The sequence below is a fragment of the Nocardia sp. NPDC051832 genome, assembly GCF_040681285.1.
GTDB lineage: Bacteria > Actinomycetota > Actinomycetes > Mycobacteriales > Mycobacteriaceae > Nocardia.
In genome coordinates, this window is record NZ_JBFAYL010000008.1 from 57,672 (window position 1) to 232,253 (window position 174,582).

At 68.9% G+C, this 174,582-nt stretch carries 115 protein-coding genes and 2 pseudogenes (1 of these 117 cut by a window edge); 69 read left to right on the top strand and 48 right to left on the bottom strand.

Annotated elements, in window-relative coordinates:
* From AB0M14_RS35905 to AB0M14_RS35920, 4 genes are all read right to left on the bottom strand, one after another.
* Positions 1 to 8,322: the 5' portion of an SDR family NAD(P)-dependent oxidoreductase gene (locus AB0M14_RS35905; RefSeq protein WP_365004020.1), read on the bottom strand. Its footprint begins 3,372 nt before the window's first position; only the first 8,322 of its 11,694 coding nucleotides appear in the window; it begins with the start codon at positions 8,320 to 8,322; its stop codon lies beyond the left edge, outside the window.
* Positions 8,323 to 8,335: 13 nt separating this feature from the next.
* On the bottom strand, positions 8,336 to 27,256 hold the full coding sequence (locus AB0M14_RS35910; RefSeq protein WP_365004023.1) for a type I polyketide synthase: 18,921 nt from the start codon (positions 27,254 to 27,256) through the stop codon (positions 8,336 to 8,338).
* Positions 27,253 to 43,779 carry a type I polyketide synthase gene (locus AB0M14_RS35915; RefSeq protein ID WP_365004026.1) on the bottom strand — a complete coding sequence of 5,509 codons (16,527 nt, stop codon included), beginning with the start codon at positions 43,777 to 43,779 and terminating at the stop codon, positions 27,253 to 27,255. The genes AB0M14_RS35910 and AB0M14_RS35915 overlap by 4 nt, the downstream gene beginning before the upstream one ends.
* 97 nt (positions 43,780 to 43,876) lie before the next feature.
* A complete protein-coding gene (locus AB0M14_RS35920; protein WP_365004029.1) occupies positions 43,877 to 44,017 on the bottom strand; it encodes a hypothetical protein in 141 nt (46 codons plus the stop codon).
* Positions 44,018 to 44,831: 814 nt separating this feature from the next.
* Between AB0M14_RS35920 and AB0M14_RS35925 the strand changes: the two genes are divergently transcribed.
* Positions 44,832 to 46,067, top strand: a complete 1,236-nt coding sequence (locus AB0M14_RS35925) for an alpha/beta hydrolase (RefSeq protein WP_365004031.1) — start codon at positions 44,832 to 44,834, stop codon at positions 46,065 to 46,067.
* Between the two features lie 71 nt (positions 46,068 to 46,138).
* On the top strand, positions 46,139 to 46,486 hold the full coding sequence (locus AB0M14_RS35930; protein ID WP_365004034.1) for a VOC family protein: 348 nt from the start codon (positions 46,139 to 46,141) through the stop codon (positions 46,484 to 46,486).
* Here the strand turns inward: AB0M14_RS35930 and AB0M14_RS35935 are convergent.
* Positions 46,458 to 47,075 carry a nucleotidyltransferase family protein gene (locus AB0M14_RS35935; protein WP_365004037.1) on the bottom strand — a complete coding sequence of 206 codons (618 nt, stop codon included), beginning with the start codon at positions 47,073 to 47,075 and terminating at the stop codon, positions 46,458 to 46,460. The two genes, AB0M14_RS35930 and AB0M14_RS35935, sit on opposite strands and share 29 nt — an antisense overlap.
* Positions 47,076 to 47,079: 4 nt before the next feature.
* Positions 47,080 to 49,425 (bottom strand): xanthine dehydrogenase subunit D, encoded by a 2,346-nt coding sequence (pucD, locus tag AB0M14_RS35940; protein WP_365004040.1) that lies wholly within the window; start codon positions 49,423 to 49,425, stop codon positions 47,080 to 47,082.
* A 182-nt stretch (positions 49,426 to 49,607) separates the two neighbouring features.
* Here pucD and AB0M14_RS35945 point away from each other — a divergent pair, with 182 nt between their 5' ends.
* Both AB0M14_RS35945 and AB0M14_RS35950 read left to right on the top strand, forming a co-directional pair.
* Positions 49,608 to 50,618, top strand: coding sequence for a LacI family DNA-binding transcriptional regulator (locus AB0M14_RS35945; protein ID WP_365004043.1), 1,011 nt, complete (start codon positions 49,608 to 49,610; stop codon positions 50,616 to 50,618).
* 35 nt (positions 50,619 to 50,653) lie between these two features.
* Positions 50,654 to 51,439, top strand: a complete 786-nt coding sequence (locus AB0M14_RS35950) for a GntR family transcriptional regulator (protein WP_365004046.1) — start codon at positions 50,654 to 50,656, stop codon at positions 51,437 to 51,439.
* A 3-nt stretch (positions 51,440 to 51,442) separates the two neighbouring features.
* Here the strand turns inward: AB0M14_RS35950 and AB0M14_RS35955 are convergent, their stop codons facing one another.
* Complete coding sequence (locus AB0M14_RS35955) at positions 51,443 to 52,438, bottom strand: amidohydrolase family protein (protein ID WP_365004049.1); 996 nt, start codon at positions 52,436 to 52,438, stop codon at positions 51,443 to 51,445.
* 438 nt (positions 52,439 to 52,876) lie between these two features.
* Between AB0M14_RS35955 and AB0M14_RS35960 the strand changes: the two genes are divergently transcribed.
* From AB0M14_RS35960 to AB0M14_RS36010, 11 genes are all read left to right on the top strand, one after another.
* On the top strand, positions 52,877 to 54,283 hold the full coding sequence (locus AB0M14_RS35960) for an amidohydrolase (protein ID WP_365004052.1): 1,407 nt from the start codon (positions 52,877 to 52,879) through the stop codon (positions 54,281 to 54,283).
* Between the two features lie 76 nt (positions 54,284 to 54,359).
* Positions 54,360 to 55,751 (top strand): nucleobase:cation symporter-2 family protein, encoded by a 1,392-nt coding sequence (locus tag AB0M14_RS35965; RefSeq protein ID WP_365004054.1) that lies wholly within the window; start codon positions 54,360 to 54,362, stop codon positions 55,749 to 55,751.
* Between the two features lie 6 nt (positions 55,752 to 55,757).
* Positions 55,758 to 57,104, top strand: coding sequence for a nucleobase:cation symporter-2 family protein (locus tag AB0M14_RS35970; protein WP_365004057.1), 1,347 nt, complete (start codon positions 55,758 to 55,760; stop codon positions 57,102 to 57,104).
* 14 nt (positions 57,105 to 57,118) lie between these two features.
* Positions 57,119 to 57,754 carry a UbiX family flavin prenyltransferase gene (locus tag AB0M14_RS35975; RefSeq protein WP_365004060.1) on the top strand — a complete coding sequence of 212 codons (636 nt, stop codon included), beginning with the start codon at positions 57,119 to 57,121 and terminating at the stop codon, positions 57,752 to 57,754.
* Positions 57,751 to 59,154, top strand: a complete 1,404-nt coding sequence (locus AB0M14_RS35980; protein WP_365004063.1) for a UbiD family decarboxylase — start codon at positions 57,751 to 57,753, stop codon at positions 59,152 to 59,154. Before AB0M14_RS35975 ends, AB0M14_RS35980 begins: the two co-directional genes overlap by 4 nt.
* A complete protein-coding gene (locus AB0M14_RS35985; protein ID WP_365004066.1) occupies positions 59,147 to 60,130 on the top strand; it encodes a GTP-binding protein in 984 nt (327 codons plus the stop codon). The genes AB0M14_RS35980 and AB0M14_RS35985 overlap by 8 nt, the downstream gene beginning before the upstream one ends.
* A gap of 36 nt (positions 60,131 to 60,166) precedes the next feature.
* On the top strand, positions 60,167 to 61,045 hold the full coding sequence (locus tag AB0M14_RS35990) for an FAD binding domain-containing protein (protein ID WP_365004069.1): 879 nt from the start codon (positions 60,167 to 60,169) through the stop codon (positions 61,043 to 61,045).
* Positions 61,045 to 61,515 carry a (2Fe-2S)-binding protein gene (locus tag AB0M14_RS35995; protein ID WP_365004072.1) on the top strand — a complete coding sequence of 157 codons (471 nt, stop codon included), beginning with the start codon at positions 61,045 to 61,047 and terminating at the stop codon, positions 61,513 to 61,515. The genes AB0M14_RS35990 and AB0M14_RS35995 overlap by 1 nt, the downstream gene beginning before the upstream one ends.
* Before the next feature lie 12 nt (positions 61,516 to 61,527).
* Positions 61,528 to 62,499, top strand: a complete 972-nt coding sequence (locus tag AB0M14_RS36000; RefSeq protein WP_365004073.1) for an XdhC family protein — start codon at positions 61,528 to 61,530, stop codon at positions 62,497 to 62,499.
* Between the two features lie 61 nt (positions 62,500 to 62,560).
* Positions 62,561 to 63,754: an MFS transporter gene (locus AB0M14_RS36005; RefSeq protein ID WP_365004076.1), complete on the top strand. Its 1,194-nt coding sequence runs from the start codon at positions 62,561 to 62,563 to the stop codon at positions 63,752 to 63,754.
* 83 nt (positions 63,755 to 63,837) lie between these two features.
* Positions 63,838 to 64,602: a siderophore-interacting protein gene (locus tag AB0M14_RS36010; RefSeq protein WP_365004078.1), complete on the top strand. Its 765-nt coding sequence runs from the start codon at positions 63,838 to 63,840 to the stop codon at positions 64,600 to 64,602.
* Positions 64,603 to 64,660: 58 nt separating this feature from the next.
* Here the strand turns inward: AB0M14_RS36010 and AB0M14_RS36015 are convergent, their stop codons facing one another.
* The gene (locus AB0M14_RS36015) at positions 64,661 to 65,074 is read right to left on the bottom strand and encodes a hypothetical protein (protein WP_365004080.1); all 414 of its coding nucleotides are present in this window, start codon (positions 65,072 to 65,074) and stop codon (positions 64,661 to 64,663) included.
* A 166-nt stretch (positions 65,075 to 65,240) separates the two neighbouring features.
* Between AB0M14_RS36015 and AB0M14_RS36020 the strand changes: the two genes are divergently transcribed.
* Together AB0M14_RS36020 and AB0M14_RS36025 are read left to right on the top strand one after the other, a co-directional pair.
* Positions 65,241 to 66,653: an amino acid permease gene (locus tag AB0M14_RS36020; protein ID WP_365004082.1), complete on the top strand. Its 1,413-nt coding sequence runs from the start codon at positions 65,241 to 65,243 to the stop codon at positions 66,651 to 66,653.
* Between the two features lie 12 nt (positions 66,654 to 66,665).
* Positions 66,666 to 67,082, top strand: coding sequence for an SgcJ/EcaC family oxidoreductase (locus AB0M14_RS36025; RefSeq protein WP_365004085.1), 417 nt, complete (start codon positions 66,666 to 66,668; stop codon positions 67,080 to 67,082).
* Between the two features lie 5 nt (positions 67,083 to 67,087).
* Here the strand turns inward: AB0M14_RS36025 and AB0M14_RS36030 are convergent, their stop codons facing one another.
* Positions 67,088 to 68,473, bottom strand: a complete 1,386-nt coding sequence (locus tag AB0M14_RS36030) for a hypothetical protein (protein WP_365004087.1) — start codon at positions 68,471 to 68,473, stop codon at positions 67,088 to 67,090.
* Between the two features lie 203 nt (positions 68,474 to 68,676).
* Here AB0M14_RS36030 and AB0M14_RS36035 point away from each other — a divergent pair, with 203 nt between their 5' ends.
* Both AB0M14_RS36035 and AB0M14_RS36040 read left to right on the top strand, forming a co-directional pair.
* Positions 68,677 to 70,233: an alpha/beta hydrolase gene (locus AB0M14_RS36035; protein ID WP_365004090.1), complete on the top strand. Its 1,557-nt coding sequence runs from the start codon at positions 68,677 to 68,679 to the stop codon at positions 70,231 to 70,233.
* Positions 70,234 to 70,280: 47 nt separating this feature from the next.
* Positions 70,281 to 70,886 carry an HAD family hydrolase gene (locus tag AB0M14_RS36040; RefSeq protein ID WP_365004093.1) on the top strand — a complete coding sequence of 202 codons (606 nt, stop codon included), beginning with the start codon at positions 70,281 to 70,283 and terminating at the stop codon, positions 70,884 to 70,886.
* Here AB0M14_RS36040 and AB0M14_RS36045 read toward each other — a convergent pair.
* Complete coding sequence (locus AB0M14_RS36045; RefSeq protein ID WP_365004096.1) at positions 70,874 to 71,299, bottom strand: helix-turn-helix domain-containing protein; 426 nt, start codon at positions 71,297 to 71,299, stop codon at positions 70,874 to 70,876. The two genes, AB0M14_RS36040 and AB0M14_RS36045, sit on opposite strands and share 13 nt — an antisense overlap.
* A 40-nt stretch (positions 71,300 to 71,339) precedes the next feature.
* Between AB0M14_RS36045 and AB0M14_RS36050 the strand changes: the two genes are divergently transcribed.
* Positions 71,340 to 72,173 (top strand): class I SAM-dependent methyltransferase, encoded by an 834-nt coding sequence (locus tag AB0M14_RS36050; protein WP_365004099.1) that lies wholly within the window; start codon positions 71,340 to 71,342, stop codon positions 72,171 to 72,173.
* Between the two features lie 50 nt (positions 72,174 to 72,223).
* Entirely contained in the window at positions 72,224 to 72,796 is a 573-nt protein-coding gene (locus AB0M14_RS36055) for a putative glycolipid-binding domain-containing protein (protein WP_365004102.1), read from the top strand.
* On the opposite strand, the gene AB0M14_RS36060 is transcribed toward AB0M14_RS36055, so the two are convergent.
* Entirely contained in the window at positions 72,793 to 75,078 is a 2,286-nt protein-coding gene (locus tag AB0M14_RS36060; RefSeq protein WP_365004104.1) for an excinuclease ABC subunit UvrA, read from the bottom strand. The two genes, AB0M14_RS36055 and AB0M14_RS36060, sit on opposite strands and share 4 nt — an antisense overlap.
* A gap of 70 nt (positions 75,079 to 75,148) precedes the next feature.
* Positions 75,149 to 76,012, bottom strand: a complete 864-nt coding sequence (locus tag AB0M14_RS36065) for an alpha/beta hydrolase (protein WP_365004107.1) — start codon at positions 76,010 to 76,012, stop codon at positions 75,149 to 75,151.
* A 133-nt stretch (positions 76,013 to 76,145) separates the two neighbouring features.
* Between AB0M14_RS36065 and AB0M14_RS36070 the strand changes: the two genes are divergently transcribed.
* From AB0M14_RS36070 to AB0M14_RS36080, 3 genes are all read left to right on the top strand, one after another.
* Positions 76,146 to 76,730, top strand: coding sequence for a methyltransferase domain-containing protein (locus tag AB0M14_RS36070; RefSeq protein ID WP_365004110.1), 585 nt, complete (start codon positions 76,146 to 76,148; stop codon positions 76,728 to 76,730).
* 122 nt (positions 76,731 to 76,852) lie between these two features.
* Entirely contained in the window at positions 76,853 to 77,167 is a 315-nt protein-coding gene (locus tag AB0M14_RS36075) for a nuclear transport factor 2 family protein (RefSeq protein WP_365004112.1), read from the top strand.
* A 45-nt stretch (positions 77,168 to 77,212) separates the two neighbouring features.
* Positions 77,213 to 77,533, top strand: coding sequence for a hypothetical protein (locus AB0M14_RS36080; protein ID WP_365004115.1), 321 nt, complete (start codon positions 77,213 to 77,215; stop codon positions 77,531 to 77,533).
* A gap of 57 nt (positions 77,534 to 77,590) precedes the next feature.
* On the opposite strand, the gene AB0M14_RS36085 is transcribed toward AB0M14_RS36080, so the two are convergent.
* A complete protein-coding gene (locus tag AB0M14_RS36085; protein WP_365004118.1) occupies positions 77,591 to 78,199 on the bottom strand; it encodes an MspA family porin in 609 nt (202 codons plus the stop codon).
* A 313-nt stretch (positions 78,200 to 78,512) separates the two neighbouring features.
* Between AB0M14_RS36085 and AB0M14_RS36090 the strand changes: the two genes are divergently transcribed.
* The 3 genes from AB0M14_RS36090 to AB0M14_RS36100 all read left to right on the top strand — a co-directional run bounded on the left by AB0M14_RS36090 (position 78,513) and on the right by AB0M14_RS36100 (position 81,965).
* A complete protein-coding gene (locus AB0M14_RS36090; RefSeq protein WP_365004121.1) occupies positions 78,513 to 79,748 on the top strand; it encodes a transcriptional regulator in 1,236 nt (411 codons plus the stop codon).
* Positions 79,749 to 80,022: 274 nt separating this feature from the next.
* Positions 80,023 to 81,540 (top strand): aldehyde dehydrogenase family protein, encoded by a 1,518-nt coding sequence (locus AB0M14_RS36095; protein WP_365004124.1) that lies wholly within the window; start codon positions 80,023 to 80,025, stop codon positions 81,538 to 81,540.
* 20 nt (positions 81,541 to 81,560) lie between these two features.
* Positions 81,561 to 81,965 (top strand): DUF779 domain-containing protein, encoded by a 405-nt coding sequence (locus AB0M14_RS36100; protein ID WP_365004126.1) that lies wholly within the window; start codon positions 81,561 to 81,563, stop codon positions 81,963 to 81,965.
* Between the two features lie 109 nt (positions 81,966 to 82,074).
* Here AB0M14_RS36100 and AB0M14_RS36105 read toward each other — a convergent pair.
* Positions 82,075 to 83,631 (bottom strand): annotated as a pseudogene (locus AB0M14_RS36105) (succinic semialdehyde dehydrogenase); the annotation flags it as partial.
* 254 nt (positions 83,632 to 83,885) lie between these two features.
* Here AB0M14_RS36105 and AB0M14_RS36110 point away from each other — a divergent pair.
* The 4 genes from AB0M14_RS36110 to AB0M14_RS36125 are packed head-to-tail and all read left to right on the top strand — an operon-like array spanning position 83,886 to position 87,711.
* The gene (locus AB0M14_RS36110; RefSeq protein ID WP_365004129.1) at positions 83,886 to 86,369 is read left to right on the top strand and encodes a nitrate- and nitrite sensing domain-containing protein; all 2,484 of its coding nucleotides are present in this window, start codon (positions 83,886 to 83,888) and stop codon (positions 86,367 to 86,369) included.
* Positions 86,347 to 86,742 carry a roadblock/LC7 domain-containing protein gene (locus tag AB0M14_RS36115; RefSeq protein WP_194813600.1) on the top strand — a complete coding sequence of 132 codons (396 nt, stop codon included), beginning with the start codon at positions 86,347 to 86,349 and terminating at the stop codon, positions 86,740 to 86,742. The genes AB0M14_RS36110 and AB0M14_RS36115 overlap by 23 nt, the downstream gene beginning before the upstream one ends.
* The gene (locus AB0M14_RS36120; RefSeq protein ID WP_365004133.1) at positions 86,739 to 87,113 is read left to right on the top strand and encodes a DUF742 domain-containing protein; all 375 of its coding nucleotides are present in this window, start codon (positions 86,739 to 86,741) and stop codon (positions 87,111 to 87,113) included. The genes AB0M14_RS36115 and AB0M14_RS36120 overlap by 4 nt, the downstream gene beginning before the upstream one ends.
* Positions 87,094 to 87,711 carry an ATP/GTP-binding protein gene (locus AB0M14_RS36125; protein WP_365004136.1) on the top strand — a complete coding sequence of 206 codons (618 nt, stop codon included), beginning with the start codon at positions 87,094 to 87,096 and terminating at the stop codon, positions 87,709 to 87,711. The genes AB0M14_RS36120 and AB0M14_RS36125 overlap by 20 nt, the downstream gene beginning before the upstream one ends.
* Before the next feature lie 79 nt (positions 87,712 to 87,790).
* On the opposite strand, the gene AB0M14_RS36130 is transcribed toward AB0M14_RS36125, so the two are convergent.
* From AB0M14_RS36130 to AB0M14_RS36140, 3 genes are read right to left on the bottom strand one after another with little or no spacing between them, the layout of a single operon-like run.
* Entirely contained in the window at positions 87,791 to 88,285 is a 495-nt protein-coding gene (locus tag AB0M14_RS36130; protein ID WP_365004138.1) for a hypothetical protein, read from the bottom strand.
* Between the two features lie 16 nt (positions 88,286 to 88,301).
* Positions 88,302 to 88,697, bottom strand: a complete 396-nt coding sequence (locus AB0M14_RS36135) for an NUDIX domain-containing protein (protein WP_365004141.1) — start codon at positions 88,695 to 88,697, stop codon at positions 88,302 to 88,304.
* Between the two features lie 41 nt (positions 88,698 to 88,738).
* Entirely contained in the window at positions 88,739 to 89,209 is a 471-nt protein-coding gene (locus tag AB0M14_RS36140; protein WP_365004144.1) for a helix-turn-helix domain-containing protein, read from the bottom strand.
* A gap of 88 nt (positions 89,210 to 89,297) precedes the next feature.
* On the opposite strand from AB0M14_RS36140, the gene AB0M14_RS36145 reads away from it, so the two are divergent.
* Positions 89,298 to 90,734 (top strand): MFS transporter, encoded by a 1,437-nt coding sequence (locus tag AB0M14_RS36145; RefSeq protein WP_365004147.1) that lies wholly within the window; start codon positions 89,298 to 89,300, stop codon positions 90,732 to 90,734.
* 107 nt (positions 90,735 to 90,841) lie between these two features.
* The gene (locus tag AB0M14_RS36150) at positions 90,842 to 91,327 is read left to right on the top strand and encodes a TspO/MBR family protein (RefSeq protein WP_365004150.1); all 486 of its coding nucleotides are present in this window, start codon (positions 90,842 to 90,844) and stop codon (positions 91,325 to 91,327) included.
* Between the two features lie 43 nt (positions 91,328 to 91,370).
* Here AB0M14_RS36150 and AB0M14_RS36155 read toward each other — a convergent pair whose 3' ends face one another.
* The 4 genes from AB0M14_RS36155 to AB0M14_RS36170 form a co-directional block, all read right to left on the bottom strand.
* Complete coding sequence (locus tag AB0M14_RS36155; protein WP_365004152.1) at positions 91,371 to 91,850, bottom strand: hypothetical protein; 480 nt, start codon at positions 91,848 to 91,850, stop codon at positions 91,371 to 91,373.
* A 157-nt stretch (positions 91,851 to 92,007) separates the two neighbouring features.
* On the bottom strand, positions 92,008 to 92,730 hold the full coding sequence (locus AB0M14_RS36160) for a GTP pyrophosphokinase family protein (protein ID WP_365004155.1): 723 nt from the start codon (positions 92,728 to 92,730) through the stop codon (positions 92,008 to 92,010).
* Between the two features lie 117 nt (positions 92,731 to 92,847).
* Positions 92,848 to 93,666 (bottom strand): ABC transporter permease, encoded by an 819-nt coding sequence (locus AB0M14_RS36165; protein WP_365004158.1) that lies wholly within the window; start codon positions 93,664 to 93,666, stop codon positions 92,848 to 92,850.
* A complete protein-coding gene (locus AB0M14_RS36170; RefSeq protein WP_365004160.1) occupies positions 93,666 to 94,634 on the bottom strand; it encodes an ATP-binding cassette domain-containing protein in 969 nt (322 codons plus the stop codon). The genes AB0M14_RS36165 and AB0M14_RS36170 overlap by 1 nt, the downstream gene beginning before the upstream one ends.
* Before the next feature lie 88 nt (positions 94,635 to 94,722).
* On the opposite strand from AB0M14_RS36170, the gene AB0M14_RS36175 reads away from it, so the two are divergent.
* Entirely contained in the window at positions 94,723 to 95,466 is a 744-nt protein-coding gene (locus AB0M14_RS36175) for a TetR/AcrR family transcriptional regulator (protein ID WP_365004162.1), read from the top strand.
* Between the two features lie 5 nt (positions 95,467 to 95,471).
* On the opposite strand, the gene AB0M14_RS36180 is transcribed toward AB0M14_RS36175, so the two are convergent.
* The 3 genes from AB0M14_RS36180 to AB0M14_RS36190 all read right to left on the bottom strand — a co-directional run bounded on the left by AB0M14_RS36180 (position 95,472) and on the right by AB0M14_RS36190 (position 97,874).
* Complete coding sequence (locus AB0M14_RS36180) at positions 95,472 to 96,281, bottom strand: NAD(P)H-binding protein (protein ID WP_365004165.1); 810 nt, start codon at positions 96,279 to 96,281, stop codon at positions 95,472 to 95,474.
* A gap of 62 nt (positions 96,282 to 96,343) precedes the next feature.
* Positions 96,344 to 97,477: a winged helix DNA-binding domain-containing protein gene (locus AB0M14_RS36185; protein WP_365004167.1), complete on the bottom strand. Its 1,134-nt coding sequence runs from the start codon at positions 97,475 to 97,477 to the stop codon at positions 96,344 to 96,346.
* Between the two features lie 22 nt (positions 97,478 to 97,499).
* Positions 97,500 to 97,874, bottom strand: coding sequence for a BlaI/MecI/CopY family transcriptional regulator (locus tag AB0M14_RS36190; RefSeq protein ID WP_365004169.1), 375 nt, complete (start codon positions 97,872 to 97,874; stop codon positions 97,500 to 97,502).
* A gap of 165 nt (positions 97,875 to 98,039) precedes the next feature.
* Between AB0M14_RS36190 and dinB the strand changes: the two genes are divergently transcribed.
* On the top strand, positions 98,040 to 99,266 hold the full coding sequence (gene dinB / locus AB0M14_RS36195) for a DNA polymerase IV (RefSeq protein ID WP_365004172.1): 1,227 nt from the start codon (positions 98,040 to 98,042) through the stop codon (positions 99,264 to 99,266).
* Between the two features lie 39 nt (positions 99,267 to 99,305).
* Here dinB and AB0M14_RS36200 read toward each other — a convergent pair whose 3' ends face one another.
* The 3 genes from AB0M14_RS36200 to AB0M14_RS36210 all read right to left on the bottom strand — a co-directional run bounded on the left by AB0M14_RS36200 (position 99,306) and on the right by AB0M14_RS36210 (position 101,563).
* Positions 99,306 to 100,472, bottom strand: coding sequence for a thiolase family protein (locus AB0M14_RS36200; protein ID WP_365004175.1), 1,167 nt, complete (start codon positions 100,470 to 100,472; stop codon positions 99,306 to 99,308).
* A 49-nt stretch (positions 100,473 to 100,521) separates the two neighbouring features.
* Positions 100,522 to 100,923 carry a nuclear transport factor 2 family protein gene (locus AB0M14_RS36205; RefSeq protein ID WP_365004177.1) on the bottom strand — a complete coding sequence of 134 codons (402 nt, stop codon included), beginning with the start codon at positions 100,921 to 100,923 and terminating at the stop codon, positions 100,522 to 100,524.
* A 79-nt stretch (positions 100,924 to 101,002) separates the two neighbouring features.
* Positions 101,003 to 101,563, bottom strand: coding sequence for an ABATE domain-containing protein (locus AB0M14_RS36210; RefSeq protein ID WP_365004179.1), 561 nt, complete (start codon positions 101,561 to 101,563; stop codon positions 101,003 to 101,005).
* 87 nt (positions 101,564 to 101,650) lie between these two features.
* Between AB0M14_RS36210 and AB0M14_RS36215 the strand changes: the two genes are divergently transcribed.
* A complete protein-coding gene (locus AB0M14_RS36215; RefSeq protein WP_365004182.1) occupies positions 101,651 to 102,550 on the top strand; it encodes an alpha/beta hydrolase in 900 nt (299 codons plus the stop codon).
* Positions 102,551 to 102,714: 164 nt separating this feature from the next.
* Here the strand turns inward: AB0M14_RS36215 and AB0M14_RS36220 are convergent, their stop codons facing one another.
* Positions 102,715 to 103,656 (bottom strand): AEC family transporter, encoded by a 942-nt coding sequence (locus tag AB0M14_RS36220; protein ID WP_365004185.1) that lies wholly within the window; start codon positions 103,654 to 103,656, stop codon positions 102,715 to 102,717.
* A 628-nt stretch (positions 103,657 to 104,284) separates the two neighbouring features.
* Here AB0M14_RS36220 and AB0M14_RS36225 point away from each other — a divergent pair.
* Positions 104,285 to 104,761, top strand: a complete 477-nt coding sequence (locus AB0M14_RS36225) for a hypothetical protein (protein ID WP_365004188.1) — start codon at positions 104,285 to 104,287, stop codon at positions 104,759 to 104,761.
* A 37-nt stretch (positions 104,762 to 104,798) separates the two neighbouring features.
* Complete coding sequence (locus tag AB0M14_RS36230; protein WP_365004191.1) at positions 104,799 to 105,308, top strand: hypothetical protein; 510 nt, start codon at positions 104,799 to 104,801, stop codon at positions 105,306 to 105,308.
* 54 nt (positions 105,309 to 105,362) lie between these two features.
* Here the strand turns inward: AB0M14_RS36230 and AB0M14_RS36235 are convergent, their stop codons facing one another.
* Both AB0M14_RS36235 and AB0M14_RS36240 read right to left on the bottom strand, forming a co-directional pair.
* Positions 105,363 to 105,953, bottom strand: a complete 591-nt coding sequence (locus AB0M14_RS36235; RefSeq protein WP_365004193.1) for a hypothetical protein — start codon at positions 105,951 to 105,953, stop codon at positions 105,363 to 105,365.
* Positions 105,954 to 105,975: 22 nt separating this feature from the next.
* On the bottom strand, positions 105,976 to 106,845 hold the full coding sequence (locus tag AB0M14_RS36240) for a LysR substrate-binding domain-containing protein (protein ID WP_365004196.1): 870 nt from the start codon (positions 106,843 to 106,845) through the stop codon (positions 105,976 to 105,978).
* A gap of 112 nt (positions 106,846 to 106,957) precedes the next feature.
* Between AB0M14_RS36240 and AB0M14_RS36245 the strand changes: the two genes are divergently transcribed.
* The 5 genes from AB0M14_RS36245 to AB0M14_RS36265 are packed head-to-tail and all read left to right on the top strand — an operon-like array spanning position 106,958 to position 111,819.
* Complete coding sequence (locus AB0M14_RS36245) at positions 106,958 to 108,400, top strand: form I ribulose bisphosphate carboxylase large subunit (protein WP_365004199.1); 1,443 nt, start codon at positions 106,958 to 106,960, stop codon at positions 108,398 to 108,400.
* Between the two features lie 12 nt (positions 108,401 to 108,412).
* Positions 108,413 to 108,835 (top strand): ribulose bisphosphate carboxylase small subunit, encoded by a 423-nt coding sequence (locus tag AB0M14_RS36250; protein WP_365004202.1) that lies wholly within the window; start codon positions 108,413 to 108,415, stop codon positions 108,833 to 108,835.
* Positions 108,825 to 109,811 (top strand): AAA family ATPase, encoded by a 987-nt coding sequence (locus tag AB0M14_RS36255; RefSeq protein ID WP_365004204.1) that lies wholly within the window; start codon positions 108,825 to 108,827, stop codon positions 109,809 to 109,811. Before AB0M14_RS36250 ends, AB0M14_RS36255 begins: the two co-directional genes overlap by 11 nt.
* Positions 109,812 to 109,832: 21 nt before the next feature.
* Positions 109,833 to 110,924, top strand: coding sequence for a class 1 fructose-bisphosphatase (locus tag AB0M14_RS36260; protein ID WP_365004207.1), 1,092 nt, complete (start codon positions 109,833 to 109,835; stop codon positions 110,922 to 110,924).
* Between the two features lie 16 nt (positions 110,925 to 110,940).
* Positions 110,941 to 111,819 (top strand): phosphoribulokinase, encoded by an 879-nt coding sequence (locus tag AB0M14_RS36265; RefSeq protein WP_365004210.1) that lies wholly within the window; start codon positions 110,941 to 110,943, stop codon positions 111,817 to 111,819.
* Here AB0M14_RS36265 and AB0M14_RS36270 read toward each other — a convergent pair.
* Positions 111,816 to 113,021, bottom strand: coding sequence for an FHA domain-containing protein (locus AB0M14_RS36270; RefSeq protein WP_365004212.1), 1,206 nt, complete (start codon positions 113,019 to 113,021; stop codon positions 111,816 to 111,818). The genes AB0M14_RS36265 and AB0M14_RS36270 overlap by 4 nt on opposite strands.
* A 100-nt stretch (positions 113,022 to 113,121) precedes the next feature.
* Here AB0M14_RS36270 and AB0M14_RS36275 point away from each other — a divergent pair, with 100 nt between their 5' ends.
* The 18 genes from AB0M14_RS36275 (at position 113,122) to AB0M14_RS36360 (ending at position 132,988) form a co-directional block, all read left to right on the top strand.
* Positions 113,122 to 113,532, top strand: coding sequence for a hypothetical protein (locus AB0M14_RS36275; RefSeq protein WP_365004215.1), 411 nt, complete (start codon positions 113,122 to 113,124; stop codon positions 113,530 to 113,532).
* A gap of 412 nt (positions 113,533 to 113,944) precedes the next feature.
* Positions 113,945 to 114,325 (top strand): NADH-quinone oxidoreductase subunit A, encoded by a 381-nt coding sequence (locus AB0M14_RS36280; RefSeq protein WP_365004218.1) that lies wholly within the window; start codon positions 113,945 to 113,947, stop codon positions 114,323 to 114,325.
* Positions 114,326 to 114,331: 6 nt separating this feature from the next.
* Positions 114,332 to 114,886: an NADH-quinone oxidoreductase subunit B family protein gene (locus AB0M14_RS36285; protein WP_365004221.1), complete on the top strand. Its 555-nt coding sequence runs from the start codon at positions 114,332 to 114,334 to the stop codon at positions 114,884 to 114,886.
* Positions 114,883 to 115,644 (top strand): NADH-quinone oxidoreductase subunit C, encoded by a 762-nt coding sequence (locus AB0M14_RS36290; RefSeq protein ID WP_365004224.1) that lies wholly within the window; start codon positions 114,883 to 114,885, stop codon positions 115,642 to 115,644. The genes AB0M14_RS36285 and AB0M14_RS36290 overlap by 4 nt, the downstream gene beginning before the upstream one ends.
* A gap of 8 nt (positions 115,645 to 115,652) precedes the next feature.
* Positions 115,653 to 116,945, top strand: coding sequence for an NADH-quinone oxidoreductase subunit D (locus AB0M14_RS36295; RefSeq protein WP_365004336.1), 1,293 nt, complete (start codon positions 115,653 to 115,655; stop codon positions 116,943 to 116,945).
* On the top strand, positions 116,942 to 117,619 hold the full coding sequence (gene nuoE, locus AB0M14_RS36300; protein WP_365004227.1) for an NADH-quinone oxidoreductase subunit NuoE: 678 nt from the start codon (positions 116,942 to 116,944) through the stop codon (positions 117,617 to 117,619). The genes AB0M14_RS36295 and nuoE overlap by 4 nt, the downstream gene beginning before the upstream one ends.
* Entirely contained in the window at positions 117,616 to 118,938 is a 1,323-nt protein-coding gene (nuoF, locus tag AB0M14_RS36305; RefSeq protein ID WP_365004230.1) for an NADH-quinone oxidoreductase subunit NuoF, read from the top strand. The genes nuoE and nuoF overlap by 4 nt, the downstream gene beginning before the upstream one ends.
* A complete protein-coding gene (locus AB0M14_RS36310) occupies positions 118,935 to 121,397 on the top strand; it encodes an NADH-quinone oxidoreductase subunit G (RefSeq protein ID WP_365004233.1) in 2,463 nt (820 codons plus the stop codon). The genes nuoF and AB0M14_RS36310 overlap by 4 nt, the downstream gene beginning before the upstream one ends.
* A complete protein-coding gene (nuoH, locus tag AB0M14_RS36315) occupies positions 121,390 to 123,222 on the top strand; it encodes an NADH-quinone oxidoreductase subunit NuoH (protein ID WP_365004236.1) in 1,833 nt (610 codons plus the stop codon). The genes AB0M14_RS36310 and nuoH overlap by 8 nt, the downstream gene beginning before the upstream one ends.
* Positions 123,219 to 124,037: an NADH-quinone oxidoreductase subunit J gene (locus AB0M14_RS36320; protein WP_365004239.1), complete on the top strand. Its 819-nt coding sequence runs from the start codon at positions 123,219 to 123,221 to the stop codon at positions 124,035 to 124,037. The genes nuoH and AB0M14_RS36320 overlap by 4 nt, the downstream gene beginning before the upstream one ends.
* Positions 124,034 to 124,333: an NADH-quinone oxidoreductase subunit NuoK gene (nuoK, locus tag AB0M14_RS36325; RefSeq protein ID WP_194813637.1), complete on the top strand. Its 300-nt coding sequence runs from the start codon at positions 124,034 to 124,036 to the stop codon at positions 124,331 to 124,333. The genes AB0M14_RS36320 and nuoK overlap by 4 nt, the downstream gene beginning before the upstream one ends.
* Position 124,334: 1 nt before the next feature.
* The gene (nuoL, locus tag AB0M14_RS36330) at positions 124,335 to 126,221 is read left to right on the top strand and encodes an NADH-quinone oxidoreductase subunit L (protein WP_365004243.1); all 1,887 of its coding nucleotides are present in this window, start codon (positions 124,335 to 124,337) and stop codon (positions 126,219 to 126,221) included.
* A gap of 97 nt (positions 126,222 to 126,318) precedes the next feature.
* On the top strand, positions 126,319 to 127,944 hold the full coding sequence (locus AB0M14_RS36335; RefSeq protein ID WP_365004246.1) for an NADH-quinone oxidoreductase subunit M: 1,626 nt from the start codon (positions 126,319 to 126,321) through the stop codon (positions 127,942 to 127,944).
* Positions 127,941 to 129,551 carry an NADH-quinone oxidoreductase subunit NuoN gene (gene nuoN, locus AB0M14_RS36340; RefSeq protein ID WP_365004249.1) on the top strand — a complete coding sequence of 537 codons (1,611 nt, stop codon included), beginning with the start codon at positions 127,941 to 127,943 and terminating at the stop codon, positions 129,549 to 129,551. The genes AB0M14_RS36335 and nuoN overlap by 4 nt, the downstream gene beginning before the upstream one ends.
* Before the next feature lie 167 nt (positions 129,552 to 129,718).
* On the top strand, positions 129,719 to 130,423 hold the full coding sequence (locus AB0M14_RS36345) for a hypothetical protein (RefSeq protein ID WP_365004252.1): 705 nt from the start codon (positions 129,719 to 129,721) through the stop codon (positions 130,421 to 130,423).
* A 51-nt stretch (positions 130,424 to 130,474) separates the two neighbouring features.
* Entirely contained in the window at positions 130,475 to 131,077 is a 603-nt protein-coding gene (locus AB0M14_RS36350) for a hypothetical protein (protein ID WP_365004255.1), read from the top strand.
* 164 nt (positions 131,078 to 131,241) lie between these two features.
* Complete coding sequence (locus AB0M14_RS36355) at positions 131,242 to 131,784, top strand: copper chaperone PCu(A)C (RefSeq protein ID WP_365004258.1); 543 nt, start codon at positions 131,242 to 131,244, stop codon at positions 131,782 to 131,784.
* Complete coding sequence (locus AB0M14_RS36360; protein ID WP_365004261.1) at positions 131,777 to 132,988, top strand: Dyp-type peroxidase; 1,212 nt, start codon at positions 131,777 to 131,779, stop codon at positions 132,986 to 132,988. Before AB0M14_RS36355 ends, AB0M14_RS36360 begins: the two co-directional genes overlap by 8 nt.
* A 61-nt stretch (positions 132,989 to 133,049) precedes the next feature.
* Here the strand turns inward: AB0M14_RS36360 and AB0M14_RS36365 are convergent, their stop codons facing one another.
* Positions 133,050 to 133,400 carry a hypothetical protein gene (locus AB0M14_RS36365; RefSeq protein WP_365004264.1) on the bottom strand — a complete coding sequence of 117 codons (351 nt, stop codon included), beginning with the start codon at positions 133,398 to 133,400 and terminating at the stop codon, positions 133,050 to 133,052.
* Between the two features lie 150 nt (positions 133,401 to 133,550).
* Between AB0M14_RS36365 and AB0M14_RS36370 the strand changes: the two genes are divergently transcribed.
* Positions 133,551 to 134,261: a DUF899 family protein gene (locus tag AB0M14_RS36370; protein ID WP_365004267.1), complete on the top strand. Its 711-nt coding sequence runs from the start codon at positions 133,551 to 133,553 to the stop codon at positions 134,259 to 134,261.
* Entirely contained in the window at positions 134,261 to 134,479 is a 219-nt protein-coding gene (locus tag AB0M14_RS36375) for a hypothetical protein (protein ID WP_365004270.1), read from the top strand. Before AB0M14_RS36370 ends, AB0M14_RS36375 begins: the two co-directional genes overlap by 1 nt.
* Before the next feature lie 66 nt (positions 134,480 to 134,545).
* On the opposite strand, the gene AB0M14_RS36380 is transcribed toward AB0M14_RS36375, so the two are convergent.
* The 12 genes from AB0M14_RS36380 to AB0M14_RS36435 all read right to left on the bottom strand — a co-directional run bounded on the left by AB0M14_RS36380 (position 134,546) and on the right by AB0M14_RS36435 (position 166,161).
* Complete coding sequence (locus AB0M14_RS36380) at positions 134,546 to 155,323, bottom strand: non-ribosomal peptide synthase/polyketide synthase (RefSeq protein WP_365004339.1); 20,778 nt, start codon at positions 155,321 to 155,323, stop codon at positions 134,546 to 134,548.
* Complete coding sequence (locus AB0M14_RS36385) at positions 155,323 to 155,610, bottom strand: hypothetical protein (RefSeq protein WP_365004273.1); 288 nt, start codon at positions 155,608 to 155,610, stop codon at positions 155,323 to 155,325. The genes AB0M14_RS36380 and AB0M14_RS36385 overlap by 1 nt, the downstream gene beginning before the upstream one ends.
* Before the next feature lie 335 nt (positions 155,611 to 155,945).
* Positions 155,946 to 157,010: a fused (3R)-hydroxyacyl-ACP dehydratase subunits HadA/HadB gene (locus AB0M14_RS36390; RefSeq protein ID WP_365004277.1), complete on the bottom strand. Its 1,065-nt coding sequence runs from the start codon at positions 157,008 to 157,010 to the stop codon at positions 155,946 to 155,948.
* A gap of 208 nt (positions 157,011 to 157,218) precedes the next feature.
* Positions 157,219 to 159,045 carry a glutamine--fructose-6-phosphate transaminase (isomerizing) gene (gene glmS, locus AB0M14_RS36395; RefSeq protein WP_365004280.1) on the bottom strand — a complete coding sequence of 609 codons (1,827 nt, stop codon included), beginning with the start codon at positions 159,043 to 159,045 and terminating at the stop codon, positions 157,219 to 157,221.
* A 33-nt stretch (positions 159,046 to 159,078) separates the two neighbouring features.
* The gene (locus AB0M14_RS36400; protein ID WP_365004283.1) at positions 159,079 to 159,354 is read right to left on the bottom strand and encodes a hypothetical protein; all 276 of its coding nucleotides are present in this window, start codon (positions 159,352 to 159,354) and stop codon (positions 159,079 to 159,081) included.
* 96 nt (positions 159,355 to 159,450) lie between these two features.
* Positions 159,451 to 159,945 (bottom strand): hypothetical protein, encoded by a 495-nt coding sequence (locus AB0M14_RS36405; protein WP_365004286.1) that lies wholly within the window; start codon positions 159,943 to 159,945, stop codon positions 159,451 to 159,453.
* Between the two features lie 99 nt (positions 159,946 to 160,044).
* A complete protein-coding gene (locus AB0M14_RS36410) occupies positions 160,045 to 161,325 on the bottom strand; it encodes a hypothetical protein (protein ID WP_365004289.1) in 1,281 nt (426 codons plus the stop codon).
* A gap of 36 nt (positions 161,326 to 161,361) precedes the next feature.
* The gene (locus AB0M14_RS36415; RefSeq protein WP_365004292.1) at positions 161,362 to 161,832 is read right to left on the bottom strand and encodes a hypothetical protein; all 471 of its coding nucleotides are present in this window, start codon (positions 161,830 to 161,832) and stop codon (positions 161,362 to 161,364) included.
* 41 nt (positions 161,833 to 161,873) lie between these two features.
* Positions 161,874 to 161,996: a hypothetical protein gene (locus AB0M14_RS36420; protein WP_365004295.1), complete on the bottom strand. Its 123-nt coding sequence runs from the start codon at positions 161,994 to 161,996 to the stop codon at positions 161,874 to 161,876.
* 12 nt (positions 161,997 to 162,008) lie between these two features.
* Positions 162,009 to 164,516: an arylsulfatase gene (locus AB0M14_RS36425; protein WP_365004297.1), complete on the bottom strand. Its 2,508-nt coding sequence runs from the start codon at positions 164,514 to 164,516 to the stop codon at positions 162,009 to 162,011.
* A gap of 93 nt (positions 164,517 to 164,609) precedes the next feature.
* The gene (locus AB0M14_RS36430) at positions 164,610 to 165,500 is read right to left on the bottom strand and encodes a formylglycine-generating enzyme family protein (protein WP_365004342.1); all 891 of its coding nucleotides are present in this window, start codon (positions 165,498 to 165,500) and stop codon (positions 164,610 to 164,612) included.
* Positions 165,501 to 165,576: 76 nt separating this feature from the next.
* Entirely contained in the window at positions 165,577 to 166,161 is a 585-nt protein-coding gene (locus tag AB0M14_RS36435) for a pyruvoyl-dependent arginine decarboxylase (RefSeq protein ID WP_365004300.1), read from the bottom strand.
* A 245-nt stretch (positions 166,162 to 166,406) separates the two neighbouring features.
* Between AB0M14_RS36435 and AB0M14_RS36440 the strand changes: the two genes are divergently transcribed.
* Positions 166,407 to 166,910: a hypothetical protein gene (locus AB0M14_RS36440; protein WP_365004303.1), complete on the top strand. Its 504-nt coding sequence runs from the start codon at positions 166,407 to 166,409 to the stop codon at positions 166,908 to 166,910.
* Positions 166,911 to 166,962: 52 nt separating this feature from the next.
* Here AB0M14_RS36440 and AB0M14_RS36445 read toward each other — a convergent pair whose 3' ends face one another.
* From AB0M14_RS36445 to AB0M14_RS36455, 3 genes are read right to left on the bottom strand one after another with little or no spacing between them, the layout of a single operon-like run.
* On the bottom strand, positions 166,963 to 168,252 hold the full coding sequence (locus AB0M14_RS36445; RefSeq protein WP_365004306.1) for a lipase family protein: 1,290 nt from the start codon (positions 168,250 to 168,252) through the stop codon (positions 166,963 to 166,965).
* 28 nt (positions 168,253 to 168,280) lie between these two features.
* Positions 168,281 to 169,108, bottom strand: coding sequence for an SDR family oxidoreductase (locus tag AB0M14_RS36450; RefSeq protein WP_365004309.1), 828 nt, complete (start codon positions 169,106 to 169,108; stop codon positions 168,281 to 168,283).
* A complete protein-coding gene (locus tag AB0M14_RS36455; RefSeq protein WP_365004312.1) occupies positions 169,105 to 169,779 on the bottom strand; it encodes a hypothetical protein in 675 nt (224 codons plus the stop codon). The genes AB0M14_RS36450 and AB0M14_RS36455 overlap by 4 nt, the downstream gene beginning before the upstream one ends.
* 80 nt (positions 169,780 to 169,859) lie before the next feature.
* On the opposite strand from AB0M14_RS36455, the gene AB0M14_RS36460 reads away from it, so the two are divergent.
* The 5 genes and pseudogenes from AB0M14_RS36460 to AB0M14_RS36480 all read left to right on the top strand — a co-directional run.
* Positions 169,860 to 170,498, top strand: a complete 639-nt coding sequence (locus tag AB0M14_RS36460) for a TetR/AcrR family transcriptional regulator (protein WP_365004315.1) — start codon at positions 169,860 to 169,862, stop codon at positions 170,496 to 170,498.
* Between the two features lie 132 nt (positions 170,499 to 170,630).
* Complete coding sequence (locus AB0M14_RS36465; protein ID WP_365004318.1) at positions 170,631 to 171,065, top strand: pentapeptide repeat-containing protein; 435 nt, start codon at positions 170,631 to 170,633, stop codon at positions 171,063 to 171,065.
* A gap of 386 nt (positions 171,066 to 171,451) precedes the next feature.
* Positions 171,452 to 171,574: a hypothetical protein gene (locus AB0M14_RS36470; protein WP_365004321.1), complete on the top strand. Its 123-nt coding sequence runs from the start codon at positions 171,452 to 171,454 to the stop codon at positions 171,572 to 171,574.
* A 480-nt stretch (positions 171,575 to 172,054) separates the two neighbouring features.
* The gene (locus AB0M14_RS36475; protein WP_365004324.1) at positions 172,055 to 172,600 is read left to right on the top strand and encodes a hypothetical protein; all 546 of its coding nucleotides are present in this window, start codon (positions 172,055 to 172,057) and stop codon (positions 172,598 to 172,600) included.
* Between the two features lie 89 nt (positions 172,601 to 172,689).
* Positions 172,690 to 172,842: pseudogene (locus AB0M14_RS36480) on the top strand (IS3 family transposase); the annotation flags it as partial.
* 56 nt (positions 172,843 to 172,898) lie between these two features.
* Here the strand turns inward: AB0M14_RS36480 and AB0M14_RS36485 are convergent.
* The gene (locus AB0M14_RS36485; RefSeq protein WP_365004327.1) at positions 172,899 to 174,053 is read right to left on the bottom strand and encodes an IS3 family transposase; all 1,155 of its coding nucleotides are present in this window, start codon (positions 174,051 to 174,053) and stop codon (positions 172,899 to 172,901) included.
* Between the last annotated feature and the right edge of the window lie 529 nt (positions 174,054 to 174,582).

A 174,582-nucleotide genomic window follows, 5' to 3' on the forward strand; every position in this document is an offset into this window, starting at 1 on the left:
GGTGTCGTCCGGGGCCGCGACCGCGACCTGGAGCTGGATCGCGCCGTGCTCGGGCAGGACCAGCGGCGTCGCGAGGGTGAGGTCTTCGACGGCCGGGCAGCCGATTTGGTCGCCCGCGCGGATCGCCAGCTCCACCAACGCCGTTCCGGGTAGCAGGACCGAGCCGAGCACCGTGTGATCGGCCAGCCATGGGTGGGTTTCCAGGGACAGCCTGCCGGTCAGTAGTGCGCCTTCCGATTCGGGCAGCAGCACCGCGGCGCCCAGTAGTGGATGATCCGCCGCGCTCAGGCCCGCTGAGGTGACGTCCCCGGTGACAGCGGCGGCTTTGGGCCAGAAATGGCGGTGCTGGAAGGCGTAGGTCGGCAGATCGACTGTGCGGGCGCTCGGGAAGATCGCCGCCCAGTCCGGGCTGATTCCCCAGGTATGCAGTTGTGCCACAGCGGATATCACCGCCTCCGGCTCCGGCCTTTGCTTGCGCAGCAGCGGTGTGCACCCTGTATCGGGTGCACAGTCCCGTCCCATCGCGGTCAGGGTGCCGTCGGGGCCCAGCTCCAGGAGCGTGCGGACGCCGAGGTCGGACAGGCATCGCATACCGTCGGCGAAGCGCACGGATTCCCGCACGTGCGTCACCCAGTACTCGGCGTCGTAATCCGCTATCAGCGCACCGGTCGCGTTGGACACCAACGGGATTCGCGGCTTCTCGTAGGACAGCCCGGCCGCCACGCGCCGGAACTCCGCCAGCATCGGCTCCATCCGGGCTGAGTGGAAAGCATGAGAAACACTCAGCCGCTTGGCTTTCCGGTCGCCAGCCACTGACAGCACCGCATCCTCGTCACCGGACAACACCACCGAATTCGGACCGTTGATCGCGGCGATACTCACCCCGTCGACCAGCAGCGGGCGAATCTCGTCTTCGGAGGCTTGCACCGCGACCATCACGCCGCCGGCCGGCAGCGCTTGCATCAACCGGCCCCGCGCAGTGACCAGCGCCGCGGCATCTTCCAGTGACAGCACCCCACCGACATGAGCCGCGGCCAGTTCACCGATCGAGTGTCCGAGCAGGTAGTCAGGTCGCAGACCCCAACTCTCAGCGAGCCGGAACAGCCCAACCTCCAGCGCGAACAGCCCCGCCTGCGCGAAATCGGTGCGGTTCAACAGCTCAACGTCAGCGCCCCAGATCACTTCCCGCAGCGGCAGATCCACCGCCGCGCAGACCTCGTCGAAAGCCGCCGCGAAGACCGGGAACGCATCGTACAGTTCACGGCCCATACCGAGCCGCTGCGAACCCTGACCCGAAAACAGGAACGCCAGTTTGCCTTTCGTCACCGTCCCCTGGATCGCGGGAGCGGAAAGTCCCGATAGCAACTCCGAGTGATCGCGCCCGATGACCGCCGTGCGATACGGGTGCGCGGTCCGGGTAGTAGCCAGCGACCACCCGACGTCGGCCACCGCGAACTCCGGATGCCGCTCCAGGTGCTCGCGTAGCCGAGCCACCTGATCGTTCAGCGCGGGCTCACTCTTCGCCGAAATCACCCACGGCACGGGCGCATTCACCACGACAGGCCGATCCGGTACCTCTTCGGGCCCGTCCCGGTGCGCTTCCAGAATCACGTGCGCGTTCGTGCCGCTCACACCGAACGACGAGATTCCGGCGCGACGCGGACGACCCGGCTCGGGCCAGTCCCGCGATTCGGTCAGCAGCGACACCGCGCCCGCCGACCAATCCACATACGTGGATGGCTCCTCGGCATGCAATGTCTTCGGCAGGACACCGTGCCGCATGGCCATGATCATCTTGATCAGGCCCGCCGCGCCCGCGGCCGCCTGCGTGTGCCCGATATTGGACTTGACGGAACCCAGCCACAGCGGCCGGTCCCGGTCCTGGCCGTAGGTGGCGAGCAGGGCCTGCGCTTCGATCGGATCGCCCAGAGTCGTTCCGGTGCCGTGGCCTTCGACGACATCCACCTCCGTGGCCGCCAGCCCGGCCGCCGCCAGCGCCTGCCGGATCACCCGCTGCTGCGCGGGCCCGTTGGGGGCGGTCAGCCCGTTCGACGCGCCGTCCTGGTTGATCGCCGAACCACGCACCACCGCCAGCACCCGGTGCCCATTGCGGCGGGCGTCGGAGAGTCGCTCCACCACGAGCATCCCGACACCCTCACCCCAGCCGGTGCCCGCGGCGGCCTCGGAGAACGCCCGGCACCGGCCATCCGGGGACAGGCCGCGCTGCCGAGAGAAGCCCACGAACACACCCGGCGTCGACATCACGGTCACGCCGCCGGCCAGCGCGAGCGAGCATTCACCGGCACGCAGCGACTGCGCCGCCCAGTGCAGGGCGACCAGCGAGGACGAGCACGCGGTGTCCACCGTGACCGCGGGACCCTCGAGCCCGAAGGTGTAGGCGACCCGGCCCGAGGCGATCGCGCCGCCGAATCCCATCGAGCCTTCGAAGTTGTCCGCGGCCCGCTCGACCACGTTCGCGTAGTCCGCGTACATCACGCCCGCGAACACGCCGGTCTTGCTGCCCCGCAACGACTCCGGGTCGATCCCGGATCGCTCGATCGCCTCCAGTGAGGCTTCCAGCAGCAGCCGGTGCTGAGCATCGGTCGCCATCGCCTCGCGGGGCGACATGCCGAAGAACTCGGGGTCGAATTCGGCGGCGTCGTGCAGGAATCCGCCCTCGCGGGTGTAGGAGGTGCCCAGCCGGTCCGGGTCGGGATCGTAGAGCGCGTCGACGTCCCAGCCGCGGTCGCGGGGGAACTCCGAGATCGCGTCCGTCCCGGCGGCGATCAGATCCCATAGTTGCTCGGGTGTCGTCACGCCGCCGGGATAGCGGCAGGCCATCCCGATGATCGCGATCGGCTCGTCCGCCGAGATCGCGGTCGCGGCGGGCGCCGCGTCGACATCGGCGGCGGCACTGAACATTTCCGAGCGCAGATAGTCGGCGAGGGCGACCGGCGTCGGGTAGTCGAACACCAGGGTCGCGGGCAGCCGCAGCCCGGTCACCGCGCCCAGCCGGTTGCGCAGATCGACCGCGGTGAGCGAGTCGAAACCGATCTCGCCGAACGCGCGCTCGGTGTCGACCGCGTCCGCGCCCGCGTGACCGAGTACCGCGGCGACCTGTGTGGTCACCAGCTCCAGTAGTGCGCGGTCTCGCTCCGCTCCGGTCAGCCCCGCCAAAGGCGAAGCGGTCGCGACGGCAGTCTTCCGGCGGACGGGCGTGCCTACGAGTCCGCGCAGCAGTGGTGCGATCTCACTGTCGTCGGCGCGGGCCCGCAGGCCCGGCAGGTCCAGGCGCATCGCCACCACGAGCGGATGGTCCGCCGCCACGCCACTGTCGAAGAGCGCCAGCCCGTCCCGGGCCGACAGCGGCAGCACGCCACCGCGCGCCACCCGGGCCAGGTCCGCCTCCGCGAGGTGGCCGGTCACGCCGCTGCGGACCGCCCACAGACCCCAGGCCAGCGCGGTCGCGGGCAGGCCGCGGGCGCGGCGATGCTGAGCCAGTACGTCCAAGAAGGCGTTCGCGGCCGCGTAATTGGCCTGACCGCCGGTGCCGAACACGCCCGCGCCGGAGGAGAACAGCACGAACGCGGAAAGGTCCATGTCGCGGGTGAGCTCGTGCAGATGCCACGCACCGTCCACCTTCGGACGCAGCACCGCGTCGACCCGATCGTGGGTGAGCGATTCGAGCACGCCGTCGTCGACGACGCCCGCGGTGTGCACCACCGCGGTCAGCGGACGATCCGCCGGAATCCCCGCCAGCAGGTCGGCTACGGCGGCCCGATCGCCCACATCGCAGGCGACACCGGTGACGGACACATCGAGGTCGCCGAGATCGGGAATCCGCCCACTTCGACTGGCCAGCAACAGATGCCGGACACCGTGCGCTTCGACAAGGTGCCGCGCGACCAGCCCGGCCAGGCTCCCGCCCGCACCGGTGATCAGGACGGTCCCATCCGGCCGCCAGCTGGCGGCCGGAGGTGCCTTCACCTTGGCCAGCCGCGGCACCAGCACCACATCGCCCCGCACCACGACCTGCGGCGCACCCGACGCGATCGCGGCCGCCACACCGTCCGGGGAATCCACATCGGCGAGCACGAACCGACCCGGGTGCTCGGACTGCGCCGAGCGCACCAGCCCCCACACCGCACCGCCCGCCAGATCGGTCACCTCGTCACCGGGGACCGCGGCAACCGCACCCGTAGTCACCACCATCAACCGCGCCGAGCCCGGCCGATCACCGGCCAGCCACGCGCGCAGCACATCCAGCACCCTGCGCACCATCGCATGGGTGGATTGCGCCGCATCGCCAGGCGCGGGCGCACAGGTGAACACCTCGACAACCTCGTCGCTCGGCGCACCAGCACGCGTCCACTCGACGACATCCAAACCAGCCTCGAACGAATCGTTCGCACCGACCAGCGCGCGCCCGATGACCTCCGGACCGGCCTCGAGCACACCACTCGCACCGACCGGCGACCCTCCGACGACATCCGCGGCCGCCCCCAGCACACCCTTCGCACCGACGGCCGCCGATTCAACGACGTCCTGATCGGGCTCGAGCGAACGGCTTACACCTGCCGTCGTCCCCGTGCTGAGATCCCGATCGGCACCTGACGCACCGGCGAGTGTCCCCTCGGCGACCTCCAGACCGGCATCGCGGGCATCACTTGCCTCCGAAGCAACCGCAGGCGCACCACTCGCGCTACCCGGCGTCCACTCCAAGCCATTGGAATCGGCTACGAGTACAACGCTTGCACCGCTCGGCGTCCATTCAATGACGGCCTCGGGCGCGGTGACGGGCGTCCATTCGATGTGGTACAGCGAATCCGGCTGGGCGAGTGGTTGTTCCGTGGTTATTTCGCGTAGCAGGAGGGATTCGACCGAGACGACGGGGGCGCCGGTTTCGTCGGCCATGTGTACCGCGACGCCGCCGTTGTCGAGGGGGGTTACCTGGACTCGGAGTGTGGTGGCGGCGGTGGCGTGCAGTGTCACGCCGGACCAGGAGAAGGGGAGTTGGGCGCGGCCGTCTTGTTCGGCGGAGGCGTTGAGGCCCAGGACGTGCAGGCCGGCGTCGAAGAGGGCTGGGTGCAGGGCGAAGCTCGGGTTGCCCGGTTCGGGCAGGATTGCCTCGCCGAATACTTCGGTGCCGCGCCGCCATGCGGCGCGCAGGCCACGGAAGGCTGGGCCGTAGCCCATGCCCACGCTGGCGAGGGCGGTGTAGAGGTAGTCGACGTCCAGTTCGGTGGCGTCGGCGGGTGGCCAATCGGTCAGCTCGAACGAGGGTGTTTTCCTTGCCGCCGTGAGGATTCCGGTGGCGTTGCGGGTCCACTCGCCCTCGCGACCGGAATACACCGACAGTGGGCGGCGGCCGGATTCGTCCTCGGCGCCGAGGACCACTTGGAGGTCGACGCCGCCGTGCTCGGGGAGCAGCAGCGGTGCGGCCAGCACCAGTTCCTCCACGGCCGCCGCGCCGACCTGGGCGGCGGCGCGCAGTGCGAGCTCGATGAAGGCGGTGCCGGGTAGCAGTGGCGTTCCCCCGGTGGTGTGGTCGGCGAGCCAGGGGTGGGTTTGCAGGGATAGTCGGCCGGTCAGCAGCAGACCGCCGGATTCGGGCAGGGACACCGTGGCACTCAGCAGCGGATGGTCGGCCGCGGCGAGACCGGCCGCGGCCACATCCGCGATCGCGGCGGGCTCGAGCCAGTAGCGCTCCCGCTGGAACGGGTAGGTCGGCAGGTCGACACGGCGTGCGCCGGTGCCGGCGAACAGCGCTGTCCAGTCCGGGCTGAAGCCGCGCGTATGCAGTTGCGCCACAGCGGTTATCGCCGCTTCCGGCTCGGAGCGCCCCTTACGCAGCGCAGGGGTGAATCCGGCTTCGGGCGCACTGTTCTGGCCCATCGCGGTCAGGGTGCCGTCGGGGCCCAGCTCCAGGAACGTGCGCACACCCAGATCCGCCAGGCATCGCACACCGTCGGCGAACCGGACCGCGTCGCGGACATGCCGCACCCAGTATTCGGCGTCGTAGTCCGCTACCAGCGCACCGGTCACGTTGGACACCACTGGAATTCGCGGCTTGTTGTACGAGAGCCCGGCGGCCACCCGCCGGAACTCCGCCAGCATCGGCTCCATCCGAGCGGAATGGAAGGCGTGGGACACTTTCAGCCGCTTGGCTTTCCGGTCACCAACCACCGCCGGCACCGCATCCTCGTCACCGGACAACACCACCGAATTCGGACCGTTGATCGCGGCGATACTCACCCCGTCGACCAACAGCGGACGCATCTCGTCTTCGGAGGCTTGCACCGCGACCATCACGCCACCGGCCGGCAGCGCCTGCATCAACCGGCCCCGCGCCGTCACCAACACCGCGGCATCTTCCAGCGACAACACCCCGGCGACGTGTGCCGCCGCGAGTTCGCCGATCGAGTGCCCGAGCACGAAATCGGGCCGTAGACCCCAACTCTCGGCGAGCCGGAACAGCCCAACCTCCAGCGCGAACAAGCCCGCCTGCGCGAAATCGGTGCGGTTCGACAACTCAGCGTCCGCACCCCAGATCACCTCCCGCAACGGCAGATCCACCGCCGCGCAGACTTCGCCGAAGGCCGCCGCGAACACCGGGAACGCCGCATGCAGTTCCCGGCCCATACCCAGCCGCTGCGAACCCTGGCCCGAGAACAGAAACGCCAGCTTGCCTTTCACCGGGCTACCGATCGCGACCTCGCCCGCGGACAGCGCGGCCAGCCCCCGCGCCAGCTCATCCCGATCAGCGACGACCAGCATCGCGCGCCGGGTCAGCGCCGCACGAGAGGTGGCCAGCGAGAAAGCGATATCGAGGGGGTCGCGTTCCGCGCCGAGGTCCGCGAGCAGCCGGTCCGCCTGTTCGCGCAATGCGGCATCGGTCTTACCGGACAGCACGAAGGGCAGCGGCGCAAACCTCCTGTCCCCTTGCGCCGCAGCAGTTTCCGCCGCCGGAGCCTGTTCGAGAATGGTGTGCGCGTTCGTGCCGCTGACGCCGAAAGACGACACCGCGGCCCGGCGGGGACGCCCGGTCTCCGGCCAGGCCACCTGCTCGGTCACCAGGTCGATCGCTCCGGCGGTCCAGTCGACCTGCGTGGTCGGCGCGTCCACGTGCAACGTCCGGGGCACCAGACCGTGCCGGATCGCCATGACCATCTTGATGATTCCGCCGACCCCGGCGGCGGCCTGGGTGTGGCCGATATTGGACTTCAGCGAACCCAGCAGCAACGGCCGGTCCATCCGGTCCTGCCCGTAGGTCGCGAGCAGGGCCTGCGCCTCGATCGGATCGCCGAGCACGGTGCCGGTGCCGTGCGCTTCGACGACGTCGATCTCACCGGCGGCCAGCCGCGCGGAGGCCAGCGCCTGCCGGATCACCCGTTCCTGGGACGGGCCGTTGGGCGCGGTGAGCCCGTTCGAAGCCCCGTCCTGGTTCACCGCGGTGCCGCGCACCACGGCCAGCACCGGATGCCCGAGCCGCCGGGCGTCGGACAGGCGCTCGACCAGCAGCATGCCCGCGCCCTCGGACCAGCCGGTGCCGTCCGCGGCCGAGGCGAACGCCTTGCAGCGGCCGTCCGGCGCCAGCCCGCCCTGCCGGGAGAACTCGACGAACAGGCCGGGCGCGGGCATCACGGTCACCCCGCCGGCCAGCGCCATCGCGCACTCCTCCTGCCACAGCGCCTGACAGGCCCAGTGCAGCGCCACCAGCGACGACGAGCACGCGGTGTCCACGGTGACCGCCGGGCCCTCCAGCCCGAAGTTGTAGGCGACTCGACCGGAGATGACGCTGGCCGCGGTCCCGGTCAGCAGATAGCCCTCGACGCCAGCCGGGACGGCGCCGGCGCCATAGCCGGAACCGTTGGCCCCGACGAACACTCCGCACGTGGAGCCGTGCAGCGACTCCGGGTCGATACCGGCCCGTTCGAAGGTCTCCCAGGCGGTTTCCAGCACCAGCCGCTGCTGCGGATCCATCGCGAGCGCTTCGCGCGGGCTGATTCCGAAGAACGCGGCGTCGAATTCGGCTGCGTCGTAGAGGAACCCGCCCTCCCGGGCGTGCGAGGTGTGCTCGAGCGCCGCGAGGTCCCAGCCGCGGTCGCGCGGGAACGCGCCGACCGCGTCCACCCCGGAGCTCACCAGCCGCCACAGGTCCTCCGGCGAGGCGATGCCGCCGGGGTAGCGGCAGCTCATGCCCACGATCGCGATGGGCTCCCGATTCGTCTCCGCCAGTTCACGATTGAGCCGGCGCAGTCGCTCGGTCTCCTTCAGCGACGCCCGGAGCGCGTCTCTGAGCTTTTCGGTGTTCGCGGTCATCTTCTTCTCCACCTCAGGAATCCGAGTCGAGCGCCAGCCGGATCAGGCTTTCGTCGTCCAGCTCGTCGATCAGGTCGGCCGGTTCGGCCGGCGGCGCCGCCACGGGCGCGGCGCCGGCGAGCCGCAACAGCACATCCATCAGGCCCGCGTCACGCAGCCGGGAGATCGGAATCTCCGCGAGCGCTTCCCGGATCCGTTCCTCGCCCGGATCGGTCCCGTTCGGGGTCGCGAACAATTCGGCGAGCAGGCGTCCGGTCAACGCGGTCAGCGTCGGGAAGTCGAACACCAGCGTGGCCGGCAGGCGCAAGCCGGTCGCCCGGCTCAGCCGGCCGCGCAGTTCCACCGCGGTGAGCGAGTCGAAACCGAACTCCCGGAACGGGCGGTCCGCCGGTATCTCCTCCGCGTCGGCGTGACCGAGGACGGAAGCGGCGCGCGCACGGACGAATTCGAGCAGCGCGTCGTGCCGTTCCGGCTCCGGCAAACCGGCCAGCCGGGCGCGCAGCACCGCGGATTCGTCCCCGCCGAGCTCCTCGGCCGACGGCCGTGCCTGGTGCAGTTCCGTGAGCAGCGGGCTCGGCCGGGCGACGGTGAACGTCGATCCGAACTGCTCCCAGTCGATCTCGGCCACGGTGAGCCCGGTTTCGTCCTGCCCCGCGATCTGCCGCAGCGCGGCCAGCCCCAGATCGGTCGCCATCGGGGCGACGCCGCGCCGGCGCAACTGCTCCTCGGTGACACCGGGAGCCATGGTGCCTTCGGCCCACGGTCCCCACGCGATCGTCGTGGCCCTGCGGCCCCGTCGACGGCGGCGGTCCGACACTCCGTCGAGGAACGCGTTCGCCGCCGCGCCCGCGGCCTGTCCCGCACCGCCCCAGACCGCGGCGACCGAGGAGAACAGCACGAAGGCGTCCAGGTCCCGGTCGGCGAAGATCTCGTCCAGGTTGCGCGCGCCGGAGACCTTGGGCGCGAACACCTTCGCCAGCATCGCGGGTGTGAGCTCGGCCAGCCCGGCCGATTCGGCGACCCCCGCCGCGTGGACGACGGCCGTGATCGCGCTGCCGTCGGACTCGACCGTGCGGACCAGGTCGGCCAGCGCGGACCGATCCGCCACATCACAGGCCGCGACGGTCACCCGGACCCCGAGTTCCGCGGCGAGCTCCGTCGCTCCCGGAGCACCGCGGCCACGACGCGAGACCAGCACCAGATGCTCTGCCCCCGCGCCGGCGAGCCACCGCGCGATCCGCGCACCGACCGCACCGGTCCCGCCCGTGACCAGTACCGTGCCGCGCGGCCGCCACTCGCCCGCGGCCGAGAGCGCCGCGGCCGGCACCCGCGACAACCTGCGGGCCGATACCCCGGCCGAACGCACCGCGAGCTGGTCCTCACCGGTGTTTCCGGCCAGCACGCCGGCCAGCCGGGCCGCCGCCCGATCGTCGAGCACCTCGGGGACGTCCACCAGACCGCCCCAGCCGCGCGGATACTCCAGCGCCGCAACCCGTCCCAGCGCCCACAGCTGCGCCTGCCCCGGATCGACGACCGGTTCGGACCGACCGGGCGCGACTGCCCCGCGGGTGAGGCACCACAGCGGCACCGCCACCTGCGCCTCATGCAGTGCCCGGAGCAGTTCCATGGTCCCGGTCAGGGCGCGCGGCACCACCGGATGCTCCGGATGCGGCCGCCCGTCCAGTGCCGTGAGGGCCAGCACCCCGGCCAGCTCGGCCCCGTCGGCGAGGACCGCACGGACACGGTCCGGTGCGACCGTCATCGTTTTCGCGCCGTGGCGTTCGATCGCCTCGGTGCACTCAGCGGCGTCGTGGCCGTCCGGCGCCACCACCAACCAAGTCCCCGACATCGCGGGCACGGGGTCCGCGACCGGGTGCCAGCCGATCCGGTAGCGCAGTGCGTCCACCGAGGACCGGGTGCGCCGGCGTTGCCGCCACGCGGACAACATCGGCAGCACCGCGGTCAGCGAGGAGAGCTGTTCGGCCCCGTCGCCGCCGACGGAGGCCGCGAGCGCACCGGCATCCCCGGCCTCGACGGCGGCCCAGAATTCGCCGTCCACCGCGTCCGCGGTGTGGGCGGCCGGCTGCGGCGGCAGCCAATACCGCTGGCGCTGGAAGGCATACGTGGGCAGGTCGACCCGGCGGGCGCCCGCCACGAGCCCGGTCCAGTCCACCGCACCGCCCTGCACCCAGACCTGGGCCAGCGACGCCACCATGCGAGGCAAGCCGCCCTCGTCGCGGCGCAGCGAACCGGTGACGACCACCTCGGCGGCGCGGTCCTCGGCGGTTTCCTGCACCGGGACCGTCAGGACGGGGTGCGGGCTCGCTTCCAGGAAGGTCCGGTGCCCGTCGGCCAGCAGAGCGCCGACGGCGTCCGCGAAACGCACTGTCCCGCGCACATTTCGGTACCAGTAGTCCGCGTCCAGCCGCTCGGTGTCCACGATCGCGCCGGTCACCGTCGAGTAGAACGGCACCCCGGCCGGGCGCGGGGAAATCGGCGCCAGCGCCGAAAGCAATTGCTCGCGAAGGTGTTCCACGTGCGCCGAGTGCGAGGCGACACCGGCCGGGATCCGTCGCGTGTCGACCTCCGGCAGGCTTGCCCGCAGTTCGTCCAGCGCCGCGTCCGTACCGGAGACGATGACCCGCCGCGGCCCGTTCACCGCGCCGATCGCCAGCTCGTCACCCCAGAGCGCGATCAGCTCCCGGACCTCCGCCGGCGGGAGCGGTACCGACAGCAGCCCGCCGTGCCCGGTCATGCGCACCATCGCCCGGCTGCGCAACGCGACCACCCGGGCGCCGTCGGCGAGGGACAGCGCACCGGCGACACAGGCCGCGGCGATCTCACCCTGCGAATGACCCACTACCGCAGCGGGTTCGACGCCCATCGAGCGCCACCACTCGGCCAGCGAGACCAGGACCGCCCACAACACCGGATGCAGGACATCCAGGCGCTGCAACGCCGCTTCGTCGCCGATCATGTCCCGCAGTGACCAGTCGACGAACGGCGCGAGCGCCTGCTCGCACTCGGCCAGCCGGGCGGCGAACACCGGCGACGAATCCGCCAGTTCCAGCGCCATTCCGGGCCACTGGGAGCCCTGACCCGGGAAGACGAAAACTACCTTGCCCGGCTCGCCGACGGTTCCGGTGACTACTGCGGCGTCCTCGGCGCCCCGGGCCAGCGCGGTCAGTCCGGCCAGCAGTTCCGCCCGGTCCCGGCCGACGACCACGGCCCGCTGCGCGTACGCGGGGCGTTGGGCCAGCGACAGTGCGATATCGGCCAGTCGCACTTCGGGATCGGCGAGCACGCGGGCCCGCAGTCGTTCCGCCTGTGCCCGCAATGCCGCCGTGCTCTTGGCCGACAGCGGCCACGCGGCGGTGTCCGGGCCGGGCGGCACCGCCTCGGGCGCTACCGGTTCCGGCTCGGGCGGCGCCTGCTCGAGGATGAGATGGGCGTTGGTGCCGCTCAAGCCGAACGAGGAGATCCCGGCCCGCCGGGGTACCCCCGAATCCGGCCACGGCACCGGCGCTTTCAGCAATTCCACCGCGCCCGCCGACCAATCCACCTCCGGCGTCGGCTGGTCGATGTGCAGTGAGGCCGGCAGCGTCTGATGCCGCAGCGCGAGCACCATTTTGATCACTCCGGCCACGCCCGCGGCGGCCTGGGTGTGCCCGAGGTTGGACTTCACCGAGCCCAGCCACAAGGGCCGCTCCCGGTCCTTGCCATAGGTGGCCAGCAGCGCCTGCGCCTCGATCGGATCGCCGAGCCTGGTGCCGGTGCCGTGCGCCTCGACCGCGTCGACCTCCGACGCGGCCAGCCCGGCGTTGGCCAGGGCCTGCCGGATCACCCGCTGCTGCGACGGACCGTTCGGAGCCGTCAGCCCATTGGACGCACCGTCCTGATTGACCGCAGAACCCCGCACCACGGCCAAGATCTCGTGCCCGTTGCGCTGCGCGTCGGACAACCGCTCCACCAGCACCATGCCGACGCCTTCGGAGAAGCCGGTGCCGTCGGCGGCCGCCGCGAAGGCCTTGCACCGGCCGTCCGGCGCGAGCCCGTCCTGCTGGGTGAAGTCCTCGAAGATCAGCGGGGTGGCCATCACGGTCACGCCGCCGGCCAGCGCGAGCGAGCACTCACCGGCCCGCAGCGACTGGGCCGCCAGGTGCAGTGCCACCAGCGACGAGGAACACGCGGTGTCCACGGTGACCGCGGGCCCCTCCAGGCCGAAGGTGTAGGCGATGCGCCCGGACACCACACTGGTCGCCACGCCGGTCAGGGCGTAGCCGTCGGCGGCGCCGCCGTAGCCCTGCGCCCAGGTGCCGACGAACACGCCGACTTGGCTGCCCCGGATGGTCTCGGGGTCGAGCCCGGCGCGATCGAACGTCTCCTGCGACGCCTCGAGCAGCAGGCGCTGCTGCGGGTCCATCGAGACCGCCTCCCGAGGCGAGATCCCGAAGAATCCGGCATCGAAATCACCCGCGTCATACAGGAATCCGCCTTCCGCGGTGGCCGATCTGCCGGCCGTGTCCCAGCCGCGGTCGCGCGGGAACTCCGACATCACGTCGGCGTCGGCGCTGAGCAGGCGCCACAGTTCCTCCGGTGAGCCGATGCCGCCGGGGAACCGGCAGCTCATCGCCACGATCGCGATCGGCTCGTCGGCGGCAAGCGGCGCCGGCGCCGCGGCGTCCGTGCCCGGCGCGGTCCCGACCAGTTCGGACCGGATGAAACCGGCGACCGAGGCGGCGCTGGGATAGTCGAAGATCAGCGTGGTGGGCAGGCGCAGACCGGTGGCCACGCCGAGCCGGTTGCGCAGTTCGACCGCGGTGAGCGAGTCGAACCCGATCTCGTTGAAGGCCCGCACCGAGTCGATCGCCTCCGGACCGGTGTGGCCGAGCACCACGGCGGCGTGCGTGCGCACCAGCTCGACCAGGAATTCGTCCCGCGCCATCGGGGTCATCGCGGAAAGGCGTTGTGTCAGTGTCGAATCCACGGCGACTACATCGGCGGCGCTGCGCCGTCCGCGAGCGCGAGTCAGGCCGGTGAGCAACGGGGCGACCGGCCCGTTGATCTTCGCGAGGTCGAGATGGAACGGCAGCAGCAGCGCTTGATCGGCGCGCAGGGCCGCGTCGAACAACGCCAGCCCCTCGGCGACCGACAAGGCTTTCGAGCCGCCGCGGGCCATCCGGGCCAGGTCGGCGTCGCCGAGGTGGCCCGAGATGGCGCTGCGCTCGGCCCATAGGCCCCAAGCCAGCGCGGTGCCGGGCAGGCCGCGGGCCCGGCGGTGCTGCGCGAGCGCGTCCAGCACCGAGTTCGCCGCCGCGTAATTGCCTTGTCCCGCACCGCCGAAGGTGGCCGCGATGGAGGAGAAAAGAATGAACTCCGCCAGGTCCAGGTGTGCGGTCAGCTCGTGCAGGTGCCGGGCGGCGTCGGCTTTGGGTCCCATGACCGCGTCGACTCGGTCGGGGGTGAGCGAGCCGATGACGCCGTCGGCGACGGTTCCGGCGGCGTGCACGACGGCCGTCAGCGGATGCGCGGCGGGTACCCGGTCGAGCAGCTGCCCGACCGCGCCGCGGTCGGCGAGATCGCAGGCGACCATGGTCACCTCGGCTCCGGAAGCCGTGAGCTCCGCGGACAATTCGGCGTCGAAGCCGCGACGGCTCGCCAGCAGCAGGTGCCGGACACCGTGTTCGGTGACCAGGTGCCGGGCGATGTGCCCGCCGAGCACACCCGTCGCGCCGGTGATGAGCACGGTTCCCGCGGGGTCGAGCGCCCGCGGCACGGTGAGCACGACCTTGCCGATGTGGCGCGCCTGACTCATGTACCGGAAGGCGTCCCTGGCACGGCGGATGTCCCACGCGGCAAGCGGCAACGGCCGCAACTGTCCGCCCTCGAGCAGCGCCCGGATCTCGGCCAGCATCTGCTGGATTCGTTCCGGCCCGGCCTGGAAGAGCTCGAAGGCTCGATAGGCCACACCGGGGTGGGCGGCGCGGACGGCGTCCGGGTCGCGGACATCGGTCTTGCCCATTTCCAGGAATCTGCCGCCGCGCGGCAGCAACCGCAGCGAGGCATCGACGAATTCGCCTGCGAGCGAGTCGAGTACGACGTCGACGCCGCGACCGCCGGTATTCGCCAGGAAGCGCTGCTCGAACTCGAAGGTCCGCGAGGAGGCGATGTTGGCCTGCGGGATCCCGTTCGCCCGCAACACCTCCCATTTGGCCGCGCTCGCGGTGCCGAAGACCTCGGCGCCGAGGTGGCGCGCCAGCTGGACCGCGGCCATGCCGACACCGCCCGCGGCGGCGTGCACCAGTACCCGCTCCCCCGCCCGCAGGTCGGCGAGATCGACCAAGGCGTAGTAGGCGGTGAGGAACACCGCCGGAACGGTGGCGGCTTCGGCGAAGGTCCAGCCCGCCGGAATGGCGGTGACCAGCCGGTGATCGGTGATCGACACCGGACCGAAAGCCCAAGTCAGCAAACCCATCACGGGATCGCCCGGCGCCAGGCCGGTGACGCCGGGGCCGACTTCGAGCACGACTCCGGCACCCTCCAGCCCGAGCTGCGCGCCGGTTCCGGGGTACATGCCGAGCGCGTTGAGCACGTCCCGGAAGTTCACCCCGGCCGCCCGCACCGCGATCCGGACCTGCCCGGGGGCAAGGGGTTCGGTGGCTTCCGGATGCGGCACCAGCGTGAGGTTCTCCAGGGTGCCCGCGCCGGTGGTGTCCAGTCGCCACGCGGCGTCCGCGGGTGCGGCCAGGGCGGGCTTCGCCCGAGCGAGCCGGGGTGCGAGCACTGTTCCGGCGCGGAGCGCCAGCTGCGGTTCCCCCGCTGCGAGCGCCGCGGTGAGCGCATCGAACGCACCGTCGGCCGCGTCGATGTCCATGTCGGCGAGCAGAATTCGATCCGGATTCTCCGATTGCGCCGACCGGACCAGACCCCAGATCGCGGCGTGCGCCGGATCGGGCACGCTGTCGCCGGGGGCCGCCGCGACCGCGCCGCGGGTGAGGACCAGCAGCGAGGACGTGCCTTCGCGCTGCCAGGACTGCAAGGCATCGAGCGCGCCGTACAGCGAGGTCAGTTCCCGGTGCGCTGTCACCTGGTGCCCGCCGGCGATCAGGGCGTCCGCGATCTCGTCGGCTCCGGCCGCGAGCACCGTCCAGGTGTCCGCGCCGGTCTCCGCGCTCGCGGACACCGGCACCCAATCCATGGTGAACAGCGAATTGCGCAGGCTGTCAGTGCGGTTCAGCTGATCGGCGGCGACCGGCCGCAGCACCAGGGACCCGACTTCGACCACCGGCTGACCGGTCATGTCGGCCACCACGAGGGCGTACCCGTCGCTGCCCGCGGGACTGAGCCGCACCCGGAGCGCGCCGGCGCCGGTGGCGTGCAAGGCAATCGAGCTCCACGCGAACGGCAGCCGACCCTTCTCTGTGGGTGCGGCGAAGCCCAGCACATGCTGTGCCGCGTCGAGCAGCGCCGGATGTATCCCGAATCGTTCGCCGTCCATGCCGTCCGGCAGCGCGACCTCGGCGAAGAACTCCTCCCCCAGCCGCCAGGCGGCGCGCAGCCCACGGAAGGCGGGGCCGTAGGCGAAACCGTCCGCGGCGACGCGCTCGTAGTAGCCGTCGAGCTCGATCGGCTCCGCGCCCGCCGGCGGCCATTGCGCCGGTGCGGCAACGCCTTCCGGAGCGTCGGGGGCCAGCACGGCACTGGCGTGCCGGGTCCACGGCTCGTCGGGCGGCGCGGTCTCGGCGCGAGAGTGCACCGAGACGCTGCGCCGGTCGCTGTCGTCGGGTGCGCCGACCGTCACCCGGAGCGCGACGCCGCCGCGTTCGGGCAGCAGCAGCGGCGTTTCCAGGATCAGCTCCTCGATCAGGTCGCAGCCGACCTGATCGCCGGCCCGCAGCGCCAGCTCGACGAACGCCGTGCCGGGCAGCAAGGTCGTGCCCATGACCACGTGGTCCGCCAGCCAGGGCTGGGCTTCCAGCGAGAGTCGCCCGCTCAGCACCACGCCACCGGATTCCGGCAGCGCCACGGCCGCGCCGAGCAGCGGATGACCGGTCGCGGCCAGGCCGGCCGAGGTCACGTCCCCGACGGTGGGCACGGCGTCGGGCCAGAACCGCTGACGCTGGAAGGCATAGGTCGGCAGTTCCACCGTGCCCGCGCCGGGAAACAGTGTGGCCCAGTCGATCTCGACTCCATGCACGTGCAGCCGGGCCAACGCGGTCAGCGCGGCGGGCGCTTCGGGCCGGTCCTGGCGCAACACCTGGACGAAGGTCGCGCCGGGCAGGCAGTCCTGTCCCATCGCGGACAGCACACCGTCGGGTCCGAGTTCGAGGAACGTGGTGGCGCCGAGTTCGGCGAGGCATCGCACGCCGTCGGCGAATCGCACAGTGTCACGGACATGCCGGACCCAGTACTCGGCGTCGTAGGCCCGCACCGGCTCGCCGGTCAGGTTCGACACGACCGGAATTCGCGGGGCGTGATAGGTCAGCGCCGCCGCGATCTCCCGGAACTCGGCGAGCATCGGCTCCATCCGAACCGAGTGGAAGGCGTGGGAGACGGTGAGTCGCTTGGTCTTCCGGTCGGCGAATGCTCGCCCGACCGCCTCGACCGCATGCTCGTCGCCCGAAATCACCACCGAGTCCAGGCCGTTGATTGCCGCGATGTCCACCGCGCCGGACAGCAGCGGGCGGATCTCCGCCTCGGTCGCGGCGATCGCCAGCATCGCGCCGCCCGCGGGCAACTGCTGCATCAACCGGCCTCGAGCGGCGACCAGTACACATGCGTCCTCCAGCGAAAGCACCCCGGCGACGTGCGCCGCGGCCAGTTCACCGATCGAGTGACCGAGCAGGAACTCCGGTGTGATGCCGCAGTGTTCGGCCCAGCGGAACAGCGCCACCTCGAGCGCGAACAGCCCGGCCTGGGTGTACATCGTCTGATCGAGCAGCGCGCAGTCTTCGTTGAACAGGACATCGCGCAGCGGCCTGCCGAGGCGGCTGTCCAATTTGGCGCAGACCTCGTCCAAGGCCGCGGCGAACACCGGGAACCGCTGGTACAGCTCACGTCCCATGCCCGCGCGCTGTGCGCCCTGGCCCGAGAACAGGAATGCGACCCGGGTTTCTCCGGCGACGAACCCTTCGATCACGCCGGGCGCCGCGGCTCCGTCGGCCAGCGCACGCAGACCGTGACCAAGCTCGTCGCGGTCCGCGCCGATCACCACAGCACGGTGCTCCAGGTCGGCACGAGTCGTGCTGAGCGACAACCCGATTGCCGCCGCGTCGAGCTCCGGCGCGCGGTCCGTGTAAGTCAGCAGGCGTTGCGCCTGCGCCCGCAGCGCGGCCTCGCTGCGCGCCGACAGCAGCCACGGCAGGCTCACTCCGGTGGCCGGGGCGTCGGCCGACGGCACGGCGGCCGGCAGCACGGCGGCCGACGGCGTAGCGGCCGACGGGAATTCCTCCAGGATCACATGTGCGTTGGTGCCGCTCACTCCGAAGGACGACACACCCGCCCGGCGCGGGCGGCCGTGGTCCGGCCAGTCGCGGGATTCGGCGAGCAATTCGACCGCGCCCGCGGACCAGTCGATGAACCGGGACGGCTGATCGGCGTGCAGGGTCTTGGGCAGCACGCCGTTGCGCATCGACAGGACCATCTTGATGATCCCGGCGACGCCGGCCGCGGCCTGCGAGTGACCGATGTTCGACTTGATCGAGCCGAGCAGCAGCGGACGGTCCCGATCCTGGCCGTAGGTGGCCAGCAGGGCCTGCGCCTCGATCGGATCACCCAGGACCGTGCCGGTGCCGTGCGCCTCCACCGCGTCGACATCCGCGGTGGACAACCCGGCATTGGCCAGTGCCTGCCGGATCACGCGCTGCTGCGACGGGCCGTTCGGCGCGGTCAAGCCGTTCGACGCGCCGTCCTGGTTCACCGCGCTGCCCCGCACCACCGCCAGCACCTGGTGGCCGTTGCGGCGCGCATCCGAAAGCCGCTCCAACACAAGCAGACCCGCGCCTTCGGACCAGCCGGTGCCGTCGGCGTCCGCGGCGAACGCCTTGCACCGGCCATCCCCGGCCAGTCCGCGCTGGCGGGCGAATTCGGCGAAGATCTCCGGCGTCGAGATCACGGTCGCGCCACCGGCCAGCGCGAGCGAGCTCTCGCCGCGTCGCAGCGATTCGCAAGCCAGGTGCAAGGCCACCAGCGACGACGAGCAGGCGGTGTCCACGGTCAGCGCCGGGCCCTCGAGGCCGAGGGTGTAGGCGATCCGCCCGGACATGACGCTCGCCGCGCCGCCGGTGAGGGCATATCCCTCCGCTCCGGCCGCCGGCTGCCGGGCGCCGTACCCGGAGGCCACGGACCCGATGAACACTCCGGCCTGGCTGCCCCGGACCGAGGCCGGATCGATGCCGGCGCGTTCGAAGGCCTCCCACGCGGCTTCCAGCAGCAAACGCTGCTGCGGATCCATCGCCAGCGCTTCACGTGGCGAGATTCCGAAGAATCCGGCGTCGAATTCCGGTACGTCGTAAACGAATCCACCTTCGAGGGTGGTGGAGCTGCCGTCCGCGGCGGTGTCGTAGAGGTGTTCGAGGTCCCAGCCGCGGTCGACCGGGAAGGCTCCGATCGCGTCCACCTCGGCGCGCAGCAGCTCCCACAGCTGTTCGGGTGTGGCGACACCGCCCGGGAACCGGCAGGTCATGCCGATGATCGCGATCGGCTCTGCGGAGGCGGCGACCGCCACCACCGGCGCGGCGGTGGCCTGGAGTCCGAGCAGTTCGGAAACCAGGTGGCCGGCCAGTACGGCCGGGGTCGGGTGGTCGAAGACCAGGGTGGCCGGCAGGGCGAGACCGGTGGCGGCGCTCAGCCGGTTGCGCAGTTCCACGGCGGTGACCGAGTCGAATCCGACGTCGTTGAACGCCCGGCCGGCCGAGATCGCCTCGGGCGAGTCGTGGCCGAGGACGGCGGCGACGGTGGAGCGGACCAGGTCCAGCGCGGTCCGTTCCCGGTCGGCCGCGGGCATTCCCGCGAGCCGGCCCGCCAGGCCGCCGGCCTCGGTAGCCGCCGGGGCAAGCTCGGCGGCTACCTGAACGCCGCCCGATTCGGGTGCGTCCAGCCAGTACCGCTGCCGCTGGAAGGCGTAGGTGGGCAGGTCGATCCGGCGTGCGCCGGATCCGGCGAAGAACGCTTTCCAGTCGACGGGAGCGCCATGAGTGTAGGCCTGGGCGACCGCTGCCAGGAACTGGTCCGCGCCGCCCTGGTCGCGGCGCAACGTGCCGATCACCGCGGCCGGATCGGGGTGACCGTCCACGATCTCCTGCACCGCGGGCACCAGGACCGGATGCGGGCTGCACTCGACGAAGAGCCGATGCCCGTCCGCGAGCAGATTCCCGATCGCGGTGTCGAACCGGACCTGCTGACGGAGGTTCTCGTACCAATACCTCGCGTCCAAGGTCGCGGTGTCGACCCGCTGTCCGGTGACGGTCGAAAAGAACGGCACCGCAGACGAACTCGGCGAGATATCGGCCAGAGCCGCCAGCAGTTCCGCCCGGATCTGTTCGACCTGCACGGAATGGGACGCGTAATCGACCGGGATCGTGCGATTCCAGATCCCGCGGTCGGCGCAGTGCTCGATCAGCTCGGCCATCGCGAGCGGTTCACCGGACACCACAACGGAATTCGGCCCGTTGATCGCGGCCAGCGCGAGCCTGCCGTCCCAACGGTTCAGCAAGGATTCGGCTTCGTCGGCGGGCAACGCGAGCGAAGCCATCGCCCCGCTGCCCGCCAGCGCCGACAGCGCCTTGCTGCGCAGCGCGACGATCTTCGCCGCATCCGGCAGACTCAACGCACCCGCCACACACGCCGCCGCGATCTCACCCTGCGAATGCCCGGCCACCGCACCCGGCTCCACGCCATGCGAACGCCACAGCTCCGCCAGCGACACCATCACCGCGAACAACACCGGCTGCACGACATCGACACGTTCCAGGGCAGCGCCGTCGCGCACAGCGTCCAGCAGCCGCCAGTCGACGTAAGGCTCGAGTGCGGCAGCGCATTCGGCCATCCGCGCCGCGAACACCGGAGCGTCCGTCAGCAGCCGCACCGCCATCCCTGCCCACTGCCCGCCTTGACCGGGGAACAGGAACGCGACCTCGCCGCCGACGGTCGCGCCCTCGACGACGCGCGTGGCCGGTTCGCCGCCCGACAGCGCTTCCAGACCCTGCCGCAGTTCCGTACCGTCGCGGCCGAGGACGACCGCGCGGTGGGACAGCGCGGAGCGGAAGGCCGCCAGCGAGAAACCGATGTCGGCCGGTAGCTCCGTGTCCGCCACGGACAGCAACCGAGCGGCCTGGCCGCGAACGGCATCGGCGCTCTTGGCCGACAGCACCCAGGGGACCTGCGGCAGCTCGGCCGGATCCGGTTGCGCGGCAGGCTCTTCGGCCGGTGTGTGTTCGAGGATCACGTGCGCGTTGGTGCCGCTGATCCCGAACGAGGAGACGGCCGCCCGGCGCGGGCGATCGAGTTCGGGCCAGCCGATCGGCTCGGTGAGCAGCCGCACCGCGCCCGCCGACCAGTCCACCTGCGGGGTGGGTTCGCTCACGTGCAGGGTGCGCGGCAGGGTGCCGTGCCGCATCGCCATGACCATCTTGATGACGCCGCCGACGCCCGCGGCGGCCTGCGCGTGCCCGATATTGGACTTCAGCGAGCCGAGCCAGAGCGGGTGCTCCGCCGGCCGGTCCTGGCCGTAGGTGGCCAGCAACGCCTGCGCCTCGATCGGATCGCCGAGCGTGGTACCGGTGCCGTGCGCCTCGACCGCGTCGACGTCCGCGGTGGCCAATCCGGCGCCGGCGAGCGCCTGCCGGATCACCCGCTGCTGGGCCGGGCCGTTGGGGGCGGTGAGGCCGTTGGACGCGCCGTCCTGGTTGATCGCCGAACCGCGCACGACGGCCAGCACCCGGTGACCGTTGCGCCGGGCGTCGGAAAGCCGTTCGACGAGCAGCATTCCGACGCCTTCGGCCCAGCCGGTGCCGTCCGCGGCGGCCGAGAAGGACTTGCTACGGCCGTCCGGTGCGAGCGCCTGCTGCTTGCTGAATTCGACGAACACCGCCGGTGTCGGCATCACCGTCACGCCGCCGGCCAATGCCATCGAGCATTCGCCGTTGCGCAGCGCCTGGCAGGCCAGATGCAACGCCACCAGCGAGGAGGAGCACGCGGTGTCGACGGTGACCGCCGGCCCCTCCAGGCCGAAGACGTAGGACACCCGGCCGGAGGCGATGCTCGCGGCCCCGCCGGTGCCGACGTAACCGGCCAGCGCCTCGGGAACGGCGTGCAGCCGCGAGAGGTAGTCGTGATACATCACTCCGGCGAAGACGCCGGTCCGGCTGCCGCGCACCGACTCCGGGTCGATTCCGGCGTGTTCGAAAGCCTCCCAGGTGCTTTGCAGCAGCAGCCGCTGCTGCGGGTCCATCGCGGTCGCTTCGCGGGGGCTGATCCCGAAGAAGTTCGCGTCGAATTCCGCCGCGTCGTAGAGGAATCCGCCCTCGCGGACGTAGCTGGTGCCGGTGCGGCCGGGATCGTCGCTGTATTCGACGCGCCAGCCGCGGTCGGCCGGGAAGGCCGCGACCGCGTCGGCGCCGGCTTCGACCAGACGCCAGAGTTCGTCGGGGCCGGTGACCCCGCCCGGGTAGCGACAGCTCATCCCGACGATGGCGATCGGCTCGTCGTCGACCGGGGCCATGGTCGGCATCGGGGGCGGTGCGCTGTCCTCGCCGAGCAGTTCCGAACGCAGCCACCGGGCCAGCCCGATCGGGGTCGGATGGTCGAATACCAGCGTCGCGGGCAACCGGAGGCCGGTGCGCTCGCCGAGCCGGTTGCGCAGTTCGACCGCGGTCAGGGAATCGAACCCGAAGTCCCGGAAGGCCCGGGTGGGGTCGATCTCGCCGGATCCCGTGTGCCCGAGCACAATCGCGATCTCGGCGCGGACCAGGTCGAAGACGACGCGTTCCTGGTCGGCCTCGGACAGTCCGGAAAGCTTTGCCGTGAGCGAGGATTCGGCGGCCGCCCGTTTCGCGGGCACCCGGACCAGGCTGCGCAGCATCGACGGCAGCGAGCCCGCCTTCGCTTGGGCGCGCAGCACGGAGAGATCGAGCCGAACCGGTGCGAGCACGGCGTCGGGCGCCGACCAGGCGGCGTCCAGCAGCGCCAAACCGGCACTCGCCGACAGTGTGCCGGAACCGATTCGGGCGATACGGGCCATGGTCGCGTCGTCCAGGTCCGCGGCCATGCCGTCGGACTGCTCCCAGGTTCCCCAGGCCAGCGAGGTCGCGGGCAGGCCGAGGTCGCGGCGGTGCTGGGCGAGCGCGTCGAGGAAGGTGTTCGCCGCCGCGTAGTTGCCCTGGCCCGACGCGCCGAGTACACCGGCGGCCGAAGAGAACAGCACGAAAGCGGAAAGGTCGTGGTGCGCGGACAATTCGTGCAGGTGCAGGGCCGCGTCGACCTTCGGGCGCAGCACGGTGTCGAGGCGTTCGGGGGTGAGCGCGGAGATCACGCCGTCGTCGAGCACACCGGCGGTATGCACGATCGCCCCGAGGTCGACCCCGGCGAGCAGACGCTCGACGGCGGCGCGGTCAGCCAGATCGCAGGCGGCTCCGGTCACGGTCGCACCGAGTTCGCGGAGTTCGGCGATCTGGTCGTCGGCGGGTCCACTTCGGCTGACCAGCAACAGGTTCCGAACGCCCCGCGTGGTGACCAGATGCCGGGCGACGAGCCGGCCCAGCGAGCCACCAGCTCCGGTGATCAGGACGGTGCCCGCGATGCCCTCGGGGAATTCGGGTTCGTCGGCGGCAAGCGCCACCGGAGCGAACCTGGGCACATGTACGTTTCCGGACCGCAGCACCAACTGCGGTTCGCCGGTGGCGAGAGCGCCCCGCAGCAGCTCGAGGCCGGTGCCGTCGTGGTCGGCGAGCACGAACCGTCCGGGATTCTCGGTCTGCGCGGATCGCACCAAACCCCACACCGCGGCGTTGACCAGATCGGTGATGTCGGGACCGGCCGCACCGCGCGTCAGGAACACCAAGGTGGACTCAGCAAATCGCTCGTCCTCGAGCCAAGTTCGGATCGCGGCGAGCGCCCGGTGGGTCGCGGCGTGTACGGCTGTGGCCGTGTTCTCCGATGCGGGAGTGTCGTCGGATGCGCCGTGCGCGGCGGGGTCGAAGGCCAGGACCACGTATTCGGCGCTGTGCTGGCCGATTTCGTTCAGATCGTGGTGGATCTCGAGGGGGTCGGTGAGCTGTTGCGGCGGCAGGGTGGGCCAGTCGATCCGGAACAGTGATTGTTGCCGGGTCTGGCGGGGGCGGTCGAGTCCGGCCGCGGTGACCGGACGCAGGACGAGGGCGCCGATCGAGGCGACCGGGGCGCCGGTGCCGTCGGCCAGGTCCAGTGCGACTGCGTCGTCGCCGGTCGGGGTTACCCGTACCCGCAGGGTTGCTGCGCCGGTCGCGCGCAGCGCGATGTTCCGCCAGGAGAACGGGACTCGGCCCTGCTCGTCGTCACGGCTCAGGCCGAGGGTGTGCAGGGCGGCGTCCAGCAGCGCCGGGTGCAGTCCGAAGTGTTCCGCTTGTTCCGGGTCGGGCAGGGTGATTTCGGCGAACAGTTCGTGGTCGCGGTGCCAGGCGGCGCGCAGTCCCTGAAACGCTGGTCCGTAGTCGAATCCGACTGCGGCGGTGGCCCATTCGTAGTAGCCGTCCACCTCGATGGGTTCGGTGCCGGCAGGTGGCCATTCGGTCAGCGCGCGCGGCTCGGCGGTTCCGGTCCCGCGGACGGCCAGAGCGCCGCTGGCGTGCAGGGTCCAGGGGTCGTCGGCGGCTGCGTCGTCGGGGCGGGAGTGGATGGTGATCGGGCGGCGTCCGGCGGGGTCGGGCGGGCCAACGAGCAGTTGCACGGCCATGCCGCCGGGCTCGGGCAGGATGAGCGGCGCTTGCAGGGTCAGTTCCTCGACGAGCTCGCAACCGATCTGTTCACCGGCCTGGAGCGCGAGTTCTACGAAGGCGGTGCCGGGCAGCAGCACCCGGCCCAGCACGACATGGTCGGCGAGCCACGGGTGGGTGCGGGTGGACAGGCGGCCGGTGAGCAGCAGCGCGTCCGCGTCCGCCATGGTGATGGTGGCGCCGAGCAGCGGATGGTCGGCCGCGCCCAGCCCGGCCGCGGTGACATCGCCGAAACCGGCGGGCACCTCGATCCAGAACCGCTGGTGCTGGAAGGCGTAGGTGGGCAGGTCGATCCGGCGGGCGCCGGTGCCGTCGAAGACGGCCTTCCAGTCGACGTGAGCGCCGTGCACATGGGCCTGCGCGATCGAGGTGAGGAACTGGTCGTAGCCGCCCTGATCCCGGCGCAAGGTGCCGAGCACGGCCGCCGAATCCGGGTAGTCGTCCAGTGTTTCCTGTACGGCGGGCACCAGCACCGGATGCGGACTGCACTCGACGAAGAGCCGGTGCCCGTCCTCGAACAGGCCCTTGATCGCGGTGTCGAACCGGACCTGCTCGCGCAGGTTGTCGTACCAATACCGGGCGTCCAGGGTCGCGGTGTCCACCCATCCGCCGCGGACTGTCGAGAAGAACGGCACCGCGGACGAAACCGGGGATATCCCGGCCAGCGCGGCCAGCATCTGCTCGCGGATCTGCTCGACCTGCGCCGAATGTGAGGCGTAGTCGACCGGAATCCGCCGGTTCCAGATCCCTTGCGTGTCGCAGTATTCGATCAACTCGGCCATCGCGACCGGCTCACCGGACACCACCACCGAGGTGGGCCCGTTCCGCGCGGCCAGCGTGAGCCGGCCGTGCCATCGAGTCAACAGTGCTTCGACTTCGTCGGCGGCCAAGGTGAACGACACCATCGCACCGCTGCCCGCCAGCGCCGACAGCGCCTTACTGCGCAAAGCGACGATCTTCGCCGCATCCGGCAGACTCAACGCACCCGCCACACACGCCGCCGCGATCTCACCCTGCGAATGCCCGGCCACCGCACCCGGCTCCACACCATGGGAACGCCACAGCTCGGCGAGGGACACCATCACCGCGAACAACACCGGCTGCACGACATCGACACGTTCCAGCGCGGCACTGTCCCGCACCGCCTCGAGCAACTGCCAATCGACATACGGGTCCAGTGCGACAGCGCATTCGGCCATCCGCGCCGCGAACACCGGGGAGTCCGCCAGCAGTCGCACCGCCATCCCGGCCCACTGCCCGCCCTGTCCCGGGAACAGGAAGGCTAGGCCGCCCTCATCGGCTACGCCGGTGGTCAACCCGGGCGCGGCGTCGGCCTCGGCCAGTGCCGTCAGCCCGCGCGCAAGTTCGTCGCGATCCTTGGCCACCAAGACCGCGCGGTGTTCGAGGGCCGAACGAGTGGTGGCCGACGAATAGGCCAGGTCCAGCAGCGTCAGGTCCGGGTGCAGATCCAGATGGGAACGCAGCCGCTCGGCTTGGGCCCGCAGCGCCGCGGCGGTGCGACCGGAGATGACCAGCGGAAGCACTTGCGGCACAGCACGTTCCGGAGCCGGTGCCGCAACGGCCGCGGCGTTCGCTTGTTCCAGGATGACGTGCGCGTTGGTGCCGCTGACGCCGAAGGAGGAAACCCCCGCGCGACGCGGCGCGCCGGTCTCCGGCCACGGCTGGTGCTCGGTCAGTAGCGACACCGCCCCGGCCGACCAGTCCACATGCGAGCTCGGCTCGTCGACGTGCAGCGTGCGCGGCAGCTCACCGTGCCGCAGGGCCATGACCATCTTGATCAGGCCGGCCGCGCCCGCGGCGGCCTGGGTGTGCCCGATATTGGACTTCACCGAGCCCAGCCACAGCGGGCGATCCCGGTCCCCGCCGTAGGTGGCCAGCAGCGCCTGTGCCTCGATGGGATCGCCGAGCGTGGTTCCGGTGCCGTGCGCCTCCACCACGTCGACCTCCGACGGCGCGACCCGGGCATCGGCCAGCGCGGCCCGGATCACCCGCTGCTGCGACGGGCCGTTCGGGGCGGTCAGCCCGTTGGACGCGCCGTCCTGGTTCACCGCCGAACCACGCACCACCGCCAGCACCTGGTGCCCGTTGCGCCGCGCGTCCGAAAGCCGTTCCAGCAAGAGCACTCCGGCGCCTTCGCCCCAGCCCACGCCGTCGGCGGCGTTCGCGAAGGCCTTGCTCCGGCCGTCGGCGGACATGCCGCCCTGGCGGGAGAACTCGACGAAGATGGTCGGGGTCGACATCACCGTGGCCGCACCGGCCAGTGCCATCGAACACTCGCCCCGGCGCAGCGATTCCACCGCCAGGTGCAGCGCGACCAGCGCGGAGGAGCAGGCGGTGTCCACGGTCAGCGCGGGCCCGGTGAACCCGAACGAGTAGGAGATCCGCCCGGACAGCACCGCGGCCGTGCTCGCGGTGGCCAGGTATCCCTCGGTGAGCTCCGGCACGGCCGCCAGCCGGGCCGCGTAGTCCTGGCCGTTGGTGCCCGCGAAGACGCCGATTTGATTGCCGCGCAGGGCTTCCGGATCGAGCCCGGCCCGCTCGAAAAGCTCCCAGCACACTTCGAGCAGCATGCGTTGCTGCGGATCCATCACCAGCGCTTCGCGCGGCGAGATCTTGAACAGGCCGGGGTCGAAGGCCCAGGCGTCGTCGACGAACGCGCCCTGGCGGGCGTCGGATCGGCCGGGGCGCGCCGGGTCGGCGCCGAACAGCGCGTCGAGATCCCAGCCACGATCGGCGGGGAAGTCGGTGACCGCGTCGCGGCCCGCGGCGACCAGGTCCCACAGGTCTTCGGGTGAGCGCACGCCGCCGGGGAAACGGCAGCTCATCGCGACGACAGCGATCGGCTCCTGCTCGCGGTCCTCGAGCTCACGCAGCCGCCGGTGCGCCTGCCGCAGTTCGGTGGTCGCCCATTTCAGGTTCTCGAGAAGTTTGTTCTCATCGCTCATTTAACGTCACCCACTGACTTCCCGAATTCCTTGTGGAGAATGTCGAACAGTTCTTCCGCTGTGGCGGATGCGATTTCGTCGACCGCGCCGTTGTCCGGCGGGCGGTCGTCGTTCTTCCATTTCGCGAGCAGGTCCTCGAGGCGGGCCGTGATCATCGCGTGCTCCGCGCCGGATGGGCTTATTCCCGCCAGAACGGTTGCCAGCCGGTCGAATTCGGCGATTCCCGCAGCGGCCTGGTGGGCCGGTTCCGGAAACAGTTCCGCCCGCAGGCCGGTAGCCAGCGATTGCGGTGTGGGGAAGTCGAAGACGAGGGTCGCGGGCAACCGGACTCCGGTTTCGGCGGCCAGGCGGTTGCGGAATTCCACGGCGGTCACCGAATCGAAGCCCAGATCGCTGAAGGGGCGGGCGGATTCGATCGCGGTGGGGTCGGCGTGGCCGAGCACGGTGGCCACCTGGGCGCGGACCAGGTGCACCAGGGCCCGATTCTGTTCCGCCGCATTGGCTCCGGCGAGGCGCTCGGCCAGACTCGCGGCGCCGGACTCGGCTATGGTGTCCGGCTGCTGTGCCTCCGGCAGGTCGGCCAGCAGCCGCCGCGGCCTGGTCGCGGTCAGCGCCACGGCGAAGCGGCTCCAGTCGATATCGGCGACGGCCACGGCCGTTTCGTCGTTGGCCAAGGCCTGGCGCAGCGCGGCGATCGCCAGTTCCGGCGCCATCGCGGGCACCCCGTGCCGCCGGGCGGTTTCGCCCGCGCCGTGCTCGGCCAGACCGCCCCCGGCCCAGGGGCCCCAGGTGATCGCCGTCGCGGGCAGGCCGCGGGAACGCCGATAGTCGGCCAGCGCGTCCAGGTAGGCGTTGCCCGGTGCGTAATTGCCTTGGCCGGGGGTTCCGACGACACCGGCCAGGGAGGAGAACAGCACGAACGCGGACAGGTTCAGTTCCGCGGTCAGCTCGTGCAGATGCCATGCGCCCTGTGCCTTTACCCGCAGGACCCGGTCGACCTGCTCGACGGTCAGGGCAGCGATCACACCGTCCTCGAGAACGGCGGCCGTATGCACCACGGCGTCGAGGGCGGGCAGCGTCGAGAGCAATCTCGCCAGCGCCGCGCGATCGGCGATATCGCACGCGACTACTGTCACGACGGCGCCTAGTTCACGCAGCTCGGCCGCCAGCTTCGCGGCGCCGGGGGCGTCGGGTCCGCGGCGGCTCACCAGCACCACATGCTCGGCGCCGGCGCCCGCCAGCCACCTGGCGGTGTGGACGCCGAGGGCGCCGGTGCCTCCGGTCACCAGGACGGTGCCCGACGGCGTCCATCCCGCGGAGTTGGTGCGCCCCAACGGTGCTCGGGCGAGTCTGCGGCCGAACACGCCGTCCGGACGGATCGCGACCTGATCCTCGACGCCGGCCAGTGCGCCCGCCAGCCGGTCCTGAACTTGCTCGTCCCAGTGCTCCGGGAGGTCCACCAGTCCGCCCCAGCGCTCGGGATGCTCCGAGCCGAGTACCGGGCCGAGACCCCACACCAGGGATTGCCCTGGCGCCGCCGACTCACCGGCGACCGAGACCGCACCGCGCGTGAGGCACCACAGCGGGGCCTCGGACGCACTCAGCGCCTGCACCAACGCCAGCGTCATCGCGTAACCGCGAGGGACGGACGGATGCTCCGGATCCGGGCGCTCATCCAGCGCCAGCAGCGAGACCACACCGCTGAGCGGCGTGCCGGGCAGCCGGTGGGCGAGTGCGTCCCGGTCGGCGTCGGCCATCTCGATCTCGACAACGGTGGCGCCGTGCGATTCGAGGGCCTCGACGACCGGGCGGCGGGCGGTTCCGGCCGGGTAGACCACCGCCCAGGTGCCCGGCAGTGGCGTGAACTCGTTGTCCGCCAGCGCCTTCCAGTTCACTCGGTAGCGCCAGGAGTCCACTGCGGACTGCTCCCGGCGGTTGCGCCGCCAGAGCGACAACGCGGGCAGCGCCGCTGCCAGCGGTCGATCCGGCGCGAGGCGCAGTGCCGATTCGAAGAAGTCCAAATCAGCGTGTTCCACGGCCTCCCAGAAGCGGGCGTCCGCGGGGTCGGCGGCGCGCTGGGGTTCCAGCCAGAATCGCTGCCGTTGAAACGCGTACGTAGGCAACTCGACCCGGCGGGCAGCCGGGAAGATCTTCGTCCAGTCCGGCACCGTGCCGCGCGTAAATAGTTGCGCCACTGCGGATATCACCGAATCCGGCTCCGGGCGCTGCTTGCGCAATACCGGCACGAAACCGGCTTCGGGCACGCTCTCCTGACCCATCGCCGTCAACGTGGCATCCGGGCCGAGTTCGGCGAAGGTGTCCACGCCCAGCTCCGCCAGGCTGCGCATCCCGTCGGCGAACCGGACGGCTTCGCGCACGTGCCGCACCCAGTACTCCGCGTCGAACGTCTCGACCAGAGCACCGGTCAGGTTCGATACCAACGGAATTCGCGGGGCCGAGTATGTCAGCTGCTCGGCGACCCGGCGGAACTCCGCCAGCATCGGATCCATGCGCGGCGAATGGAACGCATGACTGACTCGCAGCCGCTTGCTCCGTCGATCGACGAACAACCCCGCGACCTGGTCGACGGCGTCCTCGTCGCCGGAAACCACCACCGATCGCGGTCCGTTGATCGCCGCGATGCTCGCCCGCTCGGACAGTAACGGCAGCACCTCAGCTTCGGTCGCGTCGATCGCGACCATCGCGCCCCCGACCGGCAGCGCCTGCATCAGCCGCCCGCGCGCCGCGACCAGCGTGCACGCGTCATCCAGCGACAGCACCCCGGCCACGTGCGCGGCGGCCAGCTCCCCGATGGAATGCCCGAGCACGAAATCCGGTGCGACACCCCAGTGTTCGAGCAACCGGAACAACGCCACCTCGAGCGCGAACAACCCGGCCTGGGTGTACATCGTCTGATCGAGCAGCTCGCCGTCGCCGACCAGCACGTCCCGCACCGACCGATCGAACCGCGCACACACCGCATCGAACGCGGCGGCGAACACCGGATAGTTCGCATACAGATCAGCGCCCATCCCGGCCCGCTGACTGCCCTGCCCCGCGAACAGGAAAGCCACCTTCCCAGCCGTCACCGCCTCCGTACCCGCCGGCATACCCAGCCCCGCAAGCAATTCCGCCCGGTCCCGCCCGACCACCGCCATCCGATACGGATGCGCAGCCCGACTCACGGCCAGCGACCAGCCCACATCAGCCGGCTCCAATTCAGGGTGCCGCTCGACAAACGCACGCAACCGATTCGCCTGCTCCCCCAACGCCACCGAGCTCCGAGCCGAAAGCACCCACGGCACTGGCGCTGTCGCCCCCTCAGGCCCGGCGCCAGCGATGTCTGGCCCTGCAACGGGCACGTCCGGCACTGCGGCAAGCGCGTTCGACGCTACGGAGGGCGCGTCTGGGGACGCCTCTACGATCACGTGGGCGTTGGTGCCGCTCATGCCGAAGGCGGAGACTGCGGCGCGGCGAGGGTGGGTGGTTTCGGGCCACGGGATTTGGTCGGTCAGTAGGGAAATCGCGCCCGAGGACCAGTCGACGTGGGGGGTGGGTTCGGTGAGGTGGAGGGTGCGGGGCAGGATGCCGTGGCGGAGGGCCTGCACCATTTTGATGATTCCGCTCATTCCGGCGGCGGCTTGGGCGTGGCCGATGTTGGACTTCACCGAGCCCAGCCACAGTGGGTGGTCGCGGTCCTGGCCGTAGGTGGCGAGGAGGGCTTGGGCTTCGATGGGGTCGCCGAGTTTGGTGCCGGTGCCGTGCGCTTCTACCGCGTCGACGTCGGCGGTGTGCAGGCCCGCGTTGGCCAGCGCGGCCCGGATCACGCGTTGTTGTGCGGGGCCGTTCGGGGCGGTCAGTCCGTTGGAGGCGCCGTCGGAGTTGATCGCGGAGCCGCGGACCACCGCGAGTACCTGGTGGCCGTGGTGGCGGGCGTCGGAAAGGCGTTCCACCAGAAGCATTCCGACGCCTTCGGCCCAGCCGGTGCCGTCGGCGGTCGCGGCGAAGGCCTTGCAGCGGCCGTCCGCGGCCAGACCGCCCTGGCGGCCGAAGTCGATGAACGCGCCCGGCTCGGCCATTACCGCGACGCCGCCGACCAGTGCCATCGAACTCTCGCCTTGGCGCAGGGACTGGCAAGCCAGGTGCAGGGCGACCAGCGAGGACGAGCAGGCGGTGTCGAGGGTGACGGCGGGTCCTTCGAGGCCGAAGGTGTAGGCGATGCGGCCGGAGGCGACCGCGGTGACGCTGCCGGTCAGCGCATACCCTTCCGCGCTGTCCGCGGCGCCGCGGAGGCCAGGGCCGTACTCGGAGGCCGCCGCGCCGATGAAAACGCCCGTCCGGGTGCCGCGCAGCGTGTCCGGGTCGATGCCGGCTCGCTCGAACAACTCCCACGAGGACTCCAGCAGCAGCCGCTGCTGGGGATCCATGGTGAGTGCCTCGCGCGGCGAGATGCCGAAGAAGGCGGCGTCGAATTCGGTTGCGGTGTACAGGAATCCGCCCGCGCGCGGTTCGGCGGGCAGGGCGTGCAAGTCCCAGCCGCGATCCGCGGGGAACTCCGAGAGCGCGTCCACGCCGTCCCTGACCACCTGCCAGAGGTCTTCCGGGGAATCGATGCCGCCGGGGAAACGGCAGCTCATCCCGACGATGACGATCGGGTCGTCGGTGTCGGCGGCGGTGGCCGGTAGGGCCGCGGCGGGGGCCTGCCCGCCGCGCAGTTCCGCGGCCAGGTACTCGGTCACCGCGAGTGGGGTCGGGTAGTCGAAAACGAGGGTCGCAGGCAAGGTCAGCCCACTGTCGGCGGTGAGCCGGTCGCGCAGTTCGACCGCGGTCAGCGAATCGAACCCCAGGTCGTGGAAGGACCGTCCGGGTTCGATCGCCGCGCTGCCGGTGTGCCCGGCCACCTCTGCGACCCGGCGACGAACTAGTTCCAGCAACTCCTCGTCGCTGACCGCGGCCACGCGCTCCGCCCGTCCGGAGGCGGGTTCCGGTTCCGTAGCGCGGCGCGCCTCGGGGATTCCCGCCAGCATCGGGCTCGGGCGTTCGAGGGTGAACAACGGCGCGAACCGCGCCCAGTCCACCTCCGCCACGGCCACGACCGTGTCGTCGTGATCGAGCGCCTGCTGCAGCGCGGCGATCGCGCGCTCCGGGGCGATGACCGGAACACCGCGCCGCAGCAGCGGATCCTGTTCGCCTTGCGCTTCGACCATGCCGCCGTCGGCCCACGGTCCCCAGGCGATCGAGGTCGCGGTCCGGCCGCGGGCGCGGCGCTGCTGCGCCACCGCGTCGAGGTAGGCGTTGCCCGCGGCGTAAGCGCCCAGTCCCCCGACGCCCCAGACCGCGGAGATCGAGGAGAACAGCACGAATGCGTCCAGTTCCCGATCGCCGAGCAGTTCGTCCAGATGCGCGGCGCCGAGCACCTTGCCCGCGGTGGTTTCGGCGAGGTCGGCCGGTGTGGTCTCCGACAGCGGTGCGATGTGACTGATTCCGGCGGCGTGGACCACGGCGTCGACCGGATGATCCGCCAGCACCTGAGCCAGCGCCGCGCGATCGGCCACGTCACAGGCGACGACGGTGGCCCGCGCGCCCAGCTCGGTGAGTTCGGCGACCAGGTCGGCCGCACCGGGCGCGGAGGGGCCGCGCCGCGCGGTCAGCACCAGGTGCCCGGCGCCGTTGCGAGCCAGCCAGCGGGCTACGTGTGCGCCCAGCGCACCGGTCCCGCCGGTGATCAGGATGGTCCCGCGCGGTCGCCAGGTCTTGTGCGCCAGGGTTTTCCGAGTCGCCCGGGTCAGGCGGCGTCCGAACAACCCCCACGGGCGCACTGCCACCTGGTCATCACCGGCCGCTCCGGAGAGCACCTGGATCAGGCGTGCCTGGGCCTGCACGTCGAGCGTCTCGGGCAGGTCGATCAGGCCGCCCCACCGTTGCGGATGTTCCAGCGCGGCCACCCGGCCGAGGCCCCAGATCTGGGCCTGCATCGGGCTTTCCAGCACGTCGGAGTCGCGGGTCGATACCGCGCCCCGCGTCACACACCACAGCGGGGCCTCGATACCCGCGGCGAGAATCGCCAAGGTCGCTGCGACGGCGGTGGTTTCGTCCAGCGCCGCGAGCGACAGCACTCCGTCGGCGTCGACGCCGCGCGCGTCCTCGATGGTCGTCACGACGCGCACGGTCGCGCCGTGGGCCGCCAGCGTCGCCGCGCACGACGCCACGAGCTCGTGCTCCGCCGGGCCCACGACCACCCAATTGCCCGTGGCCACCGGCTGATCCGGCTCGGCGAGCTGCCACCAGTCGATCCCGTAACGCAGGGCGTCCGGGGTGGCCGCCGCACGGACCGGCCAGTAGCGCTGTCGCTGGAAGGCGTAGGTCGGCAGTTCCACCGAGCGGGCACCGGGTAGCAAGGCCGCCCAGTCCGGGCTGATCCCCCGGGTATGCAGTTGTGCCACAGCGGATATCGCCGCTTCGGGCTCCGGGCGTTGCTTGCGCAGGAGCGGGGTGAAGCCCGCCTCGGGTACACAGTCCCGGCCCATCGTGGTCAGGGTGCCGTCCGGTCCCAGCTCCACGAAGGTCCGCACACCCGATCCCGCCAGGCACGCCATGCCGTCGGCGAATCGCACCGACTCCCGCACATGCCGCACCCAGTACTCGGCGTCGAAGACCTCGACCACTTCGCCGGTCAGGTTCGACACGATCGGAATCCGCGGCGACCGGTAGGACAGTCCTGCCGCGATCGCCCGGAATTCGTCGAGCATCGGCTCCATCCGGGCGGAATGGAAGGCATGGGAGACCTTCAGCTGCTTTGCTTTTCGAGCTCCGACGACCTGCGGCACCGCGTCCGCGTCACCGGACAGGACCACCGCGTTCGGTCCGTTGATCGCGGCGATGCTCACGCCCTCGATCAGCCGCAGTTCTGCTGCCGCGGCCTGCACCGCCACCATCACGCCACCGGCGGGCAGCGCCTGCATCAACCGGCCCCGCGCAGTGACCAGTGCCGCGGCATCGTGCAGCGACAGCACCCCGCTGACGTGGGCGGCCGCCAACTCGCCGATCGAATGGCCCAGGAGGTAGTCCGGGTGGATGCCCCAGTGCTCCATCAGCCGGAACAGCGCGACCTCCAGCGCGAACAACCCGGCCTGGGCGTATTCGGTCTGGTTCAGCCGATCCCGGTCCGCACCCCAGATCACCTCTCGCAGTGGCAGATCCATGGCTGCGCAGACTTCGTCGAAGGCCGCCGCGAAGCTCGGATACGCCTCGTACAGTCCGCGGCCCATCCCCAGCCGCTGCGAACCCTGGCCGGAGAACAGGAACGCCAGTCCCCCTTCGGCCACCGACCCGCGGAGCACGTTCGCGGACACGTCACCGGCTGCCAGCGCACGCAGTCCGGCGCGGAGTTCCTCCTGGTCCGCACCCAGGACAACGGCCCGATCGGCCAAGGCTGCGCGTGTCTTCGCCAGCGCGAACGCCACGTCCGCCGGTGGCGCGTCCGGTGCACTCGCCAGCAACCGCGCCGCCTGCGCGCGCACCGCGCTCTCGCCCTTGCCCGAAAGCACCCAGGGCACGAATGCGCTCGGGGCGCTCGGGCGCACCTCCGACGCGGCCTCGCCCTCCGCTTCGAGGACGACGTGCGCGTTGGTGCCGCTGATGCCGAACGACGAAACCCCGGCGCGGCGTGGCCGATCCAGCTCCGGCCAGTCGCGCGTCTCGGCCAGCAGCGCCACCGCACCCGCGGACCAATCGACATGCGGGGTCGGTTCGCCGGCGTGCAGTGTGGGTGGCAGGACACCGTGCCGCATCGCCTGCACCATCTTGATCACACCGGCGACACCGGCGGCCGCCTGCGTGTGGCCGATGTTCGACTTGATCGACCCCAGCCACAGCGGCCGCTCCCGATCCTGACCGTAGGTGGCCAGCAGCGCCTCGGCCTCGATCGGATCACCGAGTGTGGTTCCCGTGCCGTGGCCTTCGACGACGTCCACCTCGGCGGCGGTCACACCGGCATCGGCGAGGGCTTGGCGGATGACCCGCTGCTGCGCCGGACCGTTCGGGGCGGCCAGCCCGTTCGAAGCGCCATCCTGGTTCACCGCCGATCCGCGCACCACCGCCAGTACCGGATGCCCGTTGCGGCGCGCGTCGGAAAGACGCTCGACCAGCAACATCCCCGCGCCTTCGCCCCAGGCGGTACCGTTCGCGCCGCCCGCGAACGCCCGGCAGCGCCCGTCCGGGGACAGGCCGCCCTGCCGGGAGAATTCGACGAACAGGTCCGGAGTCGACATCACCGTCACCCCGCCCGCCAGCGCCAGCGCGCATTCGCCCTTGCGCAGAGATTCGGCCGCCAGGTGCAGCGCCACCAGCGCGGACGAGCAGGCGGTGTCCACGGTGACCGCGGGGCCTTCGAAACCGAACGCGTAGGAGACCCGGCCGGACAGCACGGCCGCCGAGGTTCCGGTGGCGAGATAGCCTTCGAACTCGCCGCCGCCGTCCGCGCGCAGCACCGCGGAATAGTCCTGGCCGTTGGTGCCCGCGAAGACGCCGATCTGGTTGCCCCGCAGCGCTTCCGGGTCGAGGCCCGCGTGTTCGAAAGCCTCCCAGGAGGTTTCCAGCAGCAGCCGCTGCTGCGGATCCATCGCGAGCGCCTCACGCGGGGTGATGCCGAAGAAGCCGGCGTCGAATGCTGGTGCGTCGTCGAGGAATGAGCCCGCGCGCGTCGACAGGCGGTCCGAATCGAACAGTCCGGCAGTGTCCCACCCGCGGTCGGCGGGGAATCCGGAGACTGTCTCCCGCTCGGCGAGGACCAGCTCCCACAGGTCCTCCGGTGAGTTCACTCCGCCCGGGAAACGGCAGGCCATACCGATGATCGCAATGGGCTCGTCCGGCGCGGCCGCGGCGGCCGGGCGGTCGGTGGATTCACCGGCGCCGCCCAGGAATTCGGCGAGCGCCTGCGGCGACGGGTAGTCGTAGACCACGGCGGCCGGAAGGCGCCGGCCGGTCGCACCGATGAGCCGGTTGCGCAGGTCGACCGAGGTGACCGAGTCGAATCCGAGATCCTTGAATGCCTTCGCGGGAGAGACCGCTTCGGCATCGGGATAACCCAACACCGTCGCGACCTGTTGCCGCACCACATGCAGCATCGACCGCGCGCCGGGTTCGGCGGCGGCCGCCACCGGGGCCGCGGGGAGCAAGCTGGCCAGCAGCGGGCTCGGCCTGGTCGCGGTGAAGGCCACGGCGAACCGGGACCACTCGATATCGGCCACCAGCAGACCGGACTCGCCGGCTTCCAGCGCCTCCTCCAGAGTGCGCACCGCCGCCGCGGGGCGCATCATCGGCACCCCGTGCCGCCGGGCGACCGTACCGAACTCGCCCTGCCCCATGCCGTCTCCGGCCCAGGGACCCCACGCGATCGCGGTAGCGGGCAGTCCAAGGGTGCGCCGGAATTCGGCCAGCGCGTCCAGATACGCGTTGCCCGGCGCGTAGTTTCCCTGACCGGGCGTGCCGACCACACCGGCCAGCGACGAGAACAGCACGAACGCGGACAGATTTCGATCGAGGGTCAGCTCGTGCAGATTCCAGGCGGCGCGCGCCTTGACCCGCAGCACTCGATCGACCTGATCGATGGTCATCGCCTCGACCACGCTGTCGTCGAGCACCGCGGCGGTGTGCACGACGGCATCCAGTGCGGGCAATCCGGAAATCAATTCGGCGAGTGCAGCGCGGTCGGCCACATCACAAGCGGCGACGGTGATCTCGGCGCCGAGCGCGCGCAGTTCGGCTTCGAGCTCGGCGGCTCCGGCTGCCGCGGGACCACGACGGCTCACCAGGACCAGGTGCTCGGCACCGCTCGCGGCGAGCCACCTGGCGGTATGCGCGCCCAGCGCGCCGGTGCCTCCGGTGACCAGCACAGTTCCCGACGGCGCCCAACCGTCAGAACCCTTGCGGCCCGGCGCCACCCGGGCAAGTCTGCGGCCGAACGCCCCGTCCGCACGCACCGCGACCTGGTCCTCGGTTCCGGAAAGCACGCCGATCAACCGATCCACCACGGCCGGATCGCCGTGTCGCGGCAAGTCCACGAGACCACCCCAGCGATCCGGAAGTTCCAGTGCCGCAACTCGGCCCAAGCCCCACACCAGGGCCTGATCCGGCTGCGGGGCCTCGCCCGAAACCGAGACCGCGCCGCGCGTGGCGGACCACAGCGGAGCCTCGATGCCCGCCGCGCCCAGCGCCTGCACCAGTGCCAGCGTCTGCGCAAACCCTTGCGGTACCGCCGGATAGAGCGGGTGCGGCTGCTCGTCCAGCGCCAGCAGCGACAGCACACCGTCTACTGGGCCGATTCCAGCGAGCTGCCTGGCGACATCCGCACCGTCGACCGAACCGATTCCAGCAAGCTCCCCGGCAACGCCCGCACCACCGACCGAACCGATTCCAGCAAGCTCCCCGGTAACGCCCGCACCACCGACCGAACCGATTCCAGCAAGCTCCCCGGCGACACCAGCGCCGGGTGCGATTCGGAGCACCTGGGCTCCGCGGCGTGCCAGTGCACTGGTGAATTCGGTCTCGTCCGGTGGGGCGACCACCAGCCAGGTTCCCGGCCAGCGGGACTCGGCCTCGGGCAGCGGCTGCCAATCGATCCGGTATCGCCACGCGTCGGCGACGGGCTCGGCAACGGAGGCTTGTCGCAGCCAGTACCGCTGCCTTTCAAAGGGATACGTCGGCAGGTCGATCTGGCGTGCGCCCGGGAACAGCGCGGCCCAGTCGACCGGTACGCCACCGCAGAAGGCTTCGCCCAGCGAGGTCAGGAACCGTCGCAGATCTCCTTCTTCGCGGCGCAGCGAGCCGACCACCACCGCCTCTTCGGCGGTTTCCTGGATCGCGGCGGTCAGCACCGGGTGCGCGCTCGTCTCGACGAACACCCGATGGCCATCCGCGATAAGCGCTCGGGTGGCCTGTTCGAACCGCACCGTTTCGCGCAGATTGCGATACCAGTACTCGGCGCTCAATTCGACGGTGTCGAGCAGTTTGCCGGTCACGGCCGAATAGAACGGAATCGCACCGGATTTCGGGCGAACGGGCGCCATGAGCTCGGACAGCTCGGCCTGGATCGCCTCGACGTGCGCCGAATGCGACGCGTAGTCCACCGGAATACGGCGGGCGCGAACACCTTCCGCTTCGCACCGCGTCAGCAACTCGGCCAGGGCACCTGGATCACCCGAAATCACCACCGAGCCGGGGCCGTTCACCGCGGCCAGCGAGAGGCCCGCGCCGAGTGGACCGAGGGCTTCCGCGGACCGGGCGACCGACACCATTCCGCCCCGCCCGGACACAGCCAGCAGAGCCCGGCTGCGCAAGGCGACCACTCGCGCGCCGTCTTCGAGCGACAATCCGCCCGCCACAACGGCAGCGGCGATCTCGCCCTGCGAATGCCCCACCACCGCAGCCGGTTCCACGCCGTGCGACCGCCACAACTCGGCCAATGACACCATCACTGCCCACAGCGCGGGCTGCACCACATCCACCCGCGCCAACGCCGCCGCGTCGCCGAGCACGTCCGGCAGCGACCAGTCGACGAACGGCGCCAGCGCATCGCCGCACTCCGCCAGCCGCTGCGCGAAAATCGGCGCGGACTCCGCCAACTCCAGCGCCATCCCGGGCCACTGTGAACCCTGACCGGGAAAGACGAAGGCGACCTTGCCACCGCCGCCGAGGACGCCAGGGGCGGTCGCCCCCTCCGCCAGCGCGGTCAGACCGGAAAGCAGCTCTTCGCGATTCGCACCGAGCACCACCGCACGACTGTCCAGCACGGATCGGGCCGCCAGCGACCGGCCCACAGCCGCGAGGTCGGCAACCGGCAGATCGACAGCCGGCCCGGGGACAGCCGCGAGGTCAACAGCCGACCCCACAACACCCGCCGAGCCAACAGCCGACCCCACACCACCCGCCGAGCCAACAGCCGACCCCACAACACCCGCCGAGCCAACAGCCGACCCCACACCACCCGCCGAGCCAACAGCCGGCCCCACGCCAACTGGCGCGTCGACAGCCGGCGAGTCAAGAATCGGCCCAGCAGCAGCCGTCAAGTCGACAGACGGCTGGGCTTCAGCCGCCCCGTCGACTGCTGGCAGGTCGGGTTGCGGCGCGGTGTCGGCTGTTGGCAGGTCGGGTTGCCGCGCGGTGTCGGCTGTTGGCAGGTCGGGTTGCCGCGCGGTGTCGGCGAACGTTCGCAATCGTTGTGCCTGCGCGCGGAGCGCTGCCGGGGTCTTCGCCGACAGCACCCAGGGCACTACCGGCGGCACCGGAGCGGCCGGAGGGTCGGCGATCGGAGGGGCTTGCTCGAGGATGACGTGCGCGTTGGTCCCGCTGATGCCGAACGAGGAGATGCCCGCGCGGCGGGGGCGGGTGGTTTCCGGCCATGGCGCCGGTTCGGTCAACAGCTCGACCGCGCCCGTCGACCAGTCGACATGCGGCGAGGGCTGGTCCGCGTGCAAGGTCTTGGGCAATTTCTGATGCTGTAGTGCCAGCACCATTTTGATGACGCCCGCGACGCCCGCCGCCGCCTGCGTGTGACCGATATTGGACTTCAGCGAGCCCAGCCACAGCGGACGATCCCGGTCCTGACCATAGGTCGCCAGCAACGCCTGCGCCTCGATCGGATCACCCAGCACCGTCCCGGTACCGTGGGCCTCCACCGCGTCGACATCCGCCGCGACCAGACCGGCGTTGGCCAGCGCCTGCCGGATCACCCGCTGCTGGGACGGACCATTCGGGGCGGTCAGGCCGTTCGACGCACCGTCCTGGTTCACCGCGCTGCCCCGCAGCACCGCCAGTACCCGGTGATTGTTGCGGCGGGCGTCCGAAAGCCGCTCCAGCACAAGCAGACCCGCGCCCTCGCTCCAGCCCGTTCCGTCGGCTTCGGCGGCGAACGCCTTGCAGCGGCCGTCCGGGGACAGCCCGCCTTGCCTGGCGAATTCCACGAACATGCCCGGGTTGGCCATCACAGTGACGCCGCCCGCGAGCGCCAGCGAGCACTCGCCTTGGCGGAGCGCCTGGCTCGCCAGGTGCAGAGCCAGCAGGGAGGAGGAGCACGCCGTGTCCACGGTCAGCGCGGGGCCTTCGAGACCGTAGGTGTAGGCCAACCGGCCCGACGCGACCGCGGCCAGATTGCCGGTCAACAGGAATCCGTCCGCGGCGGCCTCGTGCAGGCGCGGACCGTAGTCCTGCGCCATCGCGCCGATGAACACCCCGGTCCGCGTGCCGCGCAGCGCGGCCGGATCGATGCCGGCCCGCTCGAACGCCTCCCACGAGGTCTCCAGCAGCAGCCGCTGCTGCGGATCCATCGCCAGCGCCTCTCGCGGCGAGATACCGAAGAAACTCGGATCGAAATCGCCTGCGTCGTAGAGGAATCCGCCGATACGCGGAAAGGCGGTGTCCGGATGCGGATCCCAGCCGCGGTCGGCCGGGAAGTCGCCGATCGCGTCACCGCCCGCCGCGAGCAGCCGCCACAGGTCTTCGGGTGAATCGATGCCGCCGGGCAACCGGCAGCTCATCGCGACGATCGCGATGGGGTCGTGCGCGGTCGCCGACTGCGCTTCGGCCGGTACGAATTCCGCACGCGCGCCGGATAATTCAGCTGTCAAGAAGTCGGCCACCGCGGTGCAGGTCGGATAGTCGAACAGCAGTGTCGCGGGCAGCGGCAGCCCGGTCTGGGTGCTCAACCGGTTGCGCAGCTCCACCGCCAGGTGCGAATCGATGCCCAGGTCCCGGAACGGCAGGCCGGTATCGATCGCGTCCGGGGACGCCTGGCCGAGCACTGCCGCGGCATGCGCGCGCACGAGGTCCAGTTCGCCACCGGGCTCCCGGCGGACCGCCCGAGCCGGTTGCGCGGCAAGGCTTTCCTCGACATCGTCGAACCAGTACCGGCGGCGCTGGAACGCATAAGTGGGCAGGTCGACCCGGCGCGCACCGGTCCCGGCGAACACTGCCTCGGGACGGACAGCGACCCCGTGCGCCCAAGCCTGCCCGACTGAAGTCAGGAACCGGCGCTGCCCGCCGTCACCGCGCCGCAGCGACTCGACTACGACAGCGTCCCCGGCCGTCTCCTGGATTCCGGTGGATAGCACCGGATGGGGACTGGCTTCGACGAACACGCGAGGACCGGCTGCGGCCAGGATCCGGACAGCGGATTCGAGCTGGACCGGTTCGCGGAGATTCCGGTACCAGTACTCCGGGTCCAGCCCGGCGTCGTCGATCCACTCCCCCGTGACAGTCGACAGCATCGGAATGCCGGGCCGGAGTGGACGGATGTCCGCCAGCTCGGCCAGCAGACGGGCGCGGAGCGGTTCGACCTCGGCGGAATGCGCGGCATAGTCGACAGCGATCCGGCGAGCTCGAACTCCCGCGGCTTGATAGCTGGACACCAGCTCGTCCAGCGCGCCGGACGCTCCGGACACGACAACGGCATTGGGCCCATTGATCGCGGCGATCGACAGCCCGTCCACCAGCTCGATCCGGTCTACCGGCAGTGCGACCGAGGCCATCCCGCCCCCGCCGGATACCGCGGCCAGCAGCCTGCCGCGCACCGCGACAACTCGAGCCGCGTCCTCGAGCGACAGCGCACCCGCCACACACGCGGCCGCGATCTCCCCCTGCGAATGCCCGACCACGGCGGACGGCCGCACCCCATAGGACTGCCACAACTCCGCCAGCGACACCATCACCGCCCACAACGCGGGCTGCACCACATCGACCCGCTCCAGCGCCGCCGCATCACCCAGCACCTCGGTCAGCGACCAATCAGCATGCGGCGCAAGCGCTTCACCGCATTCCCGGATCCGCGCGGCGAAAACCGCGGAGGACTCCAGCAACTCCAGCGCCATCCCCGCCCACTGCGACCCCTGACCGGGAAAGACGAACACCGCCGAGCCGTCGCCGACTACTGTGCCGCGCAGCAGGTCCGGCGCGGGCATGCCCTCCGCGAGCGAATCCAGCAGGGCTTGCGGATCGTCCCCGAGAAGCACGGCGCGATGTTCGAGCGCCGTCCGCGTGGTCGCCAGCGAGTAACCGATGTCCGCGGACTCGAAGCCGGGATCGGCCCGCAGGTACGCGCGCAAGGACCGCGCCTGAGCCCGGAGCGACTCCTCGTCGCGCCCGGACAACACCCAGGGCAGCGCGCCCGCCGCAACCGTCCGCGACTCCGCCGCCACGACGCCCTTCTCCCCCGCGGCAACCTCCCCGGCCGCCGAGCCGTCCCCTCGCGGCGCGTATCGCCCGGTCGCCGTGCCCTCCCCGGCTGCCACATATTCAGCGAGGACTACGTGGCAGTTCGTGCCGCCGACGCCGAATGAGCTCACGCCCGCCACGCGCGGCCGCCCGGATGTCCACTCCGCCGCGGCTTGTTGGACATGGAGGTTCAAGGCGTCCAACGGGATGTCCGGATTCGGTGTTTCGAAGTTGAGGCTGGGGGCCAGGACGCCGTGGTGGATGCTGAGGACCGTCTTGAGGAGCCCGGCGATTCCGGCCGCGCCCTCGAGGTGACCGATGTTGGTCTTCACCGAGCCGACCGCGAGCGGGCTTCCGGTGGGCCTGGCCGCACCGATCACCGCGCCCAGGGCCGCCGCCTCGACCGGGTCACCGATCCTGGTGCCGGTTCCGTGTAATTCGACGTAGTCGACCACGGCTGGATCCAGGCCCGCCTGCTGGTAGGCCTGGCGTAGAAGTTCTTGCTGTGCGACTACGTTCGGGGCGGTCAGGTTGGGACCGCCGCCGTCGTTGTTGATCGCGCTGCCACGGATGACGCAGTAGACGCGGTCACCGTCGGCGTGTGCGTCGGCCAGCCGTTTCAGGACGACCAGGCCACCGCCTTCGCCGCGGACGAAGCCGTTGGCGCGCGCGTCGAAGACGAAACAGCGGCCGTCCGGGGACAGACCCCCGAATCGGTCGGCTCGGACCGCGCTGTCCGGGGCGAGGTTGAGTTGGACGCCGCCGGCGAGGGCGAGGGTGGATTCGCCGCGGTGCAAGCTCTGCACCGCGAGGTGTACCGATACCAGCGCGGACGCCTGGGCCGCATCGATGCTCATGCTCGGACCGCGCAGGCCGAGCACGTAGGAGAGCCGGTTGGCGATCAGGCCGCGGTTGGTCCCGGTCATGGTGTGCTGGGTGACGGCATCGATGCCGTGCCGGTGCATCAGGGTCGCGTAGTCGTCCGCGATCGCGCCGATGAAGACCCCGGTCCTGGTCTGCGCGAGCCGGCCGGGGATCAGGCGCGCGTCTTCCAGTGCCTCCCAGCCGAGTTCGAGCATCAGGCGCTGCTGCGGGTCCATCGCGGCCGCTTCGCGGGCGGAAATGCCGAAGAAGGCGGGATCGAACTCGTCGACTCGATCGAGGACGCCGCCGCGCATACCCGCGCGACCCCCACGGTGCTCCGGAATGCCGGTGAGGGCATCGACCCCTGCTCGGAGCAGGCGCCAGAATTCCGCGGGCCCGGAAGCCCCGGGAAAACGGCAGGAGACGCCAACGACCGCGATCGGTTCAGACAACATTGTTCAACCTTGACGTGAGCGCATCGATCACCGGGATCGCCAAATCGATCCCGGTATCAGGAATACGTAGGCCGGTGTGGATCAGTTAGCGACGGGGTTACCGGCTCGTCGTACTCGCGAATCGGCGTGTGCCCCAGCGCTTTCCGCTGCCGTCACGGAAGCTCGACGTGCCGACGGCGTAGCCGAGTTTCCGCACCGGGCCGGAAACACCGGCCACGATGATCAGCGCATGGGTCATGCACGCTCCTCACAGGAAATGCTGTCGAACGATATGACGCGGCTGATCGAGGCGCCGAACGCGCACCGCGGCAAGACAATTCACGTGTCGCACCCGACACCCATCGACTTGCGGCCCGCCGGGGAACCAGCGGTGACTGACCGCGCATCCCGAGGCCGAGCTCCACATCCATTGCAACACAGCTTCGTTCGCCAAATCGGCCCATCATGGGACGAGGATGATCGAACGTTTGAGCGCTACAAACAGGTCACGAGCGTAACCAGGCCCGGACGAGGGTGTCAACCAAATCCCTTGTTACGCAACAATATGCTGACTCGGGCCAAAACCGGAAAAGCCCATCGGCACGCCTCCGGCGGGCACCGGAAGCCGCCGCGGTTCGAGCCTCGCCCGGAGTAAACGGCCTGCTCGAGACCCGATCTGTGAGCCACGCCATTCCGAGCACGCTCGACTGCCGACCACGCGCACCACGATCCGGGGGGTGCTCAATCGATGCACACCGAATTGAGCAGATTGCTCAATTCCGGTCACGCCATGCGCGGAGTGCGCAGCCGGGCGCGTCAGCGGCAGAAACCGTGATCGATTCCGGAGACCCGATCGGCCAACCGCGACGCACGCCAATCTGGGCATACGTCCAGATTCAGTGCCGGTTGCGCCACACTGCCCGCGCCGACCCACCCGGTGTTTCGCGGAGAGGATGCGGGCGACCCGCAACCGCGTGTCCACGGGCGAACCGCGGGCAGGATCCTTATAGGGTCGCCTCGGTGCGGCGTGTATCCAGATTCCAGGTCTGGCCGATCCGACATGGAGGTTTGTAGTGAGCGCAGGGTCCAAGGGGATGTGGGGAGCGCTGGTCGGTGTCGTCGCCGGGTTGGTCCTGGTTGCCGGGATCGTTCCGGCTGTCGCCGAGGCTCCGGTCGACGTGCCCGGTGGGCTCGAATTCTATTCGCCGCCGGCTGATCTGGTTTCCGGACCGCACGGCTCGGTGATCTGGATGCGCGCGTTGGACGGTGATCCAGGGCTGCCCGGCGCGCGCAATGTCCTGGTGCTCTATCGGTCGGTGGATCTGCAAGGGAACCCGGTCGCGGTATCCGGTACGGTCGCCGTGCCCGACGGTCCGGTCCCCGAGGGCGGTTGGCCTTTGATCTCCTGGGCGCACGGCACCACCGGCACGGCCGATGTGTGTGCGCCATCGCGCGACACGTCGGCGGCGTTCCTCGCGCACGACTACACCGCGCGGGTACGGGAGACGCAGGCCGCGTGGATCGCGGCCGGATACGCGGTGGCGCAGACGGATTACCAGGGGCTGGGCACCCCGGGCCCGCACGGCTATCTCATCGGTGAGACCGAACAGCGCGCCGTCGCCGATATGGCGCTGGCCGCGCGCGAGATCGCGCCCGAGATCGGCCCGCGCTGGGTGGCGATGGGGCATTCGCAGGGCGGGCAGGCGGCGGTGTTCGCCGGGGCCCGCTCGCAGGACTGGGCGCCGTCGCTGCGACTGATCGGGTCGGTGTCGATGGCGCCGGCGTCGCATCTCGCCCCGTCTGTCGGAGCGCTCGCCTTCGCCGAGCGGACCGGGATCTCCGATGTCGTCGGCGCCGCGTCGCCCGGCGCCGCGGCGTTCCTGCCGTTGTTCATCCGTGGCGCGCAAACCGCGGCCGAGATAGATCCGGCGAAATTCCTTACACCCGAGGCACAGTCGATGGTCGGGGACGCCGACGACCGCTGCGTCGGCCAGCTGCGGGCTCCGGATTCCTGGGGTGGGCTGCGCGCCGATCAGGTCTTCACGCAGGACGGGAACCTCGGCGCACTGCTCGGCGTGCTCAACGACAACGATCCCAGCACCCTGACCTTCAGCACTCCCCTGCTGGTGCAGCAAGGGCTCGCCGACACCGTCGTCACCCCGCCCGGCACCGACGCCATGGTGGCCCGGCAGCGGCTCGCCGGTCAGCCCGTCGAATACCGGACCTACCCCGGCGTGGATCACCGCGGCCTGATCGCCGCGGGCTTCGCCGACGCACTCGGCTGGGTGAACGCTCGATTCGATCGCTGAGCCGACTGTCGAATATCGGCTCCGCCGTTCGTCGCATAGATGACAGCTATTCCGCACAGAAAGGCAGTGTCATGAAAGCGACAAGTGCGACAGTGGGCATACCGGTCACGGATCTGGCGGCCGCCCGCCGCTGGTACGAACGCGCCTTCGAGCTCGGCGCACCCGATCTCGAACCGGTCGAGGGCGTCGCCGAATACAAGATGGACGGCTGGTGGCTCCAGCTCATGGCGGTGGAGCAAGGCGGCGGGCCATGGATCCTGCGATTCGAGGTGCCCGACACCGCGACCGAACGCGCCCGGCTGGTCGGCCTGGGTCTCGAGATCGGCGAAGTCATCCGGGTAGAGGGCTTGATCGACTATTGCGAATTCACCGACCCCGACGGCAATCAGCTCAGCCTCTACACCGAACAGACCGGCTGACAGAGCCGTCGCGGGGCCGGTAGTCGTGGTCGATTCCGGTGGCCAGGTCGTCGCAGCGGACAAGGGTCAGGCCCGGGTGGGCGGTGAGATAGGCGCGGGCTCCTGAATCACCTTCTGCTGCCGCGTATATCGGGGCCCAGTGGTTGCGGGAGAGGGCGACCGGGTGGCCAGGGGTGTGATGGAAGACGGCTCGGGCCAGGCCGCCGGGGGTATCGCGGGCTGCGGTGAGGACGCGGGCGACTGTGTCGGGGCCGACGTCGGGGGTGTCTACGGGCATGATGACTGCGTATTCGGCTCCGGCCTTCGCGGCGGTGGCCAGGCCGGTGCGGAGCGAGGCGCTGAGGCCGCGTGCCCAGTCCGGTACCCACAGTGGTTGGGCGCCTTCGGGTATGGCGACGGTCTGCGGTGCGGGGCCGGTTGCGCCGAGTAGCACGAGCACCGCGTCGCAGCCGCCCGCGCGCAGGGCCGTCGCTGCCCGGTGCAGCCAGGCGCCGTTGTCGGCGAGGGCTTTCGGGTAGCCGTAGCGCTTGCCCGCGCCCGCGGCGAGCACGATGCCGAGGGCGGCCGGTGGGACGGAGCCGAATCGCATGGCGTCAGTGCGCCGCGGTCGCGGCGAGCGCGATGTCGTTGGGGCGTACCGGGATTCGAGGTAGGTCGAGACCGGTGGCGGCGCGGAGGGCGTTCAGGATCGCGGGGGTCGAGGAGAGGGTGGGAGGTTCGCCGACGCCGTTGAGACCGTAGGGCGAATCCGGGTGCGGGAATTCGAACATGCTGATCGGCATGGGCGGGACGTCGAGGATGGTGGGGATCAGGTAGTCGGTGAAGGAGGGATTGCGGAGTTTGCCGGTGGGATCGACGATGATTTCTTCCATCAGCGCCAATCCGAGGCCCTGGGCACTGCCGCCTTCGATCTGGCCTTCGACGGCGAGCGGGTTCATGGCTTTGCCGACGTCCTGAGCCACGGCCAGTTCGACGACACGGACGAGCCCGAGGTCTACGTCGACATCGACCACGGCGCGGTGGGCGCAGAACGCGAAGGCGATGTGGGCGTTGCCTTGTCCGCGTTCCGGGTCGATGGTCTCGGTCCGGCGGTGGTGGTATTCGTGGATCTCGGTCAAGGTGTCCGAGCCGACCACGTCGGCGATCGAGGTCACCACCTCGCCGGTGCCCGCATCGATGATCGCGTCGCCGCCGAGCGCGAGCGCGGCGGCGTCGCGGCCGGTGGACCGCGCTGCGCGGGCTAGCAATTCGCGGGCGAGCTGACGGCAGGCGCCTTGAACGGCGCCGCTGGACATCCAGGTCATGCGGGAGGCCGAGGCGGAGCCCGCGTCACCGATCTGGGTGTCGGCGGGCAGCACCACGACCCGGGTGACGCCGAGTTCTGTTGTGGCGATCTGCGATTGGACTGTCGTGATGCCCTGTCCGCATTCCGCGGCGGCGGTGTGGATCGAGACGACGGGCGACCCGGCCGCGATCGACAGGGTTACCCGAGCTGTGGAGATGTCGTCGACGCCGCCGGAGTAGCCGATCGCCTTGACGCCCACCGCATACCCGACACCGCGGCGGATGCCTTCGCCGTGGGTGGTGTTGCCGACGCCGCCGGGGAGCGTGCGCAGATCGCCGGTCGACTCGGTCGCGGGCAGCGGGCGGCGGCGCAGCGCGTCGAGCAGTTCGCGGACCGGGGCGGGGCCGTCGACGGCCTGGCCGGTCGGGAGGATCGTGCCGGTGGTCATGGCGTTCTTCAGCCGCAGTTCGAGGGGATCCATGCCGAGTTCGCGGGCGAGCTTGTCCATATTGGATTCGCAGCCGTAGGCCGACTGCACCGCGCCGAAGCCGCGCATCGCGCCGCACGGCGGGTTGTTGCTGAAGACGGCCAGGCCGTCGATCTCGGCGTGCGGGACCTCGTAGGCGCCCGCCACGAAGTACGACGCGTTCGCGATCACGACCGGCGAGGTAGAGGTGTAGGCGCCGCCGTCGAAGACCATGCGCGCCTTGACGTAGACGAGTTTGCCGTCGCGAGTCGCGCCGTGCTCGAAGCGCATCTTCGCGGGATGGCGGTGCACATGCCCGAAGAAGGACTCGTACCGGTTGTACATCATCTTCACCGGCTTGCCGAGACGCAGCGCCAGCATGCAGGCGTGCACGTGGACCGAAAGGTCTTCGCGGCCACCGAAAGCGCCGCCGACGCCGGCCATCGTCAACTGGACCTTGTCCAGCGGCAGCGCCAAGCACGGCGCGATCTGCTCGAGGTCCTTGTGCAACCACTGGGAGGAGACATACAGCTCGACGCCGCCGTCCGGCGTGGGAACGGCCAGACCGGATTCGGGGCCGAGGAAGGCCGGATCCTGCATACCGACCTCGTAGTCGCCGCTGACCACGACGTCCGCTTCGGCACGGGCGCGCGCCATGTCGCCGTGCCGAATCTTGACGTGCCGCACCAGGTTCGAACCGTCGTGGAGCACGCGCGTGCCCGGGTCGAGGGCCAGCTCCGAGTCGGTGACCGGCTCCAGCGTTTCGTAGTCGACCACGACCAGTTCGGCTGCGCGCCGCGCGATCTCGGGGTCGTCGGCCGCCACCAGCGCGACCGCTTCACCCTGGTATCGGACCTGGTCGATGGCGAGCACGGGCTGGTCCGCGATCTTCATCCCGTAGGTCTTCGCCCCGGGCACGTCCTCGTGCGTCAGCACCGCGTGCACGCCCGGCAGCGCCAGCGCCTTGCTGGTGTCGATCGACCGGATGTGCGCGGCCGCATGCGGACTGCGCACCGTGGTCGCCCAGATCATGCCGTCGATCCACAGATCCGAGGAGTAGGCGAACTCGCCGGTGACCTTGAGCGTGCCGTCCGGCCGCAGCGCGCTGCTGCCGACGCCTTTCCCCTGCTGCGTCTGCGCGCCTTGCACCAGGGTGGTGGATCGATGCGTTCCGGGCGCTCTGCTCATGAGCTGACTCCTTGGGACTGCGGCGTTTTCGAGACGCCGGTGACTGTCGAGGCCGCCAGTCCATTCCCACCCGCACGCCGCCCGTACCTGGCGGCAGTCGGCACATCCCCGACCAGAGCCGGGCCTGAGTCTACACGTGTAGATACGCACCGGCCAGGGATTGACGGCCGTAGTCTGACGTCGTGCAGCGGACCACTCGCAACGATGTCGCCCGGCTGGCGGGCACCTCACCGGCCGTGGTGAGTTATGTGATCAACAACGGCCCCCGGCCGGTCGCGAGCGCGACGCGCGCGAAAGTGCTGGCGGCGATCGCGGCGTTGAACTACCAGCCGAACCTGATGGCTCGCGCCCTGCGCTCGACGCGCAGCAACACGATCGGACTGGTCGTCCCGGACAGCAGCGAGGGCTTCTTCACCGAGCTGGTGCGCGGCGTCGAACGCGCGGCGTTCGCCGAGGGTTCCCTGGTGCTGCTGGGCAATTCGGGCTACTCGCAGGATCAGGAGCTCCGGTACGCGCGCACCCTGGCGGGCTTTCAAGTCAGCGGACTCCTGCTGGTGCGCTCGGAAGTCGACGGACACCACGCCATGGGCACCGAGTTCGGTGTCCCCGTGGTGTATCTGAACTATCGCGCGCCGCGCGGCGCGGACGCGACATCGGTGACGCTCGCGAATCGGCAGGGCGGGCGGCTGGCCGCGGAACATCTGCTCGCGCATTCCTATCGCCGGATCGGTTGCCTCACCGGCACCTCTCGCTCCGGCCCGGTAGCCGAGCGGGCGCGGGGCTGGGCGGACGGGATCAAGGCCGGCGGGGGCGATCCCACAGCGGTCCGGCGGACGGGGCTGGACCGGCGGGCCGCCCGCGCACAGGTCCGGGAGTGGCTGCGGCAACCGGATCGACCGGACGCGATCTTCGCCGCCGCCGACGGCCTCGCGCTCGATGTGCTTGCCGCGGCCCAGGAATCGGGCCTGCGCGTCCCCGACGACCTGGCCGTCGTGGGCTTCGGCGCCACGCAGCCCGCCGCGCACAGCTGGCCGCCGCTGACGACGGTGGGCCGATCGTTCGACGATTTCGGCCTGGCGGCAGTCTCGACGCTGGAAGCGGTGCGCGCCGCCGGCGTGCGGCAACCCGATCACACACTCGCGGTCGATCTGGTCCGCCGACGCAGCTGCGGCTGCGCGGCAGATTGCATGTAATATTGCGGCGTTGACCTACAAGGAGGCGCCCCGCCATGTCAGAGTCGCCACTTCCGCACCACATCTCCTCCGGCGAACTGCTCACCGACCGCACCTACGAGGCCCTCAAAACCGCGATCTTCCGCAACCAGCTGCCCCCGGGCACCGCGCTGAGCGTGCCGGAGCTGGCCCGGCAGCTCAATGTCAGCCGCACGCCGGTGCGCGAGGCGGTCCAGCGCCTGATCTACGAGGGCCTGGCCAACCATGTTTCGCGGCGCGGCGCCGAAGTGAGCAAGGTCGACATCGCCGACCTGCGCGAACTGTATGTGGTGCGGGAAATGCTGGAGGGGCTGGCCGCGCGTTTGGCGACCACGCGACTCGACGCGGCGAGTTTGACCGCGCTGCGGGACATTCTCGCCGAGCACGAGCAGGTACTCGGCAGCGGCACCGACCATGCCGCGCATGTCGAACTGGATATCCGGTTCCATCGCACGGTGCGCGAAATCGCCGCGAATCCCCATCTCACGGCGACTTTGGAGCCCATCGCGGGCCGGTCCCATCTGGCGCTGCATTCGCTGTGGCGCAGCGTGGACGCGCCACGGTTCGCACTGGACGAACATATTCAGATTGTCGAAGCCATGGCCACCGGCGACCCGGAGTACGCCGAAACCGTGGCCCAGCGCCATATCTCACGGCTGCGAGTGCGGCTGTCGCAGGCAACAACCCGGGAGGATATGGCGGGCGATGCCCCGCGGCGCCGGGAATTCTCCCTGCTGTCCGGCGAAGCAGCGGGACCCCAGCGGCGCGACGAATACCGCACACCGCTGGAGTCCCCGGGCTAGCGATTACCGGGCGGCGTCCAGCGCCGCTTCCTCCGCCCACGCCGACGGGGTGTAACCGCTGTAGTGGTCGGCGTGCGAATTCGTCGCCGAGGCCTGCGTGATGTCACCGCGCAGGTACGCCTCTGCCTCGGCCTGATCCTTCGGCGGCGGCGTCGGGGCCAGCCCCAGCAGTTTCGCCATGTTGTTGCCCAGGTAGCCCTCGAGATCGTCCTCGGACAGCGACAAACCCTGCGGCGGCTTGTGGCACAGCACTTCCAGCTCTCGCGCCCACATGCCGGGCTCGTTCGGCGGCGAATCGGTGCCGAAGACCATCTTGCTCTTCTTCATCTCCTTGGCGAACTCCACGATCCGGGATTGCAGCAGCCAGCCGGATTCCCCGATGACGTTGTTCGAGTCCTGGATCATCCAGAAAGCCTCGAAACAGTAGACGCCGCCGGTCTGGATCCCGAAGTGCCCGAGGATGAAATTCACCCCGGGGAATTCCCGGATGATCGGATAGAACTGCGTGGGAATGGAGTACGGGCCGTCGCCGGTGTGGATCAGCACGGTGACGCCGAGCTCGTCGCAGACCCGCAGCGCGGGACGCAACCAGTCCAGCGCCCGGTCCGGGCGGTAGGAGTGCATATTGGCGTGCAGCTTCATCATTTTGTAGCCGTGCTCCCGCACATGGAAGGCCAACTCCGCGGCGCCGTTCTCGGGGCCGAACCGGGGGTTGTAGATGAAGTTCCCGACGAAGCGGTCCGGATACTTCTGCACCATGGACGTCACGTAGGCCTGGTAGTCGCGAATTCCCTCGCGGCCGCTGCGATTTCCCTCCCGCCAGGCGGTATTGCCCGGCGGCGGCATGATGCAGCTGACGTCGACCCGGCGCGGTTTCCCGTTGATCCAGAACGGGCCGTCCATCATTTCCAGCGTGCGCTCGCCGGTGAACGGTTCGCCGGTATGCCGCCACGCCTCGTCGACGAGATTGGTCGGGTGGACATGGGTATCGATGATCATTTGCGATTCTCCTCGATGAGTGGTCGGAAAGAGCTCCCCGGCCGCGAATCACGCACCTACGGGCCGCGGTCAGCACCGCGGCGGGCCGGCCCGACTGCCGGCTCGATGGGACCGAGTTCAGCACAGCCGAACCCGGCTGTCAACGGATTGCATGTAATCTTCGAACCGCTGGCCTCCCCATCTAGCCAGGTCAGAACGCATTAGCTCCCCGTCAAGGATTTCGAGGCGATCGAATTGAGGGTTGACAACGGTCGCGGCTTGCCGTTTACATGTATCCGTGACCACGGCATGTGTGCCAGGTCACACTGCCGGTGACCTCCCGCTCCTGGGTTAAACCGTTCGGCACGCGCCAGGGCCTTGCCCTGGCCCGGGGAGAGCCATCTCCCCCTACGCCAACGGATTGAGGCGGCCGAGCCGCCCGGGAAGGCAGCGGCGGCCATGACACCTTCACTCCCCCAGCACTGCGATCTCTTACTCACCGGCGGCACCGTCCTCACGGTCGACGACGCGCGCACCGTGCACGAACCGGGCGCGGTAGCCATCACCGGCTCCCGGATCGTCGCGGTCGGATCCTGCGCCGAGCTGGCCGGATGGCAGGCGGAGACGGTCATCGACTGCACCGGAAAAGCCGTCCTGCCCGGTTTCGTCGACGGACACAATCACCTGTACCAGGCCTTGGCCCGCGGCCTGGGCGAGGGCATGTCGATCGTGCCCTGGCTGTGCGAGTTCATGTGGCCGTACTCGATCGCCATGACCATCGAGGGCGCGATGGCCGCCGCCCGCCTCGGGGCCGCCGAGGCGTTACGAGCGGGCATCACTACCGTCATCGACAATCATTACGCCCCAAGCGATTTGATCACGACGCTGGCGGTCGCCGACGTCATCGAGGCGGCGGGCCTGCGCGGTGTGGTCGCCCGCGGCATGATCGGCGACCGCACCGAGATCGCCGCCCGGCGCGGGCAGCCCGAGGGCCTGTTCCGATACAGCGCCGCCGACGAACTCGCCATGACCCGCGAGGCTCTGCAACACCGTCCCCGCGGCTCGAAGGTCGAAATCTGGCCCGGCCCACTCAATCTCACCTATGTCGATCAGGATCTGGTGCGCAGTTGCGTCGAACTCGCGGCGGAGTTCGACACCAAATGGCACACCCACTGCTGCGAGAGCCGCAAGGACCCGGAGAGCTATGTCGAGGCCTACGGCGTCCGGCCGGTCGAATGGCTGGCCAAGGAGGGCCTGCTCGATCACCGCGCGACCCTGGCACACGCCCTCTGGCTCGACGACGACGAGATCGCACAGGTCGGCGCGGCCGGGGCGGGCGTCGCCCACAATCCTTCTTCGAACGCGTATCTCGCGTCCGGCACGATTCGGTTGCGCGAGCTCCGAAACAGCGGCGCGGCAGTGTCTTTGGGTAGCGACGGCCCGAGTTGCGGGCACCGCCAGGATCTCTTCGAAGCCATGAAGCTGTCGATCTACGCCCAGCGGCTGGCCACCCTGGACCCGACCGCGTGCCGGGCCGAGGACGCGCTCGAGCTGGCCACCCGCGAGGGCGCACGCTACGCCGGTATCGACGCCGGGGTTCTCGAACCCGGCCGGCTGGCCGATGTCATCGTCGTCGACCTGGACCGCCCGCACCTGCGCCCGCTGCACCGCGCGGTGAGTTCCCTGGTCTATTCGGCGCGCGGCTCCGACGTCGAGATCACCATCGTCGGCGGCCGGATCGTCTACCGCGACGGGCGCTGCCTGTTCATCGACGAGGAAGTGGCCGTCGAACAGGCCGAATACCAAGCCACCCAGCTGATCTCGCGTGCGGGCATGTCCGCGCTGCGCCTGCCCTGGTCGCACTGACCCGCCCCGATCCCGCACGGCCGCGGCCCGGCCCCGCTCCACGACTCATCCACCGCACCGCGGCCCAGGAGTAGTAATGAAATTCTTCCCCCGACCCAGAAACCGGTCGACAACACCCAGAGACCCCGTCGATTCGGTGCCGCCGCTGCGCCACCTGATTCCGCTCGGCCTGCAACATGTCATCGTCGCCTACTCCGGCATGGTGACCTTGCCGCTGGTCATCGGATTGGGCATCGGATTGTCCCCGGCGCAGATCACGACCTTGGTCACCGCGAACGTCTTCGTCAGCGGCTTGGCGACGCTGCTCCAGACCCTCGGCATCCTCAATGTCGGTGTCCGCCTGCCGATCGTCATGGGTTCCACCTTCACCGGCATCACCCCCGCCATCATCGTGGGCACCGAATCCGGTTTGCCCGCGGTCTTCGGCGCGACCATCGTGGTCGGGCTCATCACCTGGCTGATCGCCCCCTGGTTCGCCCAGTTGACCCGGTATTTCCCGCCGATCGTGACCGGCACGACCATCGCGATCATCGGCTTCTCGCTGCTGCCCAAGACCGCGACCATGATCGCCGGTTCCGCGTCGGCGGCCGATCACGGCGCGCCCGAACGGCTGCTGCTCGCCGGCGCGACCATCGTGCTGGTGGTGCTGCTCGAACGGGTGATGCGGCCCGCCATCGGCCGCTTCGCGATCCTCATCGCGCTGGCCGCCGGGACCTTGGCCGCCTGGCCGCTCGGGTTGACCAACTTCTCCGCCACCAAGGACGCGCCGATATTCGGTCTCGTGGAACCGTTTTCGTTCGGCACCCCGACCTTCGTGCTCTCCGCCATCCTGCCGATGCTGATCGTGCAGGTGGTCAACATGGTGGAATCCACCGGTGACACGCTGGCCGTCGGCCAGGTGGTGCACCGGAAGGTCGAATCGGGCGATATCGCCCGCGCGCTGCGCGCGGACGGCGTCGGCACCGCGCTCGCCGGGGTGTTCAGCAGCTTCCCGTTCGTCACCTTCGGCGGCAATGTCGGGCTGGTCAGCATCACCCGGGTGATGAGCCGCTACGTCGTGGCCACCGCCGGCGTGATCCTGGTGCTCATCGGCTTGATGCCCAAGCTCGGCGCGGTGATCGCCTCGCTGCCCGGACCGGTGCTCGGCGGCATCAGCGTGGTCATGTTCGGCACGCTGGGCGCGATCGGCGTCAAGTTGATGCTGGGCGCGGACTTCAGCAATCCGCGCAACCACCTCGTCGTGGCCATCGCGTTCGGCTTCGGGCTCATCCCGGTGGGCGCACCCGACTTCTACGACCAACTGCCCGGGCCGCTCCAGACCGTGCTGTCGAGCGGTATCGCGGCCGGCGGTATCGCGGCGTTCCTGCTCAATCTGTTGCTGAACGGCGTCGAGCGGGAACCGGAAGAGCGTCCCGACGAGGCGGACGAGCGCCTGGCCGATCAGCCCGATCCGCAGGTAGCGAGCTGAAATGCCATGACAGACAAGGAATTGACCCCTGGCGTCCAGACGGAGCGCACAGCTCCCGTCGACGAGCGACCCCGCTTCCTGCACATGGTGCTGCTCGGCCTGCAACACACGCTGGTGATGTACGCGGGCGTGGTCGTGGTGCCGATCGTGGTCGGCACGTCGATCGGCCTCTCCGACGCCGAGCTGGCGAGCCTGGTCAGCATTGACCTGATCCTCGCCGGCATCGGCACCCTGCTCCAGGCGATCGGCGTCTGGAAGTTCGGCATCCGGATGCCGCTGGTCGTCGGCGCGGCCTCCAGCGGCATCGTGCCCATGGTGCTGGTCGGCCAGAGCCAGGGCATGGCCACCGTCTACGGTTCGCTGCTGGTCGCGGGCGTGCTCTGGATTCTGGTCGCCCCGTACTTCAGCATGCTGCTGAAGCTGTTTCCCGAAGTGGTGACGGGCACCGTCATCGCGCTGATCGGCCTGACGCTGATCCCGGTCGGCATCCGGCTGATCGCCGGATCCGACCCGGGCGCTTCGGATTACGGCCGGCTCGGCCACATCGCGCTGGCCGCCGCGACCATGGCGCTGATGGTGATCTTCCGGCGGCTCTTCGGCGGCCTGCTCGGTCAGCTGTCGATTCTGTCCGCGCTGGTGATCGGGGCGATCGTCGGATGGGCAACGGGCATCGGCAGTCTCACCGGCATCGGCTCGGGGCCGATCGTGGGAATGATGAGCCCGTTCCATTTCGGGGCCCTGCAATTCCACGTGCCCTCCATCCTGCTGTTCCTCGTCATCGTCTTCGTGCTGATGGTCGAGGGCGCGGGACAGGGCCTGGCGGTCGGCCAGGTGGTGGGCAAGCCGGTCGGTCCGGACGAGATCGCGCGGCTGCTGCGGGTGGACGGGCTGATGACGGCGTTCAGCGGCGTGTTCAACGGTTTCGTCTACACCACCTTCGGGCAGAACATCGGCCTGATCGCGCTGACCGGGGTGCGCAGCCGTTTCCCGGTGGCCGTCGGCGGGGTGATCCTGTTCGCCCTCGGCCTCGTCCAGCCCGTCGGGCGGGTGGCGGCCGCCATCCCGGAGCCGGTGATCGGGGCGGCGGCACTGGTCACCTTCGGCGCCCTGACCGTCGCCGGGATCCAGATTCTGGCGCGGGTCGACTTCGACCGATCCAGCAATCTGATGATCGTCATGCTCTCGCTCGGCGTCGGGCTGATACCCGCCTACGCGCCGCGCTTCTATCACCAGCTGCCCGCCTTCGCCGAGATGTTCTTCAAGAGCGGCGTCGCCACCGGCACCCTGCTCGCCATCGTGCTGAACCTCGTGTTCCACGCCCGGCGCAGACCAGTCGACCATCCCTCGCCCTAGCCAGAAAGTCCGTCATGCCATACGAATTCGCCGAGGCGAGCGCCGCCGAACGACCACGCTTGGTCATCGGTATCACCGGCGCCAGCGCACCCCACCTCGCCGTCCATCTGCTCACCGCCCTGCACCGCCTGAAAACCGTTGAGACACATCTGGTTGTCTCCCGGGCGGCGCATCGCACCCTCGAACTCGAGGCCGGGCTGCGGCCCGACGACCTCATCGGGCTCGCCGATGTCTACCACCAGCGCGGTGACATCGCCGCGAGCATCGCCTCCGGGTCGTTCCGCACCATGGGGATGGTCGTGGTGCCGTGCTCGATGAAGACCCTCGCGGCGATCACGCACGGCTATTCCGACGACCTGCTCGCGCGGGCCGCCGACGTCTGCCTCAAGGAGCGGCGACCGCTGGTGCTGGTCACCCGCGAAACCCCGTTGAGTCTGGTGCATCTGCGCAATATGACCGCGGTGACCGAGGCGGGCGCGATCGTGCTGCCGCCGGTGCCCGCGTTCTACGGGCAGCCGGCCTCGATCGAGGATCTGCTCGCGCATCTGAGCGGAAAGATCCTCGACCAGTTCGGGATCGAGCACGAGCTGGCGCCGCGCTGGCAGGGGCCCGTCGCCGCGCGGCAGCTGATCGGAGCTCTGGCCCGATGACGTACTCCGAGCTCTCGCGCCGCCAGGACCCGCACGACTTCCTGGAGCGCTATCTCGCCACGCATCCCGAGGACGTGCTGGCGGTCGGCGACGTCGTGCCCGCCGATCAGGGCGTGACCGGTTTGATCTACGAGCTGGCCGCGCACGGCCGGGACGAACTGGTGTACTGCCGCAAGGTCGACGGTGTCGCGGTCCCGGTGGTGAGCAATGTGTTCGCGTCCCGGCGGCGGATCGCCCGCATGCTGGACACCGAGCCGAGCGGTCTGCACGAGGCCTTCGCCGCGCGCGCGGCCCGGCCGCTGCCGCCTCGGCTGGTCGATTCCGGCCCGATCCTCGAAATCGTCCAGACCGGTGCCGAAGTCGACCTGGCGACGGTGCCGATGCTGCGCCATTTCGCCTCGGATCGTGCGCCCTACATCACCAGCGGCATCATCGTCGCCCAGGACCCCGAGACCGGCGTGGGCAACCTCAGCTATCACCGCTCGATGGTGCACTCGCCGACCGAACTGGCGACCAGCCTGCATTCGCGGGGCGACCTGTGGCGGATGCTCGCGAAATACGCCGAGCTGGGCAGATCGATGCCCATCGCCATGGTGATCGGCGGGCATCCGCTCTTCATGCTGGCCGCCTCCGCGCGGGTGGGCTACGAGGTCGACGAGCGCGCGATCGCGGGCGGCCTGCTCGGCGAACCGCTCGACATCGTCGCCACGCCACAGCACGGCATCGGGGTGCCGGCCTGGTCGGATTTCGTGCTGGAAGGCGAGATCGATCCCGGCGCGCACGTCGAGGAGGGACCGTTCGGCGAGTTCTCCGGCTACTCCTCGAATCGGTCCACCAACAATCTGGTGCGGGTCACGGCGATCATGCGGCGGCGGCAGCCGATGCTGTTCGACGTCGAAGGCGGCAATACCGCCGAGCATCTCAATCTGGCTCGTATTCCGCGGGAGTCGGAGATGGCGGAGAAGCTCAAATCCCGCTTCCCCGATGTGACCGCGGTGCACTATCCGACGTCCGGAACGCATTTCCACTGCTATGTGGCGGTGCGGCAGAGCCGGCCCGGCCAGGCGCGTCAGATCATGCTGGGCTTGCTCGGCTGGGATCCCTACGTCAAGACCGTGATCGCCGTCGACAGCGATATCGACGTCAGCGACGACTCCGCGGTGCTGTGGGCGCTGGCCACCCACTTCCAGCCGCACCGCGACATCCTCACCGTCGACGGGCTGCCCGGCTCGCCGCTGGACCCCTCCTCCACCAGTGACGGCACCACCTCCCGGCTCGGCCTGGACGCCACCCGGGGCCCGGGTTTCGAGGGGCGGCGCATCGAGATCTCGCCGGACGCAATGGATCACGCCCGAACGATCCTCCATTCCCTTACCACGCAAGGAGATACCCATGCCTGACAGCAAGATCCCGGTAACCGTGCTGACCGGATTCCTCGGTTCCGGCAAAACCACCTTGGTCAACCACATCCTGACCGCCAATCACGGGCATCGGATCGCGGTGATCGAGAACGAATTCGGCGAGATATCGATCGACAACGATCTCGTGCTCAACGCCGACGAGAAGATCATCGAAATGAGCAACGGGTGCTGCCTGTGCTGCACCGCGCGCACCGATCTGATCGAGATCCTGCGTTCGCTGCTCGAGCGCAGCGATCGATTCGATCGCATTCTCATCGAAACGAGCGGGCTGGCCGATCCCAATCCGGTCGCCCAGACCTTCTTCGTGGACGAGGAGATCGCGGCGAACTTCACCCTCGACGCCATCGTCACCTTGGTCGACGCCAAGCACGTTCGCGGTCACCTCGCCGAGGTCGGCGCCGACGGCGTCGGCCATCAGGTGGTCGACCAGATCGCCTTCGCCGACCGGATCATCGTCAACAAGGTCGATCTGGTCGACGCCGGCACGGTCCGGGAGGTCGAAGCCGCGGTGCGGGCCATCAACGCCACCGCCGACATCATCACCTCGCAGTACGCGGCGATCGATCTCGCCGACGTGCTGGGTATCAGCGCCTTCGACATGGCCCGCACCATGGCGGGCGATCCGCACTGGCTCGACGAGGACAACCATCAGCACGACCCGAGCCTGACCTCGGTCGGCATCGAACTCGACGGCGGATTCGATCAGCGCGCGCTGGAGTCCTGGCTCACCGCGCACCTGGCCGAACGCGGCAGCGACGTGTTCCGGATCAAGGGCCTGTTCGCCGTCGCCGACGACACCCGCCGCTTCGTGCTGCAGGGCATCCACAGCATGTTCGAGATCCGTCCGTCCGCGCCGTGGCAGGGCGAAAGGCCTTCCGGGAAGGTCGTTTTCATCGGCCGCGAGCTCGATCGCGCCGAACTGACCCGCGGCCTCCAGTCCTGCCTCGCCGGCTGACGGCGACCTCCCTTCCACGCACAGGAGCGCTCCGACATGGAATTCTTGCGACCCGGCTCATGGGCCGACGCGCTGGCGGCGAAGGCCGCCTACCCCGACGCGATCCCGATCGCCGGGGGCACCGACGTGATGGTCGAACTCAACTTCGACGTCAAACGTCCCGCCGTCCTGCTGGACCTGACCCGCATCGGCGAACTGACCGAGTGGGCCCCGGTGGGCAGCTCCCTGCGCATCGGCGCGGGGGTCAGCTACAGCCGGCTCATCGCCGAACTCGGCGGCCCGCTACCGGGCCTGGCGATGGCCGCGCGCACCGTCGGCTCACCACAGATCCGCAACCGCGGCACCGTCGGCGGCAATCTGGGCGCGGCCTCGCCCGCCGGTGACGCGCACCCGCCACTGCTCGCCAATGACGCTGTGGTCGAGGCACATTCGGTGCGCGGCGTGCGCCATATCCGGATCGCCGACTTCTACCTCGGGGTCAAACGCAGCGCCCTGGCCGCCGACGAACTCATCGCCGCGTACTGGCTGCGGCCGGCGTCCGGCCCACAGCAGTTCGCCAAGATCGGGACCCGCAACGCGATGGTCATATCGGTCACCGCGTTCGCGCTGTCGCTGCACCCCGAACGTCAGGAGGTCGGCACCGGATTCGGGTCGGCGGCGCCCACGCCGCGCCGTGCCGTGGGGGCCGAGCAGTTCCTCAACGCGGAACTGACCGCCAGCGGGCGCTGGGAGTCCCGAGCGGACCTCACCCCCGCCGTGATCACTCGCTTCGGGCAGTTGGTCGCCGCGGCGGCGGCCCCGATCGACGACGTGCGCGGCACCGCCGAATATCGCCGCCACGCACTGGCGGTACTGGCCCGGCGAACCCTCACCTGGACCTGGAAAGACTATGCGACAGAAAGGAAGGCGGCCTGATGCGTGTCACCTTCACCGTCAATGGCGCCCCCGTGACCGTCGAGGATGTGTGGCCGGGCGAGAGCCTGCTGTACACGCTGCGCGAGCGGATGGGGCTGCCCGGCTCCAAGAACGCCTGTGAGCAAGGCGAATGTGGTTCCTGCACAGTCTTTCTGGACGGGGTCACGGCGTGCTCGTGCCTGGTCGCGGCCGGGCAGGTCGAAGGCCGCTCGGTGCGGACCGTCGAGGGCCTCGCCGAGGGGGCGCAGCTCGATCCGATGCAGCAGGCTTTCGTGGAGGCCGGGGCGGTTCAATGCGGCTTCTGCACACCGGGTCTCCTCGTCCAGGCCAGCGACCTGATCGATCGGAATCCCGACCCCTCCGATCCCGAGATCCGGGAGGCGCTGGCCGGAAATCTGTGCCGCTGCACCGGATACGAGAAGATCCTCGACGCGGTCCGGCTCGCGGCCCAGCGCAAGGCGGCGCGGTGAGGGGGCGCCGCCGTGCGTGACATCGCGCACCAGCTGCTGCGATGGCAGTGCGGCGGAGTCGATTACGCGCTGGCGACGGTGATCGGCACCAGCGGCAGCGCGCCCCGGCCGCCGGGCGCGGCGATGGCGGTGTCGGCGGACGGGCAGGTGGCGGGGAGCGTGTCGGGCGGCTGCGTGGAAGCGGCCGTGCACCAGTTGTGCCTGGAGACACTGGAAACCGGGCGCGCGGTCCGCCAGCGGTTCGGTTACAGCGACGACGACGCCTTCGCGGTCGGGCTGACCTGCGGCGGGGAAGTCGAGATCCTCGTGCACCCGTCCCCCGGCGCGGCGCTCGCGCCCGCGCTCGAGGCGCTGGCGCGGGCGGAACCGGTGACGGTGGTGCGGTCGCTCGGCGCGACTGTCCGCACCATCGTCCGGCTCGGCGAGCCGGCGCACGAAACCGGTTTGCGCGGTGCGGAATTCGTGGAAACCTATAGTTCGCCGCCCCGGATGCTGATCTTCGGGGCGATCGACTACGCCGCCGCCCTGGCCACGATGGGCCGGTTCCTGGGCTATCGGGTGACAGTGTGCGATGCGCGCGCCGTGTTCACCACGGCGGAGCGTTTCCCCGAAGCCCACGAGGTCGTGGTGGACTGGCCGGACCGCTATCTGCGGTCGCTCACCGTCGACGCCCGGACCGTGGTGTGCGTCCTGACCCACGACGCCAAGTTCGACATCCCGTTGCTGGAGCTCGCACTCCGGCTTCCGGTCGGCTACGTGGGTGCGATGGGCTCCCGGCGCACCCACGTCGAACGACTGCGACGCCTGCGTGACAGTGGTTTGACCGACGGCGAATTGGCACGATTGCGCTCACCGATCGGGCTCGACCTGGGCGGGCGGACACCTGCCGAAACCGCCCTGTCGATCGCCGCCGAGATCGTCGCCGAGGTGCGGGGCGGCACCGCGGCGCCGCTGGCGCTCACCGGGGGCGCGATTCATCGATAGGCCTACGGTCAGGGCGATATCCCGCCAGCGCTGGGTTCGGGCGATTTCTACGGTCGGTCGTATGAAATCTGCTCCTACTGTCGAGGTTCGCACCGGCACGCGATTGCGTGGATCGGTTGTGCTGTTCATGTCGCTCGCGGCGGCGCTCGGAACATCCGCTACCTACCCTTTGCAGCCCGCGATCGCGGATGTGGCGGACTCGCTGGGTGCACCGATGACGGCGATCGGATTGGCGCTCGCCTGCGGGCCGATCGGGTATATGGCGGGGCTCGCGTTGCTGGTTCCACTGGTGGATCGGTTCCCGCCCGGACGGGTGATAGCGGCCCAATTCGGGGTGCTGGCAATCGCTTTGGCTGTGAGCGCCGGGATCGGGGGCGCGTGGCAGCTCGGGCTGACGGCGGCGGTGATCGGGGCCTGCTCGGCGGTCGGGGCAGGGCTCAGTTCCGTCGCGGGACGGCTCGCCGCGCCGGAGCGGCGCGCGACGACGCTCGGGATCGTGACGGCAGGGATCTCGGCGGGCATCCTGGCCGGGCGCATCGTCGGCGGTTGGCTGGCGGACGAGATCGGCTGGCGGGCCATGCTTCTGACGTTCGCCGCGGCCAGCGCGCTGATCGCGGGGTGGTGCCTGTTGGCGCTGCCGGACGCTCCGGGCGGTGGCGGGCGCGGTTACCTCGCGACCCTGCGGTCCCTGCCCGGACTGCTCGTGCGGAACGCCACGCTGCGGGTCGCGGCCGGTGCGGGGGCGCTGTGGTTTTTCGCGTTCTGTGCGGTCTGGGCCGGGCTCGCGGTCGCGCTGTCCGCGCCCCCGTTCTCGTATTCGGCCGAACGCATCGGCCTGTACGCCCTGGCCGGGCTCGCGGGCATTCTGGCGACGCGAATCGCCGGGAACTGGACCGACCGCGTCGGCGCTCGGCGGGTCATCCGCTTCGGTCTGGCGCTGGCCGGAATCGCCGCACTCGTCGCCGGGTTCACGCTCACCAGCACCCGCACGACGCTGATCTGCCTGGCGCTGTTCGACGCCGGGCTCTTCGCCGCGCAGGTGGCGAATCAGAGCACGGTGCTCGCCATCGATCCGGCCGCTCCGGCCCGCTTCAACAGCGCGTACATGCTGGTGTACTTCGTGGGCGGCAGCCTCGGCACCGCGTTCGGCGCGGCAGCCGTCGAATGGTTCGGCTGGGCGGGCACCATGGTGATCACCGCGGTCGCCATCGGCGCCGCCGCGGTGATCGTCACCCGCACCCGGATCGCGGCGTGACTCCCGCCATATCAGAACTGTGTCGACGAGCTATCGAGAAGTGCGTACGCTCTGTTAGGTAACCCTAATATGGAGGTGTTCTATTGGCTCGCCCTCGCACCACCCTCGTCGTCCAGAAGACGATTCGCCTCACCGATCACATGATCCGGGTGTATCTGGGCGGTCCCGGCTTCGCCGCGTTCCAGCCCAACGAGTTCACCGACGCCTACGTCAAGCTGGTCTTCCCCGGCTCGGACGGTGAGACCGTCCGCACCTACACGGTGCGCTCGATCGACCACGCGGCGCAGGAGATCGCGATCGATTTCGTCTACCACGGCGACGAGGGCGTCGCGGGCCCGTGGGCGGCGGCCGCCGCGCCCGGCGACACCATCGAACTGATGGGACCCGGCGGCGCCTACGCCCCGCGCCCCGACGCCGACTGGCACCTGCTCGCGGGCGACGACTCCGCCCTGCCCGCGATCGCCGCCGCCTGCGCCGCCCTGCCGGCCGGGGCCGTCGGCCACGTGTTCCTCGAAATCGGCGGCCCGGCAGACGAATTGGCCATCGAGACACCCGCGGGCGTCCAGCTCACCTGGCTGCACCGCGGCGACGCCGCCCCGGGCGAGAAACTCGCCGCCGCCGTGCGCGCCGAACCCTGGCGCGAAGGACAGGTGCACGTCTTCATTCACGGCGAAGCCCAGGCGGTCATGCACGAACTGCGGCCCTATATCCGCAAGGAACGCGGCGTACCCGCCGAGTGGGCGTCCTCGATTTCCGGCTACTGGCGGCGCGGACGCACCGAGGAGGGTTTCCGGCGCTGGAAATCCGAACTCGCCGAAAAGGAGCAAGCCGCCCGCTCCGCGGTCTGAACCGGCATCGCCCGCCCGGCCTCGCGAACAGGCCGGACGGGCGATGGGGTGGAACAGGTCAGTCCGTTGTCGTCTTCCAGGTACTCACGGCCCAGATGACCACGACGTCCAGCGCGATGATCAGAATCGACCAAGCCGGGTAGTACGGCAGCGCCAGGAAGTTCGTCACGATGGACACCGCCGCGAGGGTGATCGCGGCGACGCGGCCCCAGGTGGTGCCCGTGGCCAGCCCGAGCGCGCAGATGATCAGCAGGATCCCGGTGACGATATGGATCCAGCCCCAAGTGGTGAGATCGAACTTGTAGGTGTACTCCGGGCCGACGACGAAGACGCTGTCGTCGCCCACGGCGGAAATCCCCTCGAGCAGGTTGAGCAGGCCGACGACGAACAGCAGGATCGCCGCGCCGATCGCGGTTCCCATGGCGAGGCCCTGACGCACCTGGCGGTCGGGCTCGGGTGACGAGTGGGACATGAGCGGATCCTTTCTCGGAAAAGATCGAAAATCAGGTTTGCTGCGTATTGCCCACATTAAGGTCAATAGCGCATCAATCGCGGGATTTGCGGCCCCAATCCGAATTGCAGCAAATATCTAGTTATTAGAATGGCCTCTCGGTTCAGTCCCCGCCCGAGAGGAATCGATGACCACCGCACACGATCGCCGCTGGCGTCGTCGCACACCCGATGAAGCCGTCCTGACCGGGGGAACGACGCTCAAGCGCAGCCTCGGCCGGATCGATCTGACCGCCATGGGGGTCGGCACGATCGTCGGTGCGGGCATCTTCGTGATCACCGGTGTGGCCGCCGCCGAGAAGGCCGGGCCGGCGATCGTGCTGTCGTTTCTGCTCGCCGGGCTGGTCTGCGTGCTGGTTGCGCTGTGCTACAGCGAACTCGCGGCAATGGTTCCGGTATCGGGCAGCGCCTACACCTATACCTACGCGACGCTCGGCGAAGGACCCGCGTTCCTGGTCGGCTGGAATCTGTTGCTGGAGTTCGTGATCGCCGGATCGGCGGTGGCGATCGGCTGGTCCGGGACCACGGTGTCGGCGCTGGATTCCCTGTTCGGGATCACGCTGCCGCAGGCGATCACCGCGGCCCCGGCCGAAGGCGGCGTCGTGAACCTGCCCGCCGTGCTGATCATCGCGGCGCTGGTCGCGGTGCTGGTGGGCGAGGTGACGTTGACCGCGAAGATCACCAAGGCGCTGGTCGGGGTGACGATCGGCGTGCTGGTGCTGGTCGTCGCCGTGGGCGCGCCGCATATCGATCCCGGCAACTGGGTTCCGTTCGCGCCGTTCGGCTGGAGCGGGGTCGTCGGCGGCGCGGCCATCGCGTTCTTCGCGTTCCTCGGTTTCGACGTGGTGGCCGCTTCGGCGGAGGAAGCGCGCGATCCGAAGAAGGACATCCCGTTCGCCATCATCGGCACGGTGCTCATCGCGACGCTGCTCTACGCGCTGGTCAGTGCGGTGCTCACCGGTGTCGCGCCGTTCGCCGCGCTGAACAACAGCGCGCCCATCGCGACCGCGTTCGGCGCGCTGCACATCGGCTGGATCGGCAATGTCATCGTGGTCGCCTCGATCATCGCCCTGACCAAGGGTGTGCTGCTGATCATCTACGCGCAGGTGCGGCTGGCGTTCGCGATGTGCCGGGACGGCCTGCTGCCGAAGCGGCTCGCCGCCACCGGCGAACACGCGACGCCGGTCCGGCTGACCTTGGTGCTCGGCGTGTGCTGCGCCGCGATCGCCGGGCTGGTGCCCATCGACATCGTCGTCGAACTGGTGAATATCGGCGCGCTGTCGGCCTTCGCGGTGGTGTGCGCCGGGGTGCTGATGCTGCGCAGGCTGGAACCCGAGCGCGACCGCCCGTTCCGCACACCGCTGGTGCCCCTGGTGCCGATCCTCGCGCTGATCGGCTGCGCGCTCATGGCGCTCACCTTGGACGGGCTGACCTGGGTGCGATTCGCGGTGTGGGTGGCGATCGGCGTGGCCGTGTATCTCGGCTACAGCCGCCGGAATTCGGTGCTCGCGACGACGATGCGCGGCCCCGCCAAGATATGACACACTGCCGGGATGTCCGATGACGAGAAGCAGATCCGGGTCCTGATCGAGCGGTGGGCGGCCGCGGTGCACGCCGGCGACCTGGAGACGGTGCTCGCCGGTCACGCTCCCGACATCGTCATGTTCGACGTGCCGCCACCGCACGAGGGTGTGCGTGGCCTGGACTCCTACCGCGACGTGTGGCCCGGGTTCTTCGCCTGGCAGGCCGCCGGCGGCAGCTTCGACATCGTGTCGCTGGACATCGTCGCCGGTGACGAGGTCGCATTCGCGTACGCGCTGCTGTTGTGCGGCACCGCGGCGGAATTCGCGCAGAACCCGGGCAAGCGGTTGCGTCTCACGCTCGGGCTGCGCAAGCAGGACGGCCGCTGGACCGTGCTGCACGAACATCATTCCTTCGCCGACGAGAGCCTGGAACCCGAAGCGGGCTGAACGCGTCAGCGGGTGTACCGGTGTTTGACCCCGGCCGGGAAATAGTCGGGGTCGCCCGCGGGCCGCAGCTCCACATGCGGCAGGTGTCGTTCCGCCGGAACATAGTTGGCGTATTCGCTGTTGTGGCGCAGTAATTCGTCGCGGATGGCCTCGGCGACGAGCCGGGTGCGCTCCCCCGTGTTCGCCGCTTCGGGCGCGAGTTCGACGGTGATGCGCAGCAGCCGGTTCCGGTCGGCGTCCTCCCAGGCCTCCAGGACGAACTTGCCGGTCACCCAGTCGCAGAGACCGGGTTGTTCCAGGCCGAGCGCGACGGTCTCGGGAAAGACGTTGGCGCCGAACACCGATACCGCGTGCAGCGACCGGCCGAAGACGTAGACGAACGGCAGTTCCGGCCCCGCGCCCGGATCGAAGCCCGCCGCGCGGCAGATCTCCATCAGTTCCGGATACGGCAGCACTCCCCCGTCGTCGGCGAGGTGGTAGCGGATCAGCGGCACCCCGGAGTCGGCGGTGAACACCAGTGTCCCGTCGACGGTTTCGAAGTATCGGTCCGCCGGGTCGTATTGCAGCAGCGTCGGCAGGCGCTGTCCGCCGAACACCTGCGCCGCCACGGTCGGCCGCCCCGCCAGGAAGCGCCGGATCGCCACGCTCAGCGGCGTCTCGTTGCCGAGCACGCCGCCGTCGGCGGTGCCGTACAGCGCGGCCACGTCCCGGCCCGGATCCAATCCCGCGCGGGCGCCCATCAGGTCACGCCACTGTTCGCTGAAAACCTCACCGGCGCAGACCATTTTCACCGCGTACCGGGACCAGCGCAGCCCGGCGCGCGCCCCGGTATCGATGACGTCCTTGAGGAACGGCGGATAGCCGAACAGCACCACCTGATCGAAGTGCTCCCCCAATTCCGGTATCACGCGCAGGATTTCGGCCTTGTTGTTGCCGGGCGCGACGATCGTCAACGGCAGCCGGCCGGACAGCTCCCGCAGGCAGGCGAGCGTGTACACCCCGCCGACCCAGGTGCCCAGCGGAAAACACACCACCGCGAGGGTGCGCCGGAGCCCGGCGCCGAAGCCGTCGACCAGGACCTGTTCGAAGCGGCGGGTGGCGGCGGCCTCGTCGGCGATCGAGCGCGGCCAGAAGGTCGGCGTCCCGGTCGAACCGGAGGACACCGCGATCACGTCGCAGCCGGTCAGGTCGCCGTCGCGGCAGCGTTCCGGCAACGGGAAGCGCTGGTGATAGTTGGCTTTGGTGATCAGCGGCAGGCGCGCGAACGCGGCGGCGTCGGTGATGCGCGCGGCTTCGATGCCGTGCTCACCCAGAAATTTCTGATAGGCGGGCACGGTGACCGCGGTGCGCTGCACCAATTCCAGGACACCGGGGAAAGGATCGGAGGGCATGGGGCGAACGGCCTTTCTGCGCGACGAACCTGCGTCGCCCTCAAAACTACCGGCGCCCCACGGCGCTCGCGTCCGAACTGCAACCGTGCGAGCCGGGGCCGTGCCGCAAAATAGATCGTGCGGCAAGTGTTTCGAACAGATCGGGGGGCAGGGTGCGAGGCGGCACTTTTCATCGGCGTGGCACTTTTCATCGACGCGGCACGGTGGCGGCGGCAGTGCTGGTGGCGGCGCTGACCGCGGGTTGCGCCGGGTGGAATACGGTGCCCGGTCATCCCGTGGCCGCGCCGCAGCCGCTGCCGACCGTGGCCGACTACTACGCCCAGCGCGTCGAGTGGCGGCCGTGCCCGGAGAATCCCGAAGCCGACTGCGGCGATATTCGTATTCCGGTCGACTACGCCGACCCCGGCGCACAGGCCATCACGATGCCGCTGGTCCGGCTGCGCGCCACCAACCCGGAGCGGCGGCTCGGGGCGCTGACCATGAATCCGGGCGGTCCCGGCGAATCCGGGTACCAGCAGGTGCTGGACGCGCTCGACCCGGACGACACCGGGCTGCGCAAGTTCCGGGTGCGCTACGACCTGATCGGGTTCGATCCGCGCGGAGTCGGCCGCACCGCGCCGGTCCGCTGCCTCGACGATCCGGCCACCGACGCCTATTACGCCACTGATTTCACGCCGACCAGCGCCGATCAGCTCACGAAAGTGGCCGCGGCGCATCGGGATTACGCCGCCTCCTGCCTGCGCAACACCGGCCGCCTGCTGGGTTTCGTCGGGACCGAGTTCGTGGCCAAGGACATGGATCTGCTGCGCTCGGCGCTGGGCGAACCGAAACTGAACTACCTCGGCTTCTCTTACGGCTCACGGCTGGGCCTGTACTACGCCGAGGAGTTTCCGGACCGGGTCGGGCGAATGCTGCTGGACTCGGTCGACGACCCGAGTTCCGCGCCGGACCGCTGGGAGTTCGACGAGACGAGCACCTTCCCGGTCTCCACCCGGCTCGCGCCGCGCGACCAGGTGGTCTACGACATGCTCAGCACCTGCGCGGCCCGATCGGACTGCCCGCTCGGCCCGGACCCGGACGCGGCGATGACCGCGCTGCGCGCCCTCATCGACAAGGTCGACGCCACCCCGATTCCGGTGGACGACGGCCGCAAGCTCGGTTCCAATCTCGCGCTGCTCGGGCTGTTCGAAACGACCTACGACACCAGTTATCAGAAACGGTTCGAGCAGGCGATCGTGGCCGCGCAGCGTGGTGACGGCACGCCGCTGGCGAAATTGGCCGACCGGTATGTGGGCCGCGGCGAGAACGGGCGGTTCTCCAGTTCCGATCCCGCGTTCTGGGCGATCCAGTGCGCCAACGACGACCCGGCCCGCTATCGCACCAAAACCGAGGAGCAGATCATGGACGCGCTGAGCCGGGTGGCCGAGCGCTACGCGGTGTCCGGTCCGCTGTTCGGCGCGAACCGGGTGTTCAGTACGCCGCTGTGCCTGTTCTGGCAGGTGCCGCCGAGCCGGGCCTCGACCGGGGTGGAAGCGAAGGGCGCGCCGACCATCGTGCTGCTCAACAACACCGGTGATCCGGCGACGCCGCTGGCGGATGCCGAGCATGTGGCGGACACCCTGGCCGACGCGGTGCTGGTGGTCAACGAGCACGACGGGCATATCGCGTTCGACAACGGGTCGGAGTGCGTGGACGGGATCGTGCTCGGGTTCTTCTTCGACGGAGAGGTGCCCGCGCGCGGCACCCGGTGCCGGAACTGAGTTCCGCTCAGCAGTTCCCGCCGCACCGCAGCGCTAGGGTTGAGCCCGTGACCTGGACCGTCGGCTTCGACCTCGATATGACCCTGATCAACTCGCAGCCCGGCGTGGCCAAGGCGATCGACACCGTCGCCGCCGAGTTCGGGCTGGCGCTGCCGGGCGAGCAGATCGCCGCCCGGCTCGGTCCCCCGCTGCCGATGCTGCTGGCCGACGCGGGCGCACCCGAGGCGCTCATCCCGGCCATGGTCGCGCGCTACCGGGAGCTCTACCCGACCGTGGTGCCGCTCATCCCGGCGCTGCCCGGCGCGGACGCGGCCCTGGCCGCGGTGCGTGACCGCGGCGGCCGGATTCTCGTCGTCACCGGCAAACACCAACCGCTCGCGCGGCTGCACATCGACGAACTCGGCTGGCAGGTGGACGATCTCGTCGGCGACCTGTGGTCGGCGGGCAAGGCCGACGCGCTGCGGGCGCACGGAGCAGCGATCTACGTCGGCGATCACGTCGGGGATATGCACGGTGCCCGGGCCGCCGAGGTGGTCGCCGTCGGCGTCGGCACCGGGCCCTGCGACGCCGACGAGCTCCGCGCGGCCGGCGCCGACGTGGTGCTGCGCGACCTGACCGAGTTCCCGGCCTGGCTCAGCGACTACCTGTCCTGAATCGATCGACGGCGCGGCAGCTCCGCGCTCGGCGCCTGGGCCAGGATCCCGAGGAACTTCGGGCACTCCATGTGGCTGGGCGCCGGGCAGGCCGCGGCATGCCGCAGCCCGTCGCGCATCGCGGTCAGCTCGCCGATCCTGCGGTCCAGTTCGTCCGCCTTGGCCGTGAACATCTCCCGTTCGAGGTGCGGCTGACCGTCCGCGCCGAACATCCGGGCGATCTCGTCCAGCGAGAAGCCCGCGCTGCTCGCCACCGTGATCAGCGAAAGTCGTTGCAGCACCAGCGGATCGAACAGACGGCGCAGGCCGCGGCGGCCGGTGGAGGCGATCAGCCCCTTCTCCTCGTAGTAGCGCAGCGTCGAGGCGGGCAGGCCGGATCGCCGGGCGACTTCGGCGATGTCGAGAACATCCATGGGTTGACCTCAAGTCGACTTGAATTGACACAGTTTAGGCATGGAAGCCACACAGCGGAATGAAGACCAGCGGACACGCTGGAACGGACGGTCGGGCAACGCCTGGGTCGAGGCCCAGCAGGTGGTCGATGAGGTGTTACGGCCGCTCGAGGACATCCTGGTCGACGCGGCCCGCAAACTGTCGGCGCGACGAGTGCTCGACGTCGGCTGCGGCACCGGCGGCACCACGGTCGCCCTTGCCGCGGCACTCGGGTCGAGTCAGGTTGTCGGCCTGGATATTTCGGAACCGATGATCGCCGCCGCGCACGCCCGCGCCGCCCAGCAGGCGGCGGACGTGACCTTCCTGCGGGCCGACGCCCAGACCCAGTCCTTCGAACCGGACTTCGACCTGATCGTGTCGCGCTTCGGCGTCATGTTCTTCGAGGACCCGGTGCGGGCCTTCGGCAACCTGCGCCGGGCCGCCGCCGGGGCCGGCGAACTGCGCTGTATCGTCTGGCGCGGTCCCGAGGAGAACCCCTTCATGACCGTCGCCGAACGCGCCGCCGCCACCCTGCTGCCGGACCTGCCCGCCCGGATCCCGGACGCCCCCGGGCAATTCGGCCTCGCGGACCCAGCCCGTACCGCGCGCATCCTGCGCGAGAGCGGCTGGAGCGAGGTCGCCGTCGACCCGATCGACGTCGAATGCAGCATGCCGGAAGATGTTCTGACCTGGTACTTCTCCACCCTCGGGCCGGTCGGCATGCTGCTGCCCAGTGTGGACGAGCAGACCCGCGCCCGCGTCGTCGCGGCCGTGCGGCCCGCCTTCGAACCCTTCGTGCACGGCGACCGAGTCCGCTACACCGCGGCCTGCTGGATGCTCAGCGCACACGCCTGACTCGGGCGAATCCCGCGCTGACGCACCGCATCCGAGCTAGCGTCGATGAGGTGACTGCCATCGTATGGGTGAAACCGGAAGGCGCCGAACTGGCCGAGGTCGAGCTCGGCCAGGGCCGGCTCAGGGCGACAGGGACGGCGATCGGCGGCGATCCGCTGCCCTACCAACTCGAGTACGAGCTCACCACGGGTGATCGCTGGGTCACCGAGCGGTTGTTCGTCAGAACCTACGGCGCCGGCTGGTCGCGCTCGCTGGAGCTGATCAACAACCCCGCCGGCCGGTGGACGATCAACGCCGAAGCCAAGGGTCAGGTCGATCTCCCCCCACCCGGCGGCGACGCGGCCGCGGTCACCGGAGCCCTCGACTGCGACCTCGGCCTGTCGCCGCTCACCAACACCATGCCGGTGCTGCGCGGCGGGTTCCTGCGGCACGGCGCGGGCGAGCACCTCATGGCCTGGGTCTCGGTCCCGGCGCTCGTGGTGATCCCGTCCCGGCAGACCTATCGCCATGTCCGGCCGGAGGTGGTCAGCTACTCCAGCGAACGTTTCACCGAGGAGATAGTTTTCGGCGCGGACGGCCTCGTCGAAAACTATCCCTCGATCGGGCGGCGGATCGGTTCCTAGGCGGCCTTGTACTTACGGAGGTACTCGCCGGTCAGGGAGACCGGGTGGGCCAGCAGGTCGGCGGGCGTTCCGGTGCAGACGATCTCACCGCCGGCCTTGCCGCCGTCCGGGCCCAGATCGATGACCCAGTCGGAGTGGGCGACGACGTCGAGGTTGTGTTCGATGACGACGACGGTGTTGCCGCGTTCGACGAGGTTGTCCATCAGGGCGAGCAGCGTGTCGACGTCGGACATGTGCAAGCCGGTGGTGGGTTCGTCCAGAACGTAGATCGAGCCGGTGTTGCCCAGCTGGGTCGCGAGCTTGATGCGCTGGCGTTCGCCGCCGGACAGCGTGCTCATGGCCTGGCCCAGGCTGAGGTAGTCCAGGCCGACCTCGTTCATGGTGCGCAGCTTGGCATTCAGTGCCTTCTCGGTGAAGAACTCGAGGGCTTCCTCGGCCGAGAGTTCGAGCACGTCGGCGATGGACTTGCCGCGCAGCTGGTGCACCAGCACCTCGTCGGAGAAGCGGCGGCCGTCGCAGGCGTCGCAGTGCGTGGTGACCGGGTCCATGTAGGCGATCTCGGTGATGATCACGCCGCGGCCCTCGCACTGCTTGCAGGCCCCGTCGGAGTTGAAGCTGAACAGGCCGGGGGTCTGGCCGCTGGCTTTGGCGAACAGTTTCCGGATCGGGTCCATCAGGCCGAGGTAGGTGGCGGGCGTGGAGCGGGAGGACGCGCCGATCGCGGACTGGTCGACGAAGATCGCCTCGGGGTGCTCGCGGACGAACACGTCCCGGATCAGCGAGCTCTTGCCCGAGCCGGCGACGCCGGTGATCGAGGTGAGGATTCCGGTCGGGATCGCGACCGTCACGTCCTTCAGGTTGTGCACCGACGCGTGCTCGATCAGCAACTCACCGGCGGCCTTCCGGAAGGACTCCTTGACCCGGAACGGGCGGCGCAGTCCGGCGCCGGTCGGGGTGTCGGCCTGGCGCAGCTCGTCGAAACTGCCCTGGAACACCACCTCGCCGCCGTGCACGCCCGCGCGCGGGCCGACATCGACGATATGGTCGGCGATCTGGATGACATCGGGGTCGTGCTCGACCACGAGCACGGTATTGCCCTTGTCCCGCAACGCGCGCAGCAGATCGTTGAGCCGGCCCACGTCGCGCGGGTGCAGGCCGACGCTCGGCTCGTCGAAGATGTAGGTGAGGCCGATCAGCGTCGAGGACAGGTGCTTGATCATCTTCAGGCGCTGGCCCTCGCCGCCGGACAGTGTGGACGTCGCGCGGTCCAGGCTCAGGTAGCCCAGCCCGATATCGATGACGCGTTGCAGGGCGGTGCGGATCGCGTCGGCCAGGCCGAGGGCGCCCGGATCGGTGATCTCGTCCAGAACGGCCAGCAGATCGGTGATCTGCATTCCGGACCACGCGGCGATATTGCGGCCGTTGATCTTCGTCGCCAGCGCCGCCTGGCTGAGCCGGGCTCCGTCGCAGGTGGTGCAGATGCCCTCGGTGAGGAACTTCGCGATCTGCTCGCGGGTCTTCTCGCTCAGCGTCGAGGTGTCGCGCTGCAATCGGGTGCGGGTGAACTTCGCCGCCAGCCCTTCGTAATTCGCCTTCCACGAGCCCTTGGCGAAGGTCAGCTCGACCTGCCCGCCGCTGCCGTAGAGGAAGTCCTGCCACTCGGCGTCGGTGTAGTCGGCCAGCTTCTTGTCCAGATCGAACCGTCCGGAATTGCCGTAGAGCTGCCAATCACCGCTGCCCGGTGCGTATCCCGGCAACAGGATCGCGCCCTCGTTCAACGACTTGCCGCGATCCACCAGCCGATCCGGATCCGCCTGCGCCCGGAATCCGAGCCCGTCACAGTCCGGGCACATGCCCTGCGGCACATTGAACGAATAGTCGTAGACCAACCCCGACGACGGCGCGCCGAACCGCGCGAACATCGCCCGCACCATCGAATAGATATCGGTCATCGTGCCCACCGTCGACCGCGGCCCACCACCCACCGGCTGCTGATCGATGATCACCGGCGCGTTCAACCCCTCGATCGCCTCCGCGTGCGGCCGCTCATACCGCGGCAGGAAGTTCAGGATGAACGCCGGAAACGTCGCATACAGCTGCCGCTGCGACTCCACGGCAATGGTGTCGAAAACGATCGACGATTTCCCGGACCCGGAGACGCCGGTAAACACAGTGATCTTGTTCTTGGGGATCTCCAGCGACACATTGCGCAGATTGTGTTCGCGAGCGCCGAGGATCCGGATGACGGCAGCATCGGGTACGGCGGAATCGGTAGAAGGCATGCCGACAACCATGCCACGGAGTACCGACAAAATGCTGCGGGCACTGTGACCTAAATCACAATAATAGCCATCAGGAATGGTTGTCCGAGAGGAACTTTCGCAGCAGCGCCACGACCTCGGTGAGGTGGGTTTCCAGGAGCCAGTGGCCGCCGTCGAGGAGGTGGAGTTCGGCGGCGGGGTGGTCGCGGTGGTAGGCGCGGGCGGCGCCTTCGGGCATGTAGGCGTCGTGGCGGCCCCAGACGATGAGGGTGGGCGGGTGGTGGTCGCGGAGGTATTGCTGTTGGCGGGGGAACCAGGGGACGGTGTGGCGCTGGTCGGCCAGCAGGTCGACGAGATGGGAGCGGCGGTCGCCGGTGCCGGCGACGGCCCAGGACAGGGTCCACAGGTCGGGGCTGACCTGGGCGGCGAGGTGTTCGGGGAGTTCGCCGAGGAATTCGTCGCGGAAGCCGGATTCGCTGACCGCGGCGGCCAGGGCGGCCTTGCCCTCGTCGGTCGGGTTGTTCCAGAACTGTTTCAGCGGGGCGTATTTGGGGCCGTGCTGGTCTTCGTAGATGTCGCCGTTCTGGATGACGAGGCCGCGGACGCGCTCGGGCGCCGCCATGGCCAGGCGCAGGCCGAACTGGGAGCCGTAGTCGTGCAGATAGATCACGTATTCGCGAAGGTCGAGGACCTCGGTGAAGCGGCGCAGGAATTCGGAGTAACCGTCGAAGGTGTAGGAGAAGCCGGCCGGGGCGGCGCTGTAGCCGAAACCCGGGAGATCGGGAGCGACGGTTCGCCAGCGATCGGCCAGGGCGGGCAGCAGCGCACGGAATTCGAAGGACGAGGACGGGTATCCGTGCGGCAGCAGCACGATCGGGGCGTCCGGCGGCCCGGCCTCCCGATAGAAGGTATCGATTCCGTCCACGCTCACCCGGCAATGGCGGACAGCACTCATGGAAATTCCTCCCTCGCGTCGTGTGATCACTTTCTCCGCGCGGTACCCACTCCCCCGGTGCTCATTCCCGGCCCGCGAACGCACGGCGTTCACGCATGATCAGACCTGGGCATCGCCCCCGTAAGGTCGTGGCGTGAGACGCGATCCATACTGGAACCACAACACGCACTATCACCCCTGGATACTCGGGCGAGTGCCCGCGGGCGCGAAGACCGCGCTGGATGTCGGCTGTGGCGACGGACTGCTCGCGCGGAAATTGAGCGACCGCTGCGATTCGGTGCTCGGCGTCGATCTGGACGCGGCCATTCTCGAGACGGCGGAACAGCGGCCGAATATTCGCTACGAACGCGCCGATTTCCGGGCCGTGCGAGGCACTTTCGATTTCGTGGCAGCGGTTGCGAGTTTGCATCACGTGCCGTTGATCGAGGGTCTGTGCGCGCTGCGGCGGCTGGTGGCGCCGGGCGGCACGCTCGCCGTCGTGGGGCTGTCGCGGCTGACGCCGCGCGACGATTGGAGCCGGCTGCTGCTGTTGCCCGCGGTGAAAGCCGTCGACCTGTGGCCGCCGCGGCTCAGCGCACCACCCGCGATGATCGTTCACGACCCGGCCGACACCCTCACCGAAATTCGCCGTGCCGCGGCCTCGGCCGTACCGGGTGCGCGTATTCGCCGCCGGCTCCTGTGGCGCTACTCGCTGCACTGGACTCGCCCCGCGAATTAGCGGCTGGTTGATCTGAAAAACGCTCCGCCGCGTCGCGAAGGGTTAACGGTGTTCTGCCCCTAGAGTGAGTGCTGATTATTAGCTGTTCATACCCGCGCACGCCGATTCGAAGGGGTGATCAGATGACCGCACCGCAACTGGATCCCGTGGTCGGAGAGTTCGTCGACGCACTCAACGCGCACGACCACGATCGACTGTTCGCCCTGCTGGCCGAGGACGCGACGATGTCCGACGACGGAGTGACGCGCAATATCGGCCAATGGACCTCCCGGGAAATCTTCGACAGCAACGGCCGGATGAAAGTCGAATCCGTCGCCGACAACGGTCGTGAATTGGTCGCCGATTACACCAATTCGCGCTGGGGCTCGATGCGGACCAACTGGCGATTCGTCGTGCGCGACGGAAAGATCAGCCGCTTCGAGACCGGACAGGCGTGATCTAGGCTCCTAAGGCTGTCCGGCCCCAGGTCACCAGGAGGAAAGATGAACGTAGGCGCTAGATTCGGCCTAGTGCACTGCGCGGTTGCGGCGGGCGCGGTGCTGCTCAGCGGCTGCACCGATGTCGAGAAGGCACTCAACCGCGGCGGCGACACCCCCTGCAACGAGTATGTGACCCAGGACCAGGACACCAAGCGCGTGACGATCACCAAGTTCGTCAAGCAGCAGACCGGGGAGAAGAACGAGCCGTCCGGCACCGTGGTGGACGCGACGCTGATCTCGGTGGACCTGCTGTGCGGCGCTCAGCGCAATTCCGAGACCCCGATCAAGAACGCGGACGTGGCAGGCATTTTCATGAATAAGTAGCACTCGGGGAAACCCGCCGCGGCGCCCGTCCACGTCCTGGACGGGCGCCGCCGGCTGTCAGCCGATATTGAACGGCTCGCCCCACATCGTGACTCGCGATTCGGCGTGCGCGGTGCTGATGTCGACCCGCACGAAGGACCGCGCCCGCGCGGTGCCGCCGTTGCATCCGTCGATGCTGAACGGTTCGTCGGTCCAGGTGACGCTGCCCTGCCGGCCCAGGACCTGGTGGTAGACCCGCCCCGGCACCGAACTCGCCTCGCGCGGGCGGATATCCAGCAGATACCGCGCGATGGTGCGCCCGGAGGCCAGGGTGATCATCCGGGAGCGCTCCGGCGCGTCGTTCGGCGCCATTCCGGCCAGCGCCGTCGCGCTGTTGCCGACCGTGGACAGCGCGTCGATATCGGCTTGGCAGGCAACGACATAGCCGGGATAGATCTTGGTCGCCGCGGTCGCCGCGTCCGCGCCGGTCACTTCGACCCCGCCGCGCCCGCTCACCCACAGATTGCGCCGCCCCGCCACCAATCCCGGGTTGAGTTTGACGGATTCGCCGGTGAGGCTGACCGTGACGCCGGTGCCGTCGCCGAGATCGCGGGTGATCTTCCCTTCCGGTAGCGCCAGATAGGTCTCAGCGGCCGCGCTGGGCGCCACGCACCAGCCCGCGAGCACCAGTGCGACTATCCCGAAAGCTTCAAGCGCGTGACGGTTCCTACCCTGCCTGCTGATCATGTGCTCCCTTTTGCGTTCGACTGTGCGCGAGAGGTGAATCGAGCTGACGTAGAACTGTGCTGACACTGACCCGGTGCGAGCGACCCGCGAACTGTCGCAAGCGGCGGGCAAAGAATAGCCGGACGTTTACTACTGATTCACGCGGGTAGGGGATCGCGCCCGCGCCCGTCGGCCGGGCCCGGAAAGCTAGGCGCGGCAGCCATGCATACGCCATGATGTGAGCACGAATAAGCGGCGCTCGATCCTTACGACGATGAGGTTTGACGAGGTGGCCCTGTTCCGCACACTCACCCAACAGCGGGCAGAACTGGAAAAGGAATGGTCCAGGTGGGCCACGTCCGCTCCGAGCGCTGCCCGGCTCACCCCGCGGACGCCGTTGCTGCGCAACGAGGTAGCGCAGTCCTGGAAGCGTTCGCTGCATACCGTGGACCCCGCGCGCACCGTCGCGCCGGGCCTCGACGACGTCGCCGACCGCTGGGCCGAATCCCCGCTGCGCACCCCCATCACGGCGCTCGCCGATCAGTTGCAGACCATCAGCAAAGAGGCCGGATACGTTGCGGCAGTTACCGACAACACCGGCACCATCGTATGGACGTGCGGCGACCGCACGATCCGCCGGCAGGGTGAATCGGTGAACTTCGCGCCCGGCGGTTGCTGGGACGAAAGCCATATGGGCACCAACGGTTTGTCGCTGGCCCTGCACGGCGACAGCCCGGTCACGGTGTTCTCCGCGGAGCACCTGGTGGCCGCGCTGCACGGCTGGGTCTGCTATTCCGCGCCGATCCACGCCCCGGACGGCCGCCAGCTCGGCGTGCTCGATCTGTCCAGCCGCTGGGAGCGCTCGCATCCGGCGGTGCTGTCCTCGGTGCGGGCGCTGGTCACCGCGGCCGAAACCATCTTGCGCGCCACCGATCTCGGTCCGCGGGCCGGCGTGCGCCTGGAATGCCTGGGCACCGCGCGCCTGCTCCGGGACGGCCGCCCGGTGCCGCTGCCGCCGCGTCAGCTGGAGATCCTGGCCCTGCTCGCCCTGGAACCCGACGGCTACACCCCGGATCAGCTGCACGCCGCCGTCTACGGCGACCGCCCGGTGTCGACCAGCACCCTGAAAGCCGATGTCTCCCATCTGCGCCGGGCCACCGGCGGCGAAATCGCCAACCGCCGCTACACCCTGACCGGCCCGCTGTCCTGCGACGCGGTGGACCTGCTGGCCGCGATCCAGTCCGGCGACACCAGCGCGGCGGTCTGGCTCTACCGCGGGCCGCTGCTGCCCGGTTCCGACACCCCAGGCGTGCTGGAGTGGCGCGATTACCTCGATGTCGGAGTTCGCACCGCGGTCCTGTCCAGCGACCGCCCAGAGCACGCTGTGGGCTTCGGCGAGCGCGCGCCCGACGACATCGAAATCCACGAGCACGCCCTGCGTCTGCTCCCGCCCGACGATGTGCGCCGCGCCGTCGTCAGCGCCCGCCTGCACACCGCGATGCGGCACTGACGCCCCCGCCGCCCGCACAACGCCGCACACCTCCCGAGGCCTGAATCAGCCACCGCGGAGGGAGTCTTACGACCGACCCGGTTCGCGGCCGTCTCGCGGCCGAGTAGCCGAAGCGCATGCGCGCACGCGCGAGTCTCGGCTGCTCGGCCGCGAGGCTCCCGGGCCGCGAACCCGCGGCGCCCGCGCCGCCATGTCACAGCACCAACCTCGCTCCAACCTTTGCGCGTAATAGTGAGGCGCGCCATGTTGAGCGCGTGAGGAGCGAGCGAGCGCCATGATCTACGCCAAGCCAGGGTCCGACAACGCCATCGTCGGATATGCCACCCGCTACGACAATTTCATCGCAGGCGATTGGGCGCCTCCGATCGAGGGCCGCTATTTCGACAACCCTTCCCCGGTGGACGGCGAGATCTTCTGCGCGGTGGCACGTTCCACCGCCGCCGATATCGATCTGGCGCTCGAGGCCGCGCACCAGGCGGCCGACGGCTGGGCCGCGACCTCGCCCACCGAGCGCGCCAACATCCTCAACAAGATCGCCGACCGGATCGAGAACAGCCTGGAACCGCTGGCGGTCGCGGAAAGCTGGGACAACGGCAAGCCGGTGCGCGAAACGCTGGCCGCGGACCTACCTTTGGCGGTGGATCACTTCCGGTATTTCGCCGGAGCGCTGCGCGCCCAGGAGGGCAGCGTCGCGGAGATCGACGCCGACACCATCGCCTACCACTTCCACGAACCGCTGGGCGTGGTCGGGCAGATCATCCCGTGGAACTTCCCGATCCTGATGGCGGCCTGGAAACTGGCTCCCGCCCTGGCCGCCGGGAACTGCGTGGTGCTCAAGCCCGCCGAACAGACCCCGGCGTCGATTCTGCTCGTGGTGGAATTGATCGCCGATCTGTTGCCGCCCGGTGTGCTCAATGTCGTCAACGGCTTCGGCGTGGAAGCAGGCAAACCCCTGGCATCGAGCCCGCGGGTAGCGAAGGTGGCGTTCACCGGCGAGACCACCACCGGCCGGCTGATCCTGCAATACGCCAGCGAGAACATCATCCCGGTGAGCTTGGAGCTCGGCGGCAAGAGCCCCAATATCTTCCTGCCCGATGTGCTGGCCGCCGACGACGACTTTCTGGACAAAGCGGTCGAGGGTTTCGTGATGTTCGCGCTGAACCAGGGCGAGGTGTGCACCTGTCCGTCGCGCGCGCTGGTCCACTCGTCCATCTACGACGAATTCCTGGAACGGTGCGTGGCCCGCACCCAGGCCATCACGGGCGGCAATCCGCTCGACGAGAGCACCATGCTCGGGGCCCAGGCCAGCAACGACCAGTACGAGAAGATCCTGTCCTACATCGACATTGGCCGCCAGGAAGGCGCCCGCGTGCTCACCGGAGGGGAAGCACGCAAAGTCGAGGGCCTGCCCGGTGGCTACTACATCCAGCCGACCATCTTCGAGGGCAAGAACTCGATGCGCATCTTCCAGGAGGAGATCTTCGGACCGGTGGTGGCGGTGACCCGCTTCGACACCACGGCGGAAGCGGTCCGGATCGCCAACGACACCCTCTACGGGCTGGGCGCTGGCGTGTGGACGCGGGACGGGAACACCGCATACCGGATGGGCCGTGCGATCAAGGCGGGCCGAGTGTGGACCAACTGCTACCACGCCTATCCGGCACACGCGGCTTTCGGCGGATACAAGAAGTCCGGCATAGGACGGGAGAACCACAAGATGATGCTCGAGCACTATCAGCAGACCAAGAACCTGCTCGTCAGCTACTCCCCCTCCAAACTCGGGTTCTTCTGATGCAGAACCGGATGCGACAGATGCACAGCAGAGTTCACAGGGTCGGTATGTCCGACGCGGCGCGAGTGGTGTTGCGCCGCTTGATCGAACAGCACGGGCCGGTGCTGTTCCACCAATCCGGGGGCTGCTGCGACGGCAGCTCGCCGATGTGCTTTCCCGCGCGCGAGTTCCATGTCGGCGCCGCGGACGTGCTACTCGGCCATCTGGCCTGGCACACCGAATTCTGGATGAGCGGCGACCAGTACCAGCTGTGGAAGCACACCCATCTGACGGTCGACGTGGTGGAGGGGCGCGGGGGCGGCTTCTCGCTGGAGGCGCCCGAGGGCGTGCGGTTCATCATCCGGTCCCGGTTGCTGACCGATGTCGAACTGTCCACGCTGGCGGCCCTGCCGCCCCCGCGTACCGGAGCCGACGGGCTCGCTTGACCCGGTGATGACCGGGCGGTGGGGTCCTTGGCAACCCCACCGCCGGGTGCATTACCTGCCGCGCCGGCCGACTCGCCGCAGACCGAGTCGGCCGGCCCGCGGGGGTCTCCTACCGGCCGGGCAGGAAGCGGATGACCCGCGCCACCGCCATCAGGAACGGCTGCCACTTGTCCTGCGAAACCAGCGGCGGCGCATCCAGATTCAGGAATCGGGTGACCACGACCGTCTGCGGTTCGGTGAACTTCAGCAGGCCGTCGGGACCGTGCCGGCGTCCGACGCCGGAGATGCCCATGCCGCCCATCGGCGCGGCGGTGGTGCCCCAGGCCGGGGCGTAGCCCTCGTCGACGCACACCGTGCCCGCGTGCAGCCGCCGCGCGATCTTCTCGCCGTCGGACTTGCTGGCCGCCCACACGCTGGCGTTGAGGCCGTACTCGGTGTCATTGGCCAGCCGGATCGCCTCCTCGACGTCGGCCACCGGGTAGATCGACACCAGCGGGCCGAAGGTTTCCTCACGGCCGCAGGTCATCTCGTCGGTCACCTTGGACAAGACCGTGGGTTCGAAGAACAGCGGGCCCAGATCCGGACGGGCCTTGCCGCCGGCCAGGATCTCCGCGCCCTTGGCGGTGGCGTCGGCGACGTGCTTGGTCACCGTCTCCAGCTGCGATTCGGAGATGAGACTGCCGATATCGGCCGAATAGTCATAGGCGGCACCGAGTTTCGCGGCCTGCACGGCGGCGACGAACTTCTCGGTGAACTCCGCGGCCACCGACTCCTCGACGTAGAGCCGCTCGATGGAGATGCACAGCTGGCCGGCGTTGGAGAAGCACGCGCGCACCGCCGCCTTGGCGGCCTTGGCCAGGTTCGCGCCCTTGGTGACGATCATCGGGTTCTTGCCGCCGAGTTCGGCGGAGAACCCGATCAGGCGGGCGCCGCACTGCTGAGCCAGGGCGCGGCCGGTGCCCGAGGAGCCGGTGAACATCAGGTAGTCGCAGTTGTCGACGATGGCGGTGCCGACCACGGTGCCCGGGCCGGTGACCACGGCGAGCAGATCCCGGGGCAGGCCGGCCTGGTAGAGCAGCTCGGCGTTGGCCAGCGCCGAGTACGGGGTCTGGCTGTCCGGCTTGACCACCACGGCGTTGCCCGCGAGCAGCGCCGGGATGGAGTCGCCGATCGAGAGCAGCATCGGGTAGTTCCAGGGCGCGATGACGCCGACGACGCCCTTGGGCTGCGGAGTCACCGCGGCCCGGTTCAGCACCGGGAACGCGCCCGGCACCGACTCCGGGGCGAGCAGCTTGGGCGCGGTCTTGGCGAAGTAGCGGGCCGCGAACATCAGGCCCATCACTTCTTCCTGGGCCGCCCAGCGCGCCTTGCCGGTCTCGGCCTGCACGATGTCCATCAGGTATTCGCGCTGGGCCACGACCAGGTCGCGGTAGCGGGTGAGCACGGCGGCGCGTTCGGCGGGCGCGACGGCGGCCCAGCGGACCTGCGCCTTGCGGGCCTTCTCGAACGCGGCGGTGACATCGTCGGCGGTGCCGACGGGCACGCTGCCCAGGACGGTGCCGGTGAAGGTCTCCGCGATCGTTTTGCGGGACCGGGCCGCGGGATCGTCGATCGCCGCGAGCGTGCTCAGTCGCTCGAAGACTCCGGCATCAGGCGCGGGCATCGTCGCCTCCTCGTTTTGTAGTTACTGGCGGGTACACACAATCTACGCTGCCGGACGCCCCGCCGGTACACCCTGACCCCCGCGCGTTGCGCAGCGGTTTTGTGCGTTGTGACGAATCATGATGCGGCAGAACAAAGCTCGGTGCAGACTGACAAAGCGAGGGTTTCAGGAACACGCGATTATTCATTTGTCAAATCGAGTCCCGCTCACCGGAATCCGAATCCCTTATGCCGGTTTCACTGGTTTAGGTTGTCCCAATGTTCAGAGCGAGGCTCGGCGTCCGCGCCCGGATCCTGGCGATCGCGCTCATCCCGAGTTTGACTCTGCTCGTGATCGGCGTCACCGCAGCCGGATATCTGGTTCGACAGGGCAATTACGCCAAAAATTGGGCGACCGAGATGTCGCTGGTGATCGAACCGTGTGCCGAGATGATGGCGGGCATTCAGCTCGAACGTCACCTCACGCTGCAGCGGACGGCCGGCGACACGACCCTGGGCCCCGCGATCACCGCGGCCCGGGTCCGGCTCGACAACGCCATGAAGAACGTCGTCGAGGTGTCCAAGGGCTTGATCAAGATCGACCCGGCCAAGCTCGAAGGCAAGTTCGAGGACTCCGACAAGCTCGCCACCGCGGTCGGCCAGGCCCGTGGCGCCATCGATGTGGGCATGCTGCCCCCGCTGGAAACCTACGGCTTCTACAACAAACTGATCGACGTGATCAGCATCGGCGCGCAGATCGCCCAGGAGACCGCGCCGGACTCCGAGACCTCGCGGGAGCTCACCGAGTCGGTGCGCCTGCTCTTCGCCGGTGAGGCCATGTCGCGCAGCTACGCGGTCGCCGCCGCCAATATGAAGGCCGAGAACGGGCCGCTGATCCCGCTCGACGAGTTCAGCCGGCAGGTCGGCTTCTACCGCACCGAGATCTCCTTCCTCGCCACCGACTTGGAGGCCGCGCAGGTCGCCGCGGCCAACGCGATCATCAACAGCACCGCCTGGCAGCGGCTGTCCGCGATGGAAACCGCGGTCTCGCAGTACTTCCTCGAAGAGCAGCTGCGCAGCAGTACGCCCAACGCCCGGCAGATCACTGTCCCGCTGCCCCTCGGCACCCAGGAATGGGCGGACGTCGCCACCCAGGTGAACCAGGCGCTGACCCAGCTCTGGATCACCCAGAACCAGCACGCGCACGGCCAGGCCCGCGAACTCGGCAAGGAGAACGAGGCCCGCTCCGCCTACGGTGGCGCGGCCGTGGTCCTGGTCTCCATCGTCGTCTTCCTCATCGCCCTGGTGCTGGCCAACCGGATCATCCGCCGCCTCAAGCTGCTGCGCGGTGAGACCCTGGCGCTGGCCAACGACCGGCTCCCGGAACTGATGTCGCGACTGCGCTCCGGTGAAAAGGTCGATCCCGCCGACGAATCGGCGAACCTGGACTTCGGCCACGACGAGATCGGCCAGGTGGCCAAGGCCTTCGAGCAGGCCCACGCGGCCGCCGTCACCGGCGCCATCGCCGAGGCCCGCACCCGTGAGGGCGTGCAGGCGGTGTTCCTCAATATCGCGCATCGCAGCCAGATCGTGGTGCACCGGCAGCTGGAGATTCTGGACGAGGCCGAGAACCGCCAGGAAGATCCGGCGCTGCTGGAAACCCTGTTCCGCCTGGACCATCTGGCCACCCGCGAACGCCGCAACGCCGAGAACCTGATCATCCTCGGCGGCGGCCAGCCCGGCCGCCAGTGGCGCAGCCCGGTCGCGCTGATCGACCTGGTGCGCTCCGCGGTCGGCGAGACCGTCGACTACGCGCGCGTCCGGGTCTCCCGGCTGCCCGAGGCGCACATCATGGGCTCGGTCGTGGCCGACCTCATCCACCTGCTGGCCGAACTGGTGGACAACGCCACTTCGTTCTCGCCGCCGCAGTCCAAGGTCGAGGTGTTCGGCAACGTGGTCGGCAAGGGCCTCGTCGTCGAGATCACCGACCAGGGCATGGGCATGCCCGAGGGTGAACTCGCCCGCGTCAACGAAATGCTGCGCAACCCACCGGATTTCGGTGTCGCCGCGCTGTCGGTGGACTCCCGGCTCGGCCTGTTCGTGGTCGCCCAGCTCTCGGCCCGGCACGGCGTCTCGGTGCGGCTCTCGGATTCCGATTACGGCGGCATCCGCGCCATCGTGCTCATCCCCTCGGCCATCCTGGCCGCCGATTCCCATATCCCCCTGGCGGATTCGGGCCACCCGGAGCCGGCGCGCCGATACCGTCAGTCGGTGCAGTTCACCGGTGAACCGCTGCCCGAACGCCCGCCGGTGCGCGCGCTGGAATCCGAGTCCACGGCCGTGCTCACCGCACCGCCGGCGGCCCCGGCCTACCGCCCGCCCGCGGTGGAACCGCCCCGGATGACCTCCTCGCTCGGCTTGCCGCCGCATTCCGATGCCCTGCACGGCTCGGGGCCGCGCACCGACACCGCGCTCGGCTTACCGCCGCGCGCGGAGGGCGGGCTCGGACCCGACGGCCGGCCGCTGCTGCCGCGCCGCAGCCGGCAGGCCAACCTGGCACCACAACTGGCCCAGGAGCCGCCGCCGGCCACCGCGCCCACGCCGCTGGTGGAACGCGCGCGCTCGGCCGAGCAAGCTCGGGACCTGATGTCCGCGATCGAGAACGGAACCCGGCAGGGACGCCGCGCGCATCCCGCCGGACAACAGGCAGTGTCCAATTCTAAAGATGAGGAAGGCTACGGTGACCGCTCCCCAAACCGGTGATCTGAACTGGCTATTGGATGATCTGGTGGACCGGCTGGCAGGGGTTCGGCACGCGGTGGTCTTGTCCACCGACGGGCTGCTGCTGGGCCGATCCACCGCGATGAGCCGGGAAGACGCCGAACATTTCGCCGCCATGTCGTCCACGCTGTACGGGCTCGCCCGCAGTGCGGGCGCCCGCTTCGACGGCGGCGGTGTCCGGCAGGCGGTGATCGAGCTCGACCGCGCGGTCCTGTTCGTCACCTCCGCGGGCACCAATGCCTGTCTGGCACTACAGGCTTCGGAAACAGCGAACCTCGGCATGGTGGCCTACGAAATGAATGTCACCGTGCAGCGCGTCGGCAACTATCTATCCACCCCAGCGCGCCTGCCATGACTCGCAGGGGGGAACCCTGGTTCGACGAGGCGGCCGGACCGTTGGTCCGGCCGTACGCGCTCACGCGTGGCCGGACCATGGGGGCGGGACATGATCTGGACATACTCACGGTGGTCGTGACCACCGATCCGGCGCCGACCCTGCGCCGCATCGAACCGGAGTACGCCCGAATCATCTACCTGTGCAAGGCCCCCCAGGCGGTGGCAGAAGTGTCTGCCAACTTGAAACTTCCCTTGGCAGTGACGAAGATCCTTGTCGGAGATTTGATCGGCGAGGGACATCTGATCTTCCGGTCCCCGGTACAACCGGAGACCGGTCCCGGCGATCTCAATGTATTGCGAGCGGTTCTGGATGGCATCCGAAAACTTTGACCAGGCCAACGGCCTGCACAACCCGAACGCGCCCCGGCTGGCGGCGTCGGTCAAGATCCTCATCGCCGGCGGCTTCGGCGTCGGCAAGACGACCATGGTGTCGGCGATCAGCGAGATCACCCCGCTGCGCACCGAAGAACTGATCACCGAGGTGTCCAGCGGCGTCGACGATCTGTCCGGCGTCGAGCAGAAGCACACCACCACCGTGGCTTTGGACTTCGGGCGCATCACCATCGATCAGGACCTGGTGCTGTACCTGTTCGGTACACCGGGCCAGGACCGGTTCTGGTTCCTCTGGGACGAGCTGTCGCGCGGCGCGCTCGGCGCGGTCGTGCTGGCCGACACCCGGCGGTTGAGCAATTCCTTTGCCGCCGTGGACTATTTCGAACGCCGCGGCGTGCCGTTCATGGTGGGCGTGAACTGTTTCGACGACGCACCGCGCTACACGGTGGAGGAGGTGCGCGACGCCCTCGACCTGGACCCGCACACCCCCGTGCTGCTGTGCGACGCCCGCAACCGGGACTCGGCCAAGAACGCGCTGCTGGTGCTGATGGAGCACCTCATCGAATTGGCCGGTCGCGCACCGGTTCCCAGCTAATTCGCCGGACGCGTTCGCGCGTCAGGCCGATACGGCCCCGCTTCGATCCGTTCGAGGCGGGGCCGAGTCGGTTGTTGCGTCAGATCTGGTGCAGCCAGGAGATGAACAGGAGCACGCCCGCGCAGGCGAGGAGTACCGCGAGCGGCAGCGGCCAGAAAGCGCCTGTGCGGCCCAGTAATCGGCGGGCGAGACGGATTTGCAGTTGCCCGAGGCCCGCGAGCGCGAGCGCGAAGACCGGCAGCAAGGCGAGCCCTAGTGCCGCGTGCACCGCCCAGGCCCCGGCCAAGGTCGGGCCGCCCCAGGAATGTTCGTAGTCGCCTTCGGTCAGCAGCGGGTACGCGATACCGCGTACGGCGGCGACGGTAGCCAGGAACGCCAGAAACCAGGCCAGCAGGCCCGTGCCCGCGCTGAGCACGGTGTGTGCGGCGGTGCGGAACAGCGATGGTCGCGGATCGATACGCGCGCCGAGCAGCCTGCGGGGCCACCGCAACCGCACCGCCAAGGGTGCGAACGCGAGCGGGAGTGTGGCCAGGGCGTAGGCGGCCAAGCGCAGTACCGAGACAACCGTCTTCATCCCACGACCGTAGCGCTCAGGTCAATTGCCCGGCGGCGACCAAGTCGTCGAACAGCAGCTGATCGACCGGCGGCACCGACTCCCGATCCGCGTAGGCGAACCAGGCGACCTCATCGATCTCACTGCTCGCGGCCAGCGTGCCGCGATAATCGGCGGTGTAGCAACTCATCCGGACCAGTAGCCCGTTGTCGGCCGCCTCATAGGTACCCACGTGCGCGACGGTTTCCGGCAGCAGCGCGACCGTCAGCTCTTCCTCGATCTCCCGCAGCAAGGTCTGCAGATCGGTCTCCGCACCTTCCCGCTTGCCGCCGGGGATATAGAACACATCCTTCCCCCGCGGCCGTGCGCACAGGATCTTCCCACCCTCGATCCGCACCCACGCCACCGTATCGATCAGCCGCTGCTCCGCCACCGCGGCAGCCTATCGCCCCGCCGCTGCCACCGAAGGACGGGTCAGTTGGGCAGCAGGGTGTGGTCGCGGGCGCCGGGGCCGTAGACGGGGTGCAGGTCGCGGGGGTGGACTCGCGCACCGCAGGAGGAGCAGGTCGGCTCGATCGTCGCTGTGTGCCCGCAGATTTCGTGGACCGCTTGGATCGGGGGGCCGTCGGGGGCGGCCCATTCGTCGCCCCATTGGCGCATGGCGTTGACGACCGTCCAGAGGGCGCGGCCTTTGTCGGTGAGGCGGTAGTCGTAGCGGATCGGGTTCTGCTGGTAGGGCTCGCGGGTCAGGACGCCGTGGGCGACAAGGTGTTCCAGGCGCTGGGTGAGGACGTTGCGGGCGATGCCGAGGCGGGCGCGGAAGTCGTCGAAGCGGGTCACGCCGAACAGGGCGTCGCGCACGATGAGCAGCGTCCACCACTCTCCGACCACTTCCAGGCATTGCGCCACGGAGCAGTTCATGTCTTCGAAGCTCATCCTTCGCATGCGCCCACCCTAGTCGGTTGCTTCAAACAACTCACTCGTTTAGTGTGCGTTTCATGATGCAACTCACTTGGCGGAACGGAGCGATCTCGTGAATACCTCTGTCGCACCGAAGGATCCGCCCGCGCTCGACCATCGGCTCGTCCTCGCGATCGTCTCGATCGGCGTGCTGCTGTCGAGCCTGGACCTGTTCATCGTCAACGTGGCGCTCCCGGATATGGCGGTGGATTTCGGCGGCGCGGACATCGCCGGACTCTCCTGGATCCTCAACGCCTATGCGATCGTGTTCGCCGCACTGCTGGTGCCCGCGGGCCGGCTCGGCGACCGCAGCGGCACCCGCAACGCCTTCCTGCTCGGCCTCGCGATTTTCGTGCTCGGTTCCGCGTTGTGCGCCACGGCCTGGGATGTCGGCTCGCTGGTGGCGTTCCGGGTGCTCCAGGCGATCGGCGGCGCGATCCTGACCCCGACCTCGCTGGGCCTGGTGCTGGCGGCGACGCCGCCCGAGCGCAGAGCGACGGCGGTGCGGCTGTGGGTGGCCTTCGGCGGACTCGGGGCGGCGCTGGGACCGGTGCTCGGCGGCGTCCTCGTCGAATTCGGATGGCGCTGGGTCTTTCTGGTGAACGTCCCGATCGGGGCGCTCGCGCTCGTCGCGGGTCTGCGCAAGCTGCCGAAGCCCGCCGGTGGCGGGGGGCGCTTCCCCGACCTGATCGGTGCGCTGCTGCTGGCCGCGAGCATCGGCGCGTTCGTGCTGGCATTGGTGAAAGGTGACGACTGGGGCTGGTCCTCGGCGAGCATCCTCGCCGCGTTCGCGGTATCCATCGCCGCGGGTGCGGGTTTCGTGATCTCCTCCGCCCGGCACCACAGCCCGGTGGTCGACCCGGGTCTGCTCCGCCTCCCGAATTTCGCCCTGATGGTGACCAACGGCGTGCTGTTCAACCTGGCCTTCGGCGCCATGCTGCTCTCCTTCGTGCTCTGGTCTCAGCAGGTCTGGGACTGGTCGGCGCTGCGTTCCGGCCTGGCCGTCGCCCCCGGCCCGCTCGTCGTCCCGATCGTCGCGATCCTCGCCGGCAAACTCATCGCCCGCGTCGGCCCCGGCCCCGTGATCGCCACCGGCGGAACAGCTTTCGCCGCCGGCCTGCTCTGGTGGGCCAGCGCGATCACCCTCGAACCGAACTACCCGACCGGCGGCCTCGGCGGCATGCTCCTCACCGGCCTCGGCGTCGGCCTCACCCTGCCCACCTCCTTCGCCGCGGGCACCGGCGGCCTCCCGCCCCACCGATTCGCCACCGGCTCCGCGGTGCTGAGCATGTCCCGCCAGATCGGACTCGCGATCGGCGTCGCGGTCTTCGTCCTGGTCCTGGGCTCCCCCACCGACCCGCAAGCCACCCTCGACGCCTTCCAGCGGGGCTGGTTCGTCGTCGCGGTCGCCGCGTTCCTCGCCGGACTGATCGGGTTGGGCGCGCGGCTACCGCGGCCCGTCACCCCGGATCAGACCCCCGCCGCCTCCCCTCAGCCATCCAAAACCTGACTGATTCTCTGCACCGGGCCGGGAAGGCCCCGACCTCGGGCGGTGAAGTGCCATCGATCGGGTATCGCCCGAGTGATCACTATCCCTCTCGAGAGCGGAGCCGCCGGATGACCACCGCACTATCCCGATCCAGCAACCTTCGGACCACCGCCGCCTGGGCCGGCACGGCCGCCGTCGCCGGCTCGCTGGCGGCCGGGCCCGGCAGCCGGTGGTATCAACAGCTGGACAAGCCGTCGTTCCAGCCGCCCCGCGCGGCCTTCCCCCTCGCCTGGACGCTGCTGTACGCCGACATCGCCACCACCACGGCGCTCGCCCTCGACCACACCACCGACCCCGCCCGGCAGCGCGCGACCCGGCAAGCCTTGGCCGCGAACCTGGTGCTCAACGCCGCCTGGACCTGGGTGTTCTTCCGAGCCCACCGGCTCGGCGCGGCCACCATCGTCGCGGCGGCCCTAACCGCCAGCGGAGTCGCCCTGACCCGCCGAGTCGCCGCCGCCCACCCCAGCGGCCGCGCACTGGCCCTGTACCCAGCCTGGTGCGCGTTCGCCACAGTCCTCTCCGCAAGCATCTGGCGGCGCAATCGCAGCCGCTGATCCCCGTGCGTCCCCCGGCCTTCCGACCTGTACTTGGAGCAGATCAGCCGCGAGCGGCGCCGACCGGCCAAACGATAACGACTGGCACATCGTTTTGACGGGCCAGGTCGACGACCGTGCCCGTACCGCCCTTCTCTCCTGCTCGGGAATCCCACACCGCAATCAGCTTGTCGGCGGTTCCGACTACGGCCTCGTTCGCGGCTTCGTAAGCCTCTCGGCCCGCGTCGTCGAAGTCCATCACTCGGATCCGGTTCGCGCGTTCGAGCAGATCGTCGAATTGCGCCGCATCGTCGGGCTTCACCTTGCGCTCGCGGTAGTTTCGTGACGGCAACACGACTTCGAGCTTGCCGCCCGCATCGAGTACGGCCTGCGCGAACACCGTGTCGGCACCACGAGCAATGCAGCTGATACCGGTCAGATCGGCCGAATCTTCTTCGCGGAGTAGTGCGCTGATTGCGTCGTACACCAGCGGCGCGGTCTCGACGGTGATGTTCATGTGTCCGGTTACACCGATCCGCACCACGTCAACTCCTCCTACGCCGCTGCCACCAGCAACAGCCTCATCTGACCGCGCAATTCGGGCTTCCACCACAGTCTTCCCGATTCGGCATGCTTCCAGTTCGCCCTGGATGAGTCTGGCCTCCACCATGCCCTGGCTGCACATGGTCGACCCCCGGCGCTCAGGTGGTGAAGCGGTGGTGCTGGGCGAGGGCTTCGAAGAGCTCCTGGGCGGCGCTGTGGGCTGAGAGGCCGTTGCCGTTGCCGCCCGTGACGCGGGTGCGGGCTACCTGCTCGTGCAGGTGCTCCATGCGCATGTCGAGGCGGTTGGCGGCGTCGGCGGCCTCGGTGAGTTCGGTGAGGAGTTCCTGGGGGACGTCGCCGCCGTAGCGGTAGAAGATCTTGTGTTCGAGGCTGGCCCAGAAGTCCATGGCGATGGTGCGGATCTGGAGCTCCACCGGGACGTGTTCGACGCGGTCGCTCATGAAGACCGGCAATTCGAGCAGCAGGTGCAAACTCTTGTAGCCATTGGGTTTCGGGTCGGCGATGTAGTCGCGCACCTCGGTCACGGTGACGTCGGATTGGCTGGTGAGCATCTCGGCGATCCGGTAGGTGTCCTGGATGAAGCTGCAGGTGATGCGCACGCCGGCGATGTCGACGATGTTCTTGCGGATGTCGGGCAGGGTGGCCGGGATGTCCTTGCGCTGGAGTTTGCGCAGGATGCTTTCCGGGGACTTGAGCCGGGACCGGACGTGCTCGATCGGGCTGTAGTCGTGGATGTAGGTGAACTCGTCGGCCAGGATGTTGATCTTGGTCATCAACTCGGAGGTAACGAACCGGTAGGACATCATGAACCGGGTGAACTCGCTCTGGAACGGCGCGAGGTCGGTGTCAGGACTGCTCATCGGTGATGTCGTCGCCTTCGTGTCGCAGGGATCGGCCTTCGACACAGTCTGTCACCGGGGTCTGAGATCAGGCTGAGCCGCCCGGCCCCGGGACGGGACCGGGCGACTCGGCCGTGCTCAGCGGCTCAAACGCTGGAACCGGCGCACCGCGAGCGGCAGGAAGATCGCGGTGATCACCAGGGGCCAGATCACCGCCATCAGGATCGCGTGCTGTTCGATCCAGGTATCACCGCTGCCTTCCGGACTTCCGAACAACTCGCGGGTCGCGGCGACCGTCGAGGAGATCGGATTCCAGGCGGCGATGGTGCCCAGCCAAGTCGGCATGAGCTGCGGAGCGGCGAAGATGCTGGAGATCATGGTCAGCGGGAAGGCGACCGCGAACAGGCCGCCGGCCGCCTCCGGGTTCGGCACCAGCAGGCCCAGCCAGACCCCGACCCAGATCAGGGCGAACCGCAACCACAGCAGCAGCGCGAAAGACACGAGCGCGCTGAGGATTCCGCCCTCGGGCCGCCAGCCGATGGCCAGCGCGGTGAGCATGAGGATGGTCAGTTCCGCGCAGGCCACCAGCAGGTCGGTGACGCCGCGCCCGGACACCACCGCGCACGGGGCCATCGGCATGGAGCGGAACCGGTCGATGACGCCGTTGGTGGCGTCGTAGACGACCAGCGTCGCGGTGTTGATGAACCCGAACGCCATGGTCATCGCGAACATGCCGGGCATCAGGAAGTCCTGGTAATCGCCGCCGCCCGGGACCACCATGGCGCTGCCGAAGACATAGCCGTAGAGCAGGACCGACAGGATCGGGAAGCCGAGCTGCCAGGCGATGTTCACCGGCTGACGCTGGTAGTGGGTCAGCCCGCGCCGCACCACATTCCAGCAGTCGGCGACGACCCAGAAGGCCCGCGAGTGCTGTGGCGGAGTGTCGATGATGGTCATTACGCGGCCTCCTCGGCGATGTCGGTGCGGTGCCCGGTGAGTTGCAGGAAGACGTCGTCGAGACTGGGCCTGCGCAGCCCGATGTCCTCGACGACGATGCCCTCGTCCTGCAAAGTCCGGGCCACCTCGGTGAGCGCGGCGACCCGATCGGCGACCGGTGCGTGCACCCGCCGCTCGATCTCGTCGATCTCGGGTTCGCCCTCGCACACCCGCGCAACGACTTTCGCGACCGCGGGCAGATCGGCGACCTCGGCCGCCACGACGACGATCTGGTCGCCGCCGACGATGTTCTTGAGCCCGTCGGGGGTGTCGTCGGCGATGGCCCGGCCCTGATCGATCACGGTGATGTGCGAGGCGAGCTTGTCCGCCTCCTCCAGATACTGCGTGGTGAGCAGGACCGTGGTGCCGTCGGCGACCAAGGCGCGCACCGATTCCCAGACCTCGCCGCGGCTGCGCGGATCCAGACCGGTCGTCGGCTCGTCCAGGAACAGCACCTGCGGCGCCAGGATCATCGACGCGGCCAGGTCGAGCCGGCGGCGCATGCCGCCGCTGTATTTGCCGACGCCCTTGTCGGCGGCGTCGGTCAGCTCGAAGCGTTCGAGCAGTTCGACGGCGCGGGTCTTGGCCCGGCGACCGCCCAGATGGAACAGCCGGCCGAACATCTCCAGGTTCTGCCGGCCGGTGAGCACCTCGTCGACGGCGGCGTACTGACCGGTGAGGCCGATACTGGCGCGCACCTCCCGAGGCTGCCGCACCACGTCGAGCCCGGCCACGGTGGCCCGGCCCTCATCCAGGCGCACCAGTGTCGAAAGGATCCGCACCGCGGTCGTTTTCCCGGCGCCGTTGGGACCGAGCAACCCGTGCACGGTGCCGCGCCGCACCGTCAGATCGAACCCGTCCAAGGCGTTCTTGTCCCCGTACTTCTTGCGGAGCCCTTCGGCTTGCACCGCGTATTCCTTCACCCTCATCCTCCCGAATCGGAACTAACTGGGTACATCGTACCCTATTATGGGTACAACGTACCCAGTTAATTTCCCTACGATTAGGCTGACCCTCATGACCAGCACGGAGACCAGCGGCAGCGGAGATATCGCGCGCACCCTAGACCTGCTGTGGGACAACGGTCCCCGCCCCAGTCGCGGGCCGAAACCCGGGCTCACGCTGGATCAGATCGTCGAGGGCGCGGTGCGGGTGGCCGACGCCGAGGGCCTGGCCGCGGTCACCATGCGCCGGGTCGCCACCGAGCTCGGCATCGGCACCATGACGCTCTACCGCTATCTGCCCGGCAAGGGTGAGCTGCTCGACCTGATGCTGGACCGGGTCCAGCAGCCCACCCCGCTCGACGAGCAGCTCGACTGGCGCGCCGCCCTCGAACGCGTCGCCTACGAAACGCTGGCCCTCTACCGCAGGCACCCGTGGCTGATCCAGGTGAACCAGACCCGGCCGGTGATGGGGCCCGCCGCGCTGCTCGGTATGGAACTGGTGCTGGCACAGATCACACCGATGGGGCTGACCGATCAGGAACTGATCAGTGTCGTAGTCACCGTCGACGGCTACGTCACCGGCGCCGCCCGCACCCAGCTCCATCACGCGGAGGCCGAGCGCACCTCCGGCCTCACCGACGCCGAGTTCTGGGCAGCCCAGCAGCCGGTGCTGGAGCGGGCGCTGGCCTCGGGCAGGTTCCCGCTGATGGCGGCGCTGTCCGAGGATGCCTTCGATCACAGCTTCGACCACTTCGACTTCGGGTTGCAGCGCATCCTCGACGGGTTCGAGGTGCTGGTGAATCAGCGGCGCGGCTAGCTCAGCTATTGGAAGCGGTGCGCGTTCTCCGTCACCCAGTGCGCGAAAGTGCGGGCGGGGCGGCCGGTTACGCGTTCGACGGTGTCGTCGATCGTGGTCGAAACGGCGGGCGGTGCGGCGTACCAGCCGATGACGTAATCGGCGTCCGCCCGGGATACTCCGGTGGCCATCAGGCGGTCGACGGCCTGTTCATGGGTGATGGTGACGAAGCCGATCTCGCGCCCGATCGCCCGGGACAGGTGCGCGACTCGTTCGCGCGGGGTCAGCGCCTCGGGACCGGTGAGGTTGTAGACCTGGCCCGAGTGGCCGTCCTCGAGCAAGGCGACAGCGGCCACCGCGCCGATGTCGGCCTCGTGCACCAGCGCGCTCGGGAGGTCGTAGGGCTCGCGGACCACACCCTCGGCGCGGATCGAATCGGCCCAGGTCGCGGTGTTGGACATGAATTCCTGGGGCTCCAGGCGGGTCCATTCCACCCCGGAGGCGGCGATCGCCTCCTCGGCCGCGCCGACCGCGCCGCCCCACACCACGGTGATGCGGCGGACGCCCGCGTCCACGGCCCGGCGGACCAGTTCGGGGCCCACCTCGGCCAAGCCCGCCGTCACGGTGACGTGCAATCGATCGATCCCGTCGAGTGCGGCGGCGAGTGCGTCCGGCGCGGTATGCGTGCCCTCCGCCAGCTCCACACCCGACGGCAGAATCCGCAGGGCCGCAGCGGGATTCCGGGTCAGCGCCCGGACCTTCTCCCCGCGTTCGAGCAGTTCTCGTACCACATGGCGGCCGGTGTTTCCGGTGGCGCCGGTGACCAGTGTCGTCATTGCCGAAATCCTTTCGTCGCACGCGACGTTAGGACCTCAACATTGCTCGAGGTCAAGAAGCGTTAGGCGGAAACAACTTTCAGCCCGTCGAGACCGAGCGCCGCGGCGACCCGGGCAGCGGCGGTGGCGAGCTGCTTCGCGGGTGGCTTCGCGCCGTCGAACATCGAGACGGCCAGGTGAGCGCCGTCCAGCTCCCAAGTCCCCGCGATGCGACCGTCGATTACCACGAGCGGCGCGATCCAGCCCGCGGTGCGGCTGACGTCGGATCGGTGTGCGGCGGGCAGCAATTCGGTGTCCTTGGTGCCGGGGCCGAGGATGTACTGGTCGAACGCGCCCAGCAGGTGCACCGACTGCCGCGGTCGCACCGCGGCCAGCTCATCGACGTGCTCGGCGCGGAGGAAGGCCTTGACGCCGTCGATCTCGATCTCGGCGAGGTCGTCACCCAGGTCCGAGAACCAGCCTCGGACAACGGGTTTGCGGTTGTTGCCGCGACTGAGCCAGGCGTCGAAGGTTTCCGGGGTCGCCGGGCCGTACGCACCGAGGTAGGCGGTGACAGCCGCCGGGGCGGCCTCGTCCGGTTCGGGCAGGCCCTTCCATCCCGGGATCAGCTCGGCCGGAGTGGTGAAGGTGACCCGATTGCCCTGTGCCGCACCGTGACACAGCGCACCCTGCCAGGCCAGCGGCTTGAGCAACGCACCCCAGCCCGACTTCAGCTCCGCCCCCATCTTGTGGAACGCCTTGTCCGCGAGCAGGGCTTCGACCAACTCCTCGCGAGTCAGGGCCTTGTTCGCCAAGACCTGAGAGACGGCCTCGGTGAGCGCCTCGACCTCGGCCGGGGTCGCGCCGAAAGCCTTCTGCCACGATGGCTTTTCCCAGACCTTGGTGGCCGCCATCAGAGGCAGAAAAGCGGCGGCCCCTTCCGGGGTGAGCGCGTGCAGCGTGCCGCGCATGGCCCAGGTCTTCACCACCGCACCTGTGCCGAGCGCCTCGGTGAGCGCTCCCGGCTTCGGCGTCTTACGGCGCAACGCCACCGCGGTCTCCGCGGCGGAACCTACTTGCGCCTGCACTCCGCACAGCCGTTCCACGATCGCGGGCACCCGCGCCGCGGCCGGCTCGGACACGAACTGCCGCGCCAACCGCCAGGTGAAGACCTGTTCCCAGGTGACTTGCACCGCCGCCTCCTCATTCCGAGCCACCTTGCGAGCGTATCCCGTTCGCTCAGCCCGGCGTCTGGCGCGCGGTGTGCCGGCGCAGCGCCGCGCGCAGCCCTGCCGATTCCTCGGCGCTGATCTGATCGACGAAGTGACTCAGTACCAGATCCGGGCGGCCGCCGGATTCCAGCGCCTCCAGCATCACCCGCGCGCTGTGCTCCTCGCGGGTGAGCGAGGGCCAATAGCGGTAGGCCTTGCCCGCGCGCTCGCGCACCAGCCAGCCCTTGCGATGCAGGTTGTCCATGGTCGACATCACGGTGGTGTAGGCGATCTCGCGTTCGGCGCAGAGTTCCTCGTAGAGGTCGCGCACCGTGGTGTGCTCGGAGTCGCGGTCCCAGATCCGGTCCATGATCACGGCTTCCAGCTCTCCGAATCCACGCACCGTGCCGAACTCCCTCACCACTGATCATGTTGCCGTCGCCAGAGTACCGACCGTACGGCATTCCTACGGACTCGAACCGTAGATTCCGCCCGGACGATTCCCTCCGCAGGCCTGGTGTGCGAACATATGTTCGATTAACTGCCGACGCGACGAGGAGGGCTTCCCATGTCAGACGAATCCCGACGCCATCCCCGTATCCAGGCGCGAGCCGAGGCCTCGATCCTGCATGCCGACCTCGATTCCTTCTACGCCTCGGTCGAACAGCGCGACGATCCGCGGTTGCGGGGCAAGCCGGTGATCGTCGGCGGCGGCGTGGTGCTGGCGGCCAGCTACGAGGCGAAGGCGTTCGGGATCCGGACGCCGATGAACGGCGGGCAGGCGATCCGGCTGTGCCCGCGCGCCATCGTGGTGCCGCCGCGGATGAGCGCGTACGCCGAGGCGAGCAAGGCGGTGTTCGAGGTCTTCCGCGACACCACGCCGATCGTCGAGGGCATCTCCATCGACGAGGCGTTCCTCGATGTCGGTGGGCTGCGCCGGATCGCGGGCGAGCCGGTGCAGATCGCGCAGCGGCTACGCGCCGACATCCGGGACAAGGTGGGCCTGCCCATCTCCGTCGGCATCGCGCGAACCAAGTTTCTCGCCAAGGTCGCCAGCGCGGTGGCCAAACCCGACGGACTGCGGTTGGTTCCGCCCGACGGCGAGCTGGACTTCCTGCATCCGCTGCCGGTCGAAAGACTGTGGGGCGTAGGCGATGTCACCGCGGCGAAGCTGCACGAGCACAGCATCACCCGGATCGCGCAGCTGGCCGAACTCGGCGAGAGTCCGCTGCGCGCGATCGTGGGGCCCGCCGCGGCACGACACCTGTTCGCCCTGTCCATGGCACGCGATCCACGGCGGGTGGAGACCGGACGGCGGCGGCGCTCGATCGGCGCGCAGCGCGCCCTCGGACGCACTCAGCGACCGCCCGAGGAGATCGAGGCCTACCTGCACGGGCTCACCGATCGGCTCGGCCGCCGCCTGCGCGCGGCGGACCGGGTCTGCCGGACGGTGGTGCTGCGCATGCGTTTCGACGATTTCAGCCGCGCGACGCGGTCGCACACACTGCCCGAGGCCACCGATTCGACGGCTACCATCCTGGCGTCCGCCCGCACCTTGCTGACGACCGCGATGCCGATGATCGCCGAGCGCGGGCTCACCCTGATCGGTCTCGCGCTGACCAATCTCGAGGACGCGGACAGCGCGCAGCTGACATTGCCGCTGGACGGGCGAGCCGAGAACACCCTCGACGCGACCCTGGATGATCTGCGCCGCCGCTTCGGGTCGGCCGCGGTGACCCGGGCGGCCCTGCTGCACCGCGGTGAGGGGATCTCGGTTCCGCTGCTGCCGGACTGAAAGCGCCTGGGCCCCGGCCACAAGCATGCCGGGGCGACTTCAGAGGCGTTCGATGATCACCGCGTTGGCGAGACCGCCTGCCTCGCACATGGTTTGCAGACCGTAGCGGCCGCCGGTCTGCTCCAGGTGGTTGAGCATGGTGGCGAGGATGCGGGTGCCCGAGGCGCCGAGTGGATGACCGAGGGCGATGGCTCCGCCGCGCGGGTTCAGCTTGGCCGGGTCGGCGTTCAGGTCGTGCTGCCAGACCAGCGGCACGGGGGCGAAGGCCTCGTTCACTTCGTAGGCGTCGATGTCGTCGATGGTCAGGCCGCCCTTGGCCAGGGCCTTGCGGGTGGCCGGGATGACGGCGGTGAGCATGAGCAGCGGGTCGTCGCCGGTCACGGCGAAGGAGTGGAAGCGGGCGCGCGGGCGCAGGCCGAGCTGGTTCGCCTTCTCCTCGCTCATGATCAGCGCGGCCGAGGCACCGTCGGAGAGCGGCGAGGAATTGCCCGGGGTGATCGACCATTCGATCTCGGGGAAGCGCTGCTTCATCGCCTCGTCCACGAAGGCGGGGCGCAGACCGGCCAAGCCTTCCGGGGTGGTGTTCGCGCGGATGGTTTCGTCGGCGGTGAGGGTGCCCGCGGCCACGAGTTCGCTGTCGAAGCCGCCCGCCGCGGCGGTCTCGGCGGCCAGCCGGTGCGAACGGGCGGCGAAGGCGTCCAAGGTTTCCCGATCCAGCTTCCAGCGCCGGCTGATGATCTCGGCCGCGGTGCCCTGCTGGATCAGGCCTTCCGGGAAGCGATGCGCGAGCGGGCCGCGGTTGGCGTCCTGGCCCTGGGCGTTGGAGAACATCGGGACCCGGCTCATCGACTCCACGCCGCAGGCGATGGCGATGTCGTAGGCGCCGGCCAGCACGCCCTGCGCCGCGAAATGCGCCGCCTGCTGCGAGGATCCGCACTGGCGGTCCACGGTGGTGGCCGGTACCGATTCCGGGAAACCGGCCGCCAGCGCCGCGGTGCGCGAGATATTGAACGCCTGTTCACCGCTTTGGGTGACACATCCGCCGATCACATCGTCGACCAGGGCGGGGTCCAGATCGTTCCGCTCGACGAGCGCCGCCAGGACGCCCGACAGCAGGGTCGCCGGATGCACATCCGACAGTCCACCACCGGGTTTGCCCTTTCCGGAGGGTGTACGGACAACGTCGACGATGACAGCGGAAGTCATGGCGGCTCCTAGCTCGGCACGGCCGCCCGGCAGGCGAACGGCGATTAACTTAGCCCACCATACCGCGTGCGGCCTCCGCCTCGATACGCGGGAATTGCGCGGCCATGGCGTCGGCGAGCGCACGCGCCGCCGAGAGCGGGCGAACCATGACGGTGAGCTCGTCGATCAGCCCGTTCTCGTCCAGGTGCAGGAAGTCGCAGCCGTTCGCGGTCTTGCCGTCGACGGTCGTCTCGAAGACCAGGGCCTGGTCTCGGCCGTCGGCGCTGACGATCTCGCGGACATAGCGGAAGTCCTCGAACACGCGCAGCACGCCGCGCAGGATCGCCGCCGTGATCGGCTTCCCCGGATAGGGCTTGAACGCCACCGGGCTGGTGAACACCACGTTCTCCGCCAGTGTCGCCGCCAGCGCGTCACCGTCGCGCGCCTCGACCGCCTTCTTGAAGGCCTCCATCGCATCCACCTCGCATATGCAACTCGTTGAATAGGTAGGCCTCACCCTAACCCTGGAGCTCGGAGACGGGAACCCCGGATTACTCCGTCGCGGCCTTGTGGCGGTGGTAGTAGCGGGCGACGCGGGCGCGGTTGCCGCACCGTTCGGGTGAACACCATTGGCGGCGCGGATGCGCGGGAAGGAAAAGCAGCACGCAGTCTTCGGCGGCGCAGCGCTTCAGGCGGGCGATGGACGGGTCGGTGAGCAGGTCGACGGCCGCGTCGGCGAGCGTGGCGGCCAGGCGAGCGCTCGAATCACCTTCTCGCGCAACGGTTGCCACGAGAGATCCGGCGGTCCAGGTGAGGCGGCGGACGGCCGGTGCGGCGGAGACGGCGGCTTCGAGGCCGCGCAGGGCGGCGGCAGGTGGGCGGCAGTCGTCGAGCAGCGCGTCGAGCGCGGCCGAAATGTGTTCGCGCACAGCGTGTACCGCGGCGAGGTCGGCGCGGGATGGACGCCCGGGCGCGCCGGGCAGGCGGTCGGCCTGTAGGCGCAGCCAGTGCCCCAGCTGTTCGGGTGTCTGGAGCAGATCGGCGCCGGCCGGGCGGGTGTTCACCAGATCCAGGGGCAGCGGTTCGCCGATCAGCGGTTCGGACTCGGTCACATACTAATGGTACATCATCGACTTGACACATTAGCTAGACGCGGACTAGAACTAATGCATACCGAGCTAGAGAAAGCATGTGAAGCCATGAACGTCCTGCCCCTGGTCCAGCACCGCAGCATCGAAGTCGACGGCGTCGAGGTGTTCTATCGCGAGTCCGTGCCCACCCGCGCCGACGCGCCGGTCCTGTTGCTGCTGCACGGCTTTCCATCCTCGTCGCACCAGTTCCGCCGGCTCATCGACGCCCTCGGCGACAGCTACCGGCTCATCGCCCCGGACTACCCCGGCTTCGGAAATACCGTCGCCCCAGCGGATTTCGAGTACAGCTTCGACCGGTTGGCAGACATCACCGAAGGCTTCGTCCAGCAGCTCGGCCTGACCCGCTTCGCGGTCTACGTCTTCGACTTCGGCGCGCCCGTCGGCTTCCGGCTCGCCACCCGGCACCCGGAGTGGATCAGCGGCCTGGTGGTGCAGAACGGCAACGCCTACGAAGCCGGATTATCCGATGGTGCAAGGGATTTCGTCGCCTTGCGCCCGGAGATCGACGGCGCGGAGGACACCATCCGCGGGCTGCTGACCCTGGAAGGCACCCGCGGCCAGTACGAGCACGGCGTCGCCGACACCACCGCGCTGGACCCGCAGAGCTGGATCCTGGATCAGCACTACCTCGACCTACCCGGCCGCAAGGAAGCCCAGGTAGCCCTGGCCTTCGACTACCACTCCAACGTCGCCCACTACCCCGAATGGCAGTCCTGGCTGCGCGAATACACTCCCCCAGCCCTGATCGTCTGGGGCACGAACGACCCCTTCTTCCCCGCCCCCGGCGCCCACGCCTACCTCGCCGACCTCCCCGACGCCGAACTACACCTCTTCGACACCGGCCACTTCGCCCTGGAAACCCACCTCCCCGAAATCGCCGCCCACATCGCCGCCTTCCTCGATCGCCTCCCGAGTGAGCGGCACGTGGTGGCGGCCGCCACCGAGTGATCGCGTCAGAGCGGACCTCACTCAGCGCGGCAGTCACTCAGGGCGGCAGTCGCCCAGGGCGGCAGTCGCCCAGGGCGGCAGTCACTCACGGCGGCAGTCGCCCAGCGCGGCAGTCCCTCAGCGCGGCAGGCATTCAGGGCAGTAGTCGCCAGGGCGGCAGGCAGTCAGGGTGCTAAGACGAGCATCCAGAGTGGGAGGAGGGCGGCGGTGAGGACGGTGGATTTCACGACCGCGGCGGCCACGAGGTCAATTTCACCGTCGTAGCGCTGGGCGTAGATGAAGGCGTTCTGTGGGGCGGGCATGGCGGCGATCACCACGAACATCGCCAATGTCGTGCCCGTCAAGCCGAATACGTAGTGCAGTGACGCCCACATCAGCAAAGGAAAGGCCAGGCACTTCACGGCGATCAGCAGGTATTCGTCGCGCGTCACCGGCCGCCAGCGCATGCCGTAGGCGCCGACGTGCAGGCCGAGTGCGAACAGCGCGACCGGAGAGGCGGCCGCTCCGGCGAACTCCAGACCTTCCAGGAGCGGATCGGGCACACGGAAATTCACGAGGTTGGCCAGTACGCCCGCGGCGCAAGCCAGGACCACGGGCGTGCTGAGCGCCGATCCCACCGCCCGCAGCACTCCCCCGGCCTGCCGATCAGTCCGGCCGTGCTCGAGCACAGTCAGCACGATGACGGTGAGCACGCATACCTGGAACAGCACGATCGGGAAAATCGCCGACGCGTCACCGAACAGGAAGTCCAGCACCGGCAGCGCGAAATAGGCCGCGTTCACCTGTACCGCGCACATGCACCGTAACGCGATCCCGGACGCGTCCGCCCGCACCACCCACTTGCCGAACGCCGCCATCAGAACCAGCGTGCCGATCGCGGTCGCCGCGTACCCACCCACCGCCGCCGGCGCGAACAAGGCGCCGAGGTTCGCGTGATACAGCTTCGGAAACAGATAGGCGGGGATCGCGAACAGAAACGCGAAGTCACTGAACGCCTTCGCCGCCTCCCCTGCCAGCACCTTCCGCGCTCCGAACAGCGCCCCCACACCGAACACGATCAGCACCGGCGCCAGTTTCGCCAGAGTCGCCGCGACGGCACCAATCATCACATCACCCAATCAATTCACGCCAGAACGCCGCCCATTCTGCTCCCGCCCGCAAACCACGGCTCAATCGGCCGTGCCGGGATTGATTCCGTGTGTCATCGCGACGACCCGGCGCCGCGCCTCGAGTCCGCCGGATCGCCGCCCGTGAGCACGCGCAGCCGACAATCGTCGATGGCCGACGCCCTCCGGGCGCGATCGGCGTTCAGGGGATGGGTCAAGCGGCGGGAAAGGTCCACTGGGCGTGTTCGGCCGAGATCAGATCGACTCGACCGGTTCACCAGTAAGCCGGTCCGCTCAGCTGACCGAAGTGGCTCCTTCCGCGGTCGGCCGCGGGATTATGGAGATCGGCAGAGCTCAATCGACCAGGCGAGATCCTTGGAGGTTGCGGTGGATGCGATCGGTATGGCAGGAAGCCTCGGGGATCCGGTGGCCGAGGCGCGGCTCGAGGTAACGCGGCACCGAGACCAGGTCTTGCGCGACCTTGGGAATCTCACCTATCGGAGCTCGCTCGGGTGGGCCCATTTTCGCTACGTCGCCGGCAACATCCGCACGGGCTACTACGGGCCCGGCTAATAGTGGAAGGGATCGAGAGACGATGAATGTTCGAGCATTTCGCCGAGCTTCGGGAATGACCGCCACAGTTCTGGCCCTCCTTGCACTTTCGGTGTTCCCGGCGTCCGCACAGTCCCAGAACTTCGAAATCCACAACCCGGCAAACTTCCGCTGCCTCAGTGTCCGGGAGGACTCGCTCGTGGTGTCGCCGTGCTTTCCGAACGGCGAGGCCACGTTCCGCTGGTACTGGCAGGCCCATCGGGGTAATCAGTATCTGGTCAATCTCAAGCACAGCGCGTACTGCGTCAATCTCGTCAGGATTCGCCCTGGCCACCGATTCCTGCAGTTACGTATTTGCGATTACAGCGAGAACGCGCCAGGCATTGGCGATCAATGGGAGCAGGCGGGCAACCGAATCAAGTTCCGCCATCCCACCCAGCCCACCGATCTGTGCTTCACCCGGTACCCGGGCGACGGCGTCAGCGCCGTGGTCAACGTGGACACCTGCAGTGCCGGCAACGTCGATCAGGAGTGGCAATTCGTTCCCCGCTGACGCCGCGCGGTGTCAGCCGATCCGAAACGAGACAACAATGAACGCATCGAGTCTTCGCACGGCCGCGCTGCTGGCCGTCGCCGTCCTGATTTCCCTGATGCACCCGGGATTTCCGGCGTCCGCCCGAACCGGGAACGTCTTCGAAATCCGCAATCCCGCCAACTTCCGCTGTCTCGGCTACAGCACCAGCGGCCTACTCCAGGTCGCCCCGTGTTTTCCGGTGGGCGCGGCCGGGTTCCGCTGGCAGTGGCAGATCCACCAGGGCAGGCAATATCTGGTCAACATGGAAAACACGCACTGCGTCAAGCTCGCCCCGGACGGTACGTACTATCTCGCGTTGCTCCCGTGCGACTATCGCCCGGACGCGCCGGGCCTGGATGATCAATGGGTGCAAGTCGGCAAGCGGATCATGTTCCGGGGATCTGCCGGTCCCGACGGCATCTGCCTGACCAGGCAGGCGAACCACGGGGTGAATACGGACGTCGTCACCGACGGCTGCCGTGACGAGTTGACCAGAGAACAGGAGTGGGATTTCGTCGCGCGCTGAATGGCCGATGTCGGCCGCGGAGAAGCGCGGTGGCGGTGGCCGCGGCGGGCAGTGTCAGAGTTTGACGACCTGGCGCACGATCGGGTGGCCCAGGCGGGCGGAGAGTTCTTGCTGGAAGGCTTCGGTCAGGGGTGGCCAGTTCCAGAATTCGAAGGCGAGGGTGCTGAGGGTGAAGTCGGAGGACCACTGCCAAGCGGTGATCGTGGACGTGGCCGCGCAGGCGGGGCAGGGGGCGGTGGCGGTGCCGGTGTGGTGCCAGGCGGAGATGGCGGTGGCGAAGGGTTGCCAGCGGGTGCGGTCGGGTTCCCATTGGCCGGCGGGGTAGTCGATGATGACGGTGTTGGTGGAGCAGGCGGGGCATTTGGCGTATTCGGGGGTGTCGGAGCCTTGGCCTTCGGCGTAGGCGTTCCGGCCGAGAGCGATCGCGACGGGGCCCGGGGTGTTCCACTGTTCGACGGTGATGTGGTGCCAATGCGGGCCGGGGACATAGCCTTCGGTGGCGTGGTCGCTGTACATCCGGTCGCCGGATAGTTCGCGGGTCAGGACTCTCTCGGTGACGAGCCAGTCGATGACGCGGTCGGCGAGAGGGCGCGCGTCCGCGTCTGTGGCTTCGAGATCGATGATCCGTTCGCAGTAAACACCCATGACTGCATCCTGCCGGAAGCGCTCACGGCGGGTAGAAGGCGTCGCCGCCGACCTGGCCGGGGTCGAGGATGTGGGCGAGGAACAGGCGGGTGGTGGGAGTGGGGGTGCCGGTGGTGATGGCGTGCCAGGGGCGGTCGAGAGGGGTGCCGTCGACCGGAAGGATGGCGAGGACGCCGGATTCCAGGTCCTGTTCGACGGCGTCGCTGTGAATCAGGGTGACGCCCAAGCCTTCCCGGGCGGCGGCGAGGACCGCGCCGTGTGAGCCGAGGGTGAGGGTGGGCGGGTTGATATCGAGGCTGCTCAGCAGTTCCTGGGTGGCGTCGCGGGTGCCGGAGCCGCGGCCGCGCAGCAGCCAGGTGCTGCGGAGCGGGTGCCGGCCGGGCGGGCCGACGACCACCAGCCGGCTGGGGCGGCGGGCGCGGGTGACCAGGCCGGCGTCCCGGGGCGGGCGGCCCGCGATCACCAAATCTGTCTCGTGGTGCTGCAATTCGACGAAGAGGACGTCGCGCGGATGCACCGACAGGCTGAGTTCCACTTCGGGGAAGCGCCGCCGGAACGAGGCCAGCGGGCGCAGCAGCACGTACTCGCCGGCGGTCGCGACGACACCGATCCGTAGTCGTCCGGTCTCGGCCTGCTGGACCGCGGCGTGCGCCTCTTTCATCAGGCCGAGGATGCTGCGGCAGTACCCGGCGTACACCCGCCCGGCTTCGGTGAGCGCGATGCCGCGCCCCGTCTTGGCGACCAGCTTGGCGCCCATCTGTTTCTCGATGTGGGCGACCGCCGCGGAGACCGCCGCCTCGGTGACATGCAGCTGGCTGGCGGCCTTGCGAATACTGCCTTGGCGCGCCACGACCAGAAAAGTCTCCATCCGCGTCGCGCTCACCATGCCCATGCCTTCGAAGGTAGCAAACTTAAAGAAACGGTTGAGTATTCGCAGGAACAATCAAATTGTTTGTGATCTCTTCCGGCCTCATCCTGGAATTCCCACGGACTCAGGAGGATTCATGGCCGACGGAACCGAACGGGATCGCTGGGATCCAGGTGTGCAGTCGTACGCGTCGATGGGATATTACGCACCCGACTACGAGCCCTCGGACACCGATGTGCTGGCGGTATTCCGGGTGACGCCGCAGCCCGGCGTGGATCCGATCGAGGCCTCGGCCGCGGTGGCGGGCGAATCCTCCACGGCCACTTGGACTGTCGTGTGGACCGACCGGCTCACCGCGCACTCGAAGTATCAGGCCAAATGCTATCGGGTCGACGAGGTCCCGGGCCGGCCGGGCGAGTATTTCGCCTACGTCGCCTACGATCTCGATCTCTTCGAGGAAGGTTCGATCACCAACCTGACCTCCTCGGTGATCGGCAATGTCTTCGGTTTCAAGCCGCTGCTGGCGCTGCGCCTGGAGGACATGCGCATTCCCGTCGCCTACGCGAAGACCTTCCAGGGCCCGCCGCACGGCACCGTGATGGAGCGGGAATACCTGAACAAATACGGCCGCCCGCTGCTCGGCGCGACGGTGAAGCCGAAACTCGGTCTCTCGGCCCGCAATTACGGGCGGGTCGTCTACGAAGCCTGCATGGGCGGCCTGGATTTCACCAAGGACGACGAGAACATCAACTCCCAGCCGTTCATGCGCTGGCGCGACCGGTACCTGTACGCGATGGAGGGCGTGAACCGGGCGATGGCCGACACCGGCGAGATCAAGGGCCACTACCTCAACGTGACCGCGGCCACCATGGAGCAGATGTACGAGCGAGCCGAATTCGCCAAGGAACTCGGCAGTGTCGTCATCATGATGGACTTGACCGTCGGCTACACCGCCATGCAGTCCATGTCGCACTGGGCTCGCCGCAACGGCGTGCTGCTGCACCTGCACCGGGCCGGGCACTCCACCTTCACCCGGCAGAAGACGCACGGCGTGAGCTTCCGGGTGCTGGGCAAATGGTGCCGCCTGATCGGCGTGGACCATGTGCACGCGGGCACCGTCGTCGGCAAGCTCGAGGGCGACCCGGCGACCACGAAGGGCTTCTATGACACGTTGCGGGACAACCACATTCCCGCCAACCCCGGCAACGGCATCTTCTTCGACCAGGACTGGGCCAGCCTGCCCGGCGTGATGCCGGTCGCCTCCGGCGGCATCCACGCCGGCCAGATGCACCAACTGCTCGATCTCTTCGGCGACGACGTGATCTTGCAGTTCGGCGGCGGCACCATCGGGCACCCACTCGGCATCGCCGCCGGCGCGGAAGCCAACCGGGTCGCCCTGGAAGCGGTGGTCAAGGCGCGCAACGAAGGCCGCGATCTGCTCAAGGAAGGCCCGGAGGTGCTGCGCAAGGCCGCCGAATGGTGCCGCCCGCTCGATGTCGCGCTCTCCACCTGGGGTGATGTGACCTTCGACTACACCTCCACCGACGCACCCGACGCGGTGCCGACGGCCACCCTCTGAAAGGACCCGGTCATGTATCTGCGGCACGGAACCTTCTCCTATCTCCCGGAATTCACCGACGCCGACATCGCCGCGCAGGTGCGCTACGCCCTGCTCAACAACTGGCCGGTGTCGGTGGAGTACACCGACGACCCGCACCCGCGCAACGCCTACTGGCAGATGTGGGGCCTGCCGCTGTTCGATCTCGACGAACCCGACGGCGTGCTGGCCAAGATCAACGCCTGCCGCGCCACGTTCCCGCGGCACTACGTCCGGGTATTGGCCTACGACGCCCGCTTCGGCAGGCAGACCACGGCGCTGAGTTTCCTGGTGCAGCGGCCCACGAACGAGCCCGGTTTCGAGCTGACCCGCACCGAGGGCCCGGACCGCCGCCAAACCTACGGTCTGCGTTCCTATGCCACCGAGAAACCACAGGGCGCGCGGTATGGCGGGTGAGGGCAACGGTTTCCGGCTGCACCGGCCGAGCGCCGACGGGCCCCGGCCGGCGCAGCCCGCCGCGCCGGAGCCGCCGCCGATCCTGGACGACGATGCGGTGCTGGACCTTTCGACCGATATCGCGGGCGACGACGTCGAACTGACGCTGCACCGGCTGGACGCGGAACTGGTGGGCCTGGCGAACGTGAAGCGGCGGGTCCGGGAGATCGCGGCGCTGCTGATGATCGACCGGGCCCGGCAGCGCTTCGGGCTCGAATCGGCCCGGCCCACCATGCATATGAGCTTCACGGGCGGCCCGGGCACCGGCAAGACGACGGTCGCCCTGCGCATGGCCGAGCTGCTGCACACCCTCGGCTACATCCGGAAACCCAAGGTGCACACCGTCACCCGCGACGACCTGGTGGGCCAGTTCATCGGGCACACCGCGCCGAAAACCAAGGAGGCCATCGCCAAAGCCGCCGGCGGCGTACTGTTCATCGACGAGGCCTACTACCTGTTCCGTCCGGAGAACGAACGCGACTACGGGCAGGAAGTGATCGAGATCCTGTTGCAGGAGATGGAGAACGAGCGCGCCACCCTGGTGGTGATCTTCGCGGGTTACCCGGACCGGATGGAGCGGTTCTTCTCCGCCAATCCCGGCCTGTCCTCCCGCGTCGCGCACCATCTGGAGTTCCTCGACTACACGCACGAGGAACTGCTGGCGATCGCCGGCCTCATGGTGGCGGAGCAGAACTTTCGCTTCGACGAGGCCGCCGGGGCCGCATTCTCCGAGTATCTGGCGCGCCGGATGGAACAGCCGCGCTTCTCCAACGCCCGCAGCGTCCGCAACGCCCTGGACCGCTGCCGGCTGCGTCAGGCCAAGCGGCTGGTGGAACTGCACCGCCCGCTCACCAGAACCGACCTGATCACGCTGACCGACCGGGATGTCTACGGCAGCAGCGTTTTCGACAAAGGCGCTGTCGCCGACGGACCATGACACCTACCTGGATTGACACCGATGCCAGAAGGACTGAAGACCCTCACCCGCTACACGATCGAGGAGGAGCACCGGCATCCTGGATCGTCCGGTGAATTCTCGGCGCTGGTGAATGTCGTCGCCACCGCGACGAAGATCATCGCCAATCAGGTGACCAGGGGCGCGATCGTGGGGTCGTTGGGCGCGTCCGAGCCGGACAACCTGCCGCCCACCGTGCACCGCAAACTCGATGCCATCGCCAACGACATCATGGTGTCGGAAACCCAATGGACGGGCCATCTTTCGGCGCTGCTGTCGGAGCAGATGAGCGGGGCCCACCCGGTGCCGGACGCACACCGGCGGGGCAAGTATCTGCTGGCCTTCGATCCGCTGGACGGTTCGTCCAATATCGACGTGAATCTGCCGGTCGGAACGATCTTCAGCATCCTGCGGGCCCCCGTGGGCAGCAGCGCGAACCCGTCCGACGCGGACTTCCTGCAGCAGGGCACCCAGCAGGTGTGCGCCGGATTCACCCTGTACGGCCCGGCGACGATGCTGGTGATCACCACCGGCCGGGGCGTCGACGGATTCACCCTCGATCGCGAGATCGGCGCGTTCGTGCTGACCCACCCGCGCATGCGAATCCCGGAGGAGACAACGGGTTTCGCGATCAACGCCGCCAACGAGCGGTTCTGGGAGCGACCGGTGCGCCGCTATGTCCACGAGTGCCTGGACGGGGTGGACGGCCCGCGGGCCCGGGATTTCAACATGCGCTGGGTGGCGTCCCTGGTCGCGGACACCTTCCACATCCTGACCCGCGGCGGCGTCTACCTGTATCCCTACGACACCCGGCCCCCGCAGCGCCCGGGACAGGTGGCGCTGCTCTACGGCGCGAACCCGATCGCGTTCATCGTCGAGCAGGCGGGCGGCTGGGCCACCACCGGCGGCGAGCGGGTGCGTGAGGTGGTTCCGGCCCAGGTGCACCAACGAGTTCCGCTGATCTTCGGCTCCCGCAACGAGGTGCAGCGCATCGAGCACTACCACAGCGAACCCGAGGAGGGTCCGCGCTTCGACAGCTCCCTGTTCGGCACCCGCTCGCTGTTCCGCCCCGCGGGCCGCGCCAATCCCGTCTGAACCCCCAGGAGGTGCCATGTCGGTCAAACATCCCGTCGTCGCGATCACCGGATCCTCCGGTGCGGGCACGACCAGCGTCACCCGCACCTTTCAGGAGATCTTCCGGCGCGAAGGCATCTACGCGGCGATCGTGGAGGGGGATTCGTTCCACCGCTACGACCGCAACGAGATGAAGCTGGCGATGACCGAGGCGGAACAGAACAGCAACTTCACCTTCTCGCACTTCGGCGAGGAGGCGAATCTACTGAAGGAACTGGAGACCCTGTTCCGCGATTACGGCGAGACCGGCGTCGGCTCGGTGCGCAGATACCTGCACGACGAGGGCGAAGCCAAGCCGTACGGCCAGCCCGCGGGCACCTTCACGCCGTGGGAGGACTTGGCCCCCGGCAGCGATCTGCTGTTCTACGAGGGCCTGCACGGCGCGGCGATCACGGATTCGGTCAATGTCGCCCGCTACGCCGACCTGCTCGTGGGCGTGGTCCCGATCGTCAACCTGGAATGGATTCAGAAGGTCATCCGCGACAAGACCGAACGCGGCTACTCCAGCGAAGCCGTGATCGACACCATCCTGCGGCGGATGCCCGACTACGTGAAATACATCTGCCCGCAGTTCTCCCACACCTACGTCAACTTCCAGCGTGTCCCCACCGTCGACACCTCGAATCCGTTCATCGCCCGCACCATCCCCACCGCCGACGAGAGCTTCGTGGTGATCCGCTTCGCCGACCCGAAGGTCATCGATTTTCCCTACCTGCTGTCGATGCTGCACGACTCCTTCATGTCCCGCCCGAACTGCATCGTCGTCCCCGGCGGCAAGATGGAACTGGCCATGCAGCTCATCTTCACCCCGCTCATTCTGCGGCTGATGGACAAGCGCCCCAAGCGATCTCGCTAGAGTTGCCCGTGCTGGGAGTCGAAGGTGGCGGTGCGGCCGCCGAGCAGGATCTGCGCGCCGGGACGCAACGGCTGCGGGTGGCCGGGGACGACGCGGATCCAGTCCGGGTGGCCGGCGGCGCGCAGGTGGGTGCCGTTGGCGGAGCCCAGGTCCAGCACCGTGACATCCCAGTCGACGAGGCGGATTTCGGCATGGGTCCGGGACATGCCGCCGGAGGCGTCGTCCAGGCGGACCGGCCGGGCGCCGCGGCGGGCGGCGGCGGAGCGTTCGGGTTCGCGCCCCAGCACGCAGTCGGCGTCCAGGATGATGATGGTGCCGTCGTCGAAGAGGAGCAGGCCCAGGGGCGGGCGGACGCCGTCGGTGAGGATGCCGCTGGACAGGTCCATGCGGACGCCGCACACCGCGCAGGTCGAGACGCGCGGGTCGTTGTGGTGCTGCCGGGTGCACCGGAAGCCCTTGACGATCGGCGGTCCGACTGTCGGCACGGGAGCCAGGATGTCGCGGAACGGGTCCCGGGACACGGCCGGTAGCGCGTCCGGGGTGGGAATGGCGTCCGGGAGCGGCTCGGGGCGCGGCTTGGACAGTGAACGTGCTTGCGCCACAGCACGATCGGCGGCCGGCTGGGCGGGATCCCGGGTCGTCGGGCGTTCGGCGGGCGGCCGGTACACCGGCTCCCCGTACCAGAGCACACCGCCGGAGCCGGGGACGGTGCCCGCGGCCAACGTGCCGACGCCGCGCACCCCGGGCAGATCGAACTGCTGGTCCCCCTCGTCGACGAACACGCCCGCGCCGACCTCCGGCGCGGGAATCACCAACCGGTCCACCGTGAATCCGGCCTCGCCGCCGCGCAGCACTTCCGCGCGTTCGGCGCCCGCGAGCACCGCCGTCACCCCGCCGTGCAAGAAGACCGCCACACCGGTGGCGGTCGGCGTGAGCACCGCGAACTCGACGGCCTCCTCCGCCTCCAGCCCCATCAGCCAATTGGTGGCCAAGCGCGCGAATGCCTTTCCGCTGCGCTGCTTTTCGGATTTCGCCGCCGCCCGCACCAGCCCCTGCACTTCGAGCAGCGCCGCACCGGCCGCCGAGCTGCGCGTCGCGGGCGCGTCCGCACGGTTGGCGACCACGATCAGGACGCCGTCGAGCCCGGCGACGAGATGGGTGCCGGCGAGCACCTCGATATCCGGCATCGCCCCTCCCCTCACCAGACAACCGTATTGCACACGAAGACGAGCAGGGAAGACGCGCCCGCGGATTCTCCCGAACCTGCCACGCCGCAGTCGCTCCCGGACGTACCATCCCTGCGTGGCCGACGCGAACCGTTCCACCCCCTTGCGGGTGCTGGTCTACAGCAACGATGCCGACACCCGGCGCCAGGTAACCATGGCACTGGGCAAACACCCGCACCCCGAGCTACCAGAACTTGAGTACCTGGAGGTCGCCACCGGCACGGTGGTGATCGCCCAGATGGACGCCGGCGGCATCGATCTGGCCATCCTCGACGGCGAATCCACCCCGACCGGCGGGCTCGGCATCGCCAAGCAGCTCAAGGACGAAATCGAGGACTGCCCACCGGTTCTCGTCCTCACCGGCCGCCCCGACGACGCCTGGCTGGCGAACTGGTCCCGGGCCGAGGCCGCGGTCTCGCATCCGATCGACCCGATCACACTGACCGAGGCGGTCGTGAGCCTGTTGCGCAACCGCGCCGCCGCTTGATCTTTCACTGATCTATAGCTTTCGCACATCTCTCGATCACCGCTGCGCACGCAGCGCCGCCTGGCGACCCATGAGCAAACACGGTCAATCAGGGTGGCAGTGCGCCGCGGTGATCGAATGCGTCGTGCGCTACTCATCGGTAACACCGATACCGAGCAGTAGCAACGACATTCCCGACACCCCGGACCCACCTCGTGGTTCGTCACGTGACATCGCCCGCGGATTACCACCGTTTCTGTCATGAATCGCAGTTCTGAATTCGATCAAAGACCGGAACCAATCGGGTAGCCTGCCCCGCGTTCAGTTGTAGTCTGTGCCGTAGCTCACACGAGCGCGGGCACGGCATGAGACCCGCTCCGACCGACCGGTCGACATTCACCCGTCCCAGCTCACAAGGAGGGGAACCGATCCCGTGAATATGGAGATGCCCACACTCGTACTGGGCGCCGTCGCAGCGGCGTTCGCCATCTTCTCGATCATCATGGCCTCGCTCATCGGACCGAAGCGCTACAACCGGTCCAAGATGGAGGCCTACGAGTGCGGTATCGAACCGACGCCGCACGCGGTCTCGGGCGGCCCCGGCAACGCTGCGGGCCAACGCTTTCCGGTGAAGTACTACCTCACCGCCATGCTCTTCATCATCTTCGACATCGAGATCGTGTTCCTCTACCCGTGGGCCGTGCACTTCGACTCGCTCGGCGTCTTCGGTTTCGTCGCCATGGCCCTGTTCATCGTCAATGTCTCCGTCGCCTATGCCTACGAGTGGAGCCGTGGCGGGCTCAGTTGGGACTGAAAAGAAATGGGTCTCGAAGAAAAACTGCCCAGCGGCTTCCTGCTGAGCACCGTGGAAGATTTCGCCGGCTACCTGCGTAAGGGTTCGCTGTGGCCGGCCACCTTCGGCCTCGCCTGCTGCGCCATCGAGATGATGGCAACGGGCGCGGGCCGTTTCGACATTGCCCGGTTCGGCATGGAAGCCTTCCGCGCCTCGCCCCGCCAGGCCGATCTGATGATCGTCGCCGGGCGGGTCAGCCAGAAGATGGCGCCGGTGCTGCGCCAGGTCTACGACCAGATGACCGAGCCGAAATGGGTGCTGGCCATGGGGGTTTGCGCCTCCTCCGGCGGCATGTTCAACAACTACGCGATCGTGCAGGGCGTCGACCACGTCGTGCCGGTCGACATCTACCTGCCCGGCTGCCCGCCGCGGCCGGAAATGCTGTTGAACGCGATCATCGCGCTGCACGAGAAGATCCAGGAAATGCCGCTCGGCGTGAACCGCGAGGAAGCGATCCGCGCCGCCGAGCAGGCCGCGCTCGCCTCGACCCCGACCATTCGGATGGAGGGACTGTTGCGATGACCTTCGACACTCCACAGCACCCCACCCGGGAAACCGACGCCGCCGCCACCGCGGGCCCGGAAGGCACACTGCCACAGGAACATCCGGGCACGCCGGGCGAAGAGGTGATCGGCGTCCGGCACGGCATGTTCGGCAGCGGCGGCACCGGCGACACCTCCGGCTACGGCCGCCTGGTCCGCCCGGTCGCCCTGCCCGGCGGCAGCCACCCGCCCTACGGCGGCTACTTCGACGAGGTCGTCGCCGCGCTGCGCGCCGCGCTCGCCGCTACCGACACCGCCCTGGAAACGGCGCTGGAGAAGGTCGTGGTCTTCCGCGGCCAGCTCACCCTGCACGTCCGGCGCGAGTACCTGGTGGCCGTCGCGCAGGTGCTGCGGGACTACGCCGCACTGCGTTTCGAGCTCTGCCTCGGCGTCAGCGGCGTGCACTACCTCGAGGACACGGGCCGCGAACTGCACGCGGTCTACCCGCTGATGTCGATCACGCACAATCGCCGGCTGCGCCTCGAGGTCTCCGCACCCGACGACGACCCGCACATCCCGTCCCTGTTCGACGTGTACCCCACCGTCGACTGGCACGAGCGGGAAACCTACGACTTCTTCGGCATCATCTTCGACGGTCATCCGTCGCTGACCCGCATCACCATGCCGGACGACTGGCGCGGTCACCCCCAGCGCAAGGACTACCCGCTCGGCGGGATCCCGGTCGAATACAAGGGCGCGCGTATCCCGCCGCCCGACGAGCGGAGGGCATACAGCTAGTGAACGACATCGACACTCTCCCCACGGTCACCGTCGCCGGACAGGACTGGGACCAGGTCGCCGAAACCATCGAGGGCGCAGCCGAAGAGCGCATCGTCGTCAATATGGGCCCGCAGCACCCGTCCACGCACGGCGTGCTGCGGCTCATTCTGGAAATCGAAGGCGAAACCGTCAAAGAAGCCCGGTGCGGTATCGGCTACCTGCACACCGGAATCGAGAAGAACCTCGAATTCCGGAACTGGACGCAGGGCGTCACCTTCGTCACCCGGATGGACTACCTGTCCCCGTTCTTCAACGAGACCGCCTACTGCCTCGGTGTGGAATCGCTGCTCGACATCACCGAGCAGATCCCGGAGCGCGCCACCATCGTCCGCGTCCTGCTGATGGAGCTCAATCGCATCTCCTCGCATCTGGTGGCGCTGGCCACCGGCGGCATGGAGCTGGGCGCGCTCACCCCGATGCTGTTCGGTTTCCGGGAACGCGAACTGATCCTGGACGTCTTCGAGACCATCACCGGCCTGCGGATGAACCACGCCTACATCCGGCCGGGCGGCCTGGCCCAGGACCTGCCCGACGACGGCGTGCAGAAGGTCCGCGAACTGCTCGACCTGATGCCGAAACGCTTGCGGGACATGGAGCATCTGCTCACCCAGAACCCCATCTGGAAGGCCCGCACCCAGGACATCGGCTATCTGGATCTGACCGGCTGCATGGCCCTGGGCATCACCGGCCCCTGTCTGCGCGCCACCGGTCTCCCCCACGACCTGCGCAAGTCGCAGCCGTACTGCGGTTACGAGACCTATGAATTCGACATCCCCACCACCACCGGCTGCGACTGCTACGGCCGCTATGTGATCCGGGTCGAGGAGATGAAGGAGTCGCTCAAGATCGTCGAGCAGTGCCTGGACCGGCTGCGGCCCGGCCCGGTCATGATCGAGGACAAGAAGATCGCCTGGCCGGCCGACCTGCAACTCGGCCCGGACGGACTCGGCAACTCGCCCAAGCACATCGGCAAGATCATGGGCACGTCCATGGAGGGCCTCATCCACCACTTCAAACTGGTCACCGAGGGCATCCGGGTGCCCGCGGGCCAGGTGTACACGGCCGTGGAGTCCCCGCGCGGCGAACTCGGCGTGCACATGGTCAGCGACGGCGGCACCCGCCCGTACCGCGTGCACTACCGGGACCCTTCGTTCACGAATCTGCAAGCGGTGGCGGCGATGTGCGAGGGCGGCATGGTCGCCGACGTGATCGCCGCCGTCGCGAGCATCGACCCGGTGATGGGTGGTGTCGATCGATGACCGAGATCCTGCTGAAACTGTCCACGCGCCCCGAGCCGTACCCGCCGTTCGTGCGGGAGCGGCTGGCCGCCGACGCCAAGGAGATCATCGGCCGCTACCCCGTGGCCCGCTCGGCGCTGCTGCCGATGCTGCACCTGGTGCAGGCCGAGGAGGGCTTCGTCTCCGGCACCGGCATCGAATTCTGCGCCGAAATGCTGGGATTGACGGGCGCGGAAGTCACCGCTGTCGCCACCTTCTACTCCATGTTCCGGCGCACCCCGACCGGCGAGTATCACGTCGGCGTCTGCACCAACACGCTGTGCGCGGTGTTGGGCGGCGACGCGATCCTGGCCCTGCTCGAGAAGCACCTGGGCATCAAGCACGGCCAGACCACCGAGGACGGCGCGATCACCCTCGAGCACATCGAGTGCAACGCCGCCTGCGATTTCGCGCCCGTGGTCATGGTGAACTGGGAGTTCTTCGACAACCAGACCCCGGAATCGGCCCAGGCTCTGGTGGAGGCGTTGCGCGCCGGCCAGCCGGTGACCCCGACCCGGGGCGCGACGCTGTGCACGTTCAAGCAGACCGCCCGCATCCTCGCCGGATTCCCGGACGAGCGCCCCGGCGTGCTCGACGGCCCGGCGGGCGAGGCCACGCTGGCCGGGCTGAAGATCGCGCGGGAGGACAACGTATGACGACCGCTCTGACGCCGGTGCTCTCCCGCTACTGGGACGATCCGGAGTCCTGGACCCTCGACACCTATACCCGCCACGACGGCTATCAAGCGCTGCGCAAAGCACTGCGGATGGACCCGGACACGGTCATCCAGACCGTGAAGGACGCCGGGCTGCGCGGTCGCGGCGGCGCGGGCTTCCCGACCGGCCTGAAGTGGGGCTTCATCCCGCAGGGCCCCGGCCCCGACGGCGTGACCAAACCGCACTACCTGGTGGTCAACGCCGACGAGTCCGAACCCGGTACCTGCAAAGACATTCCGCTCATGCTGTCGAGCCCGCACGCGCTGATCGAAGGCGTGATCATCGGCTCGTACGCGATCCGCGCCAACACCGCGTTCATCTATGTGCGCGGCGAAGTGGTGCCGGTGCTGCGCCGCTTGCAGGCCGCCGTCGAACAGGCCTATGCCGCGGGCTATCTCGGCCGCAACATCCTGGGTTCGGGCTACGACCTGGACCTGGTGGTGCACGCGGGCGCGGGCGCCTACATCTGCGGCGAGGAGACCGCGCTGCTGGATTCGCTCGAAGGCCGCCGCGGTCAGCCGCGCCTGCGGCCGCCGTTCCCGGCCGTCGCGGGTCTCTACGCCTGCCCGACGGTGGTCAACAACGTGGAATCCATCGCCTCGGTGCCGCCGATCATCCTCAACGGCATCGAATGGTTCCGGTCCATGGGCAGCGAGAAGTCGCCCGGCTTCACGCTGTACTCGCTGTCCGGCCATGTGGCTCGGCCCGGGCAATACGAAGCGCCCCTGGGCATTACGCTGCGCGAACTGCTGAAATACGCGGGCGGCGTCCGGGCCGGGCACACGGTGAAGTTCTGGACGCCGGGCGGTTCCTCGACGCCGCTGTTCACCGACGAGCACCTCGACGTCCCCCTGGACTACGAGGGGGTCGCCGCCGCCGGATCCATGCTCGGCACCAAGGCCTTGCAGATCTTCGACGACACCACCTGCGTGGTGCGCGCCGTGCTGCGCTGGACCGAGTTCTACGCCCACGAGTCCTGCGGCAAATGCACCCCCTGCCGCGAGGGCACCTATTGGCTCGTGCAGCTGCTGAAGCGGGTGGAAGAGGGCCGGGGCACCGAATCGGATCTGCAGAAGCTGCTCGATATCAGCGACACCATCAACGGCAAGTCGTTCTGCGCGCTCGGTGACGGCGCGGCCAGTCCCATCGTGTCCTCGATGCAGTACTTCCGGCAGGAGTACGAGATCCATCTCGAGGGGGCGGGCTGTCCGTTCGATCCGGCGCGCAGCACCGTCTGGGCGGAAGGAGAGGTCCGATGACATCCACCGTGAGCTCCAATGAAAGTGGTTTGTTGCCAGCCGATCTCGTCACGCTGACCATCGACGGCACCTCGGTCAGCGTGCCGCCCGGCACCCTGGTGATCCGGGCCGCCGAACTGCTCGGCATCCAGGTCCCCCGGTTCTGCGACCACCCGCTGCTCGACCCGGTCGGCGCCTGCCGCCAGTGCATCGTCGAGGTGGAGGGCCAGCGCAAGCCGGTCGCCTCCTGTACCCAGACCGTCGCCGAGGGCATGGTGGTGCGCACCCAGCTCACCTCCCAGGTCGCCGACAAGGCCCAGGAGGGGGTGATGGAGCTGTTGCTCATCAACCACCCGCTGGACTGCCCGGTCTGCGACAAGGGCGGCGAATGCCCGCTGCAGAACCAGGCGATGTCCTCCGGGCGGCCGGAGACCCGGTTCGACGGCGTGAAACGCACGTACCCCAAGCCGATTCCGCTGTCCACGGCGGTGCTGCTGGACCGGGAACGCTGCGTGCTCTGCGCGCGCTGCACCCGGTTCTCCCAGCAGGTGGCGGGCGATCCGTTCATCGAACTGATGGATCGCGGTGCGCTGCAACAGGTCGGCACCGCCCAGGCCGAACCGCTGGACTCCTACTTCTCCGGCAACACCGTGCAGATCTGCCCGGTCGGCGCGCTCACCGGCACCAGCTACCGGTTCCGGGCCCGCCCGTTCGACCTGGTCTCCAGCCCCAGCGTGTGCGAGCACTGCGCCTCCGGCTGCGCCCAGCGCACCGACCACCGGCGCGGAAAAGTATTGCGCCGCTTGGCCGGTGACGATCCGCAGGTGAACGAGGAGTGGAACTGCGACAAGGGCCGCTGGGCCTTCGCCTACGCCACCGAACGGGACCGCGTCACCACCCCGCTGGTGCGCGCCTGGGACGGCACTTTGCAGCCTGCCTCCTGGTCGGAGGCCCTGGCCGCCGCGGCGGGCGGCTTGGCCGCGGCCTTCGGGAACGCGGGCGTGCTGGTCGGCGGCCGGGTCACCGAGGAAGACGCCTACGCCTACAGCAAGTTCACCCGCCTCGCGCTGGGCAGCAACGACATCGACTTCCGGACCCGGGTGCACTCGGCCGAGGAAGCGGACTTCCTGGCCGCGCGCGTCGCCGGGCAGGGCGTGGTCGTCGACTACGACGCCCTGGAGCGCGCGCCGATCGTGCTGCTCGCCGGTTTCGAACCGGAAGAGGAGTCGCCGATCATCTACCTGCGCCTGCGCAAGGCGGCCCGCAAGCGCGGGCTGCCGGTCTACTCGCTGGCGCCGTACGCCTCGCGCGGCCTGGAGCGTATGTCCGGCACCCTGCTCCAGACCGCACCCGGCGCCGAACCCCATGTGCTGGAAGCGCTTCGGACCGACGCCGCCGAGATCGCCGACAATGCCGCCCGGCTGCTGCGCCAGCCCGGCGCGGTCATCCTGGTGGGCGAGCGGCTCGCCGGTATCCCCGGCGCGTTCTCGGCCGCGGTGCACCTCGCCGACGAAACCGGAGCGGCCCTGGCCTGGGTGCCGCGCCGGGCCGGCGAACGCGGCGCGGTCGAGGCCGGCGCGCTGCCCGGGCTGCTGCCCGGCGGCCGGCCCGTCGCCGATCCGGCTGCGCGCCAACAGGTCCGGGGCGCCTGGAATGTCGGCGAGCTGCCCGCCACGCCGGGCCGCGACACCGCGGGCATCCTCGACGCGGCCGCGAGTCTGGGCGCACTGGTGATCGGCGGTGTCGATATTCGCGACCTGCCCGACCCCAGCGCCGCGCTCGCCGCCATCGACGCCGCCCGCTTCGTGGTCAGCTTGGAACTGCGGCACAGCCCGGTCACCGATCGGGCCGATGTGGTCTTCCCGGTCGCGAACGCGATGGAGAAGAACGGCACCTTCCGCACCTGGGAGGGCCGCCCGCGCCGGTTCGAGGCCGCGCTCGGCGAGTCCATGGTGACCCGCACGCCCGCACCACTGTCCGACGGACGGGTGCTGCACGCCATCGCCGACGAGATGCGCGTCCGGCTCAACCTGCCCGATGCCGCGGCCGCCCGCGCCGAACTCGCCGAACTGGGCGGATGGGACGGCCAGCCCGTACCCGCCCCCGCGCACCGGCCGCATCCGGTCACCCAGCCCAGCGCCGGCACCGCCGTCCTGGCTTCCTGGCACATGCTCCTCGATCAGGGCCGCATGCAGGACGGCGAACCCAATCTGGCCGGCATCGCCCGGCCCGCGGTGGTCCGGCTCTCGGCCGCCACCGCCGCGGAAATCGGCGCCGCCGAGGACGATCCGGTCACCGTCGGCACGCAGCGCGGCCTGATCACGCTGCCGCTGATGATCACCGAGATGCCCGACCGGGTGGTGTGGCTGCCGCAGAACTCGCCGGGTTGCTCGATCGCCGAACAGCTCGCCACCGTGCCCGGCGGCGTCGTCGAGATCCGGCGCGCTGACGAGAGGATGAAGGAACACCGCCATGAGTGACCTTAGTCTCTTCGGCCATGATCCGATGTGGCTGATCATCGCGAAATCCCTGGCGATCTTCGTGTTCCTGCTGCTCACCCCGATGATCGCGGTGGTCGCGGAACGAAAGATCGTGGCGCGCATGCAGATGCGCATCGGCCCGAACCGGGTCGGCCCCGGCGGTTCGCTGCAAGCCGTCGCCGACGGCGTCAAGATGGCCCTCAAAGAGGACATCATCCCGGCCATCGTGGACAAGCCGATCTACATTCTGGCGCCGATCATCTCGGTGATCCCGGCGTTCATGGCGTTCGCGGTGATCCCGCTCGGCGGCGAGGTCTCCATCGCCGGCGAGCGCACCGCGTTGCAGCTCACCGATCTGCCGGTGGCGGTGCTCTACATCCTGGCCATCACTTCGATCGGCGTGTACGGCATCGTGCTGGCGGGCTGGGCCTCGGGCTCGACCTACCCGCTGCTCGGCGGCCTGCGCTCGACCGCGCAGGTGATCTCCTACGAGATCGCGATGGCGCTGTGCTTCGCGGCGGTCTTCCTGCACGCGGGCACCATGTCCACCTCGGGCATCGTCTCCGCGCAGCATCCGACCTGGTTCGTGTTCCTGCTGCTGCCCTCGTTCCTGATCTACTGCGTGTCCATGGTCGGCGAGACCAACCGCGCGCCCTTCGACCTCCCCGAGGCCGAGGGCGAGCTGGTCGGCGGCTTCCACACCGAGTACTCCTCGCTCAAGTTCGCCATGTTCATGCTCGCCGAATACGTCAACATGGCAACGGTTTCCGCGCTCGCCACCACGCTGTTCCTGGGCGGCTGGCACGCGCCGTGGCCGTTCAACATGATCCCGGGCGCGGACGCGGGCTGGTGGGGTCTGCTGTGGTTCGTCGCCAAGGTGTGGACGTTCCTGTTCGTGTTCATCTGGCTGCGCGGCACGCTCCCCCGCATGCGCTACGACCAGTTCATGAATCTGGGCTGGAAACTGCTGATCCCGGTGTCGCTGCTGTGGGTCATGCTGGTCGCCGGGGTGCGGGTCGCCGAAGCCGAGGGGCTGCACATTCAAACCCCGGCGCTGGTGATCGGCGGTCTCCTCCTCACCGCGCTGATGATCGGGATGTTCCTGCGGGCGGGCCGCAAACCGGGCCTGCCGCCGCTGGCCGAGGAACCGATGACGGCGGCGGAATCCGGTGTTTTCCTGGGCTTCCCGACGCCGCCGCTGCCCGCCGACGCGGCACAGCGCGATGTGTCCAAGGCGAGCTTCCTGGAGCCGCTCAGCGGTTTCGCGGTCACCGCGGCGACGATGTTCAAGAAGCCGAACACCGAGTACTACCCGGAACAGAAGGTGCCGACGGCGCCGCGCTACCACGGGCGGCATCAGCTCAACCGGCATCCGGACGGACTGGAGAAGTGCATCGGCTGCGAGCTGTGCGCCTGGGCCTGTCCCGCCGACGCGATCTTCGTCGAAGGCGCGGACAACACCGAGGCCGAACGATTCTCGCCGGGTGAGCGTTACGGCCGGGTCTATCAGATCAACTACCTGCGCTGCATCGGCTGCGGCCTGTGCATCGAGGCCTGCCCGACCCGGGCGCTGACCATGACCAACGATTACGAGCTCACCGACGACAACCGGGCCGATCTGATCTACGAGAAGCAGAATCTGCTCGCGCCGATGCAGCCCGGTATGCAAGCGCCGCCGCACGCCATGTATCCCGGTGCGACCGAAGGCGATTACTACCGCGGCACGGTTCCCGGCGGTGTTCCGGACGTCGATCCGATCTCGGCGGAGCCGGTGGGCCGGGACAAGGAGCCCACCGCGGTAGGAACCGAAGGAGTCGCACGGTGAACGAATTCCTGATAGCGGCAGAGCCTTTGACCCGGGCCGGTACCGGTGAGGCCGTGCAGTTCTGGATCCTCGCCCCGCTCGCCGTGATCGGCGCGCTCGGCATGGTGTTCTCCTCGAAGGCGGTGCACTCGGCGATCTGCCTGGCCGCCACCATGATCGCGCTCGCCGTCATGTACATCGCCCAGGACGCGCTGTTCCTGGGCGTCGTACAGATCGTGGTCTACACCGGCGCGGTCATGATGCTGTTCCTGTTCGTGCTCATGCTGGTCGGCGTCGACTCGGCGGAATCGCTGAAGGAGACGATCAAGGGGCAGCGCGCCGCCGCCTGCGCGGTCGGGCTCGGGTTCGGCATCCTGTTCATGAGCGGCATCGCCAACGGCATCCGGGACTCCGGAATCACGTTCCCCGCCAAGGGTTTCGCCGGACGCGACGTCATCGGCGAACTCGCCGAGCTGATCTTCGTCAAGTACGTCTGGGCGTTCGAGCTCACCGGCGCGCTGCTCATCGCCGCCACCATCGGCGCCATGGTGCTCGCGCACCGCGACCAGCTCGAACCCAAGCTCGGCCAGCGCGAGATGTCGCGGCTGCGGTTCCGGGACGGCAAGAGCCGCGCCACCCCGCTGCCGACCCCGGGCGTGTACGCGCGGCACAACGCGGTCGACATTCCGGCGCGACTGCCGGATGGCTCCTTCGAAGAACATTCGGTGAGCACCATCCTGCGGCACCGCCGCAACAAGGCACTGACGGAAGCGGCCGTGATCTCGGTCGGCTCCGAGACGGTCGAGTCCCAGGCAGACGAGGAAGGCAAGCGGTGAACCCTGAGAACTACCTGTTCCTGTCCGCCCTGCTGTTCACCATCGGCGCGGCGGGAGTGCTGTTGCGGCGCAACGCCATCGTGGTGTTCATGTGCATCGAGCTGATGCTGAACGCGGTGAACCTGGCGTTCGTCACCTTCGCGCGGCTGCACTCCAACCTGGACGGTCAGGTCTTCGCGTTCTTCACGATGGTCGTGGCCGCGGCGGAAGTCGTCGTCGGACTGGCGATCATCATGACCATCTTCCGCGCCCGCCGCTCGACCTCGGTCGACGACGCCAACCTGTTGAAGTTCTGACATGGATACGGCAACTTTGTGGCTCATGCCCGCCCTGCCCTTGGCAGGCGCCGTAATCCTGCTCCTGGCCGGACGCTCCACCAATAAATGGGGCCACCTGCTCGGCTGTCTCACCGCGGTGGCCTCCTTCGGCATCGCGGTGGTCGCGTTCATCGGCATGCTCGGCCGCGACTCCGCGGCGCGGGCCGTCCAGCTGGACCTGTTCGAGTGGGTTCCCGTCACCGGCCTCCAGGTCGACTTCGGGCTCCAACTGGACCAGCTGTCCATGTGTTTCGCGCTGCTGATCACCGGTGTGGGCTCGCTGATCCACATCTACTCGGTCGGCTACATGGCGCACGACCCGAACCGGCGGCGGTTCTTCGCCTACCTCAACCTGTTCCTCGCGGCCATGCTGCTGCTGGTGCTGGCGAACAACTACCTGGTGCTCTACCTCGGCTGGGAAGGCGTCGGCCTGGCGTCCTACCTGCTGATCGGGTTCTGGCACGAAAAGCCCACGGCGGCAACGGCGGCCAAGAAGGCGTTCGTGGTCAACCGAGTTGGCGACATGGGCCTGGCGATCGCCATGTTCACCATGTTCGCCACCTTCGGGAGCATCGGCTTCGGCGACGTGTTCGCCGCCGCGCCGCAGGCCGGCGAAGGCACGCTCACCGCGATCGGTTTGTTGCTGCTGCTCGGCGCGTGCGGTAAGTCCGCGCAGGTACCGCTGCAATCCTGGCTCGGGGACGCGATGGAGGGCCCGACTCCGGTGTCGGCGCTCATCCACGCGGCCACCATGGTCACCGCCGGCGTCTACCTGATCGCGCGGTCGGGGCCGATCTTCGACCTCGCACCGAACGCGCAACTCGGCGTGGTGATCGTCGGCGCGGTGACGCTGCTGTTCGGCGCGATCATCGGCTGCGCCAAGGACGACATCAAGAAGGCGCTCGCGGCCTCCACGATGAGCCAGATCGGGTACATGTTCCTGGCCGCCGGACTCGGCCCGGCCGGGTACGCGTTCGCGATCATGCACCTGCTGACGCACGGCTTCTTCAAGGCCGGGCTGTTCCTCGGGGCCGGTTCGGTGATGCACGCGATGGACGACGAGACCGATATGCGGCGGTACGGCGGACTGCGAAAACTGTTGCCGGTCACCTACGTCACTTTCGGTCTCGGATATCTCGCGATCATCGGGGTGCCGCCATTCGCCGGGTTCTTCTCCAAGGACAAGATCATCGAAACGGCGTTCAACGCCGGCGGCGCGAAGGGCTGGACCCTGGGCACCGCGGCCTTGATCGGCGCCGGACTGACCGCGTTCTACATGACGCGCGTGATGCTGATGACCTTCTTCGGCAAGAGCAGGTGGCAGGAAGGCACACACCCGCACGAGTCGCCGCGCTCCATGACCGGGCCGATGATCGTGCTGGCCCTGGGCTCGGTGTTCGCCGGTGGACTGCTGGTGCTGGGCTCGTCGTTGCAGAACTGGCTGGCGCCGGTCGTCGGCGAGCACCACGGCGCGCATGTCCTGCCCGCCTGGGCGGTCTCGGGCTTGGTGCTGATCGTCGTCGCCCTCGGTGTAGGCGTCGCCTACCGCGAGTACGCGCAGAAGGAGATCCCCGAGGTCGCACCGGTTCCCGCGAGCGTGCTCACCGTGGCGGCCCGCAAGGACCTCTACGGCGACGCCTTCAACGAGGGCGTGTTCATGCGGCCGGGCCGCCATGCCACCCGGGCGCTGGTGTTCCTGGACAACCGCGGCGTCGACGGAATCGTGAACGGCACAGCCGCTTTCATCGGCGGCCTGTCCGCTCGGGTGCGCCGCGTCCAGACCGGATTCGTGCGCTCCTACGCCCTGTCCATGTTCACCGGGGCGGCCCTGGTCGCCGCGGCGCTGCTGGCGGTGAGGATCTGGTGAGCATCCGATCACGCGAACCCGGCCTCCCGGCACAGATCCCCGTCCGCCCGGCGCACGCCGGGACCCAGACAGCTCCCCGGAGTGAAGGAAGGCTGCGGTGAACAACTTTCCCTGGTTGACCACCCTGTGGGTGCTGCCGGTCGCCGGCGCGGCGCTCGTCTTGGTGCTCCCCGCGTCCCAGCGCACCCTTGCCCGCTGTCTGACGTTGACCGTCGCGCTGGCCACCCTGGTCCTCGCCGTGCTGCTGGCGGTGCGCTTCGAACCCGGCGGCGACCAGTACCAGTTCGTCGAATCCCATGAGTGGATACCGGCTTTCGGCGCGGGCTACACCCTCGGGCTCGACGGCATCGCCCTGGTGCTGGTGCTGCTCACCACCGCGCTGGTGCCGATCCTGGTCCTGGCGGGCTGGCACGACGACCGCGACGTCGGCGGCGGGAAGCGGGTGATGCACACCTATCTGGCGCTCACCCTGCTGGTCGAGGCCATGGTGCTGGTGTCCTTCGTGGCACTCGACATCCTGCTGTTCTACATCTTCTTCGAAGCCATGCTCATCCCGATGTACTTCCTCATCGGCGGCTTCGGACCGCGGGGCGTCGACGTGGCACAGCGGCAGCAGCGGTCCCGGGCGGCGGTGAAGTTCCTGCTGTACAACCTGTTCGGCGGACTCATCATGCTCGCCGCGGTGATCGGCCTCTACGTCCTCACCGTTCGCGAATCCCTCGGGCCCGACGGCGCCGGCACCTTCGACCTGCGGGTCGTGGTCGCCGCCGCCAACTCCGGACAGCTCGGCGCCGGGCCGGCGGTGCTCAACGCGCTGTTCCTGGGCTTCATGTTCGCCTTCGCGGTGAAAGCGCCGCTGTGGCCGCTGCACACCTGGCTGCCCGACGCCGCCGTGGCCGCGACACCGTCGAGCGCGGTGCTGATGATGGCGGTCGTCGACAAGGTCGGCACCTTCGGCATGCTGCGCTACTGCGTGACGCTGTTCCCCGACGCCACGGGAACCTATGCGCCGCTGGTGATCACGCTCGCGGTGATCGGCATCATCTACGGCGCGGTGCTCGCCATCGGCCAGACCGACGTGATGCGCCTGATCGCCTACACCTCGATCTCGCACTTCGGGTTCATCATTCTCGGCATCTTCGCCATGACCAGCCAGGGCCAGACCGGCGCGACGCTGTACATGGTCAACCACGGCATCTCCACCGCCGCGCTGTTCCTGATCGCCGGATTCCTGGTGTCGCGGCGCGGAACTCGCGTCATCGCCGACTACGGCGGGGTGCAGAAGGTGGCGCCGGTGCTGGCGGGCACCTTCTTCATCGCCGGTCTCGCCACGCTGTCCCTGCCCGGTCTGGCGCCGTTCGTCAGCGAATTCCTGGTCCTGGTCGGCACGTACACCCGCTACCCGGCCGCCGCGGTGATCGCGTCCGCCGCGCTGGTGCTGGCCGCGCTGTACGTGCTGTGGATGTACCAGCGGATGATGACCGGTCCCGTGACCAAGGGCAGCGAGCGGATCCACGACCTGGTTCCCCGCGAGTACGCCGTGGTAGTGCCGCTGATCGCCGCGCTGATCTTCCTCGGTGTGTACCCGAAACCGGTGCTGGACTTCATCGATCCCGCGGTCACCCAAACGCTGACCACCATCGGCGTACAGGATCCGGAGCCGTCCATCCCCGCTGTCACCGAGGCCGGACCGGCCGCGAATCCCGGAGGTACGCACAAGTGAGTCCGTCTGTTCTCGCGGCCACCGTGCCCGCGCCGAGTATCGAATACAGCCTGATCCTGCCGATGCTGCTGGTCTTCGGCGCGGCCGTGACCGGGGTGCTCGTCGAAGCGTTCGTGCCGCGCCGGGCCCGGTATGTCACCCAGGTGCTGCTCGCCGTGTTCGGCTTGGGCGCCGCGCTGGTCGCGGTGATCGGGCTGGCGGGCACCTCCGCGACCGCACTCGTCGGCGCGGTGGCGATCGACGGGGTCAGTTTGTTCTTGCAGGGCACCATTCTGGTGGTGTCCCTGCTCGGGATCGTGTTCATGGCCGAACGCCAGGCCCAGCCGCAGGCCGAGCGGCGTTCCGGCCCGGGCACGTGGGCCTTGAACGCCGCGCGGCCGCGCCTCGTCGACGCCTTCACGCCGCAGGCTTCGGCGGTGCCCGGCAGCGCCGCCGAGCGGACCGCGGCGAACGCGGGCATCGCCACCACCGAGGTGTTTCCGCTGACCATGCTGGCCGTCGGCGGCCTGCTGCTCTTCCCCGCCGCCAACGACCTGCTCACCATGTTCATCGCGCTGGAAGTGCTTTCGCTGCCGCTGTACCTGCTGTGCGGGCTGGCCCGGCGGCAGCGGTTGCTCTCCCAGGAGGCGGCGCTGAAGTACTTCCTGCTGGGGGCGTTCTCGTCGGCGTTTTTCCTCTACGGTGTGGCGCTGCTGTACGGCCAGGCCGGGACGGTGCAGCTGGCCGGGATCTCCGACGCCCTGGTCGCCCATCCCTCCAACGCGTTGCTGGCTTTGCTCGGTGTGGCGATGCTCGCGGTGGGTCTGCTGTTCAAGATCGGCGCGGTCCCGTTCCAGTCCTGGGTGCCCGACGTCTATCAGGGTGCGCCGACGCCGGTCACCGCGTTCATGGCCGCCGCCACCAAGATCGCGGCCGTCGGTGCGCTGGTGCGGGTCATCCAGATCGGCGTGCCCAGCCTGCGCGAGGACTGGCGCCCGGTGCTGGCCGCCATCGCCATCGCCACCATGGCGGTCGGCGCGGTGCTGGCCATCACCCAGACCGACGTCAAGCGCATGCTCGCGTATTCCTCGGTGGCGCATGCCGGTTTCCTGATGATCGGCCTGGTCGCCGCCACCGACGCGGGCACCGCCGCGCTGCTGTTCTACCTGGTCGCCTACGGGCTCGGCACCGTCGGCGCCTTCGCCGTCGTCAGCCTGGTCCGCACGCCCGCCGGCGATGAGGCGACGGCGCTGTCCCAGTGGGCCGGCCTCGGCCGCCGCTCCCCCTGGCTCGCCACGATCTTCGCCCTGTTCCTGCTTTCCTTCGCCGGTCTGCCCCTGACCTCCGGCTTCGTCAGCAAGTTCGCCGTGTTCCAGGCGGCGGCGGCCGACCACGGCACCTTCCTGGTCATCGTCGGCGTCATCTCCAGCGCCATCGCGGCCTTCTTCTACATCCGGGTGATCGTGCTGATGTTCTTCACCGAACCCGCCACGGACGCACCGCTTGTCGTCACACCGGTCCTCACCTGGTCCGTGGTCGTCCTCACGGCGGCCGCCACCCTCGTCCTCGGCGTCTTCCCGCAGCCCCTGCTGGACCTCGCCGAACAGGCCGCCATATTCGTCCGCTGACTCCCGAAAACCCGACGGCCCCATGGATCTTCATCCATGGGGCCGTCGCCGTTTTCGTCTGACACGGCGACGAAGTCGCCACCGCGGCAGAAACCCCAGCTGAACCGTGTCCTACCTGCAACGGAAGGGTAGCCCAGCGGATCGGCGGCACGGGCACAGTTGAACCTATGTCTGCCGTCGCGCGGGTCCGGCTTCCCCTGTTGCTGGCTGTTCTGGCCGTGATTCCGGTGACCGCGCTCTGCGCCGGGACCGGGACGGCGCAGCAGACCGCCGTCCTAGGCGGCGGATCGGGTATCACCCTCGGCGACCAGGTCGCCTGCACGCTGACCACCATCGGTTACGACCGCGAGCAGCGACTGGTCGGGCTCACCGCGGGGCATTGCGCGGATCTCGGGACGCCGGTGCTGGCCGAGCGGACGGTCGAGGCCGGGCCGGTCGGCACGGTCGCACTGGTCGACCCCGACGACGACTACGCGGTCATCGAATTCGACCCGGCCAAAGTCGTGCCGGTCCGGCAGGTTTCGGGCACCCGGATCGACGGGATCGGCGAACCGCCGCGGCCCGGCGACGTGGTGTGCAAGAACGGCCGCACGACCGGGTTCGACTGCGGGCTGGTGTGGGACGCGCACCCATGGTGGTTCCAGAACGAGGCCGGATCGCGGTCCGGAGATTCCGGCGCTCCGGTCACCCTCGGTGACCAGCTGGTCGGAATGAATGTCGGTCACCTCCGGGCGGAGGACGCGGTGGTGGCGATAGCAGGTCACCCCGTGCCCACGCCGGCGCACGATCCCGCGGTGGCCACCCAAATCGGCATGATCCTCGCCGACATCGACAAGACCGGCGGCGTGGGGGCTGGATTTCGTCCCGTCTGAAGGCCACATCCCCCGTCGACGGAGAACTACGACCGGCAGTAGTATGTACCGGTGCGAAAACCGGCGGAGGTAGCGGCGCGACTGCGCCGTCCCACCCCGTCGGCTGCCGCCGCCCGCCGGCCCGGCGCACCCGTCAGCTCCGGACGCGGCGCGTTCGTCGGATCCGCCGCTGGTGCGGTGGGCATCGCGGCGCACGCCCTTGGTGGCGGTGCCGTTTCCCTCGGTGATTCGTCGGTGGCGCTGTTGCTCGGCGCCTGTGCGCTGATCGGCGTCGTGGTCAACGGGTTCCATCGCGCCCGGCCTGGTCGATCGGGTGCCGGCGAGCTCGCGTTGCTGCTCATAGCGGGTCAGGCGGTCGGGCATACGGCGCTGACGCTCGCGCCTGGGCATCAGCACACGTCGCACTCGAACAACCTCATGCTGCTGGCGCACGCGCTCGCGGTGCCCGTGGGCGCGTTGCTCATTCGGGCCGCGGAGATCGGGCTGGCTCGCGCCGCGTCCAGCGTGCGTCATGCCGTGCGCACGCTGCGCACCCGGCCCGTCGCGTCGCACGCGCCGTCCGCCATCGTCACAGCGGTCCGCCCTACGCGCACGGCGCGGCGGCTGCTGCTCTGCTCCGGAATCGGGACTCGGGGACCACCCGCGTACGCCTGACGCGTCTTCTCCCTTCCGCACAGTCCCGATCGGGCCGTCGGTTTTGCAGTCCGTGCCAGTTCGCACCGGCTGCGTTTACGCAGGTTCTGCCGAACCTGTCGTTCCGCACGGCTGGTGAAAGCCGCTGCACGCGACCCGGTCTCCCATAGATTCGGAGTATCTCCATGTCCCTGACCACCTCTCGCCTGGCGCGCACCGCCGCTGCCCTGGCCGCGGTCCCGTTCCTGCTCGTCGCCTGCTCCTCGAACGACTCCGCGACCGCCGCACCCGCGTCCGATCAGGTGTCGATCGCCGACCAGTGGGTCAAGGCCGCGCCCGGCGGCATGTCCGCCGCGTTCGGCACGATCACCAACAACAGCGACCAGACCGTCACCGTCGTCGCGGGTTCCAGCCCGGCCTCCAGCTCCATCGAATTGCACGAGATCATCACCAAGGCCGACGGCACCAAGATGATGCAGCCCAAGCCCGGCGGCTACACCATCGCCCCGCACGCCAGCCTGACCTTGAAGCCCGGCGCCGACCACATCATGTTCATCGGCCTGCACCAGGAGCTGCGCACCGGCTCGGACACCCCGATCACCCTGGTCTTCGGTGACGGCACGTCCAAGACGTTCACCGCGCGGGTGCGCGACTTCCCGGGTAACCAGGAGGACTACGGCACCGGCGGCGAGCACGGCGCCCAGCCGACCCCCGCCCCCGGTGCCTGAGGCGGATTCGCGGTCCGGCGGCGTCACCCGGCGGCGCTTGCTCGGCGGCAGTGCCGCCGCGGCGGGCGTCGCCGGGCTCGGCCTGGGCGCGGTCGCGCTGAGCCGCTCCGAGCCGGGCGTCCAGCACCGGCCGGCGCCGACCGCGACCGAACCGTTCTACGGCCGCCATCAGGCCGGGATCGCGACCGCGCCCCAGGACCATGTGGCGTTCGTGGCGTTCGATCTGCGTCCGGGCACCACCCGCGCGGACATCGAAGGCATCCTGCGGATCTGGTCCGGTGACGCGGCCCGCCTGACCGCGGGCGCCCCCGCGCTCGCCGACACCGAACCACAGCTGACCCAGCGTCCGGCCCGGCTCACCGTCACCTTCGGGTTCGGGCCCGCGGTGTTCGCCGTCGCGGGTCTCGAGCACCGCAAGCCGGCGTGGTTGCGGCCACTGCCGCCGTTCCGGATCGACAAGCTCGAACCGCGGTGGAACGACGGGGATCTGGTGCTCCAGGTCTGCGCCGACGAGGTCACCACGGTGGCGCACGCGGTGCGGGTGCTGTGCCGCAGCGTCACCACGCTGACCACGGTGCGCTGGGTGCAACGCGGATTCCGCAACGCCGCGCCAGGACAGACACCGCGCAATTTGATGGGCCAGATCGACGGCACCGAGAATCTCGCCGCCGGCGCCGATCTCGATCGGCTGGTCTGGGATGACGGCGCGGCCCAGCCGTGGCTGGCCGGCGGCACCTCGCTGGTGCTGCGCCGGATCGCGATGAACCTGGAAACCTGGGACGAGATCGACCCGGACGGACGGGAACTCAGCGTCGGCCGCAAGATCGACAGCGGGGCCCCGCTGACCGGAACCGACGAATTCGATCAACCGGATTTCGCGGCCGTCGACCAGCACGGCATCCCGGTCATCCCGCAGTCCTCGCACATCGCGCGGGCACGCCACACCCACGACGGGGAGCGCTTCCTGCGGCGTGGCTACAACTACGACGACGCGCCCGAACCAGGCCAGGTCTCCAATTCGGGCCTGCTCTTCGCGGCGTTCCAACGCGACGTGGACGCCCAGTATCTGCCGGTGCAACAGCGCCTGGCGGATTTCGACGCCCTCAACGTGTGGACCACACCCGTGGGTTCGTCGGTGTTCGTGATCCCGCCGGGGATCGAATCCCCCGACGGGTATATCGGACAGTCGTTGTTCGAATCCTGAGGTCATTCGCTGCGCTCAGGATGACATGGGCTGTGCTGTCATCCTGAGCGTCAGCGAAGGACTAGGTCCAGAGGGTGGCGACCAGCACGTTGACGACCGCCAGCCCACCCGCGGCGTGGGTCATCCACGGAATATCCTTGCCGCGCTTGGCATCCGCGCGCCCCATCTCCGCGAACGCGGCAACCAGCACCGAAATGACCAGCTTGATGCCGATCTTCACCATGTTCGGATCCTTGCCGAGCGAGTCGATCGACTCGGCCAGCCCCACCAGGATCACCCCGGTGATGATCTGAGCCCGAGCACCCCACACCATCACCTCATTGACCTTGGGTTGCCCGGCCGCATACCCACCGACCACCGCGGCCATGCCGAGCAGGTGGGTGACGACCACCAGGTTATAAACGAATTCCATGATCACACGCTAGATCTCGAAAGGCGGCCGGGCCAGCTGAAATGCCGATACTCGCACGCGCGACGCCGGTGCACACCGCCGCGCGATGATTTTCGCCGTTGTGTCCCGTCTACACAGTCAGCAGATCCATCCGAGTCCTGGGAGGAAACCGTGACCGAACAGACCGTTGCTGCCCTACCCCCCATCGTCGACCAGCAGACCTGGCAGGCCGCGCTCGACGAGCTGCGCGTGCGCGAGAAGGCCGCTACTCGCGAACTCGACGCCATCGCCGCGCAGCGCCGCAGGCTGCCGATGGTCGAGCTGCCCGACTACACGCTGATCGGTCCGGACGGTCCCGTCCGCCTGGTGGACGTCTTCGACGGGCGTTCCCAGCTCATCGTCTACCACCACATGTGGTCCGACGGTGCGGAATGGCAGTGCGGCGGCTGTACCGGACTCACCTCGCAGTACGTCCGGCTGGGCGTCCTCGACAACTACGATGCCCGCTTCGTCATCGTCACCAACGGACCTCTCCGAGAAGCACTGGCCTACAAGGCCAAAGTCGGCAACACGATGGACTGGTACTCGTCCTCGGACAGCTCGTTCGGCGCCGACGTCGGCGCGCCGCCCGGTGGCGGCTTCGCGGTGAACGTGTTCCTCCGCGACGGCGACAAGGTCTACCGCACCTGGCACACCACCGGCCGCGGCACCGAACAACTCAGCTACACCTTCGCGCTGATCGACATCCTGCCGTGGGGCCGCCAAGAGGAATGGCAGGATTCCCCCGAGGGATGGCCGAAGTCGCCCACCTACTCCAAGTGGCTCGACTCCCCCGACGTAGCCCGGCTCTACGGGACGAGGCCCGGCAGCAAGGAGAGTTGATGAGTACACCCGACGTACGCCCGGTGGGCGATCTGCCGAACGAGTTGGGCAAGACCGCGCCCCGGGAGTTGCAGTCCGCCGGAATCGACTCGCTGTCGAAGGTCAGCGAGCACACGGAACGGGAGCTCCTGGCGATTCACGGGGTCGGCCCGAAAGCGATCCGCATCCTGGCCGAGGCGCTCTCCGAACGAGGACTTTCCTTCAGACCGAGTGTGTGACGTTGTCTGCCCGGCAAGCGGTTCGGGTGCGACCAGAACCGTGGGTTCTGGTCGCACCCGGACCGATCACATCAGGTCGTTGAGCATTCGGCCGACCAGACCCATGGTTTCCGGGCGGTCGAAATCGCCGTGGGCGCAGTCGACTTCGATGACCTCGATGCGGCCGCCGATGTAGGAGCGCCAGGCTTGCCCGAGCTCTTGCTGGACGTCGGCGCGGCGGTTTCCCGTCACGTCGAGTGTGGCGCCGAAGACCGTCAGGTCACCGTCGTAGAAGGGTGAGGTATAGCCCTCCCACAGTTTGCAGTTGTTGACGAGCACCTTGGTCAGGCGCTGCACCAATTCCTGGATGACCGGGGCTTCGAGTTGGTCCCCGAAACGGTCGTCGGCCCACGCCTGGATACCGGCCATGGCTTGCTCGTCGGTGATGTCGGCGTCCGCGACCGCGCCCTGCGGCGGCTCGCTGTCCAGGACGCCGACGAAGCCCACCGGCAGGCCGCGCCTGGACAATTCGGCCGCCATCGCCTGCGCGACCACGCCGCCGTAGGACCAGCCGAGCAGGTGGTAGGGCCCGTCACCCTGGATGGCCTGCATCCGATCGATGTAGTCCGCCACCATTTCCGCCATGGAGCCCGCCGTCGGCCCGCCGTCCAAGCCACGAGATTGGATGGCGTAGACCGGCCGATCCGGCAGCTGCCGGCCGAGATGCTGGTAGAACCAGCCGAGACCGCCACCCGGATGCAGGCACCACAGCGGCTCGCGCGAGCCCGACGTCTTCAGCATCAGGACCGGATCGAAGTCCGTACCGCCGGTGCCGCCCTGGTCGAGCCGGTCCGCGAGTTCGACGACGGTGGGCGCGTCGAAGATCAACCGGACCGGAACGTCGACGCCGATCACCGCCCGGATCCGGCTGGTGAGGCGCGTCGCCAGCAGCGAGTGCCCGCCGAGCGCGAAGAAATCGTCGTCGATGCCGACGCGGTCGAGGCCGAGGATCTCGGCGAACAACTCCGTCAGCGTCCGCTCCCGCTCGGTGCGCGGGCCGCGATACTCGGTGCCGGACAACAACTCCGGGTCGGGCAGCGCACTGCGATCGATCTTCCCGTTGGCCGTCAGCGGCATGCTGTCCAGCGCGAGCACCGTGGCGGGCACCATGAACTCCGGCAGGCGCTCACCGGCCCACCGGCGGACCTCGGCGGCCAGCAGGCCGGCCTGCGGACTGTTGGCGTACCGCGCCGGATCGGCCAGGGCCGCCTCGGTCCGGTACACGCCGGTCAGCGGCCGGTCGTGTGCGGTGGCGGCGTCGAGGAAGACCGCCTCCATCTGGCCCGTGGTGCTGGACCAGGTGACCGCCGTGGTGTAGCCGCACCGCTCGCCGAGGACATGCAGGTCCTCGGGCAGCAGACCGGCGTCGAGCCGCGCGGCGTGGTCGCCGACGATGCCCTCGAAACCGACCGCGTGCGGAACATCCGGTCCGTCGACCGGCTGCCCGGCCCGGATCTGGTGCACGGCTTCGATCTGCCCGGTCAGCCCGGCATGCGGGATCCCGGTGACCCGAAGGCCGTCGGGATGACCGGCACGCAGCAGCGCGTGCAGCCAGACATGGTCGCGGAACTCGACTTCGGGCGTTTCGGCGACCGACAGCGGCCGCGCCGGAGCCTTGCGCAGCACCACGTCGTACCGGTACCGCGTGAGCTCGTTCACCGCGTATCCGCGCTTGAGCTCGACATCGACGGCGTCGAAATCGAGGACGCGGGCCAGCGCCGGGAAGTACTCGGGCGCGAGCAGCAACTCCTGCTCGGCGGCGATGTCCCGCTTGACCCGATCCAGGACCGCCGCGGGATCGGCGCCGCCGTTGCGCGCGATCTGGACCGCCGTGGAGAACTCCGTCAGCAGCGCCAGATTCCGGATATCGCCGAGGAACACCGCACCGCCGGGGGCCAGCAGCCGCAGCACCCCGTCGAGTACCCGGCGCAGGTACTGCTCGCCCGGGAAGTACTGGATGACCGAGTTCACCACCACGGTGTCGAAATAGTTCTCCGGCAGCCCGTCGGTGTGGTCGGCGCCGCGCACGCTCAGCTCGACCCGGCCGACCCAGTCCTGGTTCAGCTCGCCGAGACGGCGCCGCAGCGTATCGATGGTCGCGGCGGAAAAGTCCGTCGCCCAGTACTCGTCGCAGTCCGGGGCCACCTGCGACAGCAGCAGGCCGGACCCGACGCCGATCTCCAGCACGCGCCGTGGGCGGAGCCCGCGAATCCGCTCGACCGTGGCCGACTGCCAGATTCGCATCTGGTCCAACCCGATCGGCCCGCCGGTGTAGCTGCTGTTCCAACCACCGAAGTCCGCGTCGAACGGCACCCCGTCGTCCGCCGCCGCACCGTCCGATTCGCCGGTGGCGGAATACAGTTCGTCGTAGACGCGCAGCCACTGGCCGACCAGTTCGTCTTCACCGACGGCCGGTCCGGAGCGTTCGGGCACCACATAACCGATCAACTGCTTGCCGCCGGTATCAGTGTCCCGGGCGACCACTACCGCCTGGGACACCGCGGGGTGCTGGGCCAGGATGTTCTCCACCTCGCCCGGCTCCACCCGGAAGCCGCGAATCTTGACCTGGTCATCGACCCGGCCGACGAACTCGATCGTGCCGATCGGGGTCCACCGCACCACGTCGCCGGTGCGGTAGAGCCGGCCGCCCGCCGGATCGAAGGGGTCGGCCACGAATCGGGTCGCGGTCAGTCCGGGCCGGCCCCGATAGCCGCGCGCCAATTGGTCTCCGGCGACATACAACTCGCCGGCGACCCCGGCCGGGACCGGCCGCAGGCCCGAATCCAGGACGAACGCGCGCATGTTCCCGAGCGGACGCCCGATGGGCACCGCGCCCTCCGCCTCCACGCCGGCGACGAAGGTCGTGGCGAACACCGTGGTCTCGGTCGGCCCGTAGCCGTTGACCACCTCGACGTCGGCGGCGACGGCACGCATCCTGCGCACCAGTTCCGCGGAAAGCTCCGCGCCACCGGCGATCACCTGCGTCACACCGCCGAAGGCGTTGCCGGGCAACGCTTCGGCCCGCTCCAGCAACACCGACAGCAGTGCCGGAGTAGCGAAAAGCCTTGTCACCGAATGCTTCGCGACCAGCTCGAGCATCTCCGCGGGATCCGAACGCGACTCGCGCGCCAGCACCAGACCGCCACCGGCGCACAGTGCCGCCCACATCTCGTAGGTCGAGGCGTCGAAAGCCATCGACGAGTGCACGAGCACCCGCTCGGCAGCCCCGCTCAGCCAGCCCTGAGACACATGGTTCACCACGTTGCGGTGCGTGATACCAACACCTTTGGGGCGACCGGTCGAACCGGACGTGTAGATCACATACGCCAGGTTCTGCGGCCGCACCACCGGGCGGTACCCGGTGACCCCGCCCACCGCTCCGGGTTCATCCAGATACAGGCGCGGCACGGACGTGTCCGGCAGCGCGTCGGCGGTGCCGTGCTCGGTCAGGACGACGACCGGGGCCGCGTCGGACAGGATGAACGCCAGCCGATCCGACGGATACGCCGGATCGATCGGCAGATACGCACCACCCGCCTTCCACACCGCCAGCAACGCCACGATCAACTCCACCGACCGCGGCAACGCGACCGCCACCACGCTGTCCGGCACCACCCCAAGGGAATTCAGCGTGCCCGCCAACTCGCCCGCGCGCGCATCGAGGTCCCGGTACGACACCTCGGCCCCGGCACAGACCACCGCGACCGCCTCCGGCGTCCGCGCCGCCTGCGCCTCGAACAACCCGACCAGAGTGCCGTCCGGATCGAGCTCGATCGTCCGGTCGTTCCACCCGCGCAACACCGTGTCGCGCTCGTCGGCGCCGAGGACATCGATAGCCCCCACCGCCGCGGCGGGATCCGCCGCGATCGTGCGCAGGACGCGCACGAACCGCGCCGCCAGCGCCTCCACCGTCGACCGGTCGAACAGCTCGGTCGCGTACTCGATGAGCCCGTTCCACGGCAGGCCCGCCGGCGTATCGGCGATATTGAAGAACAGGTCGAATCGCGAGGCGGCCAGGGACGCGTGGTACGGCTCGAACCCGACGCCGGGCAGCTCCAGGTTGGCCAGGCTGTTGTTCTGGAACGCCAGGGTCACCTGGAACAGCGCGTGATGGGCCGCCGAGCGTGTCGGGTTGAGCAGCTCCACCAGCAATTCGAACGGCGCGTCCTGATTCTCGTACGCGGCCAGCGCCTTCGCCCGGACCTGGCCGAGGATCTCGGTGAACGCCGCGCCCGGCGTCAGCCGCGTCCGCAGCACCCAGGTGTTGACGAAGAAGCCGACCAGGTCCGCCAGCGCCTCGTCGGTGCGGCCCGCGATCGGCGAGCCGAGCGGAATATCCTCGCCCGCACCGAGTTTGAACAGCAACACGGCCAGCGCCGACTGCAACACCATCGAGACCGTCGCGCCTTCGCGGGCCGCCAGCCGCTCCACGCCGGCCCGCAGTTCGGCATCGATGTCGAACAGCACCATGTCGCCGCGGTAGCTCGCCACCCGCGGACGGGGCCGATCGACCGGCAGGCGCAACTGCTCGGGCAGGTCCGCGAGTTCGGCCCGCCAGTACTCGAACTGCCGCGCCAGCGGGCTCGCCGGATCGTCGGCCGAACCGAGGAAATCCTGTTGCCAGAGCGTGTAATCCACGTACTGCACGGGCAACGGCTCCCACTGCGGCGCCCGCTGCCCGTGCCGGGCCGCGTAGGCCACCGACAGGTCCCGCAGCAGCGGCGCCATCGACCAGCCGTCCCCGGCGATGTGATGGACCACCAGCACCACCACGCAATCCTCCGTGCCCGGCCGGATCACGGTGACCCGCAACGGGATCTGGCTGGACAGGTCGAATTCGTAGCGCACGGCCGCGGCCACCGCCGCGTCCAGCTCGGCGGGGTCCGCGTCGGTGAGCAGCACCGGCGCCTCGACCGAGTCCAGGTCGAGCACCCGCTGTGCGGGCTGGCCGTCGGCTTCGACGAACACGGTGCGCAGGCTCTCGTGCCGGGCGATCAGATCGCCGATCGCCGCCCGCAAGACCGCCACGTCCAACCCGCGCATTCGCACCGCGAGCGGAATGTTGTAGGTCGCCGACGGCCCTTCCAGCCGGTGGATGAACCACAGCCGCCGCTGCGCGTACGACGCCGGAACCACCTCCGGCCGGGACCGGAGCACCAGCGGCGGACGCAGCTGCACGCCGGCGTCGAGCCGGGTCGCGAGCAACGCCACCGTCGGCGCGTCGAAGACCGCCCGGATCGGCACCTCGACGCCGAGCTCCGCCCGGATCCGGCTGGCCAAACGGGTCGCCAGCAGGGAGTGGCCGCCGAGCTCGAAGAAGTTGTCGTCCACGCCGATTCGGTCGCGGCCGAGCACCTCGCCGAACAGCTCGGCCAGCGCCCGCTCGTCGTCGCCGCGCGGCGCGCGGTACTCCGCCGACGAGGCGAACTCGGGCGCGGGCAGCGCCCGGACATCGAGTTTGCCGCTCACGGTCAACGGCACCGAGTCGATCACCAGCACCGCGGCGGGCACCATGTACTCCGGGAGCCGCTGCGCGGCGTACCCGCGCACCTGTGCCCCGTCCAGCTGGTCACCGTCGGCCAGCACATAGCCGACCAGCTGCTTGCCGCCGGTGCCGGTGTCGTGCGCGATGACGATCGCGCGCGCGACCGAAGGATGCTGTGCGAGCACCCTTTCGACCTCGCCGGGCTCGATCCGGAACCCGCGGATCTTGACCTGATCGTCGACGCGGCCGAGGAACTCGACCTGCCCGGCGCGATTCCAGCGCACCACGTCACCGGTGCGGTACAGCCGGCCGCCGGACGGATCGAACGGGTCGGCCACGAACCGGCCGGCGGTCAGCGCCGCACGGCCGAAATAGCCACGGGCCGTTTGGGCTCCGGCCAGATACAGCTCACCCGCGACGCCGACCGGGACCGGCCGCAGCCACGAATCCAGCACCAGCGCACGCACATTGGTCAGCGGACGACCGATCGGCACCGACCCGTCGGTCGCGCCGGGATCGGCGAGGCACACCGTCGCGAACACCGTGGCCTCGGTCGGCCCGTACCCGTTGACGACCTCGATCTCGGGCGCGAGGGACCACAGTCGCCGCGCCAGCGCGGTGGTCACTTCCGCGCCGCCGACGACCGCCTGTGCCAGCGAACGCAAGGGCCGGCCCGGCGCGCTCTCGACGCGATCGAGCAGTGCGGGCAGCAGACCCGGTGTCGAGAACACCCGGGTCACCGACCGGGACTCGATCAACTCGACCATTTCGGCCGGGTCCGAACGCAATTCACCGGTCAGCACGAGCGTGTGACCGCCGCACAGCGTCGGCCAGATCTCGTAGGTCGAGACGTCGAAGGACACCGAGGTGTGCATGAGCACGCGCTCGTTCGGCCCGGTCGACCACCGCTGGCTCACCAGGTTCGCCACATTGTGGTGCGTGACGGCGACGCCCTTGGGTACACCGGTCGACCCGGAGGTGTAGATCAGGTAGGCCAGGTTGTGCGGCCGGACCGCGTCCCGGTCGACGCGCTCCGCCGCGGCGGCGTACTCCAGCGTGTCGAGGTACAGGTGCGGAATCGTCGTGCCCGGCAGAATGCCCGCGGTGGCCTGGTCGGTCAGCACGACCACCGGTGCGGCGTCAGTGAGGATGAACGCCAGTCGTTCCGAGGGGTAGGCCGGGTCGATCGGCAGATACGCGCCGCCCGCCCGCAACACCGCCACCATCGCCACGATCAGCTCGACCGAGCGCGGGACCGCGACCGCGACGACGCTGTCCGGCCCGACCCCCCGCGAGATCAGCTCCCGCGCCAGGAGATCGGCTCGATCAGCGAGTTCCCGATACGTCACCGCGGTGTCGGCGGCGAGCAGGGCGACCGCCTCCGGCGACCTGGCCACCTGGGCCTCGAACATGCCCACCAGGGTGCGGCCGGGCTCGATCGCGGCGGCGGTGTCGTTCCACCGGCGCAGGACCAGCTCGCGTTCGCCGGCGCCGAGCAGATCCACCGAGCGCACCGGCGTGTCCGGATCGGTGGCCACCTGCCGCAGAATCCGGGCCAGCCGTTCGGCCAGCGCCTCGACCGTCGGCCGGTCGAACGAGTCGGGGCGGTACTCGAATTGCAGCGTCAGGGTCGGCGCGGTGTTCGCGATGACCGTCAGCGGGTAGTGCGTCGGCGCGTTCGGGCGCGAGTCGCTGAGGGCGAGTCCGCCGGTATCCGCGACCGCCCCGATACCGGCGTGATCGACCGGGTAGGACTCGAACACGAGCAGCGTGTCGAAGAGGACGTGCACGCCGACCGCCCGATGGATCTCGCTCAAGCCGACGTGGTGGTAGTCGAGCAGGGTCGTCTGGCGGGCCTGCAGGTCGGTCAGCAGGCCGGTCAGCGTGTCGGCCGGGCCGAAGCGCACCCGGACCGGCACGGTGTTGATGAACAGACCGACCATCGAGTTCACGCCGGCGATCTCCGGCGGGCGACCCGACACGGTGGCGCCCGCTATCACGTCGTGGTTACCGGTCGCGGCGGCGAGGACGATCCCCCAACTGCCCTGCACGATGGTGCTCAGGGTGATCCCGAGCTCCGCCGAGCGCCCGGACAGTGCCGTAGCCGTGTCCGGCGACAGCGGCACCTCGATCCGCGCCACCTCCGGCAGCGCCTCGGCATCGAGCTGCTCGGCGCCGCGCACACTGTCGGCGAGCAGCGTCGGCTCGTGCACGCCGTCGAGCTCCGCGCGCCAGGCCCGCACGCCCGCGTCGGAGTCCTGCTCGCCCAACCACTTCAGGAAGTGCTTGTACTCGGCGGCGGGTGCGGGCGCACCGGAACCGCCGTAGCGGGCGAACAGATCCACGATCAGCAGCGGCAACGACCATCCGTCCAACAGCACGTGATGCGCCGTCAGCACCAGCTCGGAGCGGTTCGCGCCCGTCCGCACCACCATCAACCGCAGCAGCGGCGGCACGGCCATATCGAAGTGCGCGTCCCGGTCCGCGGCGAGCAACCGCTCCAGCGCCGCGTTCCGTTCGTCCTCCGGCAGCGCACGCAGATCCGCTTCCCGCCAAGGCAATTCCACCTCGTCGAGGACGACCTGCACCGCGTCGCCGCGGCGATCGGTGACGAACCCGACGCGCAGGTTCTCGTACCGATCCAGCAAGCCCTGCCCGGCCGACCGCATACGTTCGACATCCACCTCGCCGACCAGGCCGAGCACGATCTGCATGTGGTACGCGTCGAAGCCCGAGCCGGCCAGTTCCTGATGGAACAGCAATCCCGACTGCATCGACGTCAGCGGCCACACATCGGTGAGGCCCGGATACCGCTGCTCGAGCGCCTCGATCTCGCTCTGATCCAGACCCGTCGCCAGCACGTCCGACGGGGTCAGCCCGCCGCCGCCCGCCGCGATGTGCCCGACGAGCCCGTCGACCGCCACCCGCCACAGCTCCGCCAGCTCCTGGAGCTCGGACTCGGCGATAATCGCGGTGGGCGAGGCGAAGACGGCTTGCAGCACCGGGCCTTCGGCGGTGTCGAGCACGATCGTGTTCACGTCGAGGGCGGCCAGCGCGGGCGTCGACCCCAGCGCCGGATCCATCGGCGTGGTCAGCTGTTCGGCCTGGACCGAAGGCGACCAGCCCGCACCGCGCAGCCGGTTCGGCAGCAGATCGGTCGAGGTGAAGCGGCCGAGATAGTTGAACCCGATCTGCCCGGCCGAATACGGTTGCAGCGCTTGGGCGGTCTCGGGGTTCAGGTAGCGCAGCAGGCCGTAGCCCACGCCCTTGTCGGGCACCGCGCGCAACTGCTCTTTCACCGACTTGATCAGTGCGCCGACAGCCGGTCCGCCGGCGCGCAGTTCGGTCCACTCCGCGCCGGACGCGGTCACCCGCACCGGGAACATGCTGGTGAACCAGCCGACCGTGGTCGACAGGTCGGCGCCGGGCACGGTGCGCTCCTCGCGGCCGTGTCCCTCCAGCCTGATCAGCACCGAATCCTCGTGCACACCCCGATGCTCGCGCCAGCGTCGCACGGCCGTCGCCAGGGCGGCCAGCAGCCCGTCCTCGGCACTGCCGTGGAACGCCGCGGGCAGCGCGGTGAGCAGGATCTCGGTGTCGGGCACCGGAATACGGACGAGGGCGTGCCCCACATCGGACACCACGTCGATCGCCGGGTCCAGCGGCCGACTGCCGAGCAGCGGATCCGGTCCATCGAGAACCGAACGCCACCAAGGCAATTCGGCCATCCGTTCCGGTCCGGCCGCCTGCTCGACCAGTCCATGGGCCCAGCGGCGCAGCGATGTTCCGGTCCTCGGCAGCACCGGCGTCCGCCCGGCGGACACCTCCTGCCAGGCGGTCGCCAAGTCGGGCAACAGGATTCGCCACGATACGCCGTCGACAGCCAGGTGGTGCGCCACCACGGCCAACCGGCCCGCCTGGTCCGGCCCGGCGTCGAACCACACGAACTGGGCCATCACGCCGGCGGCGGGCGCCAAACGCTGGACCGCGGCCGCCATCTCCGACATCACCGACTCGGCCGTCTCCGCGGCCACCGGCACCCGGGTGACCAGGTGGTCCACGTCCACCGTGCCCGCGGGCGCCACGTCGAGTCCGGCCCCGCGCTCGTCGTCGACCAGCCGCGCGCGCAGCACGTCATGGCGGTCGAGCACCGCCGACAACGTCGCCACCAGCCCCGCGCGATCGATGCCGACCGGCAGGTCGAGCACCATCACCTGCGTGAAACTGTCGAACGCGCCGCCCAATTCGCGCACGAAGCGCGCCACCGGCAGCAGCGGCATCCACCCGGTCCCGCCGCCGGGCAGCTCCGCGAGCACCGGGACGGCCGCTTCCCGCCCGCTCGCCACCGCGGCCAGCGCCGCGGCGGTCTGGTGCTCGAACACCTCGCGCGGACTGATCTCCACGCCCAGTTCCCGCGCCCGCGCCACCACCTGGATGGACCGGATGCTGTCGCCGCCCAGCTCGAAAAAGCTGTCGTCCACGCCGACTCGCGCCAGACCGAGGACCTCGGCGAAGACCGAGACCAGCACGCCCTCCGCCGCCGACGCCGGCGCGCGGTATCGCCGCGTCGAGGTCACCTCGGGATCGGGCAGGGCCTGGCGATCCAGTTTTCCGTTGGTGGTCAGCGGCATCGCGTCGATCACCATGACGACCGCCGGCACCATGAAGTCGGGCAGGCTCTCGGCCACGAACTCGCGGATCTGCCCGCCGTCGGCCGCCGGCGCGCCGTCGGTCCGGTCCGCCACCACATAACCGATCAGCTGCTTGCCGCCGGTCTCGGTGTCGCGGGTGACGACCACCGCCTGCGCGACCGAAGGATGGTGCGCCAGCACCGTTTCGATCTCGCCGGGCTCGACGCGGAAGCCACGGATCTTGACCTGATCGTCGACGCGTCCGACGAACTCCAGCGCTCCCGTCGCGGTCCAGCGCACCACGTCTCCGGTGCGATACAACCGGCCACCCGCCGGATCGGCCGGGTCGGCGACGAACCGCGCGGCAGACAAGCCCGGTCGGCCCTGATAGCCGCGCGCCAGCTGCGCACCGGCCACGTACAGCTCACCGGCGACCCCGATCGGGACCGGCCGCAGCCAGGCATCCAGCACATACGACCGCATATTCGACAGCGGCCGCCCGATCGGCACCGAGCCCGCCGCGTCCGCGTCCGCGGCGAAGGTCGTGGCGAACACCGTGGTCTCGGTCGGCCCGTAGCCGTTGAGCACCTCGACGTCCGTGGCCATGGCTCGCACCCGCCGCACCAGCGCCGAGGTCAGCTCCGCGCCACCGGCGATCACCTGCGCGACACCCTGGAACGGATTGCCGGGCAGCGTCGCCGCGTAGTCGAGCAGCACGGTCAACAGCGCCGGGGTGACGAAAAGCCTTGTCACCGCGTGGTTCTGCACCAGGTCGAGCATTTCGCGCGGGTCCGAACGCAATTCGCCCGCCAGCACCAGGCCGCCACCGGCGCACAGCGCCGCCCACATCTCGTAGGTCGAGGCGTCGAAAGCCATCGACGAGTGCACGAGCACCCGCTCGGCAGACCCGCTCAGCCAGCCCTGAGACACATGGTTCACCACATTGCGGTGCGTGACGCCAACGCCTTTCGGCACACCGGTCGAACCGGACGTGTAGATCACATACGCCAGGTTCTCCGGCCGCGAGACCGCGCCGGACACCGCGGGTTGCGTTGCCTCGGCGGGATCGAGCGCGTCCAGATACAGCGGTGCCGTGGTGTCGGGCAGGATCCCCGCGGTGGCGCGGTCGGTCAGCACGACCACCGGGGCCGCATCGGACAGGATGAACGCCAGCCGATCCGACGGATACGCCGGATCGATCGGCAGATACGCACCACCCGCCTTCCACACCGCCAGCAACGCCACGATCAACTCCACCGACCGCGGCAACGCGACCGCGACCACGCTGTCCGAGCCCACGCCGCGCGACCGCAACACCCGCGCCAACCGCGCGGCTCGATCGTCGAGCTCGCGATAGGACACCACGCTGTCGCGGAAAAGCAGCGCGGTCGCGTCCGGCGTCCGGGCGACCTGCGCCTCGAACAGTCCGGCCGCGGTGGTGTCGCGGACGTCGAGCGCGGTGTCGTTCCACCGGCGCAGCACCAGGTCACGCTCGTCGGCGCCGAGCAGATCGATCGAGGCCACCGGCGCCGCCGGGTCGGCCACCACCTGCCGCAGGATGCGCACCAGACGACCCGCCATCGCCTCGACACCGGCGCGATCGACATCGTCGGTGCGGTACTCGAGGTACAGCGTCAAGGTCGGTTCCGCGCCCGCGATGACCGTGAGCGGATAGTGCGTCGCGGCATTCGGCCGCAGGTCGGTGATCGCCAGGCCACTGGCGTCGGTGACCTCGGCGATCCCCGCGCGGTCCACGGGATAGGACTCGAACGCGATCAGCGTGTCGAACAGGACGGACACCCCGGCGGCCTGGTGAATCTCGCTCAGGCCGACATGATGGTGGTCGAGCAACGCCGTCTGGCGGGCCTGCACATCGGTGAGCAGCTCGGCCAAGGTGTCCCGCGGACCGAAGCGCACCCGCACGGGCACGGTGTTGATGAACAACCCGATCATCGCGTCCACGCCGGGGATCGCCGGCGGACGACCCGACACGGTCGCGCCGATGGTCACGTCGTGGCGTCCGGTGACGGCGGCGAGCTGGATGCCCCAGGCCGCCTGCACGACAGTGTTGACCGTGACGCCGAGTTCGGCGGCCCGCCTGTTGATCGCCGCACCGATCTCGGCGGACAGCGGTACCTCGAATCGCTCGACTTCGGCGGCATCGGCGGCGGCACCACCGCGCACGCTGCTCGCGAGCAGGGTGGGTTCGGTGACGCCGTCGAGTTCCCGCCGCCACGCCTCCGCTCCCGCCTCGGAGTCCTGCTCGTCCAGCCATGTCAAGAACTCGCGGTAGCTGGGCGGCTGCGGCGAGTCCGCCGCGACCCCGTCGGAAGCGTAGAGGCGCAGCAACTCCCGGATCATCAGCGGCAGCGACCAGCCGTCGGTCAGCACGTGATGGGTGGTCAGCACCAGCTTCGAGCGCTCATCGGTCAGCCGCACCAGCGTGAGGCGCAGCAGCGGCGGGGCCGCCAGATCGAAGTGCTCGCACTGATCTTCGGCCAGCAGCCGCTGTTCCGCCGCCTCGCGATGTTCCGCGTCGAGGTGGCGCAGATCCACTGCCCGCCACGGCAGTTCGACTCCGGGGACGACCACCTGGACCGGCCGGCCGTGCGGGCCGGGCGTGAATCCCGCCCGCAGGTTCGGGTACCGATCCAGCAAGCCCTGCCCCGCGACCCGCATCCGCTCGGGTTCGACCGCGCCGGTGAGCCCGAACACCACCTGCATGTGGTACGCGTCCGAGCCGGGATCCGCCAGCGCCTGATGGAACAACAGCCCGGCCTGCATCGGCGTCAGCGGCCACACGTCGACCAGACCCGGATACCGCGCCTCGAGCCCGTCGATGTCGTTCTGCCCCAACCGGACCAGCGGCAGATCCGACGGGGTGAGCCCGCCCGCGTCCGGCGTCGCGGCGTACCGGGCGAGGCCGATCAGCGCGTCCCGCCACAGATCGGCGAGGCGCGTCGTCTCGGCCTTCGTCAGCACGCCGGTCGGCGCGGCCAGCACCGCTTGCAGGACCGGGCCGTCACCGGAGTCGACCACCATCGCGGTGACATCCAGGACGGCCAGCGCCGGCATCGCCGGATCGGGAGCCGCGGCGGCGCCCGCGTCACCGGCCGGAGTCCAGCCGGCGCCCTGCCACCGTTGTGGCAGCAGGTCCGCGTTGGTGAGCCTGCCGAGGTAGTTGAACCCGATTTGGCCGGGCGAGAACTGTTCCAGGACAGGGGCGGTCTCGGGATTCAGGTAGCGCAGCAGTCCGTAACCCATGCCCTTGTCCGGCACCGCGCGCAGCTGTTCCTTGACCGATTTCATCAGGGTGCCCGCCGCGGAAGCACCGGCGCAGAGCTGATCCCACTGCGCCGGCGCGGTCACGCGCACCGGGTACATGCTGGTGAACCAGCCGACGGTACGCGCGAGATCGGCGCCGGGCACGGCGTCCTCTTCGCGGCCGTGCCCCTCCAGCCGAATCACCACCGATTCCGCACGGGCACAGTCGGTTCCGCCCGCGGCGTCGTCGCGCCACCGGGTGACCGCCGCCGCCAGCGCCGCCAGCAACCCGTCCTCGACCCCACCGTGGAACGCGGCGGGCAAGGTCGTCAGCAATGTTTCGCTGACCGCCGCCGGGAGCTGGACGCGCACCTGTTCGACGGTCGCCATGACGTCGACGGCCGGATCCAGCGGCCGACTGCCCAGCATCGGCTCGGGTTCTGCCAACATCGCACGCCACCAAGGCAATTGGCCGACCACGCGCGGCGTGACAGCCTGCTCGGCCAGCCCGTGCGCCCAGCGGCGCATCGAGGTGCCCACGCCGGGCAGCGCCGGCGTTGTTCCCGCCGACACGTCCCGCCACGCGGAAGCCAAGTCCGGCAACAGAATCCGCCACGACACGGCGTCGATCACCAGGTGGTGGGCGACGATCCAGAGCCGGCCCGCCGCGGCGGGGCCGGAGTCGAACCACACGAACTGGATCATCACCCCCGCCGCCGGCGCCAAACGGTGCGCCGCCGCGCGGGCCTGCTCGGTGATCACCGAGGTCCGTTCCGCCGAATGCTGCTCGGCGGCCGGAATTTCCACCCGACGCAGCAATCCGTCCACCTCGACCGCACCGGCCGGGCCCACCTCGAGCCCGGCGCCGCGCTCGTCCTCGAGCAGCCGGGACCGCAGCACATCGTGCCGCTCGAGCAGCGCGGTCAAGGTCGCCGCCAGGCCCGCCCGATCGATGCCGACCGGCAACTCCAGCAGCATCGACTGCGCGAAACTGTCGAATCCCGCGCCGAGTTCGCGCACGAAGCGCGCGGCGGGCAGCAGCGGTGACCACCCGGCGCCGCCGCCGGGCAACTCCGCCAGCACCGGCGCCGCCGCCGTGCGACCGGCGGCCACCGCGGCCAGCGCCGCGGCCGTCTGATGCTCGAAGACCTCCCGCGGACTGATCTCGACCCCGAGTTCACGAGCCCGCGAGACCACCTGGATCGAGCGGATGCTGTCGCCGCCCAGCTCGAAGAAGCCGTCGTCGACGCCCACCCGGTCCAGCCCGAGCAGCTCGGCGAACACGGCGGTCAGGATCCGTTCTCCGGCGGTGCGCGGCGCGCGATACCGTGCCGCGGCGCTGATCTCCGGCTCCGGCAACCGGGCCGTGTCGACCTTCCCGTTGGCGGTGAGCGGCATCGCGTCCAGCACCATCACCGCGACGGGCACCATGTAGTCGGGCAACTGCTCGGCCGCGAACGCGCGCACGTCCGCGCCGTCGAGTCCGTCGCCGCCCGGCGCGGACCGGTCCGCGACGACGTAACCGACGAGTTGTTTACCGCCGGCCGTGTCATGCGCGAGCACCAGCGCCCGCGAGACCGCGGGATGGCGCGCCAGCTGGTTCTCGATCTCGCCGGGTTCGACGCGGAAGCCACGGATCTTGACCTGATCATCGATCCGGCCGACGAACGCCAACTGCCCGTCGCGATTCCAGCGCACCACGTCACCGGTGCGGTACAGCCTGCCGCCGGCCGGATCGAACGGGTCGGCCACGAATCGCGCGGCGGTCAGTCCCGCCCGGCCGCGATAGCCGCGCCCCAACTGCTCGCCCGCGACATACAGTTCGCCGGGAACGCCGACCGGCACCGGCAGCAACCGCGAATCCAGCACGAACACCCGCACATTCCCCAGCGGCTGCCCGATCGGGATGGGGGCGGCCGCGGCCACGACGTCGTGATTGGTCACGCAGGCCGTGGTTTCGGTGGGCCCGTACCCGTTCAGGAGCCGGACACCGGTGTGCTTCGCCGTCAGCTTGCCGACGAGATCCCCGGTGAGTTCGGCGCCGCCGACAATGACCTGCCGCAGACTCCGGAGCGGATCGCCCGGCAGCGAATCGGCGTGGTCGACCAGGGCGGACAGCATCGGCGGCGTCGAGAACATCTTCGTCACCGACCGGGTGGCCGCCAGCTCGGCGATCTCCAGCAGGTCCGACCGCGCTTCGCGGGCCACCACCACGGCCGCACCACTGGCCAGCGTCGGCCAGATCTCATAGGTGGAGCCGTCGAAGGCGATCGAGGAGTGCGCCAGCACCCGATCGTCCGCCGCCAGCGGCCACGCCTGCGCGGTCAGGCTGGCGAGGTTACGGTGCGTGATGCCAACGCCTTTCGGCACACCGGTGGAGCCGGAGGTGTAGATCACGTAGGCCAGATTGTCCGGCCCCACCGTGGTCCGGACGGGCGCGGACCCCGCGGCCGCCGTCTCCGTGTCGTAGTACAGGTGCGCTGCCGCGGTCGGCGGCAACGCGCCCGCGGTCGCGGCGTCGGTCACGATCAGCACCGGCGCGGCGTCGTCGAGGATGAACGCCAGCCGATCCGACGGATACGCCGGATCGATCGGCAGGTACGCGCCGCCCGCCCGCAGCACACCCAGCAGCGCCACGACGAGCTCGGCGGACCTCGGCAAGGCCACCGCGACAACGCTGTCCGGGCCGACCCCGCGCGAGATCAACGCCCGCGCAAGACGATCCGCCCGGTCATCGAGCTCCCGATACGAGATCTCCGTGTCGCCGCAGACGAGTGCCGTCGCCTGCGGGCACGCGCCGATCCGCGCGTCGATCGAATCGACAACGGTGCCGGGCGGCACCGCCACGGCGGTGTCGTTCCACCGGTGCAGCACCACCGCGCGCTCGTCGGCGTCGAGCAGCTCGACGGACCCGACCGCGATGCCGGGATCGTCGGCCAGCTGCCGCAGTACCCGCACCAATCGCGCGACCATGGCCTCGACCGTGGACCGGTCGAACAGGTCGGTCGCGTACTCGACCAAGCCGTTCCACGGCTGTCCGGCCGGCGCGTCGGCGACGTTGAAGAACAGATCGAACCGCGCGGTCGCGATGGACGCGCCGTAGGGCTCGAATCGAACGCCGGGCAGCGCCAAGGCCGGGGCGGTGTTGTTCTGAAATGCCAGCGACACCTGGAACAGCGGATGATGCGCCGCCGAGCGCACCGGATTCAGCAGCTCCACCAGCAATTCGAACGGAACATCCTGATTCTCGTAGCCCGCCAGCGCCTTCGACCGGACCTGGCCGACGAGCTCGGTGAACGGCGTCTCCGCGGTCACCCGGGTCCGCAACACCCAGCTGTTGACGAAGAACCCGACCAGATCGTTCAGGGCCTCGTCGGTGCGGCCCGCGATCGGCGAGCCGATCGGAATGTCCTCGCCCGCACCGAGTTTGAACAGCAACACCGCGAGCGCGGACTGCAACACCATCGATACCGTGGCGCCCGCGCGACCGGCCACCCGCTCCACCTCGGCGCGCAACAGCGGATCGATGTCGAAGGCCACCACGTCACCGCGGTAACTGGCCACCCGGGGCCGCGGCCGATCGGTCGGCACCCGCAACTGCTCCGGCAGTTCGCCGAGTTCGGCGCGCCAATACTCGAACTGCTGGGACAGCAGGCTGTCCGGATCCTCCGCCGACCCGAGCAATTCCTGTTGCCACAGTGTGTAATCCACATACTGCGCGGGCAGCGGTTCCCAGCCGGGCGACCGATCCTGCAAGCGCGCGGCATAGGCTTCCGACAGATCGCGCAGCAGCGGCGCCATGGACCAGCCGTCGCCCGCGATGTGATGGATCAGGAGCACGAGCACGCAGTCCCCGGCGCCGGACCGGAAGACGGTGGCGCGCACGGGAATTTCCGCGGACAGGTCGAAGGCGTACTGCACCGCCGAGTCCACCGCGGCCGCCAGCTCGGCTGCCCCCGTCTCGACGACGGTCACCGGCACCACGGCGTGGCCGGGCTCGACCACCCGCTGCACCGGGACGCCGTCGGCCTCGACGAACAGGGTGCGCAGGCTCTCGTGCCGGGCGACGACATCACCGACCGCGGCGCACAGCGCGGACTCGTCCACCCCGTGCAGCCGGGCCACCAACGGCAGGTTGTAGGTCGCGGACGGACCTTCCAGCCGATGCAGGAACCACAGCCGGCGCTGCGCGAACGACAGCGGCACCGACGCCGGGCGCGGACCGGCCAGCAGGGCGGGCCGCGGCCGGGCGCGGTCGCCGAGGCGGGTCGCCAGCTGCGCCACCGTGGGCGCGTCGAAGACCGTCCGAATGGGCACCTCGACGCCGAGCACCACCCGGATCCGGCTCACCAGGCGAGTGGCCAGCAGGGAGTGACCGCCGAGCGCGAAGAAGTTGTCGTCCACGCCGACCCGGTCGTGGCCGAGGATCTCGGCGAACAGGGCCGCGAGCATCTGCTCCTGCAAAGTCTCGGCGGCCCGATAGGCCACCGACGAGGTGAGCTCCGGCACCGGCAGCGCGCCGCGATCGAACTTCCCGCTGGCGGTCAGCGGCACCGCGTCGATCACCATGACCACCGACGGCACCATGAAGTCCGGCAGCCGCTCGGCCGCGAACCGGCGCACCTGCGCGCCGTCGAGTCCGTCGGCGCCCGCGTGCCCGCCGCCCTCGACCGAGCCGGTCCGGTCGGCGACCACATAGCCGACGAGCAGCTTGCCGCCGCCGCTGTCGCGCGCGACCACCACCGCCTGGGACACCGAAGGATGCTGTGCCAGCACGGTTTCGACCTCGCCGGGCTCCACCCGGAAGCCGCGGATCTTGACCTGATCGTCAACCCGGCCCGCGAACTCGAGCACTCCGCCCGCGGTCCAGCGCACCATATCGCCGGTGCGGTACATCCGGCCGCCGGACGGGTCGAACGGATCGGCCACGAACCGCGCGGCGGTCAATTCCGGCCGATTGTGGTAGCCCCGGGCCAGCTGGGAACTGGCCACATACAACTCACCGGCCACGCCGACCGGAACCGGCATCAACCACGAATCCAGCACGAACACCCGCGCATTGGCCACCGGCGCGCCGATCGGCACGGTCTCGCCGACGATATCGTCGGGGATCAGGTGCGAGGTCACGTCCACCGTGGCCTCGGTCGGGCCGTACAGGTTATCCACCCGCTCGATGCCGCACTTGATCTTCAGCGCGTCGACCAGCCCCGCGGTGAGGGTGTCCGCTCCGGTGTTCACCTGCCGCAGACTCTGCAACGGGTTGTCGGGCAACGCCTCCACGTGATCGACGAGCGCGGACAGCAACGGGGGTGTCGCGAACATCTTCGTCACCGACGCGGTCTGCACCAGCCGGGTGATCTCCCCCAGATCCGAGCGCTGCTCCCCGGCGACCACCAAGGTCGCGCCGCCGCACAGGGCGGGCCAGATCTCATAGGTCGACGCGTCGAAGGCGATCGAGGAGTGCACCAGCACCCGGTCGCCGGGCCCCGCGGACCACGCCTGCGCGACCAGACTCACCACGTTGTGATGGGTGATGCCAACGCCTTTCGGGACGCCGGTCGATCCGGAGGTGTAGATCACATACGCCAGATTCTCCGGTCGGACCCCGGCCACCGGGTCCGGGCCCGCCGACTCCCCGGCCACCATCGTGTCCAGGCAGAGCAGCGGTGTTTCGTTGTCCGGCAACACCTGCGCGGTGGCGGAATCGGTCAGCACGACCACCGGTGCGGCGTCGGCGAGCACGAAAGCCACCCGGTCCGAGGGGTATCCGGGATCGATGGGCAGGTACGCGCCGCCGGCCTTCAGCACGGCGAGCAACGCCACGATCAGTTCCGCCGACCGCGGCAACGCCACCGCCACAACACTGTCCGGCCGCACCCCGCGGGTACGCAGCTGCCGCGCCAGCGCGCTGGATCGGGTATCGAGTTCGCCGTAGGTCAGCTCGTCGTCACCGCAGACGACCGCGACCGCCTCGGGCGTCCTGGCGAGTTGCGCCCGGAACACCCCGACGACGTCGGCCTGCGCATCCACCGTGGTCGCGGTGTCGTTCCACTGCCGCAGCACCAGCTCGCGTTCGCCGGCGGCAAGGGCGTCGATCGAGCCCACCGGTGCGGTGGGCTCGGCGACGACGGCTCCCAGGATCCGGGAGAACCGCGCCGCCATCGCCTCGATGGTCGACCGGTCGAACAGGTCGGTGGCGTACTCGACGTACATGTCCCAACCGGCGGGCGCGTCCCCGTTGCCCCGCTCCCCCGCGGCGGCGTCGCCGATATTGAAGGTCAGATCGAACTGCGAGGTCACCGCGGGCAGGGCGTAGGGCTCGAACTCGACGCCCGACAGCTCCAGCGTGGCGGCGGAGTTGTTCTGGAAGCTCAGCAGTACTTGGAACAGCGGGTGGTGCGACGCCGAACGCGCCGGGTTGAGCAGCTCGACGAGCAGCTCGAACGGGACGTCCTGATTCTCGTAGGCGGCCAGCGCCTTCGCGCGCACCTGGCCGACGATCTCGGTGAACGACGCGGCGGGATCGACCCCGGCCCGCAGCACCCAGGTATTGACGAAGTAGCCGACCAGATCGTTCAGCGCTTCGTCGGTGCGGCCCGCGATCGGCGAGCCGATCGGAATATCCTGACCCGCACCGAGTTTGAACAGCAGGACGGCCAGCGCCGATTGCAGCACCATCGACACCGTCGCGCCGTCACGGCTCGCCAGACCCTCCACGGCGGCGCGCATCTCGGGATCGATCCGGAAAACCAGCGTGTCCCCGCCGTAGCTGGCCGCCCGGGGGCGCGGCCGGTCGGTGGGCAGCCGCAGCTGCTCCGGCAGACCCGCGAGCTCGTCGCGCCAGTACTCGAACTGCCGCGACAGCATACTGTCCGGGTCCGACTGCGAGCCGAGCAGTTCCTGTTGCCACAGCGTGTAGTCGACGTACTGCACGGGCAGCTGCTCCCACTGGGGGGCGCGCCCGGATCGGCGAGCGGCGTAGGCCTGCGACACATCGCGCAGCAGCGGCGCCATCGACCAGCCGTCGCCCGCGATGTGGTGCATCAGCAGCATCACGACGCACTCTTCGGGCGCATACCGGAACACGCTGGCGCGCAACGGAATCTCGGTCGACAGATCGAACGCGTAGCGCGCGGCCGCGCGCACCGACGCGTCCAGCTCGTCCGGCGTCTCGTCGGTGATCAGGACCGGTATCTCGGCGCGGTCCGCCTCGAGCACCCGCTGACCGGGCACGCCGTCGACCTCTACGAAGACCGTGCGCAGGCTCTCGTGCCTGGCGACGACGTCGCCGATCGCCGCCGCGAAGGCGGCCGCGTCGAACGGACCGGTCAACCGGACTGTCAGCGGCATGTTGTAGGTGGCCGAGGGCCCCTCCAGCCGATGGATGAACCACAGGCGGCGCTGCGCGAAGGACAACGGAATCATCACAGGCCCGCCTCTCGCGCGAAGGAACTGTCATCGATGCCGACTCGGCCGGCGCCGAGGATTTCGCTGAACAACTTGGTCAAGGTCTTCTCTCGCTCAGTGCGCGGGGCACGATAGTTTTTGGGGGACAGCGCAGGCCGGATCTCATACGACGACGCCGCCTCGGGCGTGTCGCGGTAGCGACGCGGCGTCGGCGCGGGAGTCAGCGACTGCGTTGTCCCCGGCACCGATCTGCTCGACCACCACGGATTGGCGGTCATCGAGTTCGCGGTGTGGCCCAACAACATTCGCCGACGGTTTGCCCTGATCGGCTTGCACTGTCTAGCAAACTTCAAGTGAATTGCCACTCGCAGATCACCGAGACCCAGCTGACCACCCACGCGCCCTCCACATCGTTTGAAACGAGCATGACGAACACCGAACTCGAGATTGGTTATGGCGCAGGCTACTTCACGCATCACAGGGTCATGCCGAGCGACACGGACAGGCGAACAAGCGGTCGGTAGACGCCACGCGAGTGTTCGGCGCGCCGGTCGGCACGAAATCCGGGAACACACTACACGTCACGGCGCCGGGTGCTGACGGGTACCTGCTCCAGCTACTGTTAGCTGTTGCGCCCTGGCTAGAGCAGGAGAACCGTCGCGACGGCGCGGCCGAAGATCTTGCGGCCGTCGTGCGTCGCGGTGAGCGCCACGACAGCGGTGCGGGTTTCGGGATCGACGGATTTGATCCGCCCGCTGAAAACGATCTCGCTCGGCGTATCCGTCACATACACCGGGCTGGTGAACCGCACGCTGTAGACCCGCAGCGCGGCGGGATCACCCAGCCAGTCGGTGAGATAGCCCGCGCCGAGCGCCATGGTCAGCATGCCGTGCGCCACCACACCGCGCTCGAGGCCGACCATCCCCGCGGCGCCGGAATGCCAGTGAATCGGGTTGGCATCCCCCGCCACTCCCGCGTAGTTCACCAGATCGCCGAGGGTGAGAGTGATAGTGCGGGAAGGCAACTCGTCCCCGGCTGCGACGTCGGCGCACGAACGAACAAGAGCGGCTGCCAGCGGCTCCCCCGCCGGCTCCGAGGCCCGCGACAGAACCGGGTCCGGCAGGATCGCCGACTCGCCGACGGCGCATTCGGTACGTAAGACGTTGCCTATCAACGCATTCAGCTCGGTGTCGATCGTGGGCTGGGAGCGCGCGATCAAACTGGTCTCGCTGATCAGCACAACCTCGTCGCGCTGATTCGTGATCGTATTGGCGAGCACCAGCAGGTCGCCGCCGAAAGCCTGCCGGAACGACAGCAATCCGATCGAGCTGTACAGCCGGTCTCCGGCCAGCACCGGCCGCCGCAGGTCGAGAACCTGCTCGGTCTGCACACACGCACCCAAGTTGTAACTGACCAACAGCTCGGTCAACGCCCGCTGCACCACCGCCGCGATCAGCGAGCTGAACGTCGGCGGACACACCAGCGCCGGATAACCGTGCCGCAACGCCCCCGCCTCATCCCAATGGATCGGATGCGTGGCCCGAACCGCCGCCGCGTACTCCCGCACCTTCTCCCGCCCGACCTCGTAGTAGTCGGCCAGACGATAGGTTTCCCCGACAATCGACCGAGCGTGCGCCACCGCATCGAACCCGGCATCGACATCAGTCCCCCGGTCGACGGTCCCCACTTGCGAAACTTGCGCCATCGATAAGTAACTCCTTGTCTCGACCTCGAATGCGGAAAGGGGTAGCGACGAGCAAGAGCACACTGCAACGACTTCGTACACACCGGTCGCCCGGTTTGGTCACAAATGAATTTCAGCACCGCGGGACCACGACCTCCCGCCCTGCCAACCTTTACAGGACCCGGAAATCACACCGCCGACCGGGCGGCCCGGACGGCTGCGCCTGCCGTCATTCGACGGTGACGCTTTTGGCGAGGTTGCGGGGCTTGTCGATGTCGCGGTCGAGGGCGCGGGCGAGGTGGTAGGCGAAGAGTTGCAGGGGCACTGTCAGCAGGATCGGGTCCAGTTCCCGGGTGCTGCGGGGAACGCGAATCACCTTGTCCGCGAGGCCTTCCGGCAGGTCGGTGTTGGTGATGGCGATGATCGGCCCGCCACGGGCTTTGATCTGTTCGATGGTGGCGATGTTCTTGCTGAGGAGTTCATCGTCGGGAATGAGGACGACCGAGGGCATACCCGAGTCGATCAACGCCAGGGGGCCGTGTTTGAGTTCGGCGGCTTGATAGGCCTCGGCGTGTACGTAGGAGATCTCCTTGAGTTTCTGAGCGCCTTCCCGGGCGACCGGCCAGCAGCGGACCCGGCCGATGAAGAACATGCCCCGGGCATCTTTGAACTGCCTGGCCGCAGTGGCGATTTCGTTCTCCTGCTCGAGGATGTCGGTGATCTGGCCGGGCAGGGCCGACAACGCGGAGACAATGCGCGCCCCGTCGGCCACCCCGAGATCTCGGACGCGTCCGAGCAACGTCGCGAGCAGCGCGAAGCAGACGCTCATGTTGGTCAGCGCCTTGGTGGAAGCCACCGACACCTCCGGTCCGGCGTGCAGGAAGATCCCGCGACCGCATTCCCGGGCAATCGCACTGCCCACGGCGTTGACGACGCCGATCACCTGCCCGCCTTTACGCTTGAGCTCTTCCACGGCGGCCAAAGTGTCTGCGGTTTCACCGGATTGGCTGACCACGACATAGAGCGTGTCGTGCTCGACGACGGGGTTGCGGTAGCGGAACTCCGAGGCGGGTTCGGCGTCGGCGGGCAGCCGTGCCAGTTCTTCGATCAGATTCGCGCCCAGCTGACCGGCGTAGTACGCGGAACCACAGCCGAGGAACTTCACGCGCCGAACCGCCCGCAGCTCTCGGGCGTCCAAACGCAAACCGTCCAAACGTGCCGTCGCGAAACGTTCGTCGACTCGGCCGAGCAGCGCCCGGCCGATGGCCTCGGGCTGTTCGCTGATCTCCTTGTGCATGTAGTCGGCGTGACCACCGAGACCGTAACGGGCGTCGTCGACGTCGAGGATGGTCGGCGTCTTCGCAGTGCGCACCGATTGCAGTGTGCTGGTGCGGAAGTCGGCAGCCGTCACGGTGGCGAGTTCGCCGTCGTCGAGGAACACCACCCGCTGGGTGTGGCGTACCAGGGCCGCCACGTCGGAGGCCACGAACATCTCGCCCTCCCCGATGCCCAGCACGATCGGGCTGCCGTTGCGCGCCACCACCATCTCCTCCGGATACCGCGCGTCGAGGACGGCCAGGCCGTAGGCGCCCTCGACTTCCGAAAGTGCGGTGCGCACAGCGTCTTCCAGGGAGGCCGCGCCCGCCTGCCACGCGGCCGCCACCAGATGCGCGATGGTCTCGGTGTCCGTTTCGGAGGCGAACGTCACCCCGGCGGCGGCGAGTTTGGCACGCAGCATGTCGGCGTTCTCGATGATCCCGTTGTGCACCACCGCGATTCGTTTCGAGGTGTCGAAGTGCGGGTGGGCATTGGCCTCGGAAGGCCCGCCGTGGGTGGCCCACCGGGTGTGCCCGATCCCGATCGTCCCGGGGCCGGGCGTACCGACCAGCTCACGCAGCTCATCGACGCGCACAGCGGCTTTGATGATCTTCATCCGGCCGCGGTGGATCACGGCGATGCCCGCGGAGTCGTATCCGCGATACTCCAGCCGCCGTAAACCCTCCAACAGCATCGGTGTCGCCGCTTTGTGCCCGACGTAGCCGACGATTCCGCACATGTCTGTCCCCTTCGGTCGTGGTTGCCGGGACCGTCACCCGTAAACGATGCGACGCAGCTGCCGTTCGGTCAGCTCGCCGGCGCGCGTCGGACGCGCACCGAGTTCCGCGATCAGTTGCGCCCAGATCTCGGCGTTCTTGCGTCCCCGGGCATGTAGTTCCGAGTGCCTGCGCCGCACATAGTCTTCGGTCGTCTCGTCGAAGTAGGCGAGGACATCCGCGACCACGCGCGCGGCGACGCCGATCGGCAGCCCCGTGGATCCTGCGACATGGCGCACCAGATCACGCAGCGGTTCGTCGGCAGCAGGCACGCCGACCACCTTGGCAGCCGAATCACGGCTACGGCAACTTTCTTGCCCGAAATCGGGCAAGAACCTGCGTCCATCAGAAGCTCGACGCCGAGTCCCTCACCTGCCGCGGTGCGTTCGCAGGAATCCAGCCAGCATCCGTACTGCCGAGCTACCGCTGAACAAGGCGGCGATCTCACTCATCAGAGCAACCGTGCTGATGACGGTCAGTGCCATCAGCGTCCAGAAGAACCAGGGCGGCTCGATGCGGCCGTCCCATCCGGTTCGGCCGATGCTGTACGCGTACGCGACCGAGAAGACCCACAACACGAGGAAGGTGCCGAGGAAGCGGAGAACTATCCATCGCGAGCCCGCACGCATGGCGCGCTCGGCTCGGCGGCTCGCCGAGCTGGGGTTGGCGATGCCGTTGGCACGGCGCACCCGCGCCAGTTGGACCTCGATGGCCGCCTCGATATCGTCGCGGCCCGCCACGGAGTCGGGCCAATCCTTCGCGATCGCAATCAAGGACTCGAGGTCACCGTATGGTGTTCTGCGGTCGTTCCACAACGAAACAGCCGCTGCCATCGCCGCCGCGACTATCACACCGAACGGCACGAAAAGGCCTATGTAGTCGACGAATACCGCTCCGCGATTCGGATCAGCAAGCACAACAACATCATCCATGGATCGATCGTTGCCGTGTCGGGATCGACCTTATCGCGACACGTCGAATCCCGGGTTCAGGGCGATCTCCTCGAGCTGCGCTAGCGGCAGGAGCTCGGCAGGGGCGTTGGCGAAGGAGATGGTGATCTTCGTGCCGGACGGGCGGGTGACGGTGACCGTGCGGTCGGTTCGCGGCGGGGACGCCAGCGCCGCGCTTCGCTCTTCGTGGGTCTCGACCACACTCCCGTCCGGCAGCCGCCGCCTAGTGCCGGCCGACGAGGAAGTATCGGGCTCCTGCGAGAGGGGTTGCTCGATGCTGATCGTGATGGCCAATCGTGAGTCCCTGCCGGGCGTGGTCACTTGCACCGCCTGGCAGACGCCGCCGCCCATCTCGCCTTGTCGCAGCGCCCCCAGAGGCCGGTCCAGGGTCGCACCGTCGAGCGGGATCTGCGCCAGCACCGCATCCCACCGACGGGCCTGGGCCTGATCGATTACCGGACCGGATTTCGAGTAGAGCAGGCAGACCTCGGGCGGGCTCGGCGTTCCGGGCGGAACCGGCGTACTGATGCGGAGTGCGGGATCGGTCACGAGCGTGACGAGCTCGTCGATGGCCAAGGGGATGGCGCGGGGACGGCCGCTTGTCTCAGCGGCTCGATCGGAGGCGTTGGCGTGCAGGACGGATCCGTCGGGTTTGTACGCGGTGGCGTTGCGCGTAAGGGTGCGCGCCCCTTTCAGCTCGTACCAAGAGTCATGGGTATCGACGATCGTGCCGTCGGGAAGGTGGCGCCGCTCATCGAGCTCGCCGGCGACACACGACGGAATCGGCTTGGTGGCTTGCCGCACGGTCACCGACAGCGCGCCCTCTCGGTCGTCGCGCAGCAGCGTGGCGTCCGCTTCGGTCCAGCCGCCGAATCCCTTGTTCTGCACGGGATCGCCGAGGATCGGCTGGAACACCAGCGAGTGCGATACCGGGGCGAAGGCGATCTCGACAGCACTGGGCAGCGCGTCCTGCAGCGCCCGCGTCATCGCGCCCGCCTTGGGACCGGAGAACCACGGATAGGACGGATTGTCGTATTCGTGGGTGCGGGAATGAACGAACCCGAACGTTTGCCTGTCCCGCGGGGGTTCTACGACATCGCAACCCGGGATCTGCACCGGAAACGCGACGGGCGGAGTCACATAGGAACTCTTGGCCCGAGCCGTGGGCTGCGGCTCGAACACCAGCCAGGCGATGAGATAGGCGGTCGCGACGACCGCGACGCAGGTCAGACCCACCTTCCAGCTGTTCACAGCCGGGGCGGGCCGACCAGCGTCGTTGTCACCGTTTTCCATGTCCCGCATTGTGCCTGCGGGTACCGACATCTCCGATCAGTTGGCCAGCGGTGTGAACCGGTAGACGGTCGGTGCGTCGGAGTTGATCGGTTCCGGCATTGCCGGGGTGGTGTACTGGTAGTTGCCGGTGGTGTTGGTGCGGCAGTTCAGAGTGATGGTGTAGTCGGTCGGCTCCGGTGCGGTGTGGGCAGTGCTGTGGAAGACCGAAACACCAGGGGCGGGATTCTCGCGGGTGTAGGTGGCTTCCTGCCATCCGCTGACCCCGACCACCGAATACCGGTACGCGCCGGGAGCGGTGAAGCGGACCAGGGTGAGGTTGTCGCCTCGGATCCCGGCGGGGACCGCCGCGGTATTGCCCCACATGATCAACATCTGACCAGTCGGGTCTTCGGGCACCATGCAGTTCGGAGGCGCGATCTCAGGATCGGCGGCGACAGTACCGGCGGCAAGTGGCAGTGCGGCCAATACCGCCGCCACGGCGGCAAGGGTGTGTGTGAGGGCTTTCATGACAGCTCCTTGGTCGAGAGGGCGGCGCGTGGCGCCGGGGCTTACACCAGTCCGAACACGCTGAGGATGTAGACGACGTTGACCGCGATACTGGTGACCTCGTCGGCCAAAACCAGTGCCGCGGAACCCAACTCGACCAGACCCGCCGATAGTGACGCTGACATGGATGTCCTCTCCTAGTTCTCGCTGAGTGCGGCGGCGGCGTCTTTTTGCAGGTCGGCGTAGGAGTCTTTGCCGGTGTCGATGGTGACGCTCCGGATGGTGCCGCCGGCGAAGGTGCCCGGGGTCTTGTATTGCGAGGAGACGGCGTCGCCGCTGTCGTAGCCGACGCACAGGCCGTCACCGGCGAGGGTGAACTTGCCGGTCTGCGCGCGCATCGGGCCGTCGCCGACCGGTGTCCCGTCGAGGTAGAGCTTGGTGGTGCCGACGGATTCGCCGTTCTCCCCGGCTTTTTCACGGGTGAACTCCATGCCCACCGTGTGTTTGCCCGGGGTCAAGGGCGCGGCGGCGGTGAAGTCCTGCTCGGGGGCGATTCCCAGGAAGTTGTAGACGTAGTGCACCTGGCCGTCCTTGACGAACAGGCTGTGCCCGCCGAACCGGGAACCATGGGCGAAGATCACGCCTTCGGCGTTGTCCTTGACATCGAGAGCGGCCAGCACCTTGTAGGACTTACCGCGGATATTGACCGCGACACCCTCCGGAACCGGAGCGGCATCGGGATAGTAGACGTACCGATCCCGGGGCGGTTCGGCCTGCGGGCGGTCGACGCCGAGCTGTTCGACCGCGGTGCGATCGTCCAGGGGCAGAACATAATTGTTCTTCGCCTCCTCGTTCCAAGCGTCGATCAGTTCCTTCAGCTTGTCCGGGTTCTCCTCGGCGAGATTCTTCGATTCCGAGCGATCCTCGTCGACGTGGTACAGCTCCCATTTGTCGTCATCGAAGTGGCCTTTGCCACTGATCGCGGCGTGAACCGCCGAGGCTTTCCAGCCGTCCACCCAGATTCCGCGGGTGCCCAGCATCGCGTAGTACTGACGTTCCTTCTTGGTGGCGGCGTCGGCGTCGTCGAAGGTGTAGCGCATCGAAACACCGTTGAGCGGATACTGTTTCACCCCGCGGAAGGTCTCGGGCATTTCCAGTCCGGTGACGTCGTAGATGGTGGGCACGATGTCGGTGCAGTGGTGGTACTGGTGGCGGATCTCGCCTTTGGCCTTGATGCCCTTGGGCCAGTGGATCACGAGCGGATCGGCCGTGCCGCCGGCGAACTGGGCGTAGCGCTTGAACATCTGGAACGGCGTCGAGAACGCCGCCGCCCATCCGGTCGGATAGTGGTTGTAGGTCGCGGGAGTGCCGAGGGTGTCGAGGTATTTCATGTTCTCGGCCAGATCGTCGGGATAGCCATTGAAGAACTTGTTCTCGTTGACCGAACCGTTCGGCGATCCCTCGCCCGAGGCGCCGTTGTCCGCGGCGTAGAAGATGACGGTGTTGTCCATCTGCCCGGTCTGTTCCAGGAAGTCGATGACCCGGCCGACCTGGGCGTCGGTGTACTCGGAGAACCCGGCATACACCTCGGCCATGCGCGCGAACAGTCGTTTCTCGTCGGCGTTGAGCGAATCCCACGGGCGCACCGTATCCGCCTCCACCGCAACCTCTTTCGGCAACGGGTTGAGTGGTGTGAGCCGGGTGTTCTCCGGCATGATGCCCTTGTCGATCATGCGCTCGAGCACCCAGTCCCGGTACGCCTCGTAACCGTCGTCGAACTGGCCTTTGTACTTGTCGGCGTATTCGGCCGGACTATGGTGCGGCGCGTGGTTCGCGCCGGGGCAGAACCACATGTACCAGGGCTTGGAGGGGTTCGTGGAACGCTGATCGCGCAGTATCTTGATCGCGTTGTCGGCCAGGTCCTTCGAGAGGTGATAGCCGTCCTCGGGCTGGGCGGGCTGGTCGATGAACCGATTGTCCTCGGTCAGGTCGGGATACCACTGGTTGGTCTCGCCGCCCAGGAATCCGTAATAGCGATCAAAGCCCTTGGCCAGCGGCCACTCCGATTTCGAGCCGCCGCTGGAGACGTCCTCTTCGGGGACGTTGTGGTTCTTGCCGACCCAGAAGGTGCTGTAACCGTTGTCCTGGAGCACCTGACCGACCGTCGCGCACTGGGCGGGCAGGCGGCCTGCCGCGCCGGGAAAACCGTTGGTGGCCTCGGTGATCGCCGCGAAGCGGTTCACGTGGTGATTGCGGCCGGTGAGCATGGTGGAGCGGGTCGGCGAGCACAGCGCGGTGGTATGCCACTGGGTGTAGGTGACGCCGTTGTCGGCCAGTCGCTGCATCGTCGGCATGTTGATCCGGCCGCCATAGGGTGACCAGGCCGCTAGGCCGGTGTCGTCGTAGAGCACCACCAGGACGTTGGGTGCGCCCTCGGGAGCCTTCTTGACCTCGAAGGGTTTCCAGTCCGGTTTCGAATCCCGGACGTCGAGTTCGATGTCGCCGTCGAAACCATCGTTGATGCCGGTCCCGTAACCGGGCGGGCCGTTCTTGTCATCGCTACCGCAGGCGGCTATCAGCGGCAGGGCGGCGGCGCCCATGCCGGCCGCGGCGAAACCACCCAGGATCGACCGCCTGGATAGTCGGTCACGCTCGGTCTTCGACTCGGATTCCTTCGGCGAATTCTGCCCATCGGACGAAGTCATAGCCGCAGACTATGGCTCAGAGGGCGGTGGCCGTCGCTGCCACTCCGGCGCACGAGCAAACGGCATGCACTGCATCGAACTGCCCGAGGTCCGTCAGACAGGAAGGACGCAGCGGAACCCGAGATGACAGGTCGCGGTGTCCTCGGACTGGCCCTGACGTGCGGCGGGCCGGTAGCGCAGGCAGTAGTTCGGCGCGCACAGGTATGAGCCGCCCTTGATCACCCGATGCGGAAATCGCTCACCGGGCAACGGCATCGGTGGCCGGTCGGGGCCGCAGCACGAACCCGCGGGAGCCCGATCGCGTGGCTGGAAGTAGTCGGTGGTCCACTCCCAAACATTGCCGGTCATGTCGAACAATCCGTACCCGTTGGGCGGATAGGTACCGACCTTGGTGGTTCCGGGCCGCGCCCCCTGGCCCCTGCCCGGCAGGAACTCCCACGGGAACCGGCCCATCCAGGTATTCGCCATCCGCCGACCACGCGGTGCGAATTCCGCGCCCCAGCTGTAGGCCGCCCCCTCGAGGCCACCGCGGGCGGCATATTCCCATTGCGCTTCACTCGGAAGCGTCTTCCCCGCCCATTCGGCATACGCCGCAGCGTCGGCATGGGCGACGTGGGTGACCGGGTGGTGGTTACGCCCGTCCAGGTTCGTCCCGGGCCCGCCCGGATGACGCCAGCTCGCACCGGGCACATACGACCACCACCGCCGCCAATCATCCAGTGGCACAGGGGCATCCGCCAGCTGGAACACCAGCGCCCCCGGATGCAGGTCGGCGGGGTCGGCCCCGGGGAAGTCGGCGAGGTCGAGTTCCCGTTCGGCCACCGTCACATATCCGGTGTCGCGCACGAATCGACTGAACGCGGCGTTGGTGACCGGGTGCGTGTCGATCCAGAAGGACTCCACGTCCACTCGGCGCACCGGCTGCTCCTCCGGAAAGAAGACCTCGGAACCCATCACGAACGTCCCACCCGGAATCTGAGCCATGCCCTTGCCCGTCATCACCGCGATGCCACCCGCCATTTCCAGCCTCTCCCGACCCTTGGCACTAGCTGTCAGTTGCCTACCCCCAGGTGCTGGTCTGATACGCGGCAAGCACGAGAGCGCAGACCGGATCCCTACGACAGCCCGCTTCCACGACACTGAGCTCCACCGGGCCGAACGGCTCTGGTCGCCCAGCTGTCATGTCGCCGAGACTCGCCTGGATCAGCCGCTCCACCTCCTCGACGTTCTCAGCGGTGTGCTCGACGAACAACCCCGCCCCAGAACCGTCCTGCCGGTGCACCCAGCCCAACCCGGCCGCGGCACGCTCCCCCACCCGCTCGGCAAACGCTGCCGCGTAGACGCAATACAAACGGTCACCCCACACCATCGGCATGCGGAGGCGCTCCGCGCGCACCACATCGGCTCCCGGCGGGATCACCGACGACAGATGGATCAGGTTCATATTCGCCGCGCCCACCGCCCGGGCCGCCGCGTCGAACGCCGATATCCGCGTCGAACCCGCCCCCGTCCCGGCCGCCACCTCGATCAGCAGCGGGGCCGACGGCTTCGCCGCCGCGGAACCTCCAGCCGCAATCACGGCTCCGACCGCGAGACCGGTCAGCACCGTACGACGTGGAATCGCTGGATACCCGCTCGGCGGCATCATCGCTCCTTCGAAGTGTTCTTCGTTCTTTATTCGATCGATTCCGAGCGGGGAACAGCGCGCCAACGATCTTCGACCCTAAGCCGACGAGTCCCCGGACCGGCGCATCGACACCCACTTGCGCGGGGCGCCCGCGAAACCCGACCACCGCTACCTGGAGCGCCTCTGAGCCGATGCCCGGTCACCATGGCGATGTCGACGCCAGTCGATCCGCTTGTCGGAGCGGCCTGTTAGCGTCCGACGGCGTGGAGATCCCCGGCATCGGCGAACTGCGTTACGACCATCTATCGGGCTGCTACACAAGCAGTCCCGTCACAGTGCCAGTCTTGGCATGCAGGCACAGCGTGCTGGTCGAACTCAGCGACGATGACCCGGCGCCGCAGGATTTCGAGGTCGCTGTTCAGAACTTCCTGGTGCTAGAGCCCAACGCGCTGTTGCACTGCGCCGCAGCGGTGTTCGCCTACTACCTCGATGTCACTGCTGACGTTCTCGCCGCCGGAGACGACGATTGGTTTGTCGAAATCGCTACCGAGGAGGCTGTTTTCGACCACATACAGCTGGGAAGTGCGGGTGCCGTCGTCGTGCGGCGCCTGTCCTCGGGTGACCGGCGAGTGTATGTCTCGCTGGAGTTCGAGTGCGACTGGGAGCCTGAGCACGGACTGCAGATTGGTGCTGCGCGACGGCAAGGCCGTGACGAAGGTCGGGCCATACGATGGACACCTCACCAACGCGGCCGCCTACGCCGATGACAACCTCGAAGATGTTGTCTACGTTCGCAGGCATACGTCATGACCGCTCAGGTCATGCTGGGCCGCAGCTGGTGGGTGCGGGACGGTCGGCGAGGCGGTCATCGAGCCAGGGGATGGCGGTGGTGAGTTGGAAGGCGATGCTGTTGATGCCGTGTCCGATGATGGTGCCGGGCAGTATTGGCGGGATGGCGCTCAGGTCGATCAGTTGGACGATGGCGCCGAGGGCGCACCATCGGGTGACAAGTGCGCGGGCGGGGGCGGCGGGCACGATGTCGTCGTTGTCCCCGGTGAGCACCAGGATTGGTGCGGTGGGTCGGCGGTTGCCGAGATTCTGTTCTGCTACGGCGTCGAGGGTGCGTGGGTCGGAGGCGATGACGTCGGGGAAGAGTGGGCGTCCGCTGGTGGTCCAGGTTTGGGAGCGTCGGAATCCGTGGCGCAGTACCGATTCCGCGGCGCATTGGCCGGCGGATTCCTCGAGCATCCGCTTGCCTTCATCGTTGAGTGCGGCGTCGAGGACCTCGATGGTGTCGGGGTATACCGCCCGCATCGAGTTGAGCATGTATCCGAACGCGCCGCTGAGTGCGGTGCCATCGGCGTAAGCGCCGAGGTCCATCAGCGAGGCGGGTGGCGCGCCGACGTAGCTGGCGCGGAGATCGAGTTCGGGGGCGTACTCGCCGACGCGTTCGGCGGCCGCGCCCGCCGCGTGGCCGCCTTGTGAGTACCCCCAGAACAGGACCGGGCCTGCGGCGGGAATGGTCGATCCGGGCAGTCGCTGTGCGGCGCGGGCGGCGTCGATGACGGCGTTGGCCTCGGCGGTCGCGTTCAGGAAGGTGTGTGTGCCCGGTGTTCCCAGTCCCTGGTAGTCGGTGACCACGACTGCGGCGCCACGCGCCAATAGTTCGGTGACGGCGGTGGTGTCGTATTCGGCCATCAGATCCAGCGGCGGAACGTAGTGCACCAACTGCCCGAACAGGCGGGAGGGCGCGCATTGATCGCCTTGTCCCTGAGTTCCCACCGCGAAACTCACCAGCGGCCGCACGCCCGGGCCCGACCACGGTGTGGTCGGGTCGAACACGATTCCGGTCACGGCGACCGCCGCACCGGCGGGGTCGACGCTGCGATACATGATCCGCGTCGCGCGTGCCGGTAGCGGTAAGGCCAGTGACATCGGCTCGGCGCGGATCACATCGCCCGGGTCGCCGGGCGGGATCGGTGCGGGCGGGTCATAGAAGCTCGGCAGCGCGGGTCCGGGTTCGGCCGTAGCCGGAGGCGCGATGGCCGCGATCGGTACGACGATCAGAGCCGCACAGAAGATGCCGGTGATGGTGTGGCGCAGCGTCATTGCCGCCTCCTGGAAGAATCGAGGGTGTTCAGGGGTGGGCGGCGTCGCCGCGGACCCGGGCGTCGTATCCGGCGCGGGCGTTCAGGTCGAGACGATGGAGTACCCGGTCGCGGGTGAGTCGGCCACGTACCGCCGCGAGCAGCCGATCCGGCAACACCGCCGCGGCCAGTTCGTAGGAGCGCATCCAGCCCGGCACCGCGACCAGGGTGCGCCGGTGCGCGCAGGAGGCGACCACCGCTTCGGCAATGCGTTCCGGATCGACGGTGGGCAGCACCCCGCCCAGTTGCACGCCCGCGACCAGATCGGTGCGCACCGCCGACGGCAGGACGGCGGTGGCGGTGACGCCGGTGCCGTGCAGCTCGTCGCGCAGCGATTCGGTGAACCCGATGACCGCGTGTTTGGAGGCGCAATAGGAGGCCAATCCGGCCGCGGGCACCTCACCCAGGTAGGAGGCAACATTGACGATGTGGCCGTCGCGGAGTGCGAGCATGCCGGGCAGCGCCAGTTTGGTGCCGATCAGTACACCCTTGACGTTGATGTCGAGGATGGCGTCGGTGACCAGATCGTCCTCGTCGGTGAACCGCCCCATCGGCATGATTCCGGCATTGTTGACCAGCACCGCGAGGGGGCCGTCGATCGCGGCGAGGAACGCGGCGAACGATTGGCGCGACCGGACGTCCAGCCGATAGCCCGCACCGCCGATCTCGGCCGCGGCCGACTGGGCGGCCGCCGCGTCGAGATCGCCGATGTATACGCGGGCTCCCTGTGCGGCAAAGGCTTTCGCGGTGGCCAGCCCGATACCACGGGCGCCGCCGGTGATCGCGACGTTCGCCCCGCGCAACCGTGCCCGGGTCATCGGGCCGTCCCGGCGATCTCGACCGTCTCGTACCAGTGCGCGATGAGCGGGTACCCGCCCTTGCCGTTGTGCCAAGTCTTGCGGGCCAGGTGCACCCCCGGCACGATCTGCACCACTTCGTCGCGAATATTGCGGCCCTGCTTCGGATTCGACTCGATCGGCGAAAAGTCCAGGATCAGCGCCTGGGTGCCGGGCGAGGAGTAAGCGCCCTCGACGTAGGTCACCATGTCCAGGCCCTCGTAGAGACCATCGGTCCTGCTCAGCACACCAGGGAAGAGGAACCGCGCGACACTGCCGAACAGCGTCGTGAACTGGTTGGTGCTGTCGCCGGCCGGGTTGTACTTCTTGCCCAGCCAGAACCGCTCGGAACCGATCCGGTCGCAGACCGCTCTGACCACCGTGAACACCACGCGGCCAACAGCGTCGATGCCGTCCCAATCGCCCCAGCCGATGATGTGCCCCCGAGAGGGACCCACCGGCTGCGGCGGGGTGCCGAGGGCGAACAGTTCCTCGATCTCGATCTGGGTTTCGGGCTTGTCGAAATCGCGGGTCAGCCGAGCGAACCAGCCGAGGGTGGCGTCCTGGGCGGACTGCAGATCGTGCTCGGCCAGTGCGCGCAGTGCTTCGACGCGGGCGGTGATCGGCGACGTACTGGTGGTCTTTTGTGCCATACCAAGAATGAAACGCCAAAATGAACGGCGAGTCAATATTTGATTCATGAGTCGTTTTCTGACTGGGATAGCATCTCGGTATGGCTCAGCCCCTGTCCCGTATGGAGCGCCGCAAGCAGGAGACCCGCCGCGAGATCCTGGACGCGGCCTTCGATTGCTTCGCCGAACGCGGCTACCACGCGACCTCGATCTCACACATCGTCACCAAGGTCGGTGTCGCGCAGGGCACCTTCTACCAGTACTTCCAGAGCAAACGCGACATCCTCGACCAGGTCCTGGACGACCTGATCGCACGACTGACCGACGCGCTCGCGGCCATCCCACCGCAAGAACCCGCGAGCCTGGGCGACTATCGCCGCCAAGCCGAACGCATCACCGACACGCTCACCGAGGTCTTCACCGCGGACCTACGCGCGATCCGGCTACTGCTGTTGCAGGCCGCGGCGGTGGACGAGGAAATGGCCCGGCGCGTGCTGTCGTTCCACACCTTGGCCACCGCCCTGCAGGCCGCCTACCTGCAGCACGGCGTCGACGCCGGCTACTTCCGCCCCGACCTCGACGTCGACAGCGCCGCCCGCGCGGTCAACGGCATGCTCTTCGCCGCCGCCACCTACCGCCTCACCGACCCCAGCCCGGACGACTACGATCGGCTCACCGCGACCATCCGCGAAATCGTCTACCGCAGCCTCGCCGCGGACAACCCGGCTTCCACGCACTGACGCATGCGGTCGATCCGCACGCTGCATCGGCTGGTCGATCGCCGCGCCGCCGCGGTGCACGTAGAAAGTCAAACCTGTTGCGCCAGTGGTTAAACAACGCTCCCAGCCTGGATGTCGCTCGCATAATTCCAGATGCACGAAAAGTGGCGAAATGACAACCCGGGCAAGCTGATCGACCTGAGCGGTGCCGACCCCAGCGACGCTGGTCTATATGCCGTCGACCTGCACGACGCCAACCTGGTCGGTGCCAACCTGCGTGGGGCTCTGGTCTCGCCGGCTACCTCCACGTGGCCGCTTCGCTCGGCGCGCACAGCGGCTATTGCGGATACTGCCGACCTCGGCCCGCTACTCCCCGGACGGTCGTTGATGTCCGCATGCCAGCTCAGTACCGGATTGGTCGCGCACCAAAGCGAGCGCGCCAGTCATCCGCCCGTCGGCAATACACTGCGTCGAAAGGCTGTGTCGCCCATCCAATCTGAACGGCTGACCAACGCGACCGCGGCACCTGCGCACGTTTCTCCGCGCACTTCCAGGCTTGCGGCCGGGAGCGCCCGCACAGATCCGTGATCCTTGCTGCGACGGCGGCAACCACACATTCTGGCTCGCTGCAGTGGCGCGCTACAGCTGGGATCCCGTGCAAGCTCCGAGCCGAACCTTCACCTCGGTGATCTCGCCGATAATCACGGACAGCCCCGACCTGTCGTCACGCAACCCGATTACACGCTGCCGAGAACCAACCCCATTACCGCTATGCCGGGACTACGACAGCCAAGGGCACCGCCCGAACCGCCTGACACAAAACGTCTTACGATGATTACCGGATGTCGCGCGGACCCGGGATTGAAGCGATCCGCGGCTGAGTACGGAAGCGGCGGCGCTATTTGCCGCTCTGCGAGATACAGGCACAAGACCACGGCTTCTGCGAAGCCTTCATGTCCACCTACCCCCGCGCCATGGACTTCACCGCGATCCGCGAATCCTCGCTCGCCGGAACCGCCGAACTCATCCGCCGCGCCAAGAACACCGGTCACCTGTCGCTCCGACATCCTCCTCATGATCATGGCCGGCGGCGTTGACTGCGATGCGCCGTGACGTTGACTACCGTGTCGCTGTGAGTATCGACCCGCCACGTGCTGGCGACCATAACGAGGCTGACACGCAACATGTCTCGAAGATCCCACCCACCGTTGCGGATACAGTCACAGTGGTAATGCTCAGCGGTATCGCGGGACTGTTGGTGGTCGCTTCGTTCACGACGTTGATCAGCTACCACGCGGGTGATCCCGGAGGGACCGGATTCCAGTACGACGGCGAGGGCACGGCGTGGAAGTACGCCTCACGCGGGTCTATTGCGGATCTTGCTCAAAATGTGCTCGGCTACGCGTTCATCGCTGCAGCGGCCACCGCGGCGATGGCCGCAGGAGTGCTGGCCACCGAGCGCGGCACCGAAAGTCGAGCTGTGCGACTATTTTCTCGTCACCGCGATCGGGTTCTCAGGAACGACCGCGCTGACCGTGGTCCTCAACGTCGTCTCGGTACGCTCGACGCTGACTCGCATGGATATCGGTTTCGGGAGCGGCTCGTGGTTGTGCGTACTCATTGCCGCCGCGGCGCTGGTGAGCGCCGTAATCACCGTGGTAGGTGCACACCAGCGACAAGCGGGACACTCGGTTCTAGATTTCGTAGCGACGGTGCCACTGCTTGTCTTCGCCGCGTTACTGGTGGCGGGTTCGTTCGCACCCTTGTATCACCGCTCGCCGGGGCGGGTCTGGGCCGGGCTGGAACCATTTCGGGTGCTGGGCCTTCCCTTGTTTCTCGCTGCTTTGGGGGCCGTCGGTGCGGTGGTCCTGTTGATCAGTGGTCGGCCCGATAGCGGACGAACAGTGGGAGCTGCTGCCGCCGCGAGTGGTTCGGCCGCGGCGCTGGTCGTTGTGCTGGACGCATGGGATCGGGGGATCGCGCCAGTTCAGACGTTCGCCGAAATGTCGGTCGGTTGGTGGCTGCTGGTCGCGGCCTGTGCAGCAGGACTGACCGTATTCGTGGTGATGATATGGGCCGAAGTGACCGAGCGCCGGCCATCTGTCGGTATCGAAGGGCCGTGAAACCATCCACAACAGTCTCGCGGACTACCAGTATTCCGACGACCCCGCCAACTACTCTCTCATCGGCTACTCGACACTACTTATGTTGCAACCGCCGGCACTGGACGACCCGCGAGGAACTGCGCCTGGCCATCGTCATTAGGATCGAACGGACCTACCACCGCCGTCGACGGCAACGCCGACTCGGCCGCCTGACACCGATCGAATTTGAGACAATCAATCAGCCCGCACTCGCGGCCTGACACACCACACCCCGCGTGACCTGCCCCAGCTTTCGTTACCTGCCAGGATGTGAATCTCAGGCGGTGGCGGACTGGCCTTCGTAGCGTAACTCGTGCTCGGTCGACGACAGGTAGTCGAGCTGAGAGTGACGCCGCTGTCGGTTATAGAAGATCTCGATGTAGTCGAAGATCGCGTTCGCCAGGTCGACTCGTGTTCGCCACTTCTTCCGGTTCAGCAGCTCGATCTGCATGCTCGACCAGAACGATTCCATCATCGCGTTGTCGTAGCCGTCGCCGATGGTGCCGAACGACGGCATCAGTCCGGTGGTGCGGATCTTGTTGGTGAACGCCCAGGATGTGAACTGGACACCGTGATCGGCGTGAACAATCCCGCCTGGCAATGGCTTTCGGTTCTTGATCGCCATCTCCAGGGCGTTGACGACCAGGGTCGAGTCCTGGCAGTTGTCGATCGACCAGCCGACGATCTTGCGGCTGAAGGTGTCCATCACCGCACAGCAGTAGACCTTCCCTTCCCGCGTGGGATGTTCGGTGATGTCGGTGACCCACAACTCATTTGGCTTGAGTCGATGAAACTTGCGGTGCACCAGGTCGTCGGCGGTCGCGACGCCGCGCAGGCGTTTGACCTTGGCAGGCCCGGGCAGTCCGGCGATGCCGGCCAGGCTCATGAGTTCGGCGACGAGGTTTTCGCTGACCACGATGCCCATTCCCCGGGTCAATTCCGCGTGGACTCGTCGTGACCCATAGGTTTGACGTGACGCGCCGTGGACCTCACAAATCAGCCCGATAAGCCATTGGCGGCGCATCTTCGTAGGTGACAAGGGCCGATTCCGGTACTTGTAGTAGCCGGGCCCGGAGACGCCCAGCAGGCGGCAGCACACCTTGGCCGGGTGCCCGGCATCGACGAGGACGTCGATTACCGGGTGAATCCTTTTGGGGCAGGCCGGATTTCCCCGAGCAACCCTGCCGCCTTGCGAAGGATTTCGAACCTCCGCTTCGAGTTGGCGGATGCGCTTGTTGGCCTTTGCCAGTGCCGCGTTCTCGACGGTGCTGCGGCCGGGGCGTTCACCTCGGTCGATCTGGTCCTGGCGGACCCAGTTGTGCAGGGCCGCGGCGCTGATCCCTAACTCGGCGGCAGCGGTGGTGATCGGTTTTCCGGCCCGCACGAGCGCGCCGGCGCGCAGGCAGAACTCCGGCGGATACGGTCGGGGCATGAGATCAGAGCCTCTCAGTTGGCACCGATCTTCACATCGAAATGGGTAACCAAACCCTGGGGCAGGTCAGCGAGTCAACCGAACTCGGGGCAGTCCCTCTTGACCAAAAGGGGTGCCATTACAGGACGGTTGTCTTCCGTGCTACCTGTAAAGCCAGGACGTCGAATGGATCAAGTCCTGGATATGCCGCAGCGGCCGTGGCTGCTGGCTTGTAACCTGTTGCCGGTCGGAGTTGACGTACCCCGTCGCGGTGATCGTCTGTCCTGGACCACTGGGGTCGTTCGTGGGGTGAACCGCAAGAAGCATGGAGGGGCATGTCTATCCGCAAACTGACCGACGAACAACACGACAGACCGGGCTCTCCCGTGGGCCCGCTTAACCCCCGCCGGTTCTGATGCCCCGCACGAACGCGTCCTCGACGGCTCCCAAGGGATCTAGGCTCTGTCTCGAAGTGTTGATGGCGGGCCGGTGGCCCGCCATCAACTGTGTCGTAGCCATTGATTGATCACCGCGATGTGGATCGTGGCCT

What these genes read in the sequence shown, in the direction of transcription:
- AB0M14_RS36100 (WP_365004126.1), top strand. Translation starts at nt 81,561, where the DNA reads ATGCACAGCAGAGTTCACAGGGTCGGTATGTCCGACGCGGCGCGAGTG.
- AB0M14_RS35935 (WP_365004037.1), bottom strand. Translation starts at nt 47,075, where the DNA reads ATGCGATTCGGCTCCGTCCCACCGGCCGCCCTCGGCATCGTGCTCGCC.
- AB0M14_RS35970 (WP_365004057.1), top strand. Translation starts at nt 55,758, where the DNA reads ATGACAGACAAGGAATTGACCCCTGGCGTCCAGACGGAGCGCACAGCT.
- AB0M14_RS36160 (WP_365004155.1), bottom strand. Translation starts at nt 92,730, where the DNA reads ATGAGCAGTCCTGACACCGACCTCGCGCCGTTCCAGAGCGAGTTCACC.
- pucD (WP_365004040.1), bottom strand. Translation starts at nt 49,425, where the DNA reads ATGAGCAGAGCGCCCGGAACGCATCGATCCACCACCCTGGTGCAAGGC.
- AB0M14_RS36345 (WP_365004252.1), top strand. Translation starts at nt 129,719, where the DNA reads ATGTCTGCCGTCGCGCGGGTCCGGCTTCCCCTGTTGCTGGCTGTTCTG.
- AB0M14_RS35950 (WP_365004046.1), top strand. Translation starts at nt 50,654, where the DNA reads ATGTCAGAGTCGCCACTTCCGCACCACATCTCCTCCGGCGAACTGCTC.
- glmS (WP_365004280.1), bottom strand. Translation starts at nt 159,045, where the DNA reads ATGTGCGGAATCGTCGGCTACGTCGGGCACAAAGCGGCGACACCGATG.
- AB0M14_RS36290 (WP_365004224.1), top strand. Translation starts at nt 114,883, where the DNA reads ATGACCTTCGACACTCCACAGCACCCCACCCGGGAAACCGACGCCGCC.
- AB0M14_RS36020 (WP_365004082.1), top strand. Translation starts at nt 65,241, where the DNA reads ATGACCACCGCACACGATCGCCGCTGGCGTCGTCGCACACCCGATGAA.
- nuoF (WP_365004230.1), top strand. Translation starts at nt 117,616, where the DNA reads ATGACGACCGCTCTGACGCCGGTGCTCTCCCGCTACTGGGACGATCCG.
- AB0M14_RS36445 (WP_365004306.1), bottom strand. Translation starts at nt 168,252, where the DNA reads ATGACGCTGCGCCACACCATCACCGGCATCTTCTGTGCGGCTCTGATC.
- AB0M14_RS36420 (WP_365004295.1), bottom strand. Translation starts at nt 161,996, where the DNA reads ATGTCAGCGTCACTATCGGCGGGTCTGGTCGAGTTGGGTTCCGCGGCA.
- AB0M14_RS36260 (WP_365004207.1), top strand. Translation starts at nt 109,833, where the DNA reads ATGCCAGAAGGACTGAAGACCCTCACCCGCTACACGATCGAGGAGGAG.
- AB0M14_RS36355 (WP_365004258.1), top strand. Translation starts at nt 131,242, where the DNA reads ATGTCCCTGACCACCTCTCGCCTGGCGCGCACCGCCGCTGCCCTGGCC.
- AB0M14_RS36425 (WP_365004297.1), bottom strand. Translation starts at nt 164,516, where the DNA reads ATGACTTCGTCCGATGGGCAGAATTCGCCGAAGGAATCCGAGTCGAAG.
- AB0M14_RS35920 (WP_365004029.1), bottom strand. Translation starts at nt 44,017, where the DNA reads ATGACCCATGCGCTGATCATCGTGGCCGGTGTTTCCGGCCCGGTGCGG.
- AB0M14_RS36075 (WP_365004112.1), top strand. Translation starts at nt 76,853, where the DNA reads ATGACCGCACCGCAACTGGATCCCGTGGTCGGAGAGTTCGTCGACGCA.
- AB0M14_RS36250 (WP_365004202.1), top strand. Translation starts at nt 108,413, where the DNA reads ATGTATCTGCGGCACGGAACCTTCTCCTATCTCCCGGAATTCACCGAC.
- dinB (WP_365004172.1), top strand. Translation starts at nt 98,040, where the DNA reads ATGTCAGACGAATCCCGACGCCATCCCCGTATCCAGGCGCGAGCCGAG.
- AB0M14_RS36465 (WP_365004318.1), top strand. Translation starts at nt 170,631, where the DNA reads ATGCACGAAAAGTGGCGAAATGACAACCCGGGCAAGCTGATCGACCTG.
- AB0M14_RS36365 (WP_365004264.1), bottom strand. Translation starts at nt 133,400, where the DNA reads ATGGAATTCGTTTATAACCTGGTGGTCGTCACCCACCTGCTCGGCATG.
- AB0M14_RS35980 (WP_365004063.1), top strand. Translation starts at nt 57,751, where the DNA reads ATGACGTACTCCGAGCTCTCGCGCCGCCAGGACCCGCACGACTTCCTG.
- AB0M14_RS36385 (WP_365004273.1), bottom strand. Translation starts at nt 155,610, where the DNA reads ATGTTGTTGGGCCACACCGCGAACTCGATGACCGCCAATCCGTGGTGG.
- AB0M14_RS35915 (WP_365004026.1), bottom strand. Translation starts at nt 43,779, where the DNA reads ATGTTGTCTGAACCGATCGCGGTCGTTGGCGTCTCCTGCCGTTTTCCC.
- AB0M14_RS36170 (WP_365004160.1), bottom strand. Translation starts at nt 94,634, where the DNA reads ATGAGGGTGAAGGAATACGCGGTGCAAGCCGAAGGGCTCCGCAAGAAG.
- AB0M14_RS36205 (WP_365004177.1), bottom strand. Translation starts at nt 100,923, where the DNA reads ATGGAGGCCTTCAAGAAGGCGGTCGAGGCGCGCGACGGTGACGCGCTG.
- AB0M14_RS36215 (WP_365004182.1), top strand. Translation starts at nt 101,651, where the DNA reads ATGAACGTCCTGCCCCTGGTCCAGCACCGCAGCATCGAAGTCGACGGC.
- AB0M14_RS36475 (WP_365004324.1), top strand. Translation starts at nt 172,055, where the DNA reads ATGGATATCGGTTTCGGGAGCGGCTCGTGGTTGTGCGTACTCATTGCC.
- nuoE (WP_365004227.1), top strand. Translation starts at nt 116,942, where the DNA reads ATGACCGAGATCCTGCTGAAACTGTCCACGCGCCCCGAGCCGTACCCG.
- AB0M14_RS36390 (WP_365004277.1), bottom strand. Translation starts at nt 157,010, where the DNA reads ATGGCGCAAGTTTCGCAAGTGGGGACCGTCGACCGGGGGACTGATGTC.
- AB0M14_RS35955 (WP_365004049.1), bottom strand. Translation starts at nt 52,438, where the DNA reads ATGATCATCGATACCCATGTCCACCCGACCAATCTCGTCGACGAGGCG.
- AB0M14_RS36090 (WP_365004121.1), top strand. Translation starts at nt 78,513, where the DNA reads ATGAGGTTTGACGAGGTGGCCCTGTTCCGCACACTCACCCAACAGCGG.
- AB0M14_RS36005 (WP_365004076.1), top strand. Translation starts at nt 62,561, where the DNA reads ATGAAATCTGCTCCTACTGTCGAGGTTCGCACCGGCACGCGATTGCGT.
- AB0M14_RS36240 (WP_365004196.1), bottom strand. Translation starts at nt 106,845, where the DNA reads ATGGGCATGGTGAGCGCGACGCGGATGGAGACTTTTCTGGTCGTGGCG.
- AB0M14_RS36025 (WP_365004085.1), top strand. Translation starts at nt 66,666, where the DNA reads ATGTCCGATGACGAGAAGCAGATCCGGGTCCTGATCGAGCGGTGGGCG.
- AB0M14_RS36015 (WP_365004080.1), bottom strand. Translation starts at nt 65,074, where the DNA reads ATGTCCCACTCGTCACCCGAGCCCGACCGCCAGGTGCGTCAGGGCCTC.
- AB0M14_RS35995 (WP_365004072.1), top strand. Translation starts at nt 61,045, where the DNA reads ATGCGTGTCACCTTCACCGTCAATGGCGCCCCCGTGACCGTCGAGGAT.
- AB0M14_RS35930 (WP_365004034.1), top strand. Translation starts at nt 46,139, where the DNA reads ATGAAAGCGACAAGTGCGACAGTGGGCATACCGGTCACGGATCTGGCG.
- AB0M14_RS36435 (WP_365004300.1), bottom strand. Translation starts at nt 166,161, where the DNA reads ATGCCGCCGAGCGGGTATCCAGCGATTCCACGTCGTACGGTGCTGACC.
- AB0M14_RS36455 (WP_365004312.1), bottom strand. Translation starts at nt 169,779, where the DNA reads ATGGCACAAAAGACCACCAGTACGTCGCCGATCACCGCCCGCGTCGAA.
- AB0M14_RS36030 (WP_365004087.1), bottom strand. Translation starts at nt 68,473, where the DNA reads ATGCCCTCCGATCCTTTCCCCGGTGTCCTGGAATTGGTGCAGCGCACC.
- AB0M14_RS36375 (WP_365004270.1), top strand. Translation starts at nt 134,261, where the DNA reads ATGAGTACACCCGACGTACGCCCGGTGGGCGATCTGCCGAACGAGTTG.
- AB0M14_RS36460 (WP_365004315.1), top strand. Translation starts at nt 169,860, where the DNA reads ATGGCTCAGCCCCTGTCCCGTATGGAGCGCCGCAAGCAGGAGACCCGC.
- AB0M14_RS36450 (WP_365004309.1), bottom strand. Translation starts at nt 169,108, where the DNA reads ATGACCCGGGCACGGTTGCGCGGGGCGAACGTCGCGATCACCGGCGGC.
- nuoH (WP_365004236.1), top strand. Translation starts at nt 121,390, where the DNA reads ATGAGTGACCTTAGTCTCTTCGGCCATGATCCGATGTGGCTGATCATC.
- AB0M14_RS36470 (WP_365004321.1), top strand. Translation starts at nt 171,452, where the DNA reads ATGGACTTCACCGCGATCCGCGAATCCTCGCTCGCCGGAACCGCCGAA.
- AB0M14_RS36060 (WP_365004104.1), bottom strand. Translation starts at nt 75,078, where the DNA reads ATGCCTTCTACCGATTCCGCCGTACCCGATGCTGCCGTCATCCGGATC.
- AB0M14_RS36150 (WP_365004150.1), top strand. Translation starts at nt 90,842, where the DNA reads ATGACCACCGCACTATCCCGATCCAGCAACCTTCGGACCACCGCCGCC.
- AB0M14_RS35910 (WP_365004023.1), bottom strand. Translation starts at nt 27,256, where the DNA reads ATGAGCGATGAGAACAAACTTCTCGAGAACCTGAAATGGGCGACCACC.
- AB0M14_RS36200 (WP_365004175.1), bottom strand. Translation starts at nt 100,472, where the DNA reads ATGACTTCCGCTGTCATCGTCGACGTTGTCCGTACACCCTCCGGAAAG.
- AB0M14_RS35965 (WP_365004054.1), top strand. Translation starts at nt 54,360, where the DNA reads ATGAAATTCTTCCCCCGACCCAGAAACCGGTCGACAACACCCAGAGAC.
- AB0M14_RS35960 (WP_365004052.1), top strand. Translation starts at nt 52,877, where the DNA reads ATGACACCTTCACTCCCCCAGCACTGCGATCTCTTACTCACCGGCGGC.
- nuoL (WP_365004243.1), top strand. Translation starts at nt 124,335, where the DNA reads ATGGATACGGCAACTTTGTGGCTCATGCCCGCCCTGCCCTTGGCAGGC.
- AB0M14_RS36050 (WP_365004099.1), top strand. Translation starts at nt 71,340, where the DNA reads ATGGAAGCCACACAGCGGAATGAAGACCAGCGGACACGCTGGAACGGA.
- AB0M14_RS36165 (WP_365004158.1), bottom strand. Translation starts at nt 93,666, where the DNA reads ATGACCATCATCGACACTCCGCCACAGCACTCGCGGGCCTTCTGGGTC.
- AB0M14_RS36045 (WP_365004096.1), bottom strand. Translation starts at nt 71,299, where the DNA reads ATGGATGTTCTCGACATCGCCGAAGTCGCCCGGCGATCCGGCCTGCCC.
- AB0M14_RS36095 (WP_365004124.1), top strand. Translation starts at nt 80,023, where the DNA reads ATGATCTACGCCAAGCCAGGGTCCGACAACGCCATCGTCGGATATGCC.
- AB0M14_RS36255 (WP_365004204.1), top strand. Translation starts at nt 108,825, where the DNA reads ATGGCGGGTGAGGGCAACGGTTTCCGGCTGCACCGGCCGAGCGCCGAC.
- AB0M14_RS36265 (WP_365004210.1), top strand. Translation starts at nt 110,941, where the DNA reads ATGTCGGTCAAACATCCCGTCGTCGCGATCACCGGATCCTCCGGTGCG.
- AB0M14_RS36235 (WP_365004193.1), bottom strand. Translation starts at nt 105,953, where the DNA reads ATGGGTGTTTACTGCGAACGGATCATCGATCTCGAAGCCACAGACGCG.
- AB0M14_RS36080 (WP_365004115.1), top strand. Translation starts at nt 77,213, where the DNA reads ATGAACGTAGGCGCTAGATTCGGCCTAGTGCACTGCGCGGTTGCGGCG.
- AB0M14_RS36110 (WP_365004129.1), top strand. Translation starts at nt 83,886, where the DNA reads ATGTTCAGAGCGAGGCTCGGCGTCCGCGCCCGGATCCTGGCGATCGCG.
- AB0M14_RS36310 (WP_365004233.1), top strand. Translation starts at nt 118,935, where the DNA reads ATGACATCCACCGTGAGCTCCAATGAAAGTGGTTTGTTGCCAGCCGAT.
- AB0M14_RS35985 (WP_365004066.1), top strand. Translation starts at nt 59,147, where the DNA reads ATGCCTGACAGCAAGATCCCGGTAACCGTGCTGACCGGATTCCTCGGT.
- AB0M14_RS36245 (WP_365004199.1), top strand. Translation starts at nt 106,958, where the DNA reads ATGGCCGACGGAACCGAACGGGATCGCTGGGATCCAGGTGTGCAGTCG.
- AB0M14_RS36410 (WP_365004289.1), bottom strand. Translation starts at nt 161,325, where the DNA reads ATGGAAAACGGTGACAACGACGCTGGTCGGCCCGCCCCGGCTGTGAAC.
- AB0M14_RS36230 (WP_365004191.1), top strand. Translation starts at nt 104,799, where the DNA reads ATGAACGCATCGAGTCTTCGCACGGCCGCGCTGCTGGCCGTCGCCGTC.
- AB0M14_RS35990 (WP_365004069.1), top strand. Translation starts at nt 60,167, where the DNA reads ATGGAATTCTTGCGACCCGGCTCATGGGCCGACGCGCTGGCGGCGAAG.
- AB0M14_RS36125 (WP_365004136.1), top strand. Translation starts at nt 87,094, where the DNA reads ATGGCATCCGAAAACTTTGACCAGGCCAACGGCCTGCACAACCCGAAC.
- AB0M14_RS36415 (WP_365004292.1), bottom strand. Translation starts at nt 161,832, where the DNA reads ATGAAAGCCCTCACACACACCCTTGCCGCCGTGGCGGCGGTATTGGCC.
- AB0M14_RS36380 (WP_365004339.1), bottom strand. Translation starts at nt 155,323, where the DNA reads ATGATTCCGTTGTCCTTCGCGCAGCGCCGCCTGTGGTTCATCCATCGG.
- AB0M14_RS36180 (WP_365004165.1), bottom strand. Translation starts at nt 96,281, where the DNA reads ATGACGACACTGGTCACCGGCGCCACCGGAAACACCGGCCGCCATGTG.
- AB0M14_RS36225 (WP_365004188.1), top strand. Translation starts at nt 104,285, where the DNA reads ATGACCGCCACAGTTCTGGCCCTCCTTGCACTTTCGGTGTTCCCGGCG.
- AB0M14_RS36220 (WP_365004185.1), bottom strand. Translation starts at nt 103,656, where the DNA reads ATGATTGGTGCCGTCGCGGCGACTCTGGCGAAACTGGCGCCGGTGCTG.
- AB0M14_RS36285 (WP_365004221.1), top strand. Translation starts at nt 114,332, where the DNA reads ATGGGTCTCGAAGAAAAACTGCCCAGCGGCTTCCTGCTGAGCACCGTG.
- AB0M14_RS36485 (WP_365004327.1), bottom strand. Translation starts at nt 174,053, where the DNA reads ATGCCCCGACCGTATCCGCCGGAGTTCTGCCTGCGCGCCGGCGCGCTC.
- AB0M14_RS36120 (WP_365004133.1), top strand. Translation starts at nt 86,739, where the DNA reads ATGACTCGCAGGGGGGAACCCTGGTTCGACGAGGCGGCCGGACCGTTG.
- AB0M14_RS36065 (WP_365004107.1), bottom strand. Translation starts at nt 76,012, where the DNA reads ATGAGTGCTGTCCGCCATTGCCGGGTGAGCGTGGACGGAATCGATACC.
- AB0M14_RS36130 (WP_365004138.1), bottom strand. Translation starts at nt 88,285, where the DNA reads ATGAAGACGGTTGTCTCGGTACTGCGCTTGGCCGCCTACGCCCTGGCC.
- AB0M14_RS35975 (WP_365004060.1), top strand. Translation starts at nt 57,119, where the DNA reads ATGCCATACGAATTCGCCGAGGCGAGCGCCGCCGAACGACCACGCTTG.
- AB0M14_RS36140 (WP_365004144.1), bottom strand. Translation starts at nt 89,209, where the DNA reads ATGCGAAGGATGAGCTTCGAAGACATGAACTGCTCCGTGGCGCAATGC.
- AB0M14_RS36175 (WP_365004162.1), top strand. Translation starts at nt 94,723, where the DNA reads ATGACCAGCACGGAGACCAGCGGCAGCGGAGATATCGCGCGCACCCTA.
- AB0M14_RS36430 (WP_365004342.1), bottom strand. Translation starts at nt 165,500, where the DNA reads ATGGCTCAGATTCCGGGTGGGACGTTCGTGATGGGTTCCGAGGTCTTC.